Origin of the sequence: Streptomyces sp. NPDC090445 (assembly GCF_044769385.1) — a bacterium.
Taxonomy (GTDB): Bacteria; Actinomycetota; Actinomycetes; order Streptomycetales; family Streptomycetaceae; genus Streptomyces.
In genome coordinates, this window is sequence record NZ_JBIVXV010000001.1 from 169,919 (window position 1) to 397,301 (window position 227,383).

A 227,383-nucleotide genomic window follows, 5' to 3' on the forward strand; every position below is an offset into this window, starting at 1 on the left:
CGCAGGCGAAGCACGGCTGCCGACAGCGCTGACTCGCGACGCACGAAATCGCCCCCTCCCGCGGCCCGCAGGCCGGAGAGGGGGCGAAGGGCCAGACGATCCGCGTCAGCCGGAGCCAGCTGCCCGTCTTGATGATCGTGGGGGTGGCGCTCGATGCCGTCTGCGCCCACCGCAGCTGCAGCGTCCCGGCCGTACCGCCCGCGGTCAGGCGGCCCACCGGACACACCGACGAGCCAGCGGCGATGATGCCCACCCCGGACGTCGCGGCCGCGTCGTTCCGGCCCAGCTTCACGGACCCGATGTTGTTGGTGTTCCCGGCGCTTACGCCGTTCTCCGTCCAGGACATCGTGGCCCCGGCCGGAACCGGCCAGCCGATCGTCAGGTCCCCCGCAGGGTCGCCCTGGACATCGAGATAGGCCTTGAGTACATCCCGGTGCTCCCTGCCAATGATCGTCGCGGCTATCGGCGCCCTCAGCCGGTAGGGCCCGTACAGACGAAGCGCCCCCTCGCGCCCGTCAGCGGGACGACAGGCGGGCCCGGAGGGACGGGTGGTCGGCGATGACCGTGGCGCTGCCCGGGGCGATTTCCGTGAAGCCTGCGTCGCGGACGACCGGGAGGCCGGTGGTGGTCAGGGTCGGCCAGGTGGCGCGGTCCGCTGTGCGGACCTGGAGGGGGAAGTCCGACTGCTGCCAGGCCGTGCGTTCCGCGGGGGGCAGTTCCCACCAGGCCAGTTGGGCCGCGTGGCCGGCCTGGGCCATGGCCTTGCCGGCGGACATGTCCAGGTCCGGGTTGAGCCAGAGGACCGGGGTGTCCGGGGTGGGCGGGGAGGTCGGCTCCGGGTCGTCGAGGTCCGTGCCCGACACCTGGAGCTTGGCCAGTTCCTTGGGCCAGCCGTCCAGGGGGATCGGCGGGAAGACGCGTACCTCTGCCGAGGCGCCGTGCACCGTGATCCCGGGGAGGGTGCCGGCCTTGCGCCACTCCGCGCCGCGCGCCCGCCGCACCACCTTGCGGATCCGCGCGTCCTGCCAGTCGCGCACCGCCTGAGCCCACTCGCCCTCGCCGTGCGCCCGCTCGTCCGACAGCAGGACCAGCACCGCACGCGCGGCCGTCTCCAACGCGTCCGTACGGGCGGGCGGTTCGGCCTTCTCGATCCGTACGACCAGGGGCAGCACGAACTGCGGGGCGTCGTCGCGGGCGGCGTGCTCCTGCCGGAAGGGGCTGTCGGCCCCCACGGCGGGTACGTCTGAAGTGTGGTGCGCGTCCTGGCTGCTCATCCTGCCAAGGATGCCAGGCTCCGCCTCCAGGATGATGCCGCGGGGGTGCCGGCCGGGCGAGGATCAGGCCCATGAAGAGCGACCTTTTCTCGTCCGGGCACCTCGTCCAGCCCGCCGCCGCTCCCGGCATGTCCCTGCAGAACGCCAAGTCGGTGAAGTACGCCGTGAACGGAGAGATGCTCGCCCGGCAGGGTTCGATGGTCGCCTTCCGCGGCAACCTCCAGTTCGAGCGCAAGGGCCAGGGCATAGGCGGCATGCTCAAGCGCGCCGTCACCGGCGAGGGCCTGCCGCTGATGACCGTACGCGGCCAGGGCGAGGCCTGGTTCGCCCACCAGGCCGGCCACTGCTTCATCGTCGACTTCGAGCCGGGCGACGCCCTGACCGTCAACGGGCGCAACGTGCTCTGCTTCGACTCCACCCTCGCCTACGAGATCAAGATGATGAAGGGCTCCGGCATGACCGGCGGCGGCCTCTTCAACAGCGTCTTCACCGGCACCGGCAAGCTCGCCGTGGTCTGCGACGGCAATCCGATCGTCATACCCGTCACCGCGCAGTCCCCGGTGTACGTGGACACGGACGCGGTGGTCGGGTGGAGTGCGCGGCTGGAGACGGGCCTGCACCGCTCCCAGTCGGTCGGCTCCATGCTGCGCGGCGGCTCCGGCGAGGCCGTCCAGCTGAAGCTGTCCGGCGACGGCTTCGTCATCGTCCGGCCCAGCGAGGTCACCGAGGTCACGGCGGCCGCCCACTGAAGCTGACCGGCGTCGGCCGCCGCCACGGGCCCCGGCGGCCCTGGGTGCTGCGAGGCGTCTCCCTGGAGCTCGCGCCGGGGACGCTGGTACGCATCGAAGGCCGCAACGGCGGCGGCAAGTCGACCCTGATGCGGATCATCGCCGGCATCGACGCCCCGACCGAGGGCCGGGTCACCGGCCGCCCGCGGCGTACCGGCTTCGTACCCGAACGCTTTCCGGCGGTCCTGCCGCTCACCGCGGCGTCCTACCTCGCGCACATGGGTCGGGTGCACGGGCTGCCGCGGGCCGAGGCGGCGCGCCGGGCCGCGTACTGGCTGGAGCGGTTCGGGGCCGGTGCGCACGCCCGCACCCCGCTCGCCGAACTGTCCAAGGGCAGCAGCCAGAAGGTCGCCGTCGCCCAGGCCCTGCTCGCCGAGCCCGGCCTGCTCGTCCTCGACGAGGCCTGGACCGGCCTCGACGCGCCGGCCCGCGTGGAGCTCGACCGGGCCGTCGCCGAGCGGACGGCCGCCGGCGGGGCGGTGGTCTTCGTCGACCACGATCCGGCGCGGCTCGCGGGCGCGCCCGACGCCCGGCACCGGGTGGAGGGGACCGGCCTCGTTCCCGTCCCGGTGGGGGAGGGCGCCCTGCCGGCGGATACGGGGCCCTGGGTGCGGATCCGGGCGGCCGGGGCGGCCGGTGCGGCCGGGGCGGCCGGTGCCGTGCTGCCGGCCGGGCTGGACGCCGCCTCGGTCGCCCCCGACGGCGGTCTGCTGGTCACGGTGCCCGCCGCCCGGTCCGATGCCGTGCTGCGCGCCCTGCTCACGGCGACGCCGCCCTGGCACATCCGAGGCGTGGAGGAAGTGCAGTGACCGCCGTGACCGGCTTCCCCGGGCTTGCCGCGCTTGCCGGGTTGGTCCGCTATCAGAGTGCGCTGTTGCTGCGCTCGCAGCGGTGGATCGGGCCGCTGCTGCTCTACGCCGCCTTTCTGGCCGCCGGGATCCGGCCCGGGGAGCCGGTGCTCGACTCGCTGGGCTGGGCGGCGGCCGGGCTGGTGCCGGTCGCCGCCTGGTTGGTCCGGGTCTGCGTCACCAACGAGCCCGCCGCCGCGCGTGATTGCGCCGCCGCCGCGGCGGGCCCCGTACGCGTGCACGCGGCGGCCCTGCTGACCGCCCTCGGCGGGGCGCTGCTCGCCGGGGCGGTGGCCGCCGCGGTGGTGCTGCTGGTGGGCGGGCGCGCCGGGGTGCCCGCCGGGACGGCCGCGGGCGCGGCGGCCCTGGCGGTGCCGGCCTGCGCGCTGGCCGGCACGGCGGTCGGGGCGCTGGGCAGCCGGCCGCTGGTGCGCCCGACGGGCTTCGCGGTCCTGGCCGGCGGCCTCGGTTCCCTGGCCGCCCTGGGCCTGTCCGGTTCCCCGGCCCGCGGCGCGGTGACGGCCCTGGTCGCGGGGTCCCGTACGGGCACGGTGGCCACCGCCGGGCTGGCGGCGGCCACCGCGGCGGCCCTGGCCCTGGCCTGGGGGGCAGGGGCGGTGGCCTGCCTGGTGGCGCGGCGGCGCGGCTGAGCTGCCGCGCCTGTACGCGGGCCGGGCCGGGCCGCCATCGCAGCCGCGGCTACTTTCCGATGAGCTCGGACACCTTCACGAACCGGTAGCCGCGGTTGCGGAGCTCCGGGACGATCTTGCGGATGGCCTCCTCGGTGACCGGGGCGGCGCTGCGCGTGCAGTGCATGACCACCACCGAGCCCGGCTTCACTCCGGCGATCACCTGCTGGGCCACCGCGTTCGGGTCCTTGGCGAAGGCGTCCCCGCTGACCACGTCCCACTGGACCGCCGTGACCTTGGCCGTGGACAGGGCCCGCAGTGCCTGGTCGTCGTAGCAGCCGCCGGGGAAGCGGAAGTAGGGGACGGTGTTGACGGCGCCGGCCGTGCGGAAGGCGGCGAAGGCCCGGTCCACGTCGGCCCGGGCGGCCGCGGCGTCGAGCGCGGGGAGCCCGTAGCAGGGGGACTTGAAGGCGTGGTGGCTGTAGGAGTGGTTCGCGATCTCGAAGGTCGGGTCGGTGCCGATCGCCTTCACCTGGTCGGGGTACTCCTCGGCCCAGCGGCCCGTCATGAAGATCGTGGACGGCACTTTCAGGGACCGCAGCGTGGAGATGAGCTGGGGGTTGTCGAAGTGCTCCCCGCCGGCGGCGCGCGGCCCCTGGTCGGAGGTCATGTCGGCGTCGAAGGTCAGGGCGACGGTCTTCTCGGTCTGCTGCTTCGCCCGTTCGAAGACCGGGGTGAGGCCGTTCGGGCCGAGGGGCAGGGTCGGGACCTTGCCGGGGCCGGGGGCGGCGGGCGGGGCGGACTGGGGGGTGTGGGGGGAGGAGGCCGCCGGCGCGGGGGCGGCGGGGGTGCCCAGACGGGCCTGCCCGCCCTGGCCGGAGGCGGGGGCGCTGCCGCCTCCGCATCCGGCGAGGGCGGTGCAGAGCGCGGCACCGAGGGCGGCCGTGGCCACCGCATTGCGCACAGAAAGGGTCACGCAGGCAAAATATATGACGATCTGATTGACGGATGTTCGCGGCGCGGGTGTGGGCAGGCCGATCCCCCGTCCGGCGTGCCGGACCGGATCAGTGCCAGGGGCCGGTCACGGCGAAGGTGGTGCCGGGGGTGTACGCGTTGACGTACATGGTGCGGCCGTCCGGGGAGAAGGTCACCCCGGCGAACTCGCCGAACTCCGGGGCCCCGGGCCGGCCGATGTCGTCGGCGTTGCGGGCCACCGGGTAGACCTCGCCGCCCGGCGTGACCCCGAAGACGTACTGGGCGCCGCCGCCGTCCTCGCACACCATCAGGCCGCCGTCGGGGGCCAGACAGATGTTGTCGGGGGAGTCGCCCGGCAACCGGACGTCGGCGGCCGGCCCGAAGACCACGTCCAGCCGGACCGTGCCCCGCGCCGGGTCGTGGAACCACACCTGGCCGTGGTGGTCGGCCGCGGCCCCCTCGGTGCTGCGGGCGTAGCTGGAGACGAAGTGGACGCCGCCGTTGCCGCCCCAGTAGCAGCCCTCCAGCTTCTGGGCGTGGGTGATGCCGCCCGGCCCGAAGTCCTGGAACCGGATCGGGGTGCCGGCCGCCGACGGGTCGGGTACGGGCACCCACTCGGCCGGGAACTCGGCGCCGGGCTCGGTGACCACGGACAGGTCCGGCACCCCCGGCACGCGCAGCGCCTGGAGCTGCCCGCCGGCCCGCAGGGAGCCGGGGCCGCCGAGCGGCCGCGCGGGCAGGAAGCGGAAGAAGAGCCCGAACGGCTCGACGAAGGCGTCCTCCGTCTCGTACACGGTGCCGCGGTACGGGTCCACGGCGACGGCCTCGTGCGCGAAGCGGCCGAGCGCGGTCAGCGGGACGGCGCCGGAGCGGTGCGGGTCGGCGGGGTCGACCTCGAACACGAAGCCGTGGTCCCGGGTGTAGCCGGAGGTGCCGGCCCGGTCCTCGGTCTCCTCGCAGCTCAGCCAGGTGTTCCAGGGGGTGCGGCCGCCCGCGCAGTTGACGGCGGTGCCGGCGAGGGCGACGCGCTCGGCGGTGACGGCGCCGGCCGGGTCGAGGCCGAGGAGGGTGCAGCCGCCGAGGGCGGCGGGGTCGTAGGTCAGGCCGTCGACGGCCGGGACGTGCAACGACGCCGTGGTCCGGTTCTCGTGGTTGCGGACGAGCCGGACCCCTCCGCCTGAGCCGGCCGCGAAGGCGGCCATGCCGTCGCAGTTGGCGGGTACGGTGCCCTCGCCGGAGCGCAGCGGGTCCCCGGCCCGGGACAGGACGCGGTACGTGAACCCGGCGGGCAGGTCGAGCAGCCCGTCCGGGTCGGGCAGGAGGGGGCCGTACCCGGCCCGGGCCCGGGCGGCGGCACGCGGGTCGGCGGCGTGGAGCGCGCCGAGGCTCCCGGCGAGGGTGATGCCGGCGGCGAGCAGACTGCGGCGGGAGAGGGACATGGCGGTTCCCCGGGGCGAGGTCGGGCGGTTGACCGGCCCGTGGTACCACGCCCGCCCCGCCCGTACCCCGTGCCCCGCCCGCTCCTTCACCCCGCCGGCGGCCTCCAGCTGGCCCGCCGCACGCAGAGCTGCCGTCGTACGGGCCGCAGGGCTCAACCGGGCGGGTCCACCGAGGGGGCGCGGCCGCACGGGTCGGTTCGACGTCGGTCGCTCACGCTTCCTCGGCGTCGGCGCAGATGGCGTAGGCGTCGTACGAGCCGGTGACCTGACCGTTGTTGATCACGAACACGACCCACGCCGTGTTGTCGGGGGCCTGGGGGAACGACCGGACGATCTGAATGTCTCCGGTGTTGCCGAAGAAGCCGCCGCCCAGCACCTTCTTGCCGGCCGGGCACGGCACGATGGTCTGTGCGGGGCTACCGGCGTCGACGAGCAGGTTCGTCTGGGACACCACTTCGTACCCGGAGATCGCGGCGGCGCCGTCGCTTCCGCCGCCTCCGTCGCCCTGTGACGTCGCCGTCGCCGACTGGTTGCAGCTGGACGACTGCGTGCCGTTGAAGGTGTTGCCCTGGCCGACCTGCCCGGACGGGAAGCAGGCGAGCGTGACCGAGGGGTTGATGTTCGGCAGCAGGTTGTCGACCACGGACAGCAGCGGAGTGTCCTGGGCCTGCGCGGTTCCTGCACCGAGGACCAGCGCGATCGCCGATGCGGTGACCGTGGCGAAGAAGCGGCGTGCCTTCACGGGGGCGTCCCTTCGTACTTCTGCTCGTTTCCCGTGGCTGTCAGATCCAGCCACCGGACAGAACGAGGGAGCCGACGGTGCCGTCACCGGGGAATGCGCCGGATGACCCGCTTGGCCCTGGCGGACGCGTGGCGGCCCCTTGCGGCCGGACGCCCCGTCTGCCCGTCACAGAGGGCAGGCAGACGGGGCGTCCGGTGTCCCGGGGCTTCGGGCCCGGGCGGGCCCGGGGCCCGTCGGGGCGTCAGGCGAGCTTCGCGCTCAGGGTGATGGTCGTGCCCGTCAGGGCCTGGCTCACCGGGCAGTTCTTCTTGGCGTCCTCGGCCGCGGCCTGGAAGCCCGCCTCGTCCAGCCCGGGGACCTCGCCCTCCACCGTCAGGTGGATGCCGGTAATGCCCTCGCCCGGCTGGAAGGTGACGTCCGCCTTCGTCTCCAGGCGGGTGGGCGGCGTGCCCTTGCCGGCCAGGCCGTGGGACAGGGCCATCGAGAAGCAGCTGGAGTGCGCGGCCGCGATCAGCTCTTCCGGGCTGGTCTTGCCGTTCGCCGCCTCCGCGCGGGACGGCCAGGAGACGTCGTACGACCCGATACCCGAGGAGTCGAGGGTGACGACACCCTTGCCCTCCAGCAGGTTGCCTTCCCAGACGGTGTGTGCGTGACGGGTGGTGGCCATGTTCGCTGATGTCCCTTCGCAGGAAAGTGGGGAAAGGCCGGTCCGCCCGAAAAAGCGGCCCGGCGCCCCCAAACCTACTGGGACACCAGGGGTTTCGCGTCACGCGCCAGCGCCGTGAGTCGGGATATGGCGCGGAAGTACTTCTTGCGGTAGCCGCCGTTCAGCATGTCGTCACTGAACAGCCTGTCGAACGGGGCACCCGAGGCGAGCACCGGTATCTCGCGGTCGTACAGCCGGTCCGCGAGGACGACGAGCCGCAGGGCGGTCGACTGGTCCGGCACGGGGACCACGTCGGTGAGGCAGACCGCGCTGATGCCGTCGGTGAGGGCGCCGTACCGGCTGGGGTGCACCTTGGCCAGGTGGTCGAGGAGCCCGGGGAAGTCGTCGAGGCTCGCGCCCTCGGTGGCGTACGCGGCCTTCGCCACCTGCTCGTCCGAGAACGGCGCCGGGGCCTCCGGCAGCCCGCGGTGGCGGTAGTCCTGGCCGTCGATGCGCAGCGGCCGGAAGTGCGCCGAGAGCCCCTGGATCTCGCGCAGGAAGTCCACGGCCGCGAAGCGGCCCTCGCCGAGCTTGCCGGGCAGCGTGTTGGAGGTGGCGGCCAGCGCCACGCCCCGCTCGACGAGCCGGCTGAGCAGGGAGGAGACGAGCACGGTGTCGCCCGGGTCGTCCAGCTCGAACTCGTCGATGCACAGCAGCCGGTGTCCGCCGAGGGTGTTCACGGTCTGCTGGAAGCCGAGGGCGCCGACCAGGTTGGTCAGCTCCACGAAGGTGCCGAAGGCCTTCAGCGCGGGCTCGGCCGGGGTGGCGTGCCAGAGGGAGGCCAGCAGGTGGGTCTTGCCGACGCCGTAGCCGCCGTCGAGGTACACGCCGCGCGGGGCGGCGGGGGCGGCGGCCTTCGGGGTGCGGGAGAACCAGCGCCGCTTGCCGGAGCCGGTGGCGTGCGCGCCGCCCAGCCCGGCGGCGAAGCCGCTGAGGGTGGTGACCGCCTCGGCCTGGCTCGGCTGGGTGGGGTCCGGCACGTAGGTGTCGAAGCGCACCGAGTCGAAACGCGGCGGCGGCACCATCTCGGCCACCAGCCGCTCGGCGGGCACCCGGGGCTCGCGGGCGCACAGGGACTGCGGGCCCGCGTCGGCTATCAGGGATCGCCCGTGGGTGGAACCGGAAGCGGAGAGTGATGTTGGCACAGCTCCTCACTGTACGCGGCGTGGCACACTGCACCGATGCGACGCCTGTTCCCTGTGACCGATCAGACATCCCGCCCCGCAGGCCCCGGCTCGGGGGATCGCGCCGCGGACGCGGACAGCCGCCCCGCCGCCCGCCCCGCCGCCCGCCCGGACGCCGGCTCCGAGGACGCCCGCCCCGCGGACTTCGAAGACCGCGAGTGGTCGCTGGACGAGCTGGCGGAGGCCTACGCGTACCCCGACACCGGGCCGGACGGCCACTGGCTGCGGGCGAACATGGTGTCGACCCTGGACGGCGCCGCCCAGCACGAGGGCCGCTCGCAGCCGATCTCCAGCGACACCGACATGCGGATCTTCGGCACCCTGCGGGCGCTGGCCGACGTGGTGATCGCCGGCGCGGAAACGGTTCGCCAGGAGGGCTACCGCCCGGCCCGGGCGCGGGAGGCCTTCGCGGCCCGCCGCGCGGCCGCCGGGCAGGGGCCCGCGCCCGCCATCGCGGTGGTCACGTCGGGGGCGGACCTGCACTACTCGCTGCCCCTGTTCACCTCCCCGCTGGTGCCGACCCTGCTGGTCACCGGCGCCGGCGCCCCGGCCGGCAAGGTGGCCGAGGCGGCCAGGGCCGGGGCGGAGATCGTCGTGGCCGGGGACGGGGCGGCCGTGGACCCGGCCCGCGTGGTGCGGGAGCTCGCGGACCGCGGGCTGCGCCGCCAGCTCACCGAAGGCGGGCCCCGGCTGCTGGGCCAGTTCGTGGCCGCCGACGTGCTCGACGAGCTGTGCCTGACGATCTCCCCGATGCTCACGGCGGGTGACGCCCAGCGCATCGCCGGAGGGCCCGGGGTGGCCGTGCCGCACCGGCTCGCGCCGGCCTCCGTGCTGGAGGAGGCCGGGTTCCTCTTCACGCGCTACCGTCGGATCTGACAAAAGCGGAATTCCTCGTTCCGCTTGGCTTCCGCTGGGCACATATATCTGCGCACGCCCCGTGCGAGAGCGGGGCAGGATGGTTTCCGCAGGGCGCGGCCGCCCGGTCGCGGCCCATGGAGGAGAGGGCGTCCGTGTTCACGAGCGTTTTGATGATCGAGCAGCCGCTGACCGCCGTCGACGCGGACTTCGTCACCACCCTGCACGGGGACGACCCGGTCTCCTTCATCGTGCTCATGCAGCCCAGGGGCGACCAGGACCGGCTGCTGCGCGCCATCGACGACGTCGCCCTCGGAGAGCTGCCCGAGGCACTCCACGAGGCCGACATCCCCGAGGGCGACGCCGCGCTCGGCCCCGCCGAGCAGGCCCTCGCCCACTCCCTGGAGATCTTGCGGAGACAGGGCGCCCAGGCGGTCGGGGAGATCGTCCAGGACCACCCGCTCGACAAACTACGGGAGGTCGTCGAGGGATCCAGGGCCGACGAGGTGATCGTTCTGACCGCCCCGCACTTCGTCGAGGAGTTCTTCCACCGGGACTGGGCCTCCCGCGCCCGCCACAAGGTCGGGGTTCCCGTGCTCAAGCTCTTCGCCCACAACGAATAGGCTGGCGTCCGACACACGCGTCGAGCCCGTCGGGCCGGCCCGCACCGCGGGCCGTCCGGCGGACCGCTCGGCACACCGCCGACGTACAGCCCGTACCGCCCGTACAGGCGGTACAGCCCGTACTGCCGGTACCGCCCGTACCGCCCGACCCGCACCTTGGGGAGCCCCGATATGACGCCGCCGCCCGGCCTGCCGAACGCCATGGAACGCCCGCACTTCATCGGCATCGGCGGCGCCGGGATGTCCGGCATCGCGAAGATCCTCGCCCAGCGCGGCGCCCGGGTTGCCGGCAGCGACGCCCGCGACTCCGACACCGCCCAGGCGCTGCGCGCCCACGGCGCCACGGTCCACATCGGGCACGCCGCCGGCCACCTCGCCGACGACGCCACCTGCGTCGTCGTCTCCAGCGCCATCCGCGCCGACAACCCCGAGCTGGCCCGCGCCGCCGAGCTCGGCATCCCCGTCGTGCACCGCTCCGACGCCCTCGCCGCCCTGATGGACGGCCTCCGGCCGATCGCCGTCGCCGGCACCCACGGCAAGACCACCACCACCTCGATGCTGGCGGTGTCCCTGTCGGCGCTCGGCCTCGACCCCTCGTACGCCATCGGCGGCGACCTCGACGCCCCGGGCTCCAACGCCCACCACGGCACCGGCGACATCTTCGTGGCCGAGGCGGACGAGAGCGACCGCAGCTTCCACAAGTACACCCCGCAGGTCGCGATCATCCTGAACGCGGAGCTCGACCACCACGCGAACTACGCGTCGATGGACGAGATCTACGAATCCTTCGAGACCTTCGTCGGCAAGATCGTGCCCGGCGGCACCCTGGTCGTCGCCCACGACCAGGCCGGCGCGGCCGAGATCGCCGCCCGCGTCGGCGGCAACCCCGGGCTGACGGTCACCACGTACGGTGAGGACGAGGGCGCCGACGTCCGGATCCTGAAGGTCACCCCGCGCGGCCTGACCAGCGAGGTCTCCGTCCTGATCGACGGCCGCGAGATCGTCTTCACCGTCTCCGTGCCCGGCCGCCACTACGCCCACAACGCCGTCGCCGCCCTCGCCGCCGGCGTGGCCCTCGGCATCCCCGCCGACGACCTGGCCTCCGCCCTCGGCAAGTACACCGGCGTCAAGCGCCGCCTCCAGCTCAAGGGCGAGGCCGCCGGCGTACAGGTCATCGACTCCTACGCGCACCACCCCACCGAGATGACCGCCGACCTGGAGGCCATCCGGGGCGCCGCCGGCGACTCCCGGATCCTGGTCGTCTTCCAGCCGCACCTGTTCTCGCGCACCCAGGAGCTGGGCAAGGAGATGGGCCAGTCCCTCGCCCTCGCCGACTCCGCCGTGGTCCTGGACATCTACCCGGCCCGCGAGGACCCGATCCCGGGCGTCACCAGCGAGATCATCATCGCGGCCGCGCGCACCGCGGGCGCCGACGTCACCGCCGAGCACGACAAGGCCGCCGTCGCCGACGTCATCGCGGGAATGGCGAAGCCGGGTGATCTCGTTCTGACGATGGGCGCGGGAGACGTCACGGACCTCGGTCCGGCGATCCTGGCCCGCCTGTCCGGCTGAACCGACCGAGGGGCCGGACCGGACACGAAGGACACAGGGACAGGGAGAGGGAGCGGAAGAGCGATGGCGTACGAGGTCGAGAAGACGGACGAGCAGTGGCAGGCGGAGCTGACGCCGTCCGAGTACCAGGTACTGCGGCTGGCGGGCACCGAGCCGGCGTTCCGCGGCGAGTACACCGACACCAAGACGCCCGGCATCTACAGCTGCCGCGGCTGCGGCGCCGAGCTCTTCCGCTCCACCGAGAAGTTCGCGTCGCACTGCGGCTGGCCGTCCTTCTACGACCCGAAGGACTCGGACGCGGTCGAACTGCGCGCGGACACCTCGCACGGCATGGTCCGCACCGAGGTCCTCTGCGCCCGCTGCGGCTCCCACCTGGGCCACGTCTTCGAGGGCGAGGGCTACCCGACCCCCACGGACCAGCGCTACTGCATCAACTCGATCTCCCTCCGCCTGGCCCCGACCTCCAACGAGGACTGACGCCTGCGCCAACTGTCGTCGCAGCGCGGTGACACGCCGATCCGAAGGTGGTCAGTACTCCCTGGGATGAGTCCACTGGTTCGCGCGGCTGGGCGGTGGAGGACATGGACAACCCGTATGCGGTGAAGCCGATTGCGCAGCAACGGCCCCCGGCTCCGCCCGTCTGGACAGCACTGGACGACCACCTGCTGTACACCGCCCGCGTAGTGCACGACCTGCTCCAAGGGCGCCTTTCCGAGCGCCCACCCGTGCCTTCCGCGGCGCGGCTGGAGCCGGGGGAGCTGTCTGTCGCCGTGGGGCCGGCCTCCCGCTTCACCTGGCGGGCGCTGGGCGACGGGACATACCGGCACAGCAACGTGGTGGCATTCGGGCAGCCGGCGTTCGTGATCGGCAGCCTGGTCGGATCGGCGCTCGGGAACGCCGCCCGCAGGAACAGGGCCGCTGCGGACGCGCAACCCCGCTGGGTGGCGGACGGTCCGGGACAGCTGACCGTCACGAACCGGCGTGCGTACTTCGGACAGGCGCAGGGATTCTCGGACTAGTACTGGTCAGGACTCCGCGCGGTGGACCTGGTCGGCCCCGAGGTCTTCCAGTGCTCGTACCAGGACGTGTACGGCGGCGGGCACTCCACCATCCAGCTCCACTCCCTGTGGGCATCACTGATGTTCGCCCTGGCTGCGCACGTCGCGTTCCCCGCCCATCCGAGGCTCCTTTCCGGCGGTTGGCTGCCGCCGGACTTCGAGGCCCGCTGCGCGGCGGTCGGCGCCGACTGCCCCCCGGTCCGCTGAAGGCGCGCAGCAGCTTCGTGACGCAGCGAACGCGCCCGGTCAGATGAGGCTGCGGTGGAGGACGCGGGCCCCTGCGCGGGCGCGGTTGCGGGCCTGGAGGCGACCCATCAGCTCGTAGATCACGTTCTTGGCGGTGCGCTCCGAACAGGACAGGGCGCGGGCGATCACGGCGTTGCCGTGGCCCTCCGCCATCAGGGTGAGCGAGCACCGCGGTCTGGCGGACCGTGAGGCGCGGCGCGTCCGCGGCCGCCGCCGTCGCCGTACGGGGAGCAGGGGCCGGGGCGGCGGCGCCGAGAAGGCGGATCAGGGCCGGGCAGCAGGGCATGCGGCCGTCTCCGGCCCGGCGCAGCAGGCCCAGCCGGTCCGCCGACGGGTGCGCCGGCCCGGCGGCGCGGGCCAGTTCCGCGACGGCGCTCACAGGAGCCCGACCCGGAGGGCGTGGGCGACCGCGTGGGCGCGGTTGCGCAGCCGGAACCTCTGGGTGATGTCGTGCACGACGGTCGTCACGGTGCGCGGCGAGCAGCACAGCTGCTTGGCGATCTCGTTCGTCTCATGACCGTCGGCGACGAGCCGCAGCACGCGGCGCTCGCGCTCGGTCAGCCCGGCCGCGGCCCAGGGGGCCCGTCGTTCTGCCCGCGGCCGCCCTGCCGTCGGGGGCCGAGCGTTCCAGCAGCCGGTCCAAGAGCTCCGGGGGCAGGGTGCAGTCGCCGCGGGACGCGGCCGGTACGGCGCGAACCGCTCGGCGGTCAGCGCGAGTTGCCCCGGTGTGCCGTGCCGACTCGCCCCGCCGTTCGCTGCGACACCTTCACTCTGGGCTCCAACCGGTGTTCTCCCCCACCCTCCCGGCTGCGGCGGAAGGCCGGTAGGGAAGAAGGAGCAGCCGCGTCGGCAGGCCCGGGGGAAGGAGGCGCAATGCGGAACCGCCGCTCCGCCCCGACCAAGAGGCCGGCGCAGAACGGCGGTTCGTCACGGAATGCGAAGGCGTTGGCCACGGCCCGCTCGTAGACTGGCCGTTGCCGGGGGAGGCACGGGGCCCGGGCTGTGCGGCACACGACATGCCACGAGGTGAACGAGCCATCCTGTACCTGATCATTGCCTGCGACGTGCTCTTCTGGGTCTTACTGGCAGCCGGACTCGCCGCCCGCTACGCCAAGGGCTGGAGAGGCCTCGGCGGCGCGCTCCTGCTGTGCGTCCCCCTGATCGACGTCGTACTGCTGGCGGCCACCGTCCTCAGCCTCCGGGACGGGGCCGAGGCATCCATCTGGCACGGGCTCTCCGCCGCCTACCTGGGCTTCACCGTGGCCTTCGGACACGACACCCTGCGCTGGGCCGACGCCAGGTTCGCCCGGCGCTTCGGCGGCGCCACCGCCGAGCAGCCCCGGCCCGTCCTGTACGGCGCGACCCGCATCCGCCAGGAGTGGCGCTCCTGGCTCCGCTTCCTCCTGGCCTACGCGGTCAGCTGCGCCCTGCTGCTCGGCATGGTGTGGCTCGTCGGCGGCCCGGAGCGCGGCGCCCTCCTCCTCCCCTGGCTGAACCCGCTCACCAAGATCCTGCTGTACAGCCTCATCTGGCCGATCATCGTGACCCTCCGCCCCGGCCGCGCCCCTGCCTGACGCCGGACCGCCAAGCCAAAAACAAACGTCAGAGGCCCCACCGGAGGCAAAACCGGTGGGGCCTCGGATATTCGCCCGCTACCCCTCGACAATCACCGAAGGGTAGCGATACGGCACCGGCAAATGGTAAATGGTGGAATCGCAATTCACGGAGGGTGAGCGAACCGACCTGCTCCGTCATCTCCTCGTCCGAGAGGTCTCCCCCGACTGCATGCCATTGCGCCAGGCGCTTTGCGTCCCGCAGCGACATTTCAAAGGCGTCATGCATACACCCGATGAGTCCGAATGCAACTTCGCCGATGTCGTCGCGTGGGCCGATCGTCACCACAAAGAGGCGCATGACAGAAATCGCAGATCTCTCACTCGCCCAGCACTCCTGGAGACTCCGGACGATACGCGCCCTCTTCGCGAAATATTCCTCTGAATCCACTCGCCCTCACCCTCCCGGTCGCATAAAATTCACGACGAATTCCGTGCAGTTGCCAGAGTTTCCAGCCACAGGGTCCGGCCGGCCGTGGGCGGCCGGACCCCGGTCCAGGTCCTTCTCCAGCACGGCGAAGAGGGCGTCGTTCAGCTTCGGACGCGAGACCGGGCCACGTGAACGCAGACCCTGCGTGCCCCGGTCCTCCCAGTCCCGCCGCCAACGCTGCACCGACCGGACACTGACCCGTAACTCCTTGGCGACCGCGGCATTGTCCCGTCCCACGGCAACATCCCTGCCGCGAACACGTTCGCGAAACGCCTGCCGCTCAGGCGACAGGCCCCCACCCTGCGGATCTCAGCAATGCCGCGCTGAGAGAAATGCCAATGGGTTCCACGGTTAACACCGGGAACCCATCGGTCACTTCTCATTCAGCAAGGCGTGTCCTGAGGCCAAGACTTCGGATCACGCGGCACTAGCGTACCGATCCGCTGCTCGATCTCGGCATCCGATAGGAAACCTCCAGTTGCATGCCAACTCGAGATGCGCTTTGCATCTATCAAGCGCATTTCGAACGCATAGTGCATGCAGACAATCACGCCAAAGGCGATTTTTCCAGGCTCGTCGCTCGGGCCGAGGTCCGACAACAGGAGACGCAAGACGCCGATGATCGACCGTTCGTTCGCCCAACATTCCTGAAGAAGTCGAGCAGTTCTATTCATATCGGACCACTGGCCCTCTGAGCTCATCCTATCCCCCTGGCCTCGTAAAGTTCACCATGATCTCCCGATAGCCGCCCCCAGGCATTGGCAGGGAGTTGTGCTCATCGATCCACGCGCTCGTGAATCCCTTTCGCTGGGCAAACTTTCCGGTGAACGTTTTACAGACTGCCGCGTCGGGCGTCATTCCATCTTGAAGCTGTCGAGATTTCCGGTCAAACCATCAGTAGAGTTCCAGGATGCGCGAATGCCCGGTTATCTTCCGCCCCACACCATCGAATGTCGATATCGCACTTTCAAGCATCTGCGTTCCACTGGGGAGCCCAGGAACATCCTTCGGCGAGCGCACCACCGCCTCAATCAATCCATCTTCTTCAGTCGCCGAGATTCTCTGATCTTTCGGCGATCCGTCGTAACTGTTGACCCACTGCCTATTTCCGGCAGTGAAGCTACCGCCACAGTTATGGACGAGGATGGGGGTGGCCCCTGCAACGACATAGTACGTGCGCGCCGAGCTGGCGTCACCTGCGTTTTCGCTGATCCGGCCCGTCCGCGTGTCCGTGAAAGTATCGAGTTGTGCGCCCATGTTGCCGTCGGCGTTGCCGCCAAACGCCCCAGAAGCCCCGCCAGAGATGAATCTGGCGGGGCTTCTTTGGGCTGCTGCACCCCTACCGCTAGAACACGCTCACGAGAGCCGTTATTCGCACCTTCCTCAGGGCGGACTGATGATTTTGCGGACTCTTGCAACACCCTAGTCAGAACTGGGGATAAGTAGCCGTACAGCTATGTGCGGGGAAGAGCAGCCAGGGAGGTCATGCACATTAGGCTGTTTTAAACCAGTCCACAATGCGCACCGACCCATCGATCAAGCCCCTCCACTGCGGGAAGCAGAATTAAATACATTCACGGGGAATCAAGGTGCCAATTCGGTTCGCGATTTCAGCATCCGAGAGATTCCCTCCGATGGCTTGCCATTGAGAAATCCTCTTCGCTTCCCCCAAGGACATCTCGAACGCATCATGCATTGACGTTACCACTCCAAAAGCGGTAGCCCCTCGACCATCGCCCGGACCCATCTCGGATACGGCCAGAAGCAGGACAGAAATTATGGACCTCTCGGCCGCCCAGCACTCTTGAAGCTTAGAAGCGATTTCCCGCTTCCTAGCCAGAAGGTCGCTCGAATCCATTCACACCCCAGGTCGCGAGAAGGTTACGAAGAATTGTTCATAGTTTCCGGGATTCCCGACTGTGAAATCGGGTTCAATCGTGGCGTGAGTGAAGCCGTTTCTTTGCGCAAACTTTCCGGTAAATGTATGCCAAACGGCCTGCTTGGGGGTTAGCCCCATCTGCACCGCAGCATTGAGAGACTGCAGATTAGAATCCAGCTCACCTTCGTTCCAGACACCGCGAATCCCATTTACCTGCCTGCCGGTACCTCGCCAAGCGTCCATTGCGTCGGTAAGCATCTGTGACCCGCGAGGAACTCCGGGGGTATCAGCGCGAACAACCGTCTCCAGGATCCCATCTCGATCCAATGTTGCTTCGATTCCTTGAAGCTCCGAATTTCCGCCGTACCCATTCACCCACTTCCTACCTCCAGAAGTGAATGTTCCGCCACAATTGTGAACCAGGACTGGCGTTGCTCCTGCCAGTACATAGTACGTGTGCTGGCAGCCCTTCCTCTAGCTGCTTTTATGCAGGTGGGGAGGGGTTTGGCGGTCCGCCGGAGTCCGTGGTTGTGCGCCTGGATCTGTGGTTGTTGCCGTCGCTACTGCCGTCCGGGGCCGGGGTTCTCGGGCGGGGTGGGGATGCGGTCACCGCGTGACTCGGCGACCCGGAGTGCGTCGGTCAGGGCTTCGGTCAGCCGGCAGGCGAGCCACCGGTATTCGACGGCCGAGAGCATCTTGGCTCCGGGGGCCACGACTCCGCGGGCGTACTCCAGGAGTTCCTCGCCCATGTCGAGTTGCACCTCTTCGATGCTGTCGGCGAGGGAGGAGAGGTAGCCCCTGCCGTCGGTGCTGAGGTAGCAGGGGTTCCCGTCCTGAGTGGTCCATGGCAGTAAGCGGGGACCGGTCACGCCTGCCGCTGCGTCGTGCAACTCCCTGCGGCGCATGCGGTCCGCGTCGGTCCTGGATGTGCTCATGGTCCACCCCCACCTGGGTCGCCGAATGGAATACGACGACCGTAGGGGTCTACTGTCCGTCACTCCATCGGCGAGGCCTGCCAGTTGTCGACGGAGCGTGCCGGAAGTATCGCGTTGCGTGGTAGCTATCCGACGACGCCCAGGTAGTCGGCCATCTCTCGCATCTCCGTTGTGAGGGTTCGCTTGCGCTTGCCCAGGATCTCCTGCATGGTCTCGGCCGCCATATTCTGGTGCCGCATCCACTCCGGCGCCGCATCCCGGGCTCGGGTCAGCTCGTCCATGGCGGCCGACAGGTCCCCGGTGCGTGTGTGGGCGCGCGCCATATCGAGGGTGAAGCGGTTCCCGTCGTTCGTACTGGGCTTACCCAGACGCCTCCACGCCTTGGGCGACAACTCTTCCTGTTCGCCCGCCTTGCGGACCACGGCGCGCGCATCGCCTACGACCATGGAATCTTCCAGGGCCTTCATCGCCGCTGTGACCGGTCCGAAGACGGACCAGTGCCGTGAGACGTTGCGGTGCGACGTGCCAACAGCGGCTGCCGCCACCCGGGCTGCCTTCCGGTACTCCTTGGCCACATCCGGGCGGTTGTTGCGGGCGGCTGCGGCGGCGGCCTCCATCGCCAGACCGCCCCAGACCGCGTAGTGGTCCGGTTCGGCCCCGGTGATCTTCGGTTCCACCGCGTCCATGCTCTGAGCGGCGATCCGTTCCGCCTCGTCCAGCCGACCCTGCCGCACCAGCAACCAGCACATACCGCCGACGCCGGACCCTGCCGCGAGCATGTCCCCGGCCCGCCGGGCATCCGTGATCGCGCCGGCCAGGGCGGTATAGGCGATGTCGTACTGCCGGACCTGGGTGAGGTAGGTACCAGCCAGACGCAGCACCTCGGCGCGGGCCAGTAGGGCCTGCTGGTGCTCGTCTCCACGGTCGTAGTAGGCAGCGGCCCTCGCTGCATCGCGCAGCAGGTCCGGCAGTTGAGCCGCGACGCTCTTGTAGCTGTCGGAGAAGTACAGGACTCGCGCGTCTCTCACCGTCCGGCTGAAGGCGCGCAGGTTCGGTTCCTCGCCCGCGGCTTCGGGGTTCTGGTCCACGAGCCCGACGGCCGGGGTGAGCACGGCGCGAAGCTGGATCAGGTTGACCCTGTTCGGCTCCTCTGAGCGGCCCACTGGTTCAGGTGCGTCGGCCGCCATCAGCGCACCGGTGGTCACTCCCAGCGCGCGGGCAAGGGCGTGAAGGGTTTCCATGCGGACTGTGCCGCCCTGCTCTACCTTGCGCACCGTGCCCGGTGACACGCCTGCGGCGTGGGCCAGTTCCTCCTGGCTTAACCCGGCCCGACGCCGGTACTTGCGGACGTTGTCAGCCAGTTCCGTAGTCATCCGCTCACCACCTCCAGCGCCACGGTACGCCGGGTGGGCGTATCAACCGGGGGCTATCCGGCAGATACCCGCCCGGGGCGGTGGCCCACCACGGCGCGCAGGTTGGGCACAAGGCCGGGCCGAAACGGCGCGGGGCCAGAGCCGCCGGCAAGAAAGGGGCCTGAGCGGGAGGGGTCCCTCGTTGGTCGGGCAGCTTCGCCGTACCAGGGTTCTCCGGGGGCCGCCAAGGCTCACCCGGTGACGCTTGCGCTCGGCCTTGGCGGCCCCCGGGGGTTCCTGGTACGCCTCCGGTGACCGGGCGACGAGGGACCCCTCCCGCGCCCGCGACCACTCACTACGACGAACCCGCACCCGTACTCGGGCCTCCCGCCCCTCAGAGAGAGGGCCGGGGCCTGGGGCAGAGCCCCAGAACAATCCCCGCTGTTGCGCGCCCGGACCGGCGGGGCAGCCGGCAAGCGGGGCGGAGACAGGAGCGGGCGGCGGCCCCGCCGGGCCGGAGCGCGCGCGGGCCGCGTCAGCGGGCCGCCTTGATCAAGTAAAGAAACTCTGAACAGCACGGCTCAGATCTCGTGCGCTGCCGTTTCGCTCGGCAGGTTTCAGCGTCGACGCCGGCCTTCGGCCAGCCGGTCGCGCAACCGTTGGGCGCTGGCTGCATTCTCCTCGGGCGTGTAGTTGCCGCTCACGCGCTTGCGCTGTTCCATGACGGCTCGCATGGCGTCGCGGTGAGCGCTGGCGGCTTTGAACTCGGCGCTGGCTTTTGCGAAGCGTTCCTCGGCGGCTTCGAGTTCGGCGGCTACCTGGTCGTCGGTCTTGCCGCTGAGCCGTACGGCTTCCTCGTCCGCGCGGTGCTGTGCCGTTATCTCGTCCAACGACTCGTTGTAGCGCTGGAGGAACTGATCGCGCGGGCTTGGCCGACGAACGAACACGCCCCGGCCCTGTACGGAGTAGATCAGCCCCTCGTCCTTGAGCAGCCGCAGGGCGTTCTGTGCGGTGGAGTTCGCGATGCCGAACTGCTCCTGGAGTTCGCGGGCCGAAGGAAGCTTCGCGCCTGGCGGCAGCTGTCCGTCCTGGATCTGCTTGCGGAGTGCGTCGGCGGTCTGCACGTACGGGGGGCGGGGGTCGTCGGTTTGCGCGACCTGCCAACCGCGCTGGAGGTCGCCGAGCCCGGCATACGCGGGATCGGATGCGCTGGCCTCGACCTCGCTCTCCGTTTCCTGGTCTGCCTCTGTCTCCGGTGAGCGCACGTAGCTACCCCGGCCCATGACGGAGTAGATCAGCCCATCGTCCTTGAGCAGCCTCAGGGCGTTCTGGACTGTGGAGCTCGCAACCCCAAAGCGTCGCTGCAACTCACGCGCCGAGGGCAGCCGCTCCCCTGGGCGCAGCTCGCCGTCTCTAATGGCGGCGCGCAGGACCTCGGCGGCCTGGACGTACGGCGGCCGGGGGTCCTGATCAAGGGGCAGCGTCATGGCACGAGGGTAGCGGCGCACAAGCACTCTCGGCATACCCGGCCACCCCTGCGTCTCAGACGCTCGGGTGTAGCGATACAGATCGAGTGTTGCGGGTGTAGCGAGTGTGCCGCTATGGTCATGTCGAGTCGATCAAGCGGCTCCATCGAAAGGAATGCGATGGCATGGCTGTCCGTATTCGTGTTGGCCTGTCGCGCTCGGCGGTGTGCATCGCGGGCACCGAGGCGGTACTGAAGATCAAGGACCAACAGACCGGGGAGGTCGCCACCGACCGGGAGACCGGCGAGTCGCTGTACACGGTGACCGTGATGCTCATGGAGGACGGCCGCGCCGAGATCATGAAGATCGCGGTCCCGCAGTCGGGCCTGGCGGCCGGGCTCAAGCCGGGTGCGGTGGTGCGGCCGGTGGACCTGTTCGCCACCCCGTGGGCGCGGATCTTCAACGGCCAGCTCTCCGACGGCGTCGCCTACCGCGCCGCCCGCCTGGAGCTGGTCGTGGCGGAGGCGGCCCAGTGACCGGCCTTGACGTGGGGCACCTGACTGGGCACGCGCCGCAGGTTCTGCTTGCCGCAGCAGTGCTGGCGGGCGGATGGCTGCTGTACGTCGTAGCGCGCTGTGTGCGCGCCGACCGGGGCACGCGGGCGAGTATGCGGCAGGCTGTCCGGGTCCGCTGGGGCTGGATGCGCCTGGCGCGGATGGCCGGACTGACGGTCACCGACAAGACGCCCGGCCTGCTCGCGCAGATCACCGCGCAGAAGGACGGGCCGGCCCCCGCGCCCCGGGTGCTGACTCCCAAGATCAAGGTCAAGCCGGATCAGTTCGGGGTGATCGTGCGGGCCAAGACCCTGCCGCAGGTCGGGCTGGAGGAGTACCAGAAGGCGGCGCGGTTCCTGGCGGACGCCTGGCGGTGCACGCGGGTTTCCGTCCTGCCGGACGGGCCCGGCCGAGTAGTGATCCGGGGCGTGCGCTCCGATCCGCTGACCACGCCGACCGAGCACCGGCCCACCGGCCGCCCGCCGAAGGATGTGGCGCGCTGGGAGCTTGGCGTGGACGAGTACGCCGCACCGGTGTGCATGTCTCTGGCCAACGTTCCCGGGGTGACCGTGGCCGGCACCCCGGGGGCGGGCAAGACCTCAGGGGTCAACAAGTTCGTCTGCGACTTCGCGCCGTCCCCTTCCGTGCAGATCGCGACTGCAGACGGCAAGGTCTCACGGGCCTCGGAGGGCGACTACGCCGACCTCGTCAAGCGGATGTTCGCGTTCTGCGGTGACGACCTCGACGAAGCCAACGCGCTGTTCAAGCGGCTGGTGGAGCTGCGCAAGCGCCGCTCCTCGACCATCCGTGCCGTGCTGGGCGTGAAGAACATGTGGCACGTCGGCCCCTCGCCGCAGTGGCCGCTGACGGTCCTGATCATTGATGAGGCGCACACCTTCTTCCGTGAGTTCAAGGGCAGCGATGCCGAGACCAAGCGTCTGGCCGCGTTGACGGCGGAGAACGCCCGGCTGGTGGAGGACCTGGTCAAGAAGGGCCGCAGTGTCGGGATGCTGGTGATCCTGATCAGCCAGAAGACCACCGGTGACGCTCTGCCGACGTTCATCCGTGACGTGTGCCCGGTCGGGCTGTCCTTCGCGCAGAAGACGGTAGAAGCCGCGGTGGCCGCGCTGGGTGACGACATCCGCAACTGGCCCGACGCCAGCCCCGTCACCTTGCAGGACCCCACCTATGTGGGCGTCGCGGTCATGGCGATGCAGGGCCGCCCCGGCTACACCCGCATCCGCACCCCGTACGTCTCCGACACCGACGCGGCCCGCGTCGCGGAAGCCACCTCCCACCTGACCGCCGACCCTGCCCTGTGCCTGGACGCCCTCCTCGACTCGATTGGCTGGGCTGCCCCCGGCGACGACAAACCGGAAGGCTCCGTCCCTCCGTCTAAGCCCTGAGCACCCCGGCAAATCCCAAGCCTGATAGGAGGTCCCGCAGATGGCGGAGGAACGATTCACCCGCCACACCGTGACCGCGGTCATGGCCATCATCGCGGCCCTGGCCTTCGTCTTCTCCTTCGGCAACGTCTGGGCGCTCGCCGTGCGCCTCGGCGTACCCCGCCCGATCGCGCCGCTCATCGCGCCGATGGTGGACCTGTCCGTCGTCGGACTCCTGGTCGCACTGCGGTTCCTGGCCCTGCGCGGCGTCCCCGCACACGAGTTGAAGGCCGGCACCCGCCTGCTCCACCTGTGCGGCGTACTCACCCTCGCCCTGAACACCGCCGAACCGCTACTGACCGGACACTACGGCCGGGCCTGCCTGGACACCGTCGCCCCGCTCCTGCTCCTGGGCTGGGGCCGCGTGGGCCCCGCCTTCCTGGCCCAGCTCCACACCGCAACCCACCCCACCCCATACCTGGAGGCCACAACGACGTCCATCCTCGCTCCTGCCCCCGTCACTGAGCCGGAGCCCGACGTGGCACCCGCCCCCGAAACCACCACTCCACCCTCTGGGCCGCTCCCTGTCCCCACGGCCGATTCGCCCCCGGCCGCCGTACCCTCCGCGATCGAGGCACCCTCGCCCACCCCGGCCCTTGCTGACAAGACGGCCGTAGCCCGCTCCCGTCCGTCCCTGTCCGCCGCACTGCTCGACGCAGCCCGGCACATCGCGGACACCCACGACGCGGAACACGAAGCGCCGATCACAGCCGCCCAGCTGGCAATGCGCATGGGCGTCGCCCTGCCGGTGGCCACCGCCGCGCTCGCTCAGCTCTGAGCCTCCCCCGGCCGCCGGCCGGATCACCCCACCCGAACCCCACGCCCGCTGATGGGCCTGGTTCGTCATGCCCCGAGCAGCCCCAGCACGCCCTCTCGCCAGCTGGTTGCTGCTCGGGGCCACCCTCCTCGACAGAAGGGACACGCCCCGACATGGTCACCCTGGACCTGCGCCACGTGGCAAGCCCCGCCGTGCGGGACCTCCTCCACCTCGTCAACCAGCCCGACTTCGACCGCGCACAGCAGCAGATCGAACACCTCGGCGGCTGCACCGAACCCGTGCGCCTGACCGGCCACACCACCACCGTCAACACCACAACCGGTGAGGTACTGCGCTCCTACACCACATCCCAGGAACCCACGGGCAGCCTGCTCACGGCGTGCGGCAACCGGCGCTCCTCGCGCTGCCCAGCCTGCTCCCGCATCTACGCCGCCGACACCTACCACCTCATCCGCGCCGGCCTGACCGGCGGCAAGACCGTCCCCGAAACCGTCCGCACCCACCCCCGCGTCTTCGCCACCCTCACCGCCCCCTCCTTCGGCCCCGTCCACAACCGCCCCACCAACGCGGACGGCGGCACCCGGCCCTGCCGCTGCGGCAAGCTCCACGAACCCACGGACACCCTGCTCGGTACCCCGCTGAACCCCACGACATACGACTACGCGGGCGCGGTCCTGTTCAACGCCCACGCCTCCGCGCTGTGGGCACGCTTCACCATCTACCTGCGCCGAGAGATCGCCGCCCAGCTCGGCATGACCCAGAAGGCCGCCCGCGCCGTCCTGCGGGTCTCCTTCGCCAAGGTCGCCGAGTACCAGAAGCGCGGCCTGGTCCACTTCCACGCCGTCATCCGGCTCGACTCCCCGGACGGCACCAGTCAGCCCCCGCCGCCGTATGTCACCGCCGCCGTGCTCACCGACGCCATCCGGGCCGCCGCCGCACGAGTCCGCGTCACGATCGAGTCGGACGCGATCGGGGAACGCGAACTCGCCTGGGGTGAACAGCTCGACGTGCGCGAGATCGCCGCCTTCGGCGCGGACGCCGAACTCACCGATCAGGCCGTGGCCGCCTACGTGGCCAAGTACGCCACCAAGTCCGCCGACGCCTCGGGCACCCTCGACCGCCCCTTGTTCTGCCGCCCCTGCCAGGGTCGCGGCGCCACCCTCCTACCCCACGGAACCCCGATCCCCTGCACCACGTGCGACGGCACCGGACAGGCCCGCCCGTTGCCGCGCCTCGCGGTCGCCCGCCACATGCGGCAGATGATCCGCAGCTGCTGGGAGCTGGGCAAGCTGCCCGAGTTCGCCGTCCTCAAGCTCTGGAAGTGGGCACACATGCTCGGCTTCCGGGGCCACTTCTCCACCAAGTCCCGCTCCTACTCCGTCACACTCGGCGCGCTGCGCGCCGCCCGCCGCGCCTGGCGCGCCGAACAGGCTCGCATCCACGCCAGCCTGCCCGAGCCCGACCCGGAAACCACCCTCGCCATCGGCCACTGGGCCTACCTCGGCACCGGCTACAGCCCCGGAGCCGCGCTCCTCGCCGCCGCCGTCTGGCACCGCAGCGAACTCGCACGGCAGTTCATCGCGGAAGGGGGCTGCTGATGACTATGCAGGCACCCGCCGCGCCCGAGGAGGGACCGAGCACGTCCGAGGAGCTGCTGACGGTTCCCCAGGTAATGGCCCGCCTCCAGCTCGGCCGCTCCACCGTCTACGACCTCCTCCGCACCCGCCAGCTCGCCTCGATCACACTCGGCCGCACCCGCCGCATACCCACCCATGCCCTGACCGACTTCATCCGCACCCGCCTCGAACAGGAAGCCGCCGCCTGATGACCACGCCCCGAGACAACCCCGCCTCCCGCCGCGTGCGCGCCAACGGCGACGGGACCGTCTACCAGCGCAAGGATGGCCGCTGGGAAGCCGCCGGATACGTCCTCGCCCCCGGCAACACCCGCAGGCGCGCCCGCGTCTACGGCGCCACCCGCAAAGACGCCCTGGCCAAGCTCACCGAGAAGATTGCCGCCAGCAACCGCGGCCTGCCCGTCCCCTCCGCGCAGGGCAGCGTGGCCGCGTATCTGACGTACTGGCTGGAGAACGTCGCCTTCCATCACCTGCGCGAGACCACTCACACCCGCTACAGCGCCTGCGTCCACCGGTACCTCATCCCTGGCCTGGGCAAGAAGAAGCTGGCCAAGCTCACCGCCAAGGACGTCCGCACCTGGCTCAACCAGCTCCGCACCACCTGCCAGTGCTGCACGCGCGGCATCGACGCCCGGCGCGACCAGCCCCGCTGCTGCGCCGCCGGCCAGTGCTGCCACAAGCTGCTCTCCCCGCTGACGCTCACCTACATCCACTCCGTGCTCAAGTCCGCTCTGGAGCACGCCGTGCGCGAGGAGGAGATCCCGCGTAACGTCGGCCGCAACGTCCGCACCGGCACCCCACGGCCACGGCGCTTCGAACCCCTCACCGCCGACGAAGCCCGCCAGCTCCTCAGCGCCGCGCAAGGTCACCGGCTGCACGCGCTGTTCGAACTCGCTCTTCACACCGGGCTCCGCAAGGGCGAACTCCTCGGCCTGCGCTGGGGGGACCTCGACCTCGACGCGGGCACAGCCGCCATCCGCCGAACGTTGCAGCGCACCAGCGCAGGCGGGCTCACCACGCTGCCTACCAAGACGCGGGCCTCCGAGCGCCGCATCGTCCTTCCCATCCGCTGCGTGCAGTCGCTGAAGCTCCGCCACGAACAGCAGCAGCGCGAGCGTGAGGCCGCGGGCACCTCGTGGCAGCACGACGGGCACGTGTTCACCACAGCGCAGGGCAGACCGATCGACCCGACCAACCTCACCCGCGCCTTCAACACGCTCCTCCACAAGGCCGGCCTCCGCCGCATCCGCTTCCACGACCTCAGGCATTCCACCGCGACGCTGCTCCTCGAACAGGGCGTCGAACTCGTCGTGATCAAGGAACTCCTCGGCCACGCCCACATCGGCGTCACAGCCACCGTCTACGCCCACGTCCGACTCCGCCTCCAGCGACACGCCATCGACACCCTCAGCACCGCACTCGGCCTCCCGGAGACCACCGAAACGGCCAACGGCGACGGCGACGAACCGCCACCTTGCACCGCGCTCGTCCGCTGACGTTGCCGTCAATTACTGCCGTCAAGCGTCTGCGCAGCGACCGCTGACGCGCCCTCGGACGTGTGCACTGCTCCCTGATTCGTCAGCGGTCTGAGAAATCTCCGGAAATGCCGTAGACCACTCGATCCTGGGGGTCGTACGCAGTTAGCCCATATGTCGACGCCAAGCCGAGCAGAACCGAAGAAACCTCAGTGGAACGCGACCAAGAGATAGAGGCGATTACGCACTCGCCAGTGACATAAAGAGGAGAGGCCCACGGCGACTCCTCCATATTTGCCTCAGTGAGGTCCGGAAATTCAGAGACCACAGCCTGGCGGAAATCTTCGACGGCCGGACTCTCTTCGACGATCCCAGTATCCCCATCCGTCAACTGATCGTAAATCTGAGCAGCTTCCTCCGAGGTCGGGACCACTTTCTGACACCAAAAGATCAGATCAAAACTCATTCTCATCTCCCTCTCGAAGCCGCGAGCGGGGGTCCGACTCGCAGCGCTGAGCTGCGGAGACGATACCGCAGCCGGGCCAGATCGCGTGTGGGCCGACCCAGCCATCCGGGTCGGCCCACACAGACGCTACCGATCTATCCACACATCGTGAACTCCGACAAGCGTTCGACCATCACTAGTAGTGACCGTATTACCGGGCGTGTTGAGCCAATCGTCGAATTCTCGCTGCTGAGGATTCTTCTTGGCAGTCCCACCCTTTACCTCTATCCCGTACCACTGACCGTTGATCTCAACCGTGCCGTCATACTTGCGAACTCGCATTCCTGGCGCGGAAACTGCGGTCTCATTGCGCATAACGACTGCGCCGTCCATTTCCAGCTGATCCCAGGCGTTCGCTTCATCCGCAGCACCGTCGCGTCCCGGCTCGCCGTTACGCTTTGAGAACTTGCCGTCCGCCGAACGCGGGGCACCCCCAGCCGGGCAATTGTGAACTAGGACCGGAGTGGCGCCTGCCAGCACATAGTACGTGTGGAGGTCTGCGACGGTGAGGTTGTAGGTCTCCTTGACGTCCTGGTAGGTGCGGATCTGGACAACGGCCGCAGGCGTGCCGTCGTCGGTTCGGAGTGTCGTGCCCGGCTTGAGGTCCCCTGCGTCCTTCCAGGCCTGGTCCGATTCGGACCAGAACGGGTGGTGGTCTGTCGTGGTGATGGTCTTCACGCCGTCGTCCGTCTGAATGGCGACGTCGACGTACTTCTTGTCATCGGTGGTGTAGATGGTGGCTGTGACGGCCTTGGGCCCGGTTTCCCCTGTCTCCGGGTCGGTGGCCGTTACTTCATCGTCGGCAGCCAGTTGTTCGATCGGCTTCGAGGTGCCGTCTGCCAGTTGAACCTTCGCGCCCGCCACGAAGCTGTTGCATTTACTGAACACGCGGGCGAACAGTCCGCGCGCTGCCATCGCCCCCGTCTTTGCCTTGCCGCCGAACCCGGGGGAGAAAAGTTCCGCGATTTGATACGCGGCAGATTTCTCGTTCAGGCCGAACCTCTCGGACATCCGAGTGGCGACCTGACCGCCAGACATACCGAAGCGCGCCAAAACCGGGGTAAACGGATTAACCATGTCGCCGGTACGGAGGAGGCCGCCGATCAGTCCTCCGACAGCATCCTTCGCTACTTGGCGGAGGTTGCGGGGAGCAGGCTTGATGCCCTCGTTCTTTCTGATCTGCTTCCTGATGTCACGGTCATACCAGTGCCAGGTTTCACCAGCGGTCTGGTAATACCTGCGCTGAGCTGCCGGTTCACGGTAGGTGATCGTGGAAGCGTTCGAGAATGTGATGACGGAGCTGCCGTGGCAGTCGTAGAGGGTGCCGCATTCCTCGCTCCGCAGGCCCGTGGGGTCCGACCCGGTGATGGGGTTGCCGGCGGAGTAGGTGTAGCCGTTCATCTGGAGCGGGTCGGTGATGTCGATGATCGGGTCGACGGAGATGAAGCGGCCCGTCGCGGGCTCGTATTCGCGGGCGCCTATGTGGGTGAGGGCGGTCGCGTTGTCGTCCACGCCCGTCCCGAGGAAGGTGTGGCTGCCCGGCCAATCCGAGGGCTGGGCGCCTCGGGGGTTGCCGTACGGGTCGGACTTGCGGCGGGTGTCCTTCTGGCCCGGGGCCTGTTCGATGCTGGTGGTGGCCGTGTTGTGGTGGTCTGTCAGGAGGATGGACAGGGTGTGGCCGGTCGCCTTGCCGTTGGTGCGGCGGACGGTGGTGGGGCCGCCGCTGGGGCTGCCGTAGTAGCGGACGGCGTCGATGGCCTGGCCGGCCTTGTTGACGGTGATCTCGGTTTCGCCGAGGTAGAGGGTGCGAGCACTGCCCGTCTCCTCTATGACCCGGTTGCCGGATGCGTCGTGGAGGTAGTTGGTGGTGTTGCTGAAGCTCCACTGCTGGGCTGCCGTCGGGGCGGGGCCGGCGCAGGGGTAGATGTCGAGGTCGTTGCCCTCTGCGGCGTTGTCGTTGGGGACGGTGAGGCAGCCGTTGGTGCCCGTGTACAGGGCTTTGTCCGCTGCCCGGTAGGTGAACTTCTGTTCCGGCCTGCCGTCGCAGGTCCTCAGGACCGCGTCTCCGTTCTCGGAGGTGAGGCACTTGCCGAGGGCCTGGACGGTGTCACCTGTGATGCGCCACTGCTGCGGCTTGGTTTCGTTGCAGGAGAGGAGCTGGACTGCGGTGCCTTCGGCCGTTTTGCCGTTCTCGACGTCGAGGCACTTGTCGGCGAGCCCGGTGATGGCGACGGCGCCGATGCCGGGGCTGGTGGCGGAGGTGAGCTTGTTGCGGCGGTCCCAGGTCAGGGTCTGGGTGTCGCCGTCGATGCGCCGGGTCTTGGTGTTCCCGGCTGCGTCGTAGGTGTAGGTGGACGAGGAGTTGACGGTGGAGGTCGCGGTCTTGGCGGTCTTGGCCACGCCGGTCAGGGCGTGCGGCTGCTTGACCGGGGATCCGGCGCCCTCCTTGAGCGCGACGCCGTAGCCGTAGGTCGTGACGTCGTCGAGCGCGGTGTTCGTGAGGTCGTGCTCGGTCAGCTTGGTGCGGTTGCCGACCGCGTCGAACTCGTAGTCCTGCCAGTAGGCGTCACCGGGAGCGGCGGAACCGACCTCGGTGAGGGCGGGGCCGTTCGAGCCCGTGGGGCAGCCTTCGGTCTTGCCGGTCCAGGCTCTGGTGAGCCGGCCGATGGCGTCGTAGGTGTAGCACTGGCGGTCGATGCGTCCGCCGGGCTGGGTGTCGGTGATGGAGGTCGGGTTGCCGACCTTGTCGTAGGCGTAGGTGAGGGCGGAGACCAGGTTGGACTTGGTGAGGTCGTCCTTGGTCTCGCGGTGGCCGGCGGTCTCGGTGATCCGGCCGGTGTGGGTGTCGTACGCGTTGGTGGTCCACACCCGGTGAGGGGCCGCGCCGGAGGCCGTGCGCAGGACCTCGCCGAAGGGGCTGTAGACGGTGTCGGCGGTGTACCAGGTCAGGCCGGACATGGTCTGCACCATGCCGTCCGCGTTGTAGCGGGTGATCAGCTTCTCGGCGGCGAGGCCGCCGATGGTGGCCGGGAGCGTCGTCGACTGCACCTTGCCGGTGGGCGTGTAGGTGGTGCTGTAGGCGTAGGTGCCGGCCAGGCCCTTCGTGCTGGGCAGGCTCGGGATCGTGATCTTCGATCCGGTGGGCCGGTACTCGCTGTCGTAGCCGGTGACCTCGCTGACGTACGAGCCCGCGCCCCAGTTACGGGTGGCGGAGACGGGCTGGCCCTTGGCTCCGGGCAGGGTGTCGTAGGTCCATGTGGCGACGACCGGTCCGGTTTCGGAGTCGTCGTGCAGTGCGGTCTTGCGGCCGAGGACGTCGTACTTGGTGTACTGGGCCAGGCCGCGGGAGTCGGTGGCGGAGACCTGCCGGTCGAGGATGTCGTACGTGAACGTCGCCTTGCCCATGTCGGGGTCGTCGGACGAGGTCATCCGCCCGCGGGCGTCGTAGGCGTACGTCCAGTTGCTGCCGGCCGGGTCGGTGACCTTGGCGAGCTTTCCGCGGGCGTCGTACGTGTACTGGGTCTTGGTGGTCGCGGGATTGCTGTCCTTGGCCGGGTCCACGTCCGCGGGATGGGTGGACGTGTAGTGCTCGACCAGGGTGGTGCGGTTGAGGGCGTCGGTCGTGGTCTTGACGGCGCGGCTGCCGGCGAGCGGTGTGGCCCCGGTCGGGGACATGGCGCTGCGGGTCAGCGTCCAGTCGCCGCCGTACTGGGTGAGGGCGGACTGCTGGGGGGTGCCCTTCTGCAGGGTGGTGGTGCGCACGGGGCGGCCGAGGCCGTCGTAGGCGGTCTGCGTGGAGTTGTGGATCTCCGTGAGTGACTGCGGGACGAAGATGGCCGTGTCGGCCCGGCCCTCGGCGTGGTAGCCGTTGTTGGTCTGGCTGACCGTGCCGTTCGCGCTGTACAGGGTGTCGGCGATCACGCGTCCGCCGCCGGGGGCTTCGGCCTGGGTCTGGCGGGGGCGCAGCAGCCCGTCGTAGATCGCGATGGAGGTGGTGTAGGTGCCGTCGTCCTTGAGCGAGCGGGACGTGACGGCCGGGGTCTTCAGCTCCTCGATCTGGTACTCGAAGGTGTAGGCGGGTCGGTCGGTGGCCGGCTTCTGGGAAGGGGTCCAGACCTTGGTGCTGCGGCCGAGTTCGTCGTAGGCCGTGGTGACCTTGCGGCCGTTTGCGTCGGTCGTCTCCAGCACGCTGCCCCGGGCGGGATCGACCTTGGCCGTCACCGTGTGCCCGAGGGCGTTGGTCACCGTGGTCGCGAACGTGGGACCGGTGGCCGGGCTGAATGCCGTGGTCGCGGCGTTGCCTGCGGCGTCATACGCCTTGACGGCCCGTCCCAGCGCGTCGTATTCGGTGCGCCCGGCGGTCGTCCAGCCGGTGCCTGCCGCGTCCAGGGCGTCGACCTGGTAGGGGAGGCCCTTGGCGGGGGCCGCGCCGAAGGCGTTCACGGCGTCGAAGGAGGTGCGGGCTGCGCTGAGGACCGTGCCGGTACTGGTGGCGGCATCCGTGCAGTCGCCGGCCGTCGTGCGGACCTGGGCGGGCAGGCCGATCAGGTTGTTCGCCGCGTTGTGGACGTAGGTGGTCTTGTTGCAGGACTGGTCGACCGTGGTCCAGCCGGTGCCCTTGTTCTCCATGACGTCGGTCTGTGTGCTCTTGACCAGGCCGTACGCGGTTTCGAAGTCGTTGCGGGTCCGGACCATCCTGGACTTGCCGCCGCTGACCGACTGGATCTCGTCGGTACGGGCGACGCCCCTGCGGTGGGCCTCCAGGTCGGTGGTGTCGACCCTCTTGCGGGTCGCGGTCGCGGCGCCGGAGTCCCAGGGCCAGGTCAGGTGCCGGTTCTCGACGGCTCCGTTGGCCTTGGCGTAGGTGATGGTCTCGGCGGTCAGGCCCTGGTACCGGGGCTTGTCCTCGCCGAGCTCCTCGGTTCCGGTGGAGTCCTTGACGGTGACCTTGGCGCCTTCGCGGGAGAGCCCGCGGAAGTAGCGGGTGCGCGTCTGGGACTGTTCGGTCGCGGTGGGCGTGCCCGCGTTGGCGGTCTGCCCCGTCGTGGTGAGCACGCCGGCGTAGCCGCGCCACTGGCTGTAGGTGCGCAGCTCGGGCTTGGTGAACTCGTCGTCCTCCTTGGCCCAGGCCGCGCCGCCCTCGTAGGTGTAGCTGGTGGTGACGGCGGGACGGAGCGCCACGCGGTCCGTTTCGACCACGCTGTCGACGACGTACTTGTTGAACCATTCGATCGGGGTCTTCTCCGGCGGCAGGTCCGGATCCGGGGACCAGTGGACGGGGAAGCAGCGGGTCGTGTTGCCCTCGGGCTTGAGGCCACTGGTGCCGACCGGGCAGGGGGCGGAGTAGTTGACCTGGATCTCGCCGCCCGTCTCTGTGCGGATCGTCGCGATACGGAGCCGGTCGAAGTCGGGCGTGGCTTCGTTGGCCGACTTGCCGACGCGGTTGGGCATGTCGTTCTTGTTGGCGGTGAAGGTGACGGCCGGCAGGGAGACGCCGATGGCGCCGTCCTTGACGCCGTAGCCGGTGCGGGTGATGGACTTCAGCCACAGCGGGGGGTGGGTGTCGGTCCGCTGAGCGGGGAACGACTGGTCGAGGGACCACTGGTCGACCTTCGACAGGGCCGTGGAGCCCTCGGTGCGCTGCCCGTAGGTACTGATACCGGCCAGGCGCATGTTCGACCAGAAGGTCGGGGCGCCGGTGTAGCAGTTCGGCACGTCCATCGTGCAGTGCAGGGTGGTGGGGGTGTCCCACCAGCCGTGCTTGTCACCGGCGTTCTTGGAGTTGAACTGCGCGTCCCCGCACTTGATGTCGCCTTCGGCGAAGCAGCGCGGCTTGGCCTCGAACTCGACCCGGCCGGCCGGGGCTCCGGCGAGGTTGTCGGCGCGCAGCCCGTAGAGGATGCGGACCGGGTAGCCGCCGCGGACGTATCCGACCTTGGCCCGGTCCTTCTCCGAGAACTTCTCGTTCCTGGCGTAGCGGTTCTCTTCCTTCTTCCAGTCGACGACCATGGCGTTGCCGTGGACGTCCTCGACGTAGTCGAGGTTCCAGCGCCAGGCCTGGGTGCAGGAGGAGTTCGCGTAGGACGCCTGGTAGCACGGTTCGCCGGGGTGGTTGCCGAAGACCGGCACGGTGAAGACGGAGTCGGTGGCGGTCTGCGGCGTCGAGCCGTCGCCGTGGGCGCCTACGTTGTGGCGTCCGTAGTGGTAGCGGGTGCCGTCGCGCGTGGTGACGACCCAGTACTCGCCGTCCTTGGCACCGTTGCTGCCGCCCGTCCTGCGTTCGACGGTGGAGCCGTCGTCGGCAGCGGGAACCCACTTGCCGGTCTTGTCGTCGTGGACGAGCGCGGTCGTCACTCCGCCGAAGGACAGGACCACGTTGTCGCCGGCCCAGCAGAGGTCGGCCTTCTTCTTGTCCGTGGCGTTGTCGTTGTTGGGCTTGCTGATCTTGGCGCTGCGGTCGTCGGCGCAGGAGCGGTAGCGGCGCTCGATGAAGCCCGGGTTGTAGTCCCAGCCGTCACCGATCCACGACGCCTGGCCGTTGGTCGCGGACGTCTTGCCGTCGACGGCCTGCGAGGAGTAGGAGAACGCGATGGAAGGCGTCGGGCCCGCTGGTGCCGGGGGCACGGTCAGCGGATAGTTCCAGGAGAAGCCGCCACCGCTGCCGCCCGCCGTCCACGAGCCCGACGGTGAGAGAGAAGTGGCCTTGTAGCTGCCGCCTGCACCCGCAGCGCCGTCGGAGGCGGCCAGCACGACGGCACCGCCTGCGCTGCCCGTCATCGTGCGAAGACCCTGGGCGGGTGCACTGGTGGTCGGGTCCACGGTCGCGACGACCGTCTTCTCCGACGGGTTGTTCGTGCTCGGGAGGTCCTTGGAGACCGAGCACTCGGGGACGTCCGGGGTGCTCAGGAAGCACGCGGGAAGCTGCTTCAGCTGCAGGCGGGAAGACCACTCGGTGCCGTAGAGGTCCTTGAACTTCGTGTAGTCCAGCTTGACGTCGACCGGGGTCGATGCGCCGGCAGGCGGTGTGATCTTGATGAGTGCGCCGTCGACGCTGGCCGCCTCGGTCGCCGGGCGCGACTCGACGGCCACGTTCCAGGTCCCCGAGGGAGCCGTGGCGGTCCCCTCGGCCTTGCCGATGCTCACCGGGAGCGTGCCTGCCCGGACAGGCTGGTCCCCGGTCAGCGTGACGTCGTAGGAGCCGGCGGCCGGCGGTGCCAGGGCCTTCGGCTCGAACGCCGGCGGCGGCGAGGCCGCTTCACCGGCCCAGCCCTTGAGCTTGGCCGCCTCGACCGCATCGAGTTTGGCCTTGAGGTCTTTCTGGAGACCCGGAAGATCGACGCCTGTGCGGTCGCCGGGTGGTGCCGCCCAGGCCTGGACGGGAAGGAGAGATGCGACCAGCAACACGGACAGCGTGATGCCGGTGCGCCCGGCGAAGCGCGCACGGATTGCGCGCGCTTTTCTGTTTCCGGGCAGGCGGAAATTGTTCGCCGAGAACGGCGACATGTGGACCCCCCCACGCGCTGCCGCCCGGGCAATGGCACGCAGGCGGCAGGAAACTGACAATGAGCCAGTTGATTCTGCGGCCAGTCGATCAGAGAATCCAAGGTTCCGATATCCGGTGTGGCCTTTATCACCTTAAGCGCTGCATATGCTTGGATGAACGGTGTAAATCAGCCCCAAATGGGATGCCGGCCGTGCGGCTCGGGAGGTGAAGATGTCGGATGAATGGTTCATGCTCGACTGGCGTGCCCGCCTATGCGCGAACGGCGAGCGGGGAGCGAGCCATTCGCGTTTTTAGGCCAGTGGCCGAAATTGTTTTGCGAATACCGGGGGCTGCGGAAGCAGGAGCGCCCGAGGGGGGAGAAGTACGCTCGTGTCCGTTGGCGAATCCGTGGATGAGAGTCCGCCGACTACCGTCGAGGAAAAGGCTGCCGCACCGGCGACCCGCTGGTTCAAGCGCCGCAGGACCCTGGGGGGCCTCGCTGCGCTCCTTGCGGTCGCCGTCGCGCTGCCGGTCGGCGTACACCTGGCCGACAGCGACAAGGGACGGACCCGGCCGACGCAGGACGCCCCGCCCGTGGCAGAAGCCGAGGCGCGCCGTCTGGCTGTGAAGACCGGCAAGGAGGTCGAGGTCACCGCGGCGCACAGCGCGAACACGACCACGTGGGCGCGGCCTGACGGAACGTTCCGCAAGCAGGTCTTCAGTGCGGCCGTCCGCGCCAAGGCGGACGGCCGCTGGCAGTCGATCGACACCGGCCTGCAACGGGTGGAGGGCGGCTATGCCGCCAAGGCCGTGAACGGGCGGGTCGTCTTCAGTGCCGGTTCCCAGCAGCAGACGGGCGGAGGCCGGCGGTCCTCCCGCGGCGTCAGCCGGGTGGCGCTGAAACAGGACGCTCCAGGTGAGGTGTGGACCGACCTGGTTCGGTTGAACACCGACGGCCACGACATGGTGGTCAGCTGGCCCGGCCCCCTGCCCGAGCCCGTCATCGACGGCCCGCGGGCGCTGTACGAGAACGTCCGCCCCGGAATCGACCTGGTGATGACCGCGCAGGACGGCGGCTACTCGCACCTGTTGGTCGTCAGGGACCGGCAGGCCGCCGCCGATCCGCTGCTGGGCGGGCTCAACTACCGGCTGGCCTCGCCCGACCTGGCGTTCAGGCTGGACGCCGAGTCGGGTGCGGTCAGTGCCCGTGACGCCCAGGGCATGGAAGTTGCCGGTTCGCCGACCCCGATGATGTGGGACTCCAGCGGCAAGATCGCGACCACCGACGGCGAGCCCGCCTGGAAGCCCACCGCGGTCGCGAAGCAGCATCCGACGCTGGCTCTGCCCGGCCTGGCCGGCGCGGAAGGCGCGCGCCTGAAGCCCGCCAAGGTCGCGCTGGCCGAGAACCGCCTTTCGGTGACCCCGGACAGTTCCCTGCTGAACGCCGCGGAGACCGTGTATCCGGTGTTCATCGACCCCTCCTTCAAGGGGCACAAGCATTCCTGGACGCTGCTCTACAAGACGCAAGGCGGCTCCAGCTTCTTCAACGGGCAGAACTACAACGCGAGCGGCACGAACGAGGCCCGCGTCGGATATGAGTCGACCACGGGCGGAACATCCCGCTCCATTTTCAATTTCGACTTCGGCGGCGAGCTCCGCGGCACCGGCATCATTTCCGCCAACGTGCGCGCACTGCAGACGTACTCCTGGTCGTGCGACCAAAAGGCGATGAACATCTTCTCGACCCCGTACATCACCTCGTCGAGTACGTGGGACAACACGAACACGGCCGCCTACTGGAACCGGGTGGTCGCGTCCGAGTACTCCGGCTACGGCTACAACAGCTCATGCCCCGACAACTGGATCGCGCCCGACATCAAGGGCCTGGTCGCGGAGGCCGCCGGCAGCGGCTGGGGCGCGCTCTCACTGGGGTTCGCCGCACCGAACGAGTCGGACCCGTACTACTGGAAGAAGTTCATCGGCAACGGCGAGACCGCCCCGTACCTGGAGATCGTCTACAACACCCCGCCGGACACCCCGGTCGCCGCGAACATGAGCACCTCACCCGGCGGTGCCTGCCTCACCAGCGAGAACGGGGCAAGCATCGGCAAGACGAACGTGACCTTCCAGACCAGGGGAACCGACCGCGACGGCAACCTCAAGGCAGTGCAGATCGAGGTGTGGGACGCGGCCAGTGGACAGCACGTCCACAACGAATGGCTCACCCCCAACAGCGACGGAATGGTCACCCGGGAAGTCCCCTGGGACAAGTTCACCTCGGGCAGGAAGTACTACTGGCTCTCGCGCACCTACGACTGGGACGGATGGGGCTCGCCCGGCAGCGGCCCCCTGGACTCCGGAGGCGGCGGCTGGTGCACCTTCACCGTCAACCACGACGTTCCTCCGAGCCCTGAGATCTCCTCCTCCCAGTTCCCTCCCCGCGGCGACGCGCACACCGACTGGAGCGTGAACCCCGCCGGCACCCCGGACCAGGAGTTCAAGATCGGCGGCAACGGCGCCAAGGCCGAGGACATCCGCGAGTACCAGTGGAGCCTCAACCGGCCCGCATTCGACAAGAAGGCGACCCCGACCGCCGGCGACTCAGCCGTGATCAGACTCCAGGTCGACGTCAGCGGCCCCAACGTCCTCTACGCCCGCACGGTGAACAAGTACGGCAACGTCTCCGACCAGCGGGCCTACCCGTTCCTCGTCCGCCCCAGGCCCGGCCTGGACACGCCCGGCGACGCAACCGGAGACGGACACCCCGACCTCTTCGCCGTCGACAAGGACGGAAACCTCCGCTCGTACGCCGGCGACGCCACGGGCGACACCGACGAATACATCCGCGGGGCCATCCAGGACGGCGTCCCGGTCGGCGACGGCCACTGGAAGAGCTCAGCCGCGGGAACGAAGGCCCTCATCGGCCATTCCACGGACTGGTTCCCCGGCGACGGGCTCACCGACCTCATCGCCCGGATGCCCGACGGCAAGCTGTACGTCTACCCGGGCATCGGGACCGGCCAGGTCGACGTCGGCCGCCGCATGGAGATCCTCCTGCCGGCCGGTGCGCCCAACCCGGCGACGTTCCGGCAGATCGTCGTCACGGAGGACATCGACGGCGACGGGTTCGCCGACATGTTCGCCATCGCGGAAGACACGCTGTGGGCCTTCTCCGGTTACACCGGATCGAGCTTCACCTCGTACACGAAGATGGCCGCGGGACCGTGGACCGGCCGCGACCTCGTCGGGGTCCGCGACGTGTCCGGAGACAAGGTCCCCGACCTCCTCTTCCGCGACGACGCCGACGCCGACCGCGGCCTCGCGCTCCGCAAGGGCAAGCCGGGCACGAACGGCGGAGTCGACCTCGCCTCCCTCAAGGACGCGGCCAGCTCCGCCGGCGGCCAGGACCACACCTACGCCACCACCGGCTGGGGCCGGGCCGCCATCCCCATGATCCTCGGCACGCCCGACGCCAACGGGGACGGCATCCCCGACATCTGGGCCGTGGACACCCTCGGCAACCAGTGGCTCTTCCGAGGCGGAACCACCGTGATAGGCCCCGCAGCAGGCAGGGACGAGGACGGCTGGAACACCTTCCTCACGATCGGCTGACGCCACCCCGACCCCGCACCACCGACGACGGCGCCCGGCCGGGACGACAGTCCCCGCCGGGCGCCGTCGGCAGCCGCGGGTCCGGGGTGGCCGGGGTGGCCGGGGTGGCCGGGGTGGCCGGGGTGGCTGGGATGGCCGGGATGGCCGGGATGGCCGCGCGCGGAGCTGTTCCCCTACCCGCCCCTTCCCGAAACCGGGGCTCCACCCCGGACCCCGGTGCGCTCAAACGCCGCGCGGGCTGGGAGTGCGCTCAAACGCTGCGCGGGCTGGGAGTGCGCTCAAACGCTGCGCGGGCTGGGAGTGCGCTCAAACGCTGCGCGGGCTGGGAGTTCGCGGGCTGGGGGTGTGGAGGGTTTTCAGGTAGTCGTCCAGGGTGTGGTGCGGGGTCCAGGCCTGGGAGTGGGCGCGGGTCAGGTCCAGGACGACGGAGTGGGCCAGTTGGTCCACCGCGTAGCGGCTCAGGAGCGGTTCGCCGCCGCGGGCCAGGGCCTCCGCCGCGCGGGCGGCCGTACGGGCCAGGCCCGGCGGGAGGTGTCGGATGCGGGCCGTGATGCCGTGGGCGTGCAGCACCCGGCGTACGGTCGCATCGCGCGCGTAAGGTTCCGCGTCGGCCACGTTGTACGCGCCGGGCGCCCAGCCGGCGGCCGCGAGGGCCGCGTCGGCCAGGTTCTCCACCGCCGTCAGGCTGAGCAGGACGTCCGGGCCCGGGAGGAACAGCGTTCCCGCCCGCACCCGGGACACGATGCGGGGCAGCAGCGTCGTGTCCCCCGGCCCGTAGACGGCCCGCGGCCGGAGCACCACCGCCCCCGCGGCGAGGGCGAGCGCCTCGCCCTCCGCCTTGGTCCGCCCGTACGCGTTCAGCTGGCCGGTGCGCGGATGGTCCTCGCCGACCAGGCTGCGGTCCGGGCGCGGGTCGTACACGCTCGCGCTGCTGATCCACACCACCGGCCTGCCGCCGCTGTCGGCGGCGGCCCGCAGCAGCCGCTCGGTGCCGCCGACGTTGACCGCGTGCATCTCCGCCTCCGCGGGCGACCCGGGCGCCGGGTCGCCGACCGCCGCCGCGCAGTGCACGACGACGTCCGCCCCGGCGAGGTCCGGCAGGTCGCGGGCGGCGTCCCAGAACCGGTGCTCCCCGACGGGGCCGGGCCTGCGGCCCACGCACACCACCTCCGCCCCGCGGGCGGCGGCCGCCCGGGCCACGTGCCCGCCGCAGAAGCCGCTCGCCCCCGTCACCGCGATCCGGGTCATGCGCCCGCCGCCTTCACCTTGAGGACCCGCCAGCCGGGCAGGGCCGCCCGCCGGTCCACCCGGGCCCGGACGACCCGCGGCCGGTACGGGGCCAGCGCCGCCAGGACGTCGGCCAGCTGGGCCCGGGCCAGCCGGGCACCGGGGCAGGCGTGCGGGCCGGCGCCGAACACCAGGTGGGCGTCGGCCGGCGCGGCCGGATCGAGGGCGTCGGGGTCGCGCCGGTGCGCCGCGGCGGCATGCCGGGCGACCAGCAGCAGCCGGTCGCCCCCGCGGACCGGGCAGCCGCCGACGCTCCCGTCCGCGGCGGCCACCCGCGGCAGCACCGGCGAAGCCGCGGTCACCCGCAGCAACTCGTCGGCCAGCCGGGGCAGCAGCGCCGGGTCGGCGGCCTGCTCCCACAGCCCGGCCTCGGCACACCAGGCCACGGCCCGGGGCAGCGCGGCAACGGTGGTGTTGACGGCAGCCACCGCCACCATCGCCGCCAGCGCGCCCTGCACCGGCGGTGCTTCCGCGCCCGGGGTTCCGCTGCCGCCCAGCAGGTCCTGGAGGGTGCGGGCCGCGCGGGCGGCGGTGGCTGCCGCGCCCGGGCGGGGCAGGCCCGGGAGGTGGTCGCGGACCGAGGCGGCCGCCGCGTCGGCGGCCGCGCGGGCCAGCGTCGCCGGATCCGCGTCCGTGCCCAGGAGCTCGCAGACCACCGACCCGGACAGCTCGCGGGCCAGGGCCACCAGGTCCACCTCGCCGCCCGCGGCGAGCGGCGCGAGCCGCCGCTCCAGCAGCGGCCGCCACCGCGCCCGCAGTTGCTCCACCCCGGCCGCGCCGAGCCCGTCGGCGAGGGAGCGCCGGTCCGCCCGGTGCCCGCTGCCCTCCTGGTCGAACAGGACGCCGCCGCCGGGGGAGCCGGACCCCGCCAGCGCCTCGCGCGCCGCGCCGCCCGTGGTGCCGGCGGCCGTGCGGTCGAGCGGGAGCCGTGTCAGGGCCTCCCGGTAGGCGGCCGCGTCATGGACCAGCAGGGTCCGCCCGAGCCGCCGCACTCCGCGCCCGCGCCGTGTCGCCGCGAGCAGCCCGAACAGCAGCGGGTGGCTCCGCAGGTACACCCGCCGGTCCTGCCGCCGGGCACGCCGGGCACGCCGGGCCGCCGCAGCGTCCCCGCCGACGGTGCCGGGCCGGGCCGCCGCCCCGTGCCCGTCGGCCGCGCCGGGGCGCGGCGCCTCCGATGTGTGGGCCGCCGCGTCCGCGCCCGCTGCCGGGCATTGCGCCGTGGCGGCCGGCGCCTGCACCTCAGCAGGCGCGGGCCGTCCGTCGGGCGGCGGGGCGGTCGGGTGCCCCGGGGCGGTGGGGGTGTTCATCGGGCGGCCCCGAGGCGGGCTGCGGCCAGGGCGGCGGCTGCCGCGCGGTCGGGTTTGCGGGACCGCCCGGACAGTGGGACTTCCGCGAACAGCACCGCGTCGGGCCGGGCGGAGCCCATCCGCCGCAGCGGATCCGCGAGCGCGGCCCGCAGTTCCGGTACGGCGGCCCCGTGCCGCGGCTGTACGACGGCGACGAGCCGCTCGTCGCCCGCCGCCTCCGCGGTCCCGGCGGCCGGGACGCCGACGAGTACGGCCAGCTCCACCCCCGGCACGTGCAGCGAGGGCTCGTACAGGCCCGGGTAGATGTTCTCGGCGCGGCGCAGCACCATGTCCTTCGTCCTTCCCTCCAGCACGATCCGTCCCGTCCCGTCCAGCCGGGCGCGGTCCCCCGTCCGCACCCACGGGTCGGGCTCCTCGCCGAGGTAGCGGTCCCGGGCGGCCGCCCCGGCCAGCAGGAGCTGCCCGTCCTCGTCCGTCTTCGCCGCCACCCCCGGCAGCGGGGCGCCCACCAGGTCGCCGGGGCCGTCGTACGCGGCCTTCTCCGCGGCCTCCACGGCGGCGGCCGGGAAGAGCTCGGTCAGCGCGTACACCCCCCAGGCCTCGGCCGCACCCGCAGCCCTCACCCGGCCCAGCAGTTCGGCGCCGGCCGGGGCCGAGCCGGTCCACACCCGGCCGTGGAACCGGGCGTCCGCCCGCAGGGCGTCGCGTAGTTGAGGGGGTGTCAGGTAGGTGTCGGCCGGCTTCAGGCGGTCCAGCTGCCGGGCCAGCACCCGAGGGGAGCGGGCGGGGAGGGCGACGGGGGCGCCGCGGGTGAGTGCGGGGACGAGTACGAAGAACGTGCCCCCGAGCACCGGCCGGCAGCCGTGGCCGTCATGGCCGTCGTAGCCGTCGTGGCCGTCGTGGCGGAGGCTTCCGGAACCCGTCGGTACTCCGGATCCCGCGAACAGGGTGCTCACCGTCTCCATCCCCGCGGCCAGGCTCGCCCGGGTGTGCACCACGGCCCGCGGCTTCGAGGTGGTCCCCGAGGTGAACACGATCACCGCGTCGGCGTCCCCCGTCACAGCGGCTCCGCGGCCCGCCGAGCCCGTCGGCCGGGGCGCCCGCAGGTCCAGCGCAGGGGCGCACCCCGGCAGCCGCGGCCCGACCGTGGCCACGGGCCCGCCGAGCGCGGCCAGGTCGGGCAGTGCGAGCCGGGCCCTGCGGGCCAGCGGCCGGGCCCATCCGGCGACGGCCTGCGCGGTGGCGTCGGCCACCACCAGCGAGGGCCGGGCCAGTGCCAGCCGGGCGCGCAGCACGTCGGGCCCGGCCCCGGGGTCGAGGACGGCGCCGCGCAGCCCGAGCCGCCACAGGGCGAGCAGCAGGGCGAGGGCCCGCGGCCCGGGCCGGACGGCGACGCCGACGGTGTCCCCGGGGCGCAGCCCCCGCGCGTGCAGGGCGGCGGCGTACGCGTCGGCCAGGTCGGCGAGTTCGCCGCAGCGGGCCCGTACGCGGGGCGCGCCCGTACGGGTGGCGGTCAGGACGGCCGGCCGGTCGGGGCGGCTGCGCAGCGCGTGGTCGAGTCGGTCGAGCATCAGCGGGGGTCGTCCGTTCCGTGAGGGCCGCTGCCCTGGTCGAGGTACCAGCGGGCGGTGCCGAGGATCCCGTACGCCCGCAGCCGGCGCGTGGAGTTCTCCACGACCATGGACCGGCAGCGGCTGATGCGGTCGGTGTGGCGGCGTACGGCGTTCAGGAAGAGCCGGTCGGTGGGCGACGGGCGCCGCGGCATGCCGCCGACCGCCAGGTACAGCTCGGCGGTGACGGCCATGTTGTTCCCGGCGTGCATGCGGTACGGGGCCCGGAACTCGCCCCGCCGCACGTGCTCCGGCCGCAGCCGACCGAACAGCGCCGCGAGGGAGACCAGCGCGGCGAACCCGGCCCGGCCGACCGGCCCGTGCTCGTCCCGCCGGGCGGTGATCCGCCCGCACACCAGGCCCGGCCGGGCCGTCAGCGCGGCCCGCGCGGCGCCCGCCCAGCCGGGCCGGGGGATGCAGTCGGCGTCCGTGCGGGCCAGCAGGGTCGCGCCCTGCCCGATGGCGTACCGGAAGCCGGTGTCCACGGCGGAGCCGACGCCCTTCTCCGGCTCGTCCAGCACCCGCACGGGGAAGGGGGCGCCGGCCGCGAACTCCCGGGCGATGTCGCCGGTCCGGTCCGTGGAGGCGTTGTCGACGACCAGCAGCGTGAAGTCCCGGTCGTGCTGTGCGGCGAGCGCGGCGAGCGTGTCGGGCAGCCGGGCCTCCTCCTGGTGGGCGGGCAGCACCACCCACAGCGCGTGCCCGCCCCCCACGCCCACGCCACCGCCCACGACGCCGCCCACGTCACCGCCCACGCCGCCGCTCACGACTTCTCCCAGACCATCGTCATGATGCTGATGCCGCCGCCCAGCCCCACGCACAGCACCCGCTCGCCCGGGGCGAGTCCGGCGAACACCCGGTCCAGCTGGACCCCGATGCTCGCGCTCGCGATGTTCCCGAGCTCGGGCACCGTCACCACCAGCTTGTCGGCCGGTACCCCGGTCAGTTCCGCGAACCGCTCCAGGTAGGGCACCGTCACCTGGTGCACCAGCACCTTCGCGACGCCGTCCCAGTCGAGGCCGGTGCGGTGCAGGGTCCGGTCGATGACCGCCGTGCCCACCTTCTCGAACACGCCCCGCAGTTCGTGCCCGTCACCGCGGAAGTAGGTGTACGCGTCCCCGCGCGGGTGCCGCGACCCGCCGCCCGGGATGCCCCCGACCTCCCAGTGCTCCGAGTGCGTCTCGGTGTCCACGTCGAGGATCCCGCCGCGCTCCACGGCCTCCACGACCACCGCCGCGCCCGCGTCGCCGAAGGTGTACCCGGCGAAGCCGTCGCGCAGCTCGGCGAGGCTGCCCGGCGCGTACTGCACGGCCCGGCTCGGGGTCTCCCCGGTGACGACGAGGGCCCGCCGGGCCCGCCCGGCCAGGATCATCGCCCGGGCGAGGTCGATGCCGTTGACGAAGCTGTTGCAGGCGTTGGTGACGTCGAGCGCGTGGGCCCGGGTCCCGAGCTCCGCCTGCACGATGTGCGCGGTGGCCGGCTCGACCATGTCACGGGACGCGGACGCGAACAGCAGCAGGTCGATGTCGGGCCCGGTGAGCCCTGCCGAGGCCATCGCCCGGCGGGCCGCGCCGACGGCGAGCGTCGACGCGTACACGCCGGGGCCGGCGACCCGGCGGGTGCGGATCCCGGTGGCCTGCGTGAGCAGCCTCGGCGGCAGCGCGAGGCCGCTGCGCCGCGCCACCTCCTGCTGGAGGGACTCCGAGGACAGGACCTCCTCGGGCAGCACGCTGCCGACGGCGGTGATGCCGGCGGCGCGGGGCTGCGGTCCGTACGACTGAAGGAACATGCCCTCACGATGGCAAGGCGCCCGCGGCCCGGGCCTGAGTACGGATGCTCAGATCGCACGCGTGTGCGCACCGTCCCGCCTGAGTACCCGGCCCCGCTGATCATGCCCAACGGGGGGACAGGCGCGGCCTGTTTTCGTAGGGTGAGGACCGAGGGGCAGAGGAGCCGAGGGGCCGAGGTCCGAGGGACCGGGGCCCGAGGGTCCGAGGGCCGAGGGGTCGACCACGGGAGGGCGCGCATGAGCCAGTTGGCCACACGCCGGTTACCGCAGCTGGCGCAGTACCGGACCGACGCGGTGACCCGCCACCTGTGCGCGGGCGCCCACCTCGACGAGGACTTCGCCCGCGAGGTCGACATCGAGCTCACCGAGGACCGGCTGAACGCCATCGGCCTCACCCTCGGCATCGACCTGATCGCCCTCGCCCGGCACGCCCGCGCCGCGGTCCGCCGGATCGACGTCCGGGACCGGGTCCTGGCCTGGATCTGCGCCGTCTGCGTCTGGGCGGCCGTGCCCGCCCTGCTGTACGCGGCGGCCGCCGGCCCGGCGGGGCTCGGCTACGCGGCCGGACTGGCGATCGTCCTCGGCTACGGGAGCGCCTGGTGGCTCGTCCACCGCACCGAGAGCGAGGCCCGCGGGGCGGCGCTCGCCGTCGAGCACGGCTCCGACCGGGCCGCCGGCCTCGCCCCGCCGGTCGAACCCGAGGCGGAACAGCGGCTCCTGGAGCAGAAGAAGGCCAACGTCGTCCCGTACACGGCGAGCGCCGAACGCACCAACCCCTTCGTCGGCAGCGGCTCGAAGCTGAAGGAGATGGTGTGGCAGCCCATCGACGTCAGCCGGCCCGCCGACGACCCGGCAGGCGGCGGCAAGCTCACCGTCAAGCCGTTCGACGCGATCGACCTGCACACCTTCGTCGCCCGCGAGATGGAGAACATCGCCGGCCTCAAGGGCCTGCGCGCCCGCAACCGGCTGTACGTGATCGGCAACCACGTCCCGTACGTCACCGAACTCCTCCCGGACCGGCTGGGCATGCCCCGCTCCCAGATCCCCAAGCAGCTCGTCCAGGCGGGCCTGGTCCAGTCCGGCGCCGGCATGCGCACCTACCTCAGCCTGGAGCGCGCCGGCGAGGGCGGCCGCGCCATCGTCTCCATGCACCTGCGGGCCCGCCTCCAGCACCCGAGCCTCACCTGGGAGGTGTCGGCGTACGGGATACCCCCGCTGCAGGCCCGCTTCGACCGGGTGAACCAGCTGCCGGTGGACGGGTTCGAACGCTGGTGGAGCCTGGTCTCGTACGCGACCGGCGCCACCCTGTCCCTGCTGCTGGGCGCCCCCGGACGGGTCTGGCGCCGGTCGTCGGAGCGGCGCCGGCGGGCCCGCACCCTGGAGAAGTGGCGCCGCGAGATCGACAAGCGGCACCTGCTGTACGACTACGGGGCCGCCGACAGCATCCGCGAGCGGGTCTCCGACTGGAAGCAGCTGGGCTTCTCCGAGCGCACCGACTCGCAGGACTTCCTGCAGCGCCTCCAGCAGGGCGTGCTGATAGCGACCGAGCGGTTCCTGAAGGACCACAACGTCGACACCAGCTCCTACGACCAGGCGCAGCAGGTCATCAACACCCACACCTACAACTTCCAGGGCGACATCCACGGCCCGGGCAACTACGGCCAGGGCGGCGTCATCAACGGCCCCGGGCCGGGCCCGGGCGGCCAGGGCCCGTCGCACCCCTGAGCCCCGACATCCGCAGCCCCTGACGTCCGCAGCCCCGAGACGTCCGCAGCCCCCGACATCCGCAGCGCGAGGAGAACCGCATGGGCGGCAACTACACCTTCAACGGCAACATCAACGGCCCCGCCAACTTCGGGGACAACGGCGTCATCAACGTCGGGCAGCAGGACGCCGCCGAGCGGACCCTCCGGCTGGCGACCCAGCTCGCCCAGTGGCTCCGCGACGAGGGCGCCGCCCCGGCCCGCGTCGAGGCGGCGGAGGTCCTGCGCGGCGAACTGGACCGCGCCGTACAGGAGCGCCGCCCCGCCGAACCGGGCCTGATCCGCCGCTCCCTGGAGACCATCACCCTGGGCCTGGGCGCGGGCAGCAGCGGCTTCACCCTCGCCCAGGAGATCAGCCGCCTCCTCACCGGCAGCTGACCCGGGGTCGGCTACCGGGCGCGGACGACGGCGCGGGCGCCGCCGAAGTCGAGTTCCAGGCCCGAGCGGAGCGGGACCGTCTGGCCCGGGTCGATGCGCTGGGTGGTGCCGTCCGCCCGGGTGCCGGTCCATGTGCCGGCCGACCGGTTGGCGAGGCCGAACCGGCCCGGCTTCTGCGGGTGTTCGGTGAGCTGGGCGACGAGGGTCGTGTCGCCGTAGTCGTGCCGGGCCGGCTCGGGGGCCAGGTGGTGCGCCTGCACCCGCGAGGACCGGTGCAGCAGGATGTGGTGCTCGGTGCGCGGCGGGGGAGTGGTGAGCACCAGCCGGGGCGGCAGCACCAGCGTGTTCCGGCAGCCCCAGCAGGCCCCCGGCGTGGATGAGCGCGGCTCGGTCATGTTCTGCCGCCCGCAGTGCGCGCACTCCACCACCGCGTCGTACACGGCCCGCAGGGTGTCCCGCCACTGGCCTTCCCGGATCCGGGAGGCAGGGTGGTGCAGGCCCGTGGTGAAGTTCTGCGTGAACAGGTCCCGCAGCGAGGCCGGCGCCGCCGCCCAGGTGGCCAGCACCGTCTGCTGCTCGCCCGGGTCGGGGGCGTTGGACGTGTCCTGCGGGTCGAAGACGAACAGCGGCTGCCTCCCGTACAGCTTGCGCTCGGCGGCCTCGTCCAGGCAGTGGATCGCCAGCTCCCGCCGCCCCTTGAGCGGGTGGTGGTTCATCAGCAGCATGAACAGCAGCACCGACAGGGAGTGCAGGTCGGTCTGCGTGCCGGGGGTGGCCCCCGGGTCGCCGCGCACCAGTTCGGGCGCCATGAACTCCATGGTCCCCGAGATGCCGGTGCTGTCGCCCTCCACCACCGCGTTGTCGTTGTCGCAGACCAGCACGTCGCCGGTGGCCGGGTCGAAGAAGATGTTGCCCCAGGAGATGTCCCGGTACGCGATCCCCTTCGAGTGCAGCGCCTGGTACGCCTCCACCGTGTACAGGCAGGCCTTCAGCAGGGCCCGCGTCGAGGTGCGCAGCTGCCGCCGGAACAGCAGGGGCAGGCCCTTGAACCGGTCCGGCCGGATGTCCATCAGGTACCCGAAGCCGCCGCGCCCGTCGGCCACGAAGTCCAGCGGCCACAGGAAGCGGTCGTCGTCGAAGCCGCGGCCCACCAGCTGGCGGACGATGGCCTCCTGCGCGGGCGTCGCGCACGCCGGGTAGTACCACTTGAGAGCCTGGTCCCCGGCCGGGGTCCGGACCCGGTAGACCTCCCCCTGGCCGCCGGCGCCGAGCAGGTTGAAGACGTCCACGGCCGTGCCGCTGTCGGTCGTCAGCCGGGTACCGCTGTCGAGCATGCCGCTCATGTTCCACTCCCGTGCGGGTCTTCTGTCGTTGTGTCGGGGCCGGAGTCCGCCACTCCTCCTGTGGCACGTTCCGCGGTGCCGTCGGGTGCCACGGCCGCCCCGGCTGCCACAGCCGCCTCGGTCGCCGCAGCAGCAGCCTCGGCTGCCTCGGGTGCCGGCGGCGTGGGCAGCGCCGGCACCGCCGCGGCCGTGTTCCAGGCGGCGACCAGCGTGGTGTCGTCGCCCGAGTGCTGCGAGGCCCTGCCCAGCCACTCGGGCAGCACGGTCCGGACGGCGGCCGCGCCCTCCGCCGCCAGCCGGTCGTCCAGCCCGGCCATGAACTGCAGGAAGCCGCGGTCCGAGGCGAAGCTCTTGGACAGCCCGTCGGTGGAGACCGCGACCAGCCGGGGCGTCCGGGAAGGGTCCGTGACCGGCGCCCAGTGGGTCCGTACGCGCAGCCACGCCTCCGGGGTGCACAGCGACTCCGTCTCGTCGCCCAGGTCGGCCTCCGCGGGCGCCAGCGGCACGCTCACCCGCCCGTCGTCCCCCACGACGGTCAGCTCGCCGTCGCCGAGCTGCCAGGCCGCGAAGACGCGGGGCGTGAGCACGGCGCCGACGAGGGTGCTGCCGTACAGCAGCAGCTTGCCCTCGTCGGTCAGGCCCGGCTCCTCGTGGGAGCTGGTCCGCGCCCAGTTGCCGAGGACCCGCTCCCGCCAGGCGCTGACCAGCTGGCGCGGGAAGGTGTGCTCGGCGTAGTGCATCAGCCAGGCCAGGCTGGGCGGCCGCTCGTCGCCGCGCGGCCGGGCGAGGGCCCCGAACTGCCGGGCCTGCTCGACGAACAGGTCCACCGCGAACCGGGACCCCAGGTGGCTGCGGGCGTGCACCGCCGACCCGTGGCCGTCGGCCACGGCCAGGATCAGCGGCTCCTCGTCGGTCCCGAGTCCCAGGGCGTCGCAGTAGTCCTGGTTGCGGGTCTTGTTGACGCCCTGCACGCTCTGGCGGAGCGTCTCCCACAGGGTCTCCCACCACGTCTCCCGCAGCGCTCCCGGCGGGACGGGTGGCGGCACGGACGGCGGCTCGGAGGGCGGCTCGGACGGCGGCTCGGGTGACACGGGGCCGCTCACCACACGTCGTCATCGTCGTCGTCGAGCACGGGCGGGGCGTACGGCGGCTGCTTGACCATGCCGTCCCCGGCGCCCGCCACCGGCTGGGAGGCCGCCTTGACCGCGGCCGTCGACGCCCAGCGGATCGCCGCCGCGAGCTGCTTGGGGCTGTTCGCGTCGAGCGGCTGGAGCTCCGGATTGCCGAGGAACTCCTGCAGCACGGTGCGGTCCGCGTCCGCGCCGATCGCGATGGCCACCCGTACGGCCTTGCGCCCCCACGGGGTCGCGTCCACCGCCCGCAGACCCGCCTTCCAGTCGTCCGTCGGCACCCCGTCGGAGACGAGGGCGAGGACCGGCTTGAGCGCGCGCTGCGGCATCGGCGGGGTGTCCAGCTCCCGCGCCACCAGGTGCAGGGCGTCGCCCAGATTGGTCATGCCGTCGACCTGGACGTCCTGCCAGGTGAAGGTCTCCACCGGCACCGGGTCCTGGTGGTGCCAGCGCGCGGTCGTGGAGAACGTCATCGTCCGCAGCAGCAGCTGGGCCGCCGGATTGTCCTGCGCGACCGAGCGCATCTCCGGAACGGCCTCTCTGATCGCGTAGTTGAGCTGGCCGATCTTCTCGCCCTGCATCGAGTACGAGCAGTCGAGCAGCCAGATGAAGTGGACCGGCCGGTTCGCCATCGGCCCGCCGGGGATGTCACTCACTGCTGATCTCCTTCAACTCCCCAAGCCATTGGGGTACGTAGTGCACCAGCGCCGCCAGCCCGGCGGCGGCCGTCATCGCGACCGCCACCACGAGCAGGGTCAGCATCAGCCGCCGCCCCCGCACGATCTGCGGTGTCACCATGGGGTGTTGCTCCTTCCCGCGACCCTAGCCAGTCGCCCCCGCCCTCGTCACAGGCTTGATCGATTCGGTGTGCCGCGGTCGGCGGAACCACGCGGCCGGGGCAGCCGCGCCAGCTGCTTCAGCCCCGGCGGCCGTCCCCCGCGGGGCGGGCCGCCCGGGCTGCCGGCCGCGCCGCGGATCCGCAGCCCCGTCCGGGCCAGCAGCCACAGCACCGGTTCGGCCGCCCGCAGCTGCTCCGACTCCAGGGCCCCCGCCCCGGTGGCGGCGCGGGCGCTGACCGCCCAGAAGCGGGCCGCGGCGAAGTCGTGGCCCAGCGACCGCACCAGGTCGCCCAGTCCGATCTCCTCCAGCCAGGCGTCCACCGGCCCGTCCCCGGGCCGGGGCAGCGAGTCCAGCCGGTCCAGCACGTCCCGCTTGGTCACGACCGCCGCCACGCCCAGGCGCCGCCGCCGGCCGCCCAGGCCCTGCAGCTCGCCGGTGAAGCCCTCGTACATCTCCACCGGGCCCAGGTCGGCGGGCCGGGCGGACACCGCCAGCGGCCCGTCGCCCGCGCGCAGGGAGCGGCGTACCACGGGCGAGGCCAGCACGTCCGCGACCAGCAGCACCCCGTCGGCGTGCGCCAGGTACTGCTGGCGGCGGGTGGTGTCCGCGTCCCGCAGGGACTCGCCCATCGGGTCGTACACGTACAGCAGCCGCTGCCGCCGCAGCAGCCGCCCGCGGCCCTTCCCGACCAGCAGCATCAGTGCCCGCGGCTGCCCGCCCTGGGTCTTCAGCGCCCAGCCCGCGGTGTCCACCTGGCGGCCGAGGGCGGTGGCCTCGTTCCGGTCGGCGGGGGAGGCGTATTCGACGGTCAGCCCGGACGTGCGCGTCCAGGCCCCCAGCCCGTCCAGCACGGCCGCCAGCAGCATCGTCTTGCCGGCGGAGGTGCCGCCGACCAGCGGCAGGTGCACGACCCGCGTCGTGCCGACGGCCTTCGGCAGCTCCCGGTCGCAGTGCGGGCAGCGCGCGGCGAGCCTGCTCCGCCCGGCCGCCGCGGTCGTGGGCAGCGCCCGCCCGCAGCGGCAGACGTGCCGCACCACCCCGTACCGGCCGGCCCGCAGCTCGCGGTGGGCCGCACGGCAGTCCGGGCACACGTACACGGCCAGCGGGAACGGCCGGTAGCAGCCCGGGTACGGGCACTTCATGCGGATGCCGCGGACCAGCTTCCACAGCCGGTCCGCGCCCCGCCCGGCCAGCACCCCGGCCAGCACGACCGCCGTCACCAGCACCAGCTGCGCGGCGAACGCGACCGCGATCCCGGCCAGCAGCACCCACGCCAGCAGCGCCGACAGCACCGCGGCCAGCGCCATCCCGGGCGCGATCAGCCGCAGCACCAGGCGGGCGATCCAGTGCTCGGCCTCCTCCCCGGTGTAGCCGCTGCAGCCGTGGAGCAGCCGGTTGCGGACGACCTCGTCCAGCCAGTGCCGGGTCAGCAGGTACCACACCAGCTCGACGGCGGCCTTCCCGGCCCCCGCCGTGTCGACCCACATCTGCAGGGCCCAGTAGGCCGTTTTCGTCGGCTCCGCCCCGGGGGGCGGGGCGGCGATCCGCGGGTCCGGGGTGCCGGGGACGCGGGGGCCGAACGCGGACGCGGCGGCCTGCAGCGCCAGGGCCAGGAACCGCCACAGCCCGTAGCCTGCGCACACCGCCACCCCGATGGCCCCGGTGGCGTACAGGACGATCTGCAGGCCGAGTTCGGGGGTCACGGCAGCTGCCCGTCCTTCCCGTCGATGCCCCGGCCGCCGCCCCGGCGGCCGTCCGTGCCGGCGGCGTGGGGCGGGCCGGGCGGGTCGGCCGGGCCGGGCGGGCCGGCCGGGCTGCCGGGGACGATGGGCCCGCCGCCCCCGCCGCGGGGCGGCGGATCGGCGGGAGCGCCGCCCCGGCCGCCGCCCTTCGCGGCGCGCCGCGTCCCCCGGCCCGCCCCGGTGAAGCGGTCCCGCAGCCGCCCGAAGGCGCCCGGCCGCTGCCAGCCGCGGAACTCCTGTGCCCAGCGCCCGCCGAGCCGGCCCAGCGCCTCCTCCAGGTCCGCGAGCCCGTCCGGCGGCAGGCCCCGTACGACCGGCCGCATCACCCCGTCCAGGAGGTCCGTGCGGGCCTCCTGCCACACCGGGCCCGCCTGCGGCTGGGAGGACCAGGTCGCGAAGCACTCGGCCGCGTAGCCGGGGTCGAAGCGGAGCCGGTCCACGACCCGCGGGTCGCGTGCGGCCTGCCGGTACGCGGCCAGCAGCGCCGCGTCGTTGCTCTCGATCAGGGCCCGCAGCTCGCTGTCGGGCCGGTCCTCGGCCGTCAGCAGCCGCGCCGCCACCGCCCCGTAGGCGTGGTCCCGGGCGGCGGCCGACGGGTTCAGCGTCCCCAGGTCCAGGGCCTGCCGCACCCAGCCCGGCCCCGCCGCGCCCGCGCGCAGGTTCCGGGCCAGCTCCAGCATCAGCAGCGACGGCCGCAGTGCGGCCGGGAGTTCGGCCGCGAAGTGCCGCAGCAGCTCCGGGGCCAGCTCCTCCGCCGCCCGGTCCTCGGCCGGGGCGTCCACCGCCGCCCGTGCGAGCAGCTCCCAGGTGCCGGCCTCCCGGTGGGGCCCGGGGCCCGTCGACGTGAGGAGCAGCCAGGCCTCGCGCGCGCCCGGCGCCCCGTCGGGCCACACCAGCCGCATCGCGGTCCGCAGCACCAGCGGCTCCGCCTCCAGCGGGACACCGGCCGCCTGCACCAGGCCGGTCAGCGCCCGCACCCGGTCCCCGCCCGGCTCCGGCCCCCGCGCGCACATCCGCAGGTGCGGCAGGGCGTCGGCCACCGCCAGCCGCAGCGGGGTCCGGGCGAACACCCGGGCCGCCGCGGCCGGATCGCCCGCCGCGAGCCCGTCCAGCCGGTCCAGGACCAGGGCCCGCAGCCCGGGCATCCCGTCCAGCGCGGCCCGCACCGGCTCCCCGTACGTCCCCTCCGGGTCGGCGATCAGGGCCCGCGCCAGATGCCGGGCCACCTCCGGCAGTACGTCGCCGCTGTCGATCCCGAGCTCGGCGCCGGCCCGCAGCAGGCCCACCCGGTCCGCCGGCCGGCGCTGCGGGTCCGTCAGCGCCGCCCGCAGCTCCGGCCCCAGCTCCGCGCCGAGCCGCAGCCGGGCCGCCTCGCCCAGCAGCCCGGCCGGCGGGACGGCGCCGCCGGAGCGCACCGCCCGGGCCAGGGCCGCCGCCGCGAGCGGCTCGGTCACCGCCACCGGGGCCCACCCGGCCAGGGCCGCCAGCAGCCGCCCGCACGCGGCGGCCTCCGCGGCCTCCGCGTCCGCCGTGGCCTCCGCGTCCGCAGCAGCCGCCGTGGCCGCAGCCTCCCCGGCCGCCTCGCCCGCGTACCCGCTTCCGTCCGCCGGGCGGCCCAGGGCCGCGGCCAGCGCGTGCAGCCGTCCGCCGTCCAGCCGTCCGCCGTCCAGCGCCTCGCGGTGCCCGGCCGCCCAGTCGGCTGCCGCCGCCCGGCCCGCCGGGTCCAGCGGGACGCCGGCCGCCAGGGCGAGCGCGGCCAGCGGCCCGGCCGCGTACGGCTCGGCGGACAGCCGCCGCACCTCCGCGAACAGCTCCTGCCGCCCCGCCCGCCAGATCCGCGCGGCGGTCTGCGCCCACGCGTCGGCGGCGGGCGCGGGAGCCGCCGCCCGGGCGGCGTCGTACACCCGGTAGCGGTGCTCCTGCCCGGCCAGGCCCGTCCCGTCGTCCGGCAGCACGCCGATGATCTGCTGCCGGGCGAGCTGCGGCCGCCGCGTGTACGTGGTGAAGGTCAGCCACTGGCCCCGCTGGTGCGGCAGCACACTGCACGCCAGCATGATCCAGCGGGCCGCGGCCTCGCTGTCCGGCTCCACCACGACGATCTGCGGGGCCGCGGGATCCTCGCCGAGCCGGCGCACGTCCGCGAAGAACCCCGCCAGCCACGGCCCCCGGGCGCCCACGAACGCCGCCAGCGCCTCCCGGTCCAGCGGCCCCGGCACGGGCACCGACGCCAGGGGCGGCAGGGGCGCCCCGGGCGGGGGGCTCTCGTCGGCCCACTGCGGGGACCCCCACGAGGTGATCGGCAGCGGCCCCTCGGCCGGCCGGTCCGGCCCGGCGGGCTGCGGCAGGTGCACGGCGTGCGCGTGGAAGTTGCCCCAGCGGCCGCTGTAGTCCGCGCCCGTGTACACGGAGCGGGCCAGCAGCCGGCTGCCGTCGCCGAGCACGTTCAGACTCAACGCCTGCGGGAAATCCGGCAGTTGCTCCGGGCCGGGGCGCGGCGGCGCGTCCCGGGGCGGCTCGTACCCGATCAGCTGCTCGGCCTCCCGCAGCAGCGACACGGGCACGCCTGGGCTGACCGCGGTGAACCGGAAGCCCGAGCCGTCCGGGCCGGGCGGCGCCGAGGTGTAGTGCAGTTGCGCGAGGCTCACGCCGCTCCTCCCGATGCGGTACGCCGGCTGCTGCCGCCCGCGGCCGCACTGCCGGCCGGGGTCCGCCGCAGCAGCCCGCCCAGCCCCAGCAGCCACAGCAGCGGGTCCTCCACGCGCAGCGGCTGCGGACCCGACTTCGGGGCGTCGGACGGGGACTCCGCGGGCGGCGGGGAGCCCAGCGCCGAGATCCCGAACAGCGACAGCTGCGCGAAGTCCCGCTCCAGCTGCCGGAACAGCGCCCCCGAGTCCCAGCTGTCGAGCAGGGCCCGCATCTCCTCGTGCACGGCCAGCCGGTCCTCGTCGTGGAGCACGCCGCCCGAGTGGTCGGCGTTGCGCCGCACCGGGGAATGCGGGCCCACCAGCGAGAACAGGGAGTCCGTCTTGGTCACGGCGACCGCCACCGGGGTGGTGACCCGGCCCCGGCTGCTGCCCCGGCCGTGGGCGCGCAGCTGCGCCGCGAGGTCGGCCGCGATCTGCTGCGGCGGGGTCTCCACGGTCGGCAGGGGCAGCCCGCCGTCCACGGGCAGCTGGTCCCGTACGGCCCGCATCTGCAGCGGGTCCACCAGCAGGATGATCCCGTCGGCCGCGGCCAGGTAGTGGGTGTAGCGGTCCATGGCCTCCGCGCTGCCGAGGTCCTCGCCGGCCGCGTCGAAGAACACGAGCGCGGTGTGCCGGCTGCCGTCGCCGAGCAGCCGGCGGCGCAGCGGCAGGCTCAGCCGGTACAGCAGCGGATCGTTGAAGCCGAGCGCCGCCGGTCTGGTCGCCCCGGGCAGCCGCAGCCGGTCGTACAGGTCCTCGGCCATCTCCCGGTCGCGGCGCTGGGTCTCGCCGCCCATCGCGGTGATCGACGCGCCGTACGCCCGGCCGACCCGGTTGCGGAGCTCGTTGATCAGCACGGAGACGTACGTGCTCTTCCCGGACGCCTTCGGGCCGAGCAGGGCGATGATCCGGGTGTCCTGGTCGCAGTAGTCGCTGGGGAAGTCGCTGTGGCAGCGCAGGCAGACCCGGACCGGGGTGGACACCCCGCAGCGGGGGCAGTCCGCGCGGGAGGCGCCGCCGCTGCCGAGGCGGCCGGCGAGGCCGCGCGGCCCGGGGAAGACCGGGCCGCGCAGGGTGAGTGCGGGCGGCACGCTCGGGCCCATGAACTCGGCCCACACGGTGTCGAGTTCGGCGGTGCAGGGTTTGCCCCCGCGGACCCCGGTCGCGGACATCTGGCAGCGGAAGGGCAGCCGGGCGGCGGAGGAGCGGTCGAAGCAGTAGGGGCAGACGACGGAGGTCATGTCAGCGGACCACCAGGGAGGTGAGGGAGGGCTCGTCGAGCCGGACGGAGGCGGCACGGCCGCCGAGGAGGAAACCGCGCACGGCATACGGGCCGGCGGCGGGCGGGTGGGGGGTGATCTCGCGCTCCACGGTCCCGGCGGCGGCGAGCTCGCTGCCGGTCACGCGGCACAGCTCGGCCCCGTCGGCGGGCCGGCGGGGGCGGGCCGTGCCGCCGCCCGCGCCCGCGACGAGGACGAAGTCGGGCAGGCCGACACCCGGGTCGCCGCCGGGCGCGAGCAGCGTGACGCGGAGCACGGAGGGACCGCGGCGCAGCCTCCGCCGCTGCCCGGGCAGCACCCGGTAGGCGATGGCGACGTCGGCGGGCAGCAGCACCTGCCCGGCGTCACCCGGGGCGGCCACCGTCGCGAGGGAACTGCGGGGGGCCGCGTACGCGGTGATCCGGACGGCACCCGGCCCGACCGGCAGCTCCAGCCCCTCGCGCAGGAACACGGCCCGCACGACGGGGTGCTCGACGGCCTCACCGCTGCCGTCGCCGGCTTCGGGCGTGATGGCGACGACGACCCGGCCCGCGTCGTCCGGCCAGTCGAAGGCGATGCGGGCCCGGCCGGGGGCGGTCCGGTGGGCGGTGAGCCCGGCCACCGGCCGCGGCGCCTCGACGGCGGTACTCGGCCCGGCCAGGGCGCGCGCCCCGAGCACGGCCACGGCGCTGACGGTGGCCAGCGTCCCGGGCGGCGGGTCCGCGACCCCGGCCGCGTCCACCCAGGGCAGCGCCGGCGGCAGCCCGTCGGCCGCCAGCTCGGCCCCCTCGGCGGGCGCGTCGCCGGGCCACTGCACGATCCGTACGTCGGCCCCCGCACCCCCCGTCCAGTGCAGCCGCAGCCCGCCGCCGTCCCGCGCCCGCGCCCCCAGGCCCACCACGGGCTCCGGCCACGCATGCACGGTGGCCTCCCCCTCGACCCCGAGCGACAGCACGTCCCCGCGCGGCCCCGCGTACCGCGCCCGAACCCGCACGGCATACCGCCCCACGGCCACTCCGCCGACCCGTACGCCCTCGCCGACGCCGTCGGCTGCGTACGCGCCGGCCCCGGCGCCGGCCGTCCCGCGCCCGGGCTCGGGGCCGTATGCGACAGCCCGGTTCGCGACTCCCGGACCGAGGCTGTCGGCCGCCCCCGATGACGCGTTCCCGGAGGCCGGATGTCCGGCGGTGGCGCTCCCGGCCGCGGTGAAGCCGGGCATGACGGACCCGTGCGGCACGATCCGGCCGTCGGGCCCGGTCACGGTCACCTCGACCCCGACCGCCCCGGCGGGGCGCAACCAGGAGGCCTCGACCCGGGCGCGCCCGTCGGCGAGCACCAGCCCCTCCACCTCCGGCGCAATCAGCACCACCGCACTGACCAGCGGCCCCACGTCTCCGGCTGCACCGCCGTCGCCGCGGGCAGGCGTCTCCGGGCCGGTCGCGGGGGAGCCGTGCCCGCTGACCGGGCCCGCAGCCGCAGCGGCACTCCGGGCCGCACTGCCGGGTGTGGCGGGGGCGTGGCCATGGACCGGTGTCCCGCGGCCTGCTCCGGCGGCGGAATGCGCGTCGGCCGCGCCCGAGGACGGAAACGCGCCTCCGGATGCGGTGGTGCCGTCGGCCCCGGTCCCGGAGGCGCGGGCGGCAAGGCCGGGGTCCGGCGGTGGCGTGTCGCGGGGGAGGGCCACATACCGGACCTGGCGGCCCAGGGGGGCTTCGGGGTCGGTGACCGGGCCGGTCGCCGGATCTCCCGGGATCTCCGTCAGCGGAACGGTGAGCGGTTCGCCACGGACCAGCCTGACGATCCGCCAGGCCGCCCCGACCGGCCCGGCGGCCCCGGCCGGCCCGGAAGTTCCGGCAGGTTCGCCGGCCGCCGGTCCGGTGGTACCGGCCGCAGCCGTTTCGGCGTGAGTCGGAACGGCAGCTTCGGCAGGCCCGGCCGTTTCGTCGTCGGACGGGAGGTGCCGGAGCTCGACCCCCGCCGGCTTGAGGGTGGCCGTCAGGCGGCCGTGGGCCGGGGTGTGGGTGCGGACCAGGCCGCGTACGGCGCGCGGGCAGTCCCAGGCCAGGCGTGCGGCCCGGCCGTAGCGGGCCGCGGCCTCCTCCCGGTCCCCGCGGTCCTCGCAGTCCCGGGCCTCGTCCAGCAGCGCGTCCGCGTCGCGGACCCGTGCGGCGATCCGGGCGAGCCGGTCCGCCAGCAGCCGGTCCCCGCCCGCCGGCGGGAGCGCGGCCACGCAGAGCGCGGCGGCCCGGATCCGGCCCTGTGACCAGGCGTCCTCCAGGCTCTCGGCGGCGGCCCGTCCCGCCGCGTCCAGCCGGGCCCGCCCGGCCGCGGCCTGTGCCAGGGCGGCCGCCTCGGCGGGGTCGATCCCGAGGGCGGCGGCCGTCTCGGGCCGGTTCCCGCGGGGGTGGTCGTGCAGCAGCTGCACCAGCTGGTAGAGCAGGATCCGGCGCAGCGCGGCGGGATCCCGCTCCTGTATCCCGGCGAGCCGCTCGACGAGCGCCGCGGCCCCGGCTCCGGCGCGGGCCGCCACCGCCCCCCGCAGCACCGCCGCGCCCACATGGCGCCGCCGCCCCGGCCCTTCGACGGCGAAGATCCCGTCCAAGACGCGCAGCCGTCCGCCGGGCGGGACCAGTAACTCGCCCAAGTGGCCGATACCCAGGTCCTGTTGCGCGGCGAGGAGTTCCCCGTACCGCTCCACCAGCGGAGCGACCGGCAGGCCGGTGAGCGCCCGCGACAGCCCGAGGGCATGCCCGAAGCCGGCCCCCGTACCCGTCCCCGTCATGCCCCCGTGCCCCCCGTGCCGTGTGTCCGGAAGTCATTCCAGCAGATCCGGGCGGCCACCGGGAGTGCTTTGCGTCCTCCCGCCGCACCGCGGGGTGTCACGGGCTGCTCTCCGACCCGCACCCCGGGCCCGCTCCCCTCGGGGCGCCCCTCGGCTCCCCGTCACCTCCCGGTCCCGGTTCCCCCCTCGCCCGCATGGGTCTTCACGCAGGGCACCACCATCCAGGACACCGAGCACGTCGTCGTTCTGATGCAGGAGAACCGTTCCTTGGGCGGTTGAAGACTCCTGTGGTAGGACACGGGACCGGCCTGACCAGCAGGAAGCCCCGTCCGTGCGTCCGGGGAGGGCTCACGGACGGGGCTGTTGCGGAGTGGTTCCGCTCAGTGCTCGCGCCGCCGGACCGGGAGACGAGTGGCAGCGCTGCGCCACCACCACATGCCCCGGCAGGCAGGCAGCGAGAGGCCGAAGAACTCCCCGCACCGCGCGCACCACGGCAACCCGTTCTCAGGGTCGGTGGGGCACTCGGCGTCACAGCGGGGGCACTTCGCCACGGGACCTACTCTCACATGCTCAGGTCGTACTCTCCGGCCTTGACGGCGGCCGTCAGGTCGGCCCACTCGGCGGACGTGTACGTGACGACCATGTCCGGTCGGCCGCTGTCGCGCAAGGCGACGACGCCGGGGACGTTGGTCGCGACCTCGGGGCAGTTGTTCACCTTCGGATCACGGCACGCGGCCGTCTTGACGAACTCGAAACCGGGCAGTTCAGCGGACATCGGGTACTCCTCTCGGAGGACGTAACGGGGAAGCGGTCCCCGCGCCGTCGTGCACCCGCCCCCCCCGTCGTGCGTGTCGGCGTCCGGAACCGGGGGGCGGGAACCCAAGCGGCCCGACCTCGGGCCGCGATCACAGCGACAGTTGCAGTCCACGCGACGGTCGCGAGGACCACCACGAGGGTGCGCAGCAACCGCCTCACCCCTCGGCCCTCTCGGGGTAGAGCGCGCGCGGGCCCTCAGGGTCCTCCGTGAGGTCTGCGTGGGTCACCCGTTCAGGGATCGCCAACAGGCGCGCGGGCGGTCCGCGAAGCCTCGCAGGGGGTCACGCGGTCCGCCGGTACTTCTTGGCGCACTCGCGGTGCCGGTAGACGACAGTGGGCGGGCCGGACTGGCGTTCCAAGGTTCCCCGTCGGCAGGGCTCAAGGGCTCCGATCGGCTTGGTGCACTCGGGGCACGTCTCCCCGGTCGGCGCGAACGTCATGTACTCGTCCCTGCGTGCGTCCGTGTCCGCGGTCGTCCTGGTCATCCTCGCTGTCCCCTTCGTCTGTCTCGGCAACTCCGGCCGTCCGGCGTGCTCACTCAAGGCAACCGCACGACTACCGGCAGAGGTACCGTTGCAACAGCGCGAGGACTGAAGACCTTTAAGCGGGGGGTGGACGGCCGGTGACCAGTCGAGAGCCAAACCGAGGACTTGAGCGGCTGTACCGCGAAACGGGCTGGACGCTCCGTCAGTTCTCCCAAGAAATCAACAAGCTGGGAACCGGGCGAGGAACACCCCTCAAGTACCGCGAACCATCGGTACACCAGTGGCTTAAGGGGCACATGCCCAAAGACGACGTGCGCCCGCTGATCCTGGAGGCGCTGGCCAGGAAGTTGGGCCGCCCCATCACGAACAGCGAGGCGGGTTTCCCGACACCTCCCGCTGAAGAGTCCGGCCCGCTCCCCGGTACGGTTGAAGGGTTGCTGGACCTGGGGAGGCAAGACATGGACCCTTCGCGCCGGAGCGTGCTCGGAGTAGGACTGTTCGCCGTTGCCCTCACCGTGCCCAATTGGCCTGAGTTGGTCGGTCGAATGGAGGCGGTCCAAAAAGGCGGGACCCGGCGCTTCGGGATGTCCGACGTTCAATCGGTTATCGCCATGACGGAACGTCTCTCTGACATTGACGACCAGTTCGGCGGACGGACGGCGCGTCCGATGGCTGCCGCCTATCTCGTCAACACCGTTGCCCCCTATCTGCGCGCCGACGCTCCGGACCATGTCCGCAAAGCCATGATGGCTGCCGCGTCCGACCTCTCGTATCTCACGGGGTACATGGCCGTCGACGAGGGCGTACACGGAATGGCGCAGCGCTATTATCTGAAGGCGCTTGAACTTGCCGGGGCATCCGAGGATCACCTCACGTACTGCACCACTCTTCGGGGAATGAGTGTCCAGGCGGTGGACCTGGGGCACGGTACCGAAGCTTTGAGGCTCGCCGACGCTGCCGCTGCCGCTTCCCCGCATGCCGGTCCCAGAATGCGTGCGTTCCTCACCGGACAGCAGGCGCATGCGGCGGCACAAGGGGGCAATAGGCGTATGGCCCTGCAGCGCATGAAGGAAGCCGAAGTCTCCATGGAAGAAGCCGAGTCACAGTACAAGACGTTCGGGTCCTACAACCCTTCCTCGCTGGCGTATCACGTGGGACAGGTCCGTTACGAACTGGGCGACGTGGCGGGCTCCATCGAGTCGCTCAAAGAGTCGGACCGGCTGCGCCCCGGCACGTTCAGGCGGACGAGCATTCGCTATCTGTCCATGCTGGCCGAACGGCAACTGGAGGTCGGACACCTGGAGGTGGCCTGCGAAACGTGGGGGCGGGTCTTGGAGATATACCCACTCGTCCAGTCCGGCCAGTGCGACCGGAGTATCGCCGCCCTGCACAGCCGCATTCGCCCGTATCTGAAGAATCGCACAGCGCGGGAACTGTACGAACGGGCTCGACTCGTCACACCGCCGAACTTGCTGCCCCGCTGAAGCACGGAACCTGACCCCGCGGGCCCATGGTCTCCAGGGCCGTCGTTTCAGGGGCGTCTGATCCGGTCCTCCGGCAGGCGCAGCAGGCGCCGTTCCAGGACCGGGAGGTCGGCCGGGCGGTGGCGGCGGGCGTGGCCGAGCAGCAGATCGCGTGCGGTGTCGGGGACCCGGCGGTGCTTGGGGTGGCGGGTGGTGAAGTACTCGCCCGCGAAGAACGCCACGGCCGCGTCGAGTCCGGCGCGGCCGGTCTCCCGCACCGCCCAGGCCAGGTCCCCGGTGCGCGCCGCGGCGAGGATCCGCTCGGGTGCCCGTACGGCCAGCAGCCGCGCGGCATCGCGGGGCTCCTCCCGTACGGCGCCCATCCAGGCGAACACCACCGCCAGGGGCACGCCCGGGACCGTTTCGGGGCCCGGCTCGCCGCCGTCGGCCCAGGCGGCCGCGTACGCGCGCAGCTCCGGCGGGGCCTCCGCGACCCAACGGGCGCGGTGGCGGGCGGGGATGCCGGTGGGGGAGAGCGGGTCGAGGAGCCGGAGCAGCTCCGGGGTGACGGGCCGCGCGCCGGCCGCCTCGCTGCACATGCACTCGAAGGCGCCGCCGTGCGGGTCGGGTCCGATCGCCGACGGCAGGGCCTCCACCTCGGCGATCTCCGCCGGATCGGTGACCTCGTAGCTGCTCGGGTGGTGGGGGTGCCGGGCGCCGTCGGGCCGCGAGAAGTGCCCCTCGACCAGGGGCTTGCGGGGCGGAAGGGGAGTCACGGTGTGATGGTAGGCGGGCTGGGCAGAACGTACGGCGTCGGTTAACGCCACCTCCGCCACAGAGGGAGAACGCATGGCCATCGCCCACCGCAGGATCGGCACCGGACCGCTGCGCGCCATCGTGCTGCACGACTGGTTCGGCACCTCCGCCAACTGGGGTTCCGTGCTGGACTACTTCGACCCGGAGGGCTTCTCGTACGCCTTCCCGGACTACCGCGGCTACGGCGACCGCCGGGACGTCCCCGGGCGCTACCACCTCGCCGAGATCGCCGACGACGTCCTCGCCCTCGCCGACGAGCTCGGCTGGGACACCTTCTCCCTCATCGGCCACTCCATGGGCGGCAAGGCCATCCAGCAGGTCCTGGCCCGCGCCCCCGAGCGGGTCGAGAAGCTGATCGGCATCAACCCGGTCCCGGCGGGCCCGTACGCGATGGACGACGCCACCCACGCCCTCTTCCACGGCGCCGCCGACAGCCCGGAGAACCGGCGGATCATCCTCGACCTGGTCACCGGCCACCGCGCGAGCCGCCACTGGCTGGACCGCATGGTCGCGCACTCCGTCGCCGCCTCCCGCCCCGAGGCCTTCGCCGCCTACCTGTCGAGCTGGCAGTCGCTGGACCTGTCCGCCGCGGTGAAGGGCAGCACCGTCCCCGTGCTGGTCCTCGCGGGGGAGTACGACCTCGCGCTCAGCCCCGATGTGATGCACGCCACCTGGCAGGTCACGTACCCGAACTGCCGGGTCCTCCCGCTCCCCGGGGCCGGCCACTACCCGCCGCACGAGACGCCGGTGGCCTTCGTCACAGCGGTCGAGGACTTCCTCCGCTCCGACCGGGAGCAGTGAGAAAGCCCGTAGGGGCACGAGGAGAAGACCTCGTGCCCCTACGGGACGGAAGGGTGAGTGACGGGACTCGAACCCGCGGCCACCTGGACCACAACCAGGTGCTCTACCAACTGAGCTACACCCACCACGAAGGGCGGCGGACCGCCCGTTCGATGTGCACGCACAGCATAGCCGATCAGGCGGGTGGTCCTGCGACGCGATATCCGGCGGCGGGCGCGGTCAGGCGGCCGTGCCCGGCCGGCCGGGCGGCTGGCTACGCGGTCGGCGTGGCGGCGGCGTGTGCGACGGCCGCGGCCGCGAGGGCCTTGACGATCGGGTGCGGGCGGCTCCCGTCGCCGTGCAGCTCCGGCTGGAACAGCGTGGCCAGGAAGAACGGGTGGCCCGGCAGCTCCGCGATCCGCGGCTGTCCGTCCTCGTCGTGCCCCGACAGGCGAAGGCCGTGGGCGGTGAGCGCCGGCAGGTGCCGCGGCTCGGGCCCGTAGTTGCAGTGGTACCGCTCCGTCGTCCGCTCCGCGCCGAGCACGGACTCGGCGAGCGAGCCGGGCTCCACCCGTACGACGCCCTCGTGGCCGACGAGCGAACAGGCCAGCGGGGTGATCAGCAGGTCCTCGGCGCCGGGGTCGTTCTCGGCGTGCGCGACGGCGGGCAGCCCGCAGGCCGCGCGGGCGTACTCCAGCAGGGCGTGCTGGAAGCCGCCGCAGGTCCCGAGGAACGGAATGCCCTCCTCCCGGGCCACGCCGACCGCCGCCAGCGCCCCGGCCTCACTGGCGTACGGGCTGCCGGGCAGCAGCCAGATCGCGTCGAAGCGGGCCAGGGCCCCGGAGGCGGCCTCGGCCCCGGCGTCGGCGGTGGGGATCCAGTACGCGTCCAGGACCAGCCCGTCGCGGGCCGCGAGGGCGTCGAGGAGGAGCGGGATCCGGGTGTGGGACGTCACGTGCGGGGAGCGGTCGCCGACGAGGGCGATCCGGGCGACGGGCGCGGCGCTCGGCCCGTTCTGCGTGCCGGCGGGGGTGGTGGCGGTGGTGGCGGCCGTGCCGGTGGTGGCGGAGGTGCCGGTGGTGGCCGGCGTGCCGGTGGTGCCGGCCCCGGCGTCGGTGTCGGTGGTCGTGTGGGTCATGCCGATCATCCTGCGGGCGGCTCCCGCTTCAGCGCCAACGATTGTTCCTGCATGATCGATAAGCGAAGCTGATGGCCATGGATCCGCACCTCCTGCGCACCTTCGTCACCGTGGCCCGGCTGTCCTCGTTCTCCGCCGCCGCCCGCGAGCTCGGCTACACCCAGTCCGCCGTCTCCCAGCACATCGCCGCCCTGGAAGGCGATCTCCGCACCGGGCTGCTCACCCGCCGCCCCGTCGCCCCCACCCCCGCCGGGCAGCGCCTGCTGGAGCACGCCGCACCGCTGCTGCTGCGGCTCGACGCCGCCCGCGCCGACGTGCTCCGGCTGGCCGCGGCCCCGCCCGGACGGGTCACCCTCGCCGCGTCGCCGCTCGCCGTCGGGCCGCGGCTGCTCGCCGCCCTGCCGGCCACCGGGGTCGAGCTGCGGGTCGTACCGCCCGGCGAGGTGCCGGCCGCCGTCGCCACCGGCGGCTGCGACCTCGGGCTCGCCGACGGCCTCGCCGCCGCCAGCGACCCGCTCCGCCTGCCCGACGTGGCCCCGCTGACCGTCACCGGCATCGGCGAGGAGCAGCTCGCCGTCCTCCTTCCCGCCGGCCATCCCTTCGCCGGCCGGGCCGCCCTCCGCCTGGACGACCTCGCCGACGCCCGCTGGCTCGACGCCCCGCACGCCGGCCTCACACCGCCCGCCGCCGTCCGCACCGCCCCTGCCCTGCGCTACGACGGCACCGACCTGCACGCCCTGTGCGCCCTGGCCGCCGCCGGGCACGGCCTGGTCCTGCTGCCCCGCCGGGTGGCCGAGGCCGCCGCGGCAGGGGTGGCCGTACCCCTGTCCGACGCCCGCCTGGTCCACCGTACGGAGCTCCTCACTCCCCGTACCCCCACGCCCGCGGCCGCCGCCCTGTCCGCCCGGCTCGCTGCCCTGTCCGCCCGGCTCGCTGCCCTACGCTGACCCGTGTGAGCGGAATAGACGTGGTCAACGGCGCGGTCGGCGCCGTCTTCGGGCTCGTCCTCGGGAGCCTGTTCCAGCAGCCGATCGAGGACGCCTGGCACCGGTTCAGACGGCGATCGGCCGGCAGGGTACGGAGTCTGACGTTCCGCCACGATGACGGCGGGGCCGCCGCCTGGTCGACGTTCGCCCTCGGCCCGCTGCGCACCTCCACCCTGATCGTGGAGGGCGACGGCCGGCACCCCATCGCCCCGTCCGCCGTCCACGTCCAGGTCCTCGACCAGGAGGCCGTCCTGCCCGAGGAGATGGCCCCCTGGCGCGACGAGATCGAGGAGCAGGAGAGCGCCCGGGACGGCGGCGGCGCCTGGAACGGCCCCCGCTACGCCGTCGACGAGGTGTCCGTCTCCCGCAGCCCCCTGGAGGAGCAGCCGGAGGTCCGGCTGCGGCTGCGCCCCACCGACTACTTCACCTTCCTGGCCGCCCAGCAGCTCGACCGCAGGCTGCCCGACGGCACCACGCCGCGCGGCCGCTACCTGGACCCCGGCGACCCCCTCACCGCACCCGCCTTCCTGCAGTGCAGCTTCGGCGTCAACGTCGCCGTGGTCACCGCCGACCACCTCCTGGCCGTCACCCGCCGCGCCGACAGCGTCCGCACCGGCACCGGCCTGTGGAACTCCTCGGTGAACGAAGGGCTTTCGCGGCACCTCGACTCCGCCGGACGCAACGCCCCCGACCTGCACGAGGTGGCGCGCCGCGGCATGCGCGAGGAACTCTCCCTGGAACCCCACGAGTACACCCTGAGCCTGCTCGCCTTCGTGCTCGACGTGGAACGGCGGCAGTGGAGCGCCCACTTCCACGCCCGGCTGGGCGAGTTGACCGGGGCGGGCCTGCAGGAGCGGATGTCCCGCGGGGTCGCCGACCGGTGGGAGCACCAGAGCGTCGACCTGGTCCCGTTCCGCCCCGCCGACGTCGTCGGGTACATGCTCCGCCCGGACCGCATCCACCACTGGACGTCCACCGCCCCCGCCCTGTTCCACCTCGCCCTGGTCCACGCGTACGGGCGGGGCCCGGTGGAGCGGGCGGAGGACCGGGCCGTACGCCGCCTCGGCACGCACTGAGGCCTGGGCCGTACGCCGGCCAGGGCGCACTGAGGCCCCGGGCGGTACGCCGGCCAGGGCGCGCGCCGGAGGCCCGGGCCGCCGGAAGGCCGGGTCATCCTGCGGCGCCGGTCACGGCGCCAGCAGGACGGCCGACTCCGCCGGGACGTGGACACGGCCCTCCGGATCCGGGTGGCCGACCGGATCCCAGGAGGCCAGCACCCGGACCCCGTTGCGGCCCAGGGCGATCACCGCCGGCTCGGCGGCGAGGTTCACCGCCACCCGTACGTCGCCGCGCCGGAAGGTGATCCAGCGCCGCTCCTCGTCGTACGCCACGCGCACCGCCCCCAGGTCCGGGTCGCGCAGGTCCGGGTGGCTGCGGCGCAGCCCGACCAGGGTCCGGTACCAGGCCAGCAGCCGCGCGTGCGGGTCGCGCTCCGGCTCCGCCCAGTCCAGGCAGGACCGGTCCCGGGTCGCCGGGTCCTGCGGGTCCGGGACGTCCCCGGCCCGCCAGCCGTGGGCCGCGAACTCCCGGCGCCGCCCGGTGCGGACGGCCTCGGCGAGCTCCGGGTCCGGGTGGTCGGTGAAGTACTGCCACGGGGTGCCGGCGCCCCACTCCTCGCCCATGAACAGCATCGGCACGAACGGCCCGGCCAGCACCAGCGCCGCCGCACACGCCAGCAGCCCCGGGGAGAGGGAGCCGGCGAGCCGGTCGCCCTGCGCCCGGTTGCCGATCTGGTCGTGGGTCTGGCTGTAGCCGAGGAAGCGGTGCGCGGGGGTCCGGCGGCGGTCCACCGGCCGGCCGTGGGTGCGGCCGCGGAACGCCGACCAGGTCCCGTCGTGGAAGAAGGCCCGGGTCAGGGTCTTCGCCACGGCGGCCAGCGGCGCCTCGGCGAAGTCGGCGTAGTACGCCTGCGACTCGCCGGTCAGCGCGCAGTGCAGGGCGTGGTGGAAGTCGTCGTTCCACTGGGCGTGCAGGCCCTGCCCGCCCTCGGCGCGCGGGGTGGTGGTCCGCGGGTCGCACCGGTCGGACTCGGCGATCAGGAACAGCGGCCGGCCGGTCTCGGCGGCGAGCGAGTCCACCGCCGCCGCCAGTTCCTCCAGGAACGTCAGCGCCCGCCCGTCGGCCAGCGCGTGCACCGCATCCAGGCGGAGCCCGTCGATCCCGTAGTCGCGCAGCCAGGCGAGGGCGCTGCCGGTGAAGTACGCGCGGACCTCGTCCGAGCCGGGCGCGTCCAGGTTGACCGCCGCACCCCAGGGCGTGTGGTGGGTGTCCGTGAAGTACGGGCCGAAGGCCGTCAGATGGTTCCCGGACGGCCCCAGGTGGTTGTGGACCACGTCCAGCACCACCCCGAGGCCGGCCGCGTGCGCCGCGTCCACGAACCGGGCGAGCCCGGCCGGTCCGCCGTACGGCTCGTGCACCGCCCACGGCGCGACCCCGTCGTACCCCCAGCCGTGCCGGCCGGGGAAGGGGCAGACCGGCATCAGCTCGACGTGCGTGACACCGAGCGAGACGAGGTGGCCGAGGCGGGCGGCGGCCGCGTCGAAGGTGCCCTCGGGGGTGAAGGTGCCGATGTGCAGCTCGTACAGGACCGCGTCCTGCAGCCGCACCCCGGGTGACGGCGCCTGCGGGGCGAGGGACGCGACGTCCACGACGGCCGACGGCCCGTCCGGCCCGTCGGGCAGCCGGCGGCCGCGCGGATCGGGCCGTACGGCCGGGTCGCCGCCCAGCAGGAACCCGTACCGGTCCCCGTCGGCGGCCGGGACGTCGACGACCCACCAGCCGTCCCGCCCCGGATCGCGCACCATGTCGTACGCGGTCCAGCCCACGGCCTCTCCCGCGGTCCCGGATGCGGCTTGGGCTCCGGCTTGGGCTGTGGCTGTGGCTTGGGCTGCGGCGGGCGCGAGCCGCAGGGCGACCCGGTCTGTCAGCGGTGCCCACACCTCGAACTGCACGGGCGGCTCCCTCGTCTGCGGCGGTACCGGAACGTGAGCTTTGCCATGTGTCGTACCCATCATCACCGGTGGCCGGAGCAGTTCTGGACACTCCGGCCCTGACGGGCCGACAATCACCCTGTGACGTCGAGTTTCGAGTTCTCCGCCTATCCCGCGCCGCGCCTCTCCGACGCGGAGCGCGACCTCGCCCTGGGCAAGCTCCGCGAAGGAGCCGCCCTCGGCAAGCTGTCCCACGACACCTTCCTGCGCCGGATGGAGCTCGCCCTCGTCGCCCGCCGCTCCGAGGAACTCGCCGTCCTCGTCGCCGACCTCGACGGCCGGGACAAGGAAGCCGCCTGGACCCGCCGCCTGTTCGGCTGGGTCGGCCGGGTCTCCGCCGTGTCCGCCGGGGTCCGGCGCGCCTGGAGCGCGGAGCGCCTGCCGAAGCTGCTGCTGCCGCACCCGGGCGCGCAGCCCCTGCGGATCGGCCGCGACCCCGGCAACGGGCTCCGCCTCACCGACGAGACCGTCTCCCGGGTGCACGCCGAACTCGGCATGCACGACGGGATGTGGGTCCTGACCGACCTCGGCTCCTCGAACGGCACCACCGTCAACGGCCGCAGGGTGACCGGCTCCATCGTGGTCCGCGACGGCGACCAGGTCGGCTTCGGCCGGATGTCCTTCCGCCTGGCGACGGGCTAGGACGGCCCCCTCGGCCAGGACGGCCCCCTCGGCCCCCGCCGCCGGCCGGCCCGGGCGTCCTCCCGGTGCCACGGCCACAGCACCGGGTACGCGAGGGTGGCCGGGGGCACGCCGGCGGCCACCGCGCACACGATCCACCCGGGGACGCGGGGGCCACTACCCCCGTGTCCGCGGACGCTACGGGCCGGCGGAGCCGGCGGAGTCGGCGGCGGTGAGGCGCTCGTAGGCGGCGAGCACGGTACGGGTCTGGTGCTCGACCTGGTCGGCGACCGGGACCCGGCGGGCGTGGAACCGGGCCTCGAACTCCGCGCACCAGCCGGAGACGAGCCGGTCCAGCCCGGCCGCGGCCGGGTGGCCCTGGACGTGCAGCACCCGCAGCAGCATCGCGGCGGCGCGCAGGGACAGCCGCCGCCCGAAGGCGTCGATGCTGCCGATGCGGGCCGTCGAGGCCTCGGCGGGGGCTCCGGCGCCCGTCCACTCGGCGGTGATCCCGGGGATCAGGCCGAGCGTCCAGTCGACGGCGCGCAGCAGGGAGGCGGCACCCGGGTCCGCGCCCGGCACCGCGTCCGCCGCCCGGTCCCGGACCGCGGAGACGAGGGAGGCGTCCTCGGCGAGCCGGCCGGCCAGGAACCGCAGGGCGCCGCGCGGGTCGGGGTGCGGGGCAGGGTCGTCCACCAGGTCGGAGGCCCACATCGGAACCTCCACGATGGCGGTGGTGCCGGCGTAGCGGTGGGTGCGGTACCAGGTGCTGAGCCGGGTGTCCTCCGGGTGGAACGCCCCGGCGGCGTCGTGTCCCGGCGGGGGCATGACGAAGATCCCGGGCCCGGGGGAGGGCCAGCCGACCGCGTCCGAGGCCCCGGTCTCCACGGGGATGCGCAGCTCGGCGGCGGACTTGGCGAAGGGCTCGGCGAGGCCGGGTATGTCCCGGGTGAGCTGGACCCAGGAGCCGCCGAGGTCGGTGCCGTGCAGGGAGACCTGGAGCACCGGCCGCAGCTCGTCGATGAGGGCGGTCAGCGCCAGCGTTTCGGGCGGCAGCCGGTCCGGGGGCAGTAAGGACGGCGCCCACTCGGGCTGTTCGGGGCCGGGCGGCCGGTAGAAGTTCCGGTGGTAGTCGAGCAGGGAGTCCGGCCGCGGCGTGCGGTGCAGGGCGGCGCCGTCGGGGTCGGCGCACAGGAGGAAGTGCCAGTCTCCGCCGGTGTGCGGGGCGGGGCCGCGGGCGAGGCGGCGGGCCAGGGCGAGGGCGGTGGCGCCGCCGACGGGCTCGTTGGCGTGTGCGCCGGCGACGACGAGCACACAGCGCTCCCGCGGCCCGCCGCCGACGCCCTGCCGGCCAGCGGCCTGCCGGTCCGACGCGGTCCCGTCCGCGACGGTCCTGCCCGCGGTGGTCCCGGCCGTGGCCACGGACAGGAGCCAGAGGGGTTCCCCGGCCCGGGAGCGGCCGGCCTGGCGCAGCCGGACCCGGCGGGGGTGTTCGTCCGCCAGTGCGCGGGCGGCCAGCGCGAGTTCGCGCGGTGTGGGGTAGCGCATGTCACGGAGGTGGGTCACGTCTGATGCAATGCCCGCCGCACACGCCCCCTACTGCTCCGCGCGCCCCACACTTCCCGAGATGCCCTGGCCAAAGCCTCGGCCGCCGGGTGACTGCTGCTGGTGCAGGGCGCGGCCGGCCAGGGTCAGGAACACCTCGCCCACCGCCTCCGACAGCGTCGGGTGCGCGTGGACGTGGCGGGCCACGTCGGACGGCTCCGCGTCCCAGCCCACGATCAGCTGGCTCTCCGCGATCATCTCCGACACGTGCGGCCCCACCAGGTGCACGCCCAGCACCCGACCGCCCCGCTCCGCGACCACCTTCACCGTCCCGCCCTGCCCGTGCACCATCCCCTTGGCGATGGCCGTCAGCGGCATGGAGCCCACCACCACGTCGTACGCCAGGTCGCGGGCCTGGGCCTCCGTCAGCCCCACGGCGGCCGTCTGCGGCGACGAGTACGTCACCCTGGGCACCGCCGCGTAGTCCACGGGCGGGCTCGGCACCCCCGCCAGGGTCTCCGCCACCAGGAGCGCCTCCGCGAACGAGGCGTGCGCCAGCCCGGGCGAGGGCGGCGGCAGCAGGTCTCCGACCACGTGGATCCCCGGCACCGCGGTCTCCAGCCGGGACCAGTCGGCGGGCGCCACGAAACCCCGCCCGTCCGCGGCCAGTCCCGCCGCCGCCAGGTCCAGCCCGTCGGTCACCGGAACCCGCCCCACCGCGACCAGCAGCCGCTCCGCCGACACCTCCTCGACGTCCCCGCGCGGACCGCGTACGGCGCCCCGCACGCCCCCGCCCGCGAGCCGCTCGGCCCCCTCCAGCCGTGCCCCGGTCCGTACGTCGATGCCGCGCCCCCGCAGCCCCCGCGCCAGATGCCGGGACACGTCCGCGTCCTCCAGCGGAACGAGCCGGTCCGCGGCCTCCACCAGCGTCACCTGCGCCCCCATCGACCGGTGGAACGAGGCGTACTCCACGCCGATCGCACCGCCGCCCAGCACCAGCACGGACCCCGGCAGCCCCGGTGCGAACAGCGCGTCGTCGCTGGTGACGACCGTGTGCCCGTCGGGCTCCAGCCCCGGCAGGACGCGCGGCCGCGACCCGGTGGCCAGCACGATGCCGCGCGCCGCCGTGAACTCCCGCCCGTCCGACGTCCGTACGGAACGCGGGCCCGTCAGCCGGGCCGAGCCGTGCACCAGCCGCACCCCGGCCTGCCGCAGGTGCCCCTCCACCCCGCGGTGGTTGCGGGCGACGATGTCGTCCCGGGTGGCGGTCAGGGCACGCCAGTCCACCCCGTCCACCGTCGCCCGCACCCCCCAGCGCTCACGGGCCTCGGCCGCCCCGTCGACCAGCTCGGCCGCGTGCAGCATGGCCTTGCTCGGTATGCACCCGCGGTGCAGGCAGGTCCCCCCGACCTTGTCGCGCTCCACGAGGACGACGTCCAGGCCCAGGGCCGCGGCGCGCAGGGCGGTGCCGTACCCGCCGGTGCCGCCGCCGATCACGATCACATCTGCGGTGTTCATGCCCTCAACCCTGCGGCCGGGCCCGGCCCGCGGTCCAAGGCAATGATCTACTCGGTCCCATGCAGGATGTTTATGCTTCGCGTCCATGAGCCTGCGTCAGATGGAGTACTTCCTCGCCGTCGTGGAGGAGTCCTCCTTCACCCGCGCCGCCGACGCCCTGCACGTCACCCAGCCCGCCCTCTCCCACCAGATCAAGGCCCTGGAGCGGTCGGTCGGCGGCGCGCTGCTGGAACGCATGCCGCGCGGGGTCCGCCTCACCGCCATGGGCCGCGCGTTCCTGCCGCACGCCCAGCTCTCCGTCCGCAGCGCCCGCCAGGCGCGGCGCGCCGCCCGCGCCGCCGCCGGGGCCGTCGGCGGCGAACTGCACATCGCCACCGTCCACTCCGTCGCCGTCGGCCTGCTCCCGGCCGTCGCCGTCCGCTGGCGCCGCCGCCACCCCGGCGTCCAGCTCGTCCTGCGCGAGTACGGGTCCACCGAAACCCTGGAGGAACAGCTGGACCGCGGCGTCGCCGACCTCGCCGTGGGCCCCGAGCCCAAGGAGTGGACCGGCCCCGTCCTCCCGGCCGGCCGGGAGGAGCTGGTGCTCGTCGTCCCCTTCGACGACCCGCTGGCCGGCCGCGGCTCCGTACGCCTGGCCGAACTCGCCGATCGCGATTGGATCCGCTGCGCGATGGAACCCACCGTGCACGGCGAGCCGTTCCTCGACTGGGCGTGCGGCAAGGTCGGCTTCACCCCGCGCACCGTGCTGCGCACCGAGCACACCTCCACGGCCGTCCGCATGGCCGCCGCCGGCACCGGGATCGTCATGGCCCCCGCCCACACGGCCCGGGGCGCCCTCGGCGAGGACTGCGCGCTGCTGTCCTTCGACCCGCCGTGGCACCGGCCCCTGGCCGTGTTCTCCCGCGTCCCGCTGACGGGCGCCGCGGAGGCCTTCGCCGGGCTACTCGCCGTCCCGCCCCGGACGACCGCTCCCACCGCTCCCGTCCCCGCCGCCGCTCCGGCCGTCCCCGCTTCCGCTGCCGCCCCCGCTTCAGCCGTCCCCGCCCCCGTCGGCCCCGTCCCGTAGCAGGACCGCCACCGGCCGGGCCGCCAGCAGCTCCGCCAGCCGCACCCCGCCCTCGTACGGGGCCGCCGGGGGCGCCGCTCCGGGCGCGGGCGGCAGGACGGGCCGCCACCGTCCCGGCGGCAGCGGCAGGACGGTGTCCCGCCAGCCCCCGGCCCGGGCCAGCCGGAGCGAGAGCCGGGTCGCCACCGCGACCAGGCCGCCCGGGCGGGCGAAGGCCAGGCAGCGCCGGGCTGCCGGGCCGCGGGCGGCCAGCGCCGCGTACCCGGTGAACAGCCGCGGCCGGTCCCGCCGCAGCCGCAGCAGGGCGGCCGTCAGCAGGAGCTTCTCCTCCGCCACCCCCTCGGGCGCCGCCCCCGCGTCCAGCCGGGCCAGCGCCTCCCGGGGGAACCGGGCCGGGCGCCGGTTGTCCGGGTCCACCAGTGCCCGGTACTCCGTCTCCGCCCCCTGGTAGACCTCCGGGACGCCGGGCATCGCCAGGTGCAGCAGCGCCATCCCCAGCAGGTTGGCGCGGGCCGCCTCCGCGAGGGCCTGCGGCAGCTCCGCGCCCTCCGTCCCGGCCGGGACGTACCGGGCGACGGAGGCCTCGTACGCCGCGTCCTGCTCGGTCCAGCCGGTGCGCAGGGCGGCCTCGCGCACCGCCTTGAGCAGCGCCCCCGCGAGCCGTTCCGCGCGGTCCGGGACCTCGCCGAGGCCGTACGCCGTCTGCCGCGCCACCCAGGCCAGCTGCGGGTCGTCCCCCGGGGCGTCCGCACCGGGGCCGGGCGCGTCCATCAGCTCCGGCGCCTGCGACAGGGCCGCGATCCGCGCCCGGACGTCCGAACTCCGCTTGGTGTCGTGCGTGGACAGCACCGTCCCCGAGCCCGGCCAGTCCCGTTCGAGCCCGGCGCAGTACGCGTGGAACCCGTCCGGCTCCACCGCCGGCCGCCCCGGATCCCCGCCGACCTCCGTGGCCGACAGCAGCGGCGCGTACCGGTAGAAGGCCCGGTCCTCCAGCGCCTTGGCCCGCAGCGCGGCCGAGGTCTGCGCGAAGCGCGCCGCGAACGCCGGATCCTCCCGCACGAGCTCCCGTACGCCGGCCACCGCCGCCGCACCGGCCCGCCGGGCGGCCTCCGCCAGCGCCCCCGGATCCAGCCCCCCGCCCCCGGGGTACGGCCGGTAGACGGGGTAGGCGATCAGCACCTCCCGCACCGCCGGCGCCGCCTCCGGCCCCGCGGCCCGCTCCAGCGCCCCCAGCTCGGCGGCCAGATCGCCGGTCAGCACCTCCCGCGTGCAGGCCCGGGCCGTGTCCTCCCAGCCCGGCAGGCCCGTGGACTCCCGGTAGCGGCGGTCCAGTGCGGCCGCGCCGGCCGGGTCGGTGAACACCCCGTCCACCTGCCGCAGCGCGTCGTACCCGGTGGTCCCCGCCACCGGCCAGCCGGCCGGCAGCCGCTCCCGCCCGGCCAGGATCTTCTCCACGACCACCCAGCAGCCGTCCCCCACGGCCGTGCGCAGCCGCCGCAGGTACGCCCCGGGGTCCGCGAGGCCGTCCACGTGGTCGATCCGCAGCCCGGCGGCCACGCCGTCGCGCACCAGCTCCAGCAGCTTCGCGTGCGTCGCCGCGAACACCGCCGGGTCCTCCACCCGGACCCCGATGAGCTGCGAGATGGTGAAGAAGCGGCGGTAGTTGAGCCCGGTGCGGGCCTCCCGCCAGCAGGCAGGCCGGTACCACTGGGCGGCCAGCAGCTCCGGTAGCGGCAGCCCGGCCGTCCCGGCGCGCAGCGGGAACTCCCAGGAGCCGCCGACCCGCAGCAGGCCTTCGCCTACCGTGCAGGCGGCCGGGTCGAGCGGCTCGCCGAGCACCGGCAGCAGCACCTGCCCGCCGCCCGCCTCCCAGTCGATGTCGAACCAGCGGGCGTACGGGGACTGCGGCCCCTCCCGCAGGACCTCCCACAGGGGCCGGTTCAGGCGCAGCGGCGAGGGCACCGCCATGTGGTTGGGCACGATGTCCAGCACGAGGCCCAGCCCGTGCTCCCGGGCGGCGGCGGCCAGCCCGCGCAGCCCGCGCTCCCCGCCGAGTTCCTCCCGCACCCGGGAGTGGTCGGTGACGTCGTACCCGTGGGCCGACCCGGGCACCGCCTCCAGGACGGGGGACAGGTGCAGGTGGGAGACCCCGAGCGAGGCGAGGTACGGAACGGTCTTCTCGGCGGCGGCGAACGGGAATTCCGGGCACAGCTGGAGGCGATACGTCGACGAAGGGGTCGCCCCGGTGGCGGCGGTCGGAATGTCAGATTCTGCTGTGAGGTGAGTATGACGCCGGCTCATGAGAACGTACGTACCCGCCCCGCCGGATTCCGTGCCATGAACCGGTGCATTCGGGTGACTGCACCGGGTTGGCTGTACGCGGCCAGCTCCGGCGGCTCGCCGCCGTCACTCCGGCCGCTGGAGGACCGCCAGCGAGCGTCCCGTCAGCGTCACGCGGTCCCCGGCCGCGTACTGCGGCCCGGTGCCGGGCGGCGGCACCTCCGGCCGGGCCGTGTCCACCACCAGCCGCCACTGCGCCCCGTGCCCGGCCGGCACCGTGAACTCCTGGGACTCCGCACCCGCGTTGAACATCAGCAGGAACGAGTCGTCGGTGATCCGCTCCCCGCGGGCCCCCGGCTCGGAGATGGCCTCCCCGTTCAGGAACACCGTCAGCGCCCGCGCGTGCTGCGCCTGCCAGTCGCGGGCCCGCATCGGCTCCCCGTACGGGGTGAACCAGGCGATGTCCGACAGCTCGTCGTGGGTGCCCTCGACCGGCCGCCCGTGGAAGAAGCGGCGCCGCCGGAAGACCGGGTGGTCCCGGCGCAGCCACACCATCCGGCGGGTGAACTCCAGCAGCGAGGGCGCCGGCTTGCCGGGCTCCGGCCACTCCACCCACGCCAGCTCGTTGTCCTGGCAGTAGGCGTTGTTGTTGCCGTCCTGGCTGCGGGCGAACTCGTCGCCGTGGCTGAGCATCGGCACGCCCTGCGACAGCATCAGGGTGGCCGCGAAGTTGCGCATCTGCCGCTCGCGCAGCTGGAGGACCTCCTGGTCCTCGGTCGTCCCCTCCACCCCGCAGTTCCAGGACCGGTTGTGGGGTTCGCCGTCCCGATTGCCCTCCCGGTTCGCCTCGTTGTGCTTCTCGTCGTACGAGACGAGGTCCCGCAGCGTGAAACCGTCGTGGCAGGTGTGGAAGTTGATGGAGGCGAGGGGGCGCCGGCCGTCGTCCTGGTAGAGGTCCGAGGAGCCGGTCAGCCGGCTCGCGAAGTCGGCGAGGGTCCGGGGCTGCCCGCGCCACAGGTCCCGCACGGTGTCGCGGTACTTGCCGTTCCACTCGGTCCACAGCGGCGGGAAGTTCCCCACCTGGTAGCCGCCCTCGCCCAGGTCCCAGGGCTCCGCGATCAGCTTCACCTGGCTGACCACCGGGTCCTGCTGGACCAGGTCGAAGAACGACGACAGCCGGTCCACCTCGTGGAACTGCCGGGCCAGCGTGGCCGCCAGGTCGAAGCGGAACCCGTCCACGTGCATCTCGGTGACCCAGTAGCGCAGCGAGTCCATGATGAGCTGCAGGACGTGCGGGGAGCGCATGAGCAGCGAGTTCCCGGTCCCGGTGGTGTCCGTGTAGTGCCGCGGATCGTCCGCCAGCCGGTAGTACGAGGCGTTGTCGAGGCCCCGGAAGGACAGCGTCGGGCCCAGGTGGTTGCCCTCGGCGGTGTGGTTGTAGACCACGTCCAGGATCACCTCGATCCCGGCCTCGTGCAGGGCCCGGACCGCCGACTTGAACTCCAGCACCTGATGGCCGCGGTCGCCCGAGGCGTAGCCGTTGTGCGGGGCGAAGTAGCCGATCGTGTTGTAGCCCCAGTAGTTGGTCAGCCCGTCGTCGACCAGCCGGTGGTCGTGCACGTACTGGTGCACCGGCATCAGCTCCAGCGCGGTCACCCCGAGCTTCGTGAGGTGCCCGATGACCGCCGGGTGCGCGAGGGCCCCGTACGTGCCGCGCAGCTCCTCCGGGAGCTCGGGGTGGCGCATGGTCAGCCCTTTGACGTGGGCCTCGTACAGCACCGTCCGGTGGTACTCGTGGCGCGGCGGACGGTCGTCGGCCCAGTCGAAGTACGGGTTCACGACGACCGAACTCATCGTGCGGGGAGCCGAGTCGAGGTCGTTGCGGGAGTCGGGCCGGCCGAAGTGGTAGCCGTACACCTCCTCGCCCCAGTCGATGCTCCCGGCGATCGCGCGTGCGTACGGGTCGAGGAGCAGTTTGGCCGGATTGCAGCGCTGCCCGCGCTCCGGCTCGTACGGTCCGTGGACCCGGAACCCGTAGCGCTGGCCCGGCATCACGCCCGGCAGATAGGCGTGCCGGACGAAGGCGTCGGTCTCGCGCAGCTCGACGGCCGTCTCGGAGCCGTCCTCGTGGAGCAGGCACAGCTCGATGCGCCGGGCGGCCTCGGAGTAGACGGCGAAATTGGTGCCCGCGCCGTCGTAGGTGGCGCCGAGCGGATACGCGTGTCCCGGCCAGACCTGCATGGACAACGACTCTCTCCCGTCTTCCCCTCGGCGTGCGGGTGGCTGGTTCGCCGTCGGGGGCCGCCGATCCGTGCCATGGGCAGGATCTTCCCCGAAAGAGGGGCTGTACGCGGGGACTTGGGATACTCCTGCCGGGTGACCCGGTGTGCCGATATGCGGGTCAGCGGACTGTGTGCGCATCCGATAATGGGTCAACAGATCACCTGTGTACGGTCCATCGGGTCGCATCCGGCTGCACCGGGCGCCGACCTCGGAGTACCCTTCCGTGATCACTGGAGACGGGCGTCCAGAACGCAGAAGGCGGTGCACGGGTGAGCTCGGGAGGGCTGGAGCTTCCCCCTGGTGACGGCGGTCACGAGGGAGGCTCGGCGGACGCCCCAGGAGGCGCACCCGGCGGTGCGTCCGGCGGGGTGCCGGAAGGGGCCGGGGGCGGCGGCGGGGCCGGCGGAACCGGCGGGTCCGGCGGAGTGCCGGGCGGCGCGGTGACCCTCGCGTCACCCGAGGCCGGGGCGGTACGGGCCGGGGCCGAGCTGGACTGGGGCGCGGACGCCTGGAGCGAGGTGCGCACCCGGGCCCAGCGCGCGGGCCGTGCATACATCTGGCTGAATCTGATCGAACAGCGGCTGCGGTCGGTGGTCGGCGCGGTCCTGCGGCCGATCTACGAGCCCGTGCACGGCGAGGACGACTGGGTCGTCGTCGCCGCCGGGCCCGCCGGCCAGGAGTGGGTGCAGCGGGCCGTCGCGGTCCGCGAGGTCAGCCGCCGCAAGGGCTACCTGCTCGACCCCGCCGACGACAACGTCCTCAGCTTCCTGACCCTGCCCCAGCTGCGCGAGCTGATGGTCCAGCACTGGCCGTGCTTCGAGCCGTACTTCGACGACCGCCGCGAGATCGAGCTCGCCCTCGACGAGCTGGAGGTCACCCGAAACGTCGTCTCCCGCAACCGGGCGCTGTCCCGGGCCGTGCTGGAACAGGCCGAGCGCGCCTCCGCCCGGCTCCTGGAGGTGCTCGGCGGAGGCGCGGGCTCCCCGTCGGCGGACCGGCTCCCGATCGACGCCGTCGAGGACCTCGTCGGCGACCGGTACGCGGACGTGGTCTCCGTCCACCCCGACCGGGTCCGGCTGCAGCGGCAGCTCCCGGCCGAGGACCTCTTCGGCGGGGCGCGGCGGCTCGACGCCATCGGCATAGGGCTCAACCTCCTCGTCCAGAACTACTCCGGGCGAAGACTCGTCCGGCTCACCGAGGCCGGCTGCCGGGTCCGGCTGCTCTTCCTGAACCCGGCCAGCAGCGCCGTCAAGCGCCGCGAGCGGGAGCTCGGGCTGCGCAAGGGCGAGCTCAGCCGGTCGGTGGAGATGAACATCCTCCACGTCCGGCGGGTCCGGGCCGGGCTGCGGGACCCCTCCCGGTTCGAGATCCACGTCTTCGACGAGACCCCCCGCTTCACCGCCTACCTGGTGGAGGGCGAGAACTCCGGCATCGCGGTCGTGCAGTCGTACCTGCGCCGGGCGCGCGGCATGGAGGCCCCGGTCCTGGTCCTGCGGGGCGGCGGCGCGCGCGCCGCGGCGGCACCACGTGATACGGAACACGGACTTTTCCCCACGTACCGGGAGGAATTCGAGTCGATCTGGCAGGACTCCCGCCCGGTGTCGTGACTGTCAGTGCCCCGTGGCAGGCTGAAAGTCGGTGGCCGGTGAATGTGCACCGGCCGACGGCTGACGACTGACGAACGGTGCCGTGGCCGAGGACTGACGGCCGCGGACGTGACGGGGGAGGGGCGCGTGATGGGGAACCGGCACGCCGGAGCGGGGGTCACGCGATGAACTGGATCAGCGGGCCCTTGGTGGCCTTCGACCTGGAGACCACGGGGACGGACGTCGAGACCGACCGCATCGTCACCGCGGCGGTCGTCCGGCTGGAGCCGGACGGGGCCGTCTCGGCGGAGCGGACCTGGCTCCTCGACCCCGGGGTGGCGATACCCGAGCAGGCCTCCGCCATCCACGGCATCTCGACGGACCACGCCCGCGCGCACGGGGCCCCGGCCCCGTCCGGAGTCGAGGAGATCACCCGGGCCGTCGCCGCGGTCCTGCGGTCGGGGACGCCCCTGGTCGTGATGAACGCCCGCTACGACCTGTCCCTGCTGGACCGCGAGTGCCGGCGGTACGGGCTGGAGTCGATCGGGGAGCGCCTCGGCGACGAGCCCTCGCCGGTCATCGACCCGCTGGTGATCGACAAACACGTCGACCGGTACCGCAAGGGCAAGCGGGCCCTGCACGCGCTGTGCGCGCACTACGGCGTCCCGCTCGACGACGCGCACAACGCGCGGGCGGACGCGGTGGCCGCCGCCCGCGTGGTGCGCCGCATGGGCGAGCGGCACCGGCCCGTCGGGACGATGCCCCTGACCGACCTGCACGACCTCCAGGTCCGCGCGGCGGCCGCCCAGTCGGCCTCCCTGCAGGCCTACCTGCGCCGCACCGCGGACCCCACGGCAGTCGTCGAGCCCTCCTGGCCGGTCATCCCGCGAAGCCGGTGACCGGGACGTCGGCGCTGTACTCGATGTGCAGGTCGCGGTCGCGCGGGCCGCAGTACAGGCGTTGGCAGTAGTGGCTGTCCGGGAAGGCGGCCGCCTGGGCGGGGCCGTTGCGGGCGAGGTCGGCGAAGAGGCCGGAGGTCCTGCGGAAGGTACGGGCGCTGCCGGTCAGGAACAGGGTGTCGCCGTGCACGTGCTGGCGGAACACCTCCCGGTTCGCCCAGTCGTGGCGATCCATCCGCTCCGCGCGGTCCGCCCTCGCCTCCCGGAGGTCCACCGTGCGCGGGCGTCCCGGGCCGAGCCGGCCGCGGAGCTCCTTCCAGCGCGACGGGGCGAACTGCAGGGAGTGGTGCAGCAGGACCAGGTCCAGCGGCCGCCCGCCCGTGCCGCCGTCGGCCGCGGCGTTGGCGCGGATCGGGAGGTGCACCAGGGCGCGGGGCGAGGCCGCGGCGAGGGCCCACAGGCCGGCGGTGAGCTCCGCCGCCTCCCGGCCGAACCGGGCGTTCAGGAACCAGCCGGCGTCCAGCAGCAGGGCCCGGGCCGGCGTGCGGGCCGGGCGGAACACCGTGAACGTGTGCGGCCCCAGGCGGGCCTGGTGGCGGACGAGACGAAGCGTGTGCATACGGGACCTTGATACGGCACCGTCAGAAGGCGTGCCAGCGCATTTCCGTGTCCCCGTCCCGGAGGGACGCCACCCGGCGCCGGAACTCGGCGAGGGCCTTCGGGTCGGCGGGGGCGTGCTGGGCGACCCACGCGCAGCTCGCCGTCTCGCGGGCGCCGCGCAGCACGGCGCAGCCCTCCCAGTCGCGCACGTCCCACCCGTAGGCGGCGGCGAACGCGTCGTACGACGCGGCGGGCAGGCCGTACCGGTCCCGGGACAGGGCCATCACGACCAGGTCGTGCTCGCGCAGGTCGACCGACACGGTCTCCAGGTCCACCAGGACCGGGCCGTCGGGGCCGACGTGCACATTGCGGGGGAGGGCGTCGCCGTGGATCGGGCCCGGCGGGAGGTGCGGGCTGAGCCCGGCCACCTGGCCGGCGTAGCCGTCGCGGCGGGCCCGCAGGTACGCCGCGTCCGCCGGGTCGACGGCGTCGCCGGCCAGCCGCAGCCACCGCTCGACCCCGCCCAGCAGGTCCCGCGCGGGCAGGTCGAACGGCGGCGCCGGCAGGGCGTGGATGCGGCGCAGCAGCACCGCCAGGTCCTCGGGCCCGGCCGGCCGGACCGCGTCCGGCAGCCGGTGCCACACCGTCACCGGATGCCCCTCCACCAGCCGCGGCTCCGGCTCCGCCGCCCGCACCGCCGGGATCCCGGCCTGCTCCAGCCACAGCGCCACGGCGATCTCCCGGCCGGCCCGCTCCAGCAGGCCCGCCTCCCGGCCGACCTTCACGACGAGGCCGCCGACGCCGAAGACCGCGTTCTCGCCGAGGGAGAGCAGCTCGGCGACCGGCCCTCCGGCCGCCCGGGTGACCCCCGCGGCGGCCAGCACACCCCTGGCCCGCCCCTCGTCCATACGCCCTCCCGCCCCCTCCCGACACCGCACCTCAGCGGCCCCACCCAGTCTCGCACTCCCGCCCCACCGGGTCCGGCGGCCGGTCTGCCTGCTACGGCAGGTGTGCCGACCGATCGGCGAGCATGAGGGCGAGGGGTCCGGCCGGAAGCAGGAAGCGCCCGTCGGCGGCAGCTGCGATGGCGTCGGCCAGCGGCTCGGCTCGGTGGCCGACCAGGAAGGCGATCCGGCGGCCGTCGTCGTGCTGGGCCAAGGCGTGGCACTCCCCCCGCTGCCGGAAGGAGTCGCCGGCGTCGAGCTCCCGGAGAACCTGGGCATTCCCGGCGGCCGGAACGTCGGCGTTCAGTGGCTGCGGGACCGCGGCGGCGCGGACATCGTGGTCGTCCTGGACGACGACGGGCTGCTGCCCCGCAAGGACACCCTGCGGCTCGTACGCGAGGCCTTCGCCGAGAACCCCCGCCTGGGCATCGCCGGCTTCCGGATCGTCGACGAGGAGGGGCTGAGCCGGCGCCGTCACGTGCCCAGGCTCGGTGGCGCCGATCCGGAGCGGTCCGGACCGGTCACCGCCTTCCTCGGCGGCGGTCACGCCATCCGCATGCGTGTGATCGACGAGGTCGGTGACTTCCCCGCGCAGTTCTTCTACGCGCACGAGGAAACCGACTTCGCGTGGCGGGCCCTGGACGCCGGCTGGGACATCGACTACCGGGCGGACATGCTGCTCCGACACCCGCGCACGGCGGCTTCCCGGCACGCCGTCTACTACCGCAACACCGGCCGGAACCGGGTGTGGCTGGCCAAGCGGAATCTGCCTGCCGTCCTGGTGCCGGTCTACCTCGCGACGTGGGCCGCCTACACGCTCGTGCAGCGGCCCCGCTGTCCGGGCTTGCGTCATGGTGGGCCGGTTTCTTCGAGGGAGTCCGGCTGGAGTGCCCGCCGCGGAAGCCGATCCGGTGGCGGACGGTATGGCGGATGAGCCGCCTCGGGCGGCCGCCGGTGATCTGACGTGCCTGTGGTGCTCGGGGATCGCACGCCCGCCGGGGCCGCGGCCCCGGCGCTGGGATCGTGCATCAGCCACAACTCCCGATCGCCGTGGGACGCGAAGGAAAACAATTGCACGAGACGTATCGTCTCGTTATGGTTGCGGCATGACCTCAGCCAAGCCCGCACACATCGCCATGTTCTCGATCGCCGCACACGGACACGTGAACCCGAGCATCGAGGTGATCCGCGAGCTCGTCGCCCGCGGGCACCGCGTCAGCTACGCCGTCCCGGCCTCCTTCGCCGACAAGGTCGCCGAAACCGGCGCCACGCCGGTGATCTGGACCTCGACCCTGCCCACCGACGACGAGCCCGACGCCTGGGGCACCGAGCTCATCGACCAGATCGAGCCCTTCCTCCACGACGCCGTGCAGGCCCTGCCGCAGCTCGCCGCCGCCTTCGAAGGGGACGAGCCCGATCTCGTCCTGCACGACATCACCTCCTACCCGGCGCGCGTACTGGCCCACCGGTGGGGCGTGCCCGCGGTGTCGCTGTCGCCGAACCTCGTCGCCTGGGAGGGCTACGAGGAGGAGGTCGCCGCACCGATGACGGCCGGGCTGCGCGCCTCCGAGCGCGGCCGCGCGTACTACGCCCGCTTCTCGGCCTGGCTCGCCGAGAACGGGATCGACGAGGACCCCGACCCGTTCGTCGGCCGCCCCCGGCGCAGCATCGTGCTGATCCCGCGCGCCCTCCAGCCGCACGCCGACCGGGTCGACCCGGCCGTCCACACCTTCGTCGGCGCCTGCCAGGGCGACCGCAGCGCCCAGGGCGTGTGGGCGCGGCCGGCCGGGGCGGAGAAGGTGCTGCTCGTGTCGCTCGGGTCGACGTTCACCAAGCAGCCCGCCTTCTACCGTGCGTGCATCGAGGCCTTCGGGGGAGTGCCCGGCTGGCATGTCGTCCTGCAGATCGGCCGGTTCACGGACGTGGCGGAGCTGGGGGAGGTCCCGGAGAACGTGGAGGTCCACCGGTGGGTCCCGCAGCTGGACGTGCTGCGGAAGGCCGACGCCTTCATCACGCACGCCGGGGCCGGCGGCAGCCAGGAAGGGCTCGCCACCGCCACGCCGATGGTCGCCGTACCGCAGGCCGTCGACCAGTTCGGGAACGCCGACATGCTGCAGGCGCTCGGCGTCGCCCGGCACGTCCCCATGGAGGAGGCGGACGCCCGTACGCTGCGGGAGGCCGTGGAGGCCCTCGTCGCCGACCCCGACGTCGCCCGGCGGGCCGCGGAGATCCGGGCGGAGATGGCGCAGGAAGGCGGTACGCAGCAGGCCGCCGACCTCATCGAGGCTATGGTGCGGGCATGACCACATACGCGGCCCTGCTGCGCGGCATCAACGTCGGCGGGAAGAAGAAGGTCCCGATGGCCGAGCTGCGCGAGGTGCTCGAAGGCCTCGGGTACGAGGACGTGCGCACCTACCTGCAGAGCGGCAACGCCGTCTTCGGCGGCGGGGACGCCGACCCCGCCGCGCTCGCCGCGCAGATCGAGCGGGCGATCGAGGAACGGTTCGGGTTCCCCGTCGCCTGTCTCGTCGTCGACGGGGCCCGGCTGCGCGCCGTACAGGAGGGCTGCCCGTACCCCGCCGACGAGCTGGAGGGGAAACAGCTGCACGCCACCTTCCTCTCGGAGCAGCCCGACGACGGGCGGTTCACCGGGATCGACCGGGAGGCCTTCCTGCCCGAGGAGTTCACCGTGGGGGAGCGGGTCGTCTACCTGTACGCGCCCGAAGGGCTGGGCCGGTCCAAGCTGGCCGAGGCCCTGTTCCGGCCCGCCGTGTTCAAAGGCATCGACGCCACCACCCGGAACTGGAACACGGTGGTGAAGCTCGTCGAGATGACCCGCTAGCCCCCGGGGGAGCCCCGGGTGGGGGATGCCCGCCGGACCGCCCCGCGGTGACACACCGGCAGGGGCTCCCCGCTCCGTGCGTGCACCTCCAGCGCACGGCCGCCCCACCGTGCCCCCGACGGCAACGCAGGCCGCCGGATGTGCCAGGCTCCGCACATGCGCTACATCATCATCGGCGCCGGAGCGATCGGCGCAACCATCGGCGGACGCCTCGCCGAAGCAGGCCGTGAGGTCGTCCTCGCCGCGCGGGGCACACACGCCCGCGCCCTGCACACGGACGGGCTGCGGCTCACCACGGCCGACGGGCCCCGGGTGCACCGGCTGCCCGTGGTCGAGGACCCGGCGGAACTCGGCGAACTCCGGCCGGACGACGTCCTGCTGCTGGCCGTGAAGACCCAGGACGCCATCGCCGCGCTCGACCTGTGGGGCGCCGCGGAAGTCGCGGGCGGCGGGACGGCGGCCCAGCGGCTGCCCGTCCTGTGCGCGCAGAACGGGGTCGAGAGCCAGCGCCTCGCCCTCCGCCGCTTCGCGCATGTGTACGGGGTCTGCGTCTGGCTGCCGGCGACGTTCCTGGAGCCGGGCGTGGTCAGCGCCCTCGGCACGCCCCGGACCGGCATCCTGCACATCGGCCCGGCCGCCGGCGGCGCGGACGCGCGGGCCCGGCGGATCGCCGCCGACCTGGAGAAGGCCGGCTTCGACGCCCCGGTGGTCGACGACGTGATGCGGTGGAAGTACGGGAAGCTGCTCGGCAACCTCGGCAACGCGATCCAGGCCACCACCGGGCCCGAGCCCGACCCGGCCAAGACGGCACTGCTCCGGCGGGCCCGCCGTGAGGGCGAGGCCGTTTTCGCGGCCGCGGGCATCGCGTACGTGTCGGAAGCGGAGGAGGCCGCGGCCTGGGACGGCCGCGCCGTGCAGCCCGCGGTGCTGCGGGGCGGGTCGTCCTGGCAGAGCCTGCACCGGAAGACCGGGTCGATCGAGGCCGACTACCTCAACGGGGAAGTCTGTCTGCTGGGGCGGCTCCACGGGGTGCCGACCCCGGTCAACGAGGTGCTGCGGCATGCGGCGAACATCTTCGCCCGGGAGGGGATCGCGCCGGGCTCGATGTCCGTCGCGGACCTCACCGCCCTCGCCGACGAGGCCGAGTCCCGCCACCGCTAGCCGCCGCCGCTGCGCGGAGCCTTTCCCCACCCCGCCCCTTCCCGAAACCGGGCTCTGCCCGGACCCGTTGCGCTCAAACGCCGCGCGGGCTGGATGTTTCAGCCTCGCCGGCGTTTGAGGCGCTGGGGGTGCCCCCAGCGGTAGCTGGGGGAGGGTCTGGGGGCGGAGCCCACAGTTATGCTCCGCGCAGCGGCGGGTGTCAGGCCGAGAGGGCGGTGGGGTGGCGGGCCGCGGCGGGGGCCGGGACGGCGGCGTCGTACCGGCGGAGCAGCAGGCGGGCCAGCTGCGGGGCGGCGCCCAGCACGCCGGCCACCACATCCGCGCCCGCCTCCCGCGCCCCGGCGGCGATCCGGTCCGGCAGCCGGCCGGGGGCGATGACGTACGGCGCCACCGCGATGCGGCGGACGCCTTCCGCCCGCAGGGCCCGTACGGCGTCCTCCGTACGGGGCAGAGCGGCGGAGGCGAACGCAGGCCGCACGGCGCACCAACCGGTGTGCCGCCACTCCCGCGCGGTTTCTGCGATCACTGCGATCGCCTCCGGGTCCGATGAGCCGGCGGACGCGAGCACCACACCGGTGCCGGCGCGCTCCGCCGGGGTGATCCCCGCCTCCCGCAGCCGGAGTTCCAGCGCTTCCGTCAGCAGTGGGGAGGGGCCGAGGACGTCGGCGACGCGGACCGTGAGGCCCGGCAGCCGGACGAGGGCTTCCGCGAGCACCGCGGGGATGTCGGCCTTCGCGTGGAAGGCGCGGGTGAGCAGCAGCGGCAGTGCGACCACGTCGTGGACGCGGTCGGCGTGCAGCGCGGACAGCACCTGTTCGACGCGGGGGGCGTTGAAGTCGAGGAAGGCCGTCTCGACGCGCAGCCCCGGCCGCAGCGCCCGCACCCGCCGGGTGAGGGCGTGGACGGTCGCCGCGTGCCGCGGGTCGCGGCTGCCGTGGGCGATCACGAGGAGGACGGGGGAGGAGGGGGCGGGGGGCACGGCGGTCAGCTCCTGGCCAGGAGGCCGCGGCTGCGGAGCACCCACCGTTCGACCGGGCTGAAGATCAGCAGGTCGATGGCGATGCCGACGACGAGGATCAGGATGATCGCGAGGAACACGCCGGGCAGGTCGATGTTGTTGCGGCCGTTCTCCAGCAGCTGGCCCAGGCCGAGTCCGAGGTCGGGCGAGGAGGCGATGATCTCGGCGGCCATGAGGGAGCGCCAGGAGAACGCCCAGCCCTGCTTCAGGCCGGCCAGGTAGCCGGGCAGTGCGGCCGGCATGACGACGTGCCACACGCCCTTGAAGCCCGTCGCGCCGAGGGTGCGGCCGGCCCGCAGGAACAGCGGGGGCACCTGGTCGACGCCGGAGACGAGGCCGTTGGCGATGGACGGGACGGCGCCCAGCAGGATCACCGTGAACATCATGGCGTCGTTGAGGCCGAACCAGAGGACGGCCGGCGGGACCCAGGCCACCGACGGCAGGGACTGCAGGCCGGACAGGATGGGGCCGAGCGCTGCCCGTACCGGCTTGACCCGGGCGACGAGCAGGCCGAGGGGGGTGCCGATGGCGAGGGCGAGCAGGAAGCCGAGGAGGCCTCGGGAGACGGAGGTCCAGATGACGTCGAGCAGGGTGCCCTTGAGCCACATGTCGGCGAGGCTGTCCCAGACCGCGGACAGCGGGGGCAGCTTGCTCTCCTCGGTGACCCCGGTCGTGACGAGTATCTGCCAGACGGCGAGGACCAGGGCGACGGCCAGGACCGGCGGGAGGACCTTCTTGAGGAGGACCTCCCTGACCGGGGTGCGGCGGACCTCGACGGCGTCGAGCGCGTCGAGGCCGGCCTCCAGGCCGGCGAGGTCGTCCGTCTTCGCCTTCGTTTCAGTGCTGGCCATGGCGGCGGATCTCCCCACGCAGGTGTTCGGTGATCTCCAGGGACAGTTCCGCGACGTCCGCGTCCTCGATGCGGCGCGGCTGCGGGATGCCGACGGCCCACTCCTTGGCGACCCGGCCGGGCCGGGAGGAGAGCAGGACCACGCGCTGGGCGAGGCGTACGGCCTCGCGCACGTTGTGGGTGACGAAGAGGACCGAGACGCCGGTCTCCTCCCAGATGCGGGTGAGTTCGCCGTGCAGGACGTCGCGGGTGATGGCGTCGAGCGCGGCGAACGGCTCGTCCATCAGCAGCAGCCGGCTGTCCTGGGCGAGGGCGCGGGCCATGGCGACGCGCTGGCGCATGCCGCCGGACAGTTCGTGGACGCGCTTGCCGTACGCGCCGCCGAGCCGGACCAGTTCCAGCAGCCGTTCCGCCTCCGGCTTGCGGTCGGACTTGGGGATCCCGCGCAGCCGCAGGGCGAGTTCGATGTTCTTGCCCGCGGTCAGCCACGGGAAGAGGGCGTGCTCCTGGAACATCAGGGCGGGCCGGCCGGCGGTCTCGATGCTGCCCGCGCTGGGCCTGTCGAGGCCGGCGACCAGGTTGAGGAGGGTGGACTTGCCGCAGCCCGAGGCCCCCAGGATGGTGACGAATTCGCCGGGAGCGACATCGAGGCTGATGTCGTCCAGGACGAGCTGCGATCCGGCCGGGCCGGTGAAGGACTTCGAGACGTGCTCGATGCGGGCGGCGGCGGGGGCGGCCGTCGCGACGGCGCCCTCGGCGGCCTTGGCAAGCGTGGTGGCCATGGTCGTCACCTCCTGGGGGTTGATGCGTGCGGACTGCGTGCGGACTGCGTGCGGACTGCGTGCGGACTTCGTGCGGGCTTACTTCGCGCCGAGGCCGGCGTCGGAGACCTCCGGCTTGCCGGCCTGCTTCAGCACCTTGTTCAGGAGCGTCAGGTCGTAGATGCCGGCCAGGTCGGGCTGCTCGATGAGGGTGGCCTTGACGGCGTGGTCGGCCTGCGCCTTGAGGGTGGTGGCCAGCGGGTCGTCGGTGACGAGGATGCTCTTCCAGGCGGGGTCGATGACCTTCGCGTCCAGTTCCTTGCCGGTCTCCGCCTTCAGGGCCGCGTTCGCGGACGCCCTGGCCCGGTCCGGGTCGGCGTTGATCCACTCGTTGGTCTTCACGGTGCCGCGGAGCACGGCCTCGACCACGTCCGGGTGCGCCTTGAGGAACTTCTGCGACACGATGACGTTGGTGATGACGAACTTCTTGTCGGGCCACAGGTCGGTCTCGTCGAGGAGGACCGCGGCGCCGTCCGTGACCAGCTTGGAGGCGGTCGGCTCGGGCACCCACGCCCCGTCGATCGAGCCCTGCTTGAAGGCGTCCGGCGTCACCTTGTTGTCGGTGCGGACGACGGAGACGTCGCCCTTGCCGGACTCGGGGTCGACCTTCCAGCCCTTCTGGGCGATCCAGTTGAGGAAGGCGACGTCCTGGGTGTTCCCCTTCTGAGGGGTGGCGATCCGCTTGCCCTTGAGGTCGTCCAGGGTCTTGATCTTCTCCGGGTTCACGACGAGCTTGACGCCGCCGGAGGCGGAGCCGGAGACGATCCGCAGGTTCTGGCCCTTGGACTTGACGTAGCCGTTGATGGCCGGCGAGGGGCCGATGAAGCCGATGTCGAGAGAGCCGCCGTTGAGGGCCTCGATCTCGGACGGGCCGGCGTTGAAGGCCTGCGGCTTGATCTTGGTGCCGCCGAGCTCCTTGGCGATCAGGCCTTCCTGGAGGCCGACCAGCGCGGTGGCGTGCGTCAGGTTCGGGAAGTAGCCGATGCGGACCTCGGAGGCCGACAGCTTCCCGCCGGAGGCGGCAGCGGTGCCGGACGTCTTGTCATCGGCCTTCTCCGCCTGGGAGCCGTAGCCGCACGAGGCGAGCGCGCCGATCAGGAGCGGGAGGGCGGCGGCGGTGGCGAGGCCGCGGCGCAGGGTCTTACGGGTACGGGTACGGGTACGGGGCGTGGTGCGGCCGGTGGCAGGCACGGGAGGGTTTCCTCTCGTGACGTCGTCTCATGACGCACGTCTTCGTCGGTGGAGCGAGGCGGGGTCGGGCTCGCGGTGCTCGTGGGGGGTGGGGGCGCGACGGCAGGATGCCGACGGCGATGCGGTCATCGCACACATCGCGCCACCCCTCCCTGACCGCTGCCGAGGTTGCCTCCCCCAGACTTCGTCCGGGGGTACCCCCAGCCGACCCGGCCGCCTTCCTTGGCGAAGGTCGCGAAGATGTCGCCGGTCATGGTCTAGAAGTCCCATCCCTCGTCGTCCGCCCCGGCGCCGGCCTCGTCGCGGGAGGCGAAGGACTCGCCGGCCATGCCCGCCGCGAGGGTGGTGCCGTCGGCCGGGTCGATGAGCAGGAACGATCCGGTGCGGCGCGAGTCGGCGTACGCGTCGAGCGCGAGGGGCTCGGCGGTGCGTACGACGACGCGGCCGATGTCGTTGGCCACCAGCTGCCCCGGGTTCGGGTGCTGGGACAGGTCGTCCAGCGTCAGGCGGGAGGGGATCTCCTTGACGATCGCCTTGACCGTGCGGGTGGTGTGCTTCAGCAGCACCCGCGCGCCCACGGCCAGGGGCTGGTCGGCGACGTGGCAGACGGTCGCTTCGACGTCCTGGGTGGTGGCGGGGGCCGAGGCCGCCGGGGCGATCAGGTCGCCGCGGGAGATGTCGATGTCGTCCTTCAGGCGGAGCGTCACCGACTGCGGGGCCCAGGCGATGTCGACGCTCTCACCGAGCGCGTCGATGCCCTCGATGACCGAGGTGCGGCCCGACGGCAGGACGGTCACCGGCTCGCCGACGCGCAGGACGCCGGAGGCGATCTGGCCGGCGTAGCCCCGGTAGTCGGGGTGCTCGGCGGTCTGCGGGCGGATCACGTACTGCACGGGGAAGCGTGCCGGGCAGGCGGCCAGGTCGTGGCTGACGGGGACGGTCTCCAGGTGCTCCAGGACCGTCGGGCCGCCGTACCAGTCCATGTTGGCGGACGGGTCCACGACGTTGTCGCCGGCCAGGGCCGAGATCGGGATCGCGGTGATCTCCGGGACGCCCAGCTCGGAGGCGTACGCGGTGAACTCCTCGGCGATCGCCGCGAAGACCGCCTCCTCGTACCCGACGAGGTCCATCTTGTTCACGGCGAGGACCACGTGCGGGACGCGCAGCAGGGCGGCGACGGCGGCGTGCCGGCGGGTCTGCTCGACGACGCCGTTGCGGGCGTCGACCAGGACCAGCGCGAGGTCGGCCGTCGACGCGCCGGTGACCATGTTCCGGGTGTACTGCACGTGCCCGGGGGTGTCGGCGAGGATGAACCGGCGGCGGGCGGTGGCGAAGTAGCGGTAGGCCACGTCGATGGTGATGCCCTGCTCGCGCTCGGCCCGCAGGCCGTCGGTCAGCAGCGCCAGGTCCGGGGTGTTCTGCCCGCGGTCGGCGGACACCCGCTCCACGGCCTCCAGCTGGTCTTCCAGGACCGACTTGGAGTCGTGCAGCAGGCGGCCGACCAGGGTGGACTTGCCGTCGTCGACGGAACCCGCGGTGGCGAAGCGCAGCAGCGTCGTCGTGCTCAGCTGCTCGGTGGTGCTGGTCATGGCTAGAAGTACCCTTCGCGCTTGCGGTCTTCCATCGCGGCCTCGGACAGCTTGTCGTCCGCCCGGGTCGCGCCCCGCTCGGTGAGGCGGGAGACGGCGATCTCGGCGATCACCGCGTCGAGCGTGGTGGCGTCGGAGTCGACGGCGCCGGTGCAGGACATGTCGCCGACGGTGCGGTAGCGGATGAGCCGCTTCTCCACGGTCTCGGTGTCCTTCGGGCCGCCCCACTCGCCGGCGGTGAGCCACATGCCGCCCCGCAGGAAGACGTCCCGCTCGTGGGCGAAGTAGATCTCCGGCAGCCGGATGTCCTCGCGGGCGATGTACTGCCACACGTCCAGCTCGGTCCAGTTGGACAGCGGGAAGACGCGGACGTGCTCGCCGGGGGCGTGCCGGCCGTTGTAGAGCTGCCACAGCTCCGGGCGCTGGCGGCGCGGGTCCCACTGGGAGAACTCGTCGCGCAGGGAGAACACCCGCTCCTTGGCGCGGGCCTTCTCCTCGTCGCGGCGGCCGCCGCCGAAGACGGCGTCGAAGCGGTGGTGCTGGATGGCCTCGGTGAGCGGGACCGTCTGCAGCGGGTTGCGGGTGCCGTCGGGGCGCTCGCGCAGCTTGCCGGCGTCGATGTACTCCTGGACGGAGGCCACGTGCAGCCGCAGGCCGTGCTCGGCGACCGTGCGGTCGCGGTAGTCGATGACCTCGGGGAAGTTGTGCCCGGTGTCCACGTGCAGCAGCGCGAACGGCACCGGCGCCGGCGCGAACGCCTTCAGCGCCAGGTGCAGCATGACGATGGAGTCCTTGCCGCCGGAGAACAGGATCACCGGCTTCTCGAACTCGCCCGCCACCTCGCGGAAGATGTGCACCGCCTCCGACTCCAGGGAGTCCAGGTGCGACAGGGCGTACGGGGCGTCCGCGTCGGCGGCGCTGTTGTGCAGGTGCGCGGCGGTGGTCATGCCAGCCCCTTCTCGGTGAGCAGCGTGAACAGGGACGCCGCGGACTCCTGGACGGTCTGCGTGTGCGACTCGATGCGCAGGTCCGGGGCGGCCGGGGCCTCGTACGGGTCGTCGACGCCGGTCAGGCCGGAGATCTCGCCCGCCGCCTGCTTGGCGTACAGGCCCTTGACGTCGCGGACGGAGCACACCTCGACGGGGGTGGCCACGTGTACCTCCAGGTACGTCGTGCCGGCGGCGGCGTGCCGCTTCGCGACGGCCTCGCGGCTGTCGGCGTACGGCGCGATCACGGGGACCAGCGCCTTGACGCCGTTGCTCGCGAGGAGTTCGGCGACGAAGCCGATCCGCTGCACGTTGGTGTGCCGGTCCTCGCGGGTGAAGCCCAGGCCCGCCGAGAGGAACTCGCGGATCTCGTCGCCGTCGAGGACCTCCACCCGGTGGCCGTCGCCGCGCAGCCGCTCGGCCAGCGCGTGGGCGATCGTCGTCTTGCCCGCGCTCGGCAGACCCGTCAGCCACACGGTGGCTCCCCGGTCCGTCACGCTCATCTGCTTCTCCGTAGGTTCCGTCATCAGCCGTGCAGTCCGCACTCGGTCTTCGCCCGGCCCGCCCAGCGGCCGGCCCGGGCGTCCTCGCCCTCCGCCACGCGGCGGGTGCAGGGGGCGCAGCCGACCGAGGCGTAGCCGTCCATCAGCAGCGGGTTGGTGAGGACGCCGTGTTCCGCGACGTACGCGTCGACGTCGTCCTGGGTCCAGCGGGCGATCGGCGAGACCTTGACCTTCTGCCGCTTCTCGTCCCAGCCGACCACGGGGGTGTTCGCCCGGGTCGGGGACTCGTCGCGGCGCAGCCCGGTCGCCCAGGCGTCGTACCCGGTCAGGCCCTCCTCCAGCGGCTCGACCTTGCGCAGGGCGCAGCACAGGTCGGGGTTGCGGTCGTGGAGCCGGGGGCCGTGCTCGGCGTCCTGTTCGGCCACCGTCCGGCGGGGGGTGAGGGTGATGACGTTGACGTCCATCACGGCCTCGACCGCGTCGCGGGTGCCGATGGTCTCCTCGAAGTGGTAGCCGGTGTCGAGGAAGACGACGTCCACGCCGGGGAAGGCGCGGGACGCCAGGTGGGCGACGACGGCGTCCTCCATGGAGGAGGTCACGCAGAACCGCGCGCCGAAGGTCCGCGCCGCCCAGGAGAGGATCTCCAGGGCGGGGGCGTCCTCCAGGTCGCGGCCGGCCTGCCCGGCCAGTTCCTTGAGCGTCGTGGTGGTCATGTGTCCTCCCCTCCGGCGGTCCCGGACGCGAGACCGCGGGCCAGCAGTCCCAGGTACTTCAGCCGGAAAGCCCGGTTGCACGACCGGCACTCCCACGCGCCGTGGCCCTGCTCGTTCGGGAACAGGTCCTCGTCGCCGCAGTACGGGCAGTGGAACGGGGCCGCTCGCTCGCTCATGCCGTGCTCCTCGTCTCGTTCGCCGCGCTCACGAGAGGCTCTCGTCGCTCGCGCGGGCGACCCAGGCGGCGAAGCGCTCGCCGTCGTCGCGCTCCTCCTCGAAGCGGGTGACGACGCGCTCCACGTAGTCCGGCAGTCCGGCCGAGGTGACCTTCAGGCCGCGGACCTTGCGGCCGAAGCCGGCCTCCAGGCCGAGTGCGCCGCCCAGGTGGACCTGGTAGCCCTCGACCTGGTTGCCGTGCTCGTCGAGGACCAGCTGGCCCTTGAGACCGATGTCCGCCACCTGGATGCGGGCGCAGGCGTTCGGGCAGCCGTTGATGTTGATGGTGAGCGGCTCCGCGAAGTCCGGCAGGCGGCGCTCCAGTTCGTCGATGAGCGAGGCGCCGCGCGCCTTGGTCTCGACGATGGCCAGCTTGCAGAACTCGATGCCGGTGCAGGCCATCGTGCCGCGGCGGAACGGGGACGGCTTGACCCGCAGGTCCAGCGCCTCCAGGGCGGCCACGACCGAGTCGACCCGGTCCTCCTCGATGTCGAGCACGATCATCTTCTGCTCGGCGGTGGTGCGCAGGCGGCCGGAGCCGTGCCGCTCGGCGATGTCCGCGATCTTGGTGAGGGTGGCGCCGTCGACGCGGCCGACGCGCGGGGCGAAGCCGACGTAGTAGCGGCCGTCCTGCTGCCGGTGGACGCCGACGTGGTCGCGCCACTGGCCGGACGGCTGCTCGGGCGCGGGGCCGTCGGCGAGCTTGCGCTTCAGGTACTCGTCCTCCAGGACCCGGCGGAACTTCGCCGCGCCCCAGTCGGCGACGAGGAACTTCAGCCGGGCGCGGGTGCGCAGGCGGCGGTAGCCGTAGTCGCGGAAGATCGAGATGACGCCTTCGTAGACGTCCGGGACCTCGGCGAGGGAGACCCAGGTGCCCAGGCGGACGCCGAGCTTGGGGTTGGTCGACAGGCCTCCGCCGACCCAGACGTCGAAGCCGGGGCCGTGCTCGGGGTGGTTCACGCCGACGAACGAGACGTCGTTGATCTCGTGCGCCACGTCCAGCAGCGGGGAGCCGGAGACCGCGGACTTGAACTTGCGGGGCAGGTTGGAGAAGTCCTTGTTGCCGACGATGCGGCGGTGGATCTCCTCGATGGCGGGGGTGCCGTCGATGATCTCGTCCTTGGCGATGCCGGCGACGGGCGAGCCGAGGATGACGCGGGGCGTGTCACCGCAGGCCTCGGTGGTCGACAGGCCGACGGCCTCCAGGCGGCGCCAGATCTCCGGGACGTCCTCGATGCGGATCCAGTGGTACTGCACGTTCTGGCGGTCGGTGAGGTCGGCGGTCCCGCGGGCGAACTCCTCGGAGATCTCGCCGATGACGCGGAGCTGCTCGGTGGTCAGCCGGCCGCCGTCGATGCGGACGCGCAGCATGAAGTACTTGTCGTCCAGCTCCTCCGGCTCCAGGATCGCGGTCTTGCCGCCGTCGATCCCGGGCTTGCGCTGGGTGTACAGGCCCCACCAACGCATGCGTCCGCGCAGGTCGTTGGGGTCGATCGAGTCGAATCCGGTCTTGGAGTAGATCGTCTCAATGCGCGTCCGTACATTGAGACCGTCGTCGTCCTTCTTGAACTGCTCGTTGCCGTTGAGAGGGGTGTGGTGTCCAACGGCCCACTGGCCCTCGCCGCGGTGACGGCCGGGCTTGCGGCGCGCGGCGGCGGGTGTTTCGGGGGTGGCGGCCATGGCGGTACGTCCTTCTTCGGCGGCTCAAAGGCAAGGGCAGGGGGAGTCGGCGGCGTGGCCCCTGGCGCTGAGCAGGTGTGGCCGACCGCCGCGCGGCTCCGGTTGTGCCGGAGGTCAGGGCGGGGGGTCTGCCTTCAGGGGGCTGGCGGGGTGACGGCGCATCCGCGACGACACTGTGCGGTGCGCTGTGCGGCGGTGGCTGGTTCTGTCAGCTCGCCGGACAGATGGCGCTGGACATGCGGCCGAGGTCGACGTGCCGCCGACTCACCAAGGCTGTTCCAGCTCCATTCATGGCCGAAGCGTGTCATGGGGCGATTGGACGAGTCCACTAGTGTCCATGATGTGGACGATGCAGTCCCGCATTTCGAGACGGCGTGACGGGGGTCACGTACGGAACGGGGCGCCTGGGGCCGGTGGTTCCGGCCCCGGGCGGCGTACGGGGCGTGCGGGGGAGGCGCGCGGGGCGCGGGCCGGGCACGGGGCCGGGCCCACGAGCCGGCCTGCGGGCCGGTCGGCGCTCCGGCCCACAGGCCGGTCTGCGCCCCGCGCGCCTACGGGCCGGTCTGTGCGCCGGTCTGCGCGCCGGGCCAGGGGCCGGGGGTCGGCGTGTCCTCCTTCTCCTCGGTCTCCGTCCTGAAGACCTTGAAGCCGCGCCGCAGGTAGTTGTCCATCGCCGTCGGGCCGTCCTGGCTGCAGGTGTGTACCCACACCCGGCGCGTCGGCCCGCGCTCCGCCCAGCGCTCCGCCAGCGACCAGGCCGCGGCCACGCCCACCGACAGCAGGTGCCCGCCGATGCGGCGGCCCCGGAAGTCGGGCAGCAGCCCGAAGTACATGATCTCCACCACGCCGTCGTCCTGCGGGTCGAGCTCGATGTACCCGGCGGGCGTCCCGCGGTCGTACGCCACCCAGGTCTCCACCCCCGGCCGGTCGAGGTATTCGACCCACTGGGCGCGGGTCAGCGCCAGCCGGTCCGTCCAGTGGATGTCACCGCCCACCGACGCGTAGAGGAAGCGGCTGAACTCGGGCGAGGGGACCTCCGCCCGCTGGACACGTATCTCGGATCCCGGGACGACGGCCGGGACGAGGTCCTCCGGGGAGGTCATCTCCAGGGACCAGGTGGTGAGGGTGAGGGTGCTCATGCACGTCAGGGAACCACGCCGGACCCCGAACGGCCCAGGCGGGCCCGCACCACCGCCGGCGCGGTGGAGTGCGCCAGCAGCCCCGCCGGGTCCGCGGGCCGGACCAGCTCCACCTCCACGTCCTCCGCGAACCGGTACGGGCGGTGGGCCAGCACCCCCGCCAGGTGCCGCCGCACCCGCGACAGCTCCGCGCGGACCGTCACCGTCCGCGTCGGGTCCCCGAACAGCTCCTCCGACAGCTCGGCCGCCGTACGCCCCCGCGGGCTCTGCGCCAGCAGGAACAGCAGCTCGGCGTGGCGCGGGGTCAGCTCCAGCGACCAGCTCCCGGCGGCCCCGTACACCGTCGCCGTCCACGCGCGCGGCCGGCTCAGGTCCAGCACCACCCGGCTCGCCGCCGCCCCGGCCGGGGACGCCTCCGCGACGCGCAGCAGCCAGCCCCCGGGCAGCGGCTCCACCGCGCACTGCCCGAGCTGCGGCAGCCACACCCGCCCCGGCCCGATCCCCTTCGGCAGCGGCACCCGCTCGGGCGGGGCGAACCCGGTCACCGCCGCCGTCCAGCCGTGCGGGTCCACCACCGCCGCCCGCCCCGGATGCAGCCGGGCCAGCAGCGGCGCCGCCACCGCCCGCAGCCGCTCCAGCGACTCCAGGTGCCGCAGCTGCAGCTCCCGCTCCGCGAGCCGGGCCACCGCGGTCACCCAGGCCAGGGTGGCCGGGTGCATGGTGGCCAGCGGCCCGCTGACGTCCACCACGCCCAGCAGCCGCCCGTCCCGCGGGTCGTGCAGCGGAACCCCCGCGCACGTCCACTCGTGGTGGCTGGAGACGAAGTGCTCCGCCGAGAACACCTGGACCGGCCGCCGGGCCACCAGGGCGGTGCCCACCCCGTTCGTGCCGACCACCGCCTCGTTCCAGTCGGCGCCCACCGCGAAGCCGAGCCGGTCCGCCGCCCGCAGGATCGGCGGGGCGCCCTCCCGCCACAGCAGCCGCCCGTCCGCGTCGGCGACGACCATGATGTGCACGGCCGTGTCCAGGGCCGGCAGCAGCCCCTCCCGCAGCACCGGCAGCATCTCCCGCAGCGGCGACCCGTGCCGCCGCTCCTCCGTCTCCGCCGCCGACAGCAGCCGCGAGCGGGAGTCCCGGTCCGGGTGCACCCCGTGCGCCAGCATCCGCCGCCAGGACTCCGCGATCTCCGGGCGGGGCAGCGCCGGGGGCCGCTCCCCGGCCAGCGCGGCCGCCCGCACCCCCTTCAGCAGCCGTGTCGCCTCCCGGGGCTCCATGGCCGAGATGCGCGCCACATCGACCGTGCCTCCTGCGGTGTCGGCCACCGGAACCTCCCCGTGCGGAACAGGACGTACGCGGGAACCCGCCCGGGTCGGCCCGGGCGTGCCCTTCCCCTGGCACACCCGGCGGACGGTTCCGTCTCAGAGGGTTGCAACGGTATGCAACTCTCGCCAAGTCCCGGTCACCCGACCGAAACTGTCCGCGCGCCGGGAACGGCGTGACAGCTCCTCCTCGGGGCTTTCGGGCCAGCGGTGGTGCCGAGTCGGCGCGGCGCCACCCTGGTCCGGTCAACGGGTCCGGATCCCGGCGGCGGCGTGGTTTGGGGACCCGCCTACCCCGCGATCCGCGCCCGTTCCACCACCGCCCCCAGGTCCAGGGTGTGCGGCAGCGTGCCGAAGGCCCCGCCCCGGTCGCCGCCCAGCCGTCCCGCGCAGAACGCGTCCGCCACCTCCGGCGGGGCCCACCGCACCAGCAGCGACGCCTGCAGCACCAGCGCCATGCGCTCCGCCAGCCGCCGCGCCCGCGCCTCGATGCCCGTCAGGTCCGCCAGCTCCGTCAGCAGCCCCCGGACGGCCGCGTCCAGCCGGTGGTCGGCGCCGCGGGCCTGCCCGATCTCCCGCAGGAAGGCGTCCAGCGCCTGCGGCTCGCGCTGCAGCACCCGCAGCACGTCCAGGGCCTGGACGTTGCCCGAGCCCTCCCAGATCGAGTTCAGCGGGGACTCGCGCAGCAGCCGCGGCAGCCCGGACTCCTCCACGTAGCCGTTGCCGCCCAGGCACTCCAGGGCCTCCGCCACCATCGGCGTGCACCGCTTGGCCACCCAGTACTTCGCGGCGGGCACCGCGATGCGCAGGAAGGCCCGCTCCCGGTCGGTGTCGGCGTCGCAGGCGGCGGCCAGCCGCAGGGCGAGGGTGGTCGCCGCCTCCGACTCCAGGGCCAGGTCGGCGAGGACGTTCCGCATCAGCGGCTGCTCGATGAGCGGCGCTCCGAAGGCAGAGCGGTGCTCCGCATGGTGGACGGCCTGGGTCAGCGCCTGCCGCATCAGCGCCGCCGACCCGAGCACGCAGTCCAGCCGGGTCGCCGCGACCATCCCGATGATCGTCCGCACGCCGCGGCCCTCCTCGCCGACCCGGCGCGCCCACGTCCCGTCGAACTCGACCTCTGCCGACGCGTTCGACCGGTTGCCGAGCTTGTCCTTCAGCCGCTGGATCGCGAAGGGGTTCCGCGTCCCGTCCGGCAGCACCCGCGGCACCAGGAAGCACGTCAGAGCCTCCCGCCCCGCCCCGGCCGCCGCCTGCGCCAGCACCAGGAACCCGTCCGACATCGGCGCCGAGCAGAACCACTTGTGCCCGGTCAGCTCGTACTCGCCGGATCCCCCCAGCGGCCGCGCCGCCGTCGTGTTCGCCCGGACGTCGCTGCCGCCCTGCTTCTCCGTCATCGCCATGCCGAGGAGCGCGCCCGCCTTCCGCCCCGCCGGCCGGAGCCCCTCCTCGTACACGTGCGAGGTCAGCCGCGGCTCCCACTCGGCGGCCAGCTCCGGCTCCGCCCGCAGCGCCGGCACCGCCGCGTGCGTCATCGACACCGGGCAGCCGTGCCCCGCCTCGGCCTGCGACCACACGAAGAACCCGGCCGCCCGCCGCAGGTGCCCCGCCGGCCGGGTCCAGGCGTCCGTCAGCCCGGCGCCCACCGCGTGCCCCAGCAGCCGGTGCCAGGCCGGATGGAACTCCACCTCGTCGATCCGGTTCCCGTACCGGTCGTGCGTCCGCAGCCGCGGCGGGTTCCCGTCGGCCTGCCGGGCCCACTCCTGCGCCTGCGCGGACCCCGCGGCCCGCCCGAGCTCCGAGAGCTCCCCGCGCACCTCGGAGAGCAGCCCGGGCGGCGCGTCGCCCAGATGGCGCTCCACGTTCTCGGTGAGGGCCCGGTCGCCGGCGTAGACGTCGTATCCCACCAGGGGAGGGGCCTGATTCGTCACGGTGTGGGTGGTGGCTGCCATGCGGATACCGTAAGGACGTGCAGCCAGCAGAAGAAACTCCCGGGCGGGGCCCCGGGCGACTCCACCGGGCCCGAGCCCTCTACCGCAACGTCTCCAAGCGCAAGATGGCGTGGCTGCTCCTGAAGGACACCGTGAACTCGTGCATCGAGTACCGGATCCTGGGACTGGCCGCGGAGGCGGCGTTCTTCACGCTGCTGTCGCTGCCGCCGCTCTTCCTCGGCCTCCTCGGCGTCCTCGGCTACGTCGACGGCTGGACCGGCGGCACCTTCGTGGCCTCCATCGAGGAGAACATCCTCCGCGCCGTCGGCACGGTCCTCTCCGACCGGGGCGTCAACGAGATCGCGAAACCGATGCTGGACGACGTGACCTCGCGCGGCCGCCCCGACATCATCTCCCTCGGCTTCGCCTTCGCCCTGTGGTCCGGCTCGCGCGCCGTCAACGTCTTCATCGACACCATCACCGTCATGTACGGGCTCGACGGCCGCCGAGGCATCGTCAAGACCCGGCTGCTGGCCTTCCTGCTGTACGTGATCGCCCTGGTGATCGGCGCGGTCGTGCTGCCGCTGATGGTGGCCGGACCGGACGCCGTCGTGCGGTGGGTGCCGTGGAGCGCGGAAGTGATCGCCGTGCTGTACTGGCCCACCGTCACGCTGCTGTCCGTCGTCTTCCTCACCACGCTCTACCACGTGTCCGTGCCCGTGCGCTCGCCGTGGATCGAGGACGTCCCGGGCGCGCTCATCGCGCTCGCCATGTGGGTGGTCGGCTCGTTCCTGCTGCGGCTCTACCTCATCAACACCGTCGAGGGCCCCACCATCTACGGATCGCTGGCCGCCCCGGTCGCCGTACTGCTGTGGATCGGCATCTCCGCCTTCGCGGTCCTCGTCGGCGCCGCCGTGAACGCCGCCATCGACCGGGTCTGGCCGTCCGTGGCGACGGCCGCCGCCCGCGAGGACAACGAGCGGGCCCGGGAGGCCGAGGCCGCCCAGCTCATCGCGCGGGCCGCCGCCTGGCGGGCGCTGGCCGAGGGGGAGTCCGAGGACGAGGAGGACGAGGAGGACGGGGACGGCGACGGCGGCACCCCGTCGGAATTCCCCGAGCGCTGGTCGAACTTCCTCCCGCCGGAGGACTACACGGCCCGCCTCCGCAAGCACTGACGGCCGCGGGCGAGCCGCACCGGAAGAACAAAGTGCCGCGACGCGCACGGCGGTGGGTCGGGGTGAGCTGACGCGAGCGCGTCGTCGCGGCCGGACTGTTCGGTACCGGCCGGAGCCGTGCTCGGCGATGCGTGAGCCGGGCTTGCGGCGTGGCCGTCCCTGCTGACCGTTGTCTGTGGCGGGGACGGCATCGGCCAGCGGTAGCCGTCGTTGTGGTTGCAGTCAGTCCTGATCACCGGGAGTGGGTGCCGTGACCGTCGGTGATCAGGTGGTGTTTCGATCCGGCTCGGCCACGGGAGGCCCGGGGCTCGTCAGAGCCTCCCGCCGATCTCGCAGGCCCGGCACGGCGGCCGTCCGCACGTGCACTGCATGATGGCGTCGAGGACCTCGCGGTCGTGGTAGAGGCACTCGTCCTTGCACGTGTGGCGCGGGATGAATCCTGCCGCGAGCTCGCCGGGCCACGGCTCGTGGCCGTCCCGGCAGCGGACGAACCGATCGGGGTCGGTGGAGTGCAGGTCGTGCATGCTCGACCGGGCCTCCTCCTCCAACTCCCGCACTCGCTCCACCAGAGCCTTGAGCTCGGCGGCGATGCCGGAGTACCGGTCGGCGCCGGTCCTTACGTGCGCGGCCCGCAGTGCCATCGCTGCGTTGCCCAAAAACCTGCCGGCATCCTGAAGGTCGGTCACGTGGTGCATCTGAATGCCGGTCACGCCCCGGACCCACACTGCGTCTATGCTCACTGATCCACCTTCCCGGCGTGCGCCTGGTTTTCTTACGGGAGATTACGCGCGGCGCCGGTATCTCCGTATAACGAGAAACAATCTATTTATGGATATTAAAGGCCTCGTCTGTGCCCGTCCAGTAAATTGTGCGTGAATCGACTCACAGCCGGGGTGGTGGATCTTCTATTGAATCTTCAGCTGATTTCTTGTCCGCCGGATGTCACTCCCGCCCGTGTCGGTCATCCGGCGACCGTGTAGGAGCTCGCTCCCGTCCCGGCGAGCCCACCGCCTTCGACGATCAGGTACTCCGGGCGGATGGGGTGCCCGTCGAGCCAGCACTCCAGGATCTCCCGCGTACCGGCCGCGTAGCGTGCCTGCGCCGAGAGGGTCGATCCGGACACGTGCGGCGTCATCGCCTCGTACGGCATGGTGCGCCAGGGATGGTCGGGCGGTGGCGGCTGCGGGTACCAGACGTCACCGGCGTAACCGGCCAGTTGGCCGCTGTTGAGGGCCCGCACCACGGCGTCCCGGTTGACGATGAGCGCCCGTGCGGTGTTGACGATGTACGAACCGCGCTTCATGGCCCCGATCAGCTCGTCGTCGAAGAGGTTCTTCGTCTGGGGATGCAGCGGAGTGTGGATCGACAGCACATCGACGGAGGAGGCCAGCGAACGGGCGTCGGGATGCCAGGTCAGCTCCAGCTCCTCCTCGACCTCCTTGGACAGCCGGTGCACGTCGCAGTAGTGCAGCGTGACGTCGAACGGCTTGAGGCGGCGCAGTACCGCCTGGCCGATACGGCCGGAGCCGAGGACACCGACGTCCATGCCTTCGAGGTCGTAGGCGCGCGAGACGCTGTCGGCGATGTTCCAGCCCTTCTCGGCGGTCACCCACTCGTGAGCTGGCATGTAGTTGTGCACCAGGGTGAGGATCTGCATCACGGCGTGCTCCGACACACTGATGCTGTTGCTGAAAGTCACCTCGGCCACGGTCATGCCATGGGAGATGGCGCTCGGCAGATCGACGTGGTCCGACCCGATCCCCGCGGTGATCGCGAGTCTGAGCCGGGGAGCCGCGGCGATGCGCTCGGGGGTCAGGTAGGCGGGCCAGAATGGCTGCGAGATGACCACGTCGGTGTCGGCAAGCTCGCGGTCCAGGGTGGAGTCCGCCCCTTCCTTGTCGCTCGTGACGACGAAGGTGTGACCCCGGTCCTCCAGGAACCGGCGCAGTCCCAGTTCTCCGGAGACGCAGCCGAGGAGGTGCCCCGGGGCGAAATCGATGGCCTGCGGGGTCGGCGCGGTCTGACCGCCCGGATAGCCGGTGATGGTGGGAATCTCGTCGCGGGCGTAGTCGGGAGGATATCCGCCCACGGGATCCGGATAGAGCACCGCAAGGATTTTTGCCATGGCCGTCCTCCATCGGTGGGGCTACTGCTCCGGTGAACGGGTGGGGCACCGGTAAACCGGTCGAACACCGATGATCTTGAATTTTAGTCGACTGTGCGTCGGCGCTGCAATCCCCAGGGATAAGGGGGAGGTGTTCCGGTGGATAGAATGCGGGTATGCCGACGAGGCCTGTGACGGGGGGTCGGGAGCCGTTCCGCGCGCATCTGCGCGGGGGCGTCCTGGCGGCGGTCGCGCTCGGCGGCCTGCTGGGCGGGACGGCCCGTTACGCGCTGGGGCTGGCCTTCCCCGCGCCTGGGGTGACGTTCCCGTGGACGACATTCGCCATCAACGTGTCCGGATCGTTCGCGCTGGCGCTGCTGCTCGTTTATGTGTTCGAGGCCTGGCCGCCGACCCGGTACGTGCGGCCGTTCGCCGCCGTCGGCTTCCTCGGCGCCTTCACCACCTTCTCGACCTGGATGGTCGACACCGATCGCCTGCTGGGCCACGGCCACTACGCAGCCGCGGCGTTGAACATCTTCGGGAGCCTCTTCGCCGGGGCGGCCGCCACCGTTCTGGGCCTGGCCATCGGCCGGCTGACGTCGGCCCGGCGAATACGGCTCGACGCGCGGCGCGGGCGCGCTCGCCGATACGGCTGGTGGGTGCGGTGATCATCCTGCTCGCCGTCGGTGCGGCGGCCGCGGTCGGGGCAGTTGCGCGTTACCTCCTCGGCCAGTACGTGCAGTACCGGAGCCCGGGCGCGTTCCCACGCGGCACCTGGCTGATCAACGTGAGCGGATCGATCGTGCTGGGGCTTCTGGTGGGCCTCGGCGCACGGCACGCATTGCCGGAGCAGGTCGTGACCATTGCCGGCGTCGGTTTCTGCGGCGCCTATACGACGTTCTCCACATTCAGTTACGAGTTGGTCCACCTGTGCGAGAAAGGGCAGGTCGGCAAGTCCCTGCTGTACGCCGCTTCGAGTCTCGCGGCGGGTCTTGCAGCATCAGCGGCGGCGCTCGCGATCGGTTCGTTCTGAGGAGGTCCAAGTCCGGCCGTCCGGTACTTGACACGTGGATTTGCGAGACGTCTCCTTGAAAGTAGGAGAGGGGCTGTGGCGTGTGCTGATTGGGATGCACCGCACGCACTCGGGTTGGCCAGCGTCCACCGGCATCCGGAGGCTGCTGATGGCAACCTATGAATATCTATGCAGCCGATGTGGGCCCTTCGATGTGAAGTTGGCGATCGGGACGGCGCCCAAGGCTTACGGTTGCCCTGTTTGCGCAGGCGCTGCGAGACGTGTGTACTCCTCGCCCGGCTTTACGCAGACCTCGCACGCGGTCGCCGCCCTTCATGACCAGGAGGCGCAGGCCCGTGAGGCCCCGGCAGTAGTCTCCGAAGTGCCGCCACGCACAAGGGTGCCACGGCACCCGCACCCCGCGCTCTCGCGGTTGCCGCGTCCCTGAGGGCGCCCACGCGGACTTAGGAGGTGTGTCCCCGTGGGAAACGTGGGACTGCTGTTTGTCGGTGCAGTGCTCTTCCTCAACGGAATGCTGTTGCTCGGGAAGGTCGACGCCAAGGCGGCAGCGGTGTTCAACCTGTTCGTTGGCGCACTGCAGGTGCTGACGCCGACTTATCTCATCTTCGTCGCCGCCGGCGACCCCAGAGGGATCCTGGCGGCATCCGGCATCTATCTGTTCGGCTTCACCTATCTGTATGTAGGCGTGGGCCTCCTCGCCGGTCTCGACAGTACCGGCGTCGGCTACTACTCGCTGTTCGTTGCGGTTGCGGCCCTCGGGTACTCGTTCGTCAATTTCCGGATCTTCCGGGACTACCCGTTCGGGGTCATCTGGCTCTACTGGGCATTCCTGTGGTTCCTGTTCTTCCTGTTGCTCGGTCTCAAGATGGACAGCCTCAGAATCTATACAGGCTGGGTCACGGCGATCCAGGGCTGGGTCACCGGCGCGATTCCCGCGGCGCTGCTGCTCTCCGGTTACTGGGTGAGCCCCACCGAAACCGCCATCGCGCTGGCGGTGTTCGGCGTGGTGGTGTTCGGGGCGCTGTGGCCGCTCACCCGGAATTCGCGGCAACCGGCTCCAGCCGCCCCGGCGGCCGGAAGCGTGGGCGCACAAACGTGACGGAATCAGAAACCAGGAGCTGTCATGCCAGAAGTCATCTTCAATGTGGACCACAGTAAGTCGATGCGTGACCAGGACGTTCCCGGACACAACAGGTGGCACCCGGACGTCCCCACCGTCGCCATGGTGAAGCCGGGAGCGGAGTTCCGCATGGAATGCCGCGACTGGACCGACTGCCAGGTCGGCAACAACGACACCGCCAACGACGTACGCGACATCGACCTGACCATCCCTCACATGCTCAGCGGTCCGATAGGCGTGGAGGGCGCCGAACCCGGCGACCTGCTCGTCGTCGACATACTCGACCTCGGCCCCGTGCCGCAGCAGACCGGGGAAGCTGCGGGCCAGGGCTGGGGCTACACCGGTATTTTCGCCAAGGCCAACGGCGGCGGCTTCCTGACCGACTATTTCCCGGACGCCTACAAGGCGATATGGGACTTCCACGGACAGCAGGCGGTCTCCCGCCACCTTCCCGGGATCAGCTTCACCGGGATCACCCACCCCGGGCTGTTCGGAACCGCCCCGTCCACCGAGATGCTCGCCCGCTGGAACGCCCGCGAGCAGGCGCTGATCGACACCGACCCGAACCGGGTCCCGCCACTCGCCGTACCGCCGGACAGCACCAACGCACTCGCGGGCACGGCCACCGGAGACCTCGCCACGCGCATCGCCGCGGAAGGCGCACGCACGGTGCCGGCACGCGAGAACGGAGGCAACCACGACATCAAGAACTTCACGCGCGGTTCGCGGGTCTTCTACCCCGTACACGTCAAGGACGCCAAGCTCTCCGGAGGCGACCTGCACTTCAGCCAGGGCGACGGAGAGATCACCTTCTGCGGCGCCATCGAGATGGGCGGCTTCATCGACTTCCACGTCGACCTGATCAAGGGCGGCATGGAGACGTACGGCATCTCCACCAACCCCGTGTTCATTCCGGGCAACGTCGAGCCGAGGTACACGGAGTTCCTCACCTTCATCGGGATCTCCGTCGACCACGACACGGACACGAACTACTACCTCGACGCGACGCTGGCCTACCGCCGGGCCTGCCTCAACGCCGTCGAGTACTTCAAGAAGTTCGGCTACAGCGGAGAGCAGGCCTACCTGCTGCTCGGCTCCTCCCCCATAGAGGGACGTATCAGCGGCATCGTCGACATCCCCAACGCCTGCTGCTCGTTGTACGTACCCACCGCCATGTTCGACTTCGAGGTCCGTCCCAGCGCCGCCGGACCGATGAAGGCCGACCGAGGCCAGTGCGCGTTGGCCACCGCCTGACCGGACCCCGGCTGCGGCCCCGCGATCCCTGAGCAATTCGGCCCTGCACGGCATCGCCGTTTGCCAGGTCCGAGACGGCGGGCCGCGGCCAGGATCTTGTCTGCGCAGTTGATGCCCGCAGGCCCCAGGACCTCGCGCAGAACGCCGTACGCGTCGCGGCGTGAGGTCGGTCCGCCGGCTGCGGGTGTCGTACGGATGAGCCCCGACCGTTAATCGCTGGCGCCGTGCCCTGGGGTGGGGCTACGGTTTCCCCGTTCCTGGGCACGGTCGTGTTCCGTTCCCGAGGGAACAGCGTTGGTTCGTTGAGGAAGCAGGAGGTGAGGACATTGATGACTGTCACGGTGACGGGCGCTGCCCGCATTCAGGAGTTCATCATCGTTTCCACCTCTGTGGTCTCCGGCTGACACCCACACATCTTCCGCGCGCCGAGCGCGCCGCCGGGGCCACCCTTCGAAGGGTTCCCCTTGTTCAACGCTTCGCTCAACACGTCTTCCACTGCTGATGCCCAGCACGCTCTCGCCGCCTACGGGTGGGATGAAGGCTGGACCGCTGAGTTCGCTCCGTACGCCGAGCAGGGGCTGGTGCCCGGCCGTGTTGTGCGGGTCGACCGCGGCCAGTGCGATGTCGTCACTCCGGACGGCACCGTGCGGGCCGATACCGAATTCGTTGTCCCGCGCGATCCGATGAAGGTCGTGTGCACCGGCGACTGGGTCGCCGTCGATGCCGTCGGCGACCCTCTGTACGTGCGGACGCTGCTGCCGCGCCGTACTGCTTTCGTACGGTCGACGTCGTCCAAGCGCTCCGAAGGCCAGGTACTGGCCACTAACATCGATCACATCGTCATTTGTGTGTCGCTCGCGGTCGAACTCGATCTCGGGCGGATCGAGCGGTTCCTCGCCCTCGCGATGTCCAGCTCCAGTGGTGATGCGCTGCTGCACAAGCCGGCACTCTCCTGGGAGTCGGGCGCACAGCCGCTGATCGTGCTGACCAAGGCCGACCTCGTACCGGACCCGGTCGCGCTGTCGTACCTGGTCCAGGACGTGGAGACCGCGGCGCCCGGCGTCCGGGTCCTGACCGTCTCCTCCCTCACCGGGGAGGGCGCGGACGCCCTCGCGGGGATCGTCGCCGACGGTACGAGCGTGCTGCTCGGCATCTCCGGCGCCGGCAAGTCCACCCTCGCCAACGCCCTGCTCGGGGCCGAGGTCATGGCGGTCCAGGCGGCCCGCGAGGTGGACGGCAAGGGCCGCCACACGACCACCACCCGCAACCTGCTGGCCCTGCCGGGCGGGGGCGTGCTGATCGACACGCCGGGGCTGCGCGGCGTGGGCCTGTGGGACGCCGGAACCGGTGTCGGGCAGGTGTTCTCCGAGATCGAGGAGTACGCCGCCGACTGCCGCTTCCACGACTGCGCCCACGAGGCGGAGCCGGGATGCGCGGTGCTGGCGGCCGTCGATGCCGGGGAGCTGCCGCACCGCCGCCTGGAGAGCTACCGCAAGCTGCTGCGGGAGAACCAGCGGATCGTCGCCAAGACGGACGCGCGGCTGCGGGCCGAGATCCGCCGGGACTGGCGCATCAAGTCCGCCGAGGGCCGCGCCAACCACGCGGCCAAGCGCGGCCGCCGCGTCTGACCGCGCACCGTCGCGCCCGAGCGAGGGCGGCGCCCCCGTCAGCGCCGCCCCGCCCGAGCCCTGGGCCCCGGTCCCGGCCCCAGCCCCGGTCCCAGCCCCGGTCCCAGCCCCGGTCCCAGGCCCGGTCCCAGGCCCCGAGCCGGGCCGTGGCTGCCCGGCTCGGGGCCTGGGGGCGGACGGCCGGTGGGCGGGTGCCGGTCGGCTGTCGCTGATCGCGCAGTTCCCCGCGCCCCTGGCCTCCTGGGGCCGGATGGCGCTGCCCGGTCCCGATCCCGGGCCCGAGGCCTCATGGGGTGTCCAGGCCCCAGGTGAAGATCCGGTCCGGGTGGATGCGGATCACCTCCGGGCTGAAGTGCGGGCCCAGCGTGTGCGGGCCGACCTCCAGCGTGGCGTGGCCGCGGATCTCGATGCCGCGGACCCGCCACGGCCGGGTGCTCACCAGGTCGTCGACGACCAGCGCGAGCCGCGGGTTGCCCTGAAGGTTCCGCCACTTCTTCGTCGTCCCCATGGCGAGCCCGCCGACCAGGACCGTGCCGTCCTCCCGGGGGAAGAACCCGACCGGATTGGCCTGCGGCTGGCCCGTCGCGTCCACCGTCGCCAGCCGCCCCAGCCGCTGCGACCGGAGGTACGCCAGCTCCGCCTCGCTGAAACCGTTGAACTCCCTCATACGGCCACGGTCCCTCATCCGGCCCGGTCCGGCAGCGCCCCGAAGGGGCGCGGGGAACTGCGCGACCGGCCACAACGGGCCCGCGCGCGACCGTCGGCCCCTCACCGCACCTCCCGCGGACCGATCGGGCGGCCCCCGTCCCGCCGCCGCGTCCTTCCGCCGACCGGGCGACGCCGTCAGCCCGCCACCACCGTGCCCACCCAGGCACCCACCACCATCAGGCAGGCCAGCAGCTCCACCAGCACGCTCGTCCCCACCGCCCGCATCACCGCCCGCACCGACGCCCAGGCCTCGCCGTGCGTGCCCAGCCGCAGCCGCTCGCACAGGTAGATGCCGCCCACGAAGCCCGGGACCGCGCCCACCACCGGCACCAGTACGAAGCCGAGCAGCGCGCCCACGCCCGCGTAGGCCGCCATCCGGCCGGTCGCCCCGACGCCCTGCAGCCGCCGCGGCGGCAGCTGCCACTTGACCACCTGGACCACCAGCAGCAGGGCCGTCGCCGAGACCAGCAGCGACCAGGCCGCCGCCGACCGCTCCCGCAGCGTCCACCACAGCACCCCCGCCCAGACCAGCAGGGTCCCGGGAACGCCGGGGACCAGCACCCCGGCCACCCCGAGCAGCAGCACCAGCCCCACCAGGAGCAGCTGTGGCAGATCCACATGCTCAGCGTGCCCGACCAGGGGCTACCGGGCCACCCAGCCCCGCTCCCGCGCGTGCCAGCCCAGCTGCAGCCGGGTCGTCACCCCGGCCAGCTCCATCAGCCCCTTGACCCGCCGCTGGACCGTCCGCAGCCCCAGCTCCAGGTGCTTGGCGACGCTCGCGTCCGTCAGCCCGGCCAGCAGCAGCGTCAGGATCTCCAGGTCCGTGGCGTCCGGCACGCCCCCCGACTCCTCCGCCGCCCCCGTCGCCCCGAGCCGCAGCGGCACCGCCTCCCGCCACACCGCCTCGAACAGGCCGGTCAGCGAATCCAGCAGCCCCGACGCGTGCACCACGAGCGCCGTCGGCTCCGCCCCGCGCGCCGCCAGCGGGACCATGGCCAGGGACCGGTCCGCGATCACCAGCTTCGTCGGGACCCGGTCCGTGACCCGTACCTGCTCCCCGCGCGCCAGCGCCGTCGACGCCTCCCGGATCCCCGTCGGCCCGCCCAGCACGTCCTGGTCGACCACCACCCGGAACACGACCCCCCGCGCGGCGGCGGCCCGCTCCTCCTCCTCGTTGTCGGCCGCCGTCACCGCGTGCGGCCGGCCGGTGACCAGCGCGCACACCTCGTGCGCCGCGCCGAGCTGGAGCTGCCGGAACCGGTGCGCCACCGCGCTCGCGCCCGTCACCACCTCCAGCAGATCGTGCACCGTCGGCTCGGCCGCCTCCCCCCGGTACTCCTGCGCGAGCAGCGCCGCCGACAGCTCCGCCTGCTCCAGCTCGCTCCGCTGCCGCGCCAGCAGCGCGGCCAGCGCCACCCCCGGCGGGGCCGCCACCCAGCGCCCCGGCCGGGCCGAGGACTGCGCGGCCAGGCCGTGCCGCTCCAGATGGCGCAGGGCCCGCTCGGTCTGAGGCACCGGCAGCGCCAGCCGGTGCGCGAGGTCCGGCACCTCCGAAGCGCCCAGCGCCACCAGCGCGCGGTACGCCGCCTCCTGGCCCTTGTCCAGGCCTATCGCACCCAGCAACCCGTCCACCCCCACCTCTCGGCCCGCCGCTCCTGGCGGGAAGCGGCCACGGCGCAAACCCGCCGCGGACATCATCGCCGCAGCCGTTGCGGCAGCACCAACGCCCGCCGCCCGGACGCCACTTGTGCGACGGTTGCCCGGAAATCTCCGGGAGGGGGTGATGCACCCGATTTCGCGGGGGAGTCCGGTCCCGGCGTACGGAAGGAAGGGCGGGCGCACGGATGTACGGAATGCGGTGGGCCGTACGAAGCAAGCGGAACGCGAACCCATTTCGTGTATTCCGCGTTTTCCGCGGCAGCGGGGGGCCGAGAATAGCGGCATGAGTCAGCAGGGCGCGGACGACTGGTGGCAGCGGCTGTACGAGGACCCCGACGCGGGCCCGGCCCCCGATCCCGGGGACACGCTCGAAAGCCGGTACGACTCGGCGGCCTCCCTGACCTCGCCGCCGTCCCGGCCCGCGCCGGTGGCGGCGCCGCCCGGGGTCCCGCCGCAGCCGGGCCCGCCGGACACGGCCGCCCCGCCGGTGCCGTCCCCGCCGGTGCCGCCCGCGCCGACGTCACCGGCGCCGGTGCCGCCCGGTCCGGAGGCGGCCGCTCCCGTAGCGCCCCCGCCGGTGCCGCCGCCGGTGCCGCCGCGCACCGTGCCGTCCCAGCCCGTCAGCCCGGACGCGCCGGCGAAGGCCGCCGGACCTGTGCCCGGGGGGCGGGAGCCGGACGGGCCGGTGGGGGCAGGGGGGTTCGGTGCGGCGCCGTGGGCCGGTCCGGGGCTGCCCCGGCCGCGGGATCCGCGCGAGGGCGGGACGACCGGGTACGGGCTGGGCGACGTGACCGTGCCTCCCGTCCCGGCCGACGAAAGCGCACCCGCGGCCCCGCCCGTGCCCCCGCCCCCGCCCGTGGCGTCACCGGCGCCTCCGCCGCCCGTACCGGAACCCCGGCGGCCCCCCGCCGCCCCGCCCGTCCCGCAGGCCGCCCCGCCGGCGGCCGCCCGGCCCGAGGTGCGGCACCTGGGGGACCGGGCGCCCACGTATGCCGCCGAACCGGGCGCGCTGCCCCTCGCCGACCCGGCCGCGCTCGACGCCCTGATCCCGGACACCGTCCTGGAAGGAGCCCGGCACGGGGCCTGCACCCTGCGCGCCGCCTCGGTCCGCGGGGACTCCGCCCGCTACCGCGGCGAGGCCCGCCGGGACGTCCTGCTCACCGCCCGCTTCGGATCCGGCGACGACGCCCTCGTCCTGGTGGCCCTCGCCGGCGGCGACCGGGCCGCCGCCGGGGCCGCGGAGGCCGCGGCCGAGCTGTGCCACTGGATCGGCGCCGCCGTCGGCCGCAGCCAGTCGCGGCTGGCCGACGACATCCGGGCCGGGCGGCGCGACGCCCTCCGCTCCGGGCTCCAGCGGCTCACCGACCGCGGCTACGGGCGGCTGCGGGCCCGCGCCGCCGAGCTCGGCCACCCCGAGGAGGCGTACACCGCCGGGCTGCGCGCCCTGCTCCTGCCCATCGACCCCGAGTGCCGCACCCGCGTCTGCTTCGGCGCCGGCCCCGGCGGGCTGTTCCGGCTGCGCTCCGGCGCCTGGGAGGACCTGGAGACCGCCGAGCCGCCGCCCGCACCGGCCGGGCCCGACGGCGAGCCCGGCCCCGACCCGGGCCCCGGCTTCCGGTTCCGCGCGGCCGTCGCCCGGCCCGGCGACAGCCTGCTGCTCTGCTCGGGCGGCCTGGCCGACCCGATGCGGGAGGAGGAGCTGCTGCCGGCCGAGCTCGCGGCCCGCTGGTCCGGCGGGGAACCGCCCGGCCTGGCCGCGTTCCTCGCCGACACGCAGCTGCGCGTCAAGGGGTACGCCGACGACCGGACGGCCGCCGCGGTCTGGGAGTCGTAAAGCGAGGCGACCGCGTTCGTGGCCGGGGAACCGGACGGACGGAACGGGCGGAACCGAGGGGAGATTTCCTCGCCCTCGTGCAGTACGGCCCACCCGTCAAAGTAGGCCTGTTCGGCAACTCCCCATCCGGAACGGACGGGTGGGGAATGCCGGTTTCCGGACTTTCTCCGTGTGGACCGTGCGCCGCCGCGCGGACCCGGCCCGTCCGCCGGGGCGCGGTGTCCGGCCCCGGAGTGCTGTTCGTTCCACCGAACATCCAGGACGGGGCGGTGACCGGATTCGCACCATCCGACGGCGAGTCGGTGCTCGACGGCGGGTCGGCCGGGCGATCCGGATGGCTCGATCCCGCCCGTCGGACGCGATACGGCAGGGGGCCCGCAGGAGTGCGGCATACCCCGGCGGGAATGCATTCCGTAGACCTGTTCGAGATTCAGGAGATCCAGGGGATACGGGGGAGGGGCATCGCCGTGCGGGTGGAGGCGAAGACCGGGAAGCAGTGGCGCAGAGGGCGGCCCCTCCAGCGGGAGCCGGCCGCCGCGGAGACCGCGGTGGCGGGCGGAGAGGCGGCCCCGGAGCTCCGGCGCAGTGTGGGCCGCGCCGATCTCAGGGCCGTCGGCGAGGTCCGCAGGGACCTCCGGGAGCTGATGCGGCACCGCTGCCGGGCCGACACCGCGGAGGCGGCCGAACTCCTGGCCACCGAGCTCGTCACCAACGCGCTCGTCCACACCGACCAGGGCGCCGAGGTGTCCGCCCGGCTCTGCGCGGGCCGGCTGCGGGTGGAGGTCCGCGACCACGCCGCGGGCCCGCCCCCGCGCCCGTACGTACCGGCCGCCGACGACGGTACGCACGGGCGGGGGCTCCTGCTGGTGCAGGCTCTCGCCGACGCCTGGGGCGTGGACACGGCGGGCGCCCCGGCAGCGGGCAAGGTCGTGTGGTTCGAACTGCACGGCGTCGCCGAGGCGTGAGCGGTTCGAACGGCCTGCGCGGACGAACGGCCTGAACGACGAACGGCCTGAACGACGAACGGCCTGAACGACGAACGGCCTGAACGACGAAGGGCCCGCCTTGACCAGGCGGGCCCTTCGGGCTGCCGGCCGGCCCCGTGCCCGGCGACGAGCGGGCGGGCGGGGCCGGCCGGCAGGACCGTCAGCCGAACTGCTGTTCCAGGTCCTTGAGTTTGCGTTCCAGGGAGTCGAGCCGGGGGATCGTCTGGGTGTCGTCCTCGGCGGTCAGGTCGACCGTGCGCAGACCGGTCAGGTCACCGATGTCCGATCCGGTCACGGCCTGCAGGGAGAGGTGTCGGCGCGGTGCGGGCAGCTGTCCGGGATCCGCTATGGCCGGCTCCGCGCCGACCGGCGCGGAGCCCGTCGCGGAGGCCAGCCCCGCCATGTCCACCTGGCGCCCGCGCGAGCGCCCGAACACGAAGGTCCGGTTCTGCCGGCCCAGCGCCTTCAGGCGGGCCCGGTTCAGCCGGTTCTGGTCCCGCCTGCGGAGGCGGTCCATCTCCTTCTCCCGCTTGTCCTCGCGTACTTCCTCGACGGCCTCGTCCAGGGTGCGGACGCCCTCCAGCAGCATGAGCGACCATGCGCCGAACGTCTCGCGCGGCGCCCGCAGCCAGCGGACCATGCGGATCTGCGGCAGCGGCCGCGGGATCAGGCCCTGCTCGCGCAGCGCCGCCCGGCGGGTCTGCTTGAGGGCCCGGTCGAAGAGGACGGCCGCCGACAGCGACATGCCGGCGAAGAACTGGGGTGCCCCGTCGTGGCCGAGGCCGCGCGGCGCGTGCACCCAGTTGAACCAGGCCGCCGCGCCCGCGAACAGCCAGACCAGCATGCGCGAACCGAGGGCGGCGTCGCCGTGGCTCGCCTCGCGCACGGCGAGCACCGAGCAGAACATGGCGGCGCCGTCGAGGCCGAAGGGGACCAGGTACTCCCAGCCCCCGGAGAGGTTCAGGTTCTGCCGGCCGAAGCCGACCAGCCCGTGGAAGGAGAGGGCGGCGGCCACCGCCGCACAGCAGAACAGCAGGACGTAGGAGGCGGTTCCGTAGACGGCCTCCTTGCGGCGCCGCCGCTCCTCGCTGCGCTCCCAGGAGTCCTCGGTCGCCGCCTTGTCGTTCTCCCGCTTGCCCCGGGCCAGTACCGCAACTGCCGCAAGTACGCCCAGGATCAGCAGGCTGCCGGGCAGCAGCCAGTCCAGCGATATGTCGGTCAGTCTCATGCGAATGTCCCTCGCCTTTGCATCGACTTGCGGCCTACCGGGGCCATGGTGGCGCAGGAGATCGGTGCGGCATGCGGGTTTCGGGGCAAGTGGACGCCATCGGGGGGCGCGGCCCGCCGGATAGGGGGCTGTGACTCGAACTCCCGTCCGGGTGACGAGGGTTGTGTTCGATTACAATCAGCCGGACGGGTGGGTTGGTGCGCGAGCCGCTTGACGGCGACCCGCGGTTACGCCTCGGGGAAGAGGTCTCCTTCGAGGACGGTCTCGTCGATCCGGGGCCGGTCCCACAGGGCGAGGAGCTCGTTCGCGACGGCCACCACGGTCGCGCGGTCCTGTCCCCGTTCCCGGACGACGGCGGCCGACAGGCTGCGCGGTACGGCGCCGGCGTCCAGGAGGACGCGCCACTCCTGCGGCCCGAGCTCCAGGAAGTCCAACCCGGCGAGCTCGGCGACCTCCAGGGGGTCGGCGAGCGTGCCGGGGTCGGCGGTGAGGGTGCGCAGGCGGGGCAGCCCGATGACGGGGGCGAGGCCGAACGGGGCACCGTCCCCGGCGCGGAGGGACAGGACTTCGAGGGCGGCATGGGCCGCGGCCCGGACGTCCGGCAGGTCGCCGCCGCCGACCTCGGCCACGGCCGGAAGGTCGTTGTGGCGGGCCAGGGGCTGCCTCCTCTCCCGGCCCAGGACCATGTCGGTGAAGGAGTCGGCGACGAGTTCGGCGCCGAGGCTCTGCTCGTGGTCGACCAGGATGACCTGCCCGAGGTGTCCGCCCGGGCCGGGGGTCAGGTCGACCGCGATCTCGTCGCCGCCGTTGCTGCCGAAGACGATCCAGCCGGACGAGCCGGCCAGGCCCTGCACCGCGGCGTCGGGCGGGGTGACGATGGCATCCGTCGCCCCGAATCGCCAGCGGGAGTGGCGGGCGCCCGGGTCGACGCTCTCCAGGTGCTCCAGGGCGTAGACCTCGTAGCCGACCGCCTCGGAGACCCGGACCAGCTCGTGGAAGTCGCCCCGGTCCTCCCCGTGCACCCGGGTCACCCGGTAGAACACCTTCAGTTCGTCCGGGAGGGTGACGCCGAGGCGTGCCTCGGCCGCGGCGATCTCTTCCTCCGTCGCTCCAACGGCGTCCGGTATCCGCTCGCGGAGCGTGCGCTCCAGCAGCTCCAGGTCGGCCGAAGGGGCCGGGACCGCCCCCGGCACCGGGTCGGGGAGACGGCGCCAGGGCTCGGGCACGGCGCCGTCGACCAGGACGAGCACCCCGAGGTCCGGGTAGCCGTCGGGGGCTTCCACGGCCGGGCAGGGCCAGACGAGGCGGAGGGTGGTCCGTCCGGTCGGCATGATCTCCGCCGAGAACGCGACCTCCTCGACACGGCCGCGCGCGAGCGCCCGCTGGACGTGCTTTACCGCCGGCGGCCTCCCCGACGACATCCCTCCCCGCAGGGCCAGGCTCCAGCCGTGCCGGCCGATGCGTCCCGCCACGCGGGCGGACCCGTCGGGACGGATCTCCGGGTAACCGGCCAGCAGGAGCCGCAGCACCGGGGCCCAGGGGGCGAAGTCGCACAGGGAGGACAAGGGCGGGCGTCGATCGATCATGCGCAGACCGTACGCGCCACCACTGACACCCGACGGCGCCGGGTGGCGGACGCTCAGCCGGTGGTGGCGGCGGCGCGGGCCGTGAGGCGGGTGACCCGGTCCGCGTCGCAGGTCCGGGGGCAGGTCACGCAGGTCTCCTCGGGCCGGATCGTGTAGAAGAGGCAGCAGCTGACCCGGTCCCGGGTCGCCAGCGGCATGCCGCCCGGGCCCGTGAGCGTACGGAACCCGGCACCCCCGGTGTACGGGGCCGTCGCGCCCGGCAGCAGGGCCTGCAGTTCGGCGATCGCCCGCTGCTCCTCGTCGAGCAGCTTCGCCGCGTACCACAGGCCCGCGACGAGCGAGTCGGTCGCCAGGCCCCACAGGGCGCGGTGCCTGCGCCGCGTGCGCGGGCCGAAGCCGTCGAGGACCGGTTCGAGGTGGTGCGCCACCGCAGCGCGCACCTCGTCCCGCAGGGCCGCCGCGTCGGGCACGACCCGGGCCCCGGGGAGGGCCGCCGCCGGATCGTCCGGCAGGCAGGCGAAGGACTCGGCGCGGACGCTGATCCGCCCGCGGGGCCGGTGGACGGCCACGTCCGCCGGGGCGAGCCGGGGCACCCGGCGGTCGAGGAACCACGGCACGGTGGTCAGCAGGCACGCCCGCCAGGTGTATCGGTGCAGGCCGAAGGTGGCGACCACGTCGGGGCGCGCCTCCCGCCCGTAGTCCTGCAGGACCTGGGCCCTGTCCCAGGCCAGGAAGGCGTCGAGGGCCGGTCCGCCGGCCGCGAGCTCGTCCGCGCCGACCCACCCCGCACCGCGGGGGGCGGGCTCGTGCGCGGCACGTTCCACCACGTGCAGGCCGTCGTAGACCGCCGTCAGCCGCGCGTACGCGTCCGCCAGCGGGGAGGCAGGCGGCGCGGGCGGCGCGGTTGCGGGAGCGGGGGCCGGGGCTGCTGCGAGGGCGGGCGCGGGCATGCGTCATCACCGATCAGAAGGTCGTGATCGACATAGGTAAGGCTTACCTTACCCGATCCGGGGCCGTCTGTATCCACACTTCCCGGACGGATTCAACTATTCTCCCGACAGGCCGAGACCCACAGGAGGACCGAGTGCACACAGCGGCCCGTGTCGGGATGTCGGCTCTGATCCCGACCCAGAAAGTACTGCGCCACTCCGTACGCGGACAGGTGCTGGCGGCGCTGCGCGCCGCGCTGGTCGACGGCGAACTCGTCCCGGGGGAGATCTACTCCGGGCCCGCGCTGGGAGAGCGCTTCGGCGTGTCCGCGACACCGGTGCGCGAAGCCATGCAGCAACTGGCCCTCGAAGGGGCCGTGGAATGCCTGCCGAACCGGGGCTTCAGGGTGCTGGAACGCACCCCGCGGGCGCTGGCCGAGCTGGCCGAGGTGCGGGCACTGATCGAAGTCCCGGTCATGCTGCGGCTGGCCCGAACGGTCCCGGCCGGGACCTGGTCGGCCCTGCGGCCGGCCGCGGCCGCCACGGCGGCGGCCGCCGCGGCCGGGGACCTGGCCGGCTATGCGGAGGCCGACCGGGCGTTCCACCGGGAAGTGCTGGCCCTCGACGGGAACGACCAGCTGGTCCAGGTCGCGGAGGAACTCCACCGGCGCTCGCAGTGGCCCGTTCCCGCGGCCCCGCGGGTGCGCCGTGCGGACCTGGTCGCGGATGCCGCGGAGCATTCGGCGCTGCTGGAGGCGCTGATCGCGGGCGACCTGCCGGTGGTCGAGTCGCTGGTCCGCGAGCACTTCGCCGGCTCCGCCGCAGCCTGACCCCGCCGGCGGGCCCCCTCGCCTCAATCGCCGGCGAGGCTGGATCGTCCGGCTCCGCCGACCCGCCGCTGGTTCACCCGTTCGTGCGCGGGTGCGCCGCCGTTTCCGGGGGCCAGCCCCCGGCCCCCCGCGCCTCAAACGCCGACGGGGCCGGATCGGTGCCGGCGGGACCGGGTGGTGCCGGCGGGGCTGGGTTGGTGCCGGCGGCATGCCGGCCCCGCCGGCGTTTGAGGCGATTGTTGGGGCGGAGTCGCGGGGTGCTGGGGTGGATACCCGGCTCTGTCAGCCCCGCCGGCGTTTGAGGCGCGGGGCTGGGCGGAGCCCTGGGGGGTGTGGGCTGCCCCGGGGTCAGGTGGCCGGGGTTGGGTGGAGTTGGTCGGCCAGCCAGGTGGGGATGCCGCCCAGGAGGCGGAACAGGCGGCGGGCTTCGGCACGGAGGCGGCTGGCCTCCGGCTCCGGTTCGGCTTCCGCCAGCGCCGCCAGGGCCGGAGCGGTTCCGACCAGGAAGCCGAGCTCTTCGCGGATGCGGAGCGACTCCGCGAAGCCCTTGCGGGCCTCCGCGACCTCGCCGTCCCGCAGGGCCAGCGCGGCCAGGTGCCGCCACGTGAACGACAGCAGCAGGGTGTCCCCGTTCGCCGCGGCTCCCGCATGCGCCCGCCGGTATGCCGGCCGCGCCGACTGCGGGGCGTCCGCCAGGTGCTCGGCGACCAGTCCCCGCCGCAGGTCCAGCAGCGGGCGGGTCCGGGAGTCCGGGGACAGCAGGGCCGCGGCGCGGCCCAGCGCCGCCCGGGCTTCGTCCGCGCGGTCGCGGACCCCGAGCACGGTGGCCGCGTACGCCAGGTGCCCCCGCTCGCAGGCTGCCGCGCCCCGTTCGTCGTCGTCCGCGGCCACCGCCTCGGCGACGCGCAGCGCGTCCTCCGCCTCGGCCCAGCCCTGCCCGGTGAACAGGCACCGCTCGATCAGCAGCGCGGTGCGCTGCACGGCGGCGCCGGCGTCATGGTCGACATGCGGGGCCAGCAGGGCCGCCGCATCGGTCCAGCAGCCGCGCGAGCGCAGCCGCCATATCGCCCGCTGGAGGGGGTCGTCCCCTCCGGTGGTTCCGGCCCCGGACATGGCGGTGTCCGCCACATTGCCCTCCCCAAAGCAATCAAGCAGCACGTCTTCGAGCCCTGGGGCGAAATGAGAGCACGGATCGGCAGGTTCGGCCAAGGGGTCGGGTGAACTCTTTCACAAAGTCCGGACGCTGCGTCAGCAGTTCCCGGAACACGCCCCTTCCGCCCCTGCGGCGCAACTGCTCAGCTCATCCGCAGTGCCAGGAAGAAATCGAGCTTGTCCTCCAGCCGCGACAGGTCACGCGACGTCAACTGCTCGATTCGCCCGACCCGGTAGCGCAGCGTGTTGACGTGCAGGTGCAGTCGCGACGCGCACCGCGTCCACGACCCGTCGCAGTCCAGGAACGCCTCCAGTGTCGGGATGAGCTCGGCCCGGTGCCGGCGGTCGTAGTCCCGCAGCGGGTCCAGCAGCCGCGCGGTGAACGCGCGCCGCACGTCGTCCGGCACGAACGGCAGGAGCAGGACGTGCGAGGCCAGCTCGTGGTGGCCCGCCGCGCAGACCCGGCCCGGGCGGGCCGCGGCCACCCGGCGGGCGTGCCGCGCCTCCTCCAGCGCCCCCCGCAGCCCCTCGGCCGAGTGCACGGCCGCGCTGACGCCCAGCGTGAGCCGGCCATCGCCGTCCAGACCCGCCTGCAGCGGGTCGCGTACGGCGGCCAGCAGCTCGTCGGCGTGCAGGGCAGTGCCCGGGCCCTTGTCCTCGCCCGGCTCGCCGGGGTGCGCGGGCAGCGGCACCAGCGCGATCGCCTCGTCGCCGGTGTGCGCGACCGCGATCCGGTCCGAGGGCTCCGGGCCCGAGGCGGACGGGTCGACGAGGATCTCCTCCAGCAGCGACTGGGCCACCGGGCCGCCGGGGATGTCCCCGCCCTCCCAGTCCACCCGGGCCACGACGACCTGCCAGTGCGGGGCCGCGCCCAGTCCCGGCAGCAGCACCGGCGCCGCCACCCGCAGGCGTGCCGCGATCTCGGCGGGCGGGGCGCCCGTCTGGACCAGTTCCAGCACCTCCTGCGCCAGCCGGCGGCGCACCGTGCGGGCCGCGTCGCGCCGGTCCCGCTCCACGGCGATCAGCTGGGTCACGCCCTGCAGCAGGTCCAGCCGCTCGGCCGGCCAGTCGCCCGCGTCCGCCTCGACCGCCAGCAGCCAGTCCGACAGCACGCTCTCGCGCACGTCACGCCCGCCGGTCACGCCGCCCCCGCCGGGCCCGTCGGGGGCGGCCGGGCCGCGCCCCGCGCCCCTGATCGGGAACAGCGAGTAGGTAATACCCTGGATGGAGATCCGGTGCGGGCCCCTGCGCCCGGTGCGGACCGCCGCGAGGTGCTCGCCGGCCAGAGCCGCACAGACGCCCGGCGCCAGGGGTTCTCCCGCTCCGGCGATCTGCCGGCCTGTGGGGGACAGCACCCAGGCGCGCAGATCGAGGTCGGTGGTGAGCAGATCGAGCACCACGTCCGGTCCACCGCCCGCGGGCCCCGAGGTCATGAGGCGGCGATGGCGGTCGACGACGGCCGCGAGGTCGCCGGCGCGCTCCCCGGAGACCTGCCGTACGACGTACTCGGTGATCGTGGCGAATGCAACGTCCTCGTTCACGGCGAACAGCGGCAGGCGGTGGTGTGCGCAGGCCGACACGAGATCGTCCGGGATGTCCCCCAGCTCGGCCTCGCCGGCGGCCAGGCCGGCGACGCCGGCGCTCGCGAGGATTCGTACGAACGGCTCGGAGTCGGCCGAATCTCTTCGCCAGGCCAGGCCGGTGAGGACGAGTTCGCCCCCGGTGAGGTACCGGCTGGGATCCCTCAGGTCGGTCGTCATGACGCCGCGGACCGTCCGGTCGAGTTCTTCCTCGCCGCCCAGCAGCCGCAGCCCCAGCGCCTCGGTTTCCAGCAGTGCGCGCAGCCGCATGGTGTCGCCGCCGATCTGTCTCGAATGTTGCCGTTGGAAATCGGGCAGGTCGTTGCATCCTGCCTTTCATACGAATCTACAAGACGAGGGAGGGCGCCAGCCAACTCCTTCATGGTTTCGGTGACTGCACCCGGGGGACGCCCGGCTTGTGTACTGGCTCCACACCGCGTTAACACCACATGAACGACCAGTCGAGGGCCCGTCCGCCTCCTGGCTTGAAGTGAACGACCCGATTACAAGAAGAGAGCCACGCATGGACTTCCTTCGCCCTGCCAGCTGGGAGGAGGCGCTCGCCGCGAAGGCCGAGTACCCGACAGCTGTGCCGATTGCGGGTGGCACCGACATCATGGTCGAGATCAACTTCGACCACCGCCGTCCGGACTACCTCCTCGACCTGAACCGCATCGGCCTGCTGCGGGAGTGGGCGGTGGGCGAGGAGGTCACCAGGCTCGGCGCCTCCGTCCCGTACACCCAGATCATGGAGAACCTGCGGGGAACGCTGCCGGGTCTCGCGCTCGCCTCGCACACGGTCGCGTCCCCGCAGATCCGCAACCGCGGCGGTGTCGGCGGAAACCTCGGCTGCGCCTCGCCCGCCGGTGACTCCCACCCGGCCCTGCTCGCCGCGGGCGCCGAGGTCGAGGTCGAGTCCGTACGCGGCAGCCGCATGATCCCGATCGACGCGTTCTACACCGGCGTCAAGCGCAACGCGCTCGCCGCGGACGAGCTCATCAAGACGGTCCACGTCAAGAACGCCACCGGTCCGCAGCAGTACTCCAAGGTCGGCACGCGCAACGCGATGGTCATCGCGGTGTGCGCGTTCGGCCTGGCCCTGCACCCGCAGACCCGTACGGTCCGCACCGGCATCGGCTCGGCCGCGCCGACCCCGATCCGGGCCGGGGCCGCCGAGGAGTTCCTGAACGCCGCGCTCGAAGAGGGCGGGTTCTGGGAGTCCGGCAAGGTCATCACCCCGTCGATCGCCAAGCAGTTCGGTGAGCTCGCCTCCGGCGCGTGCAACCCGATCGACGACGTTCGCGGCACGGCGAAGTACCGCCGTCACGCGGTCGGCATCATGGCTCGCCGCCAGCTGGTCTGGACGTGGGAGCAGTACCGCGGCAGCAACGGCCGCTCGCTCGAAGGGGCTGCGTAACCATGCGCGTCAATTTCACCGTCAACGGTCGTCCGCAGCAGGCCGACGACGTCTGGGAGGGCGAGTCCCTCCTCTACGTCCTGCGCGAGCGGCTGGGCCTGCCCGGCTCCAAGAACGCCTGCGAGCAGGGCGAGTGCGGTTCCTGCACGGTGCGCCTCGACGGCGTGCCGGTCTGCTCCTGCCTCGTGGCCGCCGGCCAGGTCGAGGGCCGCGACGTCGTGACCGTCGAGGGCCTCGCCGACTTCGCCAGGCAGCGCGAGGAGCACGGCCACGCCTGCGGCACCGGCGCGTGCGGCGGCGCGGGCGGCGGCGCCCAGGGCGTCTCCACCGACGAGGCCAGGCAGTGGACGGCCAAGGGCACCGACTCGCAGACCGGCGAGGGCGTGGAGCTCTCCCCGATCCAGCAGGCGTTCATCGACGCCGGCGCCGTCCAGTGCGGCTTCTGCACCCCGGGCCTGCTGGTCCAGGCCGACGCCCTGCTGGAGCACAACGCCGACCCGTCCGACCAGGACATCCGTGAGGCCCTCTCCGGCAACCTCTGCCGCTGCACGGGCTACGAGAAGATCCTCGACGCGGTCCGCCTGGCGGCCGCCCGCCAGGGAGAGGCGGTCTGACCATGGCCAACACCCGCACCGCCCCGTCCGGTACGCCGACCAACGTCTCCCAGAAGCACCATCAGGGCGGCATCGGCGAGTCCACGCTCCGCCCCGACGGCACCCTCAAGGTCACCGGCGAGTTCGCCTACTCGTCGGACATGTGGCACGAGGACATGCTGTGGGGCCAGACCCTGCGCAGCCCCGTCGCCCACGCCGAGATCGCGAGCATCGACATCTCCGAGGCGCTGGCCATGCCCGGCGTCTACTCGGTGCTCACCCACGCCGACCTGCCGGCGGAGATGAAGAACTACGGCCTGGAGATCCAGGACACCCCGGTCCTCGCCCACGGCCGCGTACGCCACCACGGCGAGCCCGTCGCCCTCGTGGCTGCCGACCACCCGGAGACCGCCCGCCGCGCCGCCGCCAAGATCAAGATCGACTACCGGGAGCTGCCGGTCGTCACGGACGAGGCCTCCGCCCTCGCCCCCGGCGCGCCGCTCATCCACGAGGGCCGCGACGACCACCACGCCGGCCACGTCCCGCACCCGAACATCGTGCACCGCCAGCCCATCGTCCGCGGCAACGTGGAGGAGGCCCGCAAGCGGGCCGACGTGATCGTCGAGGGCGAGTACACCTTCGGCATGCAGGACCAGGCCTTCCTCGGCCCCGAGTCCGGCCTCGCCGTGCCCTCCGAGGACGGCGGCGTCGACCTGTACGTCGCCACCCAGTGGCTGCACTCCGACCTCCGCCAGATCGCCCCCGTCCTCGGCCTGCCCGAGGAGAAGGTCCGCATGACGCTCTCCGGCGTCGGCGGCGCCTTCGGCGGCCGCGAGGACATCTCGATGCAGATCCACGCCTGCCTGCTGGCCCTCGCGACCAACAAGCCGGTCAAGATGGTCTACAACCGCTTCGAGTCGTTCTTCGGCCACGTGCACCGCCACCCGGCCAAGCTGTACTACGAGCACGGCGCCACCAAGGACGGCAAGCTCACCCACCTGAAGTGCCGGATCGTCCTCGACGGCGGCGCCTACGCCTCCGCCTCCCCGGCGGTCGTCGGCAACGCCTCCTCCCTCTCCGTCGGCCCGTACGTGGTCGACGACGTGGACATCGAGGCCATCGCCCTCTACACGAACAACCCGCCCTGCGGCGCCATGCGCGGCTTCGGCGCCGTCCAGGCCTGCTTCGCGTACGAGGCCCAGATGGACAAGCTCGCGGCGAAGCTGGGCATGGACCCGGTCGAGTTCCGCCGGCTCAACGCCATGGAGCAGGGCACGATCATGCCCACCGGCCAGGTCGTGGACTCGCCCGCCCCGGTGGCCGAGCTGCTGCGCCGCGTCAAGGCCCGCCCGCTGCCGCCGGAGCGCCAGTGGGAGACGGCCGGCGAGGGCGCGGACGTCCGCGCGCTGCCCGGCGGCCTGTCGAACACCACCCACGGCGAAGGCGTCGTCCGCGGCGTCGGCTACGCGGTCGGCATCAAGAACGTCGGCTTCTCCGAGGGCTTCGACGACTACTCCACCGCCCGCGTGGTGCTGTCGGCGGTGGGCGGCGAGGCCGTCGCGATGGTCCACACGGCCATGGCGGAGGTCGGCCAGGGCGGTGTCACCGTGCACGCCCAGATCGCCCGGACGGAGCTCGGCGTCACCAACGTGACCATCCACCCGGCCGACACCCAGGTGGGCTCCGCCGGTTCGACGTCCGCCTCCCGGCAGACGTACGTGACCGGCGGCGCCGTGAAGAACACCTGCGAGGCCGTGCGCGAGAAGGTCCTGGAGATCGGCCGCCGCAAGAACGGCTCCTACCACCCGGCATGGGCCACCGCCGAACTCCTCCTGGAGGGCGGCAAGGTCGTCACCGACGGCGGCGAGGTCCTCGCGGACATCGCCGAGCTGCTGGAGGGCGAGGACCCCGTCGACATCGAGCTGGAGTTCCGCCACCGGCCGACCGCCGCCTTCGACCCGGTCACCGGCCAGGGCGACGGCCACGTCCAGTACACCTTCGCCGCGCACCGCGCGGTCGTCGAGGTGGACACCGAACTCGGCCTGGTCAAGGTCGTCGAGCTGGCCTGCGCCCAGGACGTCGGCAAGGCCCTCAACCCGCTCTCCGTCGTCGGCCAGATCCAGGGCGGCACCGTCCAGGGCCTCGGCGTCGCGGTGATGGAGGAGATCATCGTGGACCCGAAGACCGCGAAGGTCCGCAACCCCTCCTTCACGGACTACCTGATCCCGACGATCCTCGACACCCCGAGCATCCCGGTCGACTACCTGGAGCTCGCCGACCCGAACGCGCCGTACGGCCTGCGCGGTCTCGGCGAGGCCCCGACCCTGTCGTCCACCCCGGCCGTCCTCGCGGCGATCCGGGCGGCGACCGGCCTGGAGCTCAACAAGACGCCGATCCGCCCGGAAGCCCTCACCGGCACCCTCTAGGACGGCGTCCTCCGGGGGCCGCGAGGCCCCCGGACCCCAGACTCTCCGGGCGGTGCGACAGCGGAACGTCACGTTCCCGGCCGGCCGCACCGCCCGGAGCACGGAGTCCGGCACCCGGGGACCGCACCGCTCGCGGTCCGCCCCGCCGGCAGTACCCCCGAAGAGAAGAAGAGGCGGCGCCACTACCCCGGCACCGTCACCACCAGTACCGCAGAACCCCCGCAGTACCCGCAGCACCCGCAGTACACGCAGTCTTGCAATCGCGTCGCCTCGGGCCGTCACCCCGGGTCGTGCAGCCAACGGCATTTCCCAAATCCCGCGTCCGAAGATTTCGGGCGGGGTGCCCCTGTGAACCTTGGGAGTTAGGCACCATGACCCAGTCCTCTGTGGAGCCCAGGACCAGCGCGGAAGAGGCCGGCGACGGCTCTCGCAATCCCGCCGGGCGTTCTTGGCTCGACCGGTACTTTCACATCACCCATAGAGGGTCGAACGTCGGCAGAGAAGTTCGTGGCGGTATCACGACCTTCATGGCCATGGCGTACATCCTCCTGCTCAACCCGCTGATCCTCTCCGGCAAGGACGTCGCCGGGGACACGCTGAGCCAGAAGGCCCTGATCACGGCCACGGCGTTCGCCGCGGCCCTGACCACGCTGCTGATGGGCTTCATAGGCAAGGTCCCGCTCGCACTGGCCGCCGGCCTGTCCGTCTCCGGTGTGCTGGCCTCGCAGGTCGTTCCGGCGATGACCTGGCCGCAGGCCATGGGCATGTGCGTCATGTACGGCGTCGTGATCTGTCTCCTGGTCGTCACCGGCCTCCGCGAGATGATCATGAATGCGATCCCGCTCGCGCTCAAGCACGCGATCACCATGGGCATCGGCCTGTTCGTCGCCCTCATCGGCCTGGTGAAGGCCGGCTTCGTGCACGAGAACCCCGCCCCCGGCGGCGGCCCCGTGACCCTCGGCCCGACCGGCGAGCTCGCCGGCTGGCCCGTGCTCCTCTTCGCCGTCACCCTGCTGCTGATCTTCATGCTCCAGGCCCGCAAGGTCCCCGGCGCCATCCTGATCGGCATCGTCACCGGCACCGTGCTCGCCGCCGTCCTGAACATCGTCGCCGACATCGACGACAAGGTGTGGGCGAGCGGCCCGCCGGTCCTGGAGGGCTCGGCCGTCTCGATGCCCGACTTCTCGCTCTTCGGCCAGGTCGAGTTCGGCGGCTGGGGCGAGGTCGGCGCGATGACCGTCGGCATGATCGTCTTCACGCTGGTGCTGGCCGGCTTCTTCGACGCGATGGCCACCATCATCGGCGTCGGCACCGAGGCCAAGCTGGCCGACGACAGGGGCCGGATGCCCGGCCTGTCCAAGGCCCTGTTCATCGACGGCGCCGGCGGCGCCATCGGCGGCTTCACCGGCGGCTCCGGCCAGACCGTGTTCGTCGAGTCCGCGACCGGCGTCGGCGAGGGTGCCCGCACGGGCCTCGCCTCCGTGGTCACCGGCCTCTTCTTCGCCGCCTGCATCTTCTTCACCCCGATCACGCAGATCGTCCCCGGTGAGGTCGCCGCCGCCGCCCTGGTGGTCATCGGCGCGATGATGATGCAGAACGCCCGCCACGTGGACTGGGCCGACACCGCGACCTCGATCCCGGTCTTCCTGACCGTCGTGCTGATGCCGTTCACGTACTCGATCACGGCCGGCGTCGCCGCCGGTGTGATCTCGCACGTCGCGATCAAGGTCGCGCAGGGCAAGGCCCGCGAGATCGGCGGCTTCATGTGGGGACTGACGGCTGTGTTCATCGTCTTCTACGCACTGAACCCCATCGAGGGCTGGCTCGGGGTCCACTGACCCTGACCGAAAAGCACCGACCCTCCGCGCATCCGATACTGGAACCCGAACCTCCGAGGAGGCCGCAATGCTGGACATCGCCGAAGAACTGAACCGGTGGGTCGAGCAGGGACGTGACTTCGCCGTCGCCACCGTCGTGGCGGTCGGAGGCAGCGCACCCCGGCAGCCCGGAGCGGCCCTCGCCGTCGACAGCGAGGGCACCGCCATCGGCTCGGTCTCCGGCGGATGCGTGGAGGGCGCGGTGTACGAGCTGTGCCGCCAGGCGCTGGAGGACGGCGAGACCGTCCAGGAGCGCTTCGGCTACAGCGACGACGACGCCTTCGCCGTCGGCCTGACCTGCGGCGGCATCATCGACATCCTCGTCACCCCGGTCCCCGTAGGCTCGCCGGGCCGCGAGGTGTTCGCCGCCGCCCTGGCCGCGGCCTCCCGCGGCGAGGCGGCGGCCGTCGCCCGGATCGCCGAGGGCCCGGCCGAGCTCAAGGGCCGCGCCGTACTGGTCAGAGGCGACGGCGGCGACGGCGGTAACGGCGGTAACGGTGGCTTCGAGGGCGGCCTCGGCGGCCACCCCGAACTGGACCGCACCGTCGCCGAGGAAGCCCGCGCCATGCTCGACGCCGGCCGGACCGGCGTGCTGGAGATCGGCGCCGACGGCCGGCTCTGCGGGGAGCCGCTGAAGGTCCTGGTCGAGTCCAGCGTCCCGCCGCCGCGGATGATCGTCTTCGGCGCCATCGACTTCGCCTCCGCCCTGGTGCGGATCGGCAAATTCCTCGGCTACCGCGTGACGCTGTGCGACGCACGGCCCGTGTTCGCGACGAAGCAGCGCTTCCCCGAGGCGGACGAGATCGTCGTCGACTGGCCGCACCGCTACCTGGAGACCACCGAGGTCGACGGCCGGACCGTCCTGTGCGTGCTCACCCACGACGCCAAGTTCGACGTCCCGCTGCTGCAGCTGGCCCTGCGGCTGCCCGTCGCCTACGTCGGCGCCATGGGCTCGCGCCGCACCCACGAGGACCGCAACCGGCGCCTGCGCGACGTCGGCGTGACCGAGCTCGAACTCGCCCGGCTCCGCTCCCCGATCGGCCTCGACCTCGGCGCCCGCTCCCCGGAGGAGACCGCGCTGTCCATCGCCGCCGAGATCGTCGCCAACCGGCGCGGCGGCTCCGGAGCGGCCCTGACCGGCGGGCACATCCCGATCCACCCCGACACCTCGGACGCGGTCGTCGGCAGGATCGGCTCGGTGGCTTGAAGGGACGGGAAAAGGGCGCAGTCGCAGGGGTTGCGCCCTGTCGCTCCACCCCATATTTTACCCGCCGGTAACAGCGCCTGCCTGCAACGGAGTTGAGCGTATGTCCCGGACGAACCGCCCCGCCCGCACACTCGTGCGCCGTACGCCCCTGCGCCGTACGCTCCTCGCCGCGGGCGCACTGGCGGCGGCCGCCCTCGCGGCGGGCGCCGCGACACCGGCCGCCTCGGCGTCCGCAGCCGCAGCCACGACCGCCGCCACCCCCTCGGGACTGCGCGAGGTGCTGTTCGTGGGCAACAACTGGGACGGCACCGCCGATGTCCTCGCCTCCACCGGCAACCTGGAGCGCATCGGCCGGATCAACGTGATCCCCGACAAGGCGGAGCGCCTCCGGGAGATCTACCTCAACCCGATCAAGCTGGGCTTCTTCCTCGGGATCCGGCACACCGCGGGCGAGGGCCACGACCAGTTCGCCGACGACATGTACACCACCCCGGACGGCACGGCCGTGGTCGTCTCCCGCCCCAGCTTCGCCGACGTCGTCTCCCTCGACCTGCGCACCGGCCGGATCAACTGGCGCTTCCCGGTCGCCGGATACCGCTCCGACCACATGGCCGTCTCGCCCGACGGCACCCGCGTCGCCGTTTCCGCGTCCACCGCGAACACCGTCCACGTCCTCGACATCGCGACCGGCCGCCAGGTCGGCTCCTTCGCCACCGGCGACAAGCCGCACGAGAACACTTTCACCCGCGACGGCCGGTTCCTGTGGAACAGCGCCATCGGCGACGTGACCTCCGCCCTGGACGCCCCCTGGCTGGACTGGACGAAGGGCGACCGCAAGATCACGGTGGCCGACGCGCAGACCTTCCGCACGGTCCGCACCATCGACATGCGGGAGCGGCTGAACGCCTTCGGGCGCAAGGACCTCTCCGACGCGGTGCGGCCGATGTCCCTGACCCCCGACGAGTCCGCGCTCTACTTCCAGGTGTCGTTCTTCAACGGCTTCGTCGAGTACGACGTCGCCGCCGACCGGGTCACCCGCGTCAAGACCCTCCCGCAGAACCCCGGCACCAGCGGCGACCGCACCACCTGGGTCAACGACTCCCGCCACCACGGCATGTCGATGAGCCCCGACGGCACCAAGCTGTGCATCGCCGGCACCATGGACGACTACGCCACCGTCGTGGACCGGGCCACCCTCACCGAAGGCCCGCTCGTCCCCGCCGACAAGCCGTACTGGGCCACCGTCGACGGCGACGGCACCGGCTGCGTGATCTCCGAGAGCGGCTCCGACCGGGTCACCGCCATCGACTTCGCCACCGGAGCCAAGCGGGTGTCCGTCCCCGTCGGCGACCACCCGCAGCGCATCCGGATCGGCCACGTCCCGGCCGGCTGGACGGGCCCCGCCAGGTGACTCCGCAGGCCTGCAGGCTCAGGCCGGCCGCCGCCCGACGGCGGCCGCCGACACCCCGAACGCCGGCAGACCGAACGAGGCGTGCCCCGGGGCCGCCGCCGGCACCCGGGTCGCCGCCGGCACCGGGGCCGGGGCGCGGCGCAGGTCCTCCTCCCCGTAACGGCGGGCGCTGCGGTGCCAGTGGAGGTTGGACGCCATCCAGTCCTCCAGCCCCCGTACGTACGCGTCCAGCGAGGCGCGCGCCGTCCGGTCGAGGCCGTGGTCCTCGTACAGCACCGGGAGCTGGTGGTCGCGGATGTGCTCGAACTCGCGGATGCGCTGGACGAGCAGGTCGGAGACGATCCGGAACGCCTGCGGGTAGTCGATGTCGAAGAAGTTCTGGGCGACGAGGACGTGGTTGTGCAGCCCGCCCTCGAACTCGACGTCCCGCTGGTATGAGAAGAGGTCGTTGACGAGGCACCCGACGTCGGCGGCGGCGCTCTCCAGCGAGCGCATCACCCCGTCCCGCCACACCGCGGGCGGCACCCCGTCGTCCCCGCGGCCGGCCCTGGCCAGGAACATCGTCAGCTGACTGCCGAAGGTGAGGCGGCGCATCTCCGCGTAGTCGACCGGGTCGGGGATCCGGTTCACGGCGGTGTTGCCGATCTCCCACACCCAGCTGTCCAGCGTCCCGGCGACGTGGCCGCGGAATTCCGCCAGGTCCGCCCCGCCCATGCAGGCGGCCGTCCGGGACCACAGATCCTTCAGGCTCCGCTCCATCACGGTGGCCGGCTCCACCCCGGCCCCCTCCGGGCCGAGCGGCATCAGGGCGATCAGCCGGTCCGTCGCCGCCCGGGCCGCGGCGGGCGACTTCGCCCGGCCGAACACCCTGGGGTAGCAGTCGTCCGCGTACGTGCCCCAGGCCAGCCACAGCGCGCTCAGGCACAGCGCGCCGGCCGTGGCGTCGGGGTCCATGCCCGCGGAGAACAGGGCGAGGTCCATGCCCACCAGCTCGTCCTCGGTCCAGAGGTCCGAGCCGGGGTCGCCGGGCTGCGGCCCCAGCAGGCCCATGTCCCGGCACCAGTCGAGCAGTTCGCGGCGGGCCAGGTCGAGGTGCGGGCTGAGGGAGAGCGGGAACGGCATGGTGACGTCGGGCAGCAGCGACGGCCCCACCTTTTGGTACGGCACGTGTGTGAAGCGGCGCCGCCGCAGGCCTTCCGAGCGGGGGGTGAGGACGGAGCGCCAGTCGAGGGCGGCGGTGCCCGGACCGCCGGGCGCGAACGGCGGGGCGGGCGTCCCGGCGCCCCGCGCCCCCTCGTTCATGTACCGGCTGGAGACCATGTGCCACTCGTGGCCGCCGGACTGCCAGTCCTGCAGGCCCTTCGCGTACGCCAGGACCGCGGCCGCCTCGTCCGGGCGCAGGCCCTGCTGCACGGCGAGGGCGGGGACTTCGGCGAGGGCCGTGTACTCGAACTGCTGCAGCCGGGAGGTCAGCAGGTCGTTCGACAGGTCGGCGGCCTCCTGGGTGGTGCAGCCCAGGAAGGTCTCCAGCACCAGCACGGCGTTGGAGAGTTCGCCCTCCTGCTCGACCTCGCGCTGGTAGGAGAAGAGGTCGTTGCGGATGTGCACCGCATCGGAGAACGCGTCGCGCAGCACCTGCAGGGGGCGGGCGTGCGCGACCCGGGCCGGCACCTCGGCGGCCACGTACTCGACCAGACCGGCGGACCAGGGGGCGCCGCCGACCTTGCGGCGCATCTCGATGTACTCCAGGGGGTTGGCGACCCGGCCCATGTTGATGTTGTGGAGCTCCCACATGGACTCGTCGAGGAGGTTCCGCGTGGACTCGGAGAACCGTTCCCTCCAGTCCATCGACATCGCGGGCACGGTCCGCGTCCACAGGTCCTTCAGGCCCGCCTCGACGGGGTTCGTCGGCTCGGGGAACCCGTCGGCGAGGTCCATCGGCATGAACGCGGCCAGCCCGTCGAGGTACGTCCGGGCGCCCTCGCGGTCCTGGCTGCGCTTGAAGACCTCCAGGAAGTGGTCGTCGAAGAAGAACACCCACACGTACCAGTCGGTGACCAGGTTCAGTGTGTCGACGTCGCAGTCGGGGTGGGTGTAGGAGCACAGCAGCGCGTAGTCGTGCGCGTCGAGGTCCTCCTGGGTCCAGACACCCGAGCCCTCCAGCATCCCGAAGCCGCGGGCCCACTGCGTGGTGTGGGCTCTCGCGGCCTCCAGACGGGGGTTCAGTCGGGCCGGATGGGGCACGTAGAAATCCGGCAGTCGGAACGGCTGCGTCACGGCGGGTCAGGCCTTTCGGTCCGAGGGCGCGGAGGCCCGGACAGCGGCCCCCCGCACGAGATCAGCACGGGCCTACCCGCGGTCCCCCCGTGACAAGGCCGAGTTCACCGCATCAGGTGACACACCCACCGATGCCGTGTCACACCCCGCCCGAGGAGGCTAAGCGCTCCGCGGGAGGTCCCGCGACGGGCGGGCGCCTGGGCCCGTGCGGGACAGGGGTGCACAGAGGCGCCCGGCTCACCACGGGGGGTGGGCCGGGCGCCGTGCTGTCGGGCGGAGGGCTGCGGGGCGGGTTACTCCGTTGTTCCGCCCCGCCACGCCGTTGCTCCGCGCCGCGACTCCGTTACTCCGCCTCGCCCTCCAGGTTGCCCTCCGTGTCCAGGTAGACCTGGCGCAGGGCCTCCAGAATCTGCGGGTCCGGCTTCTCCCACATGCCGCGGGACTCCGCCTCCAGCAGCCGCTCCGCGATGCCGTGCAGGGCCCACGGGTTGGCCTCCTCCAGGAAGGCGCGGTTCTCCGGGTCCAGGACGTACGTCTCCGTCAGCTTGTCGTACATCCAGTCCGCGACCACGCCCGTCGTGGCGTCGTAGCCGAACAGGTAGTCCACCGTCGCCGCCAGCTCGAAGGCGCCCTTGTAGCCGTGGCGGCGCATCGCCTCGATCCACTTCGGGTTGACCACGCGGGCCCGGAAGACGCGGGAGGTCTCCTCCACCAGGGTGCGGGTCTTGACCGTCTCCGGGCGGGTCGAGTCGCCGATGTACGCCTCCGGCGCCGTGCCGCGCAGCGCGCGGACCGTCGCCACCATGCCGCCGTGGTACTGGAAGTAGTCGTCCGAGTCGGCGATGTCGTGCTCGCGGGTGTCCGTGTTCTTCGCGGCCACCGTGATCCGCTTGTACGCCGACTCCATCTCGGCCCGGGCCGGCCGGCCCTCCAGGCCGCGGCCGTACGCGTAGCCGCCCCACACCGTGTAGACCTCCGCGAGGTCGGCGTCCGTACGCCAGTCGCGGGAGTCGATCAGCTGCAGGATGCCCGCCCCGTACGTGCCCGGCCGCGAGCCGAAGATACGGGTCGTCGCGCGCCGCTCGTCGCCGTGCTCGGCCAGGTCCGCCTGGGCGTGCGCCCGGACGAAGTTCTGCTCCGCCGGCTCGTCCAGGGACGCCACCAGCCGCACCGCGTCGTCCAGCAGCCCGATCACGTGCGGGAACGCGTCCCGGAAGAAGCCCGAGATGCGCAGCGTCACGTCGATGCGGGGGCGGCCCAGCTCCGCGAGCGGGATCGGCTCCAGGCCGGTCACGCGGCGCGAGGCCTCGTCCCACACCGGGCGGACGCCCAGCAGGGCCAGGGCTTCCGCGACGTCGTCGCCCGCCGTGCGCATCGCGCTCGTGCCCCACAGGGAGAGGCCGACCGAGGCCGGCCACTCGCCGTTGTCCGTGCGGTAGCGGGTCAGGAGGGAGTCGGCCAGCGCCTGCCCGGTCTCCCACGCCAGGCGGGACGGGACGGCCTTCGGGTCCACCGAGTAGAAGTTCCGGCCGGTCGGCAGCACGTTCACCAGGCCGCGCAGCGGCGAACCGGACGGGCCCGCCGGGACGAACCGGCCGTCGAGGGCCGCCACCACGTGCGCGATCTCGTCGGTCGTGCCCGCCAGCCGCGGCACCACCTCGCGGGCCGCGAAGTCCAGTACGGCCGCCACGTCCGCCGAGCGGCCCGCGGCGTCCGTTGACAGGCTTGCGGCAACCGAGGCCACCGCGGCCGGGTCCCAGCCGGCGTCCTCCATCGCCTGCACCAGGGCCCGCGCCGTCTCCTCCGCCTCGTCCGCGGACGTACGGGTGGCCGCGGACTCGTCCAGGCCGAGCGCCTCGCGCAGGCCGGGCAGGGCCGTCGTACCGCCCCAGATCTGGCGGGCGCGCAGGATCGCCAGCACCAGGTTGACGCGGGACTCGCCGGCCGGGGCGCCGCCCAGGACGTGCAGGCCGTCGCGGATCTGGGCGTCCTTCACCTCGCACAGCCAGCCGTCGACGTGCAGCAGGAAGTCGTCGAAGCCGTCGTCGTCCGGGCGCTCCTCCAGACCCAGGTCGTGGTCCAGCTTCGCCGCCTGGATCAGCGTCCAGATCTGCGCGCGGATCGCGGGCAGCTTCGCCGGGTCCATGGAGCTGATCTGCGCGTACTCGTCGAGGTGCTGTTCCAGGCGGGCGATGTCGCCGTACGACTCCGCGCGCGCCATCGGCGGCACCAGGTGGTCGACCAGGGTGGCGTGCACGCGGCGCTTGGCCTGGGTGCCCTCGCCCGGGTCGTTGACCAGGAACGGGTAGACGAGCGGCAGGTCGCCGAGCGCCGCATCGGGCGCGCACGCCGCCGACAGGCCGGCGTTCTTGCCCGGCAGCCACTCCAGGTTGCCGTGCTTGCCCAGGTGGATCATCGCGTCGGCGCCGAAACCGCCGTCCTCGGCGCGGGCCTGGATCCACCGGTACGCGGCCAGGTAGTGGTGCGACGGCGGCAGGTCCGGGTCGTGGTAGATCGCGATCGGGTTCTCGCCGAACCCGCGCGGCGGCTGGATCAGGATCAGCAGGTTCCCGCGGCGCAGCGCAGCGAGGACGATGTCGCCGTCCGGGTTCTGCGAACGGTCCACGAACATCTCGCCGGGCGCCGGACCCCAGTGCTCCTCGACCTGCTCGCGCAGCTCGGCCGGCAGCTCGGCGAACCACCGCCGGTAGTCGGCGGCCGGGATGCGGACCGGGTTGCGGGCGAGCTGCTCCTCCGTCAGCCAGTCCTGGTCGTGGCCGCCGGCCTCGATCAGGGCGCGGATCAGCTCGTCGCCGTCACCGGACACCAGGCCCGGGATCCCCTCGGCGGGGCCGAAGTCGTAGCCGCCGTCGATGAGGGCGCGCAGCAGCACCATCGCGCTGGCCGGGGTGTCCAGGCCGACCGCGTTGCCGATCCGCGAGTGCTTCGTCGGGTAGGCGGAGAGGACCAGCGCGATCTTCTTGTCGCCGCGGGCGATGTGCCGCAGCCGGGCGTGGCGTACGGCGATCCCCGCGACACGGGCGGCACGCTCGGGGTCCGCCACGTACGCGGGCAGGCCGTCCTCGTCGAACTCCTTGAACGAGAACGGGACAGTGATCAGGCGACCGTCGAACTCGGGCACGGCGACCTGCGTCGCCGCGTCGAGCGGCGACAGGCCCTCGTCGCTCTCCTCCCAGGCGCTGCGTGAACCCGTCAGGCACAGGGCCTGCAGCACCGGCACACCCAGGGCGGCGAGCGCGCCCGCGTCCCAGGACTCGTCGTCGCCGCCGGCGGAGGCCGTCGCGGGACGCGTGCCGCCGGCCGCGAGCACCGTGGTGATCACCGCGTCGGCCGCCTCCAGGGTGGCCAGCAGCTCCGGCTCCGGGGTACGCAGGGAGGACACGTACAGCGGCATCGGGGAGCCGCCCGCCGCCTCGATCGCGTCGCACAGGGCGTGCACGAAGGCGGTGTTGCCGCTCATCTGGTGGGCGCGGTAGTAGAGCACCGCGATACGGGGGGTGGGGGTGGGGGTGGTGGCCATTCCCGCCGTCGCGTCCGCGGCCGCCGGCGCCGGGCGCTGGAGGGCGCCCCAGGTGGGGGCGGCGGCGGGAGGCTCGAAGCCGTGCCCGGTAAGCAGGACGGTGTCGGACAGGAAGCGGGCCAGCTGCTCCAGGTTGGCGGGGCCGCCGTGCGCCAGGTAGGCGTGCGCCTCGGCCGCGATGCCGATCGGGACCGTCGACGCCTCCATCAGCTGGGCGTCCGGGGCCTGTTCGCCGGTCAGGACGACGACGGGGCGGGTCTGCTCGGGGGCCAGCAGCAGGTCCAGGCCGTCCTGCCAGGCGCGCAGGCCGCCGAGGAGGCGTACGACGACCAGGTCGGTGCCGTCGAGGAGGCCGGGGAGGTCGTCGAGGGGAAGGCGGGAGGGGTTCGCGAACCGGTACGGCACCGGGCCGTCCGCGGCCGCTCGGGCGCTGAGCAGATCGGTGTCGGACGTCGACAGCAGCAGGATCATGCGGCGGCAGGCCTTCCTCGGGGTTTCCGCGCCCCGGGCAGTTGAGGACGGCGGGAGTTCCTGACTCACCCGGGTCGGCGGCTGCTCTGCCGGGTTCACAGTGGCGGGACCGCGCCGGAATCGCACCGGGCTTCCTCCCATGTCGCCGTCCTCGGCGATGAGCGGGCCGAATGGCACGCCGAAGGTCATCTTAGGTGCCGCTGCCCCCGGCCGGGAGTGGGGGTCGCAGCGCGGGCCGCGGCCGGACGGGGGGACCCCGCGAGGCGGGACGTGGCTGGTGAACCGGGGGTACGGGCCGCCCCCGGTGCGCCACGCGGCAGCGGATGCGGCAGGCGCACGCCGGGGGCGCGGCGGGAGCGAGCCGGGGCGCCCGCGGGGTGCGCGGACGTGCCGGACGGGGGTGCGCGGACGTGCCGGACGGGGGTGCGCGGACGTGCCGGGTGGTGTGCGCGGACGTGCCGGGTGGTGTGCGCGGACGTGCCGGGTGGTGTGCGCGGACGTGCCGGGCGGGGTGCGGGGCGGGGTTGGCGGCGGGCGCAGGTCGGAGGTGGTGACGGCCACAGGTCGGGGGCCGGGATTCGTGGGTATGCTCGCCGCCATGCCCACACCCCCCTCCGCCCCTGCAGCACGGGACGAACCCGTCATACGGGAGCGCGGTGACGCCTGCCCCGGCGCGCTGCGCCTCCACGCGGCCGACGACGGGTACCTGGCCCGGGTGCGGATCCCCGGCGGGATGCTCGGCGAGGACGCGGCCCTGCTGCTCGCCGACGCCGCCGACCGGCTCGGCGACGGGCACATCGACCTCACCTCGCGCGGCAACGCCCAGCTCCGCGGGCTCGGTGCGAGCTGCGGCGGCGAACTGGCCGGGGTACTGGACCGGGCCGGGCTGCTGCCCGCGCCCACCCACGAGCGGGTCCGCAACATCGTCGCCTCGCCCTTGACCGGCCTGGACCTGCCGGCGCTGCCGGACGTGGCCCCGTGGGTGGCCGAGCTGGACCGGCTGCTGTGTGCCGACCCCGAAGCGGCCGCCCTGTCCGGCCGTTTCCTGTTCGCCCTCGACGACGGCCGCGGCGACGTGGCCTCGCTGGACGCGGACGTCACCGTTGTCGCCCGCGACGCCGAACACGCCCTCGTGTACGTCGCTGCCGCCGCTTCGGGTGCTACCGCTTTGGGTGCTGCCGCCGCTTCGGCTGCTGCCGCCTCGGCCGTGGCTGCCTCGGGCTGGGACGCTGCCGCCGCCAACGCCGCCGCCGTTTCCGCCAACGCCGCCGCCAACGACGCCAACGCCAACGCCAACGCCGCCGCCGTGCTCGTGGCCGCGGAGGATGTGCCGCGTGCCGCGGTGGTCGCTGCCCGCTACTTTCTCGACGCGGTCCGCGCGGCCGGTACGCGCGCCTGGCGGGCTGTCGAACTGCCTGCCGAACACGCCCTGACCGCAGCCGGGTTGGCGGATCGACTGGCGGCCGCCCGGATCCCGGCCACCGTCGTGGCCGAGGCCGGCTCCGTTGCCGCGCTGAAGGGCCGCCGGGACCCGGGCGGCCCCGTGTCCCGCCCGGACGGGCCGGGGCCCGAGCCCGGGATCGTCGCCGGGCCCGGCGCGGCCGTCGCGCTCAGTGTGCTCGCGCCCCTCGGGCGGCTGACCACCGCTCAGTGGCGGCTGCTGGCCGGGCTGACCGGCCGGATGCGGCTCACGCCTTGGCGCGGGATCGTCGTGCCCGGCGTGCCGGCCGACCGGGCCCCGCAGGCCCTGGCCGCGCTCGCGGACGCCGGGCTCGTCACCGCTCCCGATGACCCCTGGCGTTCCGTCACCGCCTGTACCGGGCGCCCCGGTTGCGCCAAGTCCCTGGCCGACGTCCGTGTCGATGCGCGGGCCGTCGCCGCCCGCGCGACCGGACCGCTGCCCGTGCACTGGTCCGGCTGCGACCGCCGCTGCGGGCACCCCCGCGGCACCGCGTGGGTCGACGTCGTCGCCACCCCGGCCGGCTACGACCTCACCGTCCCCGGCGGCAGCCCCCCGCTCCGCGGCATCGAGACTTCCGATCACCTGGCCGCGGCCCTCGCGTCCGCACGCCGCACCACCTCCCACGACGACGCAGCGAAGAAATGAGCGAGTACACAGTGTTTGAGTACGAGAAGGACGGCGCGGAGATCTACCGCCAGTCCTTTGCCACGATCCGCGCCGAGGCGGACCTCTCCGGGCTGCCCGCCTCCGTCGCGCAGGTCGCGGTACGCATGATTCACGCCTGCGGAATGACCGACCTGCCCCGGGACCTCGGCTACACGCCGGACGTCGTCCTGCGGGCCCGCGCCGCCCTGCACGCCGGGGCGCCCGTTCTTTGCGATGTGCAGATGGTCGCGAGTGGCGTCACCCGCAAGCGGCTGCCCGCCGACAACGAGGTGATCTGCACCCTCTCCGACCCGTCCGTGCCCGCCCTCGCGCAGCGCATGGGCACCACCCGCAGCGCCGCCGCCCTCGAAGTGTGGCGTGACCGCGGCCTGCTGGAGGGCTCCGTGATCGCCGTCGGCAATGCGCCGACCGCCCTGTTCCGGCTGCTGGAGATGATCGAGGAGGGTGCCCCGCGCCCCGCCGCCGTCATCGGCGTGCCCGTCGGCTTCATCGGCGCCGCCGAGTCCAAGGACGCCCTGGCCGCCCACCCCTCGGGTCTCGACCACCTCGTCGTCCGCGGCCGGCGCGGCGGCAGCGCCATCGCGGCCGCCGCCCTCAACGCGATCGCGAGCGAGGAAGAATGAGCAGCAGCAGCACCGGAGTTGACGCCGGCGTCAAGGGGCGTCTGTACGGGGTGGGGCTCGGTCCCGGGGACCCGTCGCTGATGACCCTGCGGGCCGTCGAGGTGATCGGCGAAGCCGATGTCGTCGCCTACCACAGCGCCCGCCACGGACGTTCCATCGCCCGCTCCATCGCCGCCCGCCACCTGCGCGCGGACCACATCGAGGAGCCGCTGGTCTACCCGGTCACCACCGAGACCACCGACCACCCCGGCGGCTACCAGGGCGCGATGGAGGAGTTCTACGAGGCCTCCGCCGCCCGCCTGGCCGCGCACCTGGACGCCGGCCGGACCGTCGCGGTCCTCGCCGAGGGCGACCCGCTCTTCTACGGCTCGTACATGCACATGCACAAGCGGCTCGCCGACCGCTACGAGGCCGAGGTCATCCCCGGCGTCACCTCGGTCAGTGCCGCGGCCGCCCGCCTGGGCACCCCGCTCGTGGAGGGCGAGGAAGTCCTCACCATCCTCCCCGGCACCCTGCCCGAGGAGGAGCTCACCGCCCGCCTGGCCGCCACCGATTCCGCGGTCGTCATGAAGCTCGGCCGCACCTTCCCCGCCGTGCGCCGCGCCATGGAGGGCAGCGGCCGCCTCGCCGAGGCCCGCTACGTCGAACGCGCCACGATGGAGGGGGAGCGGACCGGCGTCCTCGCGGACACCGACCCGGACACCGTCCCGTACTTCGCCGTCGCCGTCGTGCCCAGCCGGGTCGGCAACCCCGGCAGCGTGCCGTCCGGGCCCGGCGAGGTCGCCGTCGTCGGCACCGGGCCGGCCGGGCCGCTGTGGCTCACCCCCGAGACGCGCCGGGCACTGTCCGACGCCGAGGTCCTGATCGGCTACACCACGTACCTGGACCGCGTCCCCGCCAGGCCGGGGCAGATCCGGCACGGCTCCGACAACAAGGTCGAGTCGGAGCGCGCCGAGTTCGCGCTCGACCTGGCCCGGCGCGGCCAGCGGGTCGCCGTGGTCTCCGGTGGTGACCCGGGCGTCTTCGCCATGGCCACTGCCGTCCTGGAGGTCGCCGCGCAGCCCGAGTACAAGGACGTGCCCGTACGGGTCCTGCCCGGCGTGACCGCCGCCAACGCGGCCGCCGCCGCGGCCGGCGCCCCGCTCGGCCACGACTACGCCACCGTCTCCCTGTCCGACCGGCTCAAGCCGTGGGAGGTCATCGAGGAGCGGCTGCGCGCGGCCGCCGCGGCCGACCTGGTGCTCGCCCTGTACAACCCGGGCTCGCGCAGCCGGAACTGGCAGGTCGCCAAGGCGCGCGAGCTGCTGCTGGAGCTGCGCCCGGCGCAGACCCCGGTGGTCGTCGCCCGTGACGTGGGCGGGCCGGAGCAGTCCGTCCGCATCGTCACGCTCGGCACGCTGGAGCCCTCCGAGGTCGACATGCGCACGCTGCTTCTCGTCGGTTCGTCGCAGACGCAGGTCACGGAGCGGGCGGACGGCTCGTTCGTCACCTGGACCCCGCGCCGGTACGGCTGAGGGGGAGGGCGGTCGGGCGGGCTGTGCGGGCCCGGAGGGCGGCGTCTTCTGGGCTCGTGCGGTCCTGTCGGCCGGGGGGCTCCCCGTTGGCTGCCTTGAGGATCGCTCTCCGCTGGCTGCCTCGCCGGGTGCTCCCCGTTGGCTGCCCTGCGGGTTGCTCCCCGGTGGGCTGTGTCTTGGCCGGGCGGGGGCGGTGGGTGTCCGGGGCTTCCCGGCAGGAATGGCCGGGAGGTTTTGTTTCGGGGGCGGCCGCGGTCGGAGAGGGCGGGCACCGGTTCCGTTGCCCGTTCCGGCCTTCCCGGATGTGGGTGGAGGGCGGCGGGAGTTGAGGCGCCCCAGATCGCTACGCGCTTCTCTTGTTCGGCGGCCGGCGGCGACTGGTGGGTTACGGCGCCGCGTGCTCGTGCAGCCAGGCGGCCGCGGCTGCTGCGGTGCCGGCTTCCGGGACGCCCTCGGGGACCGGGGGGCGGCGGACGACGAGGACGGGGATGCCGGCCTCGCGGGCCGCGGCCAGCTTGGGGGCGGTGGCGGAGCCGCCGCTGTCCTTGGTGACCAGGAGGTCGATCCGGTGCCGGGAGAGGAGCTCGCGCTCGTCGTCGAGGGTGAACGGGCCGCGGGCCAGCAGTACTTCGAGGTGCGGCGGTACCGGTCCGGCCGGGGAGTCCACGGAGCGCACGAGGAACCACGGGTCGGTCAGGTGCGCGAAGGCGTGCAGGCCGGTCCGGCCGGTGGTGAGGAAGACCCGGGCGGCCCCGAGCCGGGGGAGGAGGGCCGCCGCCGCGTCGAGGTCCGGTGTGAAGGTCCAGTCGTCGCCGGGGCCCGGGGTCCAGCCAGGGCGGCGCAGTGCCAGCAGCGGGACCCCCGAAAGGGCCGCCGCCCGGGCCGCGTTGAAGCTCATCCGCTCCGCGAACGGGTGGGTGGCGTCCACCAGGTGGGTGACCCGGTGGGTGGCGATCCAGGCCGCGAGGCCCTCCGGCCCGCCGAACCCGCCGATGCGGACCTCGCCCGGCGGGAGTACGGGTGCGGCGACCCGCCCGGCCAGTGAGGTCGTCACCCGGAACGGGGGCGGGGGCGGGGGCGTGGGCGGGGCGGGTTCGGGGGCTGCCAGGGTTTCCGCGAGGCGGCGGGCCTCCGTGGTGCCGCCCAGGACGAGGACGTGCCCGGGGTGCGGCTCAGCAGACATGGCGGTCGCGTTCGGGGGAGTACAGGTGGCTGTCGCGGAACTGCTCGGCGCCGAGGGTGCGGCCCACCACGATGACCGCCGTGCGGACCAGGCCCGCCTGCTTCACCTGGTCGGCGATGTCGGCCAGCGTGCCGCGCAGGATCAGCTCGTCGGGGCGGCTGGCCATCGCGACGACTGCCACGGGGCAGTCGGCCCCGTAGTGCGGCAGCAGTTCGCCGACGACCCGGTCCACGTAGCGCGTGGCCAGGTGCAGTACGAGGAGGGCGCCGCTGCGGCCCAGGGTGGCCAGGTCCTCGCCGGGGGGCATCGGGGTGGCCTGCTGGGCGATGCGGGTCAGGATCACGGTCTGGCCGACGGTGGGGACGGTCAGCTCCCGCTTCAGCGAGGCCGCCGCCGCGGCGAACGCGGGCACGCCCGGCACCACCTCGTACGGGATGCCGGCCGCGTCGAGCCGCCGCATCTGCTCGGCGACCGCGCTGAAGATGGACGGGTCGCCCGAGTGGAGCCGCGCCACGTCCTGGCCGGCCTCGTGGGCCCGTACGCACTCGGCGATGATCTCGTCGAGGTTCAGCTGCGAGGTGTCGACCAGGCGGGCGCCGGGCGGGCACTCCGCCAGCAGCTCGCGCGGGACGAGGCTGCCCGCGTACAGGCAGACCGGGGCGGCGGCCAGGGTCCGGGCACCGCGCACCGTGATCAGGTCGGCGGCGCCGGGGCCCGCACCGATGAAGTACACGGTCATATCTGCTGATCCTTCTCGTTCGCGGGCAGGGAGGGGGGCTTGGTCACGGACCACTGGGTGACCGGCATGGCCTGGCGCCAGCCCGTGAAGCCACCGACCGGCACCGCGTGGGCGACGGCCAGTTTCACCAGGTCGCCGCCGTGCCGCCGGTACCGGTCCGTCAGGACGGCCTCCGATTCGAGCGTGACCGTGTTGACCACCAGCCGGCCGCCGGGGGCCAGGGCCTCCCAGGCCGCGTCCAGCAGGCCGGGGGCGGTCAGGCCGCCGCCGATGAACACGGCGTCGGGAGTGGGGAGTCCGGTGAGTGCTGTGGGGGCGGAGCCGGTGACCACGCGCAGGGCGGGCACGCCCAGTGCGGTTGCGTTGCGGGTGATGCGGGCCGCGCGCTCCGGGACGCGTTCCACTGCGACCGCCCGGCAGGACGGGTGCGTGCGCATCCACTCGATGCCGATGGAGCCGGAGCCGCCGCCGATGTCCCACAGCAGTTCGCCGGGGGCCGGGGCGAGGGCGCACAGGGTCGCGGCCCGCACATGGCGCTTCGTCAGCTGGCCGTCGTGCTCGTACGCGGTGTCGGGCAGGCCCGGGGTCGCGCCGAGGCGCGGGCCGGGCGCGGCCGGATCGCGGCGGCAGTCGACGGCCACCACGTTCAACGGGTCGCCGGGCGCGTGGTCCCAGCTGTCGGCGCGGCCCTCGTACGCGTCCTCGCGCTCGGAGCCGAGCTGCTCCAGTACCCGGAGGCGGCTCGGACCGAAGCCCTGCTCACGAAGGAGAGCGGCGATCTCGTTCGGGGTCGCCGCTCCGGCGCTGAGCACCAGCACCCGCCGCCCCTCGTACAGGGCCGCCGCGAGCCGGGCCACCGGGCGGCCGACCACCGTGACGACCTCGGTCTCCTCCACCGGCCAGCCCAGGCGGGCGCAGGCGTACGACACCGACGACGGGTGCGGGTGGACCAGCAGGGCCCCGGGCCCGAGTTCCTCCGACAGGGCCCGCCCGATCCCGTAGAACATGGGGTCGCCGCTGGCGAGCACGGCGATGCGGCGCCCGGCGTGCTCCGCCATCAGCTTCGGCACCGCCGGCCGCAGCGGGCTCGGCCAGGCCACCCGCTCGCCGCGGCAGTCCGCGGCGGGCAGCAGGTCCAGCTGCCGGGGCCCGCCGATCAGCACCTCGGCCGAGGCGAGGGCGGAGCGTGCGGCGGCGGTGAGCCCGGCCCAGCCGTCGGCGCCGAGGCCGACGACCGTGACGGGTATGGGGGGCGGCGGTGCGGGGCTCACGGCGCGGTACCTCGGGGCGTAGGGGACGGACGGACCGCAGCCTACTGGCCGGGAGGCCCGACCCCGGGTCCACCCCCGCGCAGCGACCGGGCTACCCTCGGTAACCCACCGTCGTGAGGACCGTGAGGGAGCCGACATGCCAGGCTGGACTGCCCGGAACATCCCCGACCAGAGCGGCCGCACCGCCGTCGTCACCGGCGCCAACAGCGGCATCGGCTACGCGACCGCCCGGGAACTCGCACGGCGCGGGGCGGAGGTGGTCCTGGCCTGCCGCAGCGCCGCGCGCGGCCACGCCGCCGCCATCCGACTGCGCTCCGAAGTCCCGGGCGCGGAAGTGGAGTTCGCCCCGCTGGACCTGGCCGACCTGGGCTCCGTACGGGAGTTCGCGGACGGCTACGCGCGCCGCCGCCCCGCCCTGGACCTCCTGGTGAACAACGCGGGCGTGATGGCGCTGCCCCACGGGCGGACCGCGGACGGCTTCGAAACCCAGTTCGGGGTCAACCACCTCGGCCACTTCGCCCTGACGGGCCTGCTCCTGCCGCGCCTGCTCGACGCGGCGCCCGGAGCCCGGATCGTGAACGTCTCCAGCGGCCTCCACGCCCTCGGCGACATCGACCACGACGACCTCGGCAGCGAGCGCCGCTACCGGCGCTGGATCGCGTACGGCCGCTCCAAGACCGCCAACCTGCTCTTCACCCACGAGCTCGCCCGGCGGCTGGCGGCCGCCGGCTCCACCATCGTGGCGGCGAGCGCCCACCCCGGATACGCCGCCACGAACCTGCACGCGGGCGCGGCCGGCCGCCCCGTGGCCCGCCTGCTGGAACTCGCCAACGCCGTCATCGCCCAGCCCGCGGCGGCAGGGGCCCTGCCGACGCTGTACGCGGCCACCGCGCCCGGCGTCCGCCCCGACGACTTCTTCGGGCCGCGGCTCGGCTGGCGCGGGGCGCCGGTCCGCTCCCGGCGGGCGAAGTGGACCCTGGACGACGACTCCGCCCGGCGGCTGTGGACCGCCTCGGAGAAGCTCACGTCCGTCGCGTACGAGTCCCTGGCACACCACTGACCGAACCGGTTTCAGGCAGCTTGCTCGACCTCGTCCGGCCCGGCCCAGTCGAACGGGATGTACTTGCTGGACTGGCCGGGCCTGCTCCACTCGAAGCCGAAGGCATCGGCATGGTTGGCCGTCGCCCGGCCCCAGGTCACGACCTGCCCCGGGCCCGTCTCGCAGCCCGGCATGTTCGTCGACTGGACCCGCGCCCCCTCGGGGGTCGTGGGCCCCGAGAGTGCTTCGCCGCGGGCCTCGACCCGGCCCGGAACCGCCGCCCACCAGGCGCTGAGGTCCTCGGAGACCTCCATCTCGATGGGGGCGAAGTCCATGCCCCGCATCTCCGCGCCGAGCATCTCCCCCAGTCGGGCGGGCCATCCGCCGGCCTGCCCACTGAAGATCATCTGGAGCGCCTCGCGCTGGGCGTCGTCGGCGCGCTCGTCGAAGAACACCGCCGCGTACGCCTCGGAGTGCTTGGCCCACACGTTGCCGACGAAGGAGGCCAGCATCAGCACGTTGAGGCCGTCCAGGGACACGTCCCCGTACCGCCCCTCGCGGATGTGCCAGGCCAGGACGCCGTCGCAGGCGCCGTACGTCGGCAGCTGCGCGAACGTGCACGGACAGGGCACATGGCACCTGCACGTGTCGAACCAGTCGCCCACCGCGTGCCACTCCGGGACCGTCACCGTTTCCGCGGACATGTCGCCGCCTCCTCGTGACCGTGAGCACAGGCCTCCACCCCAATTCTCCCCCTCCACCCGAACCGGGGCCATCCGGGCGGGCCCGGCCGCACCGCGCGCCGCAACGCCCCCTGTGCTGTCCTGTACCTGTGCGTCGCCTCGACCGCAGAGCCCTCTCGCCGCCCCTGAGGCCGGCGAACCTCCTGCCGGCGCGGGAACTCGCCTTCGCCTGGTCCGTCATGATCGTGCTCGCGCTGCTCGCGTGGGCCCTCGTACTCGACCAGGCCCGGGGCATGGGCGTCGAGCCCGGCACCATGGGCATGGACCTGCCGCTGTTCCTGCTGCTGTGGGTGATCATGATGATCGCCATGATGTTCCCGTCCGTGGCGCCGGTGGCGGTCACCTGGGCCCGGTCCATCGGCCGCGCGTCGGCCGGCGCGGCCCGCGCGGCACGGCTGACCCAGTTCGTCTGCGGCTACCTGCTGGCCTGGACGGCCTTCGGGCTGCTCACGTACGGCATCCTCGCGCTCACCGGCACCGCCGTGGCGGACCACCCCGACGCCGGCCGCTGGATCGGCGCCGGCGCCTTCCTGCTGGCCGGGCTCCAGCAGATCGGCCCCCTGAAGGACGTCTGCCTGCGGCACTGCCGCAGCCCCATGGCCCACCTCGTGCGGTACGCCGGCTTCCGCCCCTGGGCCCGGGACCTCCGCGTCGGACTCCACCACGGCCTCTACTGCGTCGGCTGCTGCTGGGGCCTGATGATCGTACTGATCCCGCTGGGCGTCATGAACGTCCTGGCGATGGCCGCCCTGGCCCTGGTCATCTTCGTGGAGAAGCTGTGGCGGCTCGGCCCGCTGTTCTCCCTCGCGGTCGGCGCCGCCTTCCTCGCCCTCGCCGCCCTGGCCCCGTTCCACCCCTGGCTCCTGCCCGGCCTGGAACCCCCACAGCAGCCGATGCCGGACATGGACATGCTGCCGCCGCCCCCGGCGCCGGTCGTGCTGCCGTGAGCCGTACGGCGGCCCCGCAGGCCGTCCCCGAGCCCGTCCGCACGTCCATCCCCGAGCCCGTCCACGCGTCCGTCCGCCCCCGGCTTGCGCCAGGGCGCCCCGGACACGACCCGAACCGGCCCATGCCGGCCGGGGACACTCGGTGCCATGGACAACGACCCGGACAACCACCCAACAGCCGATGCCACGGCAGGGTATGCCCGGCCCGAACCGGAGGAGCCACCACCCGACCGCGTACGGGACCACCGCGCACGGGACGATCGCGTACGGGACGACCGCGCAGGGGACGACCGAGCGCCGCGTCGACCGAGCACGGGACCACCGCGTACGGGACGACCGCGCACGAGGGGACGACCGAGTGCCGCGTCGACCGAGTCGACGAATCCGGCCCGACCGGACACCCGGGGGCGCACGACACCCCCGGAAGGACAATGGGCTACCGGGAAGCCCCCGATCCGTCCTGCCCCTGCCCCTGCCGGGGCAGCGGGCCGGCCTGTCGGCGGCCCGGGTTCGCCGGACCCGTGATGGCCCGCTCGTACAGCGCGCGCACACCGTCGCCGAACCGGCTGCTGTACGAGGTCTTCTCGTCCCCGCCCCCGTCACGGCCGCCGATCACCCCGATCAGGGTGTGCCCGTCGGTCAGCACCGGACCGCCGCTCGTGCCGTTGGGTACATCCGCGCAATCCAGCCGCAGCTGCGTGGGCCCCTCGGCGCGGGCGGTGTTGAAGCACTCCAGCGACTGCTCGGCGGTGTTCGGGAAGCCCACGAGCCGTGCCGGCGCGGGCAGTTCGGCATCGAACCGGAGCGTCTCCGCCCCCGTCACGTCCTCCAGCTCCTCGCCGGGCCGCCCCGGCCTCCGCAGCCGCAGGAACGCCACGTCGTAGTCGGGGTCCTGGTCCTCGGTCCAGCGCGGGTCCACGTCGATCCGGGTGGGCACCCACACCCCGTACGGGGCCTGCCCGTCCCGGTAGCCGGGCACGAAGGCGAGGTTGGTGCGGAAACCCAGGGCGGCCCGGTACACGCAGTGCGCGGCGGTGGCGACCAGGTCGCCGGCCGGGGAGTGGACCACGACGCCCGAGCAGTGGTGTTCGGGGTCGCCGTCGCTGCCGGGGGAGAACAGCGCTCCGACCGTGGGCTCGCCGGCGGCAGGCCGCGCCACGAGCGGGTCGGAGGGCCGCCAGCCGCCCGACCGCCAGTTCGTGTTGCGCCGCGGGGCGGCCTGCCGCGCGCGCAGCCCCGGATCGGCCTCCGTCTCCCGTACGATCCCGTCCAGCAGGGCCGACGCCGTGCGGTCGGCGGTCTCCGGGTCCTGCAGGTACGTTCCGCGGGCCCGGTCGCCCGCCGCCGAGTTCGCCACGATGCCGCGCAGCTGCCACGCGTACGCGGCAACGCCCGCCAGCACCGCGCAGCACCCGACGAGGAGCAGCCGGCGACCGATGCCCCGCCTGCCGCCCCGCCTGCGCCCTGTGGTGACCATGTGGACTCCCGCCCGCTGCCTGCCCTGTTTCCCGTTTCCCGCCCCCTGTTCGACGGGGGCGGCCGCAGCGGGAGTTCCCCACGGGCATGTGGCCGTCCTCACAGCGATCCGCCCACCCCGATCCGCCCACCCCGATCCGGGCGCCGCCGCCCGGGCCGCCGCCGCGCCCGGCCGTTTCCGCAGCCGAACGCGGTCGTTGTCCACCCCGGACGGCGGCGCAGGGCCCCGTCCTCGCACGAAGGGGCAGAGGCCATGGACAGGACCCCCGGTTCGGCGAAGACGGTGCCGATCACCCCGGAGGTGTACGCGTACCTGCTCGCGCAGACCGAACCGCCGACGCCCGTCCAGCAGTCGCTGGCCGCCCGCACGCGCGAGCTCGGCGACATCGCGGTCATGCAGGTCCCGCACGAGCAGGCCCGCTTCCTCACCCTCCTCACCCGGATCGTCGGCGCCCGCCGCGTCGTCGAGGCCGGCACCTTCACCGGCTACTCCACCCTCGCCCTCGCCGAGGGCCTCGCCCCCGGCGGGCGCGTGGTGACCTGCGACATCTCGGAGGAGTGGACGGCGATCGCCCGGGAGGCCTGGCAGGAGGCCGGCGTCGCCGACCGCATCGACCTGCGGCTCGGCCCGGCCGCGGACACCCTCGCCGCCCTCCCCTACGAGGCCGAGATCGACCTGGCCTTCCTGGACGCCGACAAGGGCGGCTACCGCACCTACTGGGACGAGCTCGTGCCGCGGATGCGGCCCGGCGGGCTGCTCCTCGCCGACAACGCCCTGTACGGCGGCAACGCCGCCCGCCCCGACGCCACCGGGAACGCCCTGGCGATCCGGGAGTTCAACGCCCACGTACGCGCCGACAACCGGGTCGAGTCCGTCCTCCTCCCCATCGCGGACGGCCTCACCTTCGCCCGCAAACGCTGACCCCGCCCGCCCGCCCGCCCGCCCGCCCGCCCGACCCGCCCCGCCCCGAACGGACTGACCGACCGACGGGCCGGCCTCCGAAGAGGCATCCTTGATCGCAATGGCCAACACCCGATCAAGGAGCCCAAGTTGACCCGACAGCCACCACACCCGACGGCCGCGGCGCACAGCCGCCACATCACCTTCGACCGCCTGCACAACTTCCGCGACCTGGGCGGCTACCGAGGCGCCGACGGCCGTACGGTCGCCTGGGGCACGCTCTACCGCGCCGACTCGTTGGGCAAGTTCCAGACCGGGGAAGCCGACTGGGACCGCTTCCTCGCCCTGGGCATACGCACGGTCATCGACCTGCGCTACCCCTGGGAGATCGAGGCCAAGGGGCGGATCCCCGAGCCCGGCCGTTTCACGTACGCCAACCTCAGCATCGAGCACCGCCCGTACGACCAGGCCGCCATCGATCCCGACATCGACCCCTGGCGGTACCTGGCCGACCGGTTCGCGGAGGTCGCCGAGGACGGGGCCGATGAGATCCGACAAGCAATCGAGCTGATCGCCACCGGGCCGGGCCCGGCGGTCTTCCACTGCGCCTCGGGCAAGGACCGCACCGGACTCATCGCCGCCCTCCTCCTCACCCTCCTCGGGGTCTCCGAGGAGGACATCCTCGCCGACTTCGCCCTGACCGAGCTGGCCACCGAGCGGCTCCTGGCCGACTGGCACGCCGCCAACCCGGACCGCACCATGCGCTGGCCGTCGTACGGGCGCGCGCCGGCGATCGTCCTGTCCCTGGTCCTCGCCGACCTGTCGGCGCGCTACGGCTCGCCGACCGGCTACCTCACCGACCGCGTGGGCATCACGCACGCAACGCAGAACCGCCTGCGATCCCGCTTCCTGACCTGACGGCGGCAGCCGCAACCGGCCACCACACCATCGCCGGCCGAGCCGGACCCTTGGGGCCGGGGGGCTACCTGCCGCTCGGCGGCTTCGGCCACGGGGTTCCGTGGACGGATGCGTCGAGGACGTCTCCCAGCCCACGCTTACGTCACGTCGGTCATGTCGTCAGCGACATGACCGACGCCATAGCGCTCTACCAGCGACTCGGATTTCGAGAAGCTCCACCTGGTCAAGTCCCGGATCGAGGCGACCAGCGCCCAGGCCGGCGGATGGCGTGATCGCTTCGAAGGGCTCCACATCAGCTGTGATCTTCCGAGAGACCTGAGGGGGCACGGGGACACCGTCGGCCGGCGCGAGGACCGCGGCGCTTGCAGGGCGTGAGCTCGCCACCGCCGGACGCGTCATCCCCCCACCGCCCCGACCGCCCCGACCGCCCCCACGACACCCGCCACACCCACCGGACTGACGAAAACCCCAGGAATGGTCTCGCCCGGCACGGCGGGGGCGGAGCGGCTGCGGGTGCGGAAGGTGCGGCGGTAGGTGTCCGGCGGGACACCGACCGTCCGGGCGAAGTGGCGGCGCAGGGTGGTGGCGGTGCCCATGCCGGTGGCCGTCGCGATGGTGTCGACGGTGTCGTCGGTGGTCTCCAGCAGTTCCTGCGCATGCCGGATGCGTTGGGTGAGGAGCCACTGCAGCGGCGTGGTGCCGGTGACCGATCTGAAGTGGCGCCCCAGATGGCGCGAACTCATCCCGGCCTGACGGGCCAGGTCCTCCACCGTGAGCGCCTGGTCGAGGCGTTCCAGCACCCAGGGGAACAGGCGGGCCAGCGGATGGTTGCCGGGGGCGGGCACGGGAGTGGTCACGAACTGGGCCTGGCCTCCGTCGCGGTGCGGAGGGACGACCAGGCGCCGGGCGATCGTGTTGGCGACGGCCGAGCCGTGGTCGAGGCGCACCAGGTGCAGGCAGAGGTCCATGGCGGCGGCCTTGCCCGCGGAGGTGAGCACGCTGCCGTTGTCCACGTAGAGGACGTCGGGATCCACCGTGACCTGCGGGTGGCGTCTGGTCAGCTCCTCGGTGTGCGCCCAGTGCGTGGTCGCGCGCCGGCCGTCCAGGAGGCCGGCGGCGGCGAGCACGAAGGCGCCCGTGCACAGAGAGGCCACGCGGGCCCCCGCCTCGTGGGCCGCGCGCACGGCGTCGACCAGCTCGGCCGGCGGGTCCTGGTCGACGTCGGCCCAGCCGGGGACGATCACGGTGTCGGCTCGCCGGAGATGGTCGAGTCCGTGGTCGGGGTCCAGCCGGAAGCGGTCGACCCGGACGGCGCTCGGACCGCAGAGCGCGAAGTCGTACCAGGGGTCGACTATGTGGGTCAGATCGGCGCCGAAGACCTCGATCGCCAGGGACAGTTCGAAATGCAGCATGCCGTCGGTGATGGCCAGGGCAACAGTGGTCACGTCCGGAAGTGTACGGGTCATGTCGTTCCGGACACTCGTGTGAAGGGTTCCTCCGCGCCAGGATCTTCATGACGGAGCGCGGCGGATCACACGGAGCCGCGGCGCAGCACTCGGCGTGGAGGAGCGGGTTCATGGGATCGGGTCAGCAGGTGGCGGTGTTCGGCGCGTACGGGCACACCGGTCGGTTCGTGGTGACGGAGCTGGTGGAGCGGGGTTTCGCCCCCGTGCTGTCCGGCCGCGACACCGGCAAGCTGAAGGCGCTGGCGGACGGGACCGGTCTGGAGGCCCGCCCGGCGACGGCGGACGACCCGGACTCGCTCGACCGCGCGCTGGCCGGCACGGCCGCCGTCATCAACTGCGCCGGGCCCTTCGCCTCGACGACCGCCCCCGTGATCGAAGCGGCCCTGCGGGCCGGGATCCCGTACCTGGACGTGGCTGCCGAACTGGAGGCCAACATCGACACCTTCGCCCACTTCGCCGACCGGGCACGGGACGCCGGTGCGGTCGTCGTCCCCGCGATGGCCTTCTTCGGCGGCCTCGGCGACCTGCTGGCCACCGCCGCCATGGGCGACTGGAACGAGGCCGACGAGGCGCACATCGCCTACGGCCTGAGCAGCTGGCACCCCACCGCGGGGACGCGGCTCTCGGGCGCGGTCTCCCGGGAGCGGCGCGGTGAGCGACGCCTGCGCTACACCGGCGGCCAGTGGGAGTACCGCACCGACGCCCCGCCCACCCTCGAATGGCGCTTCCCGCAGCCGATGGGCACCCAGCCCGTGATCGGGGAGTTCACGATGGCCGACGTGGTGACCGTGCCCAGCCATCTCTCCGTCCCCGAGGTCACGACATACATGACGGCCAACGCCGTCCAGGACATCGCGGCCCCCGGCACGCCGGCGCCGACCGCCGCCGACGAGAGCGGCCGATCCGACCAGACCTTCGTCGTCGACGCGGTCGTACGGCTCGGCGGCGTCGAGCGCCGCGCGGTCGCCCATGGTCAGGACATCTACGCTGTCACGGCCCCCCTCGTCGTCGAAGCCCTCGAACGCGTCCTCACCGACCGCACCCGCACCGTCGGTGTCGCCGCCGCGGGCGAGATCTTCGACGCCCTCGACTTCCTGCGCGCCCTCACCCCGCACGTCACCCTCGAACTGCTCCCATAGCGACCGCCCCGAGCCCCGTCCCACGAACTGTGTGACCTGCGCCACAGCCTGTCACAACGCCGGATCACGCGGTGTCTTGAGACCGAACACCTGGAGACCGAACACCTTGAGACCGGCCACCTTGAGGCCGAACACCTGGAGACATCACCCCGAGCCGACGCCGACGACACCCCACAAACATCCCATCACCGCACACGACCGGAGAGGCCCCACACCATGACCAGACAGACGACCGCAGCGCCGCGCGGCGCCACCTTCCTCAAGACCGCGATAGCCCTGCAGACCCTGGCCCTCTTCTTCCAGGCATCCACCGCAGGCCTGCTGCTGACCTCGCCCCGCGGCTATGTGGTGCACGACTACGGATCGAAGGTGATGTACGCGGCCGCCATGCTGTACGTCCTCGCCACCGTCCTCGCCTGGCGCCCGGGCGGCGGATCCCCGCGCCCCATCCTGCACTCCACCGGCTTCCTCCTCCTCGCCTCGGCCCAGGTCGCACTCGGCGTCGCGCACGTGGCCTCGCTGCACGTCCCCCTGGGCGTGGTGATGTGCGCCCTCAGCACCCTGGCCCTGGTCCGGTCACTGCCCCCACGCTCGCTGCTGCGCCCGGCCGCCCGTTCCTAGCCGCCCGGTGAACCGCGGCACAGGCGAACCCGACGGTCACGACCGACATCTCGGCGCCGCCCGGCTGCCCGTCCCGCACGCCCCGTAGGGCCTCGAAACGTCACCGCAGGCGCCACCCGCACGGCGAGCGTCCGTTCAGAACCTTCAGAACCCTCTCGGAAGACAGGACCCGATCATGTCCGTTCGACCCGCGCTCTCCCTTGCCGCCGCCATCCTGATCGGCACTCTCACGCTCGCCGAACCGGCTGCCGCCGCCGACGCCTCGGCCCAGCCGGTCGCCGCAGACCTCTACACCGTGAGCGCCGGCCGGATCGGAGCCATCCTGTCGGCGCTGCTCGGCCTCCTCGGCTCGGTGTGCGGCGCCCTCGCGCTGGCCCGCACCGCCGGCCGGGGACGCGTCGTCACCTGGGCCCGGCAGAACGGAGCGGTCACCGCCCTCGTGGCGGGACCGGTCGCCGTGGCCGTCGGCGGCACGGTCGCAGCCACCGCCGAGGGCGGCCTCGGCACCGGAAACGGACTCGGCGGAGCCTACGTCGCCATCCTCCTGGGCCTGACCGCCACCACCCTCGGCGGCCTGGCCCGCACCCGCACCCACCGAACCCACTGACCCATACCGTCAGCCACGCGGCGGGCCTGTAGCGGACCCCAGTCGTCTCGCACGCCTCCGCGTACACCGCCAGCGCGTCGATGCCGGATGCGCAGGACGCTCCCCGGCCTGATCACCGACCTGCGCCATGCCTTGTGCAACTCACCCCGGCCCGAGGAAGTGTCCCGCTTCCTCGCCACGGCGATACGGCCGCGTGGGACCGCCGTCGTACGCTGCCGGAGCTCCACCACTTCAGCCGCCGACTGGGAGTCCCCGCGTGACCGAGCCGCAGTCCAGGCCCTTCCTGTACGTCGTTGTGTGCGCTGCCGGGATCGCCGGCGACGTCGGCAGGCTGATCACCGCAGCGCAGGAACGGGGCTGGGAGGTCGGGGTCATCGCCACGCCACAGGGTCTCGAGTTCCTCGACACCCGGGCGATCGAGGACCAGACCGGCTACCCGGTTCGGTCAGGGTGGCGCTCGCCCGGCGAGGCACGGACCTACCCGCGGGCCGACGCCATCGCGGTCGCGCCGGCCACGTTCAACACGGTCAACAAGTGGGCCGCAGGCTTCGCCGACAACCTCGCGCTCGGCATCCTCTGCGAAGCCCTCGGCATGGGCGTCCCCACGGTCCTGCTGCCCTACGTGAACACCGCGCTCGCCGCCCACCGAGCCTACCGGCGCAGCATCGACGAGCTCCGGGAGATGAGCGTGCTGATCGGCAGCTACGAGCCGCACCGTCCGAAGTCCGGCGGCGGGGCCGACCGCTTTCCTTGGGAGGAGGCGGTGGATCTGCTCGCCCCGTGCGTCAATGCCGAGGCCGAGCCGCGGTGAACGTGCGGGCATTGCCTCTCGTGGCAGCCAACCACCCAACCTGGAGGAGCAACGTGGCGCAACAGAACGCTGAGGGTCGACCGGTCACCGCTGCAGCCATCGTGGTGCGCGAAGGCCGCGTGCTCATGGTGCGGCGCCGGGTCAGCGAGGGGCGGCTCTCCTGGCAGTTTCCGGCTGGTGAGGTCGAGCCCGGCGAAGCCCGGGAGGAGGCCGCCGTACGGGAGGTCCAGGAGGAGACCGGCCTCACCGTGGAGGCGGTGAAGCCTCTGGGGGAGCGGGTCCACCCTGCCACCGGTCGGCTCGTGGTCCTACACCGCCTGTGAGGTGGTCGGCGGCCACGCGCACGTCGCGGACACCGACGAGCTGGACGAGCTCGTCTGGGTTGCCCACGCCGAGATCCCGCAGTACGTCCCGTACGGCCTGTTCGAGCCGGTGCAAGAACACCTCGACGCGGTCCTGGCACGCTGACGGCGGTCGACTGCCGACGGACGGGTAGCTCGCCTGCTGCGACGTCGATCAATGGATCGGAGCCACTGCCTACAGCCAGTCCCGCTTCTTGAAGATGACGTACAGGCTCGTGCAGACCACCGCCATCAGCAGGATTGCGAAGGGGTAGCCTGCCGCCCAGCGCAGTTCCGGCATGGTTTCGAAGTTCATGCCGTAGATCGTTCCCACCAGCGTGGGGGCGAAGAGGATGGCGGCCCAGGCGGAGATCTTCTTGAAGTCGTCACCCTCACGCCGCTGACCTGCGGAAATCGACGGGGAAGTCGCTCTGACCTGCGGCGATCTGTCTTTCGGGCCCTTTCTCTGTGCTGCCCGTTGATGCGGCCGATCCTCCCCAGCTGCTCCCCAACTGGGTTCCATTCTCCCCAGATTCTCCCCAGCCTCGCTGCCTCTGAAGACGGAACGCCGCTGGCCGGGACCGTATCCGAGTGGCATGGCAGGCTCCGCGACGTAGAGACAAGTGCGGGGGTGACCCACCGATCGTCGGGAAGGACAGCGCGGGTGCCGGCCTCAGGTGTAAGACCGTAGAGGTATCCGGTAGGCGGTGCTCGACTTGATGTCGATGGCTTACTACGTGGAGTGCGTCGCGATCCTTGAACTGGTAACCCACGACGTCTGACCGGCAGGTTTGTGGTGTGTTGTCCGAGCGGCGACAGCGGCAACGAAGGCGGCGAACGCCTGGAGGCCGCTGTATCGCCCGGCACCATCCACATGCGTGACAACAAGACACACGTGCACGTGCCCAATTGGCCTTTGGCACCTTGTAGTGGCTGCGTTCGTGAACGGTGCCGTCACGCGCTGATGGTCAGGTCTGCGTGTTGTCCGGGTGCGGGCCGATGTATCCCACGTACACGAACCCCGTGCCTGGGCTGTCGTCGTGGAAGTACAGCCGGGGTGACACGGTGTTGCCTCCGCCGATGCGCAGGTGGGCTTGCATGAACAGCTTGCCCTCCCTGGCGACCGTCTTCGGCACGGGGAATGTCCGCTGGCGACGCCAGTCCGCGTTGTTGCCGACCGTCTCCGACTCCTTCATCTTCACCTTGCCGGACGGGAAGGGATGCTCGCAGTCGTCTGGCAGGTTGTCGCACCAGTGGCGGAAGTCGCCGCCAGCGGCGCCTGAGGCGGACGCGGCGGCGTAGCCGTTCAGGGCGTGCAGGGCGTCCCAGGCAACGGTCACCCAGTTGCCGATGCACTGCGCGTCGAGTTCCTTGGTCTTCTTCACGTTCCCGGTGAACTGTAGGCGGGGGAACTCGTCCATGCGGTTCAGGATCTCGGAGAACGTACCGGGCTGGTCGGCTGGCTTGGGAGCAGGGGTGTGGGCGAGGGCATGGAGGCCGGCCTCTTCGAGCTGCTTCTGCAGGAAACGGCTCTTGCGCTGGGCGTCCTGGAGATTGCCGTAGAGCTGGTCGTTCTCGACGATCTGCTCGAAGTCCCGGTCCTCCGCCTGCTTGAGCCGTCGCCGGAACTCTCGGATCTCCTCGACCCGGGATTCTTCCTGCTGCTCTGCGTCCTTGAGTAGCCCCTCGGCGGTCCTGAGCTCCTTGCGGAGTCCTTCGAGGCTGGTGCCGTCGGCGGCCGGGCGCGGACGGGTGCGCTGGACCGGGAGAGTGTCCAGCGGTTCAGGCAGAGGATGGCTCAGAGCCAGCCGCTGGGGCAGGGAGGCGAGGATCGCCGCCGCGCGGTTGAAGTTCGCCTCGATGGTAGTCCGAGACATCACTGGGTGGCGCTGGGCGTCGGGCTGCCACGCCGGGTCGACGCCGGGGAGGTAAGTGCGGATACCGCCGCCGAAAACGGGGTGGAAGTCGAGGGCGGTGTTGAAGGCGAGTTGGGCTTCTGGCCTGAGGACGTACATGACGGCGAGGCCGGGGAGGTGCCGGAAGACAGGCTCGACGACCCTTTCTGTCCAGGCTTCGACGTCCTGCCCGTAGGGCACGCTGGCCACGACGATCGGGAGCCTGCGTTCTTGGTCGCAGAGTTCCTCGATCACCTCCTCGATGTCGTCCGGCTCGATGAACTTCGGGATCTTGCCAACGTCTGCGAGACCATCCTGGGTGGGGAGGGCGTCGAGCAGCAGTTTGGCTATGCCAGGGGTGTTTGCCCGGATGTACGGCCGGCCTGGGGCGGGCTGATGCTCGATGTCGACTTGGAGCCAGGTGCGGCGGGCATCTTTGCGGCTACCGGAGCGGACGACGAGCGTGGACTGCCAAGTACCATCCGTTTCGTTGCGGGTCTCACGCAGTCGCCAGCGTGAGTACGAGCCGTGTCTGCCCGCGGCGGCGTCGTGGTCGAGGGTCACGCCCTCGGCTATCTCGTTGCGGCCCTCGTCGAGCGCGGACGCATCGTACCGCTTCATGACGGCCAGCCAGTGGTGCAGTTGGCGGTCGGCCTCTGCGGAGACGGTGACGAAGTCTTGCTCGGTTGAGACGACCATGCGGTAGTTGCGGGGTTCCATGGGTGGCTGCCTGTGTGGTGTTGGGGTGGGTGGAGATGGCGGGTGTGCCGGGATGCCCATCTTGGTATTGCAGGTGGGTAGTGGGCCGGACGGGTTGGCTGGGTTCGGGCGACGACGGGTAGTCGGGGACTCCCTGTGGACGTAGGCTGCTGCGCTATTCGAGAAGGCCAAGATGTAGATACGAGCCGCGATAGCGGGCCGAAGGAGGAGCCCCGTCCTCCGTGAGACGGGGCTCGTCGATCTACCGGATGGTCAGGGTCGTAGCGGCCAGGCGCCTAAGGAACATGGGCTGACCCCAGGTCCAGCGTGAGGAAGGTCGCCGCTGCAGGTGCTATGAGTCAAACAGGGAGGGTTGGTTCCAAGGCGCGGCAACTGGCTGTCCCTGCGGCCCAAGGAGAGCAGCTAGAAATTCAGCCTCTGGGTTGGTGAGTTCGCAGAGGAGCCTGGCCGCTGTACCGATGAGCTCATCGAGTGGGACCTGGCTACGGGCGCCTCGTGCGCTGGCCAAAAGTTGGGTGAAGCTGCAACGCAGCACCGCTCCTGAAGGGGTGCGTGCGTCAGCCTCGAAAACGGCTTCGGACTGTCCGAGCGCTTCGCTGATGCCGGCGAGCTGCTCGTCATGGACGACGTTGTCGCCAGGGCCGTCATATCCGATGCGTCTATCGGTGACCAGCATCCTGATCGACGTCAACGGGATAGAGAAGCGATCTGCACGGGTACGTACGTCTTCCAGGCTTGGCTCGTCGAAGGTATCTGAGGCGTCGAGGTCTTTTCGCGTTTGTGCGACATAGGTACGGAAGCGTGGCGTCTGTAGCAACAGGTGGCCTCGCTCGACTGCCCAGCGCCATGGTCCGATAGGCGCACTTGCTGTAGTGCCGCGCGCGATCACGCACACGTGGCTTTGCCAACGCTCGACGGCACATCGCATGAGGTGTTGAAGGTTGTCCGGGTCGCGGATAGGCGTGCGCAAGAGCAGGGGGAGGCTAACCATCGGAAGTAGCCTCTGCCAGAAATCTGGGTCCGGAATCTCTTCGCTACCTAGGAGGTAGGCCAGAGTCGATTCGTCCAATCGGCCGGATCGCCGCAATGGGCCGGGGAAACTTGAAAGAGTCGAACCTCCACCCTGCCACAGTGCGGCCATGAAGGCCGTCATTCGATCCGCTACTTGAGGGACCATCTGAGCCGAGACAGCCTCGACGGCAATGCGTGTGCCATTGGGGTCTCCGTCACGGGCAGCACCAACACCGGTTGCAACTGCGTTGGTGAACTGCGTGGTTGCCGGTGCATTCATTGCGCCCCGGCCCCCCTCGATGATTGAACTGGAGATCAGCCGCGGAACGCTGGGTGTGTCGTGGGCTGGTGTCAGCTCGCCGAAGGCCGGCGTGTCCAGGAGTAGGGCTTGATGCTCAGAGGCGGTCGGCTGAAGTGCGTCGGTCGCCTGCGTGGCCTCTAGCTCACCCAGCGAGAGGATCAGCGGCCGGTCCTTCGTCTGGAGTCGTGTGATGTCCTCCCGCAGTTCCGCCGGGTTGGCCGTAGTGCGGAGATACACGTACCGATCTGTGGTGCGGGCTGCTTGAGGCCACCGGATCACCATGTCAGGGGCGTAGGTGTGGTTAAAGAAGCCAGTCGTGATGACCTCCGCCCGCGGATCCATTCTCCGCAGCTGATGACCCACGATTTCTTTGACCCTGGCGAACGGTTGGCTCTGCTCCGTCTCGTCGAGCGCAGCCATGATCGCCTGTGATGTCTCGTTCACCACTGCTCTCCCTTTCGGATCAGTTCGGCAGCCACGATGGCTTCCCAGTCCTTGAGGGGGACCAGCGTCTCCTGCTTCTCGGACAGCACGATTAGCCACAGTCGTTTCGCAACAGTCTCGACTACCTGCTGGTTGATCGCGGCCTTTGCTTCCGCCCGATCGCTCGTCCCAAAGACACGCGCATGGTGGATGAGTACCGCATCCTCGACATGCCTTGGCGAGTGCAGCTGAGTCCAGGTGTTAGCGCGGAAGGGTGACCATGTGATCCACATCAGGTGATCGCTGAGGAGGTGACCCGTCTGGCAAGCCACGTAGCACTTGGCGACGAACTCATCGAACTGCGTTCCCTGGTCGCTGGGTTGTTGGTAGTTCTTCACCTCAGCGCAGAACATGTCCCCGTGGTACGGGGCCCCTCGCATCGCGCCACCCAGATCGAAGGAGAAGGTCTGCCCACCGTGGGGCCATGCCAGGGTCAGCCGCCGGGCACACGACGGCGAGTCGGTGTTCGCATACGCGCCCGAGATCCGCATCGTGCCTTCGAGCCACATCTTCGCCCGGCGAGCCCCAGAGAATCCCTTGAGGTGGGCGTCTTCCCCCACAGCCACAGCGATCAGGGTAGGGCACAACGACAACGCCCGCTATGAGAAGGAGCATTGGGCGAGATCGGATTCTCGTCCGGTGGCGCCAACGGACTGGATGGGTCGGCGAGTGCAGGCAGTGCTAGCTTGGGCGATCCTGATCACGATGGTGGCTCGCAGCAACGTCTGGGCGCGCATTACTTCCGCATCCTCGACCCTTCAAGTCGGGCCCCCGAGGCCTCGGCGGTGCTACGAACGTGTGGTGATCTGCCGAGCTGGCGCAAGGAACGCGGCTTCGCGAAAAGCGTTGCGGACTTCCGTCAAGGGTTCCCGAGCGCGGTTGAAGCGGAGCTTGTTGGTGAGGAGGGCGGCCCAGCGGCCCTGGGCTGGGCTGATCCACATGCCCGTGCCGGTGAAGCCGTAGTGGACCCAGACGTCCTCGGTGGGGTCGGTGCCGGGGGCTGGGTGCCAGAAGAGGCCGCGGGCGGGTGTGAGGGCGCCGGTGTGGATGCGGAGGGAGTCCTTGATCCAGGTGGCGCCGAATGCGGCCCGGGTGGGGGCGAGCATGTGGCGGAGGAAGAGGGTGAGGTCGTCCAAGACGGAGAAGGTGCCGGCGATGCCGCAGACGCCGCCGAGGAGGCGGGCGGAGAAGTCGTGGGCGGTGCCCTTGAGGTGGGTGCCGGTGGTGTCGTCGTACTCGGTGGGCGCGCAGCGGGCCGCCTCGGCGGCGGGGAGGGGGCCGAAGCGGGTGTGCGTCATGCCCAGGGGGTGCCAGACGCGGGCGGTGGCGAGCCGGTCCAGGGGCTGGCCCGACAGGCGCTCGGCGAGGTAGCCGAGGATCAGGGCGGCCCGGTCGGTGTACTCGACGGCTTTGCCCGGTGGGCGGTGGAGGGCTTCGTGGAGGACGCCGTCGCGGATGTCCTGTGGGTCCGTGCCGTAGAGGTTCTTCAGGTTGGCGCGCAGGGGCAAGCCCGCGGTGTGGGTCAGGAGGTGGTGGGCCGTGGCCCGGGCCAGGGGGTGGCCGGCGACCTCGTCCCAGAAGGTGTCCAGAGGGGCGTGGAGGTCGAGCTTGCCCTGTTCGGTGAGCGTGCCGATCGTGGACCAGACGGCGAGGATCTTAGCGAGGCTGGCCACGTCGAAGACGGTGTCCAGCCGCATCGGTTCGTCGGGCCGGTCGGGATCGAGGAGGCCGACGGCTCCGCTCGCGCGGATGCCGTCGGCGTCACCGACCGCCCACACCGCGCCGGGATAGACCTCCTCGCGAACGCCGGTCTGCAGGAGGTCTTCGATTCGGGCGGTGGAGGGCGTCGTCATGGTCTCCCGATCGTCGTACGGCCGCGGGTGGTCCGTCGGTCAGGGTAGTGAGGCCGCCAGGACTGTTTCGGCTCCGCCACGGGCGGAGTCAGGCGAGCTGGTGGCGGAAGCGATCTCGGCTCGCCTCTCCCTCCGACTCTCAGTGGGGATCTGGGTGACGAATTCGGGTGCGCGATTCGGCGTCGGCGTACCGTGCTGGGGGTGACGGATACGACTCGAGAAGATGCTCTGACGGCAGTGCTGCCTAGCCTGTCCGACACGTTCGGGCTGGGCGCGGTGAGTGATCGGCGGTTCCTCGCCCACGGCCTGATGAACCAGAACTGGCGGCTTGTGACCGCTGCTGGAGTGTTCGCGCTCAAGGAGATCACCGACGTTCCTCTGCCGAAGGTCCGCAGGAACCTTGCGGTCCTCCTGGACTTGGCTCGCGAGGGCATCCCCGTGCCGGCGCCGCTGAGCGCGGCCAACGGTGACCTCGTGGCGGAAGTCGGTGGTCACGGCTACTGCGTCCTGCCGTGGGTCGACGGCGAGCACCTTCGAGGGACGGATCTCCCGCTCGACCAGGTGCGCGATCTCGGTGCTCTGCTGGGCCGCCTCCACGAGGGCTTGCGGCGGCACGGTCCCGGCCCAGTCCCGGAGCAGGAGCCGGTGGCGAAGGTCCGCGATGTGACCGAGGCCGACCGCGCGGCTGCTGCCCTCCTGAGCCGCTTGCCGTCCGCTCCGGTGACGGACTTCGACAAGGCCGCCGCCGAGGCCCTGCACGACCGGCGCCGCCTCCTCGCGCGGTACGCCGATGCCCGGCCGGAAGGCGAGGTGCCGGCCGGGCCCTACGGGTGGACGCACGGCGATTTCCAGTACCGCAACCTGCTGCGTCGCGACGGCCGGGTGGTGGCGGTCCTGGACTGGGACCGGCTCGGTGTTCGTCCGTACGGGGAGGAGGTCGCGCGGACCGCGCAGGTGCAGTTCGGGGTCGGTGGTGCCTTCGACCTCGACCGTGTTGCCGCGTTCTGCTCCGGATACCGGTCCGTGATCGATCTGTCCGAGGGCGACCTCGCCGACGCGGTGAAGCGGCTGTGGTGGAAGCGGCTGACCGACTTCTGGCAGCTGGAGTTCTACCTCGACCGCCAAGACCCCGCCTTCGGCGAGATGTTCCTGACGGACGAGGCACTGCTGAACTGGTGGACCGACCGCGCCGACGAGGTGCAGGCCGCCTACGCGGCCCGCTAGCTGGCGCCTGCTGCCGCCGGGATGAGCCCGGCGGCAGCCAGCTCGGGCAGGCACGGCCGGACCAGCGGCGCTGCCCCGGCGAGGGCCTTCGTGCCGAGGCCGGTCCGGTCGGCCGACTTGATCGCCTGCAGCCAGCCGTCCACCTCGTCGGGGTGGAGGATCACTCCGCCGTCCCCGACCGCCTCGGGAATGCCGCCGCGGGACGAGCCGATCGTGGGGACGCCGTGGAGCCCGGCTTCCACGATCACCCGGGGGAAGGCGTCCTCGACCTGGGAGGGCACGAGCAGCAGGTCGTTCGCGGCGTAGATCGGGCCCATGGCGTAGGTGCGGGGCACCCAGTGGACGTTCGGGTACGCGGTGAACTCGCTAGCTGTGTCCCACCAGCCCTCGACGAGGGTGAACCGGAGGGCGGGCAAGCGGCGGATCAGCTGGTGCAGGAGGGCCGCGCCCTTGGCGGGGATGGGATTCACCATCAGCACGCCGCCGAGGATGCGACTGGCTGCGCCGCGCCCCGCGGCGAGGAGGGGCTCGGCGCCTTCGGCTGGCGCGAACGGCGGGTAGAAGACGACTACCTTCGTGTCGGCGTGGGCCTGGGCCCGTCGGGCGACGAACTCCGATGTGGCGAGGACGACGTGCGGTCGGCCGTGGAGGACGCCCATGCTGTTGGCCGAGACCGAGTGCAGCCAACCGGCGACCCGCGAGGACCGGCGGGCAAGCGAGGCCAGGTCGGCCGCCCGTTCCTGCGAGGTCACCACCAGATCCGGCCGGGCCTCGGCCAGGAGGCCCTTCAACGTCGCTTCCACCCTGTCCTGCGGCACGGCTCGGCACGAGACGCCGTTCCACCGGTAGCGGACCTCCCCGCCAGCCTCCTCCCACACGGTTCCGTGGGCCCGGAGGTGGGCGCGCAGGTGGCCGATTTGGGCGGACCCGTTCCAGGGGGCCTCATGGCTGCCGAGGTAGACGACACGCCAGCCGGCCCGGACGAACTCTTCCGCCAGGAGCTGCTGGGAGACCTCCGCGCCCCCGATCAGTAGCGGTGGCGGGGTCCGCCGCCATACGAACACCACCGTCGGGCCGGTCACTGGACACCCGCCCAGTACGTGAAGAGGGCTTGCACGACAGCAGCTGTCTCCTGCCGGTCGCCGTCCCCGGAGGCGATGGCCAACTCCGCAGTCGCCGGGCGGTGGGCCGGGCGGCAGAAATAGTCGCGGAAGTGCGTGAGGAAGGCGGGGTCGTGGAGGAAGTAGTCCGGCTCGGCCTCGTGGTGTCCGGCCGCCTTGCGCCGCAGGTGTAAGAGCTCGGGCGTCACGTCCAGGTACAGGGTGCGGTCCGGCCTCAGGTGCGGCATCTCCTCGGCCCGGCGGGTCAGTTCGGGCAGGACGTTGAAGCCGTAGATCTCGTCCATGGCGTGGGCGTGGGCGAGGAGGGTGTCGACGGTCCGGTCCAGGACGACCAGCCCGCCGTGGCGGCGAGCTGCGTCCACGCGGTTGCCCTCGATCTCCATGAACGTCATGAACGCCTCCACCTGCTCGTCTGCCGACCGGGTGGAGGGGGTGGGGATGTCCTCGCGGCGCGCGAACGACTTCACGTAGCAGGAGAAGAACAGCGCGTCCTGCATCGCCGGCACCCGGCGCAGCCGCCCCAGGGCGGAGGTCTTGCCCCCGTACGAGGGGCCTTCCAGGCCGAGGATCATCACGATCCCCCGAGTCGGTAGAAGCGTTCCGCGAACTGGCCCTGCGGACGGCCGTCCGGGTCGGGCAGCAAGTTGGCGGCGACGGTGTGGGCGTGCCGGATCGGCCGGTACATCTTCCGCGCGGGGTGCATCTGCGAGCCGTGCATGTGCAGCAGGGTGACCTTGTCCAGGACGGTGGCCGTGATGTCCTCCAGCTCCGGTTCGAAGACATCGCGTACCCGCTGCCGGAACAGCTGCCGGTCGCATCCGGACAATCCGTACGTGGACCAGAAGGCGGCGTCTTCCCAGAACCAACGGCAGCCGAGGCGGCGCGCCGCCTCGTGGACGGCGAGGTGGTCCGGGTGGCGAGTGACGGCGGCCGGGGCGAGCAGCTCTGCGTCGTCCATCCCGTCCAGCACCTCGGCGAGTTCGGAGGCGATCCGGTCCACCTGGGCGGGCTCGGGTGCCCGATAGGGCTTCTCGGCGTCCTTGTGCCCGAGCCCGACCCGGGCCGCCCCCAGGGGCAACAGGGACTGGGCGGCTTCGCGGTCGCGGAGTCCGGAGACCGTCTCCACGCTGTTGTAGGTGTTTTCGAGGGAGGGATGGACGCTGCGGGAGCGGGTGAAGACGGTGACCACGGTCAGCGGCCGTGGACGGGCGAGGAAGGTTCCGGAGGCGGACAGGACGAAGTCGTCGTGGTGGGGTTCGATGACGACCACCGGCCGCCCGGACGGCTTGCGCGGCTCGATCCAGTACGGCGCGAGGGTCAGCGGCGCCGTCAGCGTCATGATCTCCTTTGCCCCGGTGAGGGAGTCCATCCAGGCCCGGTGCGCGGTCAGGAGGTCGGTGGGGAAGGTGTAGATGCCGTCGGCGTCCGGCAGGGGAAGACGGGTCACCTGGGGTTCTCCGATCATCGGACGGTGGTGGCGTACCAGTTGCGCCAGAAGCGGGGCGAGGTCAGGCCGAGCCGGACGACCACGGGGTTCTGCCACCAGAGCATCCGGGCCGTGGACCAGGCGTCGTAGCGGCGGGTGGAGGGCCGCACGCGGAGGTCTTCGAGGACCGTGACCGGCCCGCCCGTGCGGCGGCCGTAGGTGGTCAGGCGGGCGAAGAACTCCATGTCCTCGCTCATGAAGTAGTCGGGGCGGTAGCCGCGTACTGCCTTGAAGGCGTCCCGGGTGCAGAACTGGTTGACGCCTTGGGCGCCCCCGTGGCGGGCGCGGTGATGGTCCCAGTAGGCGCAGAGCAGACGGGCCCCGAACCGGGCGGGGGTGTAGAGCGGGGGGATCGCCCCGCCGACGGCCCCGGCGTCCATTGCGGCAACGGCGGCCGTGATCCCCTCCAGCGGCAGGGCCACGTCTGCGTCGACGAAGAACAGCATCCGCCCCTCGGCCTCGCGGGCTCCGGTGTTCCGGGCCAGGCCGATGCTGCGGACCAGCTCCGTCACCACCCTGGCCCCCAGCTCCTTCGCGACGGCCGCGGTGTCGTCGGTGGAGGCGTTGTCCACCACGATCACCTCTCCCGCGAGGCCGGAGAGGGCTTCCCAGGCCCGGAGGGAAGCGAAGACCGTGGGCAGGTAGCGGGGCAGGTACTCGGCCTCGTTGTAGGCGGGGATGATCACCGACAGATCGGGGTCGGTCACAGCACGGTCCTTCCTGATTGCGGAGACAGGGCAAGGTGCAGGCGGGCCGCCCAGGCGCCGCGGTCGCGGCCCTCCCGGTGGGCGGCGTAGGTCCAGCCGCGTACGGCCTGGAAGGCTACGAAGGCGTCCAGGAGCCGGGTGTCGACGGGCCGTCCGTAGGCAGCGGCCACGAACAACCGGTCGGACGGCTCCAGGGCGTCGCAGGTCACGAGGGTCTGGGCGAGGTCGTACTCGGGGACCTCCACGGTCGCGGCCTCGAAGTCCACGAGGCAGTCGGGGAGGCGGGGCCGGCCGTGTTCGCCGACGGTGAGGCGTCGGTCGCCTCCGCAGATCACGTTCTCCAGGTGGAGGTCTCCGTGGCACCACACGAGTCGTTCCAGGCGTGCCCCGGCCGCGATGACCTCCAAGGCGGGAGCGAGCCGGACGAAGACCTGCTTGGGGCAGTGGGCGGCCAGAGCGCTGACCTGCTGGCCGATGCCTGGCGCCAGGGGGACCCCGGCCGGGGCCTTGACGCTATGGAAGGCAGTCATCAGCAGGGCGAGCTTCAGCAGTGCCGCCGGACGCGGCATCTGCCCGGCTCGGACGGCATCCCCCAAGGTGCTCGTTCCGGCATCGGTGGTGACCAGGGCAGAGACGGTCAGGCCGGGAACCGGCCCGTACCCGATCACGGTCGGCACCCGCACCCGCCCGGCGGCGGTGACGGCGGCCAGGAGGCGGGCCTCGTCGACAGCGCCGTGGGTGCCGTCGACCGCGAACAGCTTGACCACCACCGGGCGGCCGTCGGCGAGCCGGACCCGGTAGACGGCCGTCTTCGGCCCGCTGCGGACCCGGACCGTCTCGGCCGGAGCCGACCCGGCCAGTTCCGTGCAGGCCCTCTCTACTGCCAGGACCGTGCCGTCGGTCACCGTGCACCTGCCCCAGCCAGGTGCCGCAGCGTGCGGTGCATCTGCTGCCGGTAGGCACGCACGTCTTCCGTGCCGGGGCACGAGCGCATCCACGGTTTCTGGCCCCCGACGAAGTGCACCACGTGCCCGTCCCGGTGGGTGACCGGGCGGCGGAGGACCCGGCGGACCCAGTCTCCCCGCTGGAGAAACCGGTCCACCTCGAACCGGTTGAACATTGGCCCGACCGGGTGCGCGGCCTCGGAGGACAGCAGCCAAAGGTTCAGGGCGCACTGGTCGTTGTGCTTGATGTACTGCCGCCCGCGGACCAGGGCCCGCTGGACCCCGGCCCGCATGGGGGCGAGCATCGGGGCGGGTACCCACAGCATCCCGGCGTTGAAGTAGGCCCGCCCGACCAGGTGGGGCCAGCGCCCGGCGACGCCGGGCAGGGCTGGGCACTGGCCGACGGCCGGGTTGAACTCGTCCTGCACGGCGCCGATCCGGTCCGCCGGCAGTCCGTCCAGAGGCGTGGAGAGGTCGGCGCGTACGTGGACGTCGGCGTCCACGTAGATCAGGAAGGGCCGGTCGAGGAAGCCCGGGGTGAATCCGAACCTCAGGTAGGTGGCGACCGAGATGTAGGCGGTGTCCGCCATGACGCTCTCGGGAGGAGGGGTCTGCCAGCGCAGGTCGAAGGAGCCGAACCCGCAGCGGCGGGCGAAGAACTCCATTACCGCAGCCTGCCCCGGGGACAGGCCATTGGTCAGTACCCGTACCGCGCTCTCGCGGCGGTCGGCCACCGGCAGGTGGTCGGCGACCGAGCCGAGCGTGACCAGGGCGGGTAGCAGGTAGCGGGCATCGACGCACATGCCGATCGCGTACACGCGGGTGCCTCCAGGGCGAGGTTGGACGGGGCTGGCCGACAGGGCCGGGGCATAGTGGCCGGCTCCTCGCCCGTATCCGGGGGAGCCGACCCGCCTCACCGGTGTCGGCGAGGTGCTGCGGTCACCTGCTGCGGCCGGGCAGGTGTAGGGCTTCCGGCGCCGACGCCCCAGGCAGGCCGGCGCCGGAGGCGGTTCAGACAAGCCGCAGGAGGTCCGTGTTCCGGGCGAGGTGGGCCACCGACTTGGCCAGCAGCCGCAGCGCTATCGCCGGATCGCTCCCGCAGTCCCGGGCGACCTTGCGGGCGAACCGCACGGTGCTGGCCGCGATGTCCTTCTCCCGGCTCTCCGGCCCCAGGTCCGCGTACCGTTCGGCGGGCAGCGCGAGGGTATGGATGCGCCCGCGCAGCCGCTCCCGCAGCCGTACGGCCGCCTCCCCAGCCGGGTGGTGGTCGGCGAGGGTGAGGGCGGCCTCGACGTCCCCGGCGACGGCGGCAGCCGCGGAAGCGATCACGGTCTTCTGGTTGGCGGAGGTGACCGTGGGCACCTCCGCCGGGGCTGCCGCCATTTCGTGCGCGAGTACGGTCACGATTCCGCTCCCATCCGCCTGCTGCCGGTTCGGCTGTGCGGACAAGTAACCAGTATGCGAGCCGTGTTGGACATGACGAATCCGCTCGCAGCTACTCGCGTGACCACTGACGAAAAGTCCCGACCTGCGCTACCTCGGATGGCGGCCCCGCCTCTACCGTGACTGCATGGTGCGGAAGCGGAACGCGGAATTAGAGACCTGGATGAAGGCACACGGGCTCAGTGCCGGCGCTCTTGCCGAGCAGGTCAACGACGCGATGGCGGACCTCACCGGCCACCGCGGCGCCGTCACCGAACGGACGGTCTACCGGTGGCTGTCGGGAGAGAACCGCTCACCCCAGGACCGCCAGTGGCAGGCCCTGGAGGCCGTTTCCGGGCTTCCGGGGACCGACCTGGGGTTCGTGCCCCGTGCCCGCCCCCGCCCCGCAACGCCCTCAGCACGACTGGAGGACCCTGTGCTTGGCCGTCGAAGCTTCATCTCCGTAGCCACCGGCGCCGCCGTCGCCGTGTCCACCGGCACCGCGAGCGCAGCCACCCGACCCACCGTCGGACACTCCGACGTCGACCGCCTGCGCGTCCTCCTGGCCGAACTGTGGCTCCTGGACGACCAGAACGGCGGCGGCCCCGTTTTGGAGAAGCGCGCCGCCGACCTCGCCGCCCGTACGATCAGCCTCCAGCAGCACGGCTCCGCCAGCCAGCGCGTCCGCTCCCGCCTCTATGGCGTCGCCGCGTCCTTCACGGCCTTCGCCATGTTCTCCGCCATCGATGCCCGCCGGCTGGGGGAGGCCCAGCGCTACCTGGAGCAGTCCGTCACGCTCGCGGGACTTTCCGGAGACGGTCAGGTCCAGCACCAGACTTGGCGGTACGCCGCCATGCTCGCCGGACAGCGCGGCCGGTACGCCGACGCCCTTGCCGCGGCCGAAGCCTGCACGGGCACCCGGGCGCACCGCGCCGACCCCCTCTACGCCTCGCTGACCCACTCCCGCATCGCCCTGACCGCCGCCAGCCTCGGTGACAAGACCAGGGCCCTCCGGGCCCTGGACCGGGCCCACGGTGCCTACGACCGAGCCGATCCCGCCGAGGCCCGTCCGTCCTCCGTCGCCTTCTACACCCGGGGTGAGCTCCACGGCCTGACCGGCATCACCCACTACCGGCTCGGCGAGGCGGAGAAGGCCGAGTTTCATGCCCACCGGTGCATCGCCGACCTCCGCGACGACCAGCACCGCAACCGCGCCTACTACCTCTCCCAAGCGGCCCTCGCGCAGGTCGCGCAGGGCGACGTCGAGCAGTCCGTTGCCACCGCCACCCGCGTCATCGCCCCGACCGGCGCCGACGCCGGCCGGGTCCCCCACCTCCTGGGCAGCTTCACCTCCGCACTCAACCAGGCGGCCCCCAAGGCCGCCGTCACCCGCCAGTGGAACGACCGCACCCGCACTGCCTGAACCCGCACGCGACAAGGAGCACCATGCCCACCCCGGAGATCACCCTCCACCGCTACGGCACCGACCAGCTGCCCACCATCCGCCCCACCCTGGTCGGCGTGTACGCCGAGGTGTACGAGAAGGAGATCGGCGAGGACCCGTTCTTCTCCGTCGACCGCTTCGAGGGTCGTCTCACCGGCCACTCCTCCCGCCCGTCCTGGGAGGCCGTGGTCGCCTACGACGGTGGCGAGGCTGCCGGCTACGCCTACGCCGCGGCCCTGCCCCACAACACCGGCTGGTGGGCCCACATGCTCCAGCCGCTTCCCGAGGCGGATACGACCGAGGACGGCACTCGAACCCTCGCCCTCTTCGAGATCATGGTCCGGGCTCCCTGGAGGGGCACGGGCCTAGCGCACCGGATCCACGAGGAACTGCTGGCCAGCCGCACTGAGGAGCGCGTCACGCTGCTCGTCGAGCCCGGACACCCGAAGGTGAAGGCCCTCTACGAGAGGTGGGGGTACCAGCACATCGGTGACCAGCAGCCGTTCCCCGACGCCCCGGTGTACACCACCATGCTCCGCGCGCTCAGGTGACGGCGGTACGTCTGCAGGGCGATCCTGAGGCCGGGGACCGCCTTGTGGGTCGCTCGGGCGAGGAAGCTGGCGACGCCGACGATCGACGGCCCTGGCGGCGGTCGCGACGAGCGCGTGCTCGTAGTCGTGCAGACAGACGCTGCATGCTTTGGAGCGCTGGTCGTCTCTGTGGTGCGTCGTCGTGTACGCGCTTTGGCGGGGCAGCGGAGGTGACGCGGCTTCGCACGCAGGCTGCTGCTCATCCCTCGGCTGCGATCCGTCGTCGGTCGCTGCTTGGCGGACCGGTGCCCCCTGGCTCCGGTCCGCTCCCGCCACTCCAGGGGCGGGAGCGGCCGAGACGCTCTCCCCTGACGGGGAAGAGCGTCTTGGCCGATAACTTGCTCCGTCTGGAGCTTGGGTAGGCGTCGCCTGCTTGGAGGTTGTGGGGATGCGTGGCAGTGGGTTCGTCCTGTAAGAGCGTGCCTCCTGTTGGTCGGGCTGGAACGGCTTCGGCGTTGAGGGAATGGGGCGGACGAACGCCAGCTCGCCCCGCGACGGATGCGCGGGGGAGCAATGTGACTTTCGGACGAGGCCTACGCGGCGTCCGCTCGGCCGCTGTTGAGTGCATCCTGGACCTTCCGGGTGATCTTGTTCCGGCGGTCCCTGCCGATGGGGAGGCCGCGAGCGCGGACAGCCGTCTCGATGTGGCGGCTTGACGCGCGTCCATCGCGTCCGAGCGGGGCGGTGAGGGCGATGGTGAAGAGCTCGTCGTCGGTGGCGGCGGGCTTGCGACCGGTGCGCTTCTTCGGCGGGACGTGGGCTTCCGCCACTTGGTCGGCCTCTTCCGCCACATCGGCGGATGCGCCCTGTACGGCGTCAGCCGGAGTGGGGCGGTCACCCTCCCAGCCCTCAAACCTTTCCGGGTCCGGACGCGGCGCTGTGGCGGATTGCGCGCGGGGACGATTCAGGTCTGCGGGATGCACTGTGGTCTCTCCTGCCGGAAGGCAATGGTGGCGGGAGTCGTCGGAGGCGACGTGGCGGTGGATCTGCCGCATGAGGACGCCGAAGGCGAAGAGCGCGGCTGCTGGTGGGACAGCGGCGACGACGTAGTCGAGGGCCGGGGCCGGGACGCCGTTGGTGCTGCTGACGCCGGCGACGTTGAGGGCGATGGAGCCCAGTGATCCGGCAGCGGTGAGGGCGATCGCCCACCCGTCGGTTTCCCGGCGGAGGCTGGCGCGGAGCATGAGCACTTCCCCGGCGACGATGAAGGCATCGAGCGTTGCCGGCCACGCCCACTGGCGGGCTGGGGAAGCGCTGAGGCCGTGCTGCCCCGCGACTTCGGCGAGATGGGCGTAGGAAAGCCAGAATCCTGCTGTGGTGAGCGCGACGATGACGCAGCCTGCGACGGCCAGGGCGCACCGCTCGGCCGTCTGCGTGCGGTGGGAGGTGGTGGTCAAGCGGTTGGTGCTCCCAAGGGTTGGCGTGTTCAAGCGCTAAGGAAGGTGCGGCGGCGGTCGGCGCCGTCGAGGATGACCCGGTGGGTCATCTCGGAGAGGCGGGAAGCGACGCGGTCGCCGAGGGCGGTGCGGAGCTGGGGGATGGGAAGGTTGGTCGTGAGCAGGGTGGGGCGCAGGTACTCGTACCGGTGGTTGATCAGCCGGTAGGTCAGCTCCTCCGTCCACTCGCTGCCCTTGGCGGCGCCAAGGTCGTCCAGGAGCAACAGCGGGCAGCGGGCCAGGGTGTGCAGCTCACGTTCCGCGTCGAGCCCTGGGCGCGGCCTCAGGCGGGCGTACAGGTCGGCGGCTGCGACCGCCTCCCAGCGAAGGCGGACGCTGGCAGCGAGCAGGGCACGTACGGCCCCGTAGGCCTGGTGGGTCTTGCCGGTGCCGGTGGGACCTGCGATCAGCAGCGACGGGCCCTCTGCGATGCCCCGCGTCCCGCTCGGGCCGGGGCGCCCGGCACGCGTGATCTCGTCCACCCAGGCGGTGACTTGGGGGTGATCGGCGCGGGCGTGCCGGTATCGCGGAGGGATCCGGGCGTCGGCCAGTTCCAGTGCGCTGACAGGCTCAGGCGTGGGCTCCGGTTCCTCCGAGCCGATGACGGGGTCCATGCCCCGGCGGGCCAGGATGCCCGCCACGGCCCGGACGGCCTGACCGGACGGCTGGGGCAGGGTGGTGGCGGTCAGAGCGCACCCCCGTAGGCAGCGGCGACGTCGGTGGGGTTGGTCCAGGGACGGTGGGTGACGGCGGTCGTGGGCACCCCCGCGTTCATGACCTCGTGCACGACACTGGCCAGGGTCTTCGGGTGAAGGCCCTTGGTCCGCTGGCGGTCCAGACCGGCTCGTACGTGGGCGGGGTCGATGCCCTCGGCGAGGAGCTTGGCGGCTTCTCGTCCGAGCTGCCCGAGCACGCTCGTGGGCGGACGGTGTTCGCAGGCCGCGACGTACTCGGTGACGAGGTCCTTCGCCGAGACGGTCTGGGGCGCGGGGGCGCTCGCGCCCCCCAACGGGGTAGTTCCTAGCTCCCTGTTCCTAGGTCCTAGATCCGGACGCTGAGGGCTCACGTCAGGCTCCGTGAGCCCTTCCTCAACCGGCTGTGAGGACTCACTGAACGGCCCTTGACCTGCAGATTCTCGGCTCACGGCAGGCTCCCTGTCTGCTGCCTGACCCGTCCTGGAGGCCTCCGTGACGGCTCCGTGCACCGGCAGTGAGGGCTCACGCGGGACGCCGAGGTCGTGGTGCGGGCAGGACGGGATCCTGCTGATGCTGGGGCGGTTGATCTTCTGGTGGAGGGCGAAGGCGACGACGTGCAGGTACTGCCTTCCGTCCTCGCCTTCGTAGCGGCAGATCAGGCCGGCCGCGTCGAGCTGCGTCAGATCCTCCTCGACCTCCACCGGGCCGTGTTCGCGGCGTAGCGACCACAGCTGCCCGGCGATGACGGCGGCCTGGTCGCGGATGCGGCCCTTGTCGTCGGCTTGGGTGAGCAGGCCGAAGAAGGTCCGCTCGGCGCTCAGGGACACGGCCGCCAGGGACTCGGAGGCGAAGGCCTCGGGCTTGATGGTGCGGATACGGGCGATGGAGATCGACCGCCTTTCGAAATCGGGGCAGGGAACCGGCGGGGCCGGGGTGCGTGGACAACACAGCCACACCCCGAGTCCAGAAGTCCAGACTTGGCTCAAGCGGCCGTGAAAGGTTTTCCGGTCGCATGACCGTAAACCCGAAACGCCGGTCGGCGAAATCACCCACGATATTCACCGGCAGCACGGATCGCTCACAGCAGACGGGGAATGCCTTCCCGAACATCCGGCGGGCAAGCTACAACACACCAATGCCGCCACGCCCTCTCGAAATCGGACCCGCCGGACGCGCCGCCGCCCACGCCATCGAACTCACCCGCGTGGCCCGTGGCTACTCCCAGCGCCAGCTCGCCGCCCGGGTCACCGCACTCGGTCGCCCCATGACCTTCACCGCGCTCTCCCGCATCGAACGCACGGTCCGACGTTGCGACATCGACGACCTCATCGCCATCGCTGCCGCCCTCGGAACCCCTCCGCAGATCTTGCTGGCGACGGTGCCGATCCGCCCGGCTCGGGCCGGGGTGGGCGGAATATAGCCGACGATCCCCGGTTTCCGAAACCGGGGATTCTCCGGACCATGGGTGGTCCTGGACGTCTTCGTCACCCATGGGTGGCAGGGCGCTTTCATTCCCTTCTTCAGCCTTAAGGATTCTCGCTTGTCTTCTATCGACCCGCTCTCCTCCGTCAGCGCTGCCACATTCCGTCACCGTCCGGCCATTGGTCGCGCGTTTCTTGGGGTGCATGACGCGGCTGAATATCTCGGCATTTCACCCAAGACGCTTTACGTCTGGCGTCACCGGCGCCAGGGGCCCCCGAGCTTCCGCATGGGTGCCCGCGGGCGAGTGACGTACCGGATCGATGCGCTCGATGCCTGGATACGGGAGCAGGAGCAGGCGGATTCCCGATCCAACCCCGCCCTCAACCCCGTGAGCGCCGCACCGCAGCGGCGCGCCGCCTACTTGGCAACCGTCTGACACCTCCCGGCCGCCCCTCCCGACCCCCTACCTGCAAGGAAACACTTGGCCGGCTACATCGAAGACCGCTGGATCAACAAGAAGAAGGACCCCGTCACCGGCAAGCGCGAGCGCACCGCCCGGTACGGAAAGGGGAGTCGCTACCGGGTCGCGGGCATCCCAGGGGTCCGGGGCATGTCGTTCGACACCCTGGAGGACGCCAAGGCGTGGCTCCGGAGGGCGGGCACCGACAGCGAGCGGGGCGAATTCGTCGACCCGCGCGACGGCTCCATCGCCCTCGCCGACTACGTCACGCGCCACTGGCAGGCGGGCGTACGGGGCGCACCGGGCACGGTCAAGCGGGTCGACGAGCGCGTGCGCCTCCACGTCCTTCCGCACATCGGCGAGGTGGCGCTGCGGGACGTCTCCGCGTCCGTCCTGCGCGGCTACATCGCCACGCTCGAAGGCGAGTGCGCACCGCGCTACGCCCGGCAGATCCTCACCACCCTCTCGAACGTCTTCGAGACGGCGATCGACGACAAGCGCCTGGTCCGCAACCCGATGCGCGCCAAGTCGGTGCGCTGGCCCAAGGCTCCCGACGACCAGCGGGAGGCGTGGCTGCTGGAGACCGCACAGCGGGTGCGGGACGTCATCAACCAGCGGTACCGGATCGCTGTCGTCGTCGCTCTCGGGTGTGGGCTGCGCCAGGGGGAGGTCTTCGGGCTGTCGCCGGCGGACGTCGACTTCGAGCGCGGCCTCATCCGCGTCCGTCGACAGGTCCAGCTCCTATACGGGCGCCTGTACTTCACCCTTCCCAAGGGCGGGAAGACCCGCGTCGTCGACATGCCGCCTTCGGTGGCCGGCGAGCTGCGCGCACACTTCCTGCGGCATCCGGCTGTCGAGGTCGAGCTGCCCTGGGGTGGCCCCGAAGCCGATCGGGAGAAGCGCTCCTTCCCGCTGGTCCTCGCCACGACCTACGGCAACGCGATCCGCGCCAACATCTTCAACGACGAGGTGTGGAAGCCCGCCCTCGCGAAGGCCGGAGTGATCCCCATGCGGGAGAAGGGCCAGCGCTGGAAGGCATCCCGCAAGGACGGCTTCCACGTCCTCCGGCACACCTACGCCTCCGTGATCCTCGAGGCGGGCGAGTCCGTGGTCACCCTCGCCCGGTGGCTCGGTCACTCCAGCCCGACCATCACCCTCGACCACTACGCCCACTTCATGCCCGAGGCGGGCGGCAAGGGCCGTGCGGCAGTCGATGCGCTGCTCGGAGAGGCCCCTCAGTACGTCCCAGACGACCTTGCCCTTGCCTGAGAACGGGTGGCACAGCACATGCTGTGCCACCCGTTCTCGTTGGTGAGTTGGGATTGGTTATCCCCGGCCCAACAGAAACCCGTGCGACGGTCTGCGTCAGACTGGTGTTCCATTCTGCAGAGCAACGCTGGAGCGCATAAGCCGACCCCCGGCCATGCTCTTCCTCGACCGGAGATTGACACTCTGGGCTGAAACGCCCGTTCCGCACCCGGAGACACAACATGAAGTACGGCGTCCCCATCACCTTCGAGGGGCAGATCAGCAGAATCGGCAGGGACTACGCTTCCGGCTACCACGTGGTCCGCGAGTCCGAACTTCCGGGCGGTACACCCCACTTTCCTCCGGTGGCCAACGGCCTGGACTACCTTGTGAGCGTCGTGGAATGCCTGGAGGCGGACGCCCCCAGCCCGCGAGATCTCAAGTACGCGGTCCTGCACCTGGCGGCTGGGGCGGAAGTCCTTCTCAAGGCTCGTCTGCAGATGGAGCACTGGACGCTGGTCTTCTCCCACCCTGGACGGGCCGTGCGCGACGAGGTGGAGAACGGCACACTGACCAGCTGCACCCCCAAAGAGGCGCGCGAACGGCTGGAGAACATCGTCGGAATCCCGGTGGCGAAGCCGGACGCCGAGGCGCTCGACCAGCTCGCTAAGATGCGCAACGCCCTGCAGCATTACGGCCTGGTGGGCTCGGCCGCGAATGCCCAGGTGATCGAGACGCTTACCGCCAAGGTGCTCGGGTTTCTCATACCCTTCCTCGACGACCACATCCTTGGCCGCCTCACCGAAGACGAGCAGGATGAGGTGGAGGACGAGCTGATACGCATCCGTTCCGGGCTGCACGATATCCAGGCATACGCCACGGAGCGCCTGCGCACGCTCGCCCCCAAGCTGGGCCCCCTCCGCAGCCGGACTCTGGAATGCCCCGAGTGCTCTCAGTGGGCCTACGTTCCCTCCCCGATCCCTGTCCCCGACACAAGGAGGCCGGATCGCGTCTACTACGTGACAACCTGCTACTTCTGTGGCATCCAGCACGTCGATTCTGAGACAGCGGCCTTCCAGTACCTGGTGAACCACACCGTCTACGAGTACCGGAACGCCGCTGGGGAGACGGTGCACCCGTCGCGCCCGTTTGTGTGCCCGCGGTGCGCCACCAGCAGCCTGGCGCCCAGGGCCCGTCTTGTGACGGACCCTGCAGCCGAGGTTGGCTTCTGCTTCCGCTGTGCCGCGCCGGTGTCCGAAGCGTTTTGAGCCTGTGGGTCGGGTCTCTCGTGTGGCGAGGTAGAGAACCGCAACAGGTAGCGACTTGGCAGAAGTCTGTGGCAGGGCGACCGTGAGGGCAACGACTGTTACACACAGGACAGTCACGTTGTTCCGCGGTCGCCACTGAATATGCAGCCGCTGGGCCGTGAGTGCCCGCTTGTTGCTGCGGAGACGGGCGGGCTTCGGCGTAGGCAGCTGTTCGGCGGAGCAGTCGCCGAATCCGAGGACCTGGACGGAGCCAGATCACTACACATAGGCCGACCTCGGCCCAGACGCTCTGCCCCGCGGCGGAAGTCGTCCAGGGCGTACCGAACGGCAAGTTCCCCAGAGCGCGGTCAGTGATGACGGCGCCGGGCGCCGCCTCTGTTGAAGCGATGGCGCTGAGTCAGGGCGACCCCTTGCCGCGCATTCTCCCCAGATTCTCCACACAGGGCTTCTGGTGGAGTCATTCGAGATTCGCTCGCGCTAAGTCGATCAAGCTCGTGCGGTGGATCGCTACAGCCAGTCGCGCTTCTTGAAGATGACGTACAGGCTCGTGCAGACCACCGCCATCAGCAGGACCGCGAAGGGGTAGCCCGCCGCCCAGTGGAGTTCGGGCATGGTCTCGAAGTTCATGCCGTAGATCGTTCCCACCAGTGTGGGTGCAAAGAGGATGGCCGCCCACGACGAGATCTTCTTGATCTCCTCGTTCTGTTCGAAGCCGGCTTCGGCGAGGGCTCGCATTTCGGCGTTCTGTTGTTGGGAGACCAGGGTTGCGTTGACCGTGAGGATGTCCGTGAGGGCCTGGCGGAAGCCGTCCACGCGTTCGCTGGTGTGGGTGACGTGGTCGGCCACGTCGCGGAGGTAGCGCTGGAGTTCCTCTTCCGTGCCGTATTTCGCGAAGCCGGCCATCAGGCCGTGGAGCATGGCCACCAGGGGGCGGGTGGCGCGCTGGAACTCGACCATTTCGCGGGAGAGTTCGTAGATGCGGCGGGAGACCTCCGGGTCGCCGCGGAACACCTCGGTCTCGATCTCGTCCATGTCGTTCTGGACGCCCGCGACGACGGGGGCGTAGCCGTCGACCACCGCGTCGAGGATGGCGTACAGGGCGGCCTCCGGGCCGAGGGAGAGGAGCTCGGGGGTCCCCTCCATGCGGAGGCGTACCGCCGGGAGGTCGGGGGCGGCGCCGTGGCGGACGGTGATCAGGAAGTCCGGGCCGACGAAGATGTGGAGCTCGCTGAACTCGACCTCCTCCGGGGCGTCCAGGTAGCGGGCGGCGCGCAGGACGACGAAGAGGGTGTCGCCGTAGCGCTCCAGCTTGGGGCGCTGGTGGGCTTCGAGGGCGTCTTCGACGGCGAGCTCGTGGAGGTTGAACTCATCGGCGAGGGAGAGGAGTTCGGCTTCGGTGGGGCGGTGCAGGCCGATCCAGGCCATGCGGCCGGGCTGCTCGCGCAGCCGGCGGAAGGTTTCCGTGAGGGTGGTGGGGGATGCGACGCGTCTGCCGTCGCGGTACACCGCGGAGTCGATCACGCTGCGGTGGTTCCCGGGGGTCTCGGCCGGGGGCGTGGCGGGCGGGGGCGTGGCGCGGCGCCACCCCGGTCGCTTCGGCGACGGTGGGGGATCGCGGTCTGGGCGCTCCGGCATCGCAGGTCAGCTCCCGGTATGGGTTGGGGGAATGTGCGGGTGAGTGCGTGCCTCTTGGTTGCGGACAGAGGCTGTCCGCTATGGGGGATAGCTTGCTGTCATGGCCTCCAGGACGACGCACCCCGTACTCGACACCCGTTCACTGAACCGTGCCACGCTCGCCCGGCAGCTACTCCTCAGCCGCGCCGAGATGCCCGCGTTGGACGCCGTCGCGCACCTGCTCGGGCTCCAGGCGCAGAACGTGAAGCCCCCGTACTTCCAGCTGCACGCACGGCTCGCCGGGTTCCGGCCCGACGAGCTGGCCGGGCTGATGGAGTCCCGCCGCGTGGTCCGCATGGTCACCATGCGCTCCACCATTCACACGCACACCGCCGCGGACGCCCTCACCCTGCGGCCGCTCGTCCAGGCGCCCCGCGACCGGGAGCTGGGGAACTTCCGCAAGGGCCTCGTCGGGGTGGACCTCGAACGGCTCACCGGGCTCGCCCGCGCGTTCGTCGAGGCCGAGCCGCGCACCATGGGGGAGATTCGCGAGGAGCTGCTGAAGCACTGGCCCGACGCCGAGCCGCAGGCCCTGTCCGTTGCCGCGCGCTGCCTGCTGCCGCTCGTGCAGGTCACGCCGCGCGGGGTGTGGGGGCGCAGCGGGCAGGTGCGGCTCACCACCGTCGGGTGTTGGCTCGGCCGCGAAGCGTCGGATGCAGAGGCAGAAGTGTTCGGCGTGGGGGTGGACGGGCTCGTGGTGCGGTATCTGCGTGCGTTCGGGCCCGCCTCCGTCAAGGACATGCAGGTGTGGGCCGGGCTCACCCGTCTGCGGGAATCCTTCGAGCGGCTGCGGCCGCAGCTGGCCGTCTTCCGCGACGAGAACGGCGTCGAGCTGTTCGACGTGCCCGATGCGCCGCGCCCGCCGGCCGACACCCCGGCGCCGCCCCGCTTCCTGCCCGAGTTCGACAACCTCCTGCTGTCGCACGCCGACCGCACCCGGGTGGTCCCGGCCGGCCTCAAGGGCCGTACCTGGGCGGGCAATCAGGCGTACTGCACCCTCCTCCTCGACGGGTTCCTCGCCGGCCTGTGGCGGCTGGACGACGGCGGCCGCCTCACCGTCGAGCTCTTCGGCGGGGCCACCCGGCAGGAGAAGGAGGACATCCTGGAAGAAGGGGAGCGGATGCTCGCCGACATGGCCGGGGGCGCGGACGGGGCAGCGGGCGGGGCGGGCTCCGTCCGCTTCGGGTCAATCCACGGCTGACCCGGCTCTGGTGGGGTGCGCGGCCGGCACGGCACGATGCCCCTCATGACGCACAACACCGTCGAGAATGCAGGGGCGGCGGCCGGGAACGGCGGCGCCGCCGCCGGGTTCCGTGCCGCGCGGGACTTCCTCCTCGCCCACCGCGAGGACTACGAGGGCGCCCGCGCCGGGTTCGCCTGGCCGCGGCCCGAGCGCTTCAACTGGGCCGAGGACTGGTTCGACCACCTCGCGCACGGCGACACCGGCGCCGCCGACGCGCTCCGCATCGCCGAGGAGGACGGCACGAGCCGCAGCCTCTCCTTCCGGGAGCTGTCCGAACGCTCCTGCTCCGCCGCCAACTGGCTGCGCGAGCAGGGGGTCGCGGCCGGCGACCGGGTCCTCGTCATGCTCGGCAACCAGCGCGAACTGTGGGAGGTCATGCTCGGTGCGATGCGGCTGCGCGCCGTCATCATCCCCGCCACCCCGCTGCTCGGCCCGGCCGACCTGCACGACCGCATCGAACGCGGCCGCGTACGCCACGTCGTCGTGCGCGCCGAGGACACCGGCAAGTTCGACGGCGTCCCGGGCAACTACACGAGGATCGCCGCCGGACCGCGACCGCAGGTGCCCACCGGCTGGCGGCGCCTGGAGGACATGTACGGGGCCGACCCGGCCTTCACCCCGGACGGCGAGACCCTCGCCGCCGACCCGCTGATGCTGTACTTCACCTCCGGGACGACCGCCCGCCCCAAGCTCGTCGAGCACACCCACGCCTCGTACCCGATCGGGCACCTGTCCACCATGTACTGGCTCGGGCTGCAGCCCGGCGACGTGCACCTCAACATCGCCTCGCCCGGCTGGGCCAAGCACGCCTATTCCAACCTCTTCGCCCCGTGGAACGCCGGCGCCACCGCCTTCGTGTACAACTACACCCGCTTCGACGCGGAGCGGCTGATGGCGGAGATGGACCGGCACGGCGTGACCAGCTTCTGCGCCCCGCCCACCGTATGGCGGATGCTGATCCAGTCCGATCTGGGAAAGCTGCGCAACCCGCCGCGCGAGGCGGTCGCCGCCGGCGAGCCCCTCAACCCCGAGGTCATCGAGAAGGTCCGCGACGCGTGGGGCGTCACCATCCGCGACGGGTTCGGCCAGACCGAGACGACCCTCCAGATCGGCAACTTCCCCGGCGCGCGGGTGAAGCCCGGCTCGATGGGGCGGCCCGCGCCCGGCTACGAGATCGTCCTCCTCGACCCGGTCACCGGCAAGGCCTCCCCGGACGAGGGCGAGGTCTGCGTGGACCTCGGCCGGCGCCCGGCCGGGGTGATGACCGGCTACCGCGACGACGAGGAGCGCACCGCCGAGGCCATGGCGGACGGGCTCTACCGCACGGGCGACATCGCCGCGCGCGACGCGGACGGCTACCTCACCTACGTCGGGCGCTCCGACGACGTCTTCAAGCCGTCAGGATCAGGTGTCATTCCTTTTCAATTGCGGTTGGCATCCTGACCGAGGCGCCGTCCCACCTGCCCCTCAAGCCGTTGTTCCAGGTGACCCAAGCAGCAGGTGCCAGACTCCCCATTGCCTGAAGCAGTTGTCCCGATACAGGAGAGAGCAATGCGCATTCCGATGACCGTCGCGGACTTCCTCGACCGGGCGGAGCTGGGGTTCTCCTCCAGCCCCGGTGTGATCGACGAGCCGAAACAGCCCGGCCCGCCGGTGCCCGGGTCGACGTATGGGCGGTTTGGCGAGCGGGTTCGAGCCTGGCAGGCGGGGCTGGATGCGCTCGGCGTCGGTGAGGGCGAGCGGGTGGCGGTGGTCAGCCACAACTCGGCGCGGATGCTTGAGCTGTTGTTCGCGGTGCCGATGAGCGGCCGGATCTGTGTGCCGGTCAACTTCCGCCTCAAGCCCGAAGAGGTCGACTACGTGCTACAGCAGAGCGGGTCTTCAGTCCTGCTCGTCGACCCGGAGCTGGACGATGCGCTCTCCGGCATCACGGCGCGCCACCGGTTCGTTCTCGGTGAGCAGACCGACAGCGAGCTGATGCGGTTCGGCGTCGATCCGCGCCCGTGGTCGAACCCGGACGAGGACGCCACCGCGACGATCAACTACACGTCGGGCACCACCGCCCGGCCCAAGGGCGTGCAGCTGACCCACCGCAACATCTGGGTCAACGGGCTTACCTTCGGGCTGCACACCCGTGTGTGGGAACGCGATGTCTATATGCACACGCTGCCGATGTTCCACTGCAACGGCTGGGGCATGCCGTATGTGATGGCCGGCCTCGGCGTCAAGCAGGTGGTGCTGCGCAAGGTCGACGGCGCCGAAATCCTGCGTCGGGTCGACGAACACGGTGTCACGCTTATGTGCGGCGCGCCCGCGGTGTGGAACGCCGTGCTTGATGCGGCGGCGACCTGGGAGGGCGAGATCCCGGGCCGCGACCGCGTACGGACCGTCTGCGCCGGGGCACCCCCGCCGACCAAGATGATCCAGCGGATGGACGAGGAACTGGGCTGGGAGTTCACCCAGATCTACGGCCTGACCGAGACCTCGCTCCTGCTCACCTTCAACCGGGCCAGGCCTGCCGACGCCGAACTGCCCGCCGAGGAGCGGGCGCGCAAGCTGTCCCGCGCGGGGCTGCCGGCGCTCGGGGTCAAGCTGAAGGTCTCTGAGTCCGGCGAGGTCCTGGCCCGGTCGAACGTCGTGCTCGACGGCTACTGGGACAAGCCGCAGGAGACCACGGCAGCACTCGAGGACGGCTGGTTCCACACCGGCGACGGCGGCACGCTCGACGAGACCGACGGCCACCTGACGATTTCCGACCGGAAGAAGGACGTGATCATCACCGGCGGCGAGAACGTCTCGTCGATCGAGGTGGAGGACGCAATCTTCAGCCATCCGGCGGTCGCCGAGGTCGCCGTCATCGGTGTGCCGCACGAGAAGTGGGGCGAGACGATCAAGGCCCTCGTGGTCCTTGCCGAAGGAGCGACGGCACAGGAGGCCGACATCATCGCCCACTGCAAGCAGCGGATGGCCGGCTACAAGGCACCCACGACCGTCGAATTCCGCGACGCCATCCCGCGCACCGCCACGGGCAAGATCCAGAAATTCAAGCTCCGCCAGCCGTACTGGTCCGGCCTGGACCGAGAGATCAACTGATCGGCGAACCCGTACACGAGGCCGGACGCTGGCGAGCGCCAACAGTATCCCGCGATTCGTCAGCAAGCCGCAGGTCGGAGGCCCTGGGCAGGAGCCGCAATCAAGGGCTGGTCGTGCCACGCCCCATGTGACCTGCGGAGATTTGCTCACCATGACGATGAAGACGCGCGTCGAGTGACACGACAATCACGCCTCTCTGAGCTCTCGACTTCGAGAGCTCCATCGTGGGGCTGGGACCCTAGCCAACGAGTGGGGGTGGTCGCACCTCTGGCAGGCCGACCATCCCCTCCTTCCGGTGGGGTGTCGGCCGCGGTCACTGGCAGAGGGGGCCTTGCCGGATGCGCGGCAAGCATGACCGTCACCGGGCGGGTTGCGCGGCGTGCGCCGCGACACCTCGATAGCGCGCCCATCGGGTGGGACAGAGAACTCTTGATGAGTACGCCCGCCAGTTCGCACGTGTTGAAGCTCTCAGGCACACGGGCCAGCGCACTGCCGTCGGTCACCGAGGGGCTTCTGGGAAGCGATCCACGTTCGAAGAGCATGAGGTGCTCGCCGATCGCTGTCAGCGAGGAGGGGGCGAAGCCGAGGTCGGCGCGGTTGCCCCAGAGGGAGGAGCGGAGGAGCGGAGGAGCGTACGGTCCTGCTCGTCGAGTTGGAGCTCGGGCAGCCGTGCGAGGGCGGTCAGCTCGGCGTCGACGGTCGGACCCGCGAGCTCGGCACTTTTGAAGGGGGCGAAGGGGTCGATTCCCTGCCAGGGCCCCGGGGTGAAGTAGCCGAGGGCGGCCAGGAGCTTGCGGTAGAAGTAGCTCTCCGCCCAGAGGAACGGGGCGTCCACCCAGCGGGCTCCGAAGTACTCCTTGCCCCACTGCTGCCACTGGTCCGCTCCGGGCTCAGAGTCGGGCAGGGGGAGGATCACGCCGTCCTCGGCTGTTTCCTCCAAGAGGGTGTCCAGGGCGCGCTGCTGCTCGGGCGGGTAGGGAGTGGCCTGGCGGACACGCTCGATCAGGGCGGGGTGTCGGTCGTGCAGGACACCCCAGGCGAAGGAGCCTGCGGCGTTGCCGACGACGACGGGGGCGGGCTGAGTCATGGTGTGCGGACTTCCTTCACGATGGTTCATCGAGGGCGGACGGAGAGGGCGACAGTGCCGGCGGCGCTGCCGACGACCACGTGCCCGGTGGCCCGGTCGAAGGCCGCACAGTGCAGCGACGCGTCGACGGGTACTTCTGCGAGCTGTCGCTGCTCGGACAGTGACCACAGGCACACCGTGCCGTCGGCCGCAGCCGACACCAGGGAGTCTGGGGCGTCGAGGAACGCGGCCATGAGGACCCGGCCGGTGTGGCCCGGAAGATGGGCGGTGAACCGGTCGTCGGACACGCTCCGGATGTGGATCTCACCGTTGCCGCCGCCGATGGCCAGCCGCTTTCCGGGGCTGTCGAGGGCGACGGCACGGGCCCAGCCGCTGGGGTTGGCGAACCGGCTGACGTGTTCGCCGGTGGTGCCGCGCCAGAGGCATACGGTGCCATCGCCGCCGCTCGCGGCGAGCAGGTCGCCGGAGTGATCGAAGGCGAGGGACCGCAGACGGCCGGCTCCGCTCAGCTCCGGTTGCTCGGCAACGCTGTTGTGCCTCACCAGGCCGCCCACGCCATGGACGTCCTGGTCCCGGGATGGAGTACCTGCTCTTGCCCGAGAGCGGGGGATCGGTCTTGACCTCCGCGAGGATGCCGCTCCCGAACAACGAGCGCCAGCCCAGCGAAGTGGCTGTGATCCCGTCGGACGGGTGGTTCGATCTTCCCCCACCGAGAGCTACGGTCCACCGCGGTCTTGCACGGCGCCAAGTCCTTACCCGCCGGGTCCAGCAGGGAGTGGCCGATGGTACGTCCTGGTAACGAGCGAACGCGAAGGTGCGGGACCCGGGTACCGCGTCAAACTGGTCGCCCGTCTCTCCACGTCATCTGGGACGTCAACGACCGGCACGACCGCGACACCTACCACTGCCTGCTGAAACTGCTGTTCGGCCCCCGCTCTGGCCGTCACGTTCCCTAAGCTGCCCGCCACATGGACGACCCCGGGGTGCTGGAACACGCCCGGGGTCCGGGCAGCGCTGAGGCTGCCAGGCCAGTCGCGAAGGGACTGACATGACGAAGACTCTCACGACCGCCTTGCGCGCTGTCGACTACCTCCGGGTGTCCACGGAGGAACAGGCCAGGGGGTACGGCATCGCGTACACGGGCAAGAGGACCACCAAGTACATCGAGGGCAAGGGCTGGAGGCATGTCGATACCTACGCAGACGAGGGATACAGCGGCAGCCTGGAGGCCCATGAACGCCCTGGTCTGAATCGCCTGATGGAGGACGCCCGGCGAACACCCCGCCCATTCGACATGGTGGTGGTGAACGAGGGGCGTGGAATCGGCCGCACCGGTCGCGCCTTCTGGAAGTGGGTCTGGGAGCTTGAAGACCTCGGCGTGTACGTCGCCGTCGTGAAGAAGGGCTACGACAACACCACAGCGGCCGGCCGCTCGCAGATGCGCAAAGACGCGGACTACGCCGAAGAAGAGCGCGAGCTCATCCGGGAGCGCACCCAGGGCGGTGTTCAGGAGAAGGCCGAAGAGGGCGGGCATCCCGGCGGTGTCGCCCCGTACGGCTGGCGCATCGAAGACAAGGGAAAGCGCGGCAAGAGCAGGATCGTCCTCGACGAAGGGGGTGCAACCGACCTCCTTCGTGTGGCGTGGAAGCGCATCGTCGAAGAGGGACTGGCTCCCCACTCGGTGGAAGACGAGTTCAACCGACAGGGAATCTCGGGCCCGACGAAGGACTACTGGCCACGCGGGTCGCTTCGGCACATCCTGACCGGCCGCGCGGTTCAAGAAGCGATCAGGGTCCACAGGGATCCCGCGAGCAACAGCGGTCGGCGCGGTACGCGGTTGGACTCCGAGGGCAAGCCGCTGTACGGCGAGACGGTCGTCATCAAACTGCCGCCGCTCTTCACGGAGGAGGAACTGAGGCGCCTGAACACGGCACTCGCGCGAACCGCGCGCACGTACACCCCCGACGCCGCTGTTCATCCGTTGAGCAGTCGTGTCGTAGGTGCGTGTGGCAAGCACTACACCGGAACCAGCCGCATCGGCCGGGACGGCGGACGGGCCTACCGGTGTACGGGCAAGGCCCAAGGGTACGCGGGTGCATCGCGATGTGACTGCGCGCAGATCAACGCCGATGCCTTGGAGACGAAGGTCTGGCGCGAAGTCTGTGAGCTGATGGCGGATCCGGATCGCCTGATCGCCATGGTAGATGACTGGGTTGGGCTCGGTCAGGCGGGCCGGGTGGACTATGCGAGGCGGATCACTGAGTTGGAGAAGCAGGTGGCCGCTCATGACGCGGCGATCTCGGCAGCCGTAGTGGTGGCTGCAAAGCAGACAGATGCTCGGGCGGCCATTGAGCAGGCAGTCCTCACTCTGACCAAAGAGCGGGAGCAGGCCACTCAGCTCCTGGAAGAGACGAAGAGGTGGCAGGAGGAATCCGAGCAGGCGATCCAGCGAGGCCATGACCTCCAGGACCTGGCCCGGATGGCTCGCCACCGCCTGGACACCATGGGTCCGGTACAGCAGGCGCAGGTGATGGACCTCTTGGACATTCGGGTGACCATCCTGGGGGAGATCCCACGGAAGACCCGATGTGATGACGGGATCAGCGCTTGGTTCCGTGAGCGCGAACGTTGTGTTCCCACGTTGACGGATGAAGCCTGGACGAGAGTCGAGCCGATCTTCGCAGCGCGCAAGGGGAGGCGCCAGAAGGACAGCCGGGGCACGTTGGACGCCATGCTTCGGAAGGCGAGCACGGGGTGCGCGTGGAACGACTTGCCGTTCCCGCGCGGGAGCCTTCCCAGCGTGTGGAAGCGCTGGCTGGCCACGGGCTTCTGGAAGCAGCTCATGGACGCGCTGGCCGACCTGCCAGGGGAGGTCCTTCCAGAGGGAGGCGTTGTGCTTCCGCCGCTTGAGGTCCACGGGCGGATCGATCCCCGGCTGTCCTTTTTCCTAGATCCGTCACCCGACAGCGGTGCCATGTTCAAGGCCTCCGACTACAAGATCAGCCCGTTCGAGCTGGAGAGTGCGCTGCTGGAGCACGAGGCCGTGGCGGAGGCCGCCGTCGTACCGGCTCCCGACCCGCTGCGGCTGGCCGTGCCGAAGGCGTACGTCGCGCTCGCCGCCGGCTGGGAGCCCGGGCCGGAGACGGCGCGGGCGCTGTTCGCGCACTCCCGCGCGGTGCTCTCCCCGTACAAGCGGATCCGCCGCATCGAGTTCGCGGAGCTCCCGAAGACCGTGTCCGGCAAGATCCGCCGGGTGGAGCTGCGGGAGCTCACCGCGGCGGGCTCGGGAGCGGAGTACGACGAGGCCGACCTGGGCTGAGGCCGCCTGGGCTGGGGCCGGCCTGGGGCTGAGGCCGACGGGCGGGACCTGCCGCGGCCGGTCCCGCCCGCCTGCCTGCCTGTCCATACGTACGCGCGTGTGTGCGTACGTGCGTACGTACGTACGTGCGCGGCTACGCCGGCAGGTGCGCCTCGATCGCGGCGATGACCTCGTCGGACTCGGGCTCGGTACGCGGGCGGAACCGCGCGACGACCTCACCGGCGGGGGAGATCAGGAACTTCTCGAAGTTCCACTGGATGTCCCCCGCCGCACCGTCCGCGTCCGGGGTCTTGACCAGCTCGCGGTACAGCGGGTGCCGGTTCTCGCCGTTGACGTCGGACTTCTCCAGCATCGGGAAGGTCACGCCGAAGCCGGTCGCGCAGAACGTCTGGATGTCCTCGGCGGTGCCGGGCTCCTGCGCGCCGAACTGGTTGCAGGGCACGCCGATGACGGTGAAACCCTTCTCCTCGTACGCGAACTGGAGCCGCGCCAGTCCCGAGTACTGCGGGGTGAGGCCGCACTGCGAGGCGGTGTTCACCAGCAGGATCACCTTGCCCTTGTGGGCACCGAGGCTGGTTGGCTCGTCGGACAGGGTGGTCAGCGGGATGTCGTACAGGCTCATCGGGCTCTCCTCGGCAGGGCAGGGCAGGTCGCGGCCAGCGGATATCGCGTCCGTGTCCGAGCCTACGTCCTGGCCGGAGGGGGCCGGGATCAGGCCCCGGCGGCGACGAGTGCGTCCGCGGCGTCGTTGAGCGGCTGGGGCACGCCCGTCAGGTCCATGACGAAGAGCGGTATCCGCAGCTCGTCGGCGCGGGCGCGGGCCTCCTGCGTGTATCCGGCGAGCGCGAAGTAGACGCCGGCCGCCGAGGCCGTCAGCCCGTTCAGCCAGACGCACTCCACCGCCCGCAGCCCGGCCGGCGCGGTGGTCGGGTCCACCTGGGCGACGAGGCCGGGGGCCCGCAGGTCCACGGCTGCCGTGGGGATCGGGCGGCCGTCGGGTTGGCGGACGTCCCGGAAGCCGAGCCAGCGCAGGTAGAGCGCGGCCGTGGCCACCGCGTCCCGGGCGGTGCGGATGGTCATCGGGCGGAAGGGCGGCCGCGGCGCCCGCGGCGTCGGTGCCGCTCCTCCGGGCTGCTCCGGGCGGTACGGGCCCGCCGGGCCGACAGCCCGCAGCGGATCGGCGGCCCGCAGTGGATCGGCCGCCGACGGGGAGTCGTCGGCGGGCCGCGATGCGGCGGCGGGCGGCGAACCGGCCCTCGCCGCCTCGGGAGCCTCGGCCGGGATGTTCGACGCCGCGCGGAAGTCAGCCGCGCTGCCTTCCGCCGCGCGGGAGTCCGCGGACCGGGAGTCCGCCGGCCGGGAGCCCACCGCTCGGCCGTCCGCCGGCCGGAGGTTCGTCGGCCGGGAGTCGGGGCCCCGGAAGTCCGCGTCCCCGAAGCCGGGAGTCCGACGGTCCGCCGCCTCCGCGGCATCGGCCGGCCCCAGCGGCCCTACCGGCCCCAGCCGCCCTACCAGCCCCAGCGGCCCTATCCGTCCCAGCAGCCCCCTCGGTTCCCCCAGCCCCACCGGATCCACGGGATGCACCGGAATCCGGATCACCGTCCCGCACGAGCCGCAGCCGACCTCGGGCTGCGGCCATTCGCTCACCAGCCCGCAGACCCCGCACCGCGCCGCCACCCACGATTCCGACCAGGTCCGGTGCGCCAGCGGCACGGGCGGCGCCGTCAGGTCCAGCGGCAGCGCGGCCGGGCTCCCGCAGGCGCAGGGGAACACCGGGGCGGTGTAACTGCTCTCGCGCAGGCACTCCGGGCAGCGCACCGGCACCGCTTCCGTCATGGACCCCGACCCCCTCCGTCGCTGTGCGTGAACCCATGCTCCACCACCTGCGACCGCCACCGCGACGGCCTCGGCGATTTTCCGCCCGGCGGAGCTCCGTTTGTGCAACTCGCGCCCTCGGGACGCGGCTTTTGGTGGGTTCCGGGCCGCCGAACCTCCTTGACGCGCGCGGAGCCGCCACTTAGCTTGTTTCGCATAACAGAATAAGACTTCCGCATTGTGGAAACAGTCTGACCGCCGGACCGCCAGGAGTACTCGATGCCCCGTATGACAGCCGCAGCCGCCGCCGTGGAGATCCTCAAGCGCGAGGGTGTCGCGCAAGCGTTCGGCGTGCCCGGCGCTGCGATCAACCCGTTCTACCGAGAGCTCAAGAACGTGGGCGGCATCAACCACACCCTCGCCCGCCACGTCGAGGGCGCCTCGCACATGGCCGAGGGCTACACCCGGGCCAAGGCGGGCAACATCGGTGTCTGCATCGGCACCTCCGGCCCCGCCGGCACCGACATGATCACTGGCCTGTACTCCGCGATCGCGGACTCCATCCCGATCCTCTGCATCACCGGCCAGGCCCCGGTCTCGAAGCTCCACAAGGAGGACTTCCAGGCCGTCGACATCGCGGCGATCGCGAAGCCCGTCACCAAGGCCGCGACCACCGTCCTGGAGGCCGCACAGGTCCCCGGCGTCTTCCAGCAGGCGTTCCACCTGATGCGCTCCGGCCGCCCCGGCCCGGTCCTGATCGACCTCCCGATCGACGTCCAGCTGACCGAGATCGACTTCGACCCCGAGACCTACGAGCCGCTGCCGGTCTACAAGCCGTCCGCGACCCGCGCCCAGATCGAGAAGGCGATCCGCTTCCTGCTGGAGTCCGAGCGCCCGCTGATCGTCGCCGGCGGCGGCATCATCAACGCCGACGCCTCCGACCTGCTGGTCGAGTTCGCCGAGCTGACGGGCGTCCCCGTCATCTCCACCCTCATGGGCTGGGGCACCATCCCGGACGACCACGAGCTGGCCGCCGGCATGGTCGGCGTCCAGACCGCCCACCGCTACGGCAACGCGACGTTCCTGGAGTCGGACTTCGTCCTGGGCATCGGCAACCGCTGGGCCAACCGCCACACCGGCTACAACATGGACGCCTACACCAAGGGCCGTACGTTCGTCCACGTCGACATCGAGCCGACCCAGATCGGCAAGATCTTCGCCCCGGACTACGGCATCGCCTCCGACGCCAAGGCCGCGCTGGAGCTGTTCATCGAGGTCGCCAAGGAGCTCAAGGCCGAGGGCGGGCTGCCCGACTTCTCCGCCTGGGCCGCCTCCGCGCAGGAGCGCAAGGCCACCCTGCAGCGCCGCACGCACTTCGGGAACATCCCGATGAAACCGCAGCGCGTCTACGAGGAGATGAACAAGGCCTTCGGCCCGGAGACCCGCTACGTCACCACCATCGGCCTCTCCCAGATCGCCGCCGCGCAGTTCCTGCACGTCTACAGGCCGCGCCACTGGATCAACTGCGGCCAGGCCGGCCCGCTCGGCTGGACCATCCCGGCCGCGATCGGCGCCGCCACCGCGGACCCGGAGACCCCGATCGTCGCCCTCTCCGGCGACTACGACTTCCAGTTCATGATCGAGGAGCTGGCGGTCGCCGCCCAGCACAAGGTCCCGTACGTCCACGTCCTCGTGAACAACGCCTACCTCGGCCTGATCCGCCAGGCGCAGGGCAACCTGGGCATCAACTTCGAGGTCAACCTGGAGTTCGACAACATCAACACCCCCGAGCTCGGCGGGTACGGCGTCGACCACGTCAAGGTCGCCGAGGGCCTCGGCGTCATGGCCATCCGCGTCACCGACCCGGAGGAGCTCGGCGCGGCCTTCGAGCAGGCCAAGAAGCTGGCCGTCGAGCACCGGGTGCCGGTCGTCGTCGAGGCGATCCTGGAGCGCATCACGAACATCGCGATGAGCAAGACCGTCGACATGAGTGACGTCACCGAGTTCGAGGAGCTGGCCACCGAGCCCGGCCACGCCCCGACCGCCATCAAGGTCCTGCAGGTCTGATCGGCCTCCCCCCGACCGGACGGCCGGTCAGGGGGAGCCGGAACAGCACGCGAGCGGCCCCCGCCCCTCCCGCAAGGAGGAACGGGGGCCTCCGTGTTGCCCGTACGGCGTTCCCTACGGGCGGGGGCCGAGCTCCGCGTCGACCGCGCCGGACAGCAGAGCGCGGGCCCGCTCCAGCTCCAGCGAACCGCTCAGCCAGCGGTCGCTCAGCCCCTCCACGAGCGTCGTCAGCCGCTCGGCGGCGTCCAGCGGCTCGACCCGCGGATCGGCCAGGCCGGCCGCCCGGGCGTCCGCGACGAGCTCGGCGGTGTCCCGGACCCACTCGCGCGTGGACTCGACGAGGTTCGCGCGCAGGCTGTCGTCGAAGACGGCGCTGGCCCGCAGCTCGCCCCAGGCGATGCTGTTCTCCCGGACCCGGTCGCTGTCCTGAAGCTCGCTCAGCAGCAGCCGCAGCAGGGCGTCCCGGGCGTCCTCGGCACCCTGCAGCGCCTCCTCCGTGTAGCCGATGGCGCGGTCGTTGATGAAGGCGAGGGTGCGCTGGACCAGCCCCGCGCGGTCCTTGAAGTGGTAGTAGATGAGCGCGGTGGACACTCCGGCCTCGGCGGCCAGCTCCTCCACGCGAAGTCCTCTGATGCCGCTGCGCGCGATGACGCGTACGGCTGCTTCCAAGATCAGCGCCTGGCGGTCGGCCACGATGGCGGGCACCTCTCGATCGATCGACTCTGACTGACCATTCAGTCAGCTGTCACGATAGCGCCGTGGAGCCCGGCTGCCATCCCGGTCGGGCGCGGCCGGGCCCGACCGGGGAACCCGGTCAGGCGCGCCGGTCCTCGACCTCCACCGACAGGTGCGGCCACGCTGTGGCGAGCCGCGCCAGGTCCGCGGCCACCCCGTCGCCGGCCGTGCGCAGTCCGGCGACGGGGAGGAAGCGGACGGACGTCCCGGTGGTGCCGTCGCCGGCGATCGGCGTCAGACCCGTCGCGGGGACCCCGTACGCGTACCGCTGGACCCATGCGCCGCCCGCGCGGCGGTTGGTGTGGAGGAGCCGTTCGCTGAGGGCCGCCACGACCGACATGCCCCTGCGGGGGCGGCCGTCGGGCAGCAGCTCGGCCTCCGGGTGGTCGAAGAACCGCAGGTCCTTCGTCGCCATCACCGGCTTCTTCACGGCCCGGCCGTCGGCGTCGAGGCGGGTGTCGGTGCCCCGCCCGTCGTCCGTGACGGACACGGAGCCGTCGGCGTGGAGGGTGACGGTGCAGTGTCCGCCGCCGGTGGCCTCCGCCTCGTCGGCCGCATAGGCGACGACCTCGAGGACCAGGTGCCGCAGGCCGCCGGGGGCGTGGCCGGCCGGGTCGTTCCGGATGAGGGCGAGGTGGTCGACGTCCACCGTGCTCGCCCAGTCGTGCGTCGTGTTGCGCCAAGAGGCCGCGGAACCGCCCATCGGAGCAGTATGCCAACCACCCCCACCCCCACCGCCACCCCCACCCCCACCGCCACCCCCAGCCCCACCGCCACCCACCGCCATCCCCGCTCCGGGGAAGGCGAAGCGCCGAGTTCACGGGACCGTCCGTGAACTCGGCGCTTCGGTGTGACCGCCCGACGGTGCGAGGCTGGCGCGACAGGACGTTCGCACCGCCGGACGGAGTCTGGGGGAGGCGGGGTTCCGCGTGGGGGCGGGGGCCCGGTGCGCGGCTCCCGGCGTACGCGGAGCGCCGGGACCGTGGCGGTCGGCGACGGGAACTCCGGCTCGTCTCCCTCAGGTCAAGAGACGGGCCGCGGTGCCCATGACCACCGCACTGGCTCGCACGCCCGCCACGGTCCTCACGCGGCGCCGGCCGCACGGGCCGGCGCAGTCTGCCCTCACCGCGGACCACCCCTCATCCGGGTCCGCGGTGTGGGCCCGGCGCCTGAAGCCCGACCTCCTGCCAGGCTTCCGGCGCGGCTTGCGGCTCTCAGCCCTCGCGCAGTGCGCGGACGGCCTCCTCGACGCGCTTGCCGTAGTCGGCGTCGGCGGCGTGGAAGTGAGCCAGGTTCTTGTCGATGACGTCCTCGCGGGAGACCTGGGAGAGGCCGCCGGCGATGTTCTCCACCAGGCGCTCCTTCTCGGCCTCCGACATCAGGCGGTAGAGCTCGCCGGCCTGGAAGAAGTCGTCGTCCTTGGTGTGGAGCGGGGCCGCGTGGGTGCCCGTGTGGCCGGCGACGGCCTGCGGGGCGCCGAGGGCGAGGCCGGTCTCGGCCGGGCCCCGGTACGAGTTGGGCTCGTAGTTCTTGTCGGTACGGGCGCCGTTGCGGGTGGCCATGAAGCCGTCGCGGCCGTAGTTGTCCGCCGAGGTCCCCTTCGGGGCGTTGACGGGCAGCTGGGTGTGGTTCACGCCGAGGCGGTAGCGCTGGGCGTCGGCGTACGCGAACAGGCGGCCCTGGAGCATCTTGTCCGGCGAGGCGGTGATGCCCGGGACGAAGTTGTTCGGGGAGAAGGCGGACTGCTCGACCTCGGCGAACACGTTGTCCGGGTTGCGGTCGAGGACCAGGCGGCCCACGCGCTGCAGCGGGTAGTCGCCGTGCGGCCACACCTTCGTCAGGTCGAACGGGTTGAAGCGGTAGTCCGCGGCCTCGGCGGCCGGCATGATCTGGACGTAGAGGGTCCAGGACGGGTACACGCCGCGCTCGATGGCCTGGAGCAGGTCCGTCTGGTGCGAGTTGGCGTCCTTGCCCGCGAGCTCGGCGCCCTGCTCGGAGGACAGGCAGCGGACGCCCTGGTTCGTCTTGAAGTGGTACTTGACGAAGAAGGCCTCGCCCTTGTCGTTCGTCCACTGGTAGGTGTGCGAGCCGTAGCCGTTCATGTGGCGGTACGAGGCCGGTATGCCGCGGTCGCCCATCAGCCAGGTGATCTGGTGCGTGGCCTCGGGGGCGTGCGCCCAGAAGTCCCAGACGTTGTCCGCCTCCTGCCTGCCCGTGAAGGGGTCGCGCTTCTGGGAGTGGATGAAGTCGGGGAACTTGATCGGGTCCTTGATGAAGAACACCGGGGTGTTGTTGCCGACGAGGTCGTAGTTGCCCTCTTCGGTGTAGAACTTCAGCGCGAAGCCGCGCGGGTCGCGGACCGCGTCCGCGCCGCCGAGCGAGTCGGCCACGGTGGAGAACCGCAGGAAGGTCTCGGTCTTCTTGCCGACCGTGTCGAGGAAGGCGGCGCCGGTGTAGGCGGTGACGTCGTCGGTCACCTCGAAGTAGCCGTACGCAGCCGAACCGCGCGCATGCACCACACGCTCCGGGATGCGCTCACGGTTGAAGCGGGCGAGCTTCTCGAGGAGCTGCTGGTCCTGGATCAGGAGCGGGCCACCGACGCCGGCGGTGGCGGAGTTCTGGTTGTCGGCGACCGGGGCGCCGGACTCGGTCGTCAGCGTGCGCTTCGACATGGTGACCTTCCGTACGGGTAACTGCTGACGGAAAGCGGTTTCCGTCATGCGGAACGTGTGGAGCAGCCTAGGTTCGGGCCGATCACAGCGTCAACAGTTTGTTGAACGAACGTGTGGGAGAGAGGTGATCCGGACGGTGCCGGCGCCTGGGCGCGACAGGACAGGTGTCAGCGCCGGCACCATCCGGAAACTCGGACCCCCGGACCGGGGGAGGGGGTGGCTCGATCGGGCCGCTCGGTCAGACCCGGTCGCCGGAGAGGCGCTCGACGGCGCGCAGCAGGGCCGAGTGGTCCAGGCCGCCGTCGCCCTGGGCGCGCAGCGAGGCAACGAGCTGGGCGACGACCGCGCCGACCGGGAGGGCCGCACCGACATTGCGGGCGGCGTCGGTGACGATGCCCATGTCCTTGTGGTGCAGGTCGATCCGGAAGCCGGGCTTGAAGTCGCGGTTCAGGAAGTTGTCCTTCTTGCGGGTCAGCACGGTCGAGCCGGCCAGACCGCCGTTCAGGACGTCCAGGGCGGCCGTCAGGTCCACGCCGGACTTCTCCAGGAAGACCACGGCCTCGGCGCACGCCTGGATGTTGACCGCGACGATGAGCTGGTTGGCGGCCTTGACCGTCTGGCCGGAGCCGTGCAGGCCGCACAGGACGATGGTCTTGCCGAGGGTCTGGAGGATCGGCAGGGCCGCGTCGAAGTCGGCCTGCTCGCCGCCCACCATGATCGACAGTACGGCCTCGACGGCGCCGGCCTCGCCGCCGGAGACGGGGGCGTCGATGACGCGGATGCCCTTCTCCTTGGCGTTCCCGGCCAGGTCGACGGAGGTCTGCGGGGTGATCGACGACATGTCGATGACCAGCGCGCCGGACCTCGCGTTCTCCAGGATGCCGTCGGGGCCGTAGGCGATGGCCTCGACGTGCGGGGAGGCCGGCACCATCGTGATGATCACGTCGGCATCCTCGACGGCCTCGGCGATGGAGCCCGCCGCGGCGCCGCCGGCCGCCGCGAGGCGGTCCAGCTTGTCCTGCTCCAGGGTGTAGCCGGTGACCGCGTAGCCGGCCTTCAGCAGGTTCTCGGACATGGGGGAGCCCATGATGCCGAGGCCGATCCACGCAATCTTGGGGAGGTTGTTGCTCATGGTGACGGGGTCCTTCTCTGAAAAGCTCTGGAAGCTGCGTACGAAAAGTGGCGGGCGCGCCCGGGGGAAACTCCGGACTTCGTCCTCCTGCCGGCGCCTGCCGGGCGGCCCTGCCTGCCGCTATCGGGCGGCGCGGGCCCCGGCCGGCAGCCAGCCGAAGGACGCGGCGGCGTCCCCGGCCTTGTACTCCAGGCCGACGAAGCCCCGGTAGCCGGCCTTCCCGAGCCGGTCGAGGAGGTCCTCCAGGGGCAGTTCGCCCGTGCCCGGGGCGCCCCGGCCCGGCTTGTCCGCGATCTGGACGTGGCCGGTCCTGGCGGCGTACTTTTCGACGACCTCCGCGAGGTCCTCGTCGTTCATCGCCAGGTGGTACAGGTCCAGCAGGAACTTGGCGTTCCCGAGGCCGGTCGCCTCGTTCACCTTGTCCACGACCTCGATCGCGGACGGCGCGCTCACCAGCGGGTAGAGCGGCGACTCGGGCTTGTTCAGGGTCTCGATCAGCAGGATCGCGCCGATCCGGTCCGCGGCGCGGGCCGCGATCACCAGGTTCTCCAGGGCGAGTTCGTCCTGGACGGCCGGGTCCACACCCTCGACGCGGTTGCCGTAGAGCGCGTTCAGCGCCCTGCAGCCGACGGAGGCGGCGAAGTCCGCCACGACCTCGATGTTGGCCCGGAAGCGGTCCGACTCCTCGCCGGGTACGGAGACCGCGCCGCGGTCGGGGCCCGGGAGCTGCCCCGCGTAGAAGTTCAGGCCCACCAGCTGCGTGCCGGCGTCATCGAGGGCCCGCTTGAGGGCGTCGAGCTCCTCCTGGGCCGGGGTGGGGGTGTCGATCCAGGGCCACCACAGCTCGACCGCGGTGAAGCCCGCCGCGGCGGCGGCCGCGGGGCGCTCCAGGAGCGGGAGTTCCGTGAAGAGGATCGACAGGTTCACATCGAAGCGCTGGTCCGTGTATCCCATGAGGGGCGTGCGCTCCTTCCGTATTGCGGAAGTTTGTTTCTGCTTGATGGAAGACTGCATGGGCCTGCGGGGGGATGTCAAGTGGGGGCTGCCGGAATTTCGGCACCTCGGGGTAGCTTGACCAGGTGCGATTGAGAGTGGAGTTCACGACCGAGCCCTTCGACCTCGAAGAGGCACCCGCCCATGCCGTGGCCGCCCGTGAGGTCATCCAGAAGGCGCAACTGGACGCGGTCGACGTCGGCCCGTTCGGCAACACCGCCGAGGGCGAGGCCGGCGAGGTGCTCCAGGCGGTGTCCGCGCTGCTGCGCGACTCGCTGCAGGCCGGGGCCACCCGCGTCTCCCTCCAGGTGAACGTGATCAGGGAGGGCCTCGAATGACCGAGCCTCGCGACCACCCGTTCGTCGCCGCGGTCAAGCCGCTGGTGGACGCGATGGGCGGGGTGCTGATGGATCCCTCCCAGGCCGAGCCCGACGACGTCGTGCTCGCCTGGGAGGGGCGGGACGTGCTCGCCGTGCGGCTGCCGCAGCTGGGCGAGTCCCTGGACCACATCCTGGCGGCGCTGGAGCGCCGCCACGGCATGCCGCTGGCGCAGCTGGACCGCAAGGCCAAGCAGGACGTCGTCCGGATACTGGAGGTGCGCGGCGCCTTCACCGTGCGCCACGGCGTCGAGACCGTGGCGAGTGCCCTCGGCGTCAGCCGCTTCACCGTTTACAACTACTTGAACAGGGAAAACCCCAGCAAGAACAGTCAGGGGTGAAACCGCTGTCACCTGCGGTCACGAGCCGCCGCCCGAATCAACCGGACGGCGGCTTTTGCGTATGGGAAGTTTCAACAAACTGTTGACGTCGTGTTGTCGAGGGCGTTAGCTATGCGCAGCCCGTCAAGCAATCAGGCCACCGGCCACAGGCCCACCGGCCACGGAGGCTTCCCGTGACTTCGAGTCCGACCCCGGGGCTTTCCCGGTTCAACGCCCTGGACGATGCAGCGGCCGCAGCCGAGCTGCACGAGGTGTGCGCCAGCGCGGCCTGGGGCAGCAAGGTCCTCGCCCGACGCCCCTTCGCCGACACCCCCTCCCTCTTCGCCGCCGGCGACGCCGCCATGGCGGAGCTCACCCCGGCGGACCTGGAGGAGGCCATGGCCGGCCACCCCCCGATCGGCCGTCCGAAGCCGGGCGACCCGACCTCCGCCCGCGAGCAGCGGGGCATGGCCGGGGCCTCCGAGGAGCTCAAGGCCGAGCTGCTCGAACTCAACCTGGCCTACCAGGAGAAGTTCGGCCACGTCTTCCTGATCTGCGCGACCGGTGCGACCGGTGAGCAGATGCGGGACGCGGTCACGGTACGGATCCGGAACACCGCCGAGGTCGAGCGGGAGATCGCCCGCGGAGAGCTCGTCAAGATCAACCGGATCCGTCTGACCCGCCTCGCCGAAGGAGAGTGACACGGCACATGAGCACCGAAACCACCGCATCGGTGTCCACGCACATCCTGGACACCAGCACCGGCCGCCCCGCCGAGGGCGTCGCCGTCTCGCTCGCGGCCCGCAGCGGCCACGACGCCGAGTGGACCGCCCTGGGCGGTTCGGCCACCGACGCCGACGGGCGTTGCAAGGACCTGCCGGCACTGCCGGAGGGCACCACCCACGTACGCCTCGACTTCGAGACCGAGGCGTACTTCGCCAAGAAGCAAGCCGCCGAGGCGCAGCAGGACGCCCCCCGCGTAAGGGACAGCGGTGCGTTTTTCCCCGAGGTGACCATCACGTTCGCGGTCAACCCGGGCGAGCACTACCACGTACCGCTGCTGCTCAACCCGTTCGGCTACTCCGTTTACCGAGGGAGCTAGCAGACCATGCCCACGATTCTCGGCCAGAACCAGTACGGCAAAGCAGAGAACCGCGTCGTCAGGATCACGCGGGACGGCGACACCCACCACATCAAGGACCTGAACGTCTCCGTCGCCCTCTCCGGCGACATGGACGACGTGCACTACTCCGGCTCGAACGCGAACGTCCTGCCGACGGACACCACCAAGAACACGGTGTACGCGTTCGCCAAGGAGTACGGCATCGAGTCCGCCGAGCAGTTCGGCATCCACCTGGCCCGCTGGTTCGTGGGCAGCCAGGACCCGATCTCCCGGGCGCGCATCCGCATCGAGGAGTACGCCTGGGAGCGGATCCAGACCTCGGACGCGAACTCCAGGTTCATCGGCGCCGACGAGGTCAAGCACTCCTTCGTCCGCAAGGGCCAGGAGACCCGCGTCACCCAGATCACCTACGACGGCAGCACCTGGGAGGTCATCTCCGGCCTCAAGGACCTGATCGTCATGAACTCCACGAACTCCGAGTTCTGGGGGTACGTGAAGGACAAGTACACGACCCTGCAGGAGGCGCACGACCGCATCCTGGCCACCCAGGTGTCGGGCCGCTGGCGGTTCAACTGGACCGACGACGAGCAGCGGATGCCCCACTGGGAGAAGTCCTACGAGGCCACCAGGAAGCACATGCTGGAGGCCTTCGCGGAGACCTACTCCCTCTCCCTGCAGCAGACGCTGTACCAGATGGGCTCGCGCATCATCAACCACCGCTCGGAGATCGACGAGGTCCGCTTCTCGCTCCCGAACAAGCACCACTTCCTCGTCGACCTGGAGCCCTTCGGCCTCAAGAACGACAACGAGGTGTACTTCGCAGCGGATCGCCCGTACGGCCTGATCGAGGCCACGATCCTGCGGGACGGCGCCGACGCGCGCATCCCGGTGGACCTGACCAACCTCTAGTACTGCAACGGCCAGGCCCGGCCGGCATCCGGTGTCCCGGGGCTCCGCAGTGGCCCCGGGACCCGGACCCTCCGGATCCACCCGCACCACGCACCGACCCGCGCATCCCCCCGCGACACCCTCGCACTTCCCGAACTCGGCACCCGGAGCATCAGAAGGGGCGGCAGTACTGTCAGCTGCCAGGCCCCCGGTTTCGGCACTCAAATCCCCTGGGTCCTGCCGTGCCCGCACCGCCACTGAAAGCACGAGGAAGCCCCCATGGCAGCCACTGACAGCGAGACCCGGCGCATCGTCATCGAGAACTGCGCGATCGCGACCGTCGACGCGAACGACACCGAGTACGCCTCGGGCCACATCGTCATCGCCGGGAACAGGATCGAGGCCATCGGCGCGGGCAACGCCCCCGAGAACCTCGACGACGTCGTACGCCGCATCGACGCCACGGGCCACCTCGTGACCCCCGGTCTGGTCAACACGCACCACCACTTCTACCAGTGGATCACCCGCGGCCTGGCCACCGACCACAACCTCTTCAACTGGCTCGTCGCCCTGTACCCGACCTGGGCGCGCATCGACGAGCAGATGGCGTACTCGGCCGCGCAGGGCTCCCTGGCCGCGATGGCCCGCGGCGGTGTCACCACCGCCATGGACCACCACTACGTGTACCCGAAGGGGGCCGGCGACCTCTCCGGCGCGATCATCCGCGCCGCGTCCGAGATGGGCGTCCGCTTCACCCTGGCCCGCGGCTCCATGGACCGCAGCGAGAAGGACGGCGGCCTGCCGCCGGACCACGCCGTCGAGACCCTCGAAGGCGCCCTCGCCGACACCGAGGCGACCGTCAAGAAGTTCCACGACGCGTCCTTCGACTCGATGACCCAGATCGCCGTCGCCCCCTGCTCCCCCTTCTCGGTCTCCACCGAGCTGCTCAGGCAGGGCGCCGAGCTGGCCCGCCGCCTCGGCGTGCGCATGCACACCCACGGCAGCGAGACGGTCGAGGAGGAGAAGTTCTGCCACGAACTCTTCGGCATGGGCCCGACCGACTACTTCGAGTCCACCGGCTGGCTCGGCGAGGACGTGTGGATGGCGCACAGCGTCCACATGAACGACTCCGACATCGCCGCCTTCGCCCGCACCAGGACCGGTGTCGCGCACTGCCCCTCCTCCAACGCCCGCCTGGCCGCCGGCATCGCCCGCGTCCCGGACATGCTCGCCGCCGGCGTCCCGGTCGGCCTCGGCGTGGACGGCACCGCCTCCAACGAGTCCGGTGAGCTCCACACCGAGCTGCGCAACGCGCTGCTGATCAACCGTCTGAACCCGGTGCACCGCGAGGCCGCGCTCAATGCCCGCCAGGCGCTGCGCCTCGGTACGTACGGCGGCGCGCAGGTCCTCGGCCGCGCCGACAACATCGGCTCGCTGGAGGTCGGCAAGCTCGCCGACCTGGTGCTGTGGAACCTCGGCACGTTCCTGCACTCCTCGATCGCCGACCCGGTCACCGCCCTGGTCTTCGGTGCGGCCGCCCCGGTGACCGCGTCGTTCGTCAACGGCAAGCAGATCGTCGAGAACAACCGGCTGCTCACCGCCGACGAGGACGCCATCGCCCGCTCCACGCGGGACGAGGCCCAGCGCCTCGCGCGCATCGCCGCGCAGGGCTGATCCCCCACGGGCTCCGGCCGGGGGGGACGGCCCCCGGCCGGCGGCCGCGGACCCGAGCGGGGTCCGCGGCTCCCGTTCCCGGGCGGCACCGACGGCTTGCCCGAGGTGCCTCCCGGGGTCGGTGACGGCGGCGGTGACGGCGACGTGTGCCGCCACCCGACCTGACGCCCGTACGGCGGAACGACTCGGGCGAATCGTTTCCGCATTTTCCTTCTTTCGACGTGCACCGCTTTCAGACCACCTCCACCTCCTTGACACCCACGTCCCTGCCGACGTGTCCAACCGACCGGAGGAAGCCGTGGCCCAGGCGCCCAGGTTTCGCAAAGATGCAGCCGCAGTCGCAGTACCGGGGGAGAAGCATCCGGTCGACGAGACCCTGCCCCCGCTGAAGATGTTCACCAGCGGCCTCCAGCACGTGGCCGCCATGTACGCGGGCGTCGTCGCCCCACCCATGATCGTCGGCCCGGCCGTCGGACTCTCCGCCCGGGACACCGCCTTCCTGATGGGCGCCTCGCTCTTCACCGCCGGCCTCGCCACCCTGCTCCAGACCCTCGGCTTCTGGCGCATCGGCGCCAAGCTCCCCTTCGTCAACGGGGTCTCCTTCGCCGGCGTCACCCCGATGATCGCCATCGGCAAGGACCGGGGCGCCGACGCCATCCCCGTCATCCTCGGCGCGATCATCGTCGCCGGACTGCTCGGCTTCCTGGCCGCCCCCTACTTCGGCAAGCTCGTCCGCTTCTTCCCGCCCGTGGTCACCGGCACGGTCATCACCCTCATCGGCGTCTCCCTCCTCCCCGTCGCCTTCAACTGGTCCCAGGGCGGCAACCGCACCGCCGCCGACCACGGCTCCGTGCAGAACATCGGCATGGCCGCCGGCACCCTCCTCATCGTCCTGCTGCTGCGCAAGCTGCTGCGCGGCTTCCTCCAGCAGATATCCATCCTGCTCGGCCTCGCCGCCGGCACCCTCGCCGCGATCCCGCTCGGCATGGTCGACACCGACGCCCTGCGCACCGCCGGCCTCGTCGGCTTCCCGACGCCCTTCCACTTCGGCGCCCCGCAGTTCCAGGTCGCCGCGATCGTCTCCATGTGCATCGTGATGCTGGTCTGCATGACCGAGTCCACCGCCGACATCCTGGCCCTCGGCAGGATCGTCGACCGGCCGGCGGACGCCCGCACCATCGAGGGCGGGCTGCGCGCCGACGCCCTCGGCAGCGCGCTGAGCCCCCTGTTCAACGGGTTCATGTGCAGCGCCTTCGCCCAGAACATCGGGCTCGTGGCCATGACCAAGGTGCGCAGCCGGTTCGTCGTCGCCGCAGGCGGCGGCATCCTGATCCTGCTCGGCCTGTGCCCGCTGGCCGCCTCGGTCATCGGCGTGGTCCCGCTGCCGGTCCTCGGCGGCGCCGGCATCGTGCTCTTCGGGTCGGTCGCGGCCAGCGGCATCCAGACCCTGGCGGGCGCGGCCATGGAACGCGGCGAGAACGCCCTGATCGTCGCCGCCTCGATCGGCGTCGGCCTGATCCCGATCGCCGCCCCGGACTTCTACCACGCCTTCCCCAAGGACCTGCTCGTCGTCCTGGACTCCGGCATCAGCACCGGCTGCGTGGCGGCCATCCTCCTCAACCTGGCCTTCAACCACCTCGGCGCCCGCCGCGGTGCGGCCGCGGAGGCCGCCGCCGAGAGCCGTGCGGAACCGGTGCCCGCGCACTGACCCCCGTACGAGCCCGCCGACCCGCGGCGGTGCGCACGCCACCCACTGCGGGCGTGGCGTACGCCCCGCCGCGCCGGCGCTTCCGCCCGGACGGACAAGGGTGTTGACGCTGCGTCAAGGACGTGGCTCCGGCCGACTGTGCGGCCCCCATCCGCCCCGGTCGGCGCCGACCGGCCGTGCGGCGACGGACGGCTCTCCAGCCGGGCCGAGGGCCGCGCCTGGATCCGGTGCGTGCGACAGCAGGACCGTCACCGTGGGCGCCGCCACGTACGGGCGTTGCGTACGTGCGTTGCGTACGGCCGTTGCGTACGGGCGTTGCGGCCTCACCACCCCGCGGCCTCCAGCACCCCGAGCAGCAGCACTTCGGACGCGGTCACGGCCCCAGCGTGGCGCGCCCGGCCCGTCCCGCCGGACCGTTTCCCCGGGCCCGCACCGGGGCCGGTCCCCTCGACGGTCGCGGCCGGCCCCGCTATCCAGAGGGGGTGACTGACGACCGGGCCGCCGACGCCCCTTTCGACACCGTGCTCTGCGACTTCGACAACGTGATCCGCTTCTACGATCCTGATCTGCTCTCGGAGTTGGAGCGGCGGGCCGGGCTGGCGGTGGGCACGACCGTGCGGGTCGCCTTCGCGCCCGGCCGGGACCTGCCGCTGCTCCTGGGCGAGATCACGAAGCGGCAGTGGGTGGAGTCCATCGTGCTGGGTCTGGCCGACTGCGTGCCGGAGGCGGTGGCGCGCGAGCTGGGCGAGGCGTTCGCCGAGGCGCCGTTCCGGGCCGACGAGGCAGTGGTGGCGCTGCTCCGCCGGGTACGGGCGCACATGCCCCTGGTGCTCGTGACGAACGCGACCGAGGAGCTGGAGGCGGACCTGGTGACGCTGGGGCTGGCGGACCTCGCACACCACGTCGTCAGCAGTGCCCGGGTGGGGATCGCCAAGCCGGACCGCCGGATCTACGAGATCGCGGCCGAACGGGCCGGGGTTGCCGTACCCCGCTGCCTGTTCGTCGACGACCGGGCCGAGAACGTCGAGGCCGCGGTCGCGATCGGCATGACGGGCGTGCACTACCGCGAACTCGCCGACCTCAGCGCGGTGCTGGGCTTCCTGCCGCCCGGCTGACGTCGGGGGCGCGGTCAGCGGGCCTCGGCCGTGTGTCGGCGGCATTCGGCCAGGACCTGCGCGACCTGCGCCGCCGTCTCGGGGTCCGCGGGCGGGGGCAGAAGGGCGCCCGCGGTGGCCAGTGCCGCCCAGAACCTGTCGGCGTTGCCCCGGGGCCGCCGGCCGGGCTGCCGGGCGAGCAGCAGGAACGCCGCGGTGAGCTCGCCCTTGAGGAAGCGCCGGGACAGGCCGTGCCAGACCCCGCCGCGGATCCCGCCCAAGGCAGCCCCCGCAGCCTGCAGCAGCTCCAGCACCTCCTGCTCGCGCCCGTCCAGCGTCCGGGGCACGTCGAACACCCCGAGCAGCTCCAGTAGTTCGCCGAGCGTTTCGTCCTCGTCCGGCCCGAACTCGGCGATGAGCTCGGCCGCCCTGCCGAGCTCTTCCCGTACCCGGGCGTCCGGTACACCGAGCGCCCGGCAGACGGCCCACGCCGCGGCGCTCCGGTCGCCGCTGTGTGCCGCCAGTCCGGCGAACACGGCGTCGGAGCCCTGCCCCTCCGCCAGCAGGCGGCGGGCCTGCGCCACCGTGTCCGCGTCGGGGCAGGCCCGGCCGCCCGCGGCACCGGTCGTGCCTGTTCCTGCGATCCCGGCCATGTTCCCCCGGTCGTGTGAGGCGCCCGGTGCGCCCCGTGTTCGGCGCCCGCGCGGAGCCGTGAGACTACCGGGCGTCCCCCGCAGCACCGACGCCGACGCCGACGCCGGCACCGGTACCGGTACCGGTACCGGCCTGCGCCGGGCCCTGCCACAGCATCAGGTTGCTCATCAGCTCCGCCTGTTCGATGGCGTCGTCGAGGGCGTGGTGGGTGTGGCGGCGGCGGGAGCGGAGCTCGGCCGGCATCCGTCCCTTGACCGCGGCGCGCAGCGGGACCTGCGCCTTCGCCGCGTACAGGGTCTTCATGTCGAGGCAGCCGGAGTGCCCGAAGGGGCTGTCGCCGCCGAACTGCATCAGGTACCAGTACAGGAAGGTCCAGTCGAAGGAGGCGGGGTAGCCGCACATCACCGGCTGCGCCCCGGCGGCCTCGGCCACCTTGCGCACCCACCCCCGGAACGCGGCCATGGCCGCGCCCGGGTCGGTGCCCTCCCGCAGCAGCCGGTCCCGGTCCAGGCCGCTGACGGCCAGGGCCTCCGGGTCGTACCGGTCGCTGATCGGCCGCAGTTCGCGGTAGAAGGTCTGCTGCTCGGGGTCGGCGGCCGTGTACGCGGCGCCGTCCTGCCGTCCGGCGACGGCGGCACCGAAGCTGATCATGGAGTAGGGGCCGGGGATCGGGCCGTCGGCCTCGATGTCGACGGAGATGTAGATGCTGGGACGTGCGGTGCGGGCTGCCATGCGCCGAGCATGCCAGCCCGCACCGCGGACGATCATCCGGATTTCCGGGACCGCGGGACTACGGCACCGGGGTGAGGTACATGCCGGTCTGGTCCGCGCCGGCCGTGTTCTTGCAGCCGACGCTCGACGTGCGGCTCTGGCCGACGGCCAGGGCCAGGCAGCGGCCCAGCGCCAGCTGGCCGAAGTAGTTGGGATGCATGGACTCCTGGACCAGCCCCTGCGTCTCGCTGCTGTCGATCCAGCGCGCCCACTCGCTGGTCTTCGCCGACGCCGGCGCCGCGGTGGTGACCTGCTTGCTCGCCTTGGCGCACACCTCGCGCCCCTGCATCATGTCCCGCAGGTCCAGGAACTGCACGCCCTTCTCCGCCGCGACCGCCTTGAGGCGGTTCGCGATCTGCGGGACGAGGGAGTCCCGCGCCCAGTCGGAGTCCCGGTTCCAGAAGGGGCAGCCACCGGTGTTCAGGCGGCTCCAGTCGCTCTGGACGTACCGGTTCTCCGCGCCGCGCGGGACCGGCGACGGGTAGGACTGCAGCACGATCCGGTACGCGGAGTCGCCGTAGCCGGCGGCGCGCATCACTTCGCGGATCTCGTCCACGGACTTGGCGACGTTCGCCATCACGCCGTCGATCTTCTGGTCGACGCCGTACTGCTGGTCGTCGTAGCAGTACGAGTTCCAGATCACGAAGTCGAGCGCGCAGTCCTTGATGATGTCGGCGAAGCCGAGGTCGTTGCCGCCGATGGACAGGGCGATGACCTTGACGTTGTGGCTCGCGGCGACGGCGGCGAGCTGGTCGGCCTGCGGGGCCTCGCCCCTGAAGGGGACGCCGCCGCTGACGGAGCGGAAGACGTTCTCGGAGGTGGCGCCGGAGCAGGCCAGGTTGACGGCCACGTCGGCGATCGCCCCGGCGCTCTTGACCTCGGCGGAGTCGGAGCGGTGGCATCCGCCCGCGGTGGCCCCGTATACCTTCGACGGGTCGTAGACGCTGCCGCTGACCCAGGCCCGGTCGGTGCCGGTCCGGTTGCCCGAGTTGGTGAGGCTGTTGCCCTTCCAGCGCCCGGCTTCGCCGGAGATGTAGCTGTCGCCCATGGACACCACGGCGGTGGGCCCGGTCCCGGGGGCGGCGGCCGCGGTCCCGGCGGGGGCGACGGCGAGTGCACCGGCGGCGAGCGGCAGGGCCAGCCCGGCCCCGGCCAGCCGTCGCACCCGACGGCGTGTCCTGTCCTTGCTGGCATAGCGGAATCCGGTCACGACGGAACTCCTGCGGTAGGCCATGCCGGAGCCGGAGCGCGCGAGAACTCCGGGGCATGGCTGGGGAAGTGGGGGACACCGCCGGCCGGTGGCACGGGAAAGGTGACACGCACTGGCTTGTTACCGCTAGGTAGCCGCAGATTACGATGACGTAACGACCGACCGGTCGTTCGGCCGCCCCGTTCCGCTTCACGGGGCCCGCAATTCCCCGCGCGCCGCCCGCCGCGCCCGGTACGGTCACCCGACCGGACCAGGAGATACGGGGGGTGGGGGCGGTGCGGCGGAGGTACGACCAGCGGGTGCTCACCCTGGTCGAAGTACGCGGCGGGGCGCGGGACTTCGACCAGGCCAGAGCGGAGTTCGGGATGCGGGGCTGGCCCGTCGTGGCCGAGTTCGGCCGGGGCGAGGGGGCGTCCGCCGGAGTCCTCGCCGCCGATTCCGGGGCGCGCCTGTTCTGCGTCGAGGTCCGCTTCTTCGGGGCGCGCAACAGCCGTACCGAGCGGGCGGCGGGCTGGCGGATCCGTCAACTCGCGGAGTCGGCCGTACTCGAAATGTACGTACGCCGCACCGAACTGGTGGACGCCGACCGGGAGCAACTGGAGGAGTACCGCTCCCACACCACGGACCACCGGCCCGACCCGCGGCGGGCCTCCGGCCGGCGCGCGCGGGCCCTGGAGCGCTGGGGCCGCTACGACACGGGATCCGTCGCACTCGGCACACCGTCCGAGGCCAGGCGGCTGGCCCGCATGGGCCTTCCCGGCGGCTCACCCGGCCGCGGCGGACTGGACGTACGGATGTCCCCGCGGCGCGGCCGGCGTGCGCGGGAGCTGCCGCGCGAGGAGGAGCTCAACCGGTTCCTGTGGCGGCTGGCCGGCCGGCTGCTCGGGATGGCGTTCACCGCCGGCTGCTTCCGGCAGGCGGAGGGCCGGCTGCGCTGGCCGTTCCTGCTGGTCGGCCTCGGCTGCCTCGCCGGGGCGCTGGTCTGTGCGGCCCGGGGCCCGGCGCCGAGGGGCCAGGCGCCGAGGGGCCAGGCGCCGAGGGGCCCGGCGGGGAGCGCCGCCCCGCAGCGGGGCGAGAGGGCGGAGCGCGGGTACCGGCTCGTCGCCGGAGCCGTCGCCGCCGTGTTCTTCCTCTGCCTGGTCTACGGGGTGCCCTCGGGGTCCCCGTGGACGCCGTTGCAGATGCTGGTGACCGCTGCGGTCACGGTGACCGTCATGGGTATTTGGCTGCTGATGCGCCAGTGGACCACGTGGACGGAGTGGCTGACGGCCACCGTGCCGCTCGCGGTGACCCTGCTGACCGGCTTGGCCGTCGCCTCCGGTTCCGTACTCCACGGGCTGTACGCGGACGGCCTCGACCTCACCCCGGACGACCTGGACGTGCCCGGCCTGTGGCAGGTCGCGGCCGGGGCGAAGCTGGTCTCCTACCTGGGCCTGGGCTTGCTGGGGCCGGCGCTGTGGGGGATCGCCAAGCACTTCCACTTTCCCTTCACCAAGCCCGGCGAGTACCTCAACGTGGTGATGTACGTCCTCCTCTACGTGGTGGTCGTCGCCTCGCTCGCGGGCCTCGCCCTCGACAACGCCGCCCGGGCCGTCACCCGCACGCAGGAGGCGGCCGAGCAGCGCCGGGCCGCGCCCTCCTACTTCGGGGTGGAACCCGAGTGGATGTGCGTCCAGCCGACCGTTCCCCTCGCCGGGCTCAACGCCGAGGGAGGGCTGCTCGACCCCGGCCGCCCGTACCTGTTCTTCGGCGTCGCCGACGAGATGGCGCTGCTGTGGAACCCGGAGACGGACGCGCCGCTGAAGGAGCCCGTCGGGCAGGTCCGGCTCGTCCCGGCGGAGGATCCGGCGCGGGCCTGCCCGCCGCCGCCCGGCTGACCGCGACCGGCGACGGCGGGCGGGGTGGGTCAGCCGACCAGGTGGTCGTAGGCCGGGAGGGTGAGGAAGTCGGCGTAGTCGGCGTCCAGGGAGACCTGGAGGAAGAGGTCGTGGGCCTCCTGCCACTTTCCGGCCGCGAAGGCCTCGTCGCCGACCTCGGTGCGGATGGCGGCCAGTTCCTCGGCGGCGATCCGGCGGGTGAGTTCGGCGGTGGCGCGCTCGCCGTTCTCGAAGACGACCCCGGCGTTGATCCACTGCCAGACCTGGGAGCGGGAGATCTCGGCGGTGGCCGCATCCTCCATCAGGCCGAAGATGCCGACCGCGCCGAGGCCGCGCAGCCAGGCCTCGATGTAGCGGATGCCGACCCGGACGGCGCCCAGCAGGCCCTCGTACGTGGGCTTGGCGTCCAGGGAGTCGATGGCGATGAGCTCGCCGGGGGCCACCGAGACGTCCTCGCGGAGGCGGTCCTTCTGGTTCGGCTTGTCGCCGAGGACGGCGTCGAAGGAGGCCATGGCGATCGGGACCAGGTCGGGGTGGGCGACCCAGGAGCCGTCGAAGCCGTCGCGCGCCTCGCGGTCCTTGTCGGCCTTGACCTTCTCGAACGCGACGCGGTTGGCCTCGGCGTCCTTGCGGGACGGGATGAAGGCCGCCATGCCGCCGATGGCGTGCGCGCCGCGCTTGTGGCAGGTGCGGACGAGCAGTTCGGTGTACGCGCGCATGAACGGGGCGGTCATCGTGACCGCGTTGCGGTCCGGGAGGACGAACTTCTCGCCGCCGTCGCGGAAGTTCTTCACGATGGAGAACAGGTAGTCCCAGCGGCCCGCGTTCAGGCCGGCGGCGTGGTCGCGCAGTTCGTAGAGGATCTCCTCCATCTCGTACGCGGCCGTGATGGTCTCGATCAGGACCGTCGCGCGGACCGTCCCCTGCGGGATGCCGACGTGGTCCTGCGAGAAGACGAAGATCTCGTTCCAGAGGCGCGCCTCCAGGTGGGACTCCGTCTTCGGCAGGTAGAAGTACGGGCCCTTGCCCAGGTCGATCAGGCGCTGCGCGTTGTGGAAGAAGTACAGGCCGAAGTCCACGAGCGCACCCGGCACCGGCCGGCCGTCGACCGTGATGTGGCGCTCCTCCAGGTGCCAGCCGCGCGGCCGCATGACGACGGTGGCGAGCTCCTCGGCGGGCCTCAGGGCGTACGCCTTGCCCGTGCGGGGGTCGGTGAAGTCGATGCGGCGCTCGTAGGCGTCGATCAGGTTCAGCTGGCCGAGGACCACGTTCTCCCAGGTGGGGGCCGAGGCGTCCTCGAAGTCGGCGAGCCAGACCCGGGCGCCCGAGTTGAGGGCGTTGACGGTCATCTTGCGGTCGGTCGGACCGGTGATCTCCACACGGCGGTCGTTCAGGGCGGCCGGGGCCGGGGCGACCTGCCACTCGCCCTCGCGGACCTGTGCGGTGTCCGGGAGGAAGTCGAGGTGGGAGGTGCGGGCGATCTCGGCGCGGCGCTCGGCCCGGCGGGCCAGGAGCTCGTCGCGGCGGGGGGTGAACCGCCGGTGGAGCTCGGCCACGAAGGCGAGGGCCGCCTCGGTCAGGACCTCGTCCTGGCGGGGCAGGGGCGCGGCGTTGACGAGGGCCGGCGATGACGGCGCTGGTGCGGACATGTCTGTCACTCCTTCAGCGGCGGTGCCTGGCGGCCGCGGGGGAATGCTCGCCGGGGACGGCACGCAGTGCCGTCGGGGGTGCAGAGTTCCGGGATACGGTCGCGGGCGCCGTCTGGGGTTCAGGGCGCTTCTGACCAGTGGATAGTAATTTCCTTATGGTGGAAGTTCAATGGTTTGTTGATGTCGAGATTCTCCGAGTCGACACATCCCCGGGCGGTGGTGGCCCTCGGTGCCACCCCGGTCACAGCCCGCTGCGGGGCCGCCGCCCGCCCTCAGACAACCCTCAGACAACCCTCAGGCAAGTCGGGCCAGGTCGGGCGGCGTGTCGATGTCGTACGCCTCCGCGACGTCCCCGCACTCCACCAGCGTGAGCTCGTCCGCGTGCCGTGTCAGGTGCACCCGCGCGCCCTTGTCACCCGTCGCCGTGGCCGCGATGTCCGCCCACCGGTCCGCCCCGAAGAGCACCGGATGCCCGCGCTCCCCGCCGTACGCCGCCGCCACCAGGCTCGCCGGGGACCGGTACGCCGCGAGGACCCGGGCCACGGCCGCCGGGCCGATGCCCGGCTGGTCCACGAGCGAGACCAGGGCCGCGCTCGCCCCCGTACCGGCGAGCGAGGCGAGGCCGGCCCGCAGCGAGGAGCCCATGCCCTCGGCCCAGTCCGGGTTGTCGACGACCGTGCAGCCGCTCAGGTCGGCCCGCTCGCGGACCTCGGCGGCGGAGGCGCCGAGCACCACGTGCAGCGGGCCGCAGCCCGCCTCCCGGAGCACCCGCACCGCGTTCTCGACGAGCGGGCGCCCGCGGTAGGGCAGCAGCGCCTTGGGGCGGCCGCCGAGGCGGCGGCCGCCCCCGGCCGCCAGCAGCAGCCCGGCGATCACCGGGCCGGAGGACTGCCGGGACGGGGCGGTGCGGCCGGTGCGCTCGGGGAGGCCAGGGTGGCCAGGGTGGCCGGAGAGGGGCGGGGGATCCGAAGGGGAGTTGGCTGGCATGGCAGCGATTCTCGCCCCTGCACCGGGGCCGTGGTGTGCGGCGGCCGGGCAAGGGTGCGCCACAGCGTGCGCCGCAGCGAGGCGACCACCGTGCCCAGCCTCAGCGGCTCGCCGACGCGGTTTTCGACGGCGGGCGCCGTCGCCCGCTCGTCCCGGTCCGTGAGGACGGCGGGCGGGGTGGTGGTCTGCGAGGCGAGCGGGGTCCGGACAGCAGGCATCGGGGGATCTCCTTGCCAATCAAGGGCCAATGCCGCGAGTCTGGACCCTGATTGGCCTGGCAGGCAGAGCCAATCAGGGGAGGTTGGCATGGCAAACGGGCGAGTGGTCCGGACGACGGACAGGACGATCGGCAGCCGCGCCCTCACGGCGCTGCTGCCCGCCGGGGTGCGGGCCCGGCCCGGATACCGGTCGCTCGCCGAAGCCGTACGCTCCCTGGTCCTCGACGGCCGCGTCCCCCTGCACGTACGCCTGCCCGCCGAACGCGAGCTCGCCGACGCGCTCGGCGCCAGCCGGGCCACCGTCACCGCCGCCTACGACCTGCTGCGCGAGAGCGGCTACTGCCGCAGCCGCCGCGGCTCCGGCACCTGGACCGAACTGCCCGACGGCCACGGCCCGGTCGGCGCCCACCTGCTGGACGCGGCCACCGGCCACCGCACCGGTGGGCACGGCGGCATCGACCTCGCCATCGCGGCCATGGGCGCCCCCGAGGACAGCCTCACCGAAGCCCTCGCCCGGGCGGCGGCCCGCCTGCCCGCCCTCGCCCGCGACCCCGGCTACCACCCCTTCGGGCTGCCCGAGCTGCGCCGCGCCGTCGCCGACCGGTTCACCCGGCGCGGCCTGGCCACCCGCCCCGAGCAGATACTCGTCACGGCCGGCGCCCAGCAGGCCTTCGTCCTCGTCGCGAGCCTGCTGTGCCGGGCCGGCGACCGCGTCGTCACCGAGAACCCGACCTACGCGAACGTCCTCGACGCCCTGCGGCACGCCCGCCTGCGCACCGTGCCCGTCGCCGTCTCCGACGCGGGCTGGGACATGGAGGCCACCGAGTCCACGCTGCACCAGACCGTGCCGAGGCTGGCGTACGCGATACCGGACTTCCACAATCCGACGGGCGCGCTGATGCCGCCCGAACAGCGGCTGCGGCTGCTGGCGGCGACCCGCCGCACCGGCACCTGGCTGGTGGTCGACGAGACCATCGCCGACATCGCACTCGACGGGCCGGCCCCGCAGCCGCTCGCCTCGCTGGGGCCGCGGGGCGCGGCGGACCACGTGGTGACGATCGGCTCGCTCAGCAAGACGCACTGGGGCGGGCTGCGGGTGGGCTGGGTCCGGGCCGCGGAGAAGCTGGTCACCGAGCTGGCCACGGTGCGGGTGGCGGCCGACATGACCGGCTCGGCGCTCGACCAGCTGGTCGCGCTGAGCCTGCTGGAGGGGGAGGAACGGACCCTGCCGGCCCGCCTCGCGCAGCTGCGGGAGCGGCGCGAGGCCCTCGTACGGGCGCTGCGGCGGCACACCCCGCAGTGGTCCTGGCGCGTTCCGCCGGGCGGGCTGTCGCTGTGGGTGGACCTCGGCGCGCCGGTGAGCTCGGCGCTGGCGGAGCGGGCCGCCGCCGGCGGGGTGCACATCGGGCGCGGGGCCCGCTTCGGGGTGGACCCGGGCACCTTCGAGCACCGCATCCGGATCCCGTACACGCTGCCCCCGGACCGCCTGGAGGAGGGCATACGCCGCCTCGCCGAGGCCCACCACGCCGCCGCACCGCTGTCCCCGTCGCCGGAACGCCCCCACTGGGTGGCCTAGCGGGGGCGTTCCGGTTCCCGGTCTGTCGGTTACGGGGTGCGGATGAGGCGGCGGGTGGCGGCTGCGGCGACCGCCGCGGTGCGGGAGTCCACGCCGAGCTTGGCGTAGACGTGCACCAGGTGGGACTTGACCGTGGCCTGGCTGAGGAAGAGCCGCTTGGAGATCTGCTGGTTCGACAGGCCGTCCGCCACCAGCTGGAGCACCTCCAGCTCCCGCTTCGTCAGCGCCTCCGCGGGCGTCCGCATCCGGTCCATCAGGCGCAGCGCCACCGCCGGGGCCAGTGCCGACTGGCCCGCCGCGGCGGTCCGCACGGCCGCGGCCAGCTCCTCCGGCGGGGCGTCCTTGAGGAGGTAGCCCGAGGCGCCTGCCTCGACCGCCGCGAGGATGTCCGCATCCGTGTCATACGTGGTCAGCACCAGCACCCGGGGCGCCCCGGGCCGGGCGGTGATCTCCGCGGTCGCCGCCGAGCCGTGCATGCCCGCGCCGAACTGGAGGTCCATCAGGACGACGTCCGCCTGCCCGGTGGCGGCCAGCTCCACCGCCCGCTCGGCGGTCGCCGCCTCCGCGACCACCGTGAAGTCCGGCTCCGTGTCCAGCACCGCGCGCAGCCCGGCCCGGACCACCGGGTGGTCGTCGGCCAGCAGCAGTCGGATCGTCATCAGGAGGCCTCCAGGTGTTCCGCGGCGCGGGGGGTGTCCGCAGGGGCCGCGGGGGCGGCGGGGGTTGGGGTGTGCCCCGTGTCCGCGGGCAGCGGCAGGGTGACGGCCACGGCGGTGCCCTGGCCCGGCGCGGACTCCACGGTGAACAGCCCGCCCAGCGTCTCGGCCCGCGCCCGCATCGCCGGCAGCCCGAAGCCGCCTTCGCCGGAGGGGGCGCTGGCCGGGTCGAAGCCGGCCCCGTCGTCCACGACGTCCAGCGTCACGGAGGCGTCCATGAAGGTCAGGGTGATCTCGGCGCGCCCCGCCCCCGCGTGCCGCACCACATTGGCCAGCGCGGACTGGGCGATCCGCAGCAGGGCCACCTCGTACGGGGTGGGCAGCTCGCGCGGGGTGCCGCTGACCGAGAACCGGGCCTGCGGCGCCGCCGCGCACAGCCGCTCCAGCGCACCGGCCAGCGAACCGTGCTCCAGGTCGGGCGGGGTCAGCGCCCGGACGAACCGGCGCGCCTCGGCGAGGTTGTCCTGGGCGGCCTCCCGGGCCCGGCCGATGTGCTCCAGGGCCGGGGCCAGCCGCGGATCCCGCTCGGGCAGGGCCCGCTCGGCGGCCCGCAGCAGCAGCTGGATGGAGGACAGCCCCTGGGCCAGGGTGTCGTGGATCTCCCGGGCCAGCCGCTCCCGCTCGGCCATGGTCCCGGCGTCGCGCTCGGCGGCGGCCAGCTCGGCCCGGGTGGCGATGAGCTCCTCGATCAGCTCGCGGCGGCGTTCGCTCTCCCGGTACAGCGCCTGGTAGCCGAGGACGGTCGCGACGGCCACGGCGGCGCCGAGCAGCGGCCCGAGGAAGGCTCCCGGGGTCACGGTGCCGCTGTGGCCGAGGAACGAGGCGATGGCCGCGCAGGCGGTGACGGCGACGGCGGTGACGCCCCAGCGCAGCCGCAGCAGGTGCAGCTCCAGGAAGTACAGCGGGAACGCGATCCACAGCCCGTCGGGGGAGAGCACGAGCAGCCCCGCCCACACCGCGCCGAGCGCCGCGAGCCACAGCCCGGCGGCCGCGGTCGATCCGCGTACGGCGGGGGAGCGGGCGCCGGCCCCGTACACGGCGGCCAGCACGGCGCAGACGGCGACCACCGCGCCCGCGGCGGGCACGGAGTGGGCGACGGCCCGCCCGGCGGCGAGCACGAGCAGGGCGGCCAGCAGGGCGTGCAGGCACAGCCGCAGGACGCGGGAGACGGGGGTGAGGGGGATGAGGGGGCGGGAAGGTGACGCGGTCATGGCCCGACCAGCGTAAGGGGGTCCCGGCCGGTGCCGGTCAATCGAAAGTTTGATGTCCGGATGCGTCCTTCGATACGAGGATCGCTCCCGTGGCGCGATGCCCGGGGGGCATGCGGGAGACCAGGGTGGGGGACATGTTCGTCGCTTGGAGAGATCTGCGGTTCGCGAAGGGCCGCTTCGCCCTGATGGGCTCGGTGGTCCTGCTGATCACCCTGTTGGTCGGCCTGTTGTCCGGGCTCACTGCCGGACTGGCCCGGGAGAACATCTCGGCCGTCACCGGCCTGCCCGCCACCCACCTGGCCTTCGCCGAGCCACCCGGGGAGCAGAAGGTGTCCTTCACCCATTCCCAGGTGCCCGAGAAGGCATGGCAGGCCTGGCGGGGCCGGCCCGGCGTGAAGTCGGCGCAGCCGCTCGGCATCCGCACCACCAATGCCGCCGCGGGGGAGCGCACCGCCGCCGTCTCCGTCTTCGGCGTGGACCCGGCCGGCCCGCTCGCGCCGCCCGCCGGCCCGCTCGCGCCGCCCGCCGGCCCGCTCGCGCCGCCCGCCGGCCCGCTCGCGCCGCCCGCCGGCCCGCTCGCGCCGCCCGCCGCCGCCGGGCTGGGCCAGGGCCGGGTGGTCCTCGCGGAGAAGGCCGCGAAGGAGCTCGGGGGCCTCACCGCCGGATCCCGGCTGAAGATCGGCCTGCTCGAACTGGCCGTGGCCGCCGTCTCCGGTACCGCCGCCTACAGCCACACCCCGGTCGTCTGGATGGACCTGAACGACTGGCAGCGCATCGGCAACCCCGGCACCTCCCCCGACACCGTCGCGACCGTCGTCGCCCTGGACGCGCCCGACGCCTCCGGTGCCGCCCTCGCCGCCGGCGACACGGCCGCCGGGACGCGGGCGCAGACCATCGACGAGGCCCTCGGCGCCATAGGGTCGTACCAGGCCGAGAACGGCTCGCTGCAGCTGATGCGCGGCTTCCTCTTCGCGATCTCCGCCCTCGTCATAGGGGCCTTCTTCACCGTCTGGACCATCCAGCGGGCCGGTGACATCGCCGTCCTGAAGGCGCTCGGCGCCTCCACCCCCTACCTGCTGCGGGACGCCCTCGGCCAGGCGGTGGTCATGCTGGCGATCGGCACCGGGGCCGGCACCGCGCTCGCGGCCGGCATCGGCGCGCTGATCAGCGGTGGCGACGTGCCCTTCGTCCTCGACGCCGCGACCGTCCTGGCACCCGCCGCGATCATGATCGTGCTCGGTGCGCTGGGCGCCGCCCTGTCCATCCGGCGGATCACCGCCGTCGACCCCCTGACCGCGCTCGGGAGCGCCCGATGACCCTCCTCGTCCACGACGCCACGCTCACCTACCCGGACGGCGAGAGCCGGCTGACCGCCCTCGACAAGGTCTGCCTGGAGGTGGCAGCGGGCACCCTGACGGCCGTGGTCGGGCCCTCCGGCTCCGGCAAGTCCAGCCTGCTCGCGGTCGCCGCCACCTTGGTCACCCCCGACTCGGGCCGGGTGGAGGTGGCCGGGCAGGACGCCACGGTCCTCTCTCCGGCGGAGAAGGCGGCCCTGCGCCGCGAGAAGATCGGCATCGTCTTCCAGCAGCCCAACCTGCTGGCCTCGCTGACCGCGGCCGAGCAGCTCCAGGTCATGGCCCATCTGTCCGGCCGCCCCTCGAAGGCCCTGCGCCGCCGGGCGCTGGAGCTGCTGGACGCGGTCGGCATGGCCGACAAGGCGGACAGGCGCCCGCACCAGCTCTCCGGCGGCCAGCGCCAGCGGGTGAACATCGCCCGCGCGCTGATGAACGAGCCGGCGGTGCTGCTGGTCGACGAGCCCACCAACGCCCTGGACCACGAGCGCGGCGCGGCCGTCCTCGACCTGCTGGTCACCCTCACCCGGGAGCGGGCGACGGCGACGGTGCTGGTCACCCACGACCGGGCCCACCTGGAGCGGATGGACCGCACGGCGACGATGACCGACGGCCGCCTCACGGAGGCGGGCCCGGCGAGCACCCAGCTGACCGCCCCCGCCTCCGCTTCCGCCCCCGCCTCCGCCTCCGCCGCGGTTCAGCCGGCGGGCCGCGCCGACGGCGCGAGGTAGGCCCGCCAGGGCCGCCCCGCGGGCAGGCTGGGCAGCGGGTACGGCCGCCATCCCCGTGCCCACGGCGGCGGGGCGGCGCCGTCCGCGACCAGCACCGCCGCGGGCATGCGTGCCGCGAGGGCGGTGAGGCCCGCGACGCTGATGCTGCCGTCGTGGCCGCCGTACACCTGCCGCGAGGCGCACCACGCGCGGAACGCGACCCGGACGGCTTCCTCGCCGCTGACGACGCACGGCGGCCGTACGCCCAAGCGGTGCAGCTCGGCCACCACGGTGGTGAGGGCCGTCCGCATGTCCCGGCTGCGGCCCGCCACCGTGGCCGTGAGCAGCAGCTGCAGCGCGAGGTGCGCGGCCAGTGCCAGGCACAGCACGGCACGGACGAACGGGCGGCCGCGGGCGGCGCGCAGCAGCCGGGCCAGGCACAGCGCGGCGGGCAGCGCGAGCAGGGCGTACGCGGGCAGCAGGAAGCGCGGGGCGGCGTACCCGACCATCAGCAGGTAGGGCGCGGCCAGGGACAGCCCGGCCGCGGTGGCGACCAGGACCGTCCGCAGCAGGTGCGTGCCGCGGTACGCGGCGACCAGTCCGCCCGCGACCAGCAGGGGCAGGGCGAGCCACCACAGCCCGGTGACCGGCTGGCTCCACGGCCCCTCGCAGGGGCGGCACAGGGTCCGGCCGCCGAGGGCGCGCAGGTGGTACCGGAAGGCGGGGTGCCAGCCGAGCCCGCCCTGGATCTCGCCCGCCCGGTGCAGCCGGGCGAGGACGCCTCCGTAGCTCAGGTGCGCCTCGGCCAGCCACGGGGCCCAGCCGGCCAGGGCGCCGGCCGTGAGCACCGCGGGCAGGGCGGGCCGCCGCCAGGCCGGGACGGCCGCCGCGGCGCAGGCCAGGGGCAGGGCCAGCCAGAAGGCGTCGGGGGGACGCATCAGCGCGGCGAGTGCCACGGCGGCGCCCGTCCCGGCGAGGGCGAGGCGGTCCGAGGGGTCGGCGGCGGCGCGCAGGAAGCAGCCGGTGGCGGTCAGCGCCGCGAAGGCCACCCAGAGGTTGGGCATGGCCTGCGGCCCGTACGTGAGGGTGGGCCACAGCCCGGTGAACAGCAGGCCGGCGACGGCGAGCACGGGGACGGGCAGCAGCCGGCGCCACACCCACAGCGCGAGCAGCAGGGCGGCCGCCGCCAGCAGCGCCAGGTACACCCGCAGGGCGAGGACGGAGGGCGTGACGGCGGCGACCGGGGCGACGAGCCAGCTGATGCCGCGGGCGCGCGGGGCGCTGAAGAAGGCGGCGGGGGTGTCCGGGGCGACCTGGCTGACGTACACGGTCTCGTCCCAGCCGAGGCCGGTGCCGGGCACGGCCAGGACCAGCTGGGCGAGGGCGTAGACGGCGGCGACGGGCGCCAGCCGGGCCAGGTCGCGGCGGCGTGCCGCCGGGTCCTCCGCGGACGGCGGGCGCGGGGCGCGCCCCGCCGGGGGCGCGGTGAGGGAGTCGCGGGCCATGGGCGGACCTCGGTGACCTCGGGGGAGACGCGGGCAGGTGCGCACCACGCTGCCCCGTGCGCCCCCGCCCCGCCACGCGAACACCGTCACCCGGCCCAACGCCCCGGGGCCGCCCCAACGCCTTGGTTCAGGAGAGTGCCGGGCTCTGCCCGGACCCGCGCCTCAAACGCCGGCGGGGCTGGATTCTGGTGCCGGCGGGGCTGGATTCTGCCGCTCCCGGCTGCGAACGGCCCCGCTGTGAGGGGCTGGATTCTGAGGTCAGGCGGGGTTCTGGCTCTGCAGGGCCACGGACAGCTCGGCCGCCGCGTTCTGCAGGATCGGCACGATCGACGCGGTCAGGTCCTCGGTGACGCGCCCGGCCGGGCCCGAGATGGAGATCGCGGCGGCGGTCGGCGAATTCGGCACCGACACGGCCAGGCAGCGGACTCCTATCTCCTGCTCGTTGTCGTCGACCGCGTAGCCCAGCTTGCGGACCTGCTCCAGGGCCTCCAGGAAGCCCTCGGGGGTGGTGATGGTCTTCTCGGTCGCGGCCGGCATGCCGGTGCGCGCGAGCAGGGCCCGTACCTCGTCGGCCGGGGTGTGGGCGAGCAGGGCCTTGCCGACGCCGGTGGAGTGCGGCAGCACCCGGCGGCCCACCTCCGTGAACATGCGCATGGAGTGCTTGGAGGGCACCTGGGCGACGTAGACGATCTCGTCCCCGTCGAGCAGGGCCATGTTGGCGGTCTCGCCGGTCTCCTCGACGAGCCGGGCGAGGTACGGCCGCGCCCAGGTGCCCAGCAGGCGGGACGCGGACTCGCCGAGGCGGATCAGGCGGGGGCCGAGGGCGTACCGCCGGTTGGGCTGCTGCCGGACGTAGCCGCACGCGACGAGCGTCCGCATGAGACGGTGGATCGTCGGGAGCGGCAGGCCGCTGGCGGTGGACAGCTCGCTGAGGCCGACCTCGCCACCCGCGTCGGCCATGCGTTCGAGCAGATCGAAGGCGCGCTCCAGGGACTGGACGCCACCGCTGCCGGCGGTGGGCTTGGCGGAAGCGGCGTCGGTGGTGCTGGCGCTGGACGTCGGCACGGCGCGGTCCTTTCGGTGCAGGCGGGCAAGGAAGCAGCCTACCGGTCGGACGGCATCGGCCCCAGGGTCGGGGCGGTGCCGTCGCCGCCGGTCAGGGCGGGTCCGTCCGGGTGGCGGAGGTGTCCGGGAAGTTACCGGTCCGGCCTGCCCGGGCGATAGCTGCATTCTGGATGGCGAAATCCTCATTCCATGCTGTGGAAACATCCAACTGTGGCCCCGGGGTGTCGGTGCACCGTCCGGACGCTCTTGACTGGGCCCCGGATCGGCATGAAGACTCCGTCAACAGAACGTTGAATTTCGCTCTGTGGAAGTAGATGGGGAGGTTCCGGCGTGTCCGACGACGTGGAACTGGTATTGCGCTCGACTCGCGTCATCACCCCCGAGGGGACGCGCGCCGCCGCGGTCGCCGTCGCCGCCGGGAAGATCCTCGCCGTCCTGCCGTACGACGCCGAGGCCCCGGCCGGCGCCCGCGTCGAGGACTTCGGCGACGACGTCCTGCTCCCCGGCCTGGTCGACACCCACGTCCACGTGAACGACCCGGGCCGCACCGAGTGGGAGGGCTTCTGGACGGCCACCCGCGCCGCCGCGGCCGGCGGCATCACCACGATCCTCGACATGCCGCTGAACTCGCTGCCGCCGACCACCACGGTCGACCACCTGCGCACCAAGCAGGCCGTGGCCCGCGAGAAGGCCCACGTGGACGTCGGCTTCTGGGGCGGCGCCCTGCCCGACAACGTCAAGGACCTGCACCCGCTGCACGACGCCGGCGTCTTCGGCTTCAAATGCTTCCTCTCCCCGTCCGGCGTCGACGAGTTCCCGCACCTCGACCAGGACCGGCTGGCCGCCTCCCTCGCCGAGATCAGCGGCTTCGGCGGGCTGATGATCGTCCACGCCGAGGACCCCCACCACCTCGACTCCGCGCCCGTCGTACCCGGCCCGAAGTACGCCGACTTCCTCGCCTCCCGCCCGCGCGACGCCGAGAACACGGCGATCGGGAACCTGATCGCCCAGGCCCGCCGGCTGAACGCCCGCGTCCACGTCCTGCACCTGTCCTCCGCCGACGCGCTCCCGCTGATCGCCGCCGCCAAGGCCGAGGGCGTGGCGGTCACCGTCGAGTCCTGCCCGCACTACCTGACCCTGACGGCCGAGGAAGTGCCCGACGGCGCCAGCGAGTTCAAGTGCTGCCCGCCCATCCGCGAGGCCGCCAACCAGGACCTGCTGTGGGACGCCCTCGCCGACGGCACCATCGACTGCATCGTCTCCGACCACTCGCCCTCCACCGCGGACCTCAAGACCGCCGACTTCTCCACCGCCTGGGGCGGCATCTCCTCCCTCCAGCTGGGCCTGCCCGCCATCTGGACCGAGGCCCGCAGGCGCGGCCGCACCCTCGAAGACGTGGTCCGCTGGATGTCCGCCGCCCCCGCCCGCCTCGCGGGCCTGGACCGCAAGGGCGCCATCGAGGCCGGCCGCGACGCCGACTTCGCGGTCCTGGCCCCCGAAGAAACGTTCACCGTGGACCCGGCCCAGCTCCACCACCGCAACCAGGTCACGGCGTACGCGGGCAGGACCCTGTACGGCGTCGTGAAGTCCACCTGGCTGCGCGGGCGGCAGATCGCCGACCACGGCACCCCGTCCGAGCCCACCGGCCTCCTCCTCGAAAGGCAGAACTGACCGTGGCAGCGATCCCTTCCTTCACCGGCAACGCGAACCCGTACGGGGGCGGCGACCCGTACGCCGACTACCGCACGGCCGAGTTCCCGTTCACCCGGTACGCGAACCTCGCCGCCCGCGAGCTGGGCGCCGGTGTCATCGCCGCCAACGACGAGTTCTTCGCCCAGCGCGAGAACCTGCTGGTCTCCGAGGCCGCCCACTTCGACCCCGAGGACTTCGGGCACAAGGGCAAGGTCATGGACGGCTGGGAGACCCGCCGCCGCCGCGGCGTCTCCGCCGAGCAGCCCTGGCCCACCGCCGAGGACCACGACTGGGCCCTCGTACGCCTCGGCGCGCCCGGCGTGATCCGCGGCATCGTCGTCGACACCGCCCACTTCCGCGGCAACATGCCGCAGGCCGTCTCCGTCGAGGGCACCGACTGGGAGGGCGCGCTCGCCCCCACCCCCGGGGAACTCCTCGGCGACGACGTCAAGTGGACCACCCTCGTCCCGCGCACCCCGGTCGGCGGCCACGCCGCCAACGGCTTCGAGGTGAACGCCGAACAACGCTTCACGCACCTGCGCGTCAACCAGCACCCGGACGGCGGCATCGCCCGCCTCCGCGTCTTCGGCGAGGTCCTCCCGGACCCGGAGTGGCTCCGGGCCCTCGGCTCCTTCGACGTCGTGGCCCTGGAGAACGGCGGCGCCGTCGAGGACGCGTCCAACCGCTTCTACTCCCCGCCGGCCAACACCATCAACCCGGGCCGCTCCCGCAAGATGGACGACGGCTGGGAGACCGCCCGCCGCCGCGACAACGGCAACGACTGGATCCGCTACCGGCTCGTCGCCGAGTCGGAGATCCGTGCCGTCGAGATCGACACCGCCTGCCTCAAGGGCAACTCGGCCGGCTGGGCCTCCCTGTCGGTCCGGACGGGCGAGGACGGCGAGTGGCGGGAATTCCTCCCCCGCACCCGCCTGCAGCCCGACACCAACCACCGCTTCGTGCTGGACACCCCGGCGGTCGGCACCCACGTCCGCATCGACATCTACCCGGACGGCGGCTTCTCCCGCCTGCGCCTGTACGGCTCCCTGACGGAAACCGGCACCACCGCCCTCACCACCCGCCACCAGGAACTCGGCGGCTGATCCGGGGAGCGGGGCGGCCGACGCCGACCCGCGTAAGACTCACAGCGCTGCCCCTTCTCGCCTTCGGGCGGGAGGGGGTGCTTTCGCGCGTCCGGAGTCAGGCCGCCGCTACCCTGGCTGTGCGCTCACCGTGGCCCGACACCCGGTGGGCGCCCCGCAGTTCAGGCCGCGCGGCTACGATCCCGGCATGGCTCTCTATGAGATCACCTACGCGATCGTCCCGGCCGGTCTCGGCCCGGATGACTACGAACCCAGCGACTTAGAACGGCGCACCGAGAGCGTAGAGCTACCCGACCCGGTACCGGGCGGGATCCTGCCGAACGGGCTCCTCATCACGTACGGGTCGCCGATCCCGCAGGTGCGCGAGGCGCTCACGCCCCGGATCCCGGCCGGCGCCCGGCCGGTCGTACTGCGTATGGAGCTCATGCCCGGCTGAGGCGCCGCTCCGCGTCCTCCATCCGGGCCCGGTAGTGGGCGTGGTCCCGCGGGTACCCGGTCAACTCCGGTAGGGCCTCCCGGAACCCGGCCGCGGCGGCTGCCCAGTCCTGGCATGCGGCCGCCGCTGATGCGGCCTCCAGGCGGGCCCTCGTCGGGTCGAGCCAGTACAGCCAGCCCGGCCGGTCCGCCTCGTCGGGCACCCGCGCGGCCAGCCGTACGGCCTCGTCGGACAGGCGCAGGGCGCGGTCCCGGTCGCCGAGTGCGGCCGCGGCCATCGCCTCTTGGTGCGCGGCCGCGGCCGCCGCCGCCGGCGACGGCTGGCCCGTGCGGCCAGCCTGCGCAGTGCGCTCGGCCCTCCGCGGGTCGCCGTGCTGCAACGCGTAGTAGGACCGGACGCGATGCACCCAGCTCGTCATGTCCTGGTGGCTGCCGTCCATCGCCCAGCCGAGGGCCAGGTCGAGCCAGGCGAGCGCGGCGCCGGTCCGGCCTTCGCTGTGCGCGACCCACGAGAGCCAGTGCGCGTGCTCGGCGGCGAGGAGCATCAGCCGGTCCGCGGCCTTGCCGCTGGTGCCGGGGATCAGCCGGGTGACGGAATCGAGTTGGGAGCGAACGACGGGCCACAGGTCCCGGCCACCGATCTCGTCCTCGGCGCGCCGGTGCTGGGCGAGTACTCGGCCGATCCAGTCCGCGGTGCGCAGGTCCGTGCGGCCGGTGGCGTGCCCGTGGGCGATCCGCTCCCGCAGCTCTGCCGGTGGCCCCCAGCCGTCAGGGTCGGGGGCGGAGGGCAGGCCTCTGAGTTCGGGTGGCACGGATAATCCTTCGGTCAGGCGAGCGATCACGTCCGCCGAGGTGACCCGTCGGCGCCCGGATTCGATCGCGGAGATATGAGGCTGCGGCAGCCCTATGACGGCCTCCAGCCCACGCTGAGAGATGCCGGCGGCGCGCCGGTACTCGCGGAGGATTTGTGCCCAGTCCTGACGTGCCCATGCCGCGCGTAACCGCGGTTGGGTCCAGAGTTCCCGACCACTCATGGCCCGCACGATACGCCTGTCCGATACAGGGCGTGTATCGGATGTAGACGCAGGGTCAGGGAGTCTCGGGCCACCACCCGCTGACGATGGTAGGGAGCACCGGCATGAGCATGCCGCAGGATCACGTGGAAGCGGCCGCCCTGATCGCCCGGGCGATCGCCCCGTACGGGGAACGCCCCGGCCCGGAGGGCGTCGCGGCGCTCACCGACGACCTGATCACCTGCGGGCAGAAGCTCCACGACGCCCTCTCCGGGACACCTTCGCGGCTGCGCCCCGCCGGGGCGTTCGAGGCCCTCGCCGAATGGGAGTACTTCACGGCGGTCGGCCCCCTGGGGTCCGGCCCCCACGCGGACTGGAACCACGCCCGCGGCCTCGCCAGGATCATCCGGCAGCTGATGCGCGCGCTGGAGCACGCGGCCGAGGCGAGCGCGTCGTGACCCGGCGCGTCCTCGAAGTCCTGTACGTCGTCGTCCTGCTCGCGATCCTCGGCCTGCTCGTCGCCGGCATCGCGCGCCTCTGAGCCCCGGCCTCACCCCTTCGCCCCCGGCCGGGGCTACTCGCGTACCAGGTGCGAGAGGGGGACGCCGATTGCGTCGGCGATGGGACGGGGAGGCCCTGCAGCGGCACACCGCCGTCGCGGCCGTCAGCGAGCGGCTCGACGCGTACCGCACCACCACGGCCAGCAGCCAGGAGGAGAAGTCGACCACCCCGGCACCAGCACGGACGCGGTGATCCGCGCCCACGGACCGGGCCGGGTCCCCGCCCTGCTCGCCCTGCCCACCAACGACCGTGGCCGCCGGCTCCACTCCAGGCTGGGCTTCGAGTACGCCGGCCCGTACCGCAACACCCCCGACGGCCCGGTGTTCGACCTGCTCCTGCTCCGTGTCGGACCGGTCGCCCGACTATGCCGCGTGGCCGCCGTCCACGGAGAACTCGGCGCCGGTCACGTACGCGGCCTGCTCGCCCGCCAGGAACGCGACCACCGCCGCGACCTCCTCGGGCCGGCCGAACCGCCCCAGCGCCGTCATGTCGGCCTGTGCCTCGGCCATCGGGCCGTCGGCCGGGTTCATGTCGGTGTCCACCGGCCCGGGCTCCACGAGGTTCGCCGTGATGCCGCGCCCGCCGAGCTCGCGGGCCAGCGCCCGGTTCAGGCCGGACAGCGCCGCCTTGCTCATCGTGTACAGGGTGCCGCCCGGGCCCGGGACCCGGCGGGCCATGCAGCTGCCGATGGTGATGATCCGGCCGCCCTCGCCCATCCGGTCGGCCGCGGCCTGCGCGGCCAGGAAGACCCCGCGCACGTTGACCGCGAGCACCCGGTCCACCTCGGCCAGGGTCAGCGCGTTCAGCGGGCCGAGCACCCCGATGCCCGCGTTGTTGACCAGGACGTCGAGCCGGCCGAGGGTGTCGGCGGCCCACTCGACGGCGCCCGCCGCCTCGCCCGCGTCCCCGGCATCGGCGCGTACGGCGTACCCCCGGCGCCCGAGCGCCTCGATCCGCCGCACCACCTCGGCCGCCCCCTGTTCGTTCCCGGCGTAGGTGATCGCGACGTCCGCGCCCTCCTCGGCCAGCCGCAGCGCGATCGCCGCGCCGATGCCCCGGCTGCCGCCCGTGACCACAGCGGTCCTGCCGTTCATGGCCCCTCCTCGTTGTTGGTTGCCTGTTCAACGAGTCCTATGGAACCGGGGCGTCGAGGCCGGCGCTGGCGGGAATCCGACCTCGCGTTCCGGGAGCGGCCGGGGCACCCTCAGGAGGCCGGCCAGACCGTCATGTCCGCGGTGAGGAAGCCGGGTACCCGCGGCACCGCCGCCGTCGACTTCACCTGCACCACGAGCAGCGCGATGTCCCCCGAGGAGTGCTTCACGCAGATCTCGCTGCCGGCCGCCACCGTGGTCAGCGACAGCGTGCGGGAGCTCGCGGCGCCGAGGAGGAAGCGACACTTCTCCAGATCGGCCCCCGGCCCCAGGACGTACGGGACCAGCACGCTCGTGTCGCTCTCCAACTCGCACGCACTGAGATCGCTGCAACTGAAGCGGATGTCGCCCTTGGTGTTCTCCTGCCGCGTCGGCGCCTTGAGATTCAGCGACGTCTTGTCGTCCAGCCACTGAAAGGTGTGCACGGTCGGCTTCGGCGGCCCGGACTTGTTCGCCTGGGGCTGCGACGACCCCGACGTCGTGCCGTCCGCGGCGGTGCTTCCGCTGCCCTTGGCGGGGCCCGCCGTCGTTCCGGGCGCGCCGGACGACGGGCCGCCTGATGCCGAGGCGCGCGGCTTCGCACCGTCCGGTGCCGCCCCGGCCGAGGACCGGCCGCGGGACCCGTCCAGGGCGTTCGAGATCGTCCAGGTCCCCGCGCCCAGCGCCACCGCGCTGACCACGGCCACGCCCGCGATCAGCGCCCTGCGCCGGCGGCGGGCCTTTTCCTCCTCCGGCCCGGCCGGTGCCGCCGTCACCTGCGGCGGCGCCCAGGGCGAGGGCGGGGCCGACAGCGTACGGACCGGGGTGGGGTCCGCCACCGGAGCCGGGACCTCCACCTCCGGGCCCGTGACCTCCCGCCACACGGCCGGGCCGGCGCCCTCGTCCGCGTCCGTGCCCAGCAGCTTCCGGCACCACTCCACGATCTCCGCCGGGGTGGCCCGGTCCGCCGGATCGGCGGCCAGACAGCGGCCGATCAGCGGCTGCAGCGCCTCCGGCAGCTCCTCCAGGTCAGGCGCCTCGTTCACGATCCGGTACAGCACGCTCAGCGAGGGGCCGTCCCCGTACAGCGGCCGCCCCAGGGCCGCGAACGCCGCCGTCTGCCCCAGCGCGAACACATCGGTGGCCGCCGTCACCTCGTCCCCGGACGCCTGCTCGGGGGCCATGTAGGTCGGCGTGCCGATGGCCGCGCCGGTGGTCGTGTGCCGGGTGACGCCCGAGGCCAGCGAGATGCCGAAGTCGATCACACGCGGCCCGTCGCCGGCCAGCAGCACGTTCGACGGCTTCATGTCGCGGTGCACGATCCCCGCGTCGTGGATGACCTGCAGTGCCTCCGCCACGCCGGCCACCAGCCAGAGCACGGCCGGCACCGGCAGCGGCCCGCGCCGGGCGACGGCCTCGGCGAGCGAGGGCCCGGGCACGTACAGCGTGGCCAGCCAGGGCGGCGTGCCCTCGGCGTCGGCGTCGATCAGTTCGGCGGTGTACGCGCCCCGCACCCGACGCGCCGCCTCCACCTCCCGGTGGAAACGCCGACGGAAGGCGGAGTCCCCGGCCAGCTCCGGCCGCACCACCTTGATCGCCACCGGGCGGCCGCCCTGGGTGTGCGACAGGTAGACCCGACCCATGCCGCCCGCGCCCAGCCGGGCCGCGAGCCGGTAGCCGGCCACCACCTGCGGATCGTCCGCTTCGAGCGGCTGGAACACCTCGGCCGCGCTCTTCATGGGTCATCTCCCCCTGCAGTCTGCCGATCAACAGATGAGTTGATCAACGAGAGAGCTTAAGCGGCGGGCGGCGGCGGGAATCCGACGGGAGTCCGTGCGCGCCGCGGCGATGAGTCCAGGGCGGAGCGGGAGTCTGAACCGGTGCAACGGCGGCAGCCGCAACCGACCGAGATCCAGGAGCGCAGAGCCATGGGCAAGCTGACCCTCACCACCTTCCTCACCCTCGACGGCGTGATGCAGGCCCCCGGCGGGCCGGACGAGGACCGCAGGGGCGGCTTCGCGTGCGGCGGCTGGGTGGTGCCCTTCTTCGACGACGCCACGGGCGAGTTCATCGACGAGAACTTCGACCGGGCCGGGGCGTTCCTGCTCGGGCGCCGTACGTACGAGATCTTCGCCGCGTACTGGCCGCAGAAGACCGACCCGGAGGACAAGATCGCGAGCCGGCTGAACAACCTGCCGAAGTACGTGGCCTCGACCACCCTCAAGGACCCGGAGTGGGCCGGGACCACCGTCATCGACGGGGAGGAGATGCAGAGCGACATCGTGCGCGTCAAGGACGCCCTGGGGGAGGGCCGGGAGCTCCAGGTCCACGGCAGCGGGCTGCTCGCCCAGTGGCTGCTGGCGCGGGACCTGGTGGACGAGATGCACCTGATGGTGTTCCCCGTCTACCTGGGCGGCGGACAGCGGCTGTTCCCGACCGGCGGGCTGCCGACGGCCTGCGAGCTGGCCTTCTCGCGCACGACTCCGAACGGCATCGCCATCCACTCCTACCGGCCGAAGGGCCGCGCCACCTTCGGCAGCTTCGCGTGACAGCGTGACAGCGTGACAGCGCGACGGGGGAGGGGAGGAGGGGGATGAGGGAGAGGGGAGGGGGGAAGCGGCAGGGGCGGGAAGCCCGTCCCTCCGGAATGCCATCGACCGGGAAGATCGGGCTCCGGTACGGTGGGGCCGCCCCCGTGCGAGCCGCCGAAGTCTCCACCCGCCACCAGCCGTTGGAGACGCGCCCCGGTGACCTCGTCCCCCCTCCTCGACCGCCCCGCCGCCGCTGCCGCCCCCGCCGGCCGTGCCGCCCGTCTCGCCCGTCTCGCGGACCTGCCCGTGCTGGCCGTCGCCGTGGTGTGGGGCGGCAGTTACCTCGCCGCGAAGAACATCACCGCCGCCGACACCGTGATCGCCGTGCTCGTGCTGCGGTTCGCCCTCGTCCTGCCCGTGCTCGTCGTCGCCGGATGGCGTCGGCTGCGCACCCTCGCCGGCCGCCAGTTGCGCGGCGCGGGCCTGCTGGGCCTCGTCCTCGGCGGGATCTTCGTCCTGGAGACGTACGGCGTCGTCCACACCTCGGCCACCAACGCCGGGCTGATCATCAGCCTCACCATGATCTTCACCCCGCTTGCCGAGGCCGCCCTCCGGCGCCGCGCCCCGTCCGGGGCGTTCCTCGCCGCCGCGGGCCTGTCCGTCGCCGGGGTCGTGCTGCTCACGCAGGGGGCCGGGTTCACCGCGCCCGGCCTCGGCGACCTGCTGATCCTCGGGGCGGCCCTCGCCCGAACCGTGAACGTGCTGCTCACGGCCCGGATGGCGGCGGTGCGGGACGCCGACTCGCTGTCCCTGACCACCGTCCAGCTCGGCTCCGCCGTCCTGGTCTTCGCGGTCCTGGCCGCCGTGCCCGGCACCGGCGCCACGCCCTGGGCGGCGGCCGCCGCCTTCGGCCCCGCCGAATGGGCCGGACTCGCCTTCCTCTCCGTCTGCTGCACCCTGTTCGCGTTCTTCGTGCAGATGTGGGCCGTACGCCGTACCTCGCCCTCCCGCGTGAGCCTGCTGCTGGGCACCGAGCCGCTGTGGGCGGCCGTCGCCGGGATCGCGCTCGGCGGCGAGCACCTCGGCCCGGCCGGCCTCGCGGGCGCCGCCCTGATCCTGGCCGGCACCGCCTGGGGCCGCCGCGCCGCCGGGCCCGCGGCCTGAAGCGGCCGCCGCAGGGCCCGCGGCCGCCTGCACCGGCTTCCGCCGGGCCCGCGGAGTGGCCGGAAAGCGCCGGGCCAGGGGATCAACTGCCGCCGTAGGGTGGCCACATGCCTCAACCGGACATCAGCGGGAACTCCCCGGACTTCCAGGCCGATCCGTACTCCTTCT

Annotated in this window: 197 protein-coding genes, 1 tRNA gene, 5 pseudogenes and 1 riboswitch (2 of these 204 cut by a window edge); of the genes and pseudogenes, 91 read left to right on the top strand and 112 right to left on the bottom strand. The window is 72.5% G+C overall.

Annotated features, from left to right (window positions below; translation table 11 throughout):
* Both ACIQUT_RS00795 and ACIQUT_RS00800 read right to left on the bottom strand, forming a co-directional pair.
* Window positions 1-346, bottom strand: the 5' portion of a protein-coding gene (locus ACIQUT_RS00795; protein ID WP_403557815.1) for a hypothetical protein. The gene continues 110 nt to the left of window position 1, outside the view; 346 of the gene's 456 nt are visible here — the first part of the coding sequence; the start codon lies at window positions 344-346; its stop codon lies beyond the left edge, outside the window.
* 169 nt (window positions 347-515) lie between these two features.
* Window positions 516-1,274: an aminoacyl-tRNA hydrolase gene (locus tag ACIQUT_RS00800; protein WP_403557817.1), complete on the bottom strand. Its 759-nt coding sequence runs from the start codon at window positions 1,272-1,274 to the stop codon at window positions 516-518.
* Between the two features lie 71 nt (window positions 1,275-1,345).
* Between ACIQUT_RS00800 and ACIQUT_RS00805 the strand changes: the two genes are divergently transcribed.
* The 3 genes from ACIQUT_RS00805 to ACIQUT_RS00815 are packed head-to-tail and all read left to right on the top strand — an operon-like array spanning window position 1,346 to window position 3,560.
* Window positions 1,346-2,023: an AIM24 family protein gene (locus ACIQUT_RS00805; RefSeq protein ID WP_403557818.1), complete on the top strand. Its 678-nt coding sequence runs from the start codon at window positions 1,346-1,348 to the stop codon at window positions 2,021-2,023.
* Window positions 2,020-2,871, top strand: coding sequence for an ATP-binding cassette domain-containing protein (locus ACIQUT_RS00810; RefSeq protein WP_403559240.1), 852 nt, complete (start codon window positions 2,020-2,022; stop codon window positions 2,869-2,871). Before ACIQUT_RS00805 ends, ACIQUT_RS00810 begins: the two co-directional genes overlap by 4 nt.
* On the top strand, window positions 2,868-3,560 hold the full coding sequence (locus ACIQUT_RS00815) for an ABC transporter (RefSeq protein ID WP_403557820.1): 693 nt from the start codon (window positions 2,868-2,870) through the stop codon (window positions 3,558-3,560). Before ACIQUT_RS00810 ends, ACIQUT_RS00815 begins: the two co-directional genes overlap by 4 nt.
* A gap of 49 nt (window positions 3,561-3,609) precedes the next feature.
* Here ACIQUT_RS00815 and ACIQUT_RS00820 read toward each other — a convergent pair whose 3' ends face one another.
* The 5 genes from ACIQUT_RS00820 to zapE form a co-directional block, all read right to left on the bottom strand.
* Complete coding sequence (locus ACIQUT_RS00820) at window positions 3,610-4,515, bottom strand: polysaccharide deacetylase family protein (protein WP_403557822.1); 906 nt, start codon at window positions 4,513-4,515, stop codon at window positions 3,610-3,612.
* 88 nt (window positions 4,516-4,603) lie between these two features.
* The gene (locus ACIQUT_RS00825; RefSeq protein ID WP_403557824.1) at window positions 4,604-5,953 is read right to left on the bottom strand and encodes an alkaline phosphatase PhoX; all 1,350 of its coding nucleotides are present in this window, start codon (window positions 5,951-5,953) and stop codon (window positions 4,604-4,606) included.
* Between the two features lie 211 nt (window positions 5,954-6,164).
* Window positions 6,165-6,695 carry a hypothetical protein gene (locus tag ACIQUT_RS00830; RefSeq protein ID WP_403557826.1) on the bottom strand — a complete coding sequence of 177 codons (531 nt, stop codon included), beginning with the start codon at window positions 6,693-6,695 and terminating at the stop codon, window positions 6,165-6,167.
* A 241-nt stretch (window positions 6,696-6,936) separates the two neighbouring features.
* Window positions 6,937-7,362, bottom strand: a complete 426-nt coding sequence (locus ACIQUT_RS00835; protein WP_179177542.1) for an OsmC family protein — start codon at window positions 7,360-7,362, stop codon at window positions 6,937-6,939.
* A gap of 74 nt (window positions 7,363-7,436) precedes the next feature.
* Window positions 7,437-8,546, bottom strand: a complete 1,110-nt coding sequence (gene zapE / locus ACIQUT_RS00840; RefSeq protein ID WP_403557828.1) for a cell division protein ZapE — start codon at window positions 8,544-8,546, stop codon at window positions 7,437-7,439.
* A gap of 36 nt (window positions 8,547-8,582) precedes the next feature.
* Here zapE and ACIQUT_RS00845 point away from each other — a divergent pair, with 36 nt between their 5' ends.
* The 6 genes from ACIQUT_RS00845 to ACIQUT_RS00870 all read left to right on the top strand — a co-directional run bounded on the left by ACIQUT_RS00845 (window position 8,583) and on the right by ACIQUT_RS00870 (window position 12,900).
* Window positions 8,583-9,461 carry a pyrimidine reductase family protein gene (locus tag ACIQUT_RS00845; RefSeq protein ID WP_403557830.1) on the top strand — a complete coding sequence of 293 codons (879 nt, stop codon included), beginning with the start codon at window positions 8,583-8,585 and terminating at the stop codon, window positions 9,459-9,461.
* A 134-nt stretch (window positions 9,462-9,595) separates the two neighbouring features.
* Complete coding sequence (locus ACIQUT_RS00850; protein ID WP_403557832.1) at window positions 9,596-10,063, top strand: indole-3-glycerol phosphate synthase; 468 nt, start codon at window positions 9,596-9,598, stop codon at window positions 10,061-10,063.
* Between the two features lie 171 nt (window positions 10,064-10,234).
* The gene (gene murC, locus ACIQUT_RS00855) at window positions 10,235-11,635 is read left to right on the top strand and encodes a UDP-N-acetylmuramate--L-alanine ligase (RefSeq protein WP_403557834.1); all 1,401 of its coding nucleotides are present in this window, start codon (window positions 10,235-10,237) and stop codon (window positions 11,633-11,635) included.
* A gap of 63 nt (window positions 11,636-11,698) precedes the next feature.
* Entirely contained in the window at window positions 11,699-12,112 is a 414-nt protein-coding gene (gene msrB / locus ACIQUT_RS00860; RefSeq protein WP_403557835.1) for a peptide-methionine (R)-S-oxide reductase MsrB, read from the top strand.
* Between the two features lie 95 nt (window positions 12,113-12,207).
* Window positions 12,208-12,654, top strand: coding sequence for a hypothetical protein (locus ACIQUT_RS00865; protein WP_403557837.1), 447 nt, complete (start codon window positions 12,208-12,210; stop codon window positions 12,652-12,654).
* Window positions 12,655-12,675: 21 nt separating this feature from the next.
* The gene (locus ACIQUT_RS00870; RefSeq protein ID WP_403557839.1) at window positions 12,676-12,900 is read left to right on the top strand and encodes a hypothetical protein; all 225 of its coding nucleotides are present in this window, start codon (window positions 12,676-12,678) and stop codon (window positions 12,898-12,900) included.
* 39 nt (window positions 12,901-12,939) lie between these two features.
* Here ACIQUT_RS00870 and ACIQUT_RS00875 read toward each other — a convergent pair whose 3' ends face one another.
* Both ACIQUT_RS00875 and ACIQUT_RS00880 read right to left on the bottom strand, forming a co-directional pair.
* Complete coding sequence (locus tag ACIQUT_RS00875) at window positions 12,940-13,092, bottom strand: LuxR C-terminal-related transcriptional regulator (protein WP_403557841.1); 153 nt, start codon at window positions 13,090-13,092, stop codon at window positions 12,940-12,942.
* Between the two features lie 222 nt (window positions 13,093-13,314).
* Entirely contained in the window at window positions 13,315-13,479 is a 165-nt protein-coding gene (locus tag ACIQUT_RS00880) for a response regulator transcription factor (protein ID WP_403557843.1), read from the bottom strand.
* 524 nt (window positions 13,480-14,003) lie between these two features.
* On the opposite strand from ACIQUT_RS00880, the gene ACIQUT_RS00885 reads away from it, so the two are divergent.
* A complete protein-coding gene (locus ACIQUT_RS00885; RefSeq protein ID WP_403557844.1) occupies window positions 14,004-14,513 on the top strand; it encodes a hypothetical protein in 510 nt (169 codons plus the stop codon).
* Between the two features lie 436 nt (window positions 14,514-14,949).
* Here ACIQUT_RS00885 and ACIQUT_RS00890 read toward each other — a convergent pair whose 3' ends face one another.
* The 5 genes from ACIQUT_RS00890 to ACIQUT_RS00910 all read right to left on the bottom strand — a co-directional run bounded on the left by ACIQUT_RS00890 (window position 14,950) and on the right by ACIQUT_RS00910 (window position 20,635).
* Window positions 14,950-15,219 (bottom strand): helix-turn-helix domain-containing protein, encoded by a 270-nt coding sequence (locus tag ACIQUT_RS00890; protein ID WP_403557845.1) that lies wholly within the window; start codon window positions 15,217-15,219, stop codon window positions 14,950-14,952.
* Window positions 15,220-15,876: 657 nt separating this feature from the next.
* On the bottom strand, window positions 15,877-16,239 hold the full coding sequence (locus ACIQUT_RS00895) for a hypothetical protein (protein WP_403557846.1): 363 nt from the start codon (window positions 16,237-16,239) through the stop codon (window positions 15,877-15,879).
* 1,182 nt (window positions 16,240-17,421) lie between these two features.
* A complete protein-coding gene (locus ACIQUT_RS00900; RefSeq protein WP_331804106.1) occupies window positions 17,422-17,796 on the bottom strand; it encodes a hypothetical protein in 375 nt (124 codons plus the stop codon).
* A 125-nt stretch (window positions 17,797-17,921) separates the two neighbouring features.
* Window positions 17,922-19,169, bottom strand: a complete 1,248-nt coding sequence (locus ACIQUT_RS00905; RefSeq protein WP_331804105.1) for a helix-turn-helix domain-containing protein — start codon at window positions 19,167-19,169, stop codon at window positions 17,922-17,924.
* A 596-nt stretch (window positions 19,170-19,765) separates the two neighbouring features.
* Complete coding sequence (locus ACIQUT_RS00910) at window positions 19,766-20,635, bottom strand: GntR family transcriptional regulator (RefSeq protein WP_331804104.1); 870 nt, start codon at window positions 20,633-20,635, stop codon at window positions 19,766-19,768.
* A gap of 164 nt (window positions 20,636-20,799) precedes the next feature.
* Here ACIQUT_RS00910 and ACIQUT_RS00915 point away from each other — a divergent pair, with 164 nt between their 5' ends.
* From ACIQUT_RS00915 to ACIQUT_RS00940, 6 genes are all read left to right on the top strand, one after another.
* Window positions 20,800-21,150, top strand: coding sequence for a hypothetical protein (locus tag ACIQUT_RS00915; RefSeq protein WP_331804103.1), 351 nt, complete (start codon window positions 20,800-20,802; stop codon window positions 21,148-21,150).
* Between the two features lie 131 nt (window positions 21,151-21,281).
* Window positions 21,282-22,574, top strand: coding sequence for a cell division protein FtsK (locus ACIQUT_RS00920; RefSeq protein ID WP_403557849.1), 1,293 nt, complete (start codon window positions 21,282-21,284; stop codon window positions 22,572-22,574).
* 40 nt (window positions 22,575-22,614) lie between these two features.
* Window positions 22,615-23,391: a DUF2637 domain-containing protein gene (locus ACIQUT_RS00925; protein ID WP_403557851.1), complete on the top strand. Its 777-nt coding sequence runs from the start codon at window positions 22,615-22,617 to the stop codon at window positions 23,389-23,391.
* 152 nt (window positions 23,392-23,543) lie between these two features.
* Entirely contained in the window at window positions 23,544-24,989 is a 1,446-nt protein-coding gene (locus ACIQUT_RS00930; protein ID WP_403557853.1) for a replication initiator, read from the top strand.
* Window positions 24,989-25,216, top strand: a complete 228-nt coding sequence (locus ACIQUT_RS00935; protein ID WP_331804099.1) for a helix-turn-helix domain-containing protein — start codon at window positions 24,989-24,991, stop codon at window positions 25,214-25,216. The genes ACIQUT_RS00930 and ACIQUT_RS00935 overlap by 1 nt, the downstream gene beginning before the upstream one ends.
* Window positions 25,216-26,523 carry a site-specific integrase gene (locus tag ACIQUT_RS00940; protein WP_331804098.1) on the top strand — a complete coding sequence of 436 codons (1,308 nt, stop codon included), beginning with the start codon at window positions 25,216-25,218 and terminating at the stop codon, window positions 26,521-26,523. The genes ACIQUT_RS00935 and ACIQUT_RS00940 overlap by 1 nt, the downstream gene beginning before the upstream one ends.
* A gap of 82 nt (window positions 26,524-26,605) precedes the next feature.
* Here the strand turns inward: ACIQUT_RS00940 and ACIQUT_RS00945 are convergent, their stop codons facing one another.
* Both ACIQUT_RS00945 and ACIQUT_RS00950 read right to left on the bottom strand, forming a co-directional pair.
* Window positions 26,606-26,968, bottom strand: a complete 363-nt coding sequence (locus tag ACIQUT_RS00945) for a hypothetical protein (RefSeq protein ID WP_331804097.1) — start codon at window positions 26,966-26,968, stop codon at window positions 26,606-26,608.
* A 126-nt stretch (window positions 26,969-27,094) separates the two neighbouring features.
* A complete protein-coding gene (locus ACIQUT_RS00950; protein ID WP_403557855.1) occupies window positions 27,095-34,408 on the bottom strand; it encodes a ricin-type beta-trefoil lectin domain protein in 7,314 nt (2,437 codons plus the stop codon).
* Window positions 34,409-34,898: 490 nt separating this feature from the next.
* Here ACIQUT_RS00950 and ACIQUT_RS00955 point away from each other — a divergent pair, with 490 nt between their 5' ends.
* Window positions 34,899-38,102, top strand: coding sequence for a DNRLRE domain-containing protein (locus tag ACIQUT_RS00955; RefSeq protein ID WP_403557857.1), 3,204 nt, complete (start codon window positions 34,899-34,901; stop codon window positions 38,100-38,102).
* Window positions 38,103-38,408: 306 nt separating this feature from the next.
* Here the strand turns inward: ACIQUT_RS00955 and ACIQUT_RS00960 are convergent, their stop codons facing one another.
* Genes ACIQUT_RS00960 through ACIQUT_RS00980 form a run of 5 tightly spaced genes read right to left on the bottom strand, consistent with a single transcriptional unit; the run spans window position 38,409 to window position 44,095 of the window.
* Window positions 38,409-39,350 (bottom strand): NAD-dependent epimerase/dehydratase family protein, encoded by a 942-nt coding sequence (locus ACIQUT_RS00960; RefSeq protein ID WP_403557859.1) that lies wholly within the window; start codon window positions 39,348-39,350, stop codon window positions 38,409-38,411.
* Window positions 39,347-40,696, bottom strand: a complete 1,350-nt coding sequence (locus ACIQUT_RS00965; protein ID WP_403557861.1) for a cytochrome P450 — start codon at window positions 40,694-40,696, stop codon at window positions 39,347-39,349. Before ACIQUT_RS00965 ends, ACIQUT_RS00960 begins: the two co-directional genes overlap by 4 nt.
* Window positions 40,693-42,267, bottom strand: a complete 1,575-nt coding sequence (locus ACIQUT_RS00970; RefSeq protein WP_403557863.1) for an AMP-binding protein — start codon at window positions 42,265-42,267, stop codon at window positions 40,693-40,695. Before ACIQUT_RS00970 ends, ACIQUT_RS00965 begins: the two co-directional genes overlap by 4 nt.
* Window positions 42,267-43,073 (bottom strand): glycosyltransferase, encoded by an 807-nt coding sequence (locus tag ACIQUT_RS00975; protein WP_403557865.1) that lies wholly within the window; start codon window positions 43,071-43,073, stop codon window positions 42,267-42,269. The genes ACIQUT_RS00970 and ACIQUT_RS00975 overlap by 1 nt, the downstream gene beginning before the upstream one ends.
* Window positions 43,070-44,095: a 3-oxoacyl-ACP synthase III family protein gene (locus ACIQUT_RS00980; protein ID WP_403557867.1), complete on the bottom strand. Its 1,026-nt coding sequence runs from the start codon at window positions 44,093-44,095 to the stop codon at window positions 43,070-43,072. Before ACIQUT_RS00980 ends, ACIQUT_RS00975 begins: the two co-directional genes overlap by 4 nt.
* Before the next feature lie 237 nt (window positions 44,096-44,332).
* Between ACIQUT_RS00980 and ACIQUT_RS00985 the strand changes: the two genes are divergently transcribed.
* Both ACIQUT_RS00985 and ACIQUT_RS00990 read left to right on the top strand, forming a co-directional pair.
* On the top strand, window positions 44,333-45,820 hold the full coding sequence (locus tag ACIQUT_RS00985) for a hypothetical protein (protein ID WP_403557869.1): 1,488 nt from the start codon (window positions 44,333-44,335) through the stop codon (window positions 45,818-45,820).
* Window positions 45,821-45,900: 80 nt separating this feature from the next.
* Window positions 45,901-46,236, top strand: a complete 336-nt coding sequence (locus tag ACIQUT_RS00990) for a hypothetical protein (RefSeq protein WP_403557871.1) — start codon at window positions 45,901-45,903, stop codon at window positions 46,234-46,236.
* Between the two features lie 11 nt (window positions 46,237-46,247).
* Here the strand turns inward: ACIQUT_RS00990 and ACIQUT_RS00995 are convergent, their stop codons facing one another.
* The 10 genes from ACIQUT_RS00995 to ACIQUT_RS01040 all read right to left on the bottom strand — a co-directional run bounded on the left by ACIQUT_RS00995 (window position 46,248) and on the right by ACIQUT_RS01040 (window position 59,317).
* Window positions 46,248-47,579: a protein kinase gene (locus ACIQUT_RS00995; RefSeq protein WP_403557873.1), complete on the bottom strand. Its 1,332-nt coding sequence runs from the start codon at window positions 47,577-47,579 to the stop codon at window positions 46,248-46,250.
* Window positions 47,576-48,670 carry a PP2C family serine/threonine-protein phosphatase gene (locus ACIQUT_RS01000; RefSeq protein WP_403557875.1) on the bottom strand — a complete coding sequence of 365 codons (1,095 nt, stop codon included), beginning with the start codon at window positions 48,668-48,670 and terminating at the stop codon, window positions 47,576-47,578. The genes ACIQUT_RS00995 and ACIQUT_RS01000 overlap by 4 nt, the downstream gene beginning before the upstream one ends.
* 8 nt (window positions 48,671-48,678) lie before the next feature.
* Complete coding sequence (locus ACIQUT_RS01005) at window positions 48,679-49,341, bottom strand: tellurium resistance protein (RefSeq protein ID WP_403559243.1); 663 nt, start codon at window positions 49,339-49,341, stop codon at window positions 48,679-48,681.
* A gap of 16 nt (window positions 49,342-49,357) precedes the next feature.
* Complete coding sequence (locus tag ACIQUT_RS01010) at window positions 49,358-49,507, bottom strand: hypothetical protein (RefSeq protein ID WP_403557876.1); 150 nt, start codon at window positions 49,505-49,507, stop codon at window positions 49,358-49,360.
* Window positions 49,508-49,554: 47 nt separating this feature from the next.
* Window positions 49,555-51,252: a hypothetical protein gene (locus ACIQUT_RS01015; RefSeq protein WP_403557878.1), complete on the bottom strand. Its 1,698-nt coding sequence runs from the start codon at window positions 51,250-51,252 to the stop codon at window positions 49,555-49,557.
* On the bottom strand, window positions 51,249-53,936 hold the full coding sequence (locus ACIQUT_RS01020) for a GTPase-associated protein 1-related protein (RefSeq protein WP_403557880.1): 2,688 nt from the start codon (window positions 53,934-53,936) through the stop codon (window positions 51,249-51,251). The genes ACIQUT_RS01015 and ACIQUT_RS01020 overlap by 4 nt, the downstream gene beginning before the upstream one ends.
* Complete coding sequence (locus ACIQUT_RS01025) at window positions 53,933-55,216, bottom strand: hypothetical protein (protein ID WP_403557882.1); 1,284 nt, start codon at window positions 55,214-55,216, stop codon at window positions 53,933-53,935. Before ACIQUT_RS01025 ends, ACIQUT_RS01020 begins: the two co-directional genes overlap by 4 nt.
* 1 nt (window position 55,217) lies before the next feature.
* Window positions 55,218-58,016 (bottom strand): hypothetical protein, encoded by a 2,799-nt coding sequence (locus tag ACIQUT_RS01030; RefSeq protein WP_403557884.1) that lies wholly within the window; start codon window positions 58,014-58,016, stop codon window positions 55,218-55,220.
* A gap of 562 nt (window positions 58,017-58,578) precedes the next feature.
* Complete coding sequence (locus tag ACIQUT_RS01035; RefSeq protein WP_403557886.1) at window positions 58,579-58,791, bottom strand: DUF397 domain-containing protein; 213 nt, start codon at window positions 58,789-58,791, stop codon at window positions 58,579-58,581.
* Window positions 58,792-59,113: 322 nt separating this feature from the next.
* Window positions 59,114-59,317: a hypothetical protein gene (locus tag ACIQUT_RS01040; RefSeq protein WP_403557888.1), complete on the bottom strand. Its 204-nt coding sequence runs from the start codon at window positions 59,315-59,317 to the stop codon at window positions 59,114-59,116.
* A gap of 137 nt (window positions 59,318-59,454) precedes the next feature.
* Here ACIQUT_RS01040 and ACIQUT_RS01045 point away from each other — a divergent pair, with 137 nt between their 5' ends.
* Window positions 59,455-60,801, top strand: a complete 1,347-nt coding sequence (locus ACIQUT_RS01045) for a tol-pal system YbgF family protein (RefSeq protein ID WP_403557890.1) — start codon at window positions 59,455-59,457, stop codon at window positions 60,799-60,801.
* A 47-nt stretch (window positions 60,802-60,848) separates the two neighbouring features.
* Here the strand turns inward: ACIQUT_RS01045 and ACIQUT_RS01050 are convergent, their stop codons facing one another.
* Window positions 60,849-61,556, bottom strand: coding sequence for a hypothetical protein (locus ACIQUT_RS01050; protein ID WP_403557892.1), 708 nt, complete (start codon window positions 61,554-61,556; stop codon window positions 60,849-60,851).
* A 73-nt stretch (window positions 61,557-61,629) separates the two neighbouring features.
* On the opposite strand from ACIQUT_RS01050, the gene ACIQUT_RS01055 reads away from it, so the two are divergent.
* A complete protein-coding gene (locus tag ACIQUT_RS01055) occupies window positions 61,630-62,397 on the top strand; it encodes an alpha/beta fold hydrolase (RefSeq protein WP_403557894.1) in 768 nt (255 codons plus the stop codon).
* A 52-nt stretch (window positions 62,398-62,449) separates the two neighbouring features.
* Here the strand turns inward: ACIQUT_RS01055 and ACIQUT_RS01060 are convergent.
* Together ACIQUT_RS01060 and ACIQUT_RS01065 are read right to left on the bottom strand one after the other, a co-directional pair.
* A tRNA-His gene (locus tag ACIQUT_RS01060) sits at window positions 62,450-62,522 on the bottom strand.
* 128 nt (window positions 62,523-62,650) lie between these two features.
* Complete coding sequence (locus tag ACIQUT_RS01065; RefSeq protein ID WP_403557896.1) at window positions 62,651-63,514, bottom strand: hypothetical protein; 864 nt, start codon at window positions 63,512-63,514, stop codon at window positions 62,651-62,653.
* 77 nt (window positions 63,515-63,591) lie between these two features.
* Between ACIQUT_RS01065 and ACIQUT_RS01070 the strand changes: the two genes are divergently transcribed.
* Complete coding sequence (locus ACIQUT_RS01070; RefSeq protein ID WP_403557898.1) at window positions 63,592-64,461, top strand: LysR family transcriptional regulator; 870 nt, start codon at window positions 63,592-63,594, stop codon at window positions 64,459-64,461.
* A 5-nt stretch (window positions 64,462-64,466) separates the two neighbouring features.
* Window positions 64,467-65,576, top strand: a complete 1,110-nt coding sequence (locus ACIQUT_RS01075; protein ID WP_403557899.1) for a hypothetical protein — start codon at window positions 64,467-64,469, stop codon at window positions 65,574-65,576.
* Window positions 65,577-65,687: 111 nt separating this feature from the next.
* On the opposite strand, the gene treZ is transcribed toward ACIQUT_RS01075, so the two are convergent.
* Window positions 65,688-67,511: a malto-oligosyltrehalose trehalohydrolase gene (treZ, locus tag ACIQUT_RS01080; protein WP_403557901.1), complete on the bottom strand. Its 1,824-nt coding sequence runs from the start codon at window positions 67,509-67,511 to the stop codon at window positions 65,688-65,690.
* A gap of 120 nt (window positions 67,512-67,631) precedes the next feature.
* Here treZ and ACIQUT_RS01085 point away from each other — a divergent pair, with 120 nt between their 5' ends.
* Window positions 67,632-68,192 (top strand): DUF1707 and FHA domain-containing protein, encoded by a 561-nt coding sequence (locus ACIQUT_RS01085; RefSeq protein ID WP_403557903.1) that lies wholly within the window; start codon window positions 67,632-67,634, stop codon window positions 68,190-68,192.
* Window positions 68,193-68,369: 177 nt separating this feature from the next.
* On the opposite strand, the gene ACIQUT_RS01090 is transcribed toward ACIQUT_RS01085, so the two are convergent.
* Complete coding sequence (locus ACIQUT_RS01090) at window positions 68,370-69,737, bottom strand: M14 family zinc carboxypeptidase (RefSeq protein ID WP_403557904.1); 1,368 nt, start codon at window positions 69,735-69,737, stop codon at window positions 68,370-68,372.
* Window positions 69,738-69,767: 30 nt separating this feature from the next.
* Window positions 69,768-71,234, bottom strand: coding sequence for a dihydrolipoyl dehydrogenase (gene lpdA / locus ACIQUT_RS01095; protein WP_403557906.1), 1,467 nt, complete (start codon window positions 71,232-71,234; stop codon window positions 69,768-69,770).
* A gap of 85 nt (window positions 71,235-71,319) precedes the next feature.
* Here lpdA and ACIQUT_RS01100 point away from each other — a divergent pair, with 85 nt between their 5' ends.
* Window positions 71,320-72,300, top strand: a complete 981-nt coding sequence (locus tag ACIQUT_RS01100; protein WP_403557908.1) for a LysR family transcriptional regulator — start codon at window positions 71,320-71,322, stop codon at window positions 72,298-72,300.
* Here the strand turns inward: ACIQUT_RS01100 and treY are convergent.
* Both treY and glgX read right to left on the bottom strand, forming a co-directional pair.
* Complete coding sequence (treY, locus tag ACIQUT_RS01105; RefSeq protein ID WP_403557910.1) at window positions 72,265-74,601, bottom strand: malto-oligosyltrehalose synthase; 2,337 nt, start codon at window positions 74,599-74,601, stop codon at window positions 72,265-72,267. The two genes, ACIQUT_RS01100 and treY, sit on opposite strands and share 36 nt — an antisense overlap.
* Before the next feature lie 105 nt (window positions 74,602-74,706).
* Window positions 74,707-76,821: a glycogen debranching protein GlgX gene (gene glgX, locus ACIQUT_RS01110; protein ID WP_403559246.1), complete on the bottom strand. Its 2,115-nt coding sequence runs from the start codon at window positions 76,819-76,821 to the stop codon at window positions 74,707-74,709.
* A gap of 311 nt (window positions 76,822-77,132) precedes the next feature.
* On the opposite strand from glgX, the gene ACIQUT_RS01115 reads away from it, so the two are divergent.
* Both ACIQUT_RS01115 and ACIQUT_RS01120 read left to right on the top strand, forming a co-directional pair.
* Window positions 77,133-78,470, top strand: a complete 1,338-nt coding sequence (locus ACIQUT_RS01115) for an SAV2148 family HEPN domain-containing protein (protein WP_403557912.1) — start codon at window positions 77,133-77,135, stop codon at window positions 78,468-78,470.
* A 164-nt stretch (window positions 78,471-78,634) separates the two neighbouring features.
* Complete coding sequence (locus ACIQUT_RS01120; protein WP_403557914.1) at window positions 78,635-79,348, top strand: 3'-5' exonuclease; 714 nt, start codon at window positions 78,635-78,637, stop codon at window positions 79,346-79,348.
* Here the strand turns inward: ACIQUT_RS01120 and ACIQUT_RS01125 are convergent.
* The 3 genes from ACIQUT_RS01125 to ACIQUT_RS01135 form a co-directional block, all read right to left on the bottom strand.
* On the bottom strand, window positions 79,329-79,967 hold the full coding sequence (locus ACIQUT_RS01125) for a hypothetical protein (RefSeq protein WP_403557916.1): 639 nt from the start codon (window positions 79,965-79,967) through the stop codon (window positions 79,329-79,331). The genes ACIQUT_RS01120 and ACIQUT_RS01125 overlap by 20 nt on opposite strands.
* Window positions 79,968-79,989: 22 nt before the next feature.
* The gene (locus ACIQUT_RS01130; RefSeq protein ID WP_403557918.1) at window positions 79,990-80,856 is read right to left on the bottom strand and encodes a phosphotransferase; all 867 of its coding nucleotides are present in this window, start codon (window positions 80,854-80,856) and stop codon (window positions 79,990-79,992) included.
* Window positions 80,857-80,947: 91 nt separating this feature from the next.
* The gene (locus tag ACIQUT_RS01135; protein ID WP_403559359.1) at window positions 80,948-81,106 is read right to left on the bottom strand and encodes a hypothetical protein; all 159 of its coding nucleotides are present in this window, start codon (window positions 81,104-81,106) and stop codon (window positions 80,948-80,950) included.
* On the opposite strand from ACIQUT_RS01135, the pseudogene ACIQUT_RS01140 reads away from it, so the two are divergent.
* From ACIQUT_RS01140 to ACIQUT_RS01155, 4 genes and pseudogenes are all read left to right on the top strand, one after another.
* A pseudogene (locus tag ACIQUT_RS01140) lies at window positions 81,059-81,855 on the top strand (glycosyltransferase family 2 protein). The gene ACIQUT_RS01135 and the pseudogene ACIQUT_RS01140 overlap by 48 nt on opposite strands.
* 87 nt (window positions 81,856-81,942) lie before the next feature.
* Window positions 81,943-83,195, top strand: a pseudogene (gene mgt, locus ACIQUT_RS01145) (macrolide-inactivating glycosyltransferase).
* Window positions 83,192-83,734, top strand: a complete 543-nt coding sequence (locus ACIQUT_RS01150; RefSeq protein ID WP_403557920.1) for a DUF1697 domain-containing protein — start codon at window positions 83,192-83,194, stop codon at window positions 83,732-83,734. The pseudogene mgt and the gene ACIQUT_RS01150 overlap by 4 nt, the downstream one beginning before the upstream one ends.
* A 156-nt stretch (window positions 83,735-83,890) precedes the next feature.
* Window positions 83,891-84,895 (top strand): ketopantoate reductase family protein, encoded by a 1,005-nt coding sequence (locus tag ACIQUT_RS01155; protein ID WP_403557922.1) that lies wholly within the window; start codon window positions 83,891-83,893, stop codon window positions 84,893-84,895.
* Window positions 84,896-85,094: 199 nt separating this feature from the next.
* Here the strand turns inward: ACIQUT_RS01155 and ACIQUT_RS01160 are convergent, their stop codons facing one another.
* From ACIQUT_RS01160 to ACIQUT_RS01225, 14 genes are all read right to left on the bottom strand, one after another.
* On the bottom strand, window positions 85,095-85,874 hold the full coding sequence (locus ACIQUT_RS01160) for a sirohydrochlorin chelatase (RefSeq protein WP_403557924.1): 780 nt from the start codon (window positions 85,872-85,874) through the stop codon (window positions 85,095-85,097).
* A gap of 5 nt (window positions 85,875-85,879) precedes the next feature.
* Window positions 85,880-86,764, bottom strand: coding sequence for an ABC transporter permease (locus tag ACIQUT_RS01165; protein WP_403557926.1), 885 nt, complete (start codon window positions 86,762-86,764; stop codon window positions 85,880-85,882).
* Window positions 86,751-87,554, bottom strand: a complete 804-nt coding sequence (locus ACIQUT_RS01170; RefSeq protein WP_403557928.1) for an ABC transporter ATP-binding protein — start codon at window positions 87,552-87,554, stop codon at window positions 86,751-86,753. The genes ACIQUT_RS01165 and ACIQUT_RS01170 overlap by 14 nt, the downstream gene beginning before the upstream one ends.
* Before the next feature lie 69 nt (window positions 87,555-87,623).
* Window positions 87,624-88,775 carry an aliphatic sulfonate ABC transporter substrate-binding protein gene (locus ACIQUT_RS01175; protein WP_403557930.1) on the bottom strand — a complete coding sequence of 384 codons (1,152 nt, stop codon included), beginning with the start codon at window positions 88,773-88,775 and terminating at the stop codon, window positions 87,624-87,626.
* Window positions 88,776-89,032: 257 nt separating this feature from the next.
* On the bottom strand, window positions 89,033-90,364 hold the full coding sequence (locus tag ACIQUT_RS01180) for a sulfate adenylyltransferase subunit 1 (protein WP_403557932.1): 1,332 nt from the start codon (window positions 90,362-90,364) through the stop codon (window positions 89,033-89,035).
* 2 nt (window positions 90,365-90,366) lie between these two features.
* On the bottom strand, window positions 90,367-91,311 hold the full coding sequence (cysD, locus tag ACIQUT_RS01185) for a sulfate adenylyltransferase subunit CysD (protein ID WP_403557934.1): 945 nt from the start codon (window positions 91,309-91,311) through the stop codon (window positions 90,367-90,369).
* The gene (gene cysC / locus ACIQUT_RS01190; protein ID WP_403557936.1) at window positions 91,308-91,853 is read right to left on the bottom strand and encodes an adenylyl-sulfate kinase; all 546 of its coding nucleotides are present in this window, start codon (window positions 91,851-91,853) and stop codon (window positions 91,308-91,310) included. Before cysC ends, cysD begins: the two co-directional genes overlap by 4 nt.
* A 23-nt stretch (window positions 91,854-91,876) precedes the next feature.
* Window positions 91,877-92,566 carry a phosphoadenylyl-sulfate reductase gene (locus tag ACIQUT_RS01195; RefSeq protein ID WP_403557938.1) on the bottom strand — a complete coding sequence of 230 codons (690 nt, stop codon included), beginning with the start codon at window positions 92,564-92,566 and terminating at the stop codon, window positions 91,877-91,879.
* Window positions 92,563-92,742, bottom strand: coding sequence for a hypothetical protein (locus tag ACIQUT_RS01200; RefSeq protein WP_403557940.1), 180 nt, complete (start codon window positions 92,740-92,742; stop codon window positions 92,563-92,565). The genes ACIQUT_RS01195 and ACIQUT_RS01200 overlap by 4 nt, the downstream gene beginning before the upstream one ends.
* Window positions 92,743-92,770: 28 nt before the next feature.
* Window positions 92,771-94,462, bottom strand: coding sequence for a nitrite/sulfite reductase (locus ACIQUT_RS01205; protein ID WP_403557942.1), 1,692 nt, complete (start codon window positions 94,460-94,462; stop codon window positions 92,771-92,773).
* A gap of 208 nt (window positions 94,463-94,670) precedes the next feature.
* Entirely contained in the window at window positions 94,671-94,754 is an 84-nt protein-coding gene (locus tag ACIQUT_RS01210) for a putative leader peptide (protein WP_312845914.1), read from the bottom strand.
* 259 nt (window positions 94,755-95,013) lie between these two features.
* Entirely contained in the window at window positions 95,014-95,601 is a 588-nt protein-coding gene (locus tag ACIQUT_RS01215; RefSeq protein ID WP_403557943.1) for a GNAT family N-acetyltransferase, read from the bottom strand.
* A gap of 5 nt (window positions 95,602-95,606) precedes the next feature.
* Window positions 95,607-96,875: a GAF domain-containing protein gene (locus ACIQUT_RS01220; protein WP_403559249.1), complete on the bottom strand. Its 1,269-nt coding sequence runs from the start codon at window positions 96,873-96,875 to the stop codon at window positions 95,607-95,609.
* A 335-nt stretch (window positions 96,876-97,210) separates the two neighbouring features.
* Window positions 97,211-98,869 carry an acyl-CoA dehydrogenase family protein gene (locus tag ACIQUT_RS01225; RefSeq protein WP_403557945.1) on the bottom strand — a complete coding sequence of 553 codons (1,659 nt, stop codon included), beginning with the start codon at window positions 98,867-98,869 and terminating at the stop codon, window positions 97,211-97,213.
* A 17-nt stretch (window positions 98,870-98,886) separates the two neighbouring features.
* Here ACIQUT_RS01225 and ACIQUT_RS01230 point away from each other — a divergent pair, with 17 nt between their 5' ends.
* Complete coding sequence (locus ACIQUT_RS01230) at window positions 98,887-100,023, top strand: YihY/virulence factor BrkB family protein (protein WP_403557947.1); 1,137 nt, start codon at window positions 98,887-98,889, stop codon at window positions 100,021-100,023.
* Window positions 100,024-100,334: 311 nt separating this feature from the next.
* Here the strand turns inward: ACIQUT_RS01230 and ACIQUT_RS01235 are convergent, their stop codons facing one another.
* On the bottom strand, window positions 100,335-100,757 hold the full coding sequence (locus ACIQUT_RS01235) for a hypothetical protein (protein WP_403559252.1): 423 nt from the start codon (window positions 100,755-100,757) through the stop codon (window positions 100,335-100,337).
* Between the two features lie 227 nt (window positions 100,758-100,984).
* Window positions 100,985-102,148 (bottom strand): NAD-dependent formate dehydrogenase, encoded by a 1,164-nt coding sequence (locus ACIQUT_RS01240; protein WP_403557949.1) that lies wholly within the window; start codon window positions 102,146-102,148, stop codon window positions 100,985-100,987.
* Between the two features lie 155 nt (window positions 102,149-102,303).
* On the opposite strand from ACIQUT_RS01240, the gene ACIQUT_RS01245 reads away from it, so the two are divergent.
* The 6 genes from ACIQUT_RS01245 (at window position 102,304) to rsgA (ending at window position 107,162) form a co-directional block, all read left to right on the top strand.
* Complete coding sequence (locus ACIQUT_RS01245) at window positions 102,304-102,795, top strand: fluoride efflux transporter FluC (RefSeq protein WP_403557951.1); 492 nt, start codon at window positions 102,304-102,306, stop codon at window positions 102,793-102,795.
* The gene (crcB, locus tag ACIQUT_RS01250; RefSeq protein WP_403557952.1) at window positions 102,792-103,160 is read left to right on the top strand and encodes a fluoride efflux transporter CrcB; all 369 of its coding nucleotides are present in this window, start codon (window positions 102,792-102,794) and stop codon (window positions 103,158-103,160) included. Before ACIQUT_RS01245 ends, crcB begins: the two co-directional genes overlap by 4 nt.
* 148 nt (window positions 103,161-103,308) lie before the next feature.
* Window positions 103,309-103,587: an FmdB family zinc ribbon protein gene (locus ACIQUT_RS01255; protein ID WP_403557954.1), complete on the top strand. Its 279-nt coding sequence runs from the start codon at window positions 103,309-103,311 to the stop codon at window positions 103,585-103,587.
* A gap of 33 nt (window positions 103,588-103,620) precedes the next feature.
* Entirely contained in the window at window positions 103,621-104,259 is a 639-nt protein-coding gene (locus ACIQUT_RS01260) for an AmiS/UreI family transporter (RefSeq protein WP_403557955.1), read from the top strand.
* A gap of 24 nt (window positions 104,260-104,283) precedes the next feature.
* Window positions 104,284-105,534 (top strand): formamidase, encoded by a 1,251-nt coding sequence (gene fmdA / locus ACIQUT_RS01265; protein ID WP_403557957.1) that lies wholly within the window; start codon window positions 104,284-104,286, stop codon window positions 105,532-105,534.
* 464 nt (window positions 105,535-105,998) lie between these two features.
* Window positions 105,999-107,162 (top strand): ribosome small subunit-dependent GTPase A, encoded by a 1,164-nt coding sequence (rsgA, locus tag ACIQUT_RS01270; protein WP_403557958.1) that lies wholly within the window; start codon window positions 105,999-106,001, stop codon window positions 107,160-107,162.
* 286 nt (window positions 107,163-107,448) lie between these two features.
* Here rsgA and ACIQUT_RS01275 read toward each other — a convergent pair whose 3' ends face one another.
* The 3 genes from ACIQUT_RS01275 to ACIQUT_RS01285 form a co-directional block, all read right to left on the bottom strand.
* Window positions 107,449-107,829 carry a PPOX class F420-dependent oxidoreductase gene (locus ACIQUT_RS01275; RefSeq protein WP_403557960.1) on the bottom strand — a complete coding sequence of 127 codons (381 nt, stop codon included), beginning with the start codon at window positions 107,827-107,829 and terminating at the stop codon, window positions 107,449-107,451.
* A 176-nt stretch (window positions 107,830-108,005) separates the two neighbouring features.
* Window positions 108,006-108,488, bottom strand: coding sequence for a DUF456 domain-containing protein (locus ACIQUT_RS01280; RefSeq protein WP_403557962.1), 483 nt, complete (start codon window positions 108,486-108,488; stop codon window positions 108,006-108,008).
* Window positions 108,489-108,512: 24 nt separating this feature from the next.
* Window positions 108,513-109,493: a helix-turn-helix domain-containing protein gene (locus ACIQUT_RS01285; RefSeq protein WP_403559254.1), complete on the bottom strand. Its 981-nt coding sequence runs from the start codon at window positions 109,491-109,493 to the stop codon at window positions 108,513-108,515.
* 319 nt (window positions 109,494-109,812) lie between these two features.
* Between ACIQUT_RS01285 and ACIQUT_RS01290 the strand changes: the two genes are divergently transcribed.
* Both ACIQUT_RS01290 and ACIQUT_RS01295 read left to right on the top strand, forming a co-directional pair.
* The gene (locus ACIQUT_RS01290; protein WP_403557964.1) at window positions 109,813-111,363 is read left to right on the top strand and encodes a protein phosphatase 2C domain-containing protein; all 1,551 of its coding nucleotides are present in this window, start codon (window positions 109,813-109,815) and stop codon (window positions 111,361-111,363) included.
* 587 nt (window positions 111,364-111,950) lie between these two features.
* The gene (locus ACIQUT_RS01295) at window positions 111,951-112,328 is read left to right on the top strand and encodes an ATP-binding protein (protein ID WP_403559257.1); all 378 of its coding nucleotides are present in this window, start codon (window positions 111,951-111,953) and stop codon (window positions 112,326-112,328) included.
* Window positions 112,329-112,509: 181 nt separating this feature from the next.
* Here the strand turns inward: ACIQUT_RS01295 and ACIQUT_RS01300 are convergent, their stop codons facing one another.
* From ACIQUT_RS01300 to ACIQUT_RS01310, 3 genes are all read right to left on the bottom strand, one after another.
* On the bottom strand, window positions 112,510-113,577 hold the full coding sequence (locus ACIQUT_RS01300; protein ID WP_403557966.1) for a DUF2637 domain-containing protein: 1,068 nt from the start codon (window positions 113,575-113,577) through the stop codon (window positions 112,510-112,512).
* Window positions 113,578-113,804: 227 nt separating this feature from the next.
* On the bottom strand, window positions 113,805-115,163 hold the full coding sequence (locus tag ACIQUT_RS01305) for an SMI1/KNR4 family protein (RefSeq protein ID WP_403557968.1): 1,359 nt from the start codon (window positions 115,161-115,163) through the stop codon (window positions 113,805-113,807).
* A gap of 53 nt (window positions 115,164-115,216) precedes the next feature.
* On the bottom strand, window positions 115,217-116,113 hold the full coding sequence (locus ACIQUT_RS01310; protein WP_403557970.1) for a (2Fe-2S)-binding protein: 897 nt from the start codon (window positions 116,111-116,113) through the stop codon (window positions 115,217-115,219).
* Between the two features lie 158 nt (window positions 116,114-116,271).
* Between ACIQUT_RS01310 and ACIQUT_RS01315 the strand changes: the two genes are divergently transcribed.
* Window positions 116,272-116,922: a GntR family transcriptional regulator gene (locus ACIQUT_RS01315; RefSeq protein WP_403559259.1), complete on the top strand. Its 651-nt coding sequence runs from the start codon at window positions 116,272-116,274 to the stop codon at window positions 116,920-116,922.
* 348 nt (window positions 116,923-117,270) lie between these two features.
* Here ACIQUT_RS01315 and ACIQUT_RS01320 read toward each other — a convergent pair whose 3' ends face one another.
* Window positions 117,271-118,050: a hypothetical protein gene (locus tag ACIQUT_RS01320; protein ID WP_403557972.1), complete on the bottom strand. Its 780-nt coding sequence runs from the start codon at window positions 118,048-118,050 to the stop codon at window positions 117,271-117,273.
* 167 nt (window positions 118,051-118,217) lie between these two features.
* Window positions 118,218-119,924: a PucR family transcriptional regulator gene (locus ACIQUT_RS01325; RefSeq protein ID WP_403557973.1), complete on the bottom strand. Its 1,707-nt coding sequence runs from the start codon at window positions 119,922-119,924 to the stop codon at window positions 118,218-118,220.
* A 253-nt stretch (window positions 119,925-120,177) separates the two neighbouring features.
* On the opposite strand from ACIQUT_RS01325, the gene ACIQUT_RS01330 reads away from it, so the two are divergent.
* The 6 genes from ACIQUT_RS01330 (at window position 120,178) to ACIQUT_RS01355 (ending at window position 128,585) form a co-directional block, all read left to right on the top strand.
* A complete protein-coding gene (locus tag ACIQUT_RS01330; protein ID WP_403557975.1) occupies window positions 120,178-121,071 on the top strand; it encodes an FAD binding domain-containing protein in 894 nt (297 codons plus the stop codon).
* A gap of 2 nt (window positions 121,072-121,073) precedes the next feature.
* Window positions 121,074-121,685 carry a (2Fe-2S)-binding protein gene (locus ACIQUT_RS01335; protein ID WP_403557977.1) on the top strand — a complete coding sequence of 204 codons (612 nt, stop codon included), beginning with the start codon at window positions 121,074-121,076 and terminating at the stop codon, window positions 121,683-121,685.
* Between the two features lie 2 nt (window positions 121,686-121,687).
* Complete coding sequence (gene pucD, locus ACIQUT_RS01340; protein WP_403557979.1) at window positions 121,688-124,090, top strand: xanthine dehydrogenase subunit D; 2,403 nt, start codon at window positions 121,688-121,690, stop codon at window positions 124,088-124,090.
* A 371-nt stretch (window positions 124,091-124,461) separates the two neighbouring features.
* Entirely contained in the window at window positions 124,462-125,928 is a 1,467-nt protein-coding gene (locus tag ACIQUT_RS01345; protein WP_403557981.1) for an NCS2 family permease, read from the top strand.
* 67 nt (window positions 125,929-125,995) lie between these two features.
* A complete protein-coding gene (locus tag ACIQUT_RS01350; RefSeq protein ID WP_403557983.1) occupies window positions 125,996-127,174 on the top strand; it encodes an XdhC family protein in 1,179 nt (392 codons plus the stop codon).
* Between the two features lie 100 nt (window positions 127,175-127,274).
* Complete coding sequence (locus tag ACIQUT_RS01355; protein WP_403557985.1) at window positions 127,275-128,585, top strand: YncE family protein; 1,311 nt, start codon at window positions 127,275-127,277, stop codon at window positions 128,583-128,585.
* An 18-nt stretch (window positions 128,586-128,603) separates the two neighbouring features.
* Here ACIQUT_RS01355 and ACIQUT_RS01360 read toward each other — a convergent pair whose 3' ends face one another.
* Both ACIQUT_RS01360 and cobN read right to left on the bottom strand, forming a co-directional pair.
* Window positions 128,604-130,862 (bottom strand): germacradienol/geosmin synthase, encoded by a 2,259-nt coding sequence (locus tag ACIQUT_RS01360; RefSeq protein WP_403557987.1) that lies wholly within the window; start codon window positions 130,860-130,862, stop codon window positions 128,604-128,606.
* A 343-nt stretch (window positions 130,863-131,205) separates the two neighbouring features.
* The gene (cobN, locus tag ACIQUT_RS01365; RefSeq protein WP_403557989.1) at window positions 131,206-134,874 is read right to left on the bottom strand and encodes a cobaltochelatase subunit CobN; all 3,669 of its coding nucleotides are present in this window, start codon (window positions 134,872-134,874) and stop codon (window positions 131,206-131,208) included.
* A 33-nt stretch (window positions 134,875-134,907) separates the two neighbouring features.
* Window positions 134,908-135,070, bottom strand: a riboswitch (cobalamin riboswitch).
* A 402-nt stretch (window positions 135,071-135,472) separates the two neighbouring features.
* On the opposite strand from cobN, the gene ACIQUT_RS01370 reads away from it, so the two are divergent.
* Genes ACIQUT_RS01370 through ACIQUT_RS01380 form a run of 3 tightly spaced genes read left to right on the top strand, consistent with a single transcriptional unit; the run spans window position 135,473 to window position 139,139 of the window.
* On the top strand, window positions 135,473-136,981 hold the full coding sequence (locus ACIQUT_RS01370) for a cobalamin biosynthesis protein CobG (RefSeq protein WP_403557991.1): 1,509 nt from the start codon (window positions 135,473-135,475) through the stop codon (window positions 136,979-136,981).
* A complete protein-coding gene (locus ACIQUT_RS01375) occupies window positions 136,978-137,625 on the top strand; it encodes a precorrin-8X methylmutase (protein ID WP_403557993.1) in 648 nt (215 codons plus the stop codon). The genes ACIQUT_RS01370 and ACIQUT_RS01375 overlap by 4 nt, the downstream gene beginning before the upstream one ends.
* Window positions 137,622-139,139, top strand: coding sequence for a precorrin-2 C(20)-methyltransferase (locus ACIQUT_RS01380; protein ID WP_403557995.1), 1,518 nt, complete (start codon window positions 137,622-137,624; stop codon window positions 139,137-139,139). Before ACIQUT_RS01375 ends, ACIQUT_RS01380 begins: the two co-directional genes overlap by 4 nt.
* Before the next feature lie 385 nt (window positions 139,140-139,524).
* On the opposite strand, the gene ACIQUT_RS01385 is transcribed toward ACIQUT_RS01380, so the two are convergent.
* The 3 genes from ACIQUT_RS01385 to cbiE are packed head-to-tail and all read right to left on the bottom strand — an operon-like array spanning window position 139,525 to window position 142,332.
* Window positions 139,525-140,322: a cobalt-precorrin-6A reductase gene (locus ACIQUT_RS01385; protein ID WP_403557997.1), complete on the bottom strand. Its 798-nt coding sequence runs from the start codon at window positions 140,320-140,322 to the stop codon at window positions 139,525-139,527.
* Window positions 140,312-141,061: a precorrin-4 C(11)-methyltransferase gene (gene cobM, locus ACIQUT_RS01390; RefSeq protein ID WP_403557999.1), complete on the bottom strand. Its 750-nt coding sequence runs from the start codon at window positions 141,059-141,061 to the stop codon at window positions 140,312-140,314. Before cobM ends, ACIQUT_RS01385 begins: the two co-directional genes overlap by 11 nt.
* A complete protein-coding gene (gene cbiE / locus ACIQUT_RS01395) occupies window positions 141,058-142,332 on the bottom strand; it encodes a precorrin-6y C5,15-methyltransferase (decarboxylating) subunit CbiE (RefSeq protein ID WP_403558001.1) in 1,275 nt (424 codons plus the stop codon). The genes cobM and cbiE overlap by 4 nt, the downstream gene beginning before the upstream one ends.
* A 136-nt stretch (window positions 142,333-142,468) precedes the next feature.
* Between cbiE and ACIQUT_RS01400 the strand changes: the two genes are divergently transcribed.
* Complete coding sequence (locus ACIQUT_RS01400) at window positions 142,469-143,392, top strand: oxidoreductase (RefSeq protein ID WP_403558002.1); 924 nt, start codon at window positions 142,469-142,471, stop codon at window positions 143,390-143,392.
* 11 nt (window positions 143,393-143,403) lie between these two features.
* On the opposite strand, the gene ACIQUT_RS01405 is transcribed toward ACIQUT_RS01400, so the two are convergent.
* Window positions 143,404-144,075: a DUF1326 domain-containing protein gene (locus tag ACIQUT_RS01405; protein WP_403558004.1), complete on the bottom strand. Its 672-nt coding sequence runs from the start codon at window positions 144,073-144,075 to the stop codon at window positions 143,404-143,406.
* A 218-nt stretch (window positions 144,076-144,293) separates the two neighbouring features.
* On the opposite strand from ACIQUT_RS01405, the gene ACIQUT_RS01410 reads away from it, so the two are divergent.
* Window positions 144,294-145,061: a DUF2182 domain-containing protein gene (locus ACIQUT_RS01410; RefSeq protein WP_403559262.1), complete on the top strand. Its 768-nt coding sequence runs from the start codon at window positions 144,294-144,296 to the stop codon at window positions 145,059-145,061.
* A gap of 436 nt (window positions 145,062-145,497) precedes the next feature.
* Here ACIQUT_RS01410 and ACIQUT_RS01415 read toward each other — a convergent pair whose 3' ends face one another.
* A complete protein-coding gene (locus ACIQUT_RS01415; RefSeq protein ID WP_403558006.1) occupies window positions 145,498-146,538 on the bottom strand; it encodes a trypsin-like serine peptidase in 1,041 nt (346 codons plus the stop codon).
* Window positions 146,539-146,790: 252 nt separating this feature from the next.
* On the opposite strand from ACIQUT_RS01415, the gene ACIQUT_RS01420 reads away from it, so the two are divergent.
* Both ACIQUT_RS01420 and ACIQUT_RS01425 read left to right on the top strand, forming a co-directional pair.
* The gene (locus ACIQUT_RS01420; RefSeq protein ID WP_403558008.1) at window positions 146,791-147,459 is read left to right on the top strand and encodes an O-methyltransferase; all 669 of its coding nucleotides are present in this window, start codon (window positions 146,791-146,793) and stop codon (window positions 147,457-147,459) included.
* 129 nt (window positions 147,460-147,588) lie between these two features.
* On the top strand, window positions 147,589-148,356 hold the full coding sequence (locus ACIQUT_RS01425) for a tyrosine-protein phosphatase (protein WP_403558010.1): 768 nt from the start codon (window positions 147,589-147,591) through the stop codon (window positions 148,354-148,356).
* A gap of 395 nt (window positions 148,357-148,751) precedes the next feature.
* On the opposite strand, the gene ACIQUT_RS01430 is transcribed toward ACIQUT_RS01425, so the two are convergent.
* Complete coding sequence (locus ACIQUT_RS01430) at window positions 148,752-149,801, bottom strand: helix-turn-helix domain-containing protein (RefSeq protein WP_403558012.1); 1,050 nt, start codon at window positions 149,799-149,801, stop codon at window positions 148,752-148,754.
* A 131-nt stretch (window positions 149,802-149,932) separates the two neighbouring features.
* Between ACIQUT_RS01430 and ACIQUT_RS01435 the strand changes: the two genes are divergently transcribed.
* The 5 genes and pseudogenes from ACIQUT_RS01435 (at window position 149,933) to ACIQUT_RS01455 (ending at window position 153,468) form a co-directional block, all read left to right on the top strand.
* On the top strand, window positions 149,933-150,961 hold the full coding sequence (locus ACIQUT_RS01435) for a saccharopine dehydrogenase family protein (RefSeq protein WP_403558014.1): 1,029 nt from the start codon (window positions 149,933-149,935) through the stop codon (window positions 150,959-150,961).
* Window positions 150,962-151,177: 216 nt separating this feature from the next.
* The gene (locus ACIQUT_RS01440) at window positions 151,178-151,582 is read left to right on the top strand and encodes a hypothetical protein (protein WP_403558016.1); all 405 of its coding nucleotides are present in this window, start codon (window positions 151,178-151,180) and stop codon (window positions 151,580-151,582) included.
* A gap of 175 nt (window positions 151,583-151,757) precedes the next feature.
* A complete protein-coding gene (locus tag ACIQUT_RS01445) occupies window positions 151,758-152,189 on the top strand; it encodes a DUF6223 family protein (protein WP_403558017.1) in 432 nt (143 codons plus the stop codon).
* Window positions 152,190-152,445: 256 nt separating this feature from the next.
* The gene (locus ACIQUT_RS01450) at window positions 152,446-153,000 is read left to right on the top strand and encodes a flavoprotein (RefSeq protein WP_403558019.1); all 555 of its coding nucleotides are present in this window, start codon (window positions 152,446-152,448) and stop codon (window positions 152,998-153,000) included.
* Window positions 153,001-153,053: 53 nt separating this feature from the next.
* Window positions 153,054-153,468, top strand: a pseudogene (locus tag ACIQUT_RS01455) (NUDIX hydrolase).
* A 69-nt stretch (window positions 153,469-153,537) separates the two neighbouring features.
* On the opposite strand, the pseudogene ACIQUT_RS01460 reads toward ACIQUT_RS01455, so the two are convergent.
* The 5 genes and pseudogenes from ACIQUT_RS01460 to ACIQUT_RS01480 form a co-directional block, all read right to left on the bottom strand.
* Window positions 153,538-153,723: pseudogene (locus ACIQUT_RS01460) on the bottom strand (CorA family divalent cation transporter); the annotation flags it as partial.
* A gap of 586 nt (window positions 153,724-154,309) precedes the next feature.
* A complete protein-coding gene (locus ACIQUT_RS01465; protein ID WP_403558020.1) occupies window positions 154,310-155,956 on the bottom strand; it encodes a hypothetical protein in 1,647 nt (548 codons plus the stop codon).
* A 331-nt stretch (window positions 155,957-156,287) separates the two neighbouring features.
* The gene (locus ACIQUT_RS01470) at window positions 156,288-157,712 is read right to left on the bottom strand and encodes a hypothetical protein (protein ID WP_403558021.1); all 1,425 of its coding nucleotides are present in this window, start codon (window positions 157,710-157,712) and stop codon (window positions 156,288-156,290) included.
* Window positions 157,709-158,317 carry a hypothetical protein gene (locus ACIQUT_RS01475; RefSeq protein ID WP_362057544.1) on the bottom strand — a complete coding sequence of 203 codons (609 nt, stop codon included), beginning with the start codon at window positions 158,315-158,317 and terminating at the stop codon, window positions 157,709-157,711. The genes ACIQUT_RS01470 and ACIQUT_RS01475 overlap by 4 nt, the downstream gene beginning before the upstream one ends.
* A gap of 222 nt (window positions 158,318-158,539) precedes the next feature.
* Window positions 158,540-159,604: a serine hydrolase domain-containing protein gene (locus ACIQUT_RS01480; protein ID WP_403558023.1), complete on the bottom strand. Its 1,065-nt coding sequence runs from the start codon at window positions 159,602-159,604 to the stop codon at window positions 158,540-158,542.
* Between the two features lie 237 nt (window positions 159,605-159,841).
* Between ACIQUT_RS01480 and ACIQUT_RS01485 the strand changes: the two genes are divergently transcribed.
* The gene (locus ACIQUT_RS01485) at window positions 159,842-160,828 is read left to right on the top strand and encodes a phosphotransferase (protein ID WP_403558025.1); all 987 of its coding nucleotides are present in this window, start codon (window positions 159,842-159,844) and stop codon (window positions 160,826-160,828) included.
* Here the strand turns inward: ACIQUT_RS01485 and ACIQUT_RS01490 are convergent.
* From ACIQUT_RS01490 to ACIQUT_RS01520, 7 genes are all read right to left on the bottom strand, one after another.
* A complete protein-coding gene (locus ACIQUT_RS01490; RefSeq protein WP_403558027.1) occupies window positions 160,825-161,910 on the bottom strand; it encodes a glycosyltransferase in 1,086 nt (361 codons plus the stop codon). The two genes, ACIQUT_RS01485 and ACIQUT_RS01490, sit on opposite strands and share 4 nt — an antisense overlap.
* The gene (locus tag ACIQUT_RS01495; RefSeq protein WP_403558029.1) at window positions 161,907-162,521 is read right to left on the bottom strand and encodes a hypothetical protein; all 615 of its coding nucleotides are present in this window, start codon (window positions 162,519-162,521) and stop codon (window positions 161,907-161,909) included. Before ACIQUT_RS01495 ends, ACIQUT_RS01490 begins: the two co-directional genes overlap by 4 nt.
* On the bottom strand, window positions 162,521-163,396 hold the full coding sequence (locus ACIQUT_RS01500; RefSeq protein WP_403558031.1) for a PIG-L deacetylase family protein: 876 nt from the start codon (window positions 163,394-163,396) through the stop codon (window positions 162,521-162,523). Before ACIQUT_RS01500 ends, ACIQUT_RS01495 begins: the two co-directional genes overlap by 1 nt.
* Before the next feature lie 14 nt (window positions 163,397-163,410).
* Window positions 163,411-164,142, bottom strand: a complete 732-nt coding sequence (locus tag ACIQUT_RS01505; RefSeq protein ID WP_403558033.1) for a glycosyltransferase — start codon at window positions 164,140-164,142, stop codon at window positions 163,411-163,413.
* Window positions 164,139-165,047: a phosphotransferase gene (locus tag ACIQUT_RS01510; RefSeq protein ID WP_403558035.1), complete on the bottom strand. Its 909-nt coding sequence runs from the start codon at window positions 165,045-165,047 to the stop codon at window positions 164,139-164,141. Before ACIQUT_RS01510 ends, ACIQUT_RS01505 begins: the two co-directional genes overlap by 4 nt.
* Complete coding sequence (locus ACIQUT_RS01515) at window positions 165,044-165,904, bottom strand: glycosyltransferase (RefSeq protein ID WP_403558037.1); 861 nt, start codon at window positions 165,902-165,904, stop codon at window positions 165,044-165,046. The genes ACIQUT_RS01510 and ACIQUT_RS01515 overlap by 4 nt, the downstream gene beginning before the upstream one ends.
* A 193-nt stretch (window positions 165,905-166,097) precedes the next feature.
* Window positions 166,098-166,490, bottom strand: coding sequence for a hypothetical protein (locus ACIQUT_RS01520; RefSeq protein ID WP_403558039.1), 393 nt, complete (start codon window positions 166,488-166,490; stop codon window positions 166,098-166,100).
* Between the two features lie 166 nt (window positions 166,491-166,656).
* Between ACIQUT_RS01520 and ACIQUT_RS01525 the strand changes: the two genes are divergently transcribed.
* Both ACIQUT_RS01525 and ACIQUT_RS01530 read left to right on the top strand, forming a co-directional pair.
* Complete coding sequence (locus tag ACIQUT_RS01525; protein WP_403558040.1) at window positions 166,657-167,931, top strand: Tat pathway signal protein; 1,275 nt, start codon at window positions 166,657-166,659, stop codon at window positions 167,929-167,931.
* 23 nt (window positions 167,932-167,954) lie between these two features.
* Window positions 167,955-168,503, top strand: coding sequence for a GNAT family N-acetyltransferase (locus ACIQUT_RS01530; protein WP_403558042.1), 549 nt, complete (start codon window positions 167,955-167,957; stop codon window positions 168,501-168,503).
* Between the two features lie 572 nt (window positions 168,504-169,075).
* Here ACIQUT_RS01530 and ACIQUT_RS01535 read toward each other — a convergent pair.
* The 3 genes from ACIQUT_RS01535 to ACIQUT_RS01545 all read right to left on the bottom strand — a co-directional run bounded on the left by ACIQUT_RS01535 (window position 169,076) and on the right by ACIQUT_RS01545 (window position 171,557).
* Window positions 169,076-169,939, bottom strand: coding sequence for a DUF2637 domain-containing protein (locus ACIQUT_RS01535; protein WP_403558043.1), 864 nt, complete (start codon window positions 169,937-169,939; stop codon window positions 169,076-169,078).
* Between the two features lie 29 nt (window positions 169,940-169,968).
* A complete protein-coding gene (locus ACIQUT_RS01540) occupies window positions 169,969-170,592 on the bottom strand; it encodes an ATP-binding protein (protein ID WP_403558045.1) in 624 nt (207 codons plus the stop codon).
* A gap of 71 nt (window positions 170,593-170,663) precedes the next feature.
* Entirely contained in the window at window positions 170,664-171,557 is an 894-nt protein-coding gene (locus tag ACIQUT_RS01545; protein WP_403559265.1) for a hypothetical protein, read from the bottom strand.
* A 251-nt stretch (window positions 171,558-171,808) separates the two neighbouring features.
* Between ACIQUT_RS01545 and ACIQUT_RS01550 the strand changes: the two genes are divergently transcribed.
* The 4 genes from ACIQUT_RS01550 to ACIQUT_RS01565 all read left to right on the top strand — a co-directional run bounded on the left by ACIQUT_RS01550 (window position 171,809) and on the right by ACIQUT_RS01565 (window position 175,071).
* Window positions 171,809-172,093, top strand: coding sequence for a helix-turn-helix domain-containing protein (locus tag ACIQUT_RS01550; RefSeq protein WP_403559268.1), 285 nt, complete (start codon window positions 171,809-171,811; stop codon window positions 172,091-172,093).
* 120 nt (window positions 172,094-172,213) lie between these two features.
* Window positions 172,214-172,531, top strand: a complete 318-nt coding sequence (locus ACIQUT_RS01555; RefSeq protein ID WP_359238761.1) for a helix-turn-helix domain-containing protein — start codon at window positions 172,214-172,216, stop codon at window positions 172,529-172,531.
* A gap of 45 nt (window positions 172,532-172,576) precedes the next feature.
* Complete coding sequence (locus ACIQUT_RS01560) at window positions 172,577-173,824, top strand: tyrosine-type recombinase/integrase (RefSeq protein ID WP_403558047.1); 1,248 nt, start codon at window positions 172,577-172,579, stop codon at window positions 173,822-173,824.
* Between the two features lie 221 nt (window positions 173,825-174,045).
* Window positions 174,046-175,071, top strand: a complete 1,026-nt coding sequence (locus tag ACIQUT_RS01565; RefSeq protein WP_403558049.1) for a hypothetical protein — start codon at window positions 174,046-174,048, stop codon at window positions 175,069-175,071.
* Between the two features lie 507 nt (window positions 175,072-175,578).
* Here ACIQUT_RS01565 and ACIQUT_RS01570 read toward each other — a convergent pair.
* The gene (locus ACIQUT_RS01570; protein WP_403558051.1) at window positions 175,579-176,706 is read right to left on the bottom strand and encodes a magnesium and cobalt transport protein CorA; all 1,128 of its coding nucleotides are present in this window, start codon (window positions 176,704-176,706) and stop codon (window positions 175,579-175,581) included.
* 100 nt (window positions 176,707-176,806) lie between these two features.
* Here ACIQUT_RS01570 and ACIQUT_RS01575 point away from each other — a divergent pair, with 100 nt between their 5' ends.
* From ACIQUT_RS01575 to ACIQUT_RS01585, 3 genes and pseudogenes are all read left to right on the top strand, one after another.
* Window positions 176,807-177,946: a winged helix DNA-binding domain-containing protein gene (locus tag ACIQUT_RS01575; RefSeq protein WP_403558053.1), complete on the top strand. Its 1,140-nt coding sequence runs from the start codon at window positions 176,807-176,809 to the stop codon at window positions 177,944-177,946.
* 45 nt (window positions 177,947-177,991) lie between these two features.
* Window positions 177,992-179,425 (top strand): annotated as a pseudogene (locus tag ACIQUT_RS01580) (AMP-binding protein); the annotation flags it as partial.
* 114 nt (window positions 179,426-179,539) lie between these two features.
* The gene (locus tag ACIQUT_RS01585) at window positions 179,540-181,081 is read left to right on the top strand and encodes an AMP-binding protein (protein WP_403558055.1); all 1,542 of its coding nucleotides are present in this window, start codon (window positions 179,540-179,542) and stop codon (window positions 181,079-181,081) included.
* A 562-nt stretch (window positions 181,082-181,643) separates the two neighbouring features.
* Here the strand turns inward: ACIQUT_RS01585 and ACIQUT_RS01590 are convergent.
* Window positions 181,644-182,168 carry a hypothetical protein gene (locus ACIQUT_RS01590; protein ID WP_403558056.1) on the bottom strand — a complete coding sequence of 175 codons (525 nt, stop codon included), beginning with the start codon at window positions 182,166-182,168 and terminating at the stop codon, window positions 181,644-181,646.
* 26 nt (window positions 182,169-182,194) lie between these two features.
* Window positions 182,195-182,722 (bottom strand): WD40 repeat domain-containing protein, encoded by a 528-nt coding sequence (locus tag ACIQUT_RS01595; protein ID WP_403558058.1) that lies wholly within the window; start codon window positions 182,720-182,722, stop codon window positions 182,195-182,197.
* 494 nt (window positions 182,723-183,216) lie between these two features.
* On the opposite strand from ACIQUT_RS01595, the gene ACIQUT_RS01600 reads away from it, so the two are divergent.
* Window positions 183,217-185,487 (top strand): recombinase family protein, encoded by a 2,271-nt coding sequence (locus ACIQUT_RS01600; protein WP_403558060.1) that lies wholly within the window; start codon window positions 183,217-183,219, stop codon window positions 185,485-185,487.
* 133 nt (window positions 185,488-185,620) lie between these two features.
* On the opposite strand, the gene ACIQUT_RS01605 is transcribed toward ACIQUT_RS01600, so the two are convergent.
* Together ACIQUT_RS01605 and ACIQUT_RS01610 are read right to left on the bottom strand one after the other, a co-directional pair.
* Window positions 185,621-186,109 (bottom strand): glutathione peroxidase, encoded by a 489-nt coding sequence (locus tag ACIQUT_RS01605; protein ID WP_403558061.1) that lies wholly within the window; start codon window positions 186,107-186,109, stop codon window positions 185,621-185,623.
* Between the two features lie 89 nt (window positions 186,110-186,198).
* Complete coding sequence (locus tag ACIQUT_RS01610) at window positions 186,199-186,771, bottom strand: hypothetical protein (protein ID WP_403559271.1); 573 nt, start codon at window positions 186,769-186,771, stop codon at window positions 186,199-186,201.
* 810 nt (window positions 186,772-187,581) lie between these two features.
* On the opposite strand from ACIQUT_RS01610, the gene gcl reads away from it, so the two are divergent.
* On the top strand, window positions 187,582-189,369 hold the full coding sequence (gene gcl, locus ACIQUT_RS01615; protein WP_403558062.1) for a glyoxylate carboligase: 1,788 nt from the start codon (window positions 187,582-187,584) through the stop codon (window positions 189,367-189,369).
* A gap of 114 nt (window positions 189,370-189,483) precedes the next feature.
* Here gcl and ACIQUT_RS01620 read toward each other — a convergent pair whose 3' ends face one another.
* From ACIQUT_RS01620 to ACIQUT_RS01640, 5 genes are all read right to left on the bottom strand, one after another.
* Window positions 189,484-190,062, bottom strand: a complete 579-nt coding sequence (locus ACIQUT_RS01620; RefSeq protein WP_403558064.1) for a TetR/AcrR family transcriptional regulator — start codon at window positions 190,060-190,062, stop codon at window positions 189,484-189,486.
* A gap of 121 nt (window positions 190,063-190,183) precedes the next feature.
* Entirely contained in the window at window positions 190,184-190,807 is a 624-nt protein-coding gene (locus tag ACIQUT_RS01625; protein WP_403558066.1) for an ATP-binding protein, read from the bottom strand.
* A 511-nt stretch (window positions 190,808-191,318) separates the two neighbouring features.
* On the bottom strand, window positions 191,319-192,776 hold the full coding sequence (locus tag ACIQUT_RS01630) for a catalase (RefSeq protein ID WP_403559274.1): 1,458 nt from the start codon (window positions 192,774-192,776) through the stop codon (window positions 191,319-191,321).
* Between the two features lie 238 nt (window positions 192,777-193,014).
* The gene (locus ACIQUT_RS01635) at window positions 193,015-193,908 is read right to left on the bottom strand and encodes a 2-hydroxy-3-oxopropionate reductase (RefSeq protein ID WP_403558068.1); all 894 of its coding nucleotides are present in this window, start codon (window positions 193,906-193,908) and stop codon (window positions 193,015-193,017) included.
* A 120-nt stretch (window positions 193,909-194,028) separates the two neighbouring features.
* The gene (locus tag ACIQUT_RS01640) at window positions 194,029-194,862 is read right to left on the bottom strand and encodes a TIM barrel protein (protein WP_403558069.1); all 834 of its coding nucleotides are present in this window, start codon (window positions 194,860-194,862) and stop codon (window positions 194,029-194,031) included.
* A 125-nt stretch (window positions 194,863-194,987) separates the two neighbouring features.
* Between ACIQUT_RS01640 and ACIQUT_RS01645 the strand changes: the two genes are divergently transcribed.
* The 8 genes from ACIQUT_RS01645 to ACIQUT_RS01680 all read left to right on the top strand — a co-directional run bounded on the left by ACIQUT_RS01645 (window position 194,988) and on the right by ACIQUT_RS01680 (window position 202,106).
* Window positions 194,988-195,239 (top strand): thiamine-binding protein, encoded by a 252-nt coding sequence (locus ACIQUT_RS01645; RefSeq protein WP_403558071.1) that lies wholly within the window; start codon window positions 194,988-194,990, stop codon window positions 195,237-195,239.
* Window positions 195,236-195,619, top strand: coding sequence for a helix-turn-helix domain-containing protein (locus tag ACIQUT_RS01650; RefSeq protein ID WP_403558073.1), 384 nt, complete (start codon window positions 195,236-195,238; stop codon window positions 195,617-195,619). Before ACIQUT_RS01645 ends, ACIQUT_RS01650 begins: the two co-directional genes overlap by 4 nt.
* A 173-nt stretch (window positions 195,620-195,792) precedes the next feature.
* Window positions 195,793-196,299 carry a 2-oxo-4-hydroxy-4-carboxy-5-ureidoimidazoline decarboxylase gene (uraD, locus tag ACIQUT_RS01655; protein WP_403558074.1) on the top strand — a complete coding sequence of 169 codons (507 nt, stop codon included), beginning with the start codon at window positions 195,793-195,795 and terminating at the stop codon, window positions 196,297-196,299.
* Window positions 196,300-196,307: 8 nt separating this feature from the next.
* Complete coding sequence (gene uraH / locus ACIQUT_RS01660; protein WP_403558076.1) at window positions 196,308-196,700, top strand: hydroxyisourate hydrolase; 393 nt, start codon at window positions 196,308-196,310, stop codon at window positions 196,698-196,700.
* 6 nt (window positions 196,701-196,706) lie between these two features.
* Complete coding sequence (pucL, locus tag ACIQUT_RS01665) at window positions 196,707-197,630, top strand: factor-independent urate hydroxylase (protein ID WP_403558078.1); 924 nt, start codon at window positions 196,707-196,709, stop codon at window positions 197,628-197,630.
* Between the two features lie 258 nt (window positions 197,631-197,888).
* Entirely contained in the window at window positions 197,889-199,283 is a 1,395-nt protein-coding gene (locus ACIQUT_RS01670) for an 8-oxoguanine deaminase (RefSeq protein WP_403558080.1), read from the top strand.
* Between the two features lie 298 nt (window positions 199,284-199,581).
* The gene (locus ACIQUT_RS01675) at window positions 199,582-200,991 is read left to right on the top strand and encodes a nucleobase:cation symporter-2 family protein (RefSeq protein WP_403559277.1); all 1,410 of its coding nucleotides are present in this window, start codon (window positions 199,582-199,584) and stop codon (window positions 200,989-200,991) included.
* Window positions 200,992-201,473: 482 nt separating this feature from the next.
* Window positions 201,474-202,106, top strand: a complete 633-nt coding sequence (locus tag ACIQUT_RS01680) for an HAD family hydrolase (protein WP_403558081.1) — start codon at window positions 201,474-201,476, stop codon at window positions 202,104-202,106.
* Between the two features lie 14 nt (window positions 202,107-202,120).
* On the opposite strand, the gene ACIQUT_RS01685 is transcribed toward ACIQUT_RS01680, so the two are convergent.
* The 3 genes from ACIQUT_RS01685 to ACIQUT_RS01695 form a co-directional block, all read right to left on the bottom strand.
* Window positions 202,121-202,738 (bottom strand): hypothetical protein, encoded by a 618-nt coding sequence (locus ACIQUT_RS01685; RefSeq protein WP_403558083.1) that lies wholly within the window; start codon window positions 202,736-202,738, stop codon window positions 202,121-202,123.
* Between the two features lie 64 nt (window positions 202,739-202,802).
* Window positions 202,803-203,471, bottom strand: coding sequence for a 3'-5' exoribonuclease domain-containing protein (locus ACIQUT_RS01690; protein WP_403558085.1), 669 nt, complete (start codon window positions 203,469-203,471; stop codon window positions 202,803-202,805).
* 58 nt (window positions 203,472-203,529) lie between these two features.
* The gene (locus ACIQUT_RS01695; RefSeq protein ID WP_403558087.1) at window positions 203,530-204,720 is read right to left on the bottom strand and encodes a GDSL-type esterase/lipase family protein; all 1,191 of its coding nucleotides are present in this window, start codon (window positions 204,718-204,720) and stop codon (window positions 203,530-203,532) included.
* Between the two features lie 266 nt (window positions 204,721-204,986).
* Here ACIQUT_RS01695 and ACIQUT_RS01700 point away from each other — a divergent pair, with 266 nt between their 5' ends.
* Window positions 204,987-206,597, top strand: a complete 1,611-nt coding sequence (locus ACIQUT_RS01700) for an NnrS multi-domain protein (protein WP_403558089.1) — start codon at window positions 204,987-204,989, stop codon at window positions 206,595-206,597.
* A 29-nt stretch (window positions 206,598-206,626) separates the two neighbouring features.
* Here ACIQUT_RS01700 and aceB read toward each other — a convergent pair whose 3' ends face one another.
* The 3 genes from aceB to ACIQUT_RS01715 form a co-directional block, all read right to left on the bottom strand.
* Window positions 206,627-208,246: a malate synthase A gene (aceB, locus tag ACIQUT_RS01705; protein ID WP_403558091.1), complete on the bottom strand. Its 1,620-nt coding sequence runs from the start codon at window positions 208,244-208,246 to the stop codon at window positions 206,627-206,629.
* A gap of 294 nt (window positions 208,247-208,540) precedes the next feature.
* Window positions 208,541-209,122: an NTP transferase domain-containing protein gene (locus tag ACIQUT_RS01710; RefSeq protein ID WP_403558093.1), complete on the bottom strand. Its 582-nt coding sequence runs from the start codon at window positions 209,120-209,122 to the stop codon at window positions 208,541-208,543.
* Window positions 209,119-209,451: a hypothetical protein gene (locus ACIQUT_RS01715; protein WP_403558094.1), complete on the bottom strand. Its 333-nt coding sequence runs from the start codon at window positions 209,449-209,451 to the stop codon at window positions 209,119-209,121. The genes ACIQUT_RS01710 and ACIQUT_RS01715 overlap by 4 nt, the downstream gene beginning before the upstream one ends.
* An 88-nt stretch (window positions 209,452-209,539) precedes the next feature.
* On the opposite strand from ACIQUT_RS01715, the gene ACIQUT_RS01720 reads away from it, so the two are divergent.
* On the top strand, window positions 209,540-211,027 hold the full coding sequence (locus ACIQUT_RS01720; protein WP_403558096.1) for a PLP-dependent aminotransferase family protein: 1,488 nt from the start codon (window positions 209,540-209,542) through the stop codon (window positions 211,025-211,027).
* 29 nt (window positions 211,028-211,056) lie between these two features.
* Here the strand turns inward: ACIQUT_RS01720 and ACIQUT_RS01725 are convergent, their stop codons facing one another.
* Window positions 211,057-211,686: a response regulator gene (locus tag ACIQUT_RS01725; RefSeq protein WP_403558098.1), complete on the bottom strand. Its 630-nt coding sequence runs from the start codon at window positions 211,684-211,686 to the stop codon at window positions 211,057-211,059.
* Window positions 211,686-212,954, bottom strand: coding sequence for a sensor histidine kinase (locus ACIQUT_RS01730; protein WP_403558100.1), 1,269 nt, complete (start codon window positions 212,952-212,954; stop codon window positions 211,686-211,688). The genes ACIQUT_RS01725 and ACIQUT_RS01730 overlap by 1 nt, the downstream gene beginning before the upstream one ends.
* A gap of 134 nt (window positions 212,955-213,088) precedes the next feature.
* Here ACIQUT_RS01730 and ACIQUT_RS01735 point away from each other — a divergent pair, with 134 nt between their 5' ends.
* Window positions 213,089-214,270 (top strand): ABC transporter permease, encoded by a 1,182-nt coding sequence (locus tag ACIQUT_RS01735; protein ID WP_403558102.1) that lies wholly within the window; start codon window positions 213,089-213,091, stop codon window positions 214,268-214,270.
* Window positions 214,267-215,037, top strand: coding sequence for an ABC transporter ATP-binding protein (locus ACIQUT_RS01740; protein ID WP_403558104.1), 771 nt, complete (start codon window positions 214,267-214,269; stop codon window positions 215,035-215,037). The genes ACIQUT_RS01735 and ACIQUT_RS01740 overlap by 4 nt, the downstream gene beginning before the upstream one ends.
* On the opposite strand, the gene ACIQUT_RS01745 is transcribed toward ACIQUT_RS01740, so the two are convergent.
* Complete coding sequence (locus tag ACIQUT_RS01745; RefSeq protein ID WP_403558106.1) at window positions 215,004-216,521, bottom strand: hypothetical protein; 1,518 nt, start codon at window positions 216,519-216,521, stop codon at window positions 215,004-215,006. The two genes, ACIQUT_RS01740 and ACIQUT_RS01745, sit on opposite strands and share 34 nt — an antisense overlap.
* Before the next feature lie 258 nt (window positions 216,522-216,779).
* The gene (locus ACIQUT_RS01750) at window positions 216,780-217,586 is read right to left on the bottom strand and encodes an IclR family transcriptional regulator (protein WP_403558108.1); all 807 of its coding nucleotides are present in this window, start codon (window positions 217,584-217,586) and stop codon (window positions 216,780-216,782) included.
* Between the two features lie 330 nt (window positions 217,587-217,916).
* On the opposite strand from ACIQUT_RS01750, the gene allB reads away from it, so the two are divergent.
* The 3 genes from allB to ACIQUT_RS01765 all read left to right on the top strand — a co-directional run bounded on the left by allB (window position 217,917) and on the right by ACIQUT_RS01765 (window position 220,817).
* Window positions 217,917-219,257 (top strand): allantoinase AllB, encoded by a 1,341-nt coding sequence (allB, locus tag ACIQUT_RS01755; RefSeq protein WP_403558110.1) that lies wholly within the window; start codon window positions 217,917-217,919, stop codon window positions 219,255-219,257.
* 2 nt (window positions 219,258-219,259) lie between these two features.
* Window positions 219,260-220,381, top strand: a complete 1,122-nt coding sequence (alc, locus tag ACIQUT_RS01760) for an allantoicase (RefSeq protein ID WP_403558112.1) — start codon at window positions 219,260-219,262, stop codon at window positions 220,379-220,381.
* Between the two features lie 187 nt (window positions 220,382-220,568).
* Window positions 220,569-220,817, top strand: coding sequence for a hypothetical protein (locus tag ACIQUT_RS01765; RefSeq protein ID WP_403558114.1), 249 nt, complete (start codon window positions 220,569-220,571; stop codon window positions 220,815-220,817).
* Here ACIQUT_RS01765 and ACIQUT_RS01770 read toward each other — a convergent pair.
* Window positions 220,804-221,850 (bottom strand): helix-turn-helix domain-containing protein, encoded by a 1,047-nt coding sequence (locus ACIQUT_RS01770; protein WP_403558116.1) that lies wholly within the window; start codon window positions 221,848-221,850, stop codon window positions 220,804-220,806. The two genes, ACIQUT_RS01765 and ACIQUT_RS01770, sit on opposite strands and share 14 nt — an antisense overlap.
* 104 nt (window positions 221,851-221,954) lie before the next feature.
* Between ACIQUT_RS01770 and ACIQUT_RS01775 the strand changes: the two genes are divergently transcribed.
* Both ACIQUT_RS01775 and ACIQUT_RS01780 read left to right on the top strand, forming a co-directional pair.
* Window positions 221,955-222,287, top strand: coding sequence for a DUF6415 family natural product biosynthesis protein (locus tag ACIQUT_RS01775; RefSeq protein WP_403558118.1), 333 nt, complete (start codon window positions 221,955-221,957; stop codon window positions 222,285-222,287).
* A gap of 151 nt (window positions 222,288-222,438) precedes the next feature.
* Complete coding sequence (locus ACIQUT_RS01780; RefSeq protein WP_403558120.1) at window positions 222,439-222,582, top strand: hypothetical protein; 144 nt, start codon at window positions 222,439-222,441, stop codon at window positions 222,580-222,582.
* A gap of 170 nt (window positions 222,583-222,752) precedes the next feature.
* Here the strand turns inward: ACIQUT_RS01780 and ACIQUT_RS01785 are convergent, their stop codons facing one another.
* Window positions 222,753-223,484, bottom strand: a complete 732-nt coding sequence (locus ACIQUT_RS01785; RefSeq protein WP_403558121.1) for an SDR family oxidoreductase — start codon at window positions 223,482-223,484, stop codon at window positions 222,753-222,755.
* A gap of 110 nt (window positions 223,485-223,594) precedes the next feature.
* Window positions 223,595-225,259, bottom strand: a complete 1,665-nt coding sequence (locus tag ACIQUT_RS01790) for a serine/threonine-protein kinase (RefSeq protein ID WP_403558123.1) — start codon at window positions 225,257-225,259, stop codon at window positions 223,595-223,597.
* Window positions 225,260-225,448: 189 nt separating this feature from the next.
* Here ACIQUT_RS01790 and ACIQUT_RS01795 point away from each other — a divergent pair, with 189 nt between their 5' ends.
* From ACIQUT_RS01795 to ACIQUT_RS01805, 3 genes are all read left to right on the top strand, one after another.
* Window positions 225,449-226,069 (top strand): dihydrofolate reductase family protein, encoded by a 621-nt coding sequence (locus tag ACIQUT_RS01795; protein ID WP_403558125.1) that lies wholly within the window; start codon window positions 225,449-225,451, stop codon window positions 226,067-226,069.
* A gap of 198 nt (window positions 226,070-226,267) precedes the next feature.
* Complete coding sequence (locus ACIQUT_RS01800) at window positions 226,268-227,215, top strand: DMT family transporter (protein WP_403558127.1); 948 nt, start codon at window positions 226,268-226,270, stop codon at window positions 227,213-227,215.
* 107 nt (window positions 227,216-227,322) lie between these two features.
* On the top strand, window positions 227,323-227,383 hold the 5' end (the start) of the coding sequence (locus tag ACIQUT_RS01805) for a cytochrome P450 (protein ID WP_403558129.1). It continues 1,127 nt past the right edge of the window; 61 of the gene's 1,188 nt are visible here — the first part of the coding sequence; its start codon is at window positions 227,323-227,325; its stop codon lies beyond the right edge, outside the window.

Coding starts and splice junctions, on each gene's coding strand:
- ACIQUT_RS01070 (WP_403557898.1), top strand. CDS start 63,592: ATGGATCCGCACCTCCTGCGCACCTTCGTCACCGTGGCCCGGCTGTCC.
- ACIQUT_RS00900 (WP_331804106.1), bottom strand. CDS start 17,796: ATGAGCACATCCAGGACCGACGCGGACCGCATGCGCCGCAGGGAGTTG.
- ACIQUT_RS01480 (WP_403558023.1), bottom strand. CDS start 159,604: ATGACGACGCCCTCCACCGCCCGAATCGAAGACCTCCTGCAGACCGGC.
- ACIQUT_RS01005 (WP_403559243.1), bottom strand. CDS start 49,341: ATGGCGAACCGGCCGGTCCACTTCATCTGGCTGCTCGACTGCTCGTAC.
- ACIQUT_RS01770 (WP_403558116.1), bottom strand. CDS start 221,850: ATGAGTGGTCGGGAACTCTGGACCCAACCGCGGTTACGCGCGGCATGG.
- ACIQUT_RS01300 (WP_403557966.1), bottom strand. CDS start 113,577: ATGAGACTGACCGACATATCGCTGGACTGGCTGCTGCCCGGCAGCCTG.
- ACIQUT_RS01715 (WP_403558094.1), bottom strand. CDS start 209,451: ATGCCTGCTGTCCGGACCCCGCTCGCCTCGCAGACCACCACCCCGCCC.
- ACIQUT_RS01335 (WP_403557977.1), top strand. CDS start 121,074: ATGCGCGTCAATTTCACCGTCAACGGTCGTCCGCAGCAGGCCGACGAC.
- ACIQUT_RS00925 (WP_403557851.1), top strand. CDS start 22,615: ATGGCGGAGGAACGATTCACCCGCCACACCGTGACCGCGGTCATGGCC.
- ACIQUT_RS01035 (WP_403557886.1), bottom strand. CDS start 58,791: ATGTCCGCTGAACTGCCCGGTTTCGAGTTCGTCAAGACGGCCGCGTGC.
- ACIQUT_RS01125 (WP_403557916.1), bottom strand. CDS start 79,967: ATGCACACGCTTCGTCTCGTCCGCCACCAGGCCCGCCTGGGGCCGCAC.
- ACIQUT_RS01100 (WP_403557908.1), top strand. CDS start 71,320: ATGAGCCTGCGTCAGATGGAGTACTTCCTCGCCGTCGTGGAGGAGTCC.
- ACIQUT_RS00945 (WP_331804097.1), bottom strand. CDS start 26,968: ATGAGTTTTGATCTGATCTTTTGGTGTCAGAAAGTGGTCCCGACCTCG.
- ACIQUT_RS01725 (WP_403558098.1), bottom strand. CDS start 211,686: ATGACGATCCGACTGCTGCTGGCCGACGACCACCCGGTGGTCCGGGCC.
- ACIQUT_RS01635 (WP_403558068.1), bottom strand. CDS start 193,908: ATGAGCAACAACCTCCCCAAGATTGCGTGGATCGGCCTCGGCATCATG.
- ACIQUT_RS01690 (WP_403558085.1), bottom strand. CDS start 203,471: ATGGCAGCCCGCACCGCACGTCCCAGCATCTACATCTCCGTCGACATC.
- ACIQUT_RS01205 (WP_403557942.1), bottom strand. CDS start 94,462: ATGGCCGCCACCCCCGAAACACCCGCCGCCGCGCGCCGCAAGCCCGGC.
- ACIQUT_RS01625 (WP_403558066.1), bottom strand. CDS start 190,807: ATGGGCGGTTCCGCGGCCTCTTGGCGCAACACGACGCACGACTGGGCG.
- ACIQUT_RS01600 (WP_403558060.1), top strand. CDS start 183,217: ATGACGAAGACTCTCACGACCGCCTTGCGCGCTGTCGACTACCTCCGG.
- ACIQUT_RS01590 (WP_403558056.1), bottom strand. CDS start 182,168: ATGACTCAGCCCGCCCCCGTCGTCGTCGGCAACGCCGCAGGCTCCTTC.
- ACIQUT_RS00920 (WP_403557849.1), top strand. CDS start 21,282: ATGCGGCAGGCTGTCCGGGTCCGCTGGGGCTGGATGCGCCTGGCGCGG.
- ACIQUT_RS01765 (WP_403558114.1), top strand. CDS start 220,569: ATGGCTCTCTATGAGATCACCTACGCGATCGTCCCGGCCGGTCTCGGC.
- ACIQUT_RS01405 (WP_403558004.1), bottom strand. CDS start 144,075: ATGTCCGCGGAAACGGTGACGGTCCCGGAGTGGCACGCGGTGGGCGAC.
- ACIQUT_RS01240 (WP_403557949.1), bottom strand. CDS start 102,148: ATGGCAAAAATCCTTGCGGTGCTCTATCCGGATCCCGTGGGCGGATAT.
- ACIQUT_RS00965 (WP_403557861.1), bottom strand. CDS start 40,696: ATGAACACCCCCACCGCCCCGGGGCACCCGACCGCCCCGCCGCCCGAC.
- cobN (WP_403557989.1), bottom strand. CDS start 134,874: ATGATCCTGCTGCTGTCGACGTCCGACACCGATCTGCTCAGCGCCCGA.
- ACIQUT_RS01370 (WP_403557991.1), top strand. CDS start 135,473: ATGCCCACACCCCCCTCCGCCCCTGCAGCACGGGACGAACCCGTCATA.
- ACIQUT_RS01010 (WP_403557876.1), bottom strand. CDS start 49,507: ATGGTGACACCGCAGATCGTGCGGGGGCGGCGGCTGATGCTGACCCTG.
- ACIQUT_RS01790 (WP_403558123.1), bottom strand. CDS start 225,259: ATGAAGAGCGCGGCCGAGGTGTTCCAGCCGCTCGAAGCGGACGATCCG.
- ACIQUT_RS01420 (WP_403558008.1), top strand. CDS start 146,791: ATGGACAGGACCCCCGGTTCGGCGAAGACGGTGCCGATCACCCCGGAG.
- ACIQUT_RS01155 (WP_403557922.1), top strand. CDS start 83,891: ATGCGCTACATCATCATCGGCGCCGGAGCGATCGGCGCAACCATCGGC.
- ACIQUT_RS01375 (WP_403557993.1), top strand. CDS start 136,978: ATGAGCGAGTACACAGTGTTTGAGTACGAGAAGGACGGCGCGGAGATC.
- ACIQUT_RS01065 (WP_403557896.1), bottom strand. CDS start 63,514: ATGACCCACACGACCACCGACACCGACGCCGGGGCCGGCACCACCGGC.
- ACIQUT_RS01310 (WP_403557970.1), bottom strand. CDS start 116,113: ATGCCCGCGCCCGCCCTCGCAGCAGCCCCGGCCCCCGCTCCCGCAACC.
- glgX (WP_403559246.1), bottom strand. CDS start 76,821: ATGCAGGTCTGGCCGGGACACGCGTATCCGCTCGGCGCCACCTACGAC.
- fmdA (WP_403557957.1), top strand. CDS start 104,284: ATGCCAGAAGTCATCTTCAATGTGGACCACAGTAAGTCGATGCGTGAC.
- ACIQUT_RS01540 (WP_403558045.1), bottom strand. CDS start 170,592: ATGGACCCCGTCATCGGCTCGGAGGAACCGGAGCCCACGCCTGAGCCT.
- ACIQUT_RS01180 (WP_403557932.1), bottom strand. CDS start 90,364: ATGACCAGCACCACCGAGCAGCTGAGCACGACGACGCTGCTGCGCTTC.
- ACIQUT_RS01255 (WP_403557954.1), top strand. CDS start 103,309: ATGGCAACCTATGAATATCTATGCAGCCGATGTGGGCCCTTCGATGTG.
- ACIQUT_RS01215 (WP_403557943.1), bottom strand. CDS start 95,601: ATGAGCACCCTCACCCTCACCACCTGGTCCCTGGAGATGACCTCCCCG.
- ACIQUT_RS01040 (WP_403557888.1), bottom strand. CDS start 59,317: ATGACCAGGACGACCGCGGACACGGACGCACGCAGGGACGAGTACATG.
- ACIQUT_RS01055 (WP_403557894.1), top strand. CDS start 61,630: ATGGCCATCGCCCACCGCAGGATCGGCACCGGACCGCTGCGCGCCATC.
- ACIQUT_RS01785 (WP_403558121.1), bottom strand. CDS start 223,484: ATGAACGGCAGGACCGCTGTGGTCACGGGCGGCAGCCGGGGCATCGGC.
- ACIQUT_RS01685 (WP_403558083.1), bottom strand. CDS start 202,738: ATGGCCGGGATCGCAGGAACAGGCACGACCGGTGCCGCGGGCGGCCGG.
- ACIQUT_RS01605 (WP_403558061.1), bottom strand. CDS start 186,109: ATGAGCCTGTACGACATCCCGCTGACCACCCTGTCCGACGAGCCAACC.
- aceB (WP_403558091.1), bottom strand. CDS start 208,246: ATGTCCGCACCAGCGCCGTCATCGCCGGCCCTCGTCAACGCCGCGCCC.
- msrB (WP_403557835.1), top strand. CDS start 11,699: ATGGCGTACGAGGTCGAGAAGACGGACGAGCAGTGGCAGGCGGAGCTG.
- ACIQUT_RS01550 (WP_403559268.1), top strand. CDS start 171,809: ATGCCGCCACGCCCTCTCGAAATCGGACCCGCCGGACGCGCCGCCGCC.
- lpdA (WP_403557906.1), bottom strand. CDS start 71,234: ATGAACACCGCAGATGTGATCGTGATCGGCGGCGGCACCGGCGGGTAC.
- ACIQUT_RS01220 (WP_403559249.1), bottom strand. CDS start 96,875: ATGGAGCCCCGGGAGGCGACACGGCTGCTGAAGGGGGTGCGGGCGGCC.
- ACIQUT_RS01290 (WP_403557964.1), top strand. CDS start 109,813: ATGAGTCAGCAGGGCGCGGACGACTGGTGGCAGCGGCTGTACGAGGAC.
- pucD (WP_403557979.1), top strand. CDS start 121,688: ATGGCCAACACCCGCACCGCCCCGTCCGGTACGCCGACCAACGTCTCC.
- ACIQUT_RS00960 (WP_403557859.1), bottom strand. CDS start 39,350: ATGACCCGGATCGCGGTGACGGGGGCGAGCGGCTTCTGCGGCGGGCAC.
- ACIQUT_RS01465 (WP_403558020.1), bottom strand. CDS start 155,956: ATGGAACCCCGCAACTACCGCATGGTCGTCTCAACCGAGCAAGACTTC.
- ACIQUT_RS01650 (WP_403558073.1), top strand. CDS start 195,236: ATGACCGAGCCTCGCGACCACCCGTTCGTCGCCGCGGTCAAGCCGCTG.
- ACIQUT_RS01565 (WP_403558049.1), top strand. CDS start 174,046: ATGAAGTACGGCGTCCCCATCACCTTCGAGGGGCAGATCAGCAGAATC.
- ACIQUT_RS00835 (WP_179177542.1), bottom strand. CDS start 7,362: ATGGCCACCACCCGTCACGCACACACCGTCTGGGAAGGCAACCTGCTG.
- ACIQUT_RS00980 (WP_403557867.1), bottom strand. CDS start 44,095: ATGTTCCTTCAGTCGTACGGACCGCAGCCCCGCGCCGCCGGCATCACC.
- ACIQUT_RS01525 (WP_403558040.1), top strand. CDS start 166,657: ATGGTGCGGAAGCGGAACGCGGAATTAGAGACCTGGATGAAGGCACAC.
- ACIQUT_RS01325 (WP_403557973.1), bottom strand. CDS start 119,924: ATGCGGCTGCGCGCACTGCTGGAAACCGAGGCGCTGGGGCTGCGGCTG.
- ACIQUT_RS00935 (WP_331804099.1), top strand. CDS start 24,989: ATGACTATGCAGGCACCCGCCGCGCCCGAGGAGGGACCGAGCACGTCC.
- cysD (WP_403557934.1), bottom strand. CDS start 91,311: ATGACCACCGCCGCGCACCTGCACAACAGCGCCGCCGACGCGGACGCC.
- treY (WP_403557910.1), bottom strand. CDS start 74,601: ATGAGCCGGCGTCATACTCACCTCACAGCAGAATCTGACATTCCGACC.
- ACIQUT_RS01025 (WP_403557882.1), bottom strand. CDS start 55,216: ATGACCTCCGTCGTCTGCCCCTACTGCTTCGACCGCTCCTCCGCCGCC.
- ACIQUT_RS00845 (WP_403557830.1), top strand. CDS start 8,583: ATGCGACGCCTGTTCCCTGTGACCGATCAGACATCCCGCCCCGCAGGC.
- ACIQUT_RS01400 (WP_403558002.1), top strand. CDS start 142,469: ATGCCAGGCTGGACTGCCCGGAACATCCCCGACCAGAGCGGCCGCACC.
- ACIQUT_RS01435 (WP_403558014.1), top strand. CDS start 149,933: ATGGGATCGGGTCAGCAGGTGGCGGTGTTCGGCGCGTACGGGCACACC.
- ACIQUT_RS01245 (WP_403557951.1), top strand. CDS start 102,304: ATGCCGACGAGGCCTGTGACGGGGGGTCGGGAGCCGTTCCGCGCGCAT.
- ACIQUT_RS01380 (WP_403557995.1), top strand. CDS start 137,622: ATGAGCAGCAGCAGCACCGGAGTTGACGCCGGCGTCAAGGGGCGTCTG.
- cobM (WP_403557999.1), bottom strand. CDS start 141,061: ATGACCGTGTACTTCATCGGTGCGGGCCCCGGCGCCGCCGACCTGATC.
- cysC (WP_403557936.1), bottom strand. CDS start 91,853: ATGAGCGTGACGGACCGGGGAGCCACCGTGTGGCTGACGGGTCTGCCG.
- ACIQUT_RS00805 (WP_403557818.1), top strand. CDS start 1,346: ATGAAGAGCGACCTTTTCTCGTCCGGGCACCTCGTCCAGCCCGCCGCC.
- ACIQUT_RS00905 (WP_331804105.1), bottom strand. CDS start 19,169: ATGACTACGGAACTGGCTGACAACGTCCGCAAGTACCGGCGTCGGGCC.
- ACIQUT_RS00875 (WP_403557841.1), bottom strand. CDS start 13,092: ATGGCGGAGGGCCACGGCAACGCCGTGATCGCCCGCGCCCTGTCCTGT.
- ACIQUT_RS01720 (WP_403558096.1), top strand. CDS start 209,540: ATGGCAAACGGGCGAGTGGTCCGGACGACGGACAGGACGATCGGCAGC.
- ACIQUT_RS01495 (WP_403558029.1), bottom strand. CDS start 162,521: ATGATCCTCGGCCTGGAAGGCCCCTCGTACGGGGGCAAGACCTCCGCC.
- pucL (WP_403558078.1), top strand. CDS start 196,707: ATGCCCACGATTCTCGGCCAGAACCAGTACGGCAAAGCAGAGAACCGC.
- uraH (WP_403558076.1), top strand. CDS start 196,308: ATGAGCACCGAAACCACCGCATCGGTGTCCACGCACATCCTGGACACC.
- ACIQUT_RS00995 (WP_403557873.1), bottom strand. CDS start 47,579: ATGAGCGGCATGCTCGACAGCGGTACCCGGCTGACGACCGACAGCGGC.
- ACIQUT_RS00985 (WP_403557869.1), top strand. CDS start 44,333: ATGAGCCAGTTGGCCACACGCCGGTTACCGCAGCTGGCGCAGTACCGG.
- ACIQUT_RS01735 (WP_403558102.1), top strand. CDS start 213,089: ATGTTCGTCGCTTGGAGAGATCTGCGGTTCGCGAAGGGCCGCTTCGCC.
- ACIQUT_RS01225 (WP_403557945.1), bottom strand. CDS start 98,869: ATGGCAGCCACCACCCACACCGTGACGAATCAGGCCCCTCCCCTGGTG.
- ACIQUT_RS01585 (WP_403558055.1), top strand. CDS start 179,540: ATGCGCATTCCGATGACCGTCGCGGACTTCCTCGACCGGGCGGAGCTG.
- ACIQUT_RS01630 (WP_403559274.1), bottom strand. CDS start 192,776: ATGTCGAAGCGCACGCTGACGACCGAGTCCGGCGCCCCGGTCGCCGAC.
- ACIQUT_RS01775 (WP_403558118.1), top strand. CDS start 221,955: ATGAGCATGCCGCAGGATCACGTGGAAGCGGCCGCCCTGATCGCCCGG.
- ACIQUT_RS01130 (WP_403557918.1), bottom strand. CDS start 80,856: ATGGACGAGGGGCGGGCCAGGGGTGTGCTGGCCGCCGCGGGGGTCACC.
- ACIQUT_RS00800 (WP_403557817.1), bottom strand. CDS start 1,274: ATGAGCAGCCAGGACGCGCACCACACTTCAGACGTACCCGCCGTGGGG.
- ACIQUT_RS01330 (WP_403557975.1), top strand. CDS start 120,178: ATGGACTTCCTTCGCCCTGCCAGCTGGGAGGAGGCGCTCGCCGCGAAG.
- ACIQUT_RS00895 (WP_403557846.1), bottom strand. CDS start 16,239: ATGGGCGCACAACTCGATACTTTCACGGACACGCGGACGGGCCGGATC.
- ACIQUT_RS01575 (WP_403558053.1), top strand. CDS start 176,807: ATGGCCTCCAGGACGACGCACCCCGTACTCGACACCCGTTCACTGAAC.
- ACIQUT_RS01150 (WP_403557920.1), top strand. CDS start 83,192: ATGACCACATACGCGGCCCTGCTGCGCGGCATCAACGTCGGCGGGAAG.
- ACIQUT_RS00910 (WP_331804104.1), bottom strand. CDS start 20,635: ATGACGCTGCCCCTTGATCAGGACCCCCGGCCGCCGTACGTCCAGGCC.
- ACIQUT_RS00825 (WP_403557824.1), bottom strand. CDS start 5,953: ATGTCCCTCTCCCGCCGCAGTCTGCTCGCCGCCGGCATCACCCTCGCC.
- ACIQUT_RS01315 (WP_403559259.1), top strand. CDS start 116,272: ATGTCGGCTCTGATCCCGACCCAGAAAGTACTGCGCCACTCCGTACGC.
- gcl (WP_403558062.1), top strand. CDS start 187,582: ATGCCCCGTATGACAGCCGCAGCCGCCGCCGTGGAGATCCTCAAGCGC.
- ACIQUT_RS01275 (WP_403557960.1), bottom strand. CDS start 107,829: ATGAGGGAGTTCAACGGTTTCAGCGAGGCGGAGCTGGCGTACCTCCGG.
- ACIQUT_RS01350 (WP_403557983.1), top strand. CDS start 125,996: ATGCTGGACATCGCCGAAGAACTGAACCGGTGGGTCGAGCAGGGACGT.
- ACIQUT_RS01410 (WP_403559262.1), top strand. CDS start 144,294: ATGATCGTGCTCGCGCTGCTCGCGTGGGCCCTCGTACTCGACCAGGCC.
- ACIQUT_RS00990 (WP_403557871.1), top strand. CDS start 45,901: ATGGGCGGCAACTACACCTTCAACGGCAACATCAACGGCCCCGCCAAC.
- ACIQUT_RS00915 (WP_331804103.1), top strand. CDS start 20,800: ATGGCTGTCCGTATTCGTGTTGGCCTGTCGCGCTCGGCGGTGTGCATC.
- ACIQUT_RS01530 (WP_403558042.1), top strand. CDS start 167,955: ATGCCCACCCCGGAGATCACCCTCCACCGCTACGGCACCGACCAGCTG.
- ACIQUT_RS01570 (WP_403558051.1), bottom strand. CDS start 176,706: ATGCCGGAGCGCCCAGACCGCGATCCCCCACCGTCGCCGAAGCGACCG.
- ACIQUT_RS01200 (WP_403557940.1), bottom strand. CDS start 92,742: ATGAGCGAGCGAGCGGCCCCGTTCCACTGCCCGTACTGCGGCGACGAG.
- ACIQUT_RS01030 (WP_403557884.1), bottom strand. CDS start 58,016: ATGACGGGGACGGGTACGGGGGCCGGCTTCGGGCATGCCCTCGGGCTG.
- ACIQUT_RS01795 (WP_403558125.1), top strand. CDS start 225,449: ATGGGCAAGCTGACCCTCACCACCTTCCTCACCCTCGACGGCGTGATG.
- ACIQUT_RS01345 (WP_403557981.1), top strand. CDS start 124,462: ATGACCCAGTCCTCTGTGGAGCCCAGGACCAGCGCGGAAGAGGCCGGC.
- ACIQUT_RS01415 (WP_403558006.1), bottom strand. CDS start 146,538: ATGGTCACCACAGGGCGCAGGCGGGGCGGCAGGCGGGGCATCGGTCGC.
- ACIQUT_RS01445 (WP_403558017.1), top strand. CDS start 151,758: ATGTCCGTTCGACCCGCGCTCTCCCTTGCCGCCGCCATCCTGATCGGC.
- ACIQUT_RS01740 (WP_403558104.1), top strand. CDS start 214,267: ATGACCCTCCTCGTCCACGACGCCACGCTCACCTACCCGGACGGCGAG.
- ACIQUT_RS01120 (WP_403557914.1), top strand. CDS start 78,635: ATGAACTGGATCAGCGGGCCCTTGGTGGCCTTCGACCTGGAGACCACG.
- ACIQUT_RS00930 (WP_403557853.1), top strand. CDS start 23,544: ATGGTCACCCTGGACCTGCGCCACGTGGCAAGCCCCGCCGTGCGGGAC.
- ACIQUT_RS01305 (WP_403557968.1), bottom strand. CDS start 115,163: ATGATCGATCGACGCCCGCCCTTGTCCTCCCTGTGCGACTTCGCCCCC.
- ACIQUT_RS00970 (WP_403557863.1), bottom strand. CDS start 42,267: ATGCTCGACCGACTCGACCACGCGCTGCGCAGCCGCCCCGACCGGCCG.
- ACIQUT_RS01385 (WP_403557997.1), bottom strand. CDS start 140,322: ATGTCTGCTGAGCCGCACCCCGGGCACGTCCTCGTCCTGGGCGGCACC.
- ACIQUT_RS01195 (WP_403557938.1), bottom strand. CDS start 92,566: ATGACCACCACGACGCTCAAGGAACTGGCCGGGCAGGCCGGCCGCGAC.
- ACIQUT_RS01670 (WP_403558080.1), top strand. CDS start 197,889: ATGGCAGCCACTGACAGCGAGACCCGGCGCATCGTCATCGAGAACTGC.
- ACIQUT_RS01640 (WP_403558069.1), bottom strand. CDS start 194,862: ATGGGATACACGGACCAGCGCTTCGATGTGAACCTGTCGATCCTCTTC.
- ACIQUT_RS01210 (WP_312845914.1), bottom strand. CDS start 94,754: ATGAATGGAGCTGGAACAGCCTTGGTGAGTCGGCGGCACGTCGACCTC.
- ACIQUT_RS01355 (WP_403557985.1), top strand. CDS start 127,275: ATGTCCCGGACGAACCGCCCCGCCCGCACACTCGTGCGCCGTACGCCC.
- ACIQUT_RS00940 (WP_331804098.1), top strand. CDS start 25,216: ATGACCACGCCCCGAGACAACCCCGCCTCCCGCCGCGTGCGCGCCAAC.
- ACIQUT_RS01745 (WP_403558106.1), bottom strand. CDS start 216,521: ATGGCCCGCGACTCCCTCACCGCGCCCCCGGCGGGGCGCGCCCCGCGC.
- ACIQUT_RS01440 (WP_403558016.1), top strand. CDS start 151,178: ATGACCAGACAGACGACCGCAGCGCCGCGCGGCGCCACCTTCCTCAAG.
- murC (WP_403557834.1), top strand. CDS start 10,235: ATGACGCCGCCGCCCGGCCTGCCGAACGCCATGGAACGCCCGCACTTC.
- ACIQUT_RS01730 (WP_403558100.1), bottom strand. CDS start 212,954: ATGACCGCGTCACCTTCCCGCCCCCTCATCCCCCTCACCCCCGTCTCC.
- ACIQUT_RS01165 (WP_403557926.1), bottom strand. CDS start 86,764: ATGGCCAGCACTGAAACGAAGGCGAAGACGGACGACCTCGCCGGCCTG.